This window comes from Vibrio sp. QJM3NY_21 (genome assembly GCF_057785975.1).
Window position 1 is genome coordinate 519045 of sequence record NZ_CM173514.1, and the last position, 230686, is coordinate 749730.

Sequence of the window (230686 nt, forward strand, 5' to 3'; positions counted from 1 at the left end):
CTCGTTGGCAGCTTCAAAGAGTGTTTCAAGCCGAAACAGGGCTTACTGTGGCTAACTATGTGAGAGAGCTAAAGTTAAGCCAAGCTGCAGAACACCTGCTTGATGGAAAAGAGCGCGTGATAGATATTGCTCTTGGGCTCGGGTTCAATTCAGAAATAAGCTTTAGTCGCTCGTTTAAGCAGATGTTTGGGTCTAGCCCAAGTCAGTATAGAAAAGCAGGCAAAAGAGTCGGGCTAAGAAAGCCGATACAAGTATCTGAAACAGCGAGTACTTCTGAAAAAGGGGCGTTAAGCTTTGTGGAAGTGCGCATTGATGAAAGAGAGTCTTTCCTAGTGAAAGGTATGACATCAGAAATCAGTGGTTTGTTTTCACTCACGCAAGACTTCGCTCAGAAAGTCCCTCAGCTATGGTCACGTTTAGAAGGTGAGGTTGAGATCCCTGACGACAACGTGCTCCAGTTCATTGGCGTGGTTGACCTGACTCAGTCTTGCTTTGACGGGACTAATATTCACTATTGGGCAGGGGTAGAGCTTCAGGAAGGAATTTCAATCCCGCAATTACCGAGTATTATCTCTGAAAGGTTAGAGGTACTGACGGTTCCTAAGCAAACTTATGCTGTAGTGAAGCACTGTGGTCCAATTGAGAATTTACGACACACCTTGAGTTGGTTTGTGCTGAATTGGATGCCAAGTTCAGGTTATCGTGGCGTTGATGGATATGAGCTTGAAGTGTACCCGTTTGCCTACCAAGCACATGCCTCTGACGCTGAAATGGAGTACTGGGTTCCTATTATTAAATCGTAGTCATATTCCCGCTCACTCTCTTCTAGCAAAGCCTTCCTATCAATAGGGTCAATTGTCTTTTTAATCACCAATTGACCGTTTTCTACTAAAAATAGGTCAAGTTCTTTTTGAATTTGCACCAAATTGTTAATTATCCCACCTCTAGATACATACAATGCAAATGAGATTTATTATTATTTATATTAAGCATTGGTACCGAGGGAATTATGACCACTCACACTCGTTTTAAGTATTCATCATTGGCAGTAGCGTTGCTGACTGCGTTCTCAGCGCAAGCATTGGCGGAAGAAACCGTTACTGCGGCAGATTCGAATGTAGAAACTGTCACTATTATGGGTAAAGCCTATCGTAATACAGCAACTAAATCGGCACTTGAGCCAGAAGAAACACCTCAAGGTATTACAGTCATTGATGAAGAACAGTTAGAGCAACGAGGTGTAAAGTCTCTTAACCAAGCGCTTAGATACGCGCCGGGTGTTGTGACTGAGCAAAAGGGCGCATCAGTAACCATGTACGATACGTTCTCGATTCGTGGGTTTAGTAACAATCAGAGTTACTACGATGGCTTGATTCTGCCGTTCCTGACTGGATGGAACCTGCAACCTCAGATCGACCCTATTGCGATTCAGCAAGTTGAAGTGTTTAAAGGCCCTACGTCTGTGTTGTATGGATCGATGCCGCCGGGTGGTATGGTCAACATGATCGCGAAGGCACCGCAAGAAGACGGGTCGACAAAAGTGGGTGTATCTACAGGCTCAAGAAACTTGATGGAAGCGTCAATTGATACTTCAGGTCAGTTAGGTGACAGTGACTTTTCATATCGTTTAGTTGCACTCGCTCGTAAACAAGACAGCCAAGTTGATAACGCTGAAGAAGAGCGTTATGTGATTGCTCCATCGCTAGATTGGCAGGTATCTGATAGAACACTTATTAACTTCAATCTTTACTATCAGAATGATCCGTCAATGGGTACTAACTCTGCAATGCCGCTCGACGTATTGAAGGCAAGTGATCCATCTGTGTCTATGGGCGACAAGAACTGGAGTACTTTTGAACGTGAAGTCTTGATGTTAGGTTACAAAATTAACCACCAAATCAATGACAACTGGACTTTCCTTCAGAACGCTCGTTATTCCGATGCGTCGCTATATCAAGAAAACACCTACCATCGCGGTACGAATTTTAATGCCGCAACTGGTAGCTTAATTCGAAATGTATATAGCACGGATGAAGACTCTCAAAGCTTTGTTATCGATAACCAAGTTTCAGGCCGCGTCGAAATTAGTGGCTTAGAGCACAATTTACTATTCGGTGTCGACTACCTAAAGCTAACAGGTGACTCTTTGTACAAAGAGTTTGATGCAAACAGTAGTTTCGGTGATTTCAACGCATACAATCCAAATAACGACCTTTTGGATAAAAGTCAGCTTCAAGAGAATTACCGTGAATCCCACGACATTACTACCGAGCAACTGGGCTTGTATTTCCAAGATCAAGTTCGCTACGACGCGCTGGTTTTACTTGCTGGTGGACGTTACGACATGTTTAAAGCGAGTGACGATAAAACGAGCACTTACCCAACAAGCGATGGCACAGAAAAAGCGGATCACAATCAGTTCTCTTACCGCGTAGGCGCGTTGTATGAGTTAGATAATGGCATCTCTCCATTTGTAAGTTACGCAACGAGTTTTGAGCCAGCGGCAGGTACTGATATCAACGGTAACTCGTTGAAACCTCAGTTGGGTGAGCAAGTCGAACTCGGTGTGAAATACCTTTCTGCTGATATGGCACAGCAACTTACCGCATCATACTTTTACATTACTAAGAAAGACTCAATTGCTGCAGATCCATCAGATCCAACATATCGCTCTAAGATTCAGTTAGGTGAAGTACGTTCTCAAGGTGTGGAAGTCGAAGGCCGATGGTTTGTAACGGAAGATTGGGATGTGAACGCGAGCTACACCTATGTCGATATGGAAGTGACGGAAGATGCAAATCCTGAACTAGAAGGTACGACACCGATCTACGTACCAACACACGCTGCGAATCTCTGGAGTAATTACTATGTTTACGGTGGTGCTTTAGCCGGTACGCGTTGGAGTGCAGGCGCTCGTTACATGGGTGACATGGAGATGGATGCAACCAATACTCAAGGGAAAGTGCCGTCTTACACTGTCGTTGATATCTCTGTGGGTTATGACCTAGGGGAAGCAAGTGAAACTCTGTCAGGTGCAACGGCTAACTTGCTCGTTAATAACCTGTTTAATGAAGAGTACTACACCTGCTACGACCAATCGAACTGTTGGTTCGGTGCAGAGCAGTCAGTAGAACTCAGCGTGAACTACGAGTTTTAATTCATTTGAATACATAAATCTAAGCAGCCTGTGTAGGCTGCTTTTGTCGTTAAATAAACAATTAAAAAGTGACAGTGATTATATGAAAGCCAACTATTTTACTTCTCGTTTTCCTAAAGTGAGTTCGTTCATTGTCTCATTGAGCTTGTTGTTATCAGCTCAAGCGATGGCCAACTTTCAAGTTGAAGACAGTGAGGGTGTTAAAACCCTTGAAGCTCAGCCTATTAGAGTGGCTGCGCTGAACTGGGACATTGCTGAACAAGTGATTGAACTCGGTGTCACGCCAGTAGCAGTACCTGATATTGCAGGTTATACCGATTGGGTTGTTCAGCCTGCGATTCCAGAAGGCGTGGCGGACATTGGCACTCGAACTGAGCCTAATTTTTCTGCTTTGAAGAAGCTAAACCCCGATGTGATTCTTATTGCTTCGCCTCAGAAAGATCTTCAGGAACGACTTTCTGAAATTGCGCCCGTGCTTTACTACCAAACATACAGTGACCAGCACAGCAATGCAGCGGCTGCTATCGAGAACTTCAAGAAGATAGGTCAGTTGCTTGGTAAAGAAGAACAAGCGAACCAAAAGCTGGCCGCAATGGATGAGCGTATCGCTGTTCTAAAAGCTGAGTTAGATAAAGCGTATCCGGGCGACAAACCGAAAGTTACCTCTTTCCGTTTTGCGAGCACCACATCGGTGTTCATTTATGGCGATAACTCTATTCCACAATACGCACTTGAACAGCTAGGCTTTGACAATGCGATGGATCTTCCTGCAAGTCAGTGGGGCATCAGTCAAAAACGCATGACCGAGCTTAAGAACGTGAAGAACGGTATTGCGCTTTACTTTGAACCTTTCCCATATCAAGACAAGCTAGACCGTTCTCCGGTTTGGAAGAGCATGCCTTTCGTTCGCAAGGGTCAATTTAGCCCAGTCGCGGCAAGTTGGAGTTACGGCGGTGCAATGTCGATCTTGTATAACGCAGAAGCCATGGCGCAATCGTTGTTGACGCTAGCGGAGCAGTAATGAAATCCAGTGGTTTTATGATGGGGGCTGCGCTACTTTGTGCTGCCCTTGTTCATTTATGGTTAGGGCAGTCGGAATTTGGCCCTATTGGTGAGTTGCTTCAACAAGCCTCACAGATCAGTGACATCGTTACATTCAATAAAATGGTCGATGATTCATTCGAGTTGATGGCGTTAGCCTATGTCAATTTACCTCGCTTGGTGATGGCGATCTTGGTCGGCGGAACACTTGGCACTATCGGCAGCTTGTTTCAACAATTGACGCAGAACCGCATGATGTCCCCGTTAACTTTGGGTACATCATCAGGGGCGTGGCTTGGTCTGGTTATTCTGAATGTGGTAGCGCCGATGTTGGTCGCTCAGTATTCAGTTTGGTTTGCTCTAGTTGGTGCGCTGCTTGCGATGGGGCTGATTGTTTCGATTGTTGGCATCAAAAACATGAGCGGCTTGCCAATTGTATTGGCGGGTATGGCGGTCAACTTGTTGCTAGGGGCATTTGCGACAGCGATTATTCTGCTCAACGATCAGTACGCACAAAATCTGTTTGTATGGGGAGCTGGCGACCTAGGACAGAATGGTTGGGAACAAGTGCTTTGGTTGATGCCTAAGCTGTTGCCGATTTTTGCCATATTCTTCTTAGCTCCGCGAGTTCTGACTTTGCTTTCCATCGGCACAGAAGGGGCAGCAGCGCGCGGGCTCAATATTGGCACCACATTCTTTGTATTGATGGTGGTTGGCGTTTGGTTGGTTTCAGTATCGATTACCTCAGTGGGCGTGATCAGCTTTATCGGTTTGATTGCTCCGAACATTGCTAGACATCTAGGTTTTCTAAAGGCGAAATCTGAACTCATCGCAAGCTGTGTATTAGGTGCGTTACTGCTGTGTGTCACTGACAGCTTGGCGATTTTCTTGGCGCAATGGTCTTTGGACATGATTCCAACAGGAACGGCAACTGCTGTGGTTGGTGCTCCTGCGTTGATTATTATTGCGAGAAAGCAATTATCGGCTCAAGATCAGCTGTTTTTCTCGATGCCTAAAGGTCCAAAGTCTATTTCACCTGTGGCTTACTTCTTGTTGGGGACGATGATCTTGGGGCTGTTGGCGTTGAGTACATTGTCTCAGCCTTCTTCTGATATGGGCTACTTTGTTATTCCAGACGCATTTGAATGGTCTATTCGTTGGCCGAGAATGTTAACCGCGATATTCGCTGGTGGCGGCTTAGCGGTGGCGGGTGTTATTTTACAAAGATTGGTCTACAACCCGCTCGCAAGCCCAGATATTCTTGGTGTGTCGGCGGGTGCAGTTCTGGCGTTGATTTTCAGTAGCTTATTCATGGGCTATTCGATTCACTCACTAAGCCCGTGGGTTGCATTTTTAGGTAGTGCGATTGCACTTTGTTTATTGCTGTTTCTTGGAAAGAAGCATCAGTTTGCTCCGTCTATTCTAATTCTGACAGGTATCTCGTTGACCGCGGTATTGGAAGCTTTGGTGCAATTCTCTCTAACGCGAGTGGGTGAGGGGAAATACACTTTATTGGCTTGGTTAGCAGGGTCTACCTATCGTGTTGAACCTGAGTCAGCAATGATTATGGCCATAGTGATAACGGCTTGTATTGGTGTGGCTCTGCTGTTGAGTCGTTGGGTGACCTTAATTGCGGCGGGACGTCAGTTCGCGAGTGCCAGAGGGTTGAATATCAATATCGCCTACGTGGCATTGTTGTGTATTGTTGCGATCTTATGTTCGGTCGTGACAACCACCATGGGACCAGTCGCGTTTGTCGGCTTGTTGGCTCCGCATATTGCCGCAATGGTGGGTGCGCGTTTGGTTCGAGAGCAGATCATCTTGTCGTTTTTAATTGGTGCTGCACTCATGTTATTTGCTGACTGGTTAGGGCAAATGGTGGTGTTTCCGGCGCAGCTTGCGGCAGGTACTTTGGTCTCGATTATCGGTGGTAGCTACTTTATCTTCCTGTTATTGAAGTCTCGAAGAACCTAGATTTAGCGACTAACTGAAAGTTCTTGGACATCAAAGCTATTGTCAATAAAAGCGACTAATGAAAAGCAGTGATTGGAGTGATCCATCACTGCTTTTTTATTTGCGTCTCTTGGTTAACTCGGCGAGAAAATGAACAACACAGCTCTCGCTTCTCATACGCAAACTTTGCATGTGTTAACAAGATGTATAATCTAAAGGTCTGACCACTTATAAGGTAGCCACCATGCCAAACCTCGATCGTATTACTTGTTCTATCGATGAAAACCAAATTGCGACGGTTGTGTTGAATCGACCCGATAAGCTCAATGCTATTGATATGGCGATGTTTGAAGCCGTTAATGACATGATAAGTGAGCTCAAGAAGAACAGAGATATTCGAGCTGTTATTGTTAAGGGCAGTGGTTCCGATTTTTGTTCTGGCTTAGATGTTAAATCGTTATTGAACAGTAAAGTAGGGGCGATGAAGCTCTTGTTCAAATGGTTACCGACATTACCCAATGCTGCGCAGCGCTTTTCACTTGGTTGGCGAGAGATCCCATGTCCTGTTATTTTTGCGATTCATGGTCGTTGTTGGGGAGGAGGCCTTCAATTAGCCAGTGGTGGTGATTTTAGGATGGCCAGTCCAGACGCGACTTTCTCGATATTGGAAGCCAAATGGGGTTTGATTCCTGACATGGGAGGCGCCATCGCATTTCGAGAGTTAATGCGTAAAGATCACACCTTAGAAATGGCGATGACCGCTAAAGAGATCGACTGTGAAACAGCGAAAGACTATGGGCTGGTAACCAAGATTGCCGAAGATCCTTACGCTGAAGCTTATGCATTGGCACTTGAGTGTGCGAATCGGTCGCCAGATGTCGTCGCTGCTAATAAGAAACTCTACAACAAGACTTGGTGGTCAAGCCCTGGCATGGCAGTGTTCTACGAGACTTGGTATCAGATAAAGGTAGGGTTAGGCAAGAATAGAGCAATCGCTGCTCAACGTGAAATTCATCGAGACAAGCCACGTCCATACGTCGCGAGAAAGTTCAAATAGCGTTTGTACAGGAATAACGGATATTCCATTTGTTTATGGGGCTTTGCGGTAACCTTAGAGCAATTTAATGTCTAAGGCTAAATGAGCAATCTGATGAACAAAACTTTTATTTACTCGCTAGCTGCCACCGCAATTTTTACAAGCTTAAATGCTTTCGCAAGTGGTTTGTTTTTACAAGAAGCTGTCGTCGCCAATGCTGGTACTACCGGCGCTGGTGACGGTGTTTACACTCGCTCTGCCGCGGCGATGTGGACTAACCCAGCAACCATGTCTCACATGGGTGAAAGCAAAACCACGATCAATACCATGGCGTTCGATCTTGAGATGAAATATCAAGATAACCAAGATTCTAGCGATGATGGAAAAGGGCACTCAGTTCTTCCCTCATTTGGTGCCTTCCACGCGCATCAAGTCACAGACAAATTACACCTTGGTATTGCGCTTGGCGCTGTTGGCGGTTCAAGCCTCGATTATGGCAGTGATTGGGCGGGTGCTGCACTTCTAGAAGATATCACTCTCACAGCAATGCAAGTGAATCCATCACTGAGTTATAAGCTGAATGACCAGTGGTCAGTAGGCGCGGGTGTACAATTGAGCTGGGCAGCATTTGAGCAGTCAACTTCTGGGTTTACAGCTAAACAAGATACCGATTGGACCTATGGATATAACCTTGGTGTGATGTATACACCAACGGATAAACTTAAGTTGGGTGCCAGCTACCGCTCGAAACTAGAACATGAGTTTAAGAATGAGTTAAAAGGCCCATTACCTGGTAGCAATCGTTCTTTATCTACGGATATTGCGTTACCTGAGATTGTCGATGTCAGTGCTAGTTATGCCTTGAACCAACAACTTGACCTATTGGCAAGTATTCAGTTCCATCGTTGGAGCGCGTGGGACGAGACAGTACTAGACTTTGGTGCATCAGTTGGTGGTGACCCTACAGGCGGAATTCCAATCAAGCGTGACTGGGATGATGTTTGGAAATTTGCGGTTGGTGCTGATTATCAATTGAATTCAGACTGGCGTTTAAAAGCGGGCTTCTCTTACGAGACCTCGCCACAAGATGATCCGTCAATGCAATGGGTTGACCTCCCTGTTGGCGAACAGTATCGCTACTCAGTAGGTGCTTCAACGTATTGGGATGATATCTTGATCGACGTGTTCTACGAATACGCTGACTTGGGTTCGGTTGAAATGGATCGTCTAATGGTTGATGGTTCGTTCGACGGCCGTATCCACTTTGTTGGCGTTAGTGCGACCTTCTAATGACATTACGTAATCTATTACTTGTTGCTGTGGCAACGTTCGGATCGATGGATGCTTTGGCTGAAGAGAAGCACCCTGATGATCCGACTAAAATCGTGACAAAAGCTGGCGTTGCTTATAACGAAGATTTGCAGTTTTCAGGCTCTATTGGTTTAGATGAAGCGCGAATGATCAATGCTCGTGTCAATGCCGACGGTGAAGAGTGGCGATTAGGCGGTTCATGGCTGTTGCCTATGGGTATTGTGAACTTCAACTTTAGCCGTTCTGAATATGACAACGATGCTTATAAGAACAACTACAGTATTGGCACATTTATACCACTGAGCTATTTCGATATTGAGCCGTTCGGTTGGCAAATCTTCCCTATGGCTGGTTACAGCTATAATGACGGCGAAGTAGCTGTTTTCGATGATGATAACGTTGGTTCTGACTATGTGTTGATGCCGAGCTCAACACACGGTGGCTACATTGGTGCGTTTGGTTTAAAAACGATTACTGATGAATGGTCTATCATGGGCTTCGGTGGCGGTTCAATGGGGTCTGATGATTATTCAGGGTATTGGGCAGGCGTCGGTGCTAGCTACAAGTTGAGTGATGCTCAATCATTCAACTTCTTCACTATTTTTGCTGAGGATGACTTCGGTGAAAATAACAGTGTTGGCGCTTCTTATACCTATGAGTTCAAATAGCTTTTCTAACATATCGTCTTAGATAAAAAGAACTGAGTGTAGGCTCACTAATTTAGTGAATCTACACTCAGAACTTATCGCTCTTCTATGAGCTTTCTAGTGTTGAGGTCGTGTTAGCAAGCCGCTTCGTAACGTTCAACATAGCTTTGCATTACCGCGTTCATCGCTTTGGTGATATTTGCGTATTGTGCTTCCTCTAGATTCGCGAGAGACACACGCAGAGACCACGTTGGCGCATCAAAACCTGCCCCAGGCATCACAATCACACCATGTTCTACTGCAAGGCGTACCAAGAAATCAAGCGGCTCATACGTTTCTTCTAACCATGCGAAGAAATCGTTGCTATGAATCGTTTGAGCAATCTCTTTCAGATCAATCTCCACGTAATAGAATGCACCGGTTTGATCGCCTTCAGCAACGATTGGCGCGGCTAAGTTATTCTGCATTAGAGTGTGGTAGCGACGACGCACAATTTGTTTCGCGAGTCGTTTGTATTCTTCACCATCCTTCATCAAAGACAGTAGCGAGAACATTGTCATCTGAATCTGCTGAGGTGTTGAAAGACCGGCCGTATGGTTCAGTGCTACTGCACGGCTGTCTGCCACTAAACGATCAATGAACTTAATCTTACTCGGCTCAAGTGCAATGCCTTGGTATCTTGCCGTTAGTGTGCCTCTGGTTTCCTCTGGAAGATCAGCAATCATACGGTCGAAGTTGTTGTCTTCATGTACGCCAATCACGCCTAAACGCCAGCCTGTTGCACCAAAGTACTTAGAGTATGAATACACTAGAATAGTGTTCTTCGGAGCCAGCATTGCTAATGATGTGAAGTTATCAGCGAAAGTGCCATAAACATCATCAGTAAGAAGGATTAGGTCAGGGCGACGGTTAGCAACCTCTGCAATCTTATAGAGTGTCTCATCGCTTAATCTAACCGAAGCTGGGTTGCTTGGGTTAACGAGGAAGAAAGCTTTAACACTTGGATCGTTCAGTTTTTCTAATTCAGAGTCTGGGATTTGCCACGCAGACGCTTCATCCGCCATGATTTCTACTTTGTTGAGCGCGTAATCTTCAAGCTCTGGCATTTCAATATACGGAGTGAAAATCGGCGAACCAATCGCGATGGTGTCACCAGGGTTCAATAGTCGGTTGCTCTTTAGCGTGTTAAAGATGTAAACCATGGCCGCTGTGCCACCCTCAACGGCGAACAAGTCAAACTTTCCTGCCGGTAATGGCTGCGAGCCTGCCATTTCTTGCTCAATGTATTTGCGAGCAATGAGTTCCGAATATTTGAGCATGCGATCAGGCACTGGGTAGTTGTTACCTAGAATCCCCTCAACCCATTCATAAATAAGCGCATCACCGTCTACCTGGTATTGATCCGTAATAAACTGGAAGGCTTCAATGAGGAATTGCACACCTTCTTGGTCTTCGTATTTTTCACAAAACTGAAGAAAGCGCAGGCTAATATCTTGTTGAACTCCCATTCCACCAAAGCCTTCATATCCTGAGAAATTCGATTTTGATTCTTCTAGTGCAAACATACCTAATTGGAAAAAGGCTTCACGTGGCGCTGTCGCGACCCAGTTTGGGTTACCACGACCAGCGTTGATCATGGTTTTTTCATGTGAATGTTGAGCAAGGTCGATCAGTGTGTTTTTTACTTCGAATGGGCTTAGTGTTTCTAGGCGTTTTTCATCTGTGCGTTTCATAGTCGTTTCTCTTTAAATTTGTTTAAGATCCAAGTTTTTTGGATATATAAATGAGTTAATTTCTTTGAGCAGCTAGCCTGCTTGGCTAGCTACTGTGTTAAATCGTTAATTAATAAGTTGAATCATCAATTGGCTGATTCGGTGTTGATTACGAGATTTTGGTAATTAGGTTGATGATGATCGGACCCCATAAGGTGAGGAAGATATTGGCAACCGCATAAGTCATCGTGAAACTCGGTACTGGTGTGCTGTTCTGTGTTTTTTCTAGTAGCGATGCGAATGCAGGGTTTGCACTGCGGCTACCCGCGACAACAGCAAGTGCTTCCACTGGGTTTTTGATTTTGAGTACGTAGTAGTTAAATAGGAACGTCAGTATTTGAGGAATCAGAGTCACCAATACACCGAGTAGTAATAGCGTTATGCCATTCTCTTTGATTGCCGTCAGCGCTGGAGCGCCTGCATTAATACCAACAACCGCAACAAATACTGCAAGGCCGAATGTCTGCATAAAGTTGGCTGCGCCGTGGTTAACACTGCCTAAACGAGGTGTACGCATTCTTAGGTAGCCCACAAGTAGGCCGGAAACCAGACAACCTAAACCTGAACCTAGAGCGATATGAGAACCACCGATAGTGAAACCAATCTCGCCAATCAGATAGCCAAGCACCATGCCGAAAGACATTGTTACGAAGTCAGTAACACTAGGCTGTGGGCTGTTGTAACCAATTTTTTTGATGACTTTAGTTATGTCTTCTTTTTGTCCAACTAAGGTGATTTCGTCACCAATGTGCAGTTCAGTTTCTGGCAATGTCGAAATATCATGGCCCATGCGTGATAGCTGAGTGATATAAACACCACGACGAATACGTGCGTTCGTTTCATCGTGAAGCTTACGTAGCGTAATACCCGCTAGTTTCTTATTCGTGAGTACGACCTTCTGTTGTGTTTGGACAACATTGCTTTCTTCACTAAATTCACCGAGTTCGATACCCAATGAGGTCACTTTAGGAAATGCCTGAGTCAGACCAGTAAGGTAAACTTTGTCACCCGCCGCTAAAATAGGGTTCTTCGCCAAATCTAACGTTGATTCTGTGTCTTGGTGTGAGCGGTAAATAGCTTCAATTGTGAGGTCAGCATCGAATGCTTCTTCTAACTCGACAACACTTTTCCCAACAAACATAGAGTTCGCGGTCACTTGATAAGCACGAGAAGATACGCGGTTCAATGCAGAGAATTCACCCTCGTTTAGTTGCTTGCTGCCAGCGCCCATTTTTTCCGCAAGCTTCTTCGCTTCTTTGGTTATGTTCCAACCCATTACCATTGGAATGAGTGACATCATTAGAATCGGACCAAGAGAGCCGAAGATATAGGTGATTGAGTAACCCACAGCCACGTTTGTTTTAAGCGTTGAGGTGACATCTGGCGCTAGGTTCAACTGATCGATAGCATTACCTGCAGTACCTATGATTGCCGATTGTGTTAAGCCACCAGCCGCAAGGCCCGCCGCTAAACCTTTATCTAGTCCTGCCCATTTAGAGAGCAACACAACCGTGATTAATCCTACAAACGTCATCACAAACGAAGCGAATAAGCGTGTTAGCGATGAAAGGCGGAATGACGAGAAAAACTGCGGACCGCCGTTGTAACCCACCATAAAAATAAATAAAGCAAAGAAGATGCTTTTTACTTCGTTAGAGATCGCGATACCGCCGATCTGACCAAGTGCTACAGCAACAAGCAGTGAACCTGCGATTCCACCTAATTCAAACTTACCGATTTTAATTTTACCGATTAAGTAACCGAGACCGAGTGATAAAAAGAGCGCTATAAACGGATAGTCTCTAAGTTGTTCAATAATAAATGACATAGTAATCCTTGAATGAAATAGCATCATCATTGACTCGCTATTTCATTTTTTAATTTGGTTTAACGTTTGATTAAGCATTAATCAAGGTTTGGTTGATGAACTGATCTAATGCTTTATTTTTTAATAATCTGGACTTCATCCAGCCTTCTACTTTTTATGATGCAGTCGCGATGATTTTTTATGGTCATGTATTTTATCTTTGTGATGTTTATCATGATGACCATCAGAATGGTGATTGACTAAATGCTTATGACCTTCTGGGGCGCCACCATGTTGACCAGAATGAGAAGGTTGATGCTCTCTATATTCTAAATGGTCTTTATTATGTTTATGGGTAACATCTTCTCCATATATACGTTTCATCTTTTCTTTAATAGCGACTTTAGTATGATTAATTTGATTCGACATAGTTAACTCGTTTATTTGTTTAAGGAACGATGAGAATTATATCGATCGAGAGAATAGATAAATCATGTTCAAATAAAATAGCAATAAAATAAAAATTGAGTTTCGATTGATGTTTTCATTGTAAGTGTTTGATTTTTAAGGTTTGATTTTTATTTTATATAAGATTGTCTGGATGTTATATGAGTTTGATTTATTGGCAGTGTCGATAGGTAGAATGACCAGACTTAAAAAACAAGGTGAACACATGAGTAAGTATAAAGGCGTTATCGTCGGGTCAGCTCTTTTTATATTACTGTCTTTTGTATTTGGTTTTCATTATGTAAAAGGTGAAATGATCAAAGAGAAGGTCGATAATTTTAAATTGCCAGCTATATCTGTAACAACGGAAAAAGTAAACCAAGATACTTGGGATAAAAGTTTAAAAGTCATTGGTAACATTCATTCTAATCAATCTATTGATGTGACGAGCCAAATGTCAGGCCAAGTAAAAGAGATTCTCTTTACTTCAGGTCAGCAAGTAAATAAGGGTGATGTTCTTGTTAAATTGGATGATGCGTTATTGAAGTCCAACTATAAGAGTCAGCTATCCAAAGTTGAATTGGTAAGAATCGAATTGATGAGAAATAAATTGCTCCTTAGAAATAACAGTGTTTCAAAAAATTCGGTTGATAAGCTACAAGCTCAATTTAATGCTGAAGGTGCAAAGCTGGAATATATTTCTACGCAAATTGACTACATGAAAGTGAAAGCGCCATTTTCTGGCAGCGTTGGGATTCGTAATATCGATGTGGGTGACTTTATTAATTCAAGCACAGCGATTGTCGAACTGGAAGACAAATCAAAGCAATATGTCGATTTCTCTATTCCAGAGCTTTATTTACACGATGTGAAGGTAGGGCAAGATTTACAGTTTAATTCAGAAGCAACGAACGACGAAGTCTTTCACGGCACTATTTCTGCCATTGAACCGAGCTCAGACAGCAACACGCACAATATCGAATTGAGAGCCATGGCTAACCAAGCCGTGCCGTTAGAGGCGGGTATGTATGTCGACGCTACGTTAATCACATCAGAATCGGACACTATTGTGGCGGTACCTTCCGTTGCGATCAGTTACACCTTATATGGGAACACCGTGTTTGTGTTGGATACGTCGACTAAAAAGGCCAGCGAACATTCGAGCAACGATGCATCACCATTTTACGAGTACAAGGTTGTGCAGCGCACTGTTGAAGTAGGCCCAAAACAAGGCGGTTATGTTGGTGTGGTTTCGGGCTTGAAAGAGGGGGATGTGGTTGTGACTTCAAACCAACACCAACTCAAGAATAGTGGATGGGTTCTGGTTAATAACCAACATCCGTTGATTACTGACAAAAGTACTAAGCAAAGTAACTAGGAAACTCCCATGACATTTACTGATGTATTTATCAAACGTCCAGTTTTGGCTACGGTATTAAGCCTTGTACTGTTGGTGTTAGGCCTTAAAGCCTTCACCTCACTGCAAGTGCGTCAATATCCAGAAATTGAAACAGGCGTTATTACCATTACAACGAGTTATCCAGGTGCCAGTGCATCCAGCGTTCAAGGGTATGTGACGCAGCCACTGCAGGCAGAAATTGCTCAAACAGCGGGCATTGATTACATGACATCGGATAGTGCTCTGGGTAAGTCGGTTATCACGGTTTATTTGAAGCTAGGGTACCCGTCTGATAGTGCTTTGACCGAAATTTTGTCTCTCGTGCAGCAAGTGAAATATAAGCTGCCGTCGGGTGTATTGGACCCGAGTATTCTTAAATCGACGTCTCAATCTCCGATCTTATATGTTTCATTTTCGAGTGACACATTGAAGACGGAGCAAGTCTCGGACTATGTGAGCCGCGTAGTTAAGCCGACTTTCTCTACTGTTGAGGGGGTGTCAAAGGTCGACATATTGGGGCAAGAAGATTTTGCAATGCGAATCTGGCTGAACCCTCAACGACTGGCTTCATATGGTCTGACGGCTGAAGATGTTCAAAACGCGCTTCGTGCAAATAACATTGTGAGTGCGGCGGGCAAGTTGCAAAACCCTTATATCGAAGTTGATATTAACGCCCATACCGATTCAAGTTCGGTAGACGATTTCAAGAACATGGCTTTGAAAGCGCATGACGGGCAACTGGTGCACTTAAAAGATGTGGCGACGGTTGAACTAGGCGCAGCAAACTATGACTCAGACGTTGAGTTCAATGGTGTGACTACCGTATCAACGGCGATCAGCAATACGGCAACATCTAATCCATTGACCGTTGTTGAAGGCATTTACGAATTGCTTCCACAGATCCAAGCAGGCTTACCTGAAGGTATTAAAGCGGATGTAATCTATGACTCGACTAAGTTTATCGAAACCTCAATTGATGAAGTAGCGAAAACCTTAATCGAAGCCGCACTGATCGTTGTCATCGTTATCTTCGCCTTTTTGGGCTCAATGCGAGCGATGTTGATACCACTTGTAACGATTCCTTTGTCATTGATTGGCTCTATGTTCTTCATGTTGAGCATGGGCTTCAGTATTAACCTGTTGACGCTGCTTGCCATGGTATTAGCAATATCGCTGGTGGTTGATGATGCCATCGTTGTTGTGGAAAACACATTCCGTCACTTAGAAGACGGCACTAGCCCAATTAAGGCAGCAATAGACAGTGCTCGTGAAATTGCAGGCTCGGTTATTGCGATGACCATTACATTGGCCGCAGTGTATGCGCCGATTGGTTTCATGGGGGGGCTCACCGGTAAGTTGTTTACTGAGTTTGCATTCACTTTGGCGGGTTCAGTACTAATTTCGGGTTTCATCGCCTTAACGCTAACGCCGATGATGTGTTCAAAACTGCTTAATAAATCGGTTCTCGACGGAAAACTGGTTAAGAAAATCGATGCGGTAATTGAAGGCGTAACAGAGCGCTATCGTAAAGTGCTCGAACATGTGTTGAATAACCGTGTTTATATTTGGCCTGTGGTAGGAACGTTGCTGATCAGTCTGGTGTTCATGTTTATGAATACTTCATCTGAACTGGCACCTGAAGAAGATCAAGGCGTGATGATTGTGATGGGACAAGGTCCTGCACAAGCGAATACCGATTACATTCGCCACTTTACTCCGGCTCTGATTGACTCTATCAGCAAGAACGATGAAGTCGAAATGACCATGCTAGATAACGGTTACATGAACAACAATGCGTTCTTTGGTTTGGGTGTATTGAAAGATTGGGATTCGCGTGACGCAACGGCAAAAGAGGTAATGCAACGTTTCGAAAAAGAGAGTCCTGTATTACCGGGTTTGCAGGTGTATACCTTCTCTCCACCGGATTTGCCAGGCACGCCGCAAGGTCTGCCATTCCAAATGGTTCTGAAAACGCCAACGGGTTCTTATCAGGATCTCTATCAGTACGCTGAAAAACTGAAAGAGTACGCACAGAAGAGTGGCAAGTTCATCTATGTGCAAAACGACCTGAATTTTAATAAGCCACAGGTAGAGATTCGCATCGACCGCGATAAAGCGGCTCAGATGAACGTGAACGCACAAGACATCGGTACCGTGTTGTCTCGCTTTATCAGTGAAGGCTTCGTGAATTACTTCTCGATGGATCAGCGCAGCTATCAAGTTATCACTCAGGTACCTAACGAGAACCGTAACTCTTGGGATGATCTGAAGAGCTACCACGTACGCTCTAACACCAATGAGATGGTCCCGCTGGCGTCATTGATTGAAATTAGCCAATCAGTACAGCCATCGAAAGTGGATCAGTTTCAACAGCTTAATAGCGCCATGATTGAAGCGAAAATGATGCCGGGAATCAGTATCGGTGAAGCCTATAAAGTGATGGAAGAAGGGGCAGCGAAGATATTGCCTAAATCTTATACGACGGATACTTCAGGCCAATTGAGACAGTTCCTACAAGAAGGCTCTTCACTGGTTACGACGTTCTTCCTTGCTCTTGTGATTATTTACTTGGTTCTGGCTGCTCAATTTGAAAGTTTGCGAGACCCACTAGTGGTATTAACCAGTGTGCCATTGTCTATCTTTGGTGCTCTGATGCCACTGTATTTAGGCATTGATACGCTCAACATATACACCGAAGTAGGGCTGGTGACCTTGATAGGCTTAATCAGTAAGCACGGTATTCTGATTGTGGAGTTTGCAAACCAAATGCAACAGGAATTGAAATGTAGCCGACGCGAGGCCGCTATTCGTTCAGCGACTGTTCGAATGAGACCGGTATTGATGACCACAGCTGCGATGGTTGTCGGTGTCGTACCGCTGCTCATTGCAAGCGGAGCCGGTGCTCAAAGCCGTTTCTCGATTGGTTTGGTCATCACGGTGGGTATGTCGGTAGGCACGCTGTTTACGTTGTTCGTGGTACCAACGATTTATACCTACTTGGCTGCGGATCACCGCGGGCAAGAGCAAGAAGTTTAGTCCGTTATCCAGTTTGTTATTTTATTCACTAGTATTTAGCTCACAAGAAGCACATCGCCTGTATGGGCTGTGTGCTTCTTAATGATCGAGAATTATAAACTCATCAATGCTTGATACCCAATTTGGATTCAATCTCGGTGATGTTACTTTTGAAAAACAGTGTTTGAGCTACTTTCAAAACTACAGGGTGGCCAGATTCTAATATCGCTTCATAGTAATACTCTTCCGCCATTGAAGGGTTGCCTTGAGATTCTTCAATTTTTGCCAAGATAATCATAGACATCACACTGTATTCATTCCTAGGGATCAAGCTCAGATAGTATTCGGCTTGGTCAGGGTTATCTTCAGTGAGGAAGTAGGCTGCTAACGCGTCATAGACTCGATAAGAGTTAGCATTGTTCTGAGCATTTAGTAACTGTTTTTTGAATTTCTTATTGAGCGCTTCAACCTGCTTATTCTTATTCTTCGATCTCATTATAAAAATGTCGGCAAGCTCATACATGTAACGGTTCGACATAACGAAGTGGTTGTCGGGTTCTAGCTCATTGGCTTGGGCGATCTTAGACAATGTGTCGGTTCTGTCTAATGTCATGAAGGTGAGTCCGAGCGCTTCAAGGGTGAGCTTTAAGGCTTCTTCTTGTTTGGGTAACTCAGAGATTTGTTGCTTTAATATCGATTTTTGAATATCCAAACTAAATGAATCCAACAGGTCATCGAGCATTGAACGCATGGTCGTGTGGAGTGAAGCTGGGTCAATCAGGTAATCTCGACCTAGGTGTCTGAAGTTAGAAATTCGGTTGAAGTAGGTGATATCAAGGTATTCTCTATCACCATCAATTTCACTCTTGAAACTGATCACGTTGGCTGAATTTGGCACCAAGGTTTCATCGATTACGACACGAAAATCGCGATAGGTGGTCAAGTAGCTCATTAATTTATGGATGATCCCACGCTTAAAGGCATCCGTCTTCAAGTTGTCATCGATACTTACGTAGATGTATCTAGGCTCTAAAGACAAGTAGTGCACAGATTCGTGTGCTTTGTGGGCATCTAGATTTTGGCTGTCTGCTGTTTGATTAAGACGATTTTGTTCCGTTGATTGATTTGAGTCAGCGAGTGGTTGGTTTGATTCATTAGCGGCGGTATTTAAACTGCTCAAATCGAAGGCGTCCGATGTAGGGCTGGTCGGTTTTAACGTCCACCAAATAAGTCCAAGCGCAATAACTATAGCGCCCCCAAACATCACAGCACGAGACGTTCTTTTCTGAGGTTTATTGGCTGCTATAGGCGCTTGTTTGTCGTTTGCTGTTTTATTTACAGGTGACTGTTGAATGAACTGTGCTGTACTCGAATCGGTATGGCTTGGATCGACATAGCTCGAATCGCTAGGTCTCGAAGCGCTAGGTTGCGGATCAACAGGCTGAACAGGCTCTTGTGAAGCAGGTTTTTCTAAGGTCGCATCGATTGAACTCTCTTTAGGTTCTTCGAGTACGGTTTTGGCCTCTGAGCCTTGATCGCTTATTAGGTTCTCACCAGTAACCGATTCTGCTTTTGGTTCGACTTGTTGTTTTTTATCCTCATCCAAAACTGGCGATGTATCTGGTGCGTCTGATTGAGTTGAAGGAAAGGAACCAAAAGCATTAGGTGCATGATTCATGTCTGCAACTGACACGGTATCTGTGGTGACACTTGCAGGTACTAAGATGGTTTTGTGTACATCAACATCGAGTTTATAACCGCGTTTGGGCACGGTGATGATGTGTCCCATGGAATGTCGTTCAGCCGCTTTGAGTATTTTGCGCAGTTCAAAAATGGCTTGCGTGATCACCTGATCTGTCAAGATTGAGCCATTCCAGACTTCATTAATCAGCTCATCTCGTGAGAATACGATCTTAGGATTTTGGCAGAAAAAGTTGAGTAGCTTGGACAAGCGATTGTCGATGATCACGTCTTCATCATTCATGATGAGTTTGTCTTCATCAGGAATAAATAACCACACGTCGAAAGAGTATTGAATGCGTTCTTTTTTCATAACCACCGAGACTAAGTCATTGTATTAAAATTACTTTAGTAGACATGTTTGGGCAATTCAATCAACCAATGCCTAATTATGATAAGTGGTCGTGCTTTTGAGCGGATTAGTAAGAGCCAGCAAAAAAATAAAAATAATATTGAGACTTATTCGCATCTGTTGATCTCAATAAAGGAACGGTTTAAATTGTCTGGTTAGTATCACTACAACATGAATATTATGAGGTTTTTTATGAGTACGGTCGTTGTATGGGGAGCAGGAAGTGGATTGGGTGCTGCAATTGTTGAGCATTTTCACAAACAAGATTATCAAGTGATAGCGATTGCGAGAAGCCCAGAGAAGAACACGCGCTTGGCTGAACTTGGTATCACCACACTGCGTTGTGATGCTACCGATAAAGAACAGGTTGAAGCTGTGGTCGCTCAATTACCTAAATCGGCACTGGTCGTTTCTAGTATGGGCAGCTTCAGAGCGGATGTTCCCGTTGATTATATTGGACACCGACATCTGACTGATGCGCTTGAAGCCAATGGTATCGCTCGATTTGTGCTGGTAACGTCGTTAGGTTGTGGTGACTCTTGGCAGTATTTGTCTGAGCGATCTAGAAAAGGGTTTGGCGCAGCGGTTCGTGAAAAGTCGTTGGCTGAAGCTTGGCTAACCTCGAGTTCTCTGGATTACACAATCTTACGTCCGGGTGGCTTGTTAGACGGCGAGGAGACTGGCAACGGTGAGCTGTCCCAGCAGGTCGAAGTTCATGGTGTGATTTACCGGCAAGAAGTGGCGCGCCTTATTGAAGCCTTGTTAACCAATGAAGCGAGCATTGGGCAGATCTATCAGTGTGTTGATCCTACGGTTAAATATGGGTAACGCTGTTAAGTCTGAATTTTAGTAAAGCCTTCAAGCTATATAGCTATAAGCTTATAAATCTATAAGCTTATAAATCGGTGAAGCCGTTTAGTGAAATTAAGTGGCTTCTGTTTACTTCCTTTGTCTTCTCTAATTCCTGTCTTTCTGATCTCTTTCTGCCTTTTTCTCATATGAGAGTGCCGCTCTCTTAATCTAGATTAAGTTTTCCCTAGTTTATTCTCTGTAGTATCCGCCTGAATCAGTGCCCATGCTTGATGGGTAACTCGCGTAACACGATTTTGAGAGGAAGACACTTGAGCACTTTGTTTACAGAAACCCACATTGGCAAGATGACACTAAAGAACCGCTTCATGAGAAGTGCAACGTGGGAAAATATGGCGACAGAAGATGGCCATATGACAGATAAACTTTACGCTATCTATGAAGAGTTGGCTCAAGGTGAAGTCGGCCTGATCGTGACGGGTTACGCGAACATCGTTGAAGAAGAAAAGCCGAATGCGGGCATGATGGGTATGTATAACGACTCGTTTATCGAGGAATACAAAAAGCTGACTCAACTGGTGCACGACAACGACTCTAAAATCGTGATGCAATTGGCTTATGGTGGCACCAAAACCACGCATGATCTTGGCGAGCGAGTAATCTACGCACCAAGTGAGGTTCCAGAAAAAGGAACTCAAACACTAGGCAAAGCGATGACCAAAGATGAGATCGACTACATTGTTGATGCCTTTGCTCAAGCGTCATTAAGAGCACAGAAGTCAGGTTTTGATGGCGTTGAAATTCATGCCGCTCACACCTACCTAATTAACCAGTTCTTAAGCCCTTATTACAACCAACGTGAAGATGAATACGGTGGTAGCCTTGAGAACCGCATGAGATTTTTGTTAGAGATCTATACCGCGACTCGTAAGCTAGTTGGCGATGATTTCCCAATCTTAGTTAAGCTTACAGCTTCTGAGTTTTTCGAGGGCGGAGTGGCGTTTGACGAAACACGCATTGTTTGTAAAAAGCTTGAACAAGTGGGTGTGGATGGCATTGTCGTGTCAGGCAATATTCATGGCAAAGCAGACACTATGATTGGCGAGTCGCACGATGGTTTTACCATTCAGGCAGAAGGCTACTTCCACGAATATGGTCACGCAATCAGCCAAGACGTTAATATCCCAGTTATCACGGTTGGTGGCCTAACGGATTTTGATGCTATCGAAGCGATTGCAAACAATACTGGCATTGAATACTTCGCGCTTTCAAGACCGCTGCTTTCTGAACCCCATTTAGTTAAGCGTTGGAAAGAGGGTGACCGAAGCCCTGTTGAATGTGAGCGATGTTCTAAGTGTCGTACCAAGCGCGGTAACTTCTGTGTCGTGAACAAAGACAGAAAAGTACAACTTGCTCGCATGTAACCGCTAATCCTAGACCCAAGCGTAAGCCTAAATTTATAAGCGAGTCTAAGTTTGAGCCTGTGTAATCGCGCAGGCTCTTGTTCATTCCGTATTCTACGAAACGATATTTGTAACCTTATTAATCACATTCTTCTGTCAAATGAGTGTGCATTAACGGATACAATATACCTGTAAATTATCTAACCAAGTTATCGATAACAAACTGAGCAAACTTTGAAATTACTTCCTCTCTTAAAGCAACCTCGAATCCACTGACGCCTTTTTAGTTTCAGCGGCATTACGATCATTTCAACTGTGACTACACTATTGATGTATCAGGGCACCCATTGCTACTACGTCAGCGAAACTGTGCACGTTGAATCTGTATTGTCGAATATATTGATATTTAACTAATAAAGATTAATCAGAGGTAAAAATGCAAAACAAGCATTGGTCTAAATTCGAATTGCTGCATGAAGTAGTCAGCAACCCCAACATTCACATCAAAGGTCAACACAGTTACTACAGCGATTGCTGGGACAATGGGTTTGAAGGTTCAGTTGTCCGTTATCTTCATGGTGACGAAGTCAGTCGTCAGTGGGAGCCTCGTTGGGAAATCGACGAACTCTATATTGGTGACTATGTTTGTATCGGGGCAGAAGTGGTCATTCTCATGGGCGGTAACCATACCCACAGAGTCGACTGGTTTTCACTGTATCCATTTATGGATGTGATTGAAGACGCCTATATCGGCAAAGGCGATACCCATATTGAAGATGGGGTGTGGTTAGGCATGCGAGCGATGGTGATGCCCGGAGTTACGATTGGCGAAGGCGCTGTAGTTGCAGCGAATAGCGTTGTGACAAAAGACGTCGCACCCTACAGTATTGTTGGTGGTTCTCCTGCGAAAGTCGTTAAGTACCGTTTTGACAAGTCCGTTATCGAAGAACTGATTTCGATGAAAATATACGACTGGCCTGAAGAGAAGTTTGAGTCATTAAGAAAGCACTTGTGTGATTCGGATTTTACAAAGTTAAAGCAGGCGATTGAGGATTATGACAACAGATTGTAGAGCACGAATAGAACGGAAGATTTGTGTAGGAAGATCTGCGTCATAGTTATATTGAAAAACACGTTAAATCAGTCCGTTACCTTGCAATACTCAACATGGTGTACCAATCTTATTTCATAAGCATGGATAAGGATTGTGTATGCCCGCAAGTTCAATGAAAAACAAAGGGGTGGTAGGAAAAGTCCTACTGCCTTCTTTACTCATAAATCTTCTCTCTCTCGCCGTTCCGTTAACGGTTTTACAAATTTATGATCGTATTTTACCTAACCAAAGTTACGGTACTGCCACTTTGTTGTTGGCGGGTGCAGCGTTGGCTGTTGCCATGGAAGCATTGATCAGGTTTGTGCGTACTTGGCTTTTGTCAGCCGCGGCCAGCAATACCGAGAAAGCGACCTATCAAACCTTGGTTGAAAGAGTAACAACGGCTTCATCAGGCCATCTTCGCCACATTGGTGTTGGCGGTGTGGAAGAGGGGCTGGGCTCAGTATCAAAAGTCAAAGATTGGTATTCCGGTGGTGTGATTGCAGGCTTTATTGATTTACCTTTTGCATTGATCTTCTTGGGCTTAGTGGCTTACATCGGCGGTGAGCTGGTGGCGATACCTTTGGCAGTTTGGCTTATTACGCTCGGAATCGTTTGGTTATCTTCTATTCGCGTTAAAAGCTTAAGTGAAGAAGCCTCTCAAGATGAGCAGGAGCGAAAAGCGTTCTTGATTTTGCTGAGCCAAACCATTCAGGGAATCAAACGTCAGGCCGTTGAGTCTCGAATCTTCAATCAGTTTAAATCCCTCAATAATGTTCGCTCTCAGTCTAAAGCGAGAGAAGAAGAACAGAACGCCTTCGCCCAAGAGTGTATTCAACTTGCCGCATTAGCGACGTCAGTTTTACTGGTGATTACGGGGAGCTTGTGGGTGTTGGATGGGCAGTTAACTACTGGTGGATTAGCGGCATGTTCTATCTTATCTGGCAGAGCGGTTGCGCCTTTGAGTGCTCTGGTTGGGGTTAGAATCAAGCTTAATTCAATACACAGTGCCAATCAGGCAATAGAAAAATTGAGTGACTTATCATTATCGGAATCTTCAGATTCTGAGCAAGCTGAGAACCACTTATCTGACTTTGAGACGTTGGAAATTAAGCAAGCGACTGTTGAAAGATACGGTGAATTCTCTCATGCAGATGTCACCCTGAATAAAGGTGAGTTGGTATTGTTAGAGAGTGAGGATCGCCACACCAACAGTCATTTATTGTCGTCGATTGCAGGTATTGATGATCTGAAAGCGGGTGAGTGCTTCATTAACGGATCTGCAGTTTCAATCGCATCCGTAACCAATATTGCTGCCTACTGTGGCGTTAAAGGGCAGTTGGTGTCGGGGACCATTCTCGACAACTTGTGCGGGTTTGACCCTGAGAAAACGCAAAGTGCCAGTGACTATGCAAAGCGTTTGGGTTTAACCAAAGAGATTACTCGATTGCCCGATGGACTAGAGACACAAATTGGCCATACGAGTGCTTCTTTGTTGAGTATGGGTAACGTGAAAATGCTCAATATCGCGGCTCAATTGGCAAGTGATAAACCCATAATCATGTTGGAAAGGCCGGATTCATCACTTGATTTAGACGCCCTTGGGAATCTAGCTAAGGTGTTGGAAGAAGAAGTAACGGCAGGACGCACGATACTGATGGTGAGCTACCATTCTAAACTTCGCGAATTGGCTAATCGAATCATTACAGTGGAAAGTCGAACTATTGCGGTCGACAGCGAGAACAACCAGGAGGCTATCGTATGAATCGTTTAGATATTGGTAACCCTTCAGGTACGAACAACCGTGCAGATACCAGCGGTCGACAAGAGGTGATGAATCATTTAGAAACCGAGAGCCTTTCCGTTCTTAAGCAGTTGGAAGTGAATGCGAATATCCAGTTGTTCGCCCATCAATGGGTCGATGAGAATCGGATTGAATCAATAGATGATATGTTTGCCCTGTTCGACAGGCTTGCATTGCCTTATCGCTTGGTTGCCAACCTAGATGAAGTTGGCGAACACAAATTAGTATTACTGGTGCTTGGTGAACATGAGTTGGTCTCTGGTCATATAGAATCGAAACAGTTTATTGGCTTTGATACCAATGAAGACATTACCCAGATCCCACAGTTTTGTATTGTTATCGAAGGTCCACCACTAGAGAAGGCTTCTCCTGATTGGGTTGGCGAACGGCTACATGCGTTTCGCCCCATTATTCCTAAATTGCTGCTAGTCAGTTTTATCACTAACTTATTTGCGCTTGCCGTTCCTTTCATCACGATGTCGATCTATGACCATGTGATTGGCGGTGATGCAGGGCATGAGCTGCAAGGTATCGCCATTGGCGCAGCGTTGTTGTTTGTGATGATGGGTTGGTTGAGAACATTGCGTAGCCGAGTGTTTGCTTCAGTTTCTAACCGAGTAAGTCGTGAGATCTCTCAATCCCTCGTGCAGCGTCTGCTTCGAAATAGCTATGCGCAAAATCAGCAAACAGCTTCCTCTAGTCAGCAAAACCAAGTGATGCTGTCAGAGCGTATTTCAGGTGTGCTATCGGGGCCATTAGGAAATGCGCTGTTTGATCTGCCATTCATTCTAATTTTTGTCCTTGCGATAGGTGTGTTAGGTGGGTGGTTAGTACTGGTTCCTATCGTTTCTTTGGTTCTTTATTACCTATTAGCTAAGCGTTCGATACGCTCAAGTAGCAAGCGCTCAATGCAATCGACGGTAGCAGGTACGAATCGTCAAAATATGACCAATGAATTGTCATCCAAGCTTGCCTTTATTCGCAGTGCCGGATTCTCAGAACACTGGATTCAACGCTTCAAAAAGGCCAATCTTCTTGCTTCAACAGTGACCTTTAATCAATCGATTCTCCAGAGCCGGTACACTTCGATTTACTATTTCATTGGGGTTGGTTCGACATTAGCCGTGATGGGGTTAGGTATAGGACTTATTTTTGAACAAGTGATGACCCCTGGTGGTTTGATTGCTTCAATGATGTTGATATCTAAGGTGACGGGTCCTGCTCAGGTGTTGGCAAACAGTGCGATGCGTTTTAATAGCTTTAATCAATCCAAGCTGCAAGTGAACCGTATTTTGTCTCAGCCGTCTGAGCGTGAATTCAGTTACCAGCATCACCCGTTGCCTGTGGTAGCGCCTAGCTTAAAATTAGACCAAGTGACACTGCGCTATCCCAAACAGAGTCGCCCTGCCTTGAATGGTGTCAGCTTTGATATTGAAGCCGGTGAAATTGTCGCGATTACCGGCCCTTCTGGGAGCGGTAAATCAACATTAATTGAAGTGCTGTCTGGCTTGCAGCCTATCCAAAACGGCATGGTCGAGCTTGAAGGCGTTAACCTCGTCCAATACGATCCGCAGCTCTATCGTCACTGGTGTTTCATTCGAGCCGCTTATCCTGATTTGCTTACGCTGAGTATTCGAGAGTGGCTAAACGACGGCCATAAAGTCGAAGATCAGAAAATGATCTCTGCAATTGAAATGGTGGGCGGAAAGCGTTGGTTCGAGACATTATCAGGTGGGCTCGATACTTCCATCAGCAGTATTCAGCCGGACAGCCTTTTTGACATGCTGTCTGGCAGCGTCGCGCAGATCCTCATTGACGCGAAAGCGCTGGTTTATGACTACCCTATGTTCTTAATGGATAATCCTGTGCCTGATGCTCACCCAAATGCTAAACGTATATTTGGTGAGTTTGTGCACTCGAAAAAAGGAAAAGCAACGGTGATCTACACGTCCCACGATCCGGATTTAATCAAGCTTGCCGATAAAGTAGTGGTATTAAATGAAGGTGCAGTGGTTTATGCCGGCCCATTAGAGCCGGAACAGTCTTCGAAGCAGGAGCAGCCTTCAGAACCTCAAGCTTCTCAAGAACCGCAGTTATCTGAGCAACCGTTATCTCAAGAGCTACAGCCGTCAACTCAAGATTCGTCTGCTCAACAAAATGCAGCCCAACAAGAACAATCAGAGTCTAAGCAAGGAGTCGCTAATGACTAAACAATCTATCGAGAAGGGCAAGCGCTACGGTGAACTTGTTGAATCACAAAATACGGCTCGTACATTGGCGCTGGCCACATGGTCGGTTGCCTTATGTGTTATTGCTTTTGCCACTTGGTCTGTCGTCACTCAAGTTGATGAAATCGCCAAAGCCAAAGGTGCTGTGATTCCGGAAGGCGAGAAGCAAGTATTACAAAGTGCGATTGGCGGTAAGTTAAAGCAAATTCTCGTAAAAGAAGGCCAGTTGGTTGAGAAAGGCCAGCCGCTTGTTGAGTTTGATGCCACTTTCCAGCGTACCGCCCTTGAAGAGCTCAAGTCTCAACAAGTGACGCTTCTAGCCAGTGTGGAACGTATGAATGCGCTGCTTGAGCAACGTGAGCCTAATCTTGCTGAATTCGAGGTCGATTACCCAGAGATCGTCAGCCAACAAAAGGCGCAGTTGAATGCGCAAAAAGCACTCTATTTTCAAAAGCGAGTGGTGCTTGAGAAAGAGAGTGAGCAAATTGCAGAACAGCTTCGTAGTGTAAAAAAGGCCTTGCCGAGTTATGAGAAAGAGTTGAATGCGACTAAGCAAGAGTTGAACATACTAGAAAAGGGTTATAAATCGGGCAACATTTCACGCTTACGTGTGCTTGAAATGCGTCAAAAACTGGCCAGCATTGAGCAGAAAATTGAAGAAGCTCGTGGTAAGAAGTCTGTATTGATTAGACAAGCTGACAGTAATGATCAAAAAATCATACAGCTTCTGGCGGAGGCGAAAGCTAAAGTGAGCGATGATCGTTCTAAAGCTGTCTCTGACTTGTCAGCCCTGAACGCCAGAGTACGTTCAAGCCAAGCGAAATTGACGAACACCATGTTAGTGTCGCCGCTACAAGGTTTGGTGCAAAGCCTGCCAAGTACACAGAACGGAGGTGTTATTCAGCCGGGTGGCACTGTGGTTGAAATTGTTCCTGTTGGTGGGAAAGCCGATTTTAAAGCCCGTTTGTCGCCAAGAGATATTGGTTTTGTGAGTGTAGGGCAGCCGACTCGTATCAAGATTGATGCGTTTGATTACAGCCGCTTTGGGGCGCTAAAAGGGGCGGTTGAGAGTATTTCACCGACCACAAGTCAAAGCGAACGTGGCGAGATCTATTATGAAGTAGTCGTCTCGGTGGATGTTCCTTATTTCCGTGATAATCCTGAGAGCTTTTCTATCTTGCCAGGTATGACGGGCGAGGTAGATATTACCACTGGTGAGAAATCAGTATTCCAGTATTTATGGAAACCGATCTACACCAATGTGAGTGTCGCATTTGGTGAAAGGTAATCGTTATAAAGAGTCGTTGAGAGTCAACGAATAACAACAGCAAATAATAAAAAGGGAGCACATCATGTGCTCCCTTCTGTTTAGTCTCGTTATCGGTTAACTATTTGGATCAATGTCCGGCAGCCCGTCTACGTCGTTGTGATGATGGTGCTCATCATCTTGGTTATGGTTGATGTTCATGTCATGGTGTTCAAGCGCGTCTGACATATCCAAGTGCGCTTGGTCATGTGTTGCTGGATCTGGTTGGTCGACTTGTGCAAGTACGATATCCATATCCGCAGGTTGATCGTGAACCGTTGTCGATGTCGCATCGGGTTTAATGCCCAATGCATCCAGATAAGCTGCTGCACCATGGTGGCTGGTTTTCTCATCTGGTTCTTGATGGGTCTGCTGGGTTAAATCTAGATTACTATCATCGCTTAGTGTGACCGTAAAGTCGGCTTGCGAAGCCATGTCTGGCTCGTCATGTTGAACAGGAGGCGGTGGTGGTGGAGCAGGGTGTGATGTATGGACGACAGGAGTGATTGTCATATCAACCACTTCAGTTCCAACTGTCAGCTTGCCACTATGCCCTGGCCCATGACTGAGTATCTGAATGTTCACGTGGGCGACCACTTCATCTTGATTTGTTCCTTGTAGTGCGACCTCAAATTTGTCTTCATGTTGACCTATACCCGAAGCGCTACCATGCGGCCCGGTGTGAACCTGAGCTTGCTCTTGGTAATGTAAGTGGCCGGTTTGAGGATCAATGGTTAATGTTCCATATTGCCCATGGTGGCTGGTGACATACTGTCCATTGGGTAAATGGATTCGCCAACCGCTTTGTGTTGTTGGTACCGGAGTTAAAGATGGTAACAGTGGTGGTACCCCAAGCGTGCCAGACACTTGGTGGCTTCCCGATGGCGGTCTGACAATGATCGGTTCAGGAATAGCGCTTGCAGCAAAACCTTGGCTACCTGCGGTATTACCGTGTTCGTCAGTCATTGTTGCTTGCACATTAGAACCGGGATGAACTTCAATTTGTATTCCATGCTGAAGAGTGTGAGCATCTAATACATGATCTTGTCCGTTAACGACAAGATGCTCACCGATTTTGGCGTCACCAGGAGGCGTAACGGTTGCTGTAATCGTGTTTGCCTGTCCTCGGGCGATTTCAGCTTTGCTGTATAAGTTGTCTGCCCCTGCGTTTTCAAAAGTAATCGTAGGAATGCTAACCTGTGTATCGACTTGGTAAGTAACATCTGCAGTAGCTTGAGTGCTATTGCCTGCGCTATCTGTTACCGCTATTGATGCCTCTATTTTTTGGTCAGCATCGGTAATGAGTTCACTGCCAGGTACAGCAATTGAATAGTGCCCATGTGAACCGACAACGCCAGTATGTTTTGTGCCATTTACATTTAAAGTGACAATATCTCCAGCATTAAAATCACCAGAAACGGAACCTGTGATATCAATGGAGCTGTTGGACTCTTGAGCATTAACTACATTATCAGAGGTAATAGGGTTTGTTTGAATGCCGACGTGCACTTGTGTATCTATATGGACGGAAAGGAGCGAAGAGGTAGCCGGTAGCACTGACGAAGGAGCCAATGCTTTGGCGGATAGATTATGATCGCCGTCCGATAAGCTGTTTACCGCAACACTATATTGTCCAGATGCATCAGACACTGCGTGTCCAACGAGTATTGAACCATCATAGACCGTGACTTGTGAATAAGGGATATCCGTATGTCCCGTGATGGTTGGTGTGGTTTCTTTGGTGACATTATCGGTATCTGATATACCAGTATCACTAGATGCGGCTAGATCTAGGGTTACTGCATTACTTGGTGGTGTGTTTGTTCCAGTAGGTAAGCTCGGTTGAGTTGTAGTAATCAGCGGATTAACAGGCACCGTTGTTGAAATCGTTGGTTGTTGTCCGGGGACAACGGAAACATGACCATTGGTATCAAAAGTAATGAACTTCGATGATTCACCACCATGATTGTCAGCCACTTTCACTTCAAACACATCGGTTCCGTGATACGTGTGTGTAGCTGAGTTATAAGTCATCCCTGCAACAGCAGAGTTTGCCGTGTACACATAGGCACCGGTATCCGGATCGACGGAGAGCGAACCAAATTGGCCTGTTGAACTGACGACAGAGAAAGTATGCATATCTTTAACGTCAACATCGGTTTCAGTGAGGGTTCCCGTTGTTGGGGTGGTTTGGGTAACGGATAGTATAGGGTCATCATTGGTACCAACGACGGTGATGACTATTTGGTGTTTATCTCCCCCGCGAGAAACCACTTCATATGTAACTTGATGTTTTTCGCCTTCAGCAAGCCTATTTAAATTGTTGTTCGGAACCGAGTAAGTCCAGTCGCCGGCTCGGCCAATACTTAAATCACCGCCAAATTGGTCACTCACAGCATGTACATTTCGGTTGGCGACGAACTCACTTTCTCCTGCGTCAGGGTCGGAAACAATTAGTACTCCCGATACTGCTACAGTATGTTGTGAGTCTCCTTGAACGTGGACATCTTCTTTTACCGATCCGGTATCGTCTACTGAAAATACAGCTGCATCATTGACGGCGGCTAGTGTGGTACTTGCACCCGTGTGTGTCACTCCACCATGCCCATCGATGACATCGTAAGAGAAATGGACTTGTCCGTTATAGTTGGGTTCGGGATGGAAGTTAAATGTCCCATCTTTGTTATCAACAATGACGCCGTGATCAGCGACTAAGTTGGTTATGTTTAAGTGCCCTATGTCGTTGTGATCGATGTCTGTAGCATTTGAAAGAAGATCAGACTTGTTTAGCTGAATATCGATATCTTCTATTCCTGGTGCTAATTTAACTTGCGCTGAAACTAGTGGTGCATCGTTGGTTCCCTGAACTGTCACTGTAAGTAATTGACTGGCGGTGCCATCTAGGGAATGGACTGTGTGGGTCTCGGTAAATGATTCACTAGCACCGAGTTTTTGTACTTCATCGATGGAGTTATCAATGGTGTAGTTCCATCCTCCATCAGCGCTGATCTTGAACTGGCCATGGTGTGCGGTATTGATTGTTTCAGCTTGCAGATAAGATTGATCATGGTCAGGGTCAACTACATGCAAACGCCCGCCAGCATAGAGATTTGTTGTACTCGCGGGAACAAAATGTTCTTCAGTAACAGATTGATTAGCAGGCAATGAATTTGGCATCGAAACATGGATTTGTGCGTTACTATCTTCACCGGTTACCCTGACCATAATGGTCAGTGTTTGTCCGTCACTGGTTTTTATCTCATAAGGAAAATCAGTGGACTCACCGGCATGTAAGCTTTGGATATCATCATTGGCGTGTCGGTTAAGCGCTCCTTGGAGCCTGAATTGATAGGAACCATCAGGAAAAATATTAAGTGAACCTGGTGAGTAATGTTGGCCGATATATCGCCCGCCAAATAGAAATTGTGTATTATCTCCCGTATCAGGATCGACTAGTTGTAATGAACCTTTATAGGTATGTTGCGCACTATCAACGGCTTCTGTTTCACTCATTTGAATGATGTTTGAGGTTAATCCTGCTTTATCATCTGTACCAACAATAGTAATAGTTGCTATGGCAGGTGTTTGCCCTCCATGATTATCGTCAATCATGTAATGGACAACGACATCTGATTTTTCACCAACTCTTAGGTGCTGAAATACTTGAGCATGGCTATCAATGATCAACGAATGACCATCGCTCGCTACTGTGACACCTTGAGGTAACTTGCCAGTACTGCCTTCAAATGAAGCCTGTATCTGACTAATAGATAAGGCATCACCATCAACATCAGTGGCACCTGCAAGTAAATTTATAATATGGTGCGTATCTGTGTCTTCTGTTACAGAATCAACAACAGGAATATTATCAGGGTTATCGTTGATCGCGCCTAGTGAGGTGATTGCTCCTGTATGGGTCACTCCACCATGTGCATCCCTAACATCATATGAAAAGTGGACATTACCGTTGTAATTTTTCTCTGGTGTAAATGAAAAGCTACCATCTGAATTAATTGCAATTGAACCATGATCAGCATGCAAATTTTCTACAGTAAGTAGCCCAGTATCATTATTATCGACATCAACCGTGTTGTGTAGTAATTGTCCGATAGTGATGGTTTGTCGGGTATCTTCTGTGCCCGCGTTAAGTTGCACTTCTGATGAACAATACGGGCGGTCATTACTGCCATGAATAGTGATAACAATGTTATGAGCTGTACCGTCCGCTGACTCGATTGTGATTGTATCGGTTAGGTTTTGCCCCTGACCGAGTTTATCTATTGCTCTACCCGTTGAATCTTGGCCAATTGAAGCGTAATAGCTCCAATCACCGTTTTCTTGCAATATGATCTGACCATAATGTCCGTGGTAAACACCATTTTGGGCGTGAGCTTCGCCACTATCGGCATCGTGGATATTAAGGTGGCCCTTGGTATGGATCTGATCATTCCATAATTTGCCAGTATTGTGATGCTGATGATCGGGCGATCGATCGTTCACCCTCGAACCCGACATACTGCCGTCTGGCGCCGTAAAAGTGTGTCCTTCATGCACATCACCAGTATCTGTTCCTGTAATTTTTGCGGTGTCGCTAACGGCATCTATGTGAAGGGTATTCGTCGCTTTCTGCGAGTTTACATGACCATCATTGACAGTGTACTTAAATTGAACATCACCATTGAAATCTTGCGCGGGGACGAATTGAAGTTTACTGATGTCTGCGGTGGCAATGCTCTGACCTAAAGAGATGTCATGCCCGTCAAGAACAAACTTACCTTGTGTCGCTGGTGGTAGGTCTGTAATCGAAATCGAGTGCAACGTGTCTTTGGTGTCTATATCGGTGAAACCAAACTGACTTGCTTGCATTTGGTAATGTGTGTCTTCTGTGCCGTTGCTGAGAACAACTTTATTCACCGTAGGAGCGTCGTTGGTTCCAGTTACATCAATATGCAGATCGTAAGCAGTCCCATCATAACTATGAACACGATACACCACCGTTTCAGTCTGTCCTTGAGCAAGGTGTTGTAGAGCTGCGTTGTCAACGCTATAACCCCAATTTCCGGCGCTGTCGATTCGCAACATGCCACCAAATGGATCGTGAATAGAGGTTTCACCAAACTGACTGTATTGGAATTTATTTTCACCGCTATCAGGGTCGATAACTTGAAGTTGCCCATATGCCAGCTCTGTAGTGATTCCGTTGTTGTGAGTGGCATGCGTGCCATCTTCAGTCACGCTTCCTGTTGTCACCTCAGTAATAGTGGCTTGATCTGGAGTACCAGTAATCGTTATATTTGCACCAGTATGAGTGGTGCCACTATGTGCATCGACGACATCATAGGTAAAATGGATGTTACCGTTGTAATTATGGTTGGGAGTAAAGGTGAAAGTACCGTTGTGATTATCCCGTATTGAACCATGATCGGCATGAAGGTTAGCGACAGACAGCTTACCTGCATCGTTTGAATCAACATCTACGCTATTTGAAAGCAGTTCACTGGTTGTTATGGTTTGAACTGCCTCTTCTTTGCCTGAATTTAGTTGTACTTCTGAAGAGCAATAGGGACGGTCATTGCTACCGTTTATGGTAATTACAATATCGTGCGTAGTGCCATCTATAGAATGGACAGTGATGGTGTCAGTTAACGTATCACCTTTACCAAGTTGGTCGATGGCGGTCCCTCTGGTGGTTGGTCGCCCACCAATATGACTGACACTGCCTGCATCGGCAACGTAATGCCAACTACCATCAGGGTTTAAAATTAAATCACCATAAGTACCATGGTAGTTATAGGCATTGGTGTGGGAAGCAAAACCTTGTTCGCCTTTATCTGGGTCAACAATGGTCAATTGTCCATCGGCGGATAAAACACTATTTCCCAGTGTTGCCATTCCGGAATGAGCAAAATCGGGTGACATATTATCACCCGCTGTTTTTTCAATGACAGAACCCGTATCCACACCTCCTATAATGGCGGAATCACCAGTACCAGTAATAATAATCGTCAGGTTTTCTGTTGAGCTGCTGTTGTGCTCATCTGTGACGGTAACGGGGATTGTGATCGTTTGAGTCTGTTTGTCGGCTAGCTGTTGATAGGTACTATTTGCAGGGTCAAAGATGTAGCTACCGTCTTTATTTAATGTCAATCCATCTACAGGATTTGCGACTGAATAAGTTAACTGGGCACCATTATCGATATCTGAGCCGACCATTTGACCTTGGAGTAATTGCCCATCTTCGGTAACCGAGTGCGATTGCGCAGCAATAGTTGGTTTATCGTTGGTTCCATTAATCGTAACTCTGATTGTTGATGGAGTACCATCGATGGAAGAGATAGTGAAAGTTTCTTCGACTTTATCGCCAACGTTCAGTTGATTGAATGCGCTGTTGGCGGTGAACGTCCAGTGACCATTGGCGTCAATAGTTAAGTCGCCATTGGTGCCAGTAATGGAGTCTGGCGTGAACGTATTATCGGGGTTATCGACATCGGTACTGGTTAGGGTACCTGAGGTGATTACTGCTTTGTCAGTCTCATCCACACTTACCGTTGCGGTACTGACCGTCGCTTTATCATTGGTGCCATTGATCGTAACTTTGATGGTTGAGAGGGTGCCATCAACAGACGATACAGTGAAGGTTTCTTCAACCTTATCGCCCACATTCAACTGATTAAAAGTGCTGTTGGCAGTGAACGTCCAATGGCCATTAGCATCAATGTTTAGGTTGCCGTTCGTGCCAGTGATGGAATCGGGCGTAAACGTGTTATCTGGATTATCGATATCGGTGCTGGTTAGCGTGCCTGAAGTTGTTACTGCTTTGTCAGTCTCATCGATGGCGACGGTCGCACTGCTGACAGTAGCGGCGTCGTTAGTCCCGTTAATCGTCACCTTGATGGTGGACGGTGTGCCATCAACAGAATTTACGGTAAAGGTTTCTTCGACTTTATCGCCCACATTTAACTGATTAAATGCGCTGTTGGCAGTGAACGTCCAATGACCATTAGCATCAATGTTTAGGTTACCGTTAGTGCCTGAAATGGAATCCGGCGTAAACGCATTATCTGGATTGTCGATATCGGTGCTGGTTAGCGTGCCTGACGTGGTTACCGCTTTGTCGGTTTCATCAACTACGACGGTTGCACTGCTAACGGTCGCTTTATCGTTGGTACCATTGATGGTGACTTTGATCGTTGATGGTGTGCCATCGATAGAATTTACGGTGAACGTTTCTTCGACTTTATCGCCGACATTCAATTGGTTAAACGCGCTGTTGGCGGTGAACGTCCAATGACCATTAGAATCAATGTTTAGGTTGCCGTTGGCACCAATAATTGAATCCGGTGTGAACGCATTATCTGGATTATCCACGTCAGTACTGGTCAATGTTCCTGATGTCGTTACTGCTTTGTCGGTTTCATCGATGGCAACGGCCGCACTGCTGACAGTAGCGGCGTCGTTAGTGCCGTTAATCGTCACCTTGATGGTGGACGCTGTGCCATCAACAGACGACACCGTGAAGGTTTCTTCGACTTTATCGCCGACGTTCAATTGATTAAATGCGCTGTTGGCAGTGAATACCCAGTGGCCTGTGGCATCAATGTTTAGGTTACCGTTAGTGCCTGAAATGGAATCCGGTGTGAACGTATTATCTGGGTTATCGACGTCGGTGCTGGTGAGGGTTCCAGAAGTTGTTATAGCGCTGTCCGTTTCATCCACACTGACCGTTGCTGTACTGACCGTCGCTTTATCGTTGGTGCCATTGATCGTGACTTTGATCGTTGATGGGGTGCCATCGATGGAAGAGACCGTAAAGGTTTCCTCAACTTTATCGCCAACATTTAACTGATTAAATACGTTGTTGGCGGTGAATGTCCAATGGCCATGGGCGTCGATGTTTAGGTTGCCGTTCGAGCCAATTATTGAATCTGGCGTAAACGTATTGTCTGGGCTATCAACATCGGTGCTGGTTAGGGTGCCTGATGTGGTTACCGCTTTGTCAGTTTCATCGATGGCGACAGTTGCACTGCTGACGGTGGCTTTATCGTTGTTGCCATTAATCGTCACTTTGATGGTCGACGGTGTGCCATCAACAGAATTTACGGTAAAGGTTTCCTCAACCTTATCGCCAACGTTCAATTGATTAAACGCACTGTTCGCGGTGAACACCCAATGTCCACTAGCATCAATAGTCAGGTCACCGTTAGTGCCAGTAATCGAATCCGGTGTGAATGCATTATCTGGATTATCGACGTCGATACTGGTTAGGGTGCCTGACGTGGTTACCGCTTTGTCAGTTTCATCGATGGCAACGGTCGCACTGCTTACCGTCGCTTTATCATTGGTGCCATTAATCGTAATTTTGATGGTGGATGGTGTGCCATCGACCGAATTGATGGTGAACGTCTCTTCGACTTTATCGCCAACGTTTAATTGATTGAATGCGCTGTTAGCGGTGAATGTCCAATGGCCATTGGCATCAATGGTGAGATCACCATTAGATCCAACAATGGAGTCTGGCGTGAACGTATTATCGGGGTTATCGACATCGGTACTGGTTAGGGTACCTGAGGTGATTACTGCTTTGTCAGTCTCATCCACACTTACCGTTGCGGTACTGACCGTCGCTTTATCATTGGTGCCATTAATTGTCACTTTGATCGTTGACGGTGTGCCATCAATAGACGACACCGTAAAGGTTTCTTCGACTTTGTCACCGACGTTCAACTGATTAAACGCACTGTTGGCGGTGAATGTCCAATGGCCATTGGCATCAATGGTGAGATCACCATTAGATCCAACAATGGAGTCTGGTGTAAATGTGTTATCTGGATTATCAACATCGGTACTAGTCAATGTTCCTGAAGTAGTTACCGCTTTGTCGGTTTCATTGATAGCAACGGTCGCACTGCTGACAGTCGCTTTGTCATTGGTGCCATTGATCGTTACTTTGATGGTCGACGTTGTGCCATCAACAGACGACACCGTGAAGGTTTCTTCGACTTTGTCACCGACATTCAAGTGATTAAACGCGCTGTTGGCAGTGAATGTCCATTGACCATGGGCGTCGATGTTTAGGTTGCCGTTCGTGCCAGTGATGGAATCTGGCGTAAACGTATTGTCTGGGTTATCAACATCGGTGCTGGTCAACGTTCCTGACGTGGTTACCGCTTTGTCAGTTTCATCAACCTCGACCGTTGCTGTACTGACCATCGCTTTATCGTTGGTGCCATTGATCGTGACTTTTATGGTCGAGGGTGTGCCATCAACAGAATTTACGGTAAAGGTTTCCTCAACCTTATCGCCAACGTTCAATTGATTAAACGCACTATTCGCGGTGAACACCCAATGTCCACTAACATCAATAGTGAGATCACCATTAGCTCCAACAATGGAGTCTGGCGTAAATGTATTATCTGGATTATCAACATCGGTATTAGTCAATGTTCCTGAAGTAGTTACCGCTTTGTCTGTTTCATCCACACTGACCGTTGCGGTACTGACCGTCGCTTTATCATTGGTGCCATTAATCGTGACTTTTATGGTTGAGGGTGTGCCATCAATAGACGAGACAGTGAAGGTCTCTTCGACCTTATCGCCGACGTTTAGTTGATTAAACGCGCTGTTGGCTGTGAAGACCCAATGACCATTAGCGTCAATAGTTAGGTCGCCGTTAGAGCCAACAATGGAGTCTGGCGTAAATGCATTATCTGGACTATCGACGTCGATACTGGTTAGGGTGCCTGAGGTTGTTACCGCTTTGTCAGTTTCATCCACACTTACCGTTGTGGTACTGATCGTTGCCTTATCATTGGTACCATTAATCGTGACCTTGATGGTCGACGGTGTGCCATCGATAGAATTTACGGTGAACGTTTCTTCGACTTTATCGCCAACGTTCAGTTGATTAAATGCGCTGTTGGCGGTGAATGTCCAGTGACCATTAGCATCAATGTTTAGGTTGCCGTTGGCACCAATAATTGAATTCGGTGTGAACGCATTATCTGGGTTATCTACGTCGGTGCTGATCAACGTACCTGATGTGGTTACCGCTTTGTCAGTCTCATCGACGGCGACGGTCGCACTGCTGACAGTAGCGGCGTCGTTAGTCCCGTTAATCGTCACCTTGATGGTGGACGGTGTGCCATCAACAGAATTTACGGTAAAGGTTTCTTCGACTTTATCGCCCACATTTAACTGATTAAATGCGCTGTTGGCAGTGAACGTCCAATGACCATTAGCATCAATGTTTAGGTTACCGTTAGTGCCTGAAATGGAATCCGGTGTAAACGTATTGTCTGGGTTATCAACATCTGTGCTGGTTAGCGTACCTGAGGTAGTTACCGCTGTATCAGTTTCATCAACTACCACATTTGCGCTGCTAACGGTCGCTTTATCGTTGGTGCCGTTAATCGTGATTTTGATGGTTGATGGTGTGCCATCCACAGATGACACAGTGAAGGTCTCTTCGACTTTATCGCCAACGTTCAATTGATTGAATGCGCTGTTGGCGGTGAAGACCCATTGACCATGGGCGTCGATGTTTAGGTTGCCGTTCGTGCCAATGATGGAATCTGGCGTGAACGTATTGTCTGGGTTATCAACATCGGTACTGGTCAATGTTCCTGATGTTGTTACTGCTTTGTCGGTTTCATCGATGGCAACGGTCGCACTGCTGACAGTTGCGACGTCGTTAGTACCGTTAATCGTCACCTTGATCGTCGAAGGGGTGCCATCGATGGACGACACCGTGAAGGTCTCTTCGACTTTATCGCCGACATTCAATTGATTAAACGCGCTGCTTGCTGTGAATACCCAGTGGCCTGTGGCATCAATGGTGAGGTCGCCATTGGTGCCTGAAATAGAATCCGGCGTAAACGCATTATCTGGATTATCCACGTCGGTACTGGTTAGGGTGCCTGATGTGGTTACCGCTTTGTCCGTTTCATCGATAGCAACGGTCGCGCTGCTAACAGTAGCTTTATCGTTGGTTCCGTTGATCGTAACTTTGATCGTTGATGGAGTACCATCGATGGAAGAGATAGTGAAAGTTTCTTCGACTTTGTCACCGACGTTTAATTGATTAAATGCGATGTTGGCAGTGAACGTCCAATGACCATTAGCATCAATGTTTAGGTTGCCGCTAGCACCAATAATTGAATCCGGTGTGAACGTATTATCTGGGTTATCGACGTCGGTGCTGGTGAGGGTTCCAGAAGTTGTTATAGCGCTGTCCGTTTCATCCACACTGACCGTTGCTGTACTGACCGTCGCTTTATCGTTGGTGCCATTGATCGTGACTTTGATCGTTGATGGAGTGCCATCGATGGAAGAGACCGTGAAGGTTTCTTCGACTTTGTCACCGACGTTCAGTTGATTAAATGTGCTGTTGGCGGTGAACGTCCAGTGACCATTGGCGTCAATAGTTAAGTCGCCATTGGTGCCAGTAATGGAGTCTGGCGTGAACGTATTATCGGGGTTATCGACATCGGTACTGGTTAGGGTACCTGAGGTGATTACCGCTTTGTCAGTCTCATCGATGGCAACAGTTGCGCTACTGACCGTGGCTTTATCATTGGCGCCATTAATCGTGACTTTTATGGTCGAGGGTGTGCCATCAACGGACGACACAGTAAAGGTTTCTTCAACTTTGTCACCGACGTTCAACTGATTAAATGCGCTGTTAGCGGTGAAGATCCAATGACCATGGGCGTCGATGTTTAGGTTGCCGTTCGTGCCAATGATGGAATCTGGCGTGAACGTATTTTCTGGGTTATCAACATCGGTACTGGTCAATGTTCCTGATGTTGTTACTGCTTTGTCGGTTTCATCGATAACAACAGTTGCGCTACGGACGGTGGCTTTATCATTGGTGCCATTAATCGTTACTTTGATGGTCGAGGGTGTGCCATCAACCGAAGTTACCGTGAAGGTTTCTTCGACTTTATCGCCGACGTTCAATTGATTAAACGCACTGTTCGCAGTGAATGTCCAATGGCCATTGGCATCAATGGTGAGATCGCCATTAGCTCCAACAATGGAGTCTGGCGTAAATGTATTATCTGGGTTATCGACGTCGGTACTGGTGAGGGTTCCAGAAGTTGTTATAGCGCTGTCCGTTTCATCCACACTGACTGTTGCGGTACTGACTGTCGCTTTATCATTGGTGCCATTAATCGTGACCTTGATGGTCGAGGGTGTGCCATCGATGGAAGAGACAGTGAAGGTCTCTTCGACTTTATCGCCAACGTTTAATTGATTGAATGCGTTGTTCGCAGTGAATGTCCATTGACCATGGGCGTCGATGTTTAAGTTGCCGTTCGTGCCAGTGATGGAATCTGGCGTAAACGTATTGTCTGGGTTATCAACATCGGTGCTGGTCAATGTTCCTGAAGTAGTTACCGCTTTGTCAGTTTCATTGATAGCGACAGTTGCGCTGCTAACAGTGGCTTTGTCATTAGTGCCGTTAATCGTCACTTTGATGGTGGACGGTGTGCCATCAACAGAATTTACGGTAAAGGTTTCTTCGACTTTATCGCCGGCGTTTAATTGATTAAACGCGCTGTTGGCGATGAAGACCCAATGACCATTGGCATCAATAGTCAGGTTACCGTTGGTGCCTGAAATAGAATCCGGCGTGAACGTATTGTCTGGGTTATCGACGTCGGTGCTGGTTAGCGTGCCTGACGTGGTTACCGCTTTGTCAGTTTCATCAATCGAGACGGTTGCACTGCTAACGGTCGCTTGATCGTTGGTTCCGTTGAACGTCACTTTGATGGTTGAGGGGGTGCCATCAACAGACGACACCGTGAAGGTTTCTTCGACCTTATCGCCGACGTTCAATTGATTAAACGCGCTGTTGGCGGTGAATGTCCAGTTGCCACTGGCATCGATGTTTAGGTTGCCGTTAGTGCCAGCAATTAAATCTGGCGTAAACGTATTATTTGGATTATCGACATCGGTGCTGGTTAGTGTGCCTGATGTGGTTACCGCTGTATCGGTTTCATCAACTACGACTGTTGCACTGCTAACGGTCGCTTTATCGTTGGTACCATTGATGGTGACTTTGATCGTTGATGGTGTGCCATCGATAGAATTTACGGTGAACGTTTCTTCGACTTTATCGCCGACGTTCAATTGGTTAAATACGCTGTTGGCGGTGAACGTCCAGTGACCATTGGCGTCAATAGTCAGGTTACCGTTGGTGCCTGAAATAGAATCCGGCGTGAACGTATTATCGGGGTTATCGACATCGGTACTGGTTAGGGTACCTGAGGTGATTACTGCTTTGTCAGTCTCATCCATACTGACCGTTGCGGTACTGACCGTCGCTTTATCATTGGTGCCATTAATTGTCACTTTGATCGTTGACGGTGTGCCATCAATAGATGACACCGTAAAGGTTTCTTCAACTTTGTCACCGACGTTCAACTGATTAAATGCGCTGTTAGCAGTGAACGTCCATTGACCATGGGTGTCGATGTTTAGGTTACCGTTAGTGCCTGAAATGGAATCCGGTGTGAACGTATTGTCTGGGTTGTCTACATCGGTGCTGGTTAGCGTGCCTGACGTGGTTACCGCTTTGTCGGTCTCATCGATGGCGACGGTCGCACTGCTGACAGTAGCGGTGTCGTTAGTACCGTTAATCGTGACTTTTATGGTGGAAGGTGTGCCATCGATGGACGAGACAGTGAAGGTTTCTTCGACCTTGTCGCCGACATTCAATTGATTAAACGCGCTGTTGGCAGTGAACGTCCAATGGCCATTGGCATCAATGGTTAAGTTGCCATTGGTACCCGTGATGGCACCTGGCGTAAAGGTGTTGTCTGGGTTGTCGACATCGGTGCCGGTTAACGTGCCTGACGTCGAGATAGCCGTATCGGTTTCATCCACAGCAACAGTGGCAGTGCTAACCGTCGCTTTGTCGTTAGTGCCATTGATCGTCACTTTGATGGTCGAGGGTGTGCCATCAACAGAATTTACGGTAAAGGTTTCTTCGACCTTATCACCGACGTTCAACTGATTAAACGCGCTGTTGGCGGTGAAGATCCAATGACCATGGGCGTCGATGTTTAGGTTGCCGTTCGTGCCAATGATGGAATCTGGCGTGAACGTATTGTCTGGGTTATCAACATCGGTACTGGTCAATGTTCCTGATGTTGTTACTGCTTTGTCGGTTTCATCGATAGCAACAGTTGCGCTACGGACGGTGGCTTTATCATTGGTGCCATTAATCGTTACTTTGATGGTCGAGGGTGTGCCATCTACAGACGACACAGTAAAGGTTTCTTCGATTTTATCGCCGACGTTCAATTGATTAAACGCACTGTTGGCGGTGAACGTCCAATGACCATTGGCATCAATGTTTAGGTTGCCGTTCGAGCCAATTATTGAATCTGGCGTAAACGTATTGTCTGGGCTATCAACATCGGTGCTGGTTAGGGTGCCTGATGTGGTTACCGCTTTGTCAGTTTCATCTACACTGACTGTTGCTGTACTGACCGTCGCTTTGTCATTGGTTCCGTTGATCGCAACTTTGATGGTCGAGGGTGTGCCATCAACAGACGACACCGTGAAGGTCTCTTCGACTTTATCGCCGATATTCAACTGATTAAACGCGCTGTTGGCGGTGAAGACCCAATGACCATTAACGTCAATGGTAAGGTTGCCGTTGGTACCTGAAATAGAGTCCGGCATAAACGTATTGTCTGGGTTATCAACATCGGTGCTGGTTAGCGTACCTGAGGTAGTTACCGCTTTGTCAGTTTCATCAATCGAGATGGTTGCGCTGCTAACAGTGGCTTTATCGTTAGTGCCGTTGATCGTAACTTTGATGGTCGACGTTGTGCCATCAACAGACGACACCGTGAAGGTTTCTTCGACTTTATCGCCGACATTCAACTGATTAAACGCGCTGTTGGCGGTGAAGATCCAATGACCATGGGCGTCGATGTTTAGGTTGCCGTTCGTGCCAATGATGGAATCTGGCGTGAACGTATTGTCTGGGTTATCGACGTCGGTGCTGGTTAGCGTGCCTGACGTGGTTACCGCTTTGTCGGTTTCATCGATAGCAACAGTTGCGCTACGGACGGTGGCTTTATCATTGGTGCCATTAATCGTTACTTTGATGGTCGAGGGTGTGCCATCTACAGACGACACAGTAAAGGTTTCTTCGATTTTATCGCCGACGTTCAATTGATTAAACGCACTGTTGGCGGTGAACGTCCAATGACCATTGGCATCAATGTTTAGGTTGCCGTTCGAGCCAATTATTGAATCTGGCGTAAACGTATTGTCTGGGCTATCAACATCGGTGCTGGTTAGGGTGCCTGATGTGGTTACCGCTTTGTCAGTTTCATCTACACTGACTGTTGCTGTACTGACCGTCGCTTTGTCATTGGTTCCGTTGATCGCAACTTTGATGGTTGATGGTGTGCCATCAACAGACGACACCGTGAAGGTCTCTTCGACTTTATCGCCGACATTCAACTGATTAAACGCGCTGTTGGCGGTGAAGACCCAATGACCATTAACGTCAATGGTAAGGTTGCCGTTGGTACCTGAAATGGAGTCCGGCATAAACGTATTGTCTGGGTTATCAACATCGGTGCTGGTTAGCGTACCAGAGGTAGTTACCGCTTTGTCAGTTTCATCAATCGAGATGGTTGCGCTGCTAACAGTGGCTTTATCGTTAGTGCCGTTGATCGTAACTTTGATGGTCGACGTTGTGCCATCAACAGACGACACCGTGAAGGTTTCTTCGACTTTATCGCCGACATTCAACTGATTAAACGCACTGTTGGCGGTGAATGTCCAATGGCCATTGGCATCAATAGTCAGGTTACCGTTGGTGCCTGAAATAGAATCCGGCGTGAACGTATTGTCTGAGTTATCGACGTCGGTGCTGGTTAGCGTGCCTGACGTGGTTACCGCTTTGTCAGTTTCATCAATCGAGACGGTCGCACTGCTGACAGTAGCTGCGTCATTAGTACCATTAATCGTGACTTTTATGGTCGAGGGTGTGCCATCGATGGACGACACCGTGAAGGTCTCTTCGACTTTATCGCCGACGTTCAGTTGATTGAATGCGCTGTTGGCGGTGAAGACCCAATGACCATTAACGTCAATGGTAAAGTTGCCGTTGGTACCTGAAATGGAGTCCGGCGTAAACGTATTGTCTGGGTTATCAACATCGGTGCTGGTTAGCATACCTGAGGTAGTTACCGCTTTGTCAGTCTCATCGATGGCAACAGTTGCGCTACTGACTGTGGCTTTATCATTGGTGCCATTAATCGTCACTTTGATGGTTGAGGGGGTGCCATCAACAGACGACACCGTGAAGGTTTCTTCGACTTTGTCGCCGACGTTTAATTGATTAAACGCACTGTTGGCGGTGAATGTCCAATGGCCATTGGCATCAATGGTGAGATCACCATTAGATCCAACAATGGAGTCTGGCGTAAATGTGTTATCTGGATTATCAACATCGGTACTAGTCAATGTTCCTGATGTTGTTACCGCTTTGTCAGTTTCATTGATAGCGACAGTTGCGCTGCTAACAGTGGCTTTGTCATTAGTGCCGTTAATCGTGACTTTAATGGTCGAAGGTGTGCCATCAACAGACGAGACAGTAAAGATCTCTTCGACTTTATCGCCGACGTTTAATTGGTTAAACGCGTTGTTCGCGGTGAACACCCAATGCCCATTGGCATCAATAGTCAGGTCGCCGTTAGATCCAACAATGGAGTCTGGCGTAAACGTGTTGTCTGGGTTATCCACGTCGGTACTGATTAGGGTGCCTGAGGTTGTTACCGCTTTGTCAGTTTCATCGATGGCAACGGTCGCACTGCTGACAGTAGCTTTGTCATTAGAGCCATTTACTGTGATAGTCACTTGATGCGGCGTGCCGTCAGCAGAATGAACGGTGATGGTGTCGGTAGCGGTTGCTCCTTTGCCCAATGATTGAACGTTAGGATTTGTATTATCAAGATCGTACGTCCAAGAACCAGTATCAGTCAGATGAAGCGTACCAAACGAGCCTACGATATCGGTGTTGGAGAAGTGTGCCTCGCCAGTATCCACATCCGTTACCGCAAGTGTGCCCGAGGTCTGAAGTTGGGACTCTTCGGTTACCAAGCCGGTACTGGTTCCGCTTATAACGGCTTTATCATTGGTGCCGTTAACGGTAATTGCAATTCGATGAGGAGTGCCGTCGGCGGAGTGGATGGTTATGATGTCTGTTGTCGTAGAGCCTTGACCAAGAGCCTGAACTTGTGGATTTTTATTATCTAGATCGTAGGTCCAATCACCATTGTCTTTAAGGTGTAAAGTACCCAGTGTCCCCTTGAGGTCGGAATTAGAAAAATGCGCCTCTTTTGAGTCGATATCGGTGATGTTGAGTTGGCCCGAAACCGTTAGGTCTTTATCTTCAGTAACTTGGCTTGAGCCATTACTTTTCCCGATAGCGAAAAACGAACTTGGTGAATTTGCTGTACTACTCGTGATTACCGCATGGTCGTTGGTGCCATTAATCGTAACCGTAACTTGATGTGCTGTGCCATCGGCAGAGTGAACAGTGACGATGTCTGTCGCAGTTGATCCTTGGCCAAGCTCTTGAACTACAGGGTTATTGTTATCTAAATTGTATGTCCATGCACCGTCTTTGGTGATGCTTAGCGTACCGAAATTACTAGTCACTTGTGAGGCTTGAAAGTGGTCCTCTCCAAGATCTGAGTCCGTTACCGAAAGCTGTCCTTGGATTTGTGTCGTTAAATCTTCAGTTACCGTGCCAGCATCTACACCTGTGATAACGGCGTTGTCGTCGTTCCCACCAATCGTCATGTCGATGGTTTGCGGTGTGCCGTCTTTGGTGTGAATAGTGAAGCTTTCGTGCAATGAAGTGGCTGCGGTTAACGCTTGAACATTCGAAAGAGAGTTATCAACTTGATACTGCCAATGCCCATCTGCGTCGATGGTTAATGCGCCATATTTACCTGAGATAACTTCTGGTGTTACCGAACTTTCATTTTGGTCAGGGTCTATGACATCGATTTTGCCGTTCGCATGTAACAAACCTTGTGAATCAATATTGTGATCTTCTGTTACGACACCTGTTAGGTCTCCAGAAATATTTGGCGTGTCTTGCTTACCTGTTACCGGTATCTGAACAATGATGCTCGAGCCATTAGATAGATGTAACGCAAAATGGTCAGTACCTGGTTGGTGCTGATTTAACAGGATGTATTGAGGAGAATTTGGATTCAATATGAATGTGTATTGACCATTTGCATCAACATGAAGCTCTCCGTACGTACCTTTTATGACTTCTGGCAAGAAGGTGACGGGTAAAACGGGCGTCGTAGGCGCATTCGAATGAGTCGGCTGACCGTTACTTCCTGAGGAGATAGTCGGCATCGATACCGAAGGAATGTAATGGACTTGCGGGTGAGAAAGCGTCGACAAATGATGAGAAGGAACCAAGTGAGAGCTCGAACCATGGGGGGCATGACTTGCACTTAAGCTCGAGTTTACATCGCTGTCACTTGTCTGAGCTTCTTGATGAGCAACCGCAGATGAGTCCGCCTTGCTATGGTCATCGGTGACATCTTTTTCGGTCACGTTATTTGCGGTTACTTGATCTGCAGCGTCGCTGGAATTGTCTATACTTTCGGCAGCAGCGTGTTTAGCCAATGATGGCAAAATCATCATGAGTGACTGAAAAAGTGGGATATTCACTTTTAGATGTGAATGCAGTCTGCGCTTCTTTCTTTGTGTTGGTTTCTTTTGTTCTAGCTCGTTACTTTTTTTATTTTTGATTTCTGTATTTTTCTTGTCTGTTTCGACGTTTTTTTTGTTAGCCATTTTTATCATCCGTGAATCGTGGTTGCACTATTTTAAGTAAAATACATAGATAGAGGTTTCGCTAGCTAATTGGATAATTTTTAAAGAAAAAACTGCAAAGTCGAAGAATTATCTCACTTTGATGAAAGAGAGGATGAATACTTTTTCAACGGTCAGATAAATATCGGCACAATGGCATTGACCTTACCCTAAGGGTAACGTTTATAGTTGCGGTGTAAATTCAAAGGTAAACTATGACAAACACATTCCGAAAAACTTGGATTATTGTTTTCAGCATCATTGCGATGTTGATGTCTAGCTATGCCTCAAGCTCCTCAGCCTTGATGACTGAAGTAATGATGATGGAAATGGGGTCGAGCAAATCGGCTTGTTACCACAGCGATACTTCGGTTAACGATTCAATGGCAGGGTGTCATGTGATGAGTGAAAAAGTACACGCTGAAGACTTTAACATGAGTGCCCATGCTTTGATGGCTCAATGCGATATGTCTTCAATGAGCGAAGACGACGGCCACATGATGGGTAACCATTGTGCGAGTGCCGATTGTTGTGCCTCAGTGTGTTCTGCAACTTCCTATCCAATTCAGGCTGTTCAAGCCGCCAATCCATTTGTCTCTTCTTTAGCTCGTTTTCAATCTGTCACGATTGGCCAGAAAGTCGCACGCGCTCAATCTTTACTACGCCCACCCACCGCATAAATCTATATCTAAAAACATAGCGATATCAGCCCCATAAACCTGATACGCCAATCTTTTATATGCGTTATTTAATGCTAGATATGGACATTCATTGTGAATATAAAACCAACAACCTCTGTGTTTGTAATGAACACGAGCTTAGTGGTTGCTGCTGCCTTGCCTATGGCCTTGTTTTCAAGTGCTACGCTCGCGGCTACCACTGCGTCAGCTTCAAATGCTCAACACATTTCAGCACATGACCAAGCAAGCTCGACGCAGCAACTCAATACTCTGATTGAGATTGCGTTAAGCGAAGATGGAAATCGCAAACAGTACTTTGCTCAGTCTCAAGCGATGCGAGAAACGGCCATTGCCAACGCGACCTTAATGGATCCGAAATTGAAAGTCGGATTTGGCGGACTGCCAGTCGATAGCTTCCAGTTTGATCAAGACCCAATGACCAATATTTCGGTCGGTCTAATGCAGCAATTTGAGCGTGGCGATACGCTGGATCTTCAGCAGAAAAAAGCAGGTCAGCAAGCAAATGGGCTCGCTCTGCAAGTTCAGGCTCGGGAGCTTACCGTTGCTAACAGCATGACGCAGCTTTGGCTTGAGTTAGGTTATCAGCAAAAGGCTGAGTCGGTGATTCGTCAAAATCGTCGTTTGTTGGTTGAGCTTGAAAACTATGTGCAGACCAATTACTCGATTGGTAAAAGTGAAGCACAAGATCTGCTTAATGCTCAGCTTCAAGTCAGCAAGCTTGATGAGAAACTGCAAGCCAATCAGCAAGTTCAACGCCGTCTAATCTCCCAGCTTTCTGAATGGTTGGGGGCTGATTGGCTAGGCTCTCAAGTTTTTGATTCTCAGGGCGTTCTGAATGCAACCAACCAAATTGATTGGTCGTTGTTGGAAAGCAAATTAGCGACCAATATCGATTCAACCAAGCACTATCAACTGTTGACGGATCATCCGCTCGTTAAGATCACAGATGCGACTATCTCATCAAATCAAACTCAAGTTGAGTTAGCCGAGCAAGCGTATACGCCACAGTTTGGTGTGGAAGTGATGTATGCCCATCGACAAGCGAACAACATGGCTGGCGAACCTGCCTCTGATCTTGTCAGTGCTTATCTAACGGTCGACATCCCTCTGTTTACGGGCAACCGACAAGACAAGAATTTGTCGGCGGCTCAGTATCAAGTTGGTGCAGCTAAATCCCAAAAAGACACCTTACTTTCCCAAATGAACGCGCAAGTGAATGCATTGCTGGTGGACAGATCAAATCTGATCCAGCGATTAGATCGCTATCAAACGTCCTTACTTCCTCAAACCGCAGCGCGAATCAGCGCGGTTGAAAGGGGCTATCAAAACAATACCGCTCAGTTTAACGATGTCATTGCAGCAACGGCGGATGAACTAGCACTCCGGCTTGAACAGCAACGCCTAATCACTGATCTCAACATCGTAAATAGCAAACTGGCCTCACTGGTCAGTGGTTTTGACTACCAAGTTAAGCAACCGCAACTCAATCCCACCGTAACTCAAAACAACAGCCAATCAGTAAAGGAATAGACAATGAATACAGTAAAAGTAGCGACTATCGCTTTGTTGGTCGGTGGTGCATTGGGTTTTGGTGTGAATCACTTTGTCATTGGGTCAGCACATAACATGTCAGCAATGGCTACGAGTACAGACGCCGAAGTAAGTAAACAAACCAAGGATGAGCCTCTGTACTGGGTGGCTCCGATGGACCCAAATTATCAGCGTGATAAGCCAGGTCAATCGCCAATGGGGATGGATCTTATCCCGGTGTATGCTGACGATGTGAACGACGGAGCCAAAGATAAGCCCGGAACCGTGTTTATTGATTCGTCGGTAGAAAATAATCTGGGTGTCAAAACAGCAACAGTTAACTTTGAAGCGTTGTCTCCTCGGATTGAAACCGTGGGTTATGTGGCGTTTGATGAAAGTACATTGTGGCAAACCAACGTAAGAGCAACTGGCTGGGTTGAGAAGCTTTATATCAATGCTGTCGGTGAGAAGGTCAATAAGGGCGATGTGTTGTTCACACTTTATTCTCCAGAGCTGGTTAAGGCACAAGAAGAGTTACTTAGTGCTTATAAAACGGGTCGCAAAGGGTTGGTCAAGGGCTCCACTGAACGCTTGGTTACCTTAGGTGTCGATAAAGCGCAGATACGATCCATCGCTCGTAAAGGGAAAGCCTCGCAAACCATTGAAATCAAAGCGCCAGCCGATGGTGTTATAGCAAGTTTGAATATCCGAGAAGGTGGTTATCTTTCACCTGCACAAGCGGTGATCAGTGCAGGGCCTCTAAATGAAGTGTGGGTTGATGCTGAAGTGTTTGAGCGCCAAGCTCACTGGATCTCATCGGGCAGTAATGCGGTGATGACGCTAGATGCCATTCCTGGCAAAGAGTGGTTGGGTAATGTCGACTACGTTTACCCAATCCTTGACCCAAAAACGCGAACCTTGCGCGTTCGTTTAAAGTTCTCCAATCCAAATGGCGAGCTTAAGCCAAATATGTTCGCCAATATTGCGTTGAAGCCAATCAGTGATGATGCAGTGCTCACCATACCAAGATCATCTGTTATTCATTCCGGTGGCATGACTCGAGTGGTGTTGTCCGAAGGAGAGGGCAAATACCGTTCAGCACGCATTGAAGTAGGGCGTGAAGCTGGCGATAAGATCGAGGTGTTGCAAGGGCTTGAACAAGGTGAACATATCGTGACTTCTGCGCACTTTATGTTGGACTCTGAATCGAGCCAATCGGCTGATCTGTCACGTATCAATGGTGTTGAGGAAGAAGCTGAAACCGTATGGGCAAACGGTGAAATTTTCGATGTTATGAAAGGCAGTCGCATGGTGACGATTAACCATCAGCCTGTTCCTGAATGGGATTGGCCGGGCATGGTGATGAATTTCACCTTTGCGGAAGGCTTGGATATGAGTGACGTGCAACGTGGTAAGGCGATTGATTTTGAGATGAGAAAGACAGAGTCAGGGCAGTACGAGGTTGTTGATTACAAGGTCAACAAACACAAGATCGCTGGCGAAGTTTGGGTAACAGGTGACATCACTATGTTGATGGCAGATTTTGGCATGATCACCGTAAAACATCAGCCAGTCCCTGAGTGGAATTGGAAAGCGGGTGAGATGAACTTCCAAGTAAGTGATGACCTTGATTTATCCGAGTTTACCGAGGGTCAAAGCATTCGGTTTCTAGTGGCGAAGCAGGGTTCTGATTATGTGCTCAAATCTCTCGAACCGACGAATAGCACGGGAGAGGACGAACTATGATCAATGCAATCATTCGCTGGTCTATTAGCAACCGCTTCTTAGTGCTGGTTGCCACTGTAGCCATCGTATTTGGCGGCTTATACAGCGTTAAAAATACGCCCGTCGATGCCATTCCTGATTTGTCAGATGTCCAGGTGATCATCAAAACCAGCTATCCGGGGCAAGCGCCTCAAGTAGTCGACGATCAGGTGACCTATCCGCTCACAACGGCGATGTTAGCCGTACCGGGTGCAGAAACGGTTCGTGGCTATTCGTTCTTTGGTGATTCCTATGTATATATCATCTTCAACGACGATACCGATATGTACTGGGCGCGTTCTCGCGTGTTGGAATATCTCAGCCAAGTGGCTCCTAACTTGCCATCAAGTGCCAAGCCAACATTAGGGCCTGATGCCACTGGTGTGGGCTGGGTTTACAGCTACGTGTTGCAAGATAAAACCGGCCAGCATGATTTAGCGGAACTTCGCAGCTTGCAAGATTGGTTCTTGAAGTATGAATTGCAAACCGTAGAAGGCGTGTCTGAAGTGGCGACCGTTGGCGGCATGGTGAAGCAGTACCAAGTACAGATTGATCCTGCCAAGTTACGTGCATATGACCTGACGCTTCAGCAAGTCAACAAGGCAATCCAAGATGGTAATCAAGAAACAGGAGCGTCTGTTGTTGAGATTGCCGAAGCCGAACACATGGTTCGTACGACCGGTTACCTGACAAGCATCGAAGACATTCAATCTCTGCCGTTAAAAGTGACCGACAAAGGTACTCCGCTGCTATTAGGTGACATTGCTGACATTAACCTTGGCCCGCAAATGCGTCGTGGTATCTCTGAACTCAATGGTGAGGGCGAAGCGGTTGGCGGCGTTATCGTGATGCGCTTTGGTGAAAATGCCAGTGAAGTGATCGACTCGGTTAAATCCAAACTCGCTGAACTGCAAGCGGGCTTACCTGATGGTGTCGAGATTGTCGCGACTTATGACCGTTCAACTTTGATTGATTCAGCCGTTGAAAACCTATGGAAGAAGCTGGCTGAAGAGTTCATCGTGGTTGCGATCGTGTGTGCGCTGTTTCTGTTCCATATCCGTTCGTCGTTGGTTATCGCTCTAAGTCTGCCTGTCGGTATCTTGGGTGCATTCATTGTGATGCATTGGCAGGGTATTAACGCCAATATCATGTCTCTTGGAGGGATTGCGATTGCGATTGGCGCCATGGTAGATGGTGCCATAGTAATGATCGAGAACGTTCATAAACACATTGAACGGACTCCGCTCACTGACAAAAACCGTTGGCAGGTGATTGGTAAGGCAGCAGAAGAAGTTGGCGCACCGCTGTTCTTCTCGCTGATCATCATTACCTTGAGCTTTGTGCCTGTGTTCGCGTTAGAAGGACAAGAAGGCAAGATGTTCTCGCCACTTGCGTTTACCAAGACGTATGCGATGGCCGCAGCAGCTGGTTTGGCTATCACGCTTGTGCCTGTGCTAATGGGTTACTTCATTCGCGGCAACGTGCTACCTGAACACAAAAACCCGGTGAACCGCAGCCTAGTGGCGATGTACAAGCCGCTTCTAAACCTCAGCCTAAAATATCCAAAGGTGATGATTGTTATCGCACTTGGCTTAATGGCGTCTGCCTATTACCCAACCAGTAAGCTTGGTAGCGAGTTCATTCCTCCTTTGGACGAAGGGGATTTGATGTACATGCCAACCACGTATCCGGGTATCTCAATAGGTAAGGCTCGTGAGTTGTTGCAACAAACCAACAAGCTCATCAAAACCATTCCAGAAGTCGAAACCACATGGGGCAAAATTGGTCGAGCAGAGACGGCAACCGATCCTGCACCGTTAACCATGATTGAAACTGTGATTCAGCTTAAACCGCGAGATGAGTGGCGTGACGGTGTCACTACGGAGTCGCTGCGTAAAGAGTTTGATGATCTGATTCAGTTCCCCGGTTTAACCAATGCTTGGGTTATGCCAATCAAAACCCGTATCGACATGTTAGCGACTGGTATTAAAACCCCCATTGGTATCAAAATCGCAGGCCCGGATCTGAGCGTGATTGAAGATATTGGTTCGCAACTTGAACCTATCTTGAATGGTGTCAGTGGTACGGCTTCTGTGTATGCCGAACGTGTGGCTGGTGGTCGTTATGTGACGATAGATATCAAACGTCGCTCGGCTGCGCGATATGGCTTGAGCATTAAAGAAGTGCAACAGGTTATTTCGACTGCGGTTGGTGGCATGAATGTGGGCGAAACCGTTGAGGGGCTAGAACGTTATCCAATCAATGTCCGTTACCCACAAAGCTATCGTGATTCTGTCGTTAAGTTGCAGAACTTGCCATTGGTGACACCAAACGGAGCTCGTATTGCACTGTCTGATGTCGCGGATATTCGTTATGAAGATGGCCCACCGATGATCAAAACGGAGAACGCACGCCCTAACGGTTGGGTGTTCGTGGACATTGATGGTCGTGATTTAGGTTCTTACGTGGCTGAAGCGCAAAAAGTCGTTGCCGAACAAGTTGTATTACCGGCGGGTTACTCGCTCGCTTGGTCTGGTCAATACGAATACATGGAGCGTGCGAAGGAGCGTTTGAGTGTCGTTGTGCCGATCACCATCGCCATCATCATGTTGTTGCTCTACCTAAGCTTCCGCCGCGTCGGTGAAGTGATGATGATCATGGCAACACTTCCTTTGGCTATGGTGGGCGGACTGTGGTTGATGCATTTCCTAAATTACAACTTCTCGATTGCGGTGGGTGTTGGCTTTATTGCACTTGCAGGCGTTGCGGTCGAGATAGGCGTGATCATGTTGGTTTATCTCAACCAAGCGTGGCACTACAAAAAGCTCGATGCAGAACAAAACCAACAAACGCTTCAACAAGCTGATCTAACAGATGCCATTAGAGAAGGCGCAGGACTGCGTGTGCGCCCTGTGATGATGACGGTTCTTACGGTGATCATTGGTCTCATTCCAATTATGTATGGCGAGGGTACTGGTTCGGAAGTGATGCAACGAATTGCCGCGCCGATGATAGGCGGAATGGCTTCTGCGCTGTTGCTTACCCTACTGGTGTTGCCTGCAATCTTTAAGCTCTGGAAACAGCGTGAGATTACGCACAGCCAAAGCGAGACAAACAAATAAAGTCTTGATTATTAGCCCTTACTTGCCAAAACAAAAGTAGGTAAGAGTGCACCACATGAACATGTGAAACTAACAAATAAATAACTGAATTAATCTAAGGAACGATCATGAAAAAGACACTAATTGCTATAGCTCTAACACTGACTACAGCAACCGCGTTTGCTGCAATGGACCATTCAGCTGGTGACCAATCAAATATGGATCAATCAGGTATGGATCATTCGATGATGAAGAGCGGAGAAATGGATCATTCAAAAATGGATCACAGTATGATGACGAGTGGAAAGATGGACCATTCAAAGATGATGAATATGGATGGAATGATGGACATGGAAGGTATGTCAGAAGTTGGGATGCCAGCTAAAGGCGCGAAGCCCGATAAAGTGGTTCATGTGCTGCTAAGTGATGATATGAAAATCACATTTAAAAACAAGGTCGATATAGAGCCAAATGACGTAGTGCAGTTTGTTGTGATGAATACCGGCAAGATTGATCACGAATTCTCGATTGGCTCTGCTTCAGAGCAATTGGAGCATCGTGAAATGATGAAAAATATGGGGAATCACGCCCATGATTCGGGTAGCACAGTTACAGTTGAGCCGGGTAAAGCGAAGCAATTACTGTGGCATTTTCATGGTGATAATAACGTAGAGTTCGCGTGCAATATTCCTGGTCACGCTGAAGCGGGTATGGTCAAAGCATTAACGCTATAAGGTGATACACAAGCCATATCTAGTTCAAAGGGATGAGTGCTAGGTATGGCTACCTTGTTTTAGTGCTATTTAGGTATTAGCTTTAAAAGACTATAGGAATAGGAGTTTAAGGATGAATAAGACAGTTCTAGTACTTGCAGTAACGGGTGCTTTGATAACGTGGTCGACCCACAGTATTGCTGCTAAACCTGAGTGGGCTGGTAAAGGTAAGCCCGATTTAGAAGAAGTAAAAACATTCGCTGAGGCAAAAAAAGTTGAAGGCGAAATGGATGATCGTGAGAAGCAGCTTGATTCGATGATCGAAGAGAAAAAGAAGAAAGCGAAAAAAAGTAAGAACAAAAAAGATAAGCAGAAGTTAGATAAAGAGCTTGATGATTTAGAAGACGAGAAAGAAGCCCTCGAAGAGAGTAAAGAGAAGCTCAAAGATAAGAAAGAGAAGCTTAAAGATGATATGGATAAGGACGAAGAAAAGTCGGGATTAGAAAAGCAGAAAGACAAAAAAGCGGAACAAGAGCGTAAAGAAGAGGGGAAAGGTTCAGAAAAAGGCCAACAGCAGCGTGAGGAAAACAGCAAAAAATGGTGGAACTTCTGGGAGTAATGCGAGGGTCTTACATCACCAATTCATTTCAACCTATCAGTACAGCTTTGTGTAACGGATAAGTCATTGGTTAAACGCTGTGACCAGTTAAAGATAAGTCTCAACCTGTTCAGGAATACATGAACTAACTTGTATTGGCTGAGGCTTATCTGTAGCTAGAATCACTGTAGCAAGATAGAAGTTTCAAGCAGATGATGAGCTTCGCCACTGAGGTGTGGTAGCTCTGACATGATCTTCTTAAGCTTGTCGTCGATCGATTCCACTTCATTCAAAGAACGAAACGCAAGCACGGCCTGTTCTGGTTCGCTGCTCACATAACCTTTCAACGTATTAAGCTGAATCTTGTTCGCATTTTCAACTTTTGACAGTGCGACATTGATTGCTTCGATGTTTATTGTTAACTCATTGCTTTTAAACATTTTTAATTATTTTTGGTTGTTGCTAATGCGTGCACATTAACACAACTGTTTTTTCGGATATTGACCAAGATTATTAAACCCACACTTTTATGAAATCTGAGTTTAATTGAGAAGCACTAGCACAATATCGTTTTGTCTATCCATGCAATTGATTCATGAGCTTGTTCCTTAGTGTTAAACATGACAAGAAATCATAATATTTATTTTTACGAGTCTATTTTTTGCGAATGTTAACTCTCTATTATTGAATCTATTTCGCTAGTTTCCTTGGAGATATGAAACATCTTTAAGGAATAATGATGCAAAAAGGAACGTTATCTCTCGCGGTTGTCATGATTTTATCTTCTGGAGTAACTTATGCAGAAGAGCAGATTAGGAATAGTCACTTTAAAGGCAATATGGATGGTTGGTGGAATGCTGGCGCCAACATAGCAACAGAAAGTAATGAAGCGTGTATTGATATTAAAAACCCAGGGAAAAATTCTTGGGATATTATTTTAGGCCATAGCGGTATTGGCTTAGAGCAAGGTCAGAAATATCAGGTATCGTTCGATGCATATGCAAATATTGATACTGAGATGAAAGCCTTGATCCAACATGAAGGGCCTCCTTATACGCATTATTTTCTAAGTGACGTGGGTATATCAACAGACAAGCAAAGCTATACGTTTGATTTTGTACACGAACTTGATAGTGACGCCGATACAGAATTCCAGTTTCAATTAGGCGCACAGAAAGCAGGTGTCATCTGTGTTGATAACGTTTCTGTTGTAGGTAAGCCATTTGTAAAAGTAGCGACTAAGATGCCAATTCGAGCTAACCAAGTTGGCTTCTTACCTCAATCCGATAAATTTGTCTTCGTTGAAAATACCTCGACGACACCTTTGAAATGGACATTAGTATCTCATTCCGGGATCAGCCTTGATCTCGGTAAAACTGAAGTATTCGGCCTGAATAAAGCGTCGGGTGAGCACATTCACCGAGTTAATCTTTCAAACTATACAGACACAATGAAAGGTTTAACGATCGAAGTCGGCGATGATGTCAGTTATCCGTTCGATATTCGAAACGATGTTTATAGTAAGTTGAAGCTCGATGCTTTGTCTTACTTCTATCAAAATCGTAGCGGCATTGAAATAAAGCCAGAGTTCGTTCAACGTGAGGATCTTGCGAGGCCCGGTGGCCACATGTCCGATACTGCAACATGCTTTGATAAAGTCGATAGTTGGGGAAATAAATGGCCTGGCTGCGACCTGACGATTGATGCGACTGGTGGTTGGTATGATGCAGGCGATCATGGTAAATATACGGTGAACAGTGGCATCTCAACATGGACACTTCTGAACTTATACGAGCGAAGCCAGTTCCTAGAAAACAAATCGCTTCCTTTTTCAGAGAGCAAAGTAAAAATCCCTGAAGCAACCAATGGCGTTAACCCGCTGTTGTCTGAAGCTCGCTGGAACATAGAGTTCATGTTAGCGATGCAAGTTGATTCTGACACGCCTATCGCCGTTCCTGTTGGTAATCAGTCTGCGAGTAAAAACCTCAAACTTACCGAAATTAACGCGAGAGGGCTGGCATTCCACAAGATCGCAGATGAGTCTTGGACTGGCATGCCATTACCACCGCACAAAGATACTCAGAAACGCTATGTTGGTTACCCTACGACAGCGGCCTCATTGAATTTGGCCGCCATTGGTGCTCAGTGCGCACGTATTTGGAAAGATATCGACAGCGACTTCTCACAGTTATGTTTGGATTCAGCGACCAAAGCATGGAACGCCGCAAATCAACATCAAGATATCTATGCTTACGACAACTTCACCGGTTCTGGGCCGTATGATGATATCGAATTGAGTGATGAGCGATACTGGGCTGGGGCCGAGCTCTTTATCACAACCAATGATGAGGTTTACAAAAAAGTATTGATTGATTCCCCGCACTATCTTGAAGTGCCGAAGGGGAACATCAATGCAGATGGTGACATGTATTGGCAGTATATAGCGCCTGCGGGCACCGTGAGTTTAGCCGTGGTACCTAATTCATTAGACAACCAAGTTATTGAACAAGCACGTAAGAACATCATTAAAACGGCAGAATCTTATACCAAGCAAGTTGCCAATGAAGGCTACAACATCCCTTATACCGTCGAAGAGTATTCGTGGGGCTCAAACTCCAACCTTGTAAACCGTAGTATCTTTTTGATTTACGCTCACGATTTTTCTAATGATGTTCGATACATCAAAGCGGCGGCTAGTGCGATGGATTATATCCTCGGAGGTAACCCGATGAATATCTCTTATGTTACTGGTTATGGAACGAAACCTGCTGAGAATCCTCATCATCGATTCTGGGCTTACGCTGCTGATGAAAGTTCACCAAAACCAGCGCCGGGTGCGTTAATTGGAGGCCCAAATTCGGTAAGTTTTAGTGATCCTATTGCCGCTGTGATGAAAGGCAAGTGTGTTGGACAAACGTGTTACCGCGATAATATTGGAGCTTGGACGTTGAACGAGATAACCATCAACTGGAATGCGCCGCTAGTATGGGTTACTTCTGCTTTAGATGAAGGGCAGCTTGATTGAGGTAACCAATTAAATTAAGAATATTCAAAGAGTAATATCATTTGGTATTGCTCTTTTTTAATACAAAAAATCACACAATGAAGTGCGCAGTTTTAATTATTTTAGGCTTTGAAGCTAAGAGGAGATGGTGAATCTAAGGGGTATTGTAACTAAAGAGAATTTGAAACTAAACAGAAGTTGGAGCGTGCAGCGGGAATCGAACCCGCATCATCAGCTTGGAAGGATGATACCCTCTCATATTTTTAGGTCATGAAATCCCTTGATTGACTATATTTCAATGACTTAACAAGCCCTAACTTAGGGCTTTTGTCACAATCTTTACCATTTAGTCTCGTAACTTGTTCAGTTTAGTCCACCTGTAATGTATAGTTTATGTACATTTTTCAATCGAATAGTGAGAGGTGAATGGCTAGAATTTTAACTCAAAGGCAAAAAGAAGGATTAAAATTCTTTATTCATCCAAGTGCAAATACAGCGTTTGAATTTTTTAATCAATGCGAGTTGTTGTTTGATAGAAAAGACTTAGATAGCAAAACGCATGTTTCGTTAAATCTAGGGTTGCCGATTCAAGGTACGATTGACTCCTCAGGGCATCTCCAAATCGTATCCGGGTTTGAATTTGTCAACTTCTCTCTCTCCGAGCTTAATTTAGCTAGTTGTGAAATAATCTTACACAACGACCTATCTGAAGACGAAATTCGTCAAAGATCGTGGCTTGCCGTCATTCGTTCATTGCTTACATCATTAGATACGCAACGTTTAGAGTTGGTAAGAAGAAAGTTGAATACGTGCGCCCCACAACCAATCCTCGACGCTGTATTTGGCAAGAATAAATTGAGTCAAGGTCAGTTAGCTTGCATGGCTCATATGTCTCGTGGCGCCTTAGCTCTCCAATATTCAAAACAACCCGATAACCAAACACTAGCTCCGCAGAGAACATCAATATTAAATCATTTGCTACATAAGGAGCATGACAATGATTGATAAGTTTTATGAACGATATAAAGCAAAAAATATTGATCGTTTTTTTAAACAGCTGCTTCCTTTTGAAGAAATTTCAAACATCGCCCTGGCAAAAGAGGTTCAACGCCTGTGCTCTATTGTTAGTTCTGAATATATACAAGAATTTGATGAAATTGATCTATTGCTCCAACACACGGCTACATTGGCAAATAAAGAGTCTTCCCAACCTTTGAGCTATATCTATAAAACAGTTAACGAGTGTAAAAAAATTGGCGTTCATTTTCTTCCTGTATTCCTTGCTTCAGATATACTTTTAACCTCGTATGACCATTCAAAGTTTGACCAATATAAGGCACTAACACTGCTATGCGTGGCTCGACTTACGTTCATAGGGACTCATCAACCAAAAATCAAAGCGATATGCGACGATGTGCGACTGTTTTCTTTGGGTAAACGGGAAAATATGGCTGCTTATTTACCAAATATTCATGCCCTCAATCTCTCAGAACTCGTACACGAATTTCAAAAGCTCATAGATGAAGAGAACACTTTCCGTCCTCCTGCTCAGATCATCAATCAATTGAACCACTACCGCCGCCCATATGAAGCCAGCTTGAAGTTTAATGAAGGCTTCACACGAAAAGCGATATCTTCAGAGTTCCAAAAAAACGGTAGCTTGCAGGTAGGTGAAGTTAAATTTCTGGATGAAGATAGCAACAACTCATTGGTTGAAATCCAACAACTTCAATCTTCATCCAAGCAACAATACCAATGGCAAAAAGAAGATGACTCCGGAGATGCAATACGTACACTCAATATAGTCACAGATCGCTCAGTCGCCCGAAGTTCCTATGCTGCTGGCGCAATTAATGCACGAGCCATTAAAGCTCGAATCGCAAAAAAAGAGATGTCACTGGCTTGTGATATATCCGTTAGCAGCAATTACGAAGTTGGTGTACTAGTCAATTTTTGTATAGAGCAAGCGATAACAAACTCGCCAAGCTCTGACTCTGCAAAACTATTACTAATTATGCTTGTCACCGGGAATACTTGCGGCCAAGTCAAGAAACTAAAAGCTTTCAGAGTAAAGCCGGACGGCATTATAGGCTTTCAACGCTCTCACTCGCTCCCTTCCCAAAAGCAACGTGCTGAGTTACAGCCCTTGATGGGTCACACACACCATAAATACTGGTTGCCACTACCTAAAGTAATATGTCACCGATTACGTAATTTTAAGTTTAATGGTATTACTGAAAGTGACCTCAAAGACTTACTTCAACATCTCAATAAAGTAAATAATACCCACCTCTCACTCACAAAAGTCTCAGGTTACCTAAGTCAAAAGCTAGCACATTCAAATATCGACCCCACGCTAGTCGCGCTGATCTCAGGAGTTCAAGTAAAAACAATACCATCACTTTACTACCTTCAAACTTTTAACCTTAAAGTCTACCGTGAATATCATCGCTACCTGTCTTTTCTTTCTAGGCTTCATCATGATGATCGCATATTCGTCGACTTCCAACGTGAGCCTGAAGCTATCAAACTTGGGTCACCTCTATATATAGACCCCAACTTACTCAAACACTTATTTGCCGCTTTAGAGAACGAGATTAAGTCAGAAAATAGCTCGATCACTTCAGATCACTACCACAACTTAGTCACTCTTTACACTCAACTTGTTCTCTCGCTGGCTTCAGGGTATCGCCCGGTTACAGGATGGTTCGGCAAGCTAAGCCATATGTCCTTGCTCACTGGGGATTATTGGATATCGGACAAAGAATCCGGAGATGGTGACAATAGCAGAATAGTAACTCTAGGAGCCACTGCCATTCAGACTATGAAGTGCTATCTTCACTATTGTGAGAAGATGTTTATCATATGTGGCAATAAAAATAGACCGTTGAGCCTTCACTATAAGCAAGTGTTAGATGGCAGTGAGCACCTTTTCTTTTATCGAAGAGAAAATGAAATATTGCCCTGCACCCCTTCTATTTATACTGAATTTATTGATAGCGTATTTCCTCTGCAACCTAATTGGGCGCGGCACCATATACGATCAATGCTAACTGAGCACGACGTTGACCCTGCATTGATTTACGCATGGATGGGACATGCTATTCACGGCCAACGATGCTATCACTCTTTCAGCATGCTTTCTCGCTCTATGATGCGTGACATCGCCGATATTATCGATAGACACTTATTAAATCTAGGGGTAGGGGCACGGGTGAACTCATGGATATGATTGGAATAGAGGCAAGATCGAAAAAGCGCTTAAAGCAAACCGAACGCGTACAAGCTAAAGCAAACCAGTTGTTTGAAAAGCAGTTTCCCAACCCAGATCGCGCACCCAGCAATGAGCGTTTTCATGACAAGTGGATGCTCTATCTGACTAATATTGCCGACACATTTGGCGTTCATAAAGACTATCGTAGAGCTTTTAATTTTGCCGTCAAACAGATTCTTATTTATCAAAAAAAGTATAGTTGGAAAGTCACACCACCATCCTATCTTGTCACAGATAAACCACCTAGACAGCTTCGGACACTTGAGTGGACGCAACGCTCTTGGCAAGTGTATGCATTCTATCAAGACTGGTTCGAGCAACTAACATCTAAACCCACTCGTAGCCAACCTCAATCATTTCGAAATGTGGTTCTCTCGTTTATGTTTCATAGCGGCAACTGCTCACCATGTGTCGTTCAGTCTTTCGTTGATGCAATAAGTGACGATAACTACCCCATTCAACAGTGGAACGAGACCGCATTTATATCATTATGCACTGACGATAAGTCATTCAATACGAATATAAAAGTGGAAGGGCAGCACTTAACTCACTTTCATTGCTATTTGCACCCGTTTACCCTCGGGCTCATGCGGATTTGGCACCGTTGGAAAGAGAAAAGTTGGCATGCACCAGAGAACAAGTCGTGTTTAATGAGGACGCTCACCGACAGCGCCCTTTCCATAACGTTTGATCAATTTTGTCACTCTGCTGTATATGTATGTGAGCAACATACAGAAGTGGCTATTAGCCAAGCACTAACAGAGTATCAAATCGGTAAAATAAAGTCGTATAGTGTACCAACCTGTGACATGGTTCGTCTTGCCTATCCTCAAGTAGCACTAGTTGAAAACATCAAAGCACATAACGAGCTCTCAGCGCCTAACGTACTTATACCGAAGAAAAATAACAATGAAAGCGATACCAGCTTTAATACTTATCAAAAACTAAAAGCCTGCTTCTACCCTAAAAATAGAGTTCAAACGTTAAGTAAAAAAGATCTATCAAAAAGTCTAAAAAACTTAACTGACCAAATGAATGCTTACCCATCACTCATCAGTGAACGCATGCTAGTTGACTGGTATCTTCACAAGCTAAATACAACGTGTGGCGTCGCAACCATTAAACGATATCATGCTAATCTATCTCGAAAATGGCTTTATTTGTGTAACCAGAATAGACTTGAAACTCTCGATTCAGACGAACTTGAATCAATTTATCGACACGCAATAGAGAGTCAATCGACTGCAAAATCGCAAAAATACTTTACTGAGCGACTAAAAGATTTGCATTCTTTTGCGGTCACGCATTATGATTTTTCCGAAGTTACAACACAATATTTACACTCTGACCCTACCCAGTCGCACACAAGAGCTGGCTACATTGATGAAGCATTATTTCTCGCGCTCATAGAGGCCATAAATACAGCGCACGACCTCCATGAGAATGATAAGCTCTGCCTGCAAACTATTTGTATTATCGCTTACCGATGTGGCTTACGCATTTCTGAGATAAAAAAACTGAGATTGAAAGATGTCGAGCTATCTCAAATTGGATGGTTATCCATACGATCAAGCTACCTTGGTAAAAACAAAACTGCGAGTAGTTTAAGAAAAGTTCCCCTCCATCCTTTGTTATTAGATTATGAAAAGGAAATCGTAGATCGGTACTTTCATTTAAAATTCGAAGAGCAACCCTCAAAAACAAAGCCGTTCTTCTCTCTTGGCGAAGAAGCAAATCTTCCAATCAATACATTTGAAGTTTCCCACCTTATAGGTGCGCTTCTTAAAACACTATCCTTAAATGATCACTTAGTCTTTCATCATCTGAGACACAGTTGCCTTAGCAAGCTCCAGATCGTTTTAGAGGTTGAGGATTGTGAGTATACTCCTAAGCAGTTAATCCCATACAATCAAAAGCAGCTAAAGAAAATACGAAACACTTTGTTTGGTGCTTCAAAACTAACAGGTTACGCTGTTATCGCTGCATTTGCAGGTCACGAGTCCCCCTCAATGACCTTTATGCACTATTTTCACTTTTCAGATTGGATTGTTGCCCATAATTTACAGCAAGCGAAATACCCACTAGCTAAAAATCAAGCGTGTCATTTAGGGCTGCTCCCTAAAAGTACATTGAATCGTATTAATATTAATGATCTCAATGCTACCTCTAACTCTTACTTGCTGAACAAACTTCATGTTTCATATCTAGCCCCTAAGATTAAAGAAGGCAGAATACCGACGCTATCGTTGGAGAAAACTGAGCATGAGCTCATCTCTATCCCCATTTGCTACCAAGCCTTGACGCTATATTCAGATGGTTTCCAACGAAATGAAATATGTACAAGGTTTCGATTGAAACCAGACACACTCGCTAAGTGGATCGACAACGCCAATAGGGTAAAAAGGCTTTTCATCGAATCGAGAGGAAAGCAATATTCTCGCCACTTTACCAAAGCTCGAACGGATAAACTGCTTCCAGCTCAGCTGAAAACGAGAGAGGAACAATTACGATTGACCCAATATGCTTCAAAGCTTAAAACGGCTTATATCGATAGTTCCAAACGAAGTGCTATCAAATCAGCTGTGATCTATGCGCTGGAGCACACCAGTACATCTCGATCTGGGGTCTATCTTAGCTCACCAGAAGAGTTGGCCGTGTTCATTCAAGCAACTCATCCTTTTATTCCCAAATCACACTGGAGAGCGGCTACCCAATTTATTGAAAAAAGTATTATGCGGGATGAGTGGAAATCAGTGCTAAAAGGGATCACCACATATTCTGAGAGAAAACCTTCAGGAAGAAGCAAAAAGAGTAATGGTGCGGTACGCCTTGAGTTAGTACATCCTAAAAGAACACAAGAGCCAATGGAGAACATCAAACAGTCATCTTCAGCACTTATTTATCTATTTCATATGATGGGGATCATGATGTTGTAAATCACTAGCGAAGCCGAAAGAGAATGTGTTTTGGGGTAAAACAACAAAGTATGTACTGGGCTTTTGGGTAAGTGCCCGATAATTGTAAAGCCTGAAAACAGTCTATCAAGTTCAAATTGAGTCAAGGTAAACACCTCATTTTTTTCTTTTGATGGCCCCGCTTGTACTTGGCTTTTTCGAGGAGTTTATACCATAGGGCGAAGTGATCTGCTCCGGTGATACTGGACACTCACGTAAGCGACTTTTTCCATACTTTTAATAATTCATGTTTTGCTAAATTAGCAATCTTGCTAAAACAGAATTGTCCAGAAACTTGATAGATACGAACCTCATAGACAATTTGGATAGCATGAGACGCTATCACTGCGTTATTACTTAAAATCAGGCAGGAATCACTTACCTCACATAACCTACCTGTTAAGTTCTTAATAAGCATACCTAAGCCCAGAGCTTTGTTCATAACTTTTGAATTTGCCGTTACTTCACTCTCCCGCCATAAGCAACATCAGTATTACTGTAAGCGTCTTTAAATCGACTCATTCAATCCTTTCAATAAACGTCGTAACCTTTAACTTTGATCGTTAAAGGTACTCGAAAATGTCTCAGCATAGATCTCAACAAGAATGGCTACGCCTTGTGCAGAAGTATTACAATAGTGAGCAGTCTACCGCTCAGTTTTGTTTAGAGCACAATCTTCATCCAAAAACGTTTGACAACAACCGTCGAAAACTACAGCACTTAGTCAACCTGCCTAAAAAACGAGAAGATTCACTTTCTGAATTCGTTGTTGTTGAAAAAACAGCCATGCTAAACATCAAAATCGAGCAACGGCCTCCCTCTACGTTACCTACGGAATTACGGCTTGAAGCGGGGGCGTGCTCTCTTCATGTGCCTCGTGATGTAGCACCTCAGTGGCTCGGCCTTCTATTGAAGGAGCTTGCTGTTGTATGAAAATATTCCCTGATATCTCTGTTATCTATCTCCACAAGGCGCCCGTCGATTTTAGAAAGGGCATTAACGGCTTGAGCTTTATCGTTGAACAGAATATGAACCTTAATCCCTTCTCCGAAGCGCTATTCGTCTTCTGTAATCGCACGCGGGATAAGCTCAAAGTTCTCTACTGGCAGCGTAATGGCTTTTGCCTCTGGCAAAAGCGACTCGAAAAAGACAAGTTCGCTTGGCCAAGAAAAATGCCAGGGCAAACACTCTCATTAACGGAAGAGCAGTGGCATTGGTTGCTCGATGGACTCGACATCGAAAAAATGAAACCCCATCAAGTATTGAATTACCAAAGCCTTAACTAAATTAAAAAATATTGCGTATAAGGAACTTTCGCGGGTCTCTGCGATCTTCCTTATATGACAAATAAAAATAAAGAAGATGAGCTAGCGCTCTTACGTTCAAAAGTGACTGAGCTTGAATCTACGGTACTCACTCTTCACCAATCTCTAGGCGAAAGTGAATCGAACATACTCACACTTCGACAATCTCTAGACGAGAGTAAATCGAACGTACTCACGCTTCGCCAATCTCTAAGCGAGAGCGAATTAACCATCCAATCTCTGGTTGAAAAACTCAACCTAGCGCGGCGTAAACGCTTTGGTAGTAGTAGCGAAACCATGCCCCCTCAGGACTTAGAGTTCAATGAGGCGGAGACTCATGCCAATACGATAGAAAAAGAAGAAGCGCCCGATAATCCGAATGATGACGCCTCGGAAGCGGAAAACACTTCCTCCGAGACAAAACGTCGTGGTCGCCCAAAGCTTCCCGAAGACCTACCACGAGAGCGTGTTGTGGTGGACATACCAGAATCAGAAAAAACATGCTCGTGTTGCCAGTCGATGCTCTGCAGGATGGGACAAAGCACCAGTGAAAAACTGGTGTATATCCCAGCCAGGTTGTATGTCGAAGTCACCGAAAGGCCCAAATACGTCTGCCGTCAATGTGATGCGCTAGGAGAGAAGAGCGTTGTTGCAATGGCTCCACCGCCGGCATCGGTTATCCCGAAAAGGATCGCGACTCCCTCTTTGCTTGCGCAAATCATCACGAACAAATACCACTATGCCCTGCCTCTCTATCGTCAAGAATCGCTGTTCAGACAATATGGGCTAGCGCTCAGCCGAAAAACGATGAGTCAGTGGATATTGCGTTGCGCAGATAAGGTAGAGCCGTTAATCGCCTTACTGAAAGAAACCCTTCTTACTCAAGATGTTCTGTTCGCGGACGAGACCACATTGACCGTGCTCGATGACGAAAGAAAGAAAAGTTACATCTGGTTGTATGGGTGTGGTCCAGACCGGGGCGGTAATGCGCAATCTCCCGGAATCGTCTTGTTCGACTACCAGGAAGGAAGTCGGGGTCACCACTGCCCTCAAACTACACTGGATACCTTCATGTTGATGGGTATAAAGCGTATGAAAAGACAGAGGCGAAGTTGGTGGGTTGCTGGGCACATGCAAGACGCAAGTTCATAGAGGCAGAGCAGAGTCAACCAAAAGGCAAGCAAGGTAAAGGGGGTAAAATCCAGTGGGCAGTCAGTTGGTTCCAAAAGCTCTATCGTGTTGAACAAGCACTCAAAGATAAGACGAGGGAAGAGCGATATGCTACCCGCCAATCAAAGACTCAGTCTCTGCTCAATGAGTTCAAGGTGTGGTTAGATAAATCGGTCACTCAGGTGCCCCCCAAAAGTAAACTGGGAGAGGCGATTAGCTACAGTCTCAATCAATGGTCGAAGCTAGTACGAGTTACCAATGATGGCCGGTTAAGTATGGATAATAACCGAGCGGAACGTTCAGTGCGTCCGTTCACGGTGGGCCGGAACAACTGGTTGTTCTCGAAGACTCATAATGGTGCCCGCGCCAGTGCCGTGCTGTACAGTCTTATCGAAACCGCGAAGGCTAACGACTGTGAGCCGTATGAGTACCTCGAATACGTGCTACGAGAAATCCCGAAACTGAAGAGTGAGGACGACCATGGTCATCTTCTTCCTTGGAACATGCCAAAAACGGACGAGTCCCCCATTCCCGAATAGCGTTCAGAATGACAGATACCGCCTTAGTTGGCGGTATCTGTGTTGATATTAGAAAGTCAATGAGTCGGTTCGTAGACGCTTACTGTTCAAGTAGCGATTGGCGCTCTTTTTGCCACTCGATTTTTTCCGACATCTGCATCTTCACCATCACTTGTAGCTCGGCAATATTTTGACTTTCCGGGTTGATATTGGGTGTCTTTTTCATGGCATTGATTATACTGAAATTATGCCGTTAACACTTGGCGAATAAGGCTTTGTTGCAGCTTAAGTTATTGAAAAAATGCTTTTTTTACGGGCTTGTAGCTGATAATTCTGAAACCAGAAAGCAGCCTATTAAGCTCGAATCGAGTCAGGGTAACCGCCTCATTTTTCTCTTTTGGTGGTTATTTATACTTTGCTTTTTCGAGTTGTTGATACCATAGTGCGAAGCCCGTTTTATCTTAGTACAACACTTTGATTTTATTGAGCTGTTTGTTGGTGAATAGGAACAGTGCGTCACTTCCGAAAGGTAGCCGGTGTCATTTTCCATGATTGCAGCAAGGCCGTTGATGGACTTTCTAAAATCGATGTTTTCACGAAGCAGGTAGATCTCCTGATAGCAGAGCAGACGTTTCATGATAGCGTCCTGATGAGCTCTGCCTGATATGTCGCCTTTTCGACGACTTCAGCTCTAACGAAACCTTGAAAAGCCTCAGTTTTGTTGAATTGCTGGCATTTGGCATAAAATGTTAAAGGATTGAGATTGTTGAGCTTACAAAATGCGAGTGTTGACAATGAACTCGATTCAAATTGCTCGATAAGCTTTTGCCATTCTTGGTTGGTACGTCGTTTTGCCATTTCAACTCTCCTTCTGTTGGAGACTTGATCTTAATATTTGTGCTCAGCGATTAGAATACGGGGTTTATGCCGCGCTTACGCCGTATATATTAACGGCAAGAATCAGAGCTTTAATCGAGAATCTTGTAGCGTGGTGTAATGAATAACACTGGCTAAAAAAATGGGGGGATAGAAGTAGGTGAATTTATTCAGATACTGCTGAACTGCTGAACTGCTGAACTGCTAACAGCATGAAGTAGCCCCTTTTAAGAGGCTATATCTAAGACACAATGCTTATTCTAGGTCTCCGTAACGACTTTCATAAAGAGAAGCGTGGAACTGTTTCGCGGCATCGACAAGTTCTTGGTACGGTGTATCGGTGACTGTCACAAAGCCATTGTTGTAGTTTTCACCATCCCATGCGCGTCCCGTGACCGGAGAGTCTAGGTATTGGAACCAATGTGCTCCGACAAAATATGGATTATCGACAATGCTCTGCATGTAATGTTTGAACATATCTCCACGCCATTGTTGGGATTCACCACTAATGGGGCCAGGATGGAACATACCACTGTCCATCGCACCAAAAGCAAACTCACCAATAAAGCTCGGCTTATCCAATTCTTCTAGTCTGCTCCAGTCTCCTTTTGACTGGAGATCATAGGCATAAAGGTTATAAGACATTACATCAACATATGGCGCCGCGGCTTCTGTTGCTTCAGGTGTTACACCCCAATCAGCGAAGCGAGATCCAAGATACAAGTGATTTGGCAATTCTTGTTTTACTTCTTCGCTAACAATCTTGAAGAATTCGTTAGCATGTAATGTTAAGAACATAGAGAAGTCAGATTTGATCGCATCAGTATACTCACCGGAGAATTGGTAGCTCTCTGAGAGCTCTTCCCATGATGGTAGGTTCTCACCCCACGCGATATTAAGTGCCGTGATTTCCCCGTATTTACTCTTTAGAGCGTTAATATACGCGGTTTTCGCAAAGCTATCTTTTGCATTTAAACGCAATGCTCCAATGGCAAGAGAATAGTGGTTGGCATCGAGTTGCATGTTGCCCCATGTGAGCTCATTATCGACAAATATTCCAATACACCAAGGTGAGTCAACCACATCTTGAGCAACGCCCTTAGCCATGGCTTTCACTGAGGCTCTAAATTCTGGATCAAACGGGTCATGCATGGCTCCCCAGTAATCGTTACCCGTTTTTATTTTTTGGTGACTTCCTACAATCCATCCATGTGCCGTGTATGGAACTTTAGTATTGCTGTAGTAGCCAGTATCGGACCAGTTGCCTAATGAAGTGAAGCCCCAATCCATCATTCGAGAGAGTACGACCTCTCGCCAGGTGGTTAACGCTTCATTAAAGGAATCGGGCGCAAATTTCCGTTGTAAGTTTGCACCGTAAAATGAAAAAACTTCGCCGTGATCAAGAGGACCATCATGAATCATTTTGCTGTATTGATAGGATTGAGCCAGAGAATCGTTGTAGTCAGGTAGCCAGCTAAACATGTTACGTCGTAAATCGGACAGTTCGGTTTTCTCTCCTTTTTGGTCAAGATACGGAACACCAGAAATTTCACTTGGTCGATAATTAGCTGTGTCAGGTTTTTCTATTTGGGTGAAGCCAACACCTGTGGTTGTAAAGGTGTCATCTAGTCTAATGTTGTCGAGGCCAGTCGCAAAATAAAGGTAGCCGTCAGGATCAACAAGTGCCCACTTTCCTTTGACTTTCTCAGTGCGGAAATAGCCCGTTGCGTCAAGTTTAGGGCCTTCTTTCCAGCCACCAAATTTTGATCTATCGGGCATTAACGTGGCATTTTTTATTAGGCTGATGTCTTCTTTTGCTCTCTGGGCAAGCTGCTTATCATGAGTAACTTTTTCATTCCAGTTTTCTTCCTTATATTGGCCATATTGGTCTATTAAGTTTTCAAATCGTTTGGAATCTGCCGCGAGATTGGGAAGTAAAGATACCGCCGATATTTCCAGCGTGGCTTCGTTTTGAGGGTTCATTTGGAAGAGTTGAATACTAACAATGTTACTGGTGTCCAATTCATCTGCACCCCAGCCAAACCCCATTTGCTGTGCCTGATACGCCTTTCTTGGCGGCAGCCCCCTCATGCCGGCATCAAACGTTTGGTCTAAGTTCTTTAGGGTAAAATAGTACGTGCCTTCATCATTGGGTGATAACTGCACGTACCCAGTGCGACTGTGCTTAACGCCGTCTGCCTTACCGCCGAGATTGACATCCACATCATCGTCAACACGCACATAGAGTTGGATTGGTGCTTCACCAGTATATTTGAGATCAAAACCTAAAGTGATGTCTTCATATTGGCTCCAGTCCCACGGTTTATCTTTAGCAATTTTGACGGTTGGGTAGTCTTCATCTGTACCATAATGAACTTCAAGCGTTTTCTTTCCATTGTTATCTACAATACGAACCTCAGAGCCCGTATGACGTTCAATCATGTCAAGGCTGGTGTCATTGAATGAAATGACGGGCGCGATGATATCAATGGGTGCATCGATCATTTTTGTTTCGCGAACTTCTGATTGTACTAAATCCCCTGTACCTTCAAGAAACTCGACATTGTGAATTAATAACGTTTGTTTTTCTGCCGGTCCAACGGTGTAGAGGGTCATCTCATACAATTGACGTAAGTTGAGCTCTTTTCCCCCACGATAACCGGGCATTTCCATGGCTGAACCACTGAAATAAAATTCGATAGTGCGTTTTTCATTGGGTTTTAGATCAACCGGAAGATCAAGCTGATGGTCCGCTGCGCCCATGATACCAATAGTATCAGCTAGTTTTATTTCGAAATGCAAAGGGGCGCTAGTTGGGTTTTCAACCTCCATAGAGAACCCACCTTGTGTGTTCCAATCCCATTTCTCATCAGGCGCAAAAATTTTCACCCCGGGCCATTTTGAGTTGGCTTCACTTTCGCTAATGGCATCAAATTCGATGGCTAATGTGTGCCCTTTCTTTTTAACGCTCACATGACTTGATTGCATTTTATTCATGATGTCGTCGGAGGTAAGGTCAAGTTTTTCCGCGGTATTTAAGGTGGATTCACTAGCCTGAAGTGCTTGTGCGTTCACATGTTGTGTATACACTAAGCTGCCAACGAGCGTACTGGCAATTAGAAGTGATAAGGCAGATCTTTGAAGTTTCAAAAGGGACTCCTTGTTCCTGTATGATATTGGGTATTCAATATTGGTTCCCTAACATTGAAGTAAAGTTCAACCAAAAGATCTATAGGTAAACCTATTTAGCCAGTAAAACTGTGATTACCGTGACCTAAAATCATCAATATAGAGATGGATATTTGAGCTCGCCCATATAAATGCCACATTTAGCGTTTTTTATTCAACATTAAATAGCTTTCATGTCATATAAAATATGACCTTTGCTACTAATTTAGAAATAAAATGACTTTTGCGATACCGATCAAGGATTGGTTTGTTATGTTGAGTTAGATTGGTTGACAAATTTATTGAGTGCAGCGTACTTGTTTTGATGCTGCCAGTTTGAGGTAACTATCAATATGTCAGTGTTAGCAAAAGACGCCGTTACGTTTTCTGAACATGATACGTCAATTTCACTATTTGACTTCGCAGAAGCAACAATCCCAAGCCAATTCTCGTTTGAAAATATCGAGGCAAAAATTGTATCGAGCGGTGATGGCATTACCGCAGGTGAGCATGCGTTAAAAATCCATACTCACAGTAAAGAGAACTTTCATACGTCAGTTTGCCTTCAGCCAAACGATGGCGAAGTATGGGATTGGAGTTTGTTGCCTGCGTTTAGCTTTGCATTTGATGCAACCAATGTCGGTCAACGTTCAACACAGCTTTTTATCAATTTATTTGATCATAAAGGGCAAATGCACAGTCGTTGTGTGACGATTCCTTCTCAAACAAGTGACACTTACTTAATTGAGCTAAAAGGTGAGTTTCTTAAGGGAAAAACGAACTTTGACTCTGGTTTGCGTTCAAATCCGGCGTCTTTTGAAACGCCATTTACGTATGCAACATGGATGTGGGGGCTGATGAATGTGGATTTGACGAGTATCGTCAAAATTGAATTAAGCATCCACGGTACTTTGATTGACCACGATATTATTTTTGACAACTTCCGTTTGATGTTAAATCCAGATCCAAACCCCGCGTTTCTTGAGGGAGTGATCGATCAGTATGGGCAAAACCGCGATGCATCTTATTCTGAGAAAGTAACGTCTGACGACGATTTGCATGCTCGTACCGCTCGAGAATTGCAACAGCTGAAAGAAGGCGCGATGCCAGACCGAGGTAGGTTTGGTGGATTTATCGATGGTCAACGTTTGGAAGCGACGGGATTCTTTAGAACAGAGAAGATTGATGGTAAATGGTCGTTAGTTGATCCTGAAGGTTATCCATATTTTGCGACAGGGATTGATATCATTCGTTTGGCGAATGCCTACACCATTACTGGTGTGGATTATGACCATAACAAAGTGGAGTCTCGTGCATCTGATGACGTCACACCAGAAGATTCGAAAGAAAAAGTCACTGTTCCGTTTGCAGCCAAAGAAAGCGCTTATATAGCGAATAAAGCCCGTCGTGATATATTTCAGTGGCTGCCAAGTTATGAAGAACCCCTTGGTGAGCATTATGCTTACATGCGTGAGTTGTTTGAAGGGCCTGTTGAACGTGGTGAAACGTTCAGTTTTTATGCGGCGAATTTACAACGCAAGTATGGGCAGGACTATTTGGAAAAATGGCGTGAAGTTACGGTCGACAGAATGCTGAATTGGGGTTTTACGTCATTGGGCAATTGGACTAATCCAGAATTTTACCGCAATGAGAAAATACCCTTTTTTGCGAATGGTTGGATTATTGGTGACTTTAAAACGGTCAGTAGTGGTGATGATTTCTGGTCAGCCCTTCCTGATCCATTCGATCCGGTCTTTAGAGAGCGCGCTCGCGCGACGGTAACGCAAGTACGTGAAGAGATCAAAGGGACGCCATGGTGTGTTGGTATTTTTATTGATAACGAGAAAAGTTGGGGCCGAATGGGCACCATCGAGGGGCACCATGGTATTGCGATTCATACCTTGGGTCGTGACGCCACAGACTGCCCAACCAAAGAGGTATTCGTCGATACACTTAAAGCAAAGTATCGCATAATTGAGGCATTAAACACACGTTGGGATACGAGTATTGCCTCTTGGGATATATTGGCTTCAGGTGTGAAAGAGTTAGAGCACAATGAAGCGCAGCTCGAAGATTATGGTATGTTGCTTGAAGTTTTCGCTTCGGAATATTTCCGTGTCGTGAATGAAGAACTAAAAGCACAATTGCCGAATCATTTGTATCTTGGCGTGCGATTTGCTGATTGGGGAATGACACCGGATGTGGTGCGTGCAGCGGCAAAACACTGTGATGTTATTAGCTACAACTATTACAAAGAAGGGTTGCACCCTGAACCATGGAAATTCCTACCAGAGATTGATATGCCAAGTATCATTGGTGAATACCATATTGGGTCAAAAGATGTGGGTTTTTATCATCCTGGGTTAGTATGTGCGGCAAATCAGCAAGAACGCAGTGAGATGTATGAGGATTATATGCACACCGTGATTGATAACCCTTACTTTGTTGGGGCGCATTGGTTCCAATATATCGATTCTCCGATTGCTGGACGTTCATTTGACGGCGAGAACTACAATGTTGGTTTTGTGTCTACCGCGGATGTTCCGTATGAGCCAATGGTAGAAGCTGCGCAAAGACTGCATAGCCAAATGTATAAGCGCCGCTATCAAAAATAAAGGGCGTGTAAGGTAACTAAAAGGGCTGATTTCATCTATTAGCCCTTTACTCGGAGAGCGTTCATGACATGGACTAGAAAAGTGATCACCTTTTTATTACTGAATACGATGTTTTCTCCGTCGTTGTTTGCCTGTGCATTTCATGATCTTGCGACAGACAATCTAACCGAAGAATTGTCTTATACTGTCAGTTATTACATTAAAGTCGGACGCACTCAAGGGAAAATTGAAGAACCAAGTAATGATAGTATGGCAATGTACTTATTTTTAAATTCATTAAATCAAATGCCTCATGAATCTACTGTGTTCGATTTTCGACAGCCTATTGATGGGCATATGTCGACCATTAATATGACGAGTAAATCGACATTGCTTGAATACAGTCCTGAGCGTAAAGTGCCGATGCTGATAACCGAAATGGATATATTATGGGGATTGGCACAGGGACGGTTTACTTGGCAGTGGGTCAAATCTGAAGGTCTAGCGACGATTAATGGTACTGCTGACCAACGATCAATATTAGATAAGATATTTAGCGAAACGTATATTTAATTAATTTTTTGATGTAATACCTTGTGTGTACATTCTATCTATTAATAGATAGAATGTATTTTTATTATGCTACTTTATTAACAAATTAGATCTGAAGTTAGTTGTGTCTAAATTTTATTTATGCTGTTAACTGTCAAGGATATAGTGTTTCCCATTTGATTGAATATTGGCGTGTGGCTATTTTTATTTTAATTATTACGGATATGTCATCGATTATATTATAGTGTCGTATGTCAATATAAGCTCATGGCGCTTATTAATATAGGATAGGTAACATATAGATATAGTGTGTATAAACATTAGGGAAGAGTGATGAAAGGATACAAGAAGAGTGTGTTAACCCTATCTCTATTCGGTTTTTTTTGCACGTTGCCAGTAACATCATCAGCAAATAATACCCCGTTTATTGTCAAGCCAGTGTCTCCAGTCGTGTTCAACGAAACAATAGATAGTTCAGTTAAACGACTTGTTTTAGAGCTCGATAATCAGGGAGAGTATGCGACACTTAATGTTTATGCTGGTGAACAGTTAATTGTCGATAATATGAATGTGCCATCAAAAGGAAAACAAACCTTATCTGTATTGGTGAAGTTTTCTGATTTAGGTCAGGTAGCGTTAAAAGTAAAATCGCTAACCTCTTCATTGGTTATTCATAGTTTAACGTTAGAATCCGTAGAAGATTTAATTATCCCTCATTATGAAGATATTTCGGTAAAGGCGGGTCTTGATAAAATTAATTCTCTAAAGTATGGCGGACCGTCAGTTGCTGATATTAATAATAATGGATATTACGACTTTGTTGTTAATAATCATAATGAGGAAAGCAGTAAGCTTTATTGGAATAATGGAGACGGTACCGTAACAAAACACCATAAAGACCTTTCTCGTTGGTATATGCATGATTTACATGGCACGTCATTCGCAGATTACGATAATGATGGTGATCTAGACCTGATTTTAGCGCAAGGTGGTGGTAACGGTAGAAACCCATCGAGGAACAATTTTTACCATAATAATGATGGTGAATTTGTACTCTATACAGGCGATATTGGCATCGAGCGAGGTGCTCGAGGTCGAGGATCTAAATGGGGAGACTTTAATAAAGACGGCAAGCTTGATTTTGTCATGATTAATGAAAGAGGGTTGTATAAAGAGACGCCACAACATCATTTTTATGAAAATGTGGGGGAGGGGAAGTTTGAATTGCGCTCGGTTGATGGGATTGAAAATGAAACGCCAGAGCGGGCATTAATTACCGACCTTAATAATGATGGTATTGATGACATCATTCTTTACGGACACCGTGATGCGATGTCTGTGTGGCTAGGAAATGGTGACTTTACCTTTACTAATATTACATCGCAGTTTCCTCAAGCGCTTCGTGATGCAAAACAAATTTCAGCCGTGGTTGATTTAGACATTGATAACAACGGTAGAACGGATTTGTATTTTGCTCGTGGTAATGAGTTTGAACACGGTCGTGGCGAAGCGCCTTCCGTTGATTTTGATCCAGAAACCAAACAGTTTTCTATTAAACCACGGCCGTACTTTGGTAAAGATCAGTGGCAGTTTACCGCTGATGGTACATTGAAACTGGATAACTACTATTTCCTAGGTCAAAACGGGTTTCGTCATAAAGACTATCCGATATTTTTAGGCAAAGACAAGCACGCCACAGCAGTACCTTCCGGTGGGGAATTTGAATTTTCTGCTGAAGATGCACAAGGTTGGCCGGATGACATCAATAAGAGTGGCGTCTATTTTGGACACATAGGGAACGGGCAATGGAAGGCGGCGTTAGTGCGCAAAGGGGATATATTCTGGGCATACAAATTTAATCTTACCGGGGTAACATCTTACGACTTAGAATTTACGCCAGAAAATCGGAATCTCAGAGATTTCTTGATTCGAAATGATGGTGACAAATTTGTGGATGTATCGGAAGAGTGGCAGATACCTCGTGGCGGTAATGCACAAGGGGTGACAACGGGTGATTTTAATAACAACGGTAGGCAAGACCTTCTTGTTTATCGTTGGGGCAATGTTAACCATCGTATTTCTGATCTTATGTTGCTCAACAATAATGGTCGATTTGAGGCGGTAACCATGCATGGAGCGTCTGATGTCGGCGGACCAGGCTATGGGGATATGGGACAAGCATTTGATTTTGATATGAATGGTCGAACCGATATTTTAAGTGGCAGTGAATTTGGTGAGTGGTATCTATACAGCAACCAAACAGAAGGTATCGGTAATTATGCTTTGGTTAGAGTTGGTTATTCACCGCAAGACAATATCGACTCGATCGGCGCGACGGTCACTGTAAAAACGGCGGATGGAAAGTGGCGCAAACGAGTGGGGTCTGCGGGGGAAATTTTTTCGCAAAGTTTGTTGAATATTGTCCATTTTGGCTTGGGTGATGCTGAAGAAATCGAATCCATTGTGGTGACGTGGAGGAATGGTGAGTCGGTAGAATTTAAAGACAAATCGGTTAATCAACAGTTCTATACGGATAAACTGGATCCTGAGTCGTTAACGATTGAATCGGAGTTTGAACACATTCGAGAGAATACAGGGGTGGCGCTTGGGCTCATTTCGCATCCGTTGAACTCTGATGCCTCAGTAGTATGGTCAACTAGTAATAATAAAGTGTTAACGGTCAATCAGTCAGGCGTGGTTTCTGCCGTTGGGCAAGCTGGTCAATCCGCGACGATTACAGCCAAAAGCAAGGTGACTAATCTAGCAACGACACGCGCGTTCGAATTGGTGGATTGGTACCCTAACCCGATAGAATCTATTGTGCTCTCCGACAAAGAGACCTCGTTTATTGTCGGTGAAACGGTATCGCTTAATGTTGCTGTTAATCCGGCTCAACCTGATGATGCAACATTGACTTGGTCAAGTAGTGATGACCGTATTGCGACCGTTACGTCTCATGGTCTTGTCAGTGCTTTGAGCACGGGTGAGGTGGTGATTACGGCTCAATCTGAGGTGAACAACACCATCAAAAGTACGATCAAGCTAACAGTGGAGCCTAATATCGAGGGTTTTGTTAGCATTTTAGGTCACGATACGTACGCTCAGCAACCCATCGTGATGAAAGATACGATGACGGTGAAGGTCGATTATCATGCCGGTACGGAGAACAAAGTCATCTCGGCTGATGAAGGTGGTTTGCGAATTTGGCTACGTCATTTTCAACGTAAATGGTTGCCTCAACGTGACATTGTTTTAGTTAAGGCTGAGGCGATTGATACTGAGTCAGGTAGTTTTAGTTTCACTATCCCTCTTGAAGGTGTTGCTCCAACCAATACATTGCCAGAGGGGCACTTTTATTCACTTCGAGCAACATTTACAGCCAGTGATGGCACTATGCACAGCCATGAAATTTATCCACTCAATTTTGTTGCTGATTAAAGTTCACGGGGTTAAAAGGGAGGTAACTAGACATTAGCGTAGTAGAAAATGGAGCCTGATATTAAAACCCGACCTTGATACCAAGGTCGGGTTTTAATGATTGTTTTTGCCTATCTTATCTTGCGTGTTATTTAGGCCTGAACTGATTAATGGATTATGTTATTTGGCAATGCCCAGTGGAGAAAATATGATATACAGCATCACCACACCAATACAGATAACGGCGGCCATTGGTTTAGCCATCTTCCAGTGCTCTAATGCCACAACATTGGCGACTTTAGGTTGATAATCAGAAGTTCTCGGATAAAGCGAACCAATAATTAGCATCAAAATGGTAGTGGTAACAAATAATACGCCTGTCAAATGCAAGAAGTGAATATCAAATTTGAACACAAACATTGATAAAGCATAACTAACCATAAAGAACGCAACACCAATGTTTGCTGCAATCGCTGGAACTCGGCGAGTGATAAATCCGACGACGATAATGGTACACATCGGTGCCATGTAAAAGCTATTAATTGTCTGAAAATATTGGAAAAACCCCTGTGGAGCATAATAAATAAAGGGTGCCACAAATATGGAGCCGAAGCCGATGATGCCACTAAATTTACGCCCAACCTTAACTAATTTAGTATCACTCGCCTCTGGATTAATAAGTGGTTTATAGACATTTAGCGTAAACAGAGTCGATGTACTATGAAGTACGTTATTAAAGGAACTCAGTACGGCACCAAATAATACCGCTGCAAAAAATCCAAGCATCGGTGCGGGTAGCACTTCGCGAACCAAGGCTGGGTACGCAGCCTCTCCAGACGGTAGTGAATCACCAAACAATGCAAAAGCTATCACCCCAGGTAATAGAAGATAAAATGGACCTGCAAGCTTAACCAATCCAGCCCAAAGTACTCCTTTCTGCCCTTCGGCTAAATTTTTAGCGCCTAGAGCACGTTGAATGATTGATTGGTTGGTTCCCCAGTAGAACAGGTTAAGGATAATCATACCGGTGAAAAAGGTTGAGATCGGCACGGGGTCATCAGCGCCACCAATCGCATTTAACTTCTCTGGATGTTCGGTCATCAATACTTGGAAACCGTCGAAAGCACTACCGTGCCCAAGTGCGGTTAAGCCGAAGAAAGGGATGAGAATGACCCCGCCAATCAGTAGTCCGACACCATTAAATGTATCTGCATAAGTAATGGCTTTCAGACCACCGAATACGGCGTAAGAGACACCGATAAAACCCAAGGCAAAAACCATCACCCATAAACTGCCCCAGTAGGAGATATCAAATGCTTCTGGGACATTAAATATCCCACTTAATGCAACAGAGCCAGTGTATAGAATGGGAGGAAGGAGATTAAAAATATAGCCAAACAAAAATAAAAAAGTACACAAATACATTGTGCTTTTCCCATATCGGTCTTCGATAAAATCTGGAATAGTGCTAAACCCACCACTTAGGTAGCGAGGCAATAAGTAAAGGGCAACCAAAACTAAGGTTAAAGCCGCGCATACCTCCCACGCCATAGGGGTCATGTTTGCCGTATAGGCTTGAGCATTTAATCCGACGAGTTGCTCGGTAGAAAGGTTGGTAAGGATGAGTGAGGAGGCGATAATTATGCCACTCAAGCCTCTTCCGGCTAAGAAGTATGAGTTTGCATCCTCTTTTTCTGTGTTTTTTTAACTTTTAACCATGAGCCAATGGCAACCATGGAGGTCAGTAGGACAAAGGTAATTGGAACTATCATATTAAGCTCTCTTTATATTATTTTGGTCAGTTCACCCACTTTTTTGTGTCAAAAAGCGGGTTGTGTAGGGGGATTCAATTAATTAATCGTGATCACCTTTATACCTTCCATGCGAATATTGGTTTCGATTGCCTCGGTGAGCTCATCTAATGGAAACTCGTGAGTGACGAGTTTTTCAATGGGAAGGCCAATACGCTTAATGCCCTTCATACACTCTATCGCATTTGGGTAATCTTCTGGACTGTATGCCCACGAGCCGACTAAGGTGATCTCTTTGTTACAGATATCTAAATGAGGATTCATGGTTGCTTCGCCATTATTAACAAAGAAGCCAACCTCACATACACCGCCACCACGCGCTATTAATTTAAGTGCGGTAGAGGCAGCAGCAGGCACCCCGGTACATTGGAACGCAAAGCTCGCACCTCGGCCGTTGGTCAGTGATTTAACTTGTTCAACGATGCCAGCTGTACCATCAAAGTCCATAAAGTTGATCGTCTCTGTTGCCCCTAGCGCCTTTGCCAATTGCAGGCGAGATTCCTGGCCATCTATTGCAATGATCTTCTGCACTCCAAGTGTTCTAAGAACTGCGATAACAGATAGTCCAATAGGACCCGCTCCCTGAATAAGAACGGTAGAAGCAAAGTTGATTAATTGTGTGGTTTTCGCGCGCTCTATCGCGTGGACTGCGACCGCAATCGGTTCAATAAGAATGCGCTCTTTCAGGCTGAAATCTGACACATTAAAGAAGGTCGACCCTGGTTTTAGGACGAGGTATTCGCCAAACCAACCATTAAATTGGTTTTCAGGTTGGTCGCCCATCAGACCATAGCAACCCATGTTTTCACAAAGGTTGGTTCTGCCAGGGGTGTTTACACAAGGCTCACACTCGCCGCATGGGATGATGCTAGTAATAACTTTGCTGCCAAGTGCGACTGGGTTTCCTATGGTATCTGATGCAATATTACGGCCTAATTTAACAATTTCGCCAGTACCTTCATGACCAAGGACTATCGGCATAATGCCAAATGGGTCATTGCGGTATTCGTGGACATCAGTACCACAAACGCCACACCCTTCGATACGAATCAGGATTTCATCGTCCATGATGTTCGGAAGAGGATGCTCAATAAATTGAATGGTTTTGATGTCCTTAAGGACAGCAACCTTGGCCTTTTCTGGAATATACATAATGTTATTTTCCTTATGAAATTTTAAAAAGTACGATTACCCGCTCGAGCACCTAATTCGTGTCGAGTTGGCTGAATTTAGACATTGGGACCCTTAGTTAAAGCGGTGAATTACAGCAGTGAACTATTACAGCAATGAACTAAGGGCGGTATTATGGAACTGAATAACAATGTTTAACGAACGAGATAACAATGTTTATAGAATGGAATTCACCGCCTTTAGACGGTCTAAGACGACAGCTTGAACCTGAGGAATAACCTCTTTCATGATGACTGGTGGATAAGCAGAAGCGACATCTTTGGTTATTTTTGCGTGAGCTTCTCGCATGTAGGTAGTATGGACAATTGTGCCAATGTTAATTTTGGCAATCCCCATGGTGATTGCTCTTTGAATATCTTCATCGGCGATCCCGGTTCCACCGTGCAGTACCAGAGGATTAGAGACTGCATTGGCAATTTGTTGTAAGCGGTCAAAATGAATTTTTGGCGTTGTTGGTGTAAAGCCATGAGCGGTACCGATGCCAATGGCAACGATATCTGGACCAGCCTCTTCACATAACGCCACGACGTCTGCAACTGATGCAAGGTAATCATCTTCACTTTTTATGATGACATCTCGCCCCATAATTTTGCCAATTTCAGCTTCTACCGAGACACCAGCACTGCGTGCGTAATCGACGACTTCTCGTGTCATTTTGATGTTGGTTTTAAGGTCATGATGAGAACCGTCAATCATGACAGAGTCGTAACCATCGTCGATTGCTTGCTTACATAGATCAACAGAGGTGCTATGATCGAGGTGTAAGTAAATTTTTTGATTGGCTATACGTTCAAAACCATCCACCATTTTTCGACATAAGTACGTACCATTCAGCTCAGCAACAGGTGGGTACGTCATTGCCATAAAGGGGAGGTCTAGCTCATTCGCCGCTAATGCAACAGCATGAAGATCATAAATATCATTAATATTAAAGCCAGCAAGACAGCGTTGTTCTGCACGGTACTGGTTTAGTAACGTAGTTAAGTTTGTAGACATAATTCAATTCCAGAGTGTTTTGTAACGTTAAAAATCAAGTTTCTTTGGTAGACCGCGACCCGTCGTTTGGGCCGCTGTTGCAGGCAATTCATTGATACCAGCCCAATAGTTAAATTCACGTAGGTCTTCAAGAAGGTGACCTCGAGCAACAACCCAGTGATGGTCCATACCGTGATTCATGATGGAGCTGGCGACAGATTTAGAGTTAAGTTCTGTTGGGACAACCTCGCCATAGCAACCTCTATAGCGCATTGGTGATTCAACGAGATTTCCTTCAAATGAGAAAATGGTTGATGCATGAGGGTATTGATATTTAGCGATGGTAACAGGGCCTGTTTCTTGTAAAAATTCGAACAACATGCCGTAAGAAGTTTCTGGATCGTAATTGTCCAGTATGCTGTGATTTCGTATTTCAAGCTGACACCCGTTTCGCATCAACTTGGTTGATGTACCGCCGCAGTGCCACATGCCAATTTTATTTTCACTATGATTGACGAATGAAAAATCCATGAGTGTCGGTAAGCCTTCGCCTACCGTAATTTCATTTAATATGGTCATGGTAAGTAAAGCACCCATGTCCGATTCATCGGCAACAGGGAGTCCAAGGTCTTGTACCAATGAGCCTGCGCCATCACCTGATATACCGTAGTTATCAAACAGCTCTGGCCAGTTTTTCAAAGCCACACCGATGTAACCTTCTTTGTTTGCATAGTCGGCTATAGCCAGAGCCAGTCGAACCGACTTCTTCAATTCATCGCGCTTTACATCGCACTTATACACTTTGGGCGAATTCACCAGCTTATCGACTAATGGGTTCAATATGTCATCGTTGTATTTGGCTTCGCCATGTAGCCAAATGGTATGCATATCAATGCGTTCCACCGCCAAACCAAAATGTTTGGCAATCGACATTTCGTTGAGCTCACAATCATAGAATCCGGGAACACGCATTCCACCCACCATCAGCAATTTGGCGTGTTTTAGACGTGCTTTTGCGGATGTGGTGCGAATAAAGCGACCTAATGATTCGTTCAGGCTGTCTGCACCAGGTTCTTCAAATATCCAAGAATATTGAATCTCCATTGATGAAAGATTATTCAGCAAAAAATTTTGTCCGCACAAGCGGTTTGCAGTCAAACTTCCGCCTGTGGTTTCTGTATGGGACCAACTCAATATAGGCACATTATGGTCAGCTAACCAAAGTGCTAATGCGAGAGCCAAATCGCCTTGTATGTATGAAGCTTGATAGACGATAAGTGCCTTCATACCTTGAGCATAGTAACCTTCTAACAGTGCTAGCATCTGTTCCTTAGTTTGAATTGGCTCTTCTTCGGCAAGCATAGAGTTATACTGGGAAAATACTCCCGTGACATCAGACACCGCTTGTTTATAAGACTGTTTGGCTTTTGCCCAATCAAAATGCAGCTCGAAACCAATGCCAATGAATCCAACAGGTACATTGCTGTAGTTGGCTTTAGGTGCAATAAGGGATTTCATTTCTTGTTCAAGTAGTCCGGCACGAAGCGGAAAATTAGTCGTCATTAGGTTCACCTGTTATTGATAATTTTGGATAAAGGATTTAACTTCTGAAGGCGATGGGAAATGCGTTCTTCCACCAAAATAGGTGGCAACGATAGCGGCAAACGCCGACGCAAAAATCATTCTTTCGGCCAAGGTGTCACCTTGAATTAGGCTGTAGGCATAAGCGGCATGATAGGCGTCTCCACAGCCTGTGGTATCCACAACGGCTACCTCAAAACACGGTTGGTGGATGATTTCCCCCTTTTGTAGTGCCCAGCTACCATTTGCCCCGTCAGTAATTACTAGCTGTGCACTACATTGTTGACTGATAGTATTGAGGCAAGTTTCGGGATCGTCCTCATTGGAGATAAATTGCGCAGCTTCAAGCGGCAAAATAACGTGACTGCCTAGTTTCAGCATGGTGTTAAGTTGGCTGAGGTTACCGATTTCCATATCAATAATAGAAGGGATACCTTTTTCTTTGGCGAGTTCGAGCAAGGCGATATTACCTTCGACGTCATAGCCATCGACATACAGCAGTTTTGTGTTATCCAGCCATGCAGGCTGGATATCTGCCGCCGAAAGAGCGCGATAACCTTGGGTGGTATAGAAAACGGTCCTTTCACCGGATGTGACATCGACTTGCACCAACGCTGTCGCGGGTACCATATTAGGTTCACTGAGCATTAAACTGGTATCAACATTCCATCGATTTAGTTCATTACGAGCGATACTGCTTTGTGCGTTGTTACCGAGATAGCCTAGAAATGCGGTACTTAATCCAAGCGTTGCCATACCACACGCACCATTGCCAGCGGGTGCTCCTCCTTGAATGATAATATTGTCTACTTTGTGTTTGCTACCGTGGTTGTATTGCTCAGGCAGCGTCATAAGCAGATCAACAACATTGAGACCTGAAACCAAAACATCAAATGTCATTTGATTGCTCCATCATAAGAATGTGAGTTGTTGGTATCAGATTACGAGAAATTTATGAGATAAGTTAAATACTCAATTAGATTGTTTGTGTACTATTTTTCCTATAATTGTGTTTTTATGGTATAAATATTGGAAAATAAGAGCTTGAGCATGTTTTATGAGGGATACAATGAGACCGATACTTGAGCATGTGCCCAATACGGAGCAACAGTCTCTGTATTTTAATCGTTACGAAAAGACCAGCTTTACCTTCCCTTGGCATTACCATCCGCAATGGGAACTTAATTATATTATTGAGGGGACAGGTTCGGCTTATACAGGCAATACTGTTCGCCATTTCGTTGCCAACGAACTCGCGTTGATTGCACCAAACGTTCCTCATTGTTGGAAAAGTAATGTTGGGACACAAAGCGGAGTGAAGTCGATATTTGTCCAATGGGATAATCGTTTTTTGGGTGATAATTGGCTCGAAAAGCCGGAGTTCACGAGTATTAAAACCATGTTTGAAGGGTGTAACGTTGGGTTATCTTTCCATCATTCTGATGCCTTTGGCATGCGTATCATTGATTTACAGTTGAAAAGTCCATTTAAACGAATGTTAGGATTTATTGATTTATTGCATGACTTGAGTATGCAAACCAAGGTCATGCCATTGGGACAGGGGACAATAGTTACCCCCTCTATGGCGGCGGATAAAAGAATCATTGCTATCTTGGATTATGTCAGCCAGCATTACGTGGGAAAAATATCGGCGGACAATATGGCCACATTAACTAATATGACCCCCGTGTCTTTTAGTAAATTCTTTGCGCGAACCTTTGGAAAGACGTTTACTCAGTTTCTTAATGAATACCGAATAAGTCAGGCGTGCAGTTTATTGATATCGACTCGACTGACTGTAGAACAAATTGCCGATCAATGTGGTTACCAGAATATGTCGTTTTTTCATCGGCAATTTAAAACATTACAAGGTGGAGTGACGCCTATTGCATTTCGTGCATCCTATCTGCAAGTGACGGGTGAGACACCTGCAGATAGGACGTCTTGACTATTTTTTGACAGGCTTAAAGACGCGGATCCAATCGACTAGCATTTTATTTCGGCCAGTCGTATCACTAAGCTCTTTGTCCGTCGGGTTTGATGTCCACCAACTTTGCAGTTCATTATTAATAATAATATCCATTGGTTTATTAAATCCCTTACCATCTTGATAATTGTATGGATCAATTACCGAAGTTGGTGAGCGCTCACTTGCTTGTTTTAGATAAGCAAAGTTAAATTCGCCTTGTTCTTTTTTGTAGATATCAACCGCTTGATAACCTTTACCATCTTCAGACAACTTCTTGTTGCCGTTCACTTTTGGGTAGCTGTAAGCCCACGTCCACTCACCACGATTAAACATTTTCGTGGCAAAGGCATTATTGTAGACAACACGAACGAGTTCGCCGTTAATATAGTATTCAAAGTGGAAAGGGTTCACCCAGTTAACGCCAATCTGTATGTATTGACGATCGCCATTGTTCCACGTGTAATCCCCCCAGCTCGCGTGACCTTCACGATCGCCTAACCACCAACTGTTTGTGTCTCGAGGCTGGTAATCTGTAAACGGGTCACGAATGAATGAGTGATGACTAAGATGGATATATTGTGAGAAATGACCATTGTTGTTGTCTTTTCCTGGATACGCTTCAAGAATATCAATCTCTTGCGTGTCATCAGGGCTCAGTAACCATACTGCTGTTGCGAGTGAAATATCAGCAAGACTCACACTTGCTTCCACAAAGACAGGATACTCCACCTGAGTATTCGATGTGATACATCCAGCATTCACTCCCGGCTTGCCTTGTTTTTCTGTACTTGGGTTACGTGATAGGTGGAATTCAAGATTGCCGTCTTGGACACCAATGTGATCGTGTTTCCAGTAGGTGGCACCAGGACCATCCCAAGCGTTGTGGTAAAAGTTATACCATTTACCGTCACCAAAATCAGCATGCTCGGAGGTTCGCTCGAATGTGTACTTGAAGTCATCTGAGATATGAGTTTGTGCTTGCCATTGCTGCTGATCGCCAGCTGCTGCAGGAACATCGAGTAATAAGTAGTCACCAGAGGTTGGATCAAGTCCAATGGCCTTATAGCCGTTTTTCGACGCAGAAGTCAGCTCGGTGGTACTGTTTGGACCTGGTTGGGCCGAAATGACACGTTCATAGCCTGTTAATGCCGGTTTGCTGTTTGTTGATGCACAACCGGCTAAAGCAATAGCGATCGATGTAATAATAAAGGTGTTCTTTTTCATTGAGATTGTATCCGTGATATCAAATCATAAACAAAAAATGCCAAAGCTTGTTTTGAGTCTCAAGCTTTGGCAAAGTGGATAATTCGGTGTTACTGAGCAACGGGTTTGAAGACACGGACCCAATCGACAAGCATAACGTTTTTACCAGAAGTATCGGCCAATTCATTATCCGTTGGATTGTGCTCCCACCAACTTTGGAGCTCATTATTTATAATGATGTCCATTGGTTTGTGGAAACCTTTGCCCTGTTGATAATTATAAGGGTCAATGACTGACGCTGGAGAGTGCTCACTGGCTTGTTTTAGGTAATCAAAATTAAAGTCATTACTATTTTGTTTGTAAACCTCGACCGCTTGATAACCGGTATTATCATTCATTAAGTCATTATTGCGATCCACTTTTGGATAAGTGTAATACCACGTTGGAGCACTCCCTGAGTACATTTTCGTCGCAAATGCATTGTTATAAAGTACTCGAACTAACTCACCATTAATGTAGTACTCAAAATGATAGGGGTTGACCCAATTCACACCAATTTGTATGTACTGACGGTCACCATTGTTCCAGGTAAATTCTCCCCAACTTTCATGGCCGCCCATATGATGATCATCATTTGAACCTTTCCACCAACTATTTTTATCACGAGGTTGATAATCGGTGAAAGGTTGTCGGATGAAAGAATGGTGGCTCAGATGGATGAACTTTGAAAAATAAGTATTGCCGTTTCCGCTGCCTGCGTACGATTCCAGAATATCAATTTCTTGAGTATCATCCGGGCTTAGTAACCACACTGCAGCAGCCAGAGAAATATCGGACATACTGACACTTGCTTCAACAAAGACAGGAAATTGCACTTGTTGGTTTGAAGAAATACACGCGGCATTTACACCAGGTTTATCTTGTTTATCGGTTCTATCACTTCGAGAGACATGAAACTCGGCTTTACCATTTTTGACCGTAACGTGGTCATGCTGCCAATACGTTGCGCCTGGACCATCCCAACTAGAATGATAAAAGTTGTACCATCGTCCATCTCCGAAATCTTTGCGTTCTGATGTGGCATCAAATTGGTATTGGAAATCATCAGACATATCGGTTTGTTCTTGCCATATTTGGTCTGTGCCAGCATAGGCAGGCACATCAAGGTTATGGACGTCCGATGGGTCTTGGGTAATAGACGCATAACCAAGTCTAGAAACATTTGTAATTGTCGTTGAACTATCAGGTCCCGGTTGAGGAGGCGTCACACCATTTTGTCCGTCAGGCTCAGTCGGGCCATCGCTTGAACCTCCACCGCAACCGGCAAGCATCGCTGCAATTGTTGTTAGCAAAAAAGTACGTTTCATTATTTCTAATCCCTTTAATATATGTCTTTTACTTTGTATTAGTATATACATTTCAACCAATGACCTTTGTGATCAACCAATTATGTTCAACTGGCAATCCAATGGGAGCGGATGTTATCGTCATTATTGTGAACTACCCGACGGTTTGTGCAGATAAAGTAAAGCTGAACCTAACGAAACAGCTTTAACATACTAATATATTTAATTTTGTTGGAGTTCCCTTTGAGTTTTTGAATTGGCTGACAATAATACTTCAATTTGCTCTATGGATTTGTCTTTAGTTTCCGGTAACAGTTTGGCGATGAGTAGCAAACCTATGCCACTGAATATGGCATACATGAAGAATGTATTAGCGGCCCCTAAATTGGCTAACTGCCATGGGAAGAATTGTTGAATCAGGTAACTGGCAATGCTAGTGACGATAGCGGAGACGGGTATGGCTGCGCTTCGGACTGAATTAGGAAATATCTCAGAGAAAAGAACCCACATAATAGGTCCAATTGAGATATGGAACGCAGCGATGAAACCAAGAATTCCAAATAAGATTAAATAGGAGTTAACGGTGATCGCTTTTTCAATAATGCTCGCTTCATATTGTACCAATTCAATCGAAGAGTAGACCTCTGACAAAGTATCTTTAAATTCAACATCACTGTTAAAGACGATTCCTTTCAGTGATGTGAGAGGGGCAACATCGATGGTTTCTGACAGTTGTTCAATGTTAGTGTTGGTTAGCTCAAACTTAGCACTATTGAAGCCATACCAACATGTAAGATGACTAAGAACTGCGCAAGTTAGACCAAGTAGTAGTAATGGGCGGCGTCCTAATTTGTCGATAAAAATTATCGCAATGATGGTAAATATGACGCTCGTTAAGCCTATATAGATTGCTTGCTGAAAGGCTACATTACCGCCAAATCCAACTTGTTCAAAAACCGTAGGCGCATAGAATAAGATAGCATTCATTCCCGTGATGCCTTGTACAATGGCGATCGTTACACCAATAATCAATGCGGTCCGATACTTCGGCGTAATAAGGCTTTTTAGTTGATGACCAAAGGCGGGTTGTTTGTCTTCTAGCATGGTTGCGTTGATTTCTTTCACGGTACCCATCAGTTCATCGGGCGTGTACAGTTTGCTAAGTACTTCTTTTGCTTCCTTAACTTTCCCTCTAGTGATTAACCAGCGAGGAGATTCTGGGACGGTAAACAATAGTCCAAACCAAAGGATTGCGGGAACAAGTTCTGACGCAAGCATAGTTCTCCAGATACCTTCTGATGAGAGAAAGTAGATGTTCTCAGAGACATTGATGACTAGGTAGTAGTTAATGAAGTAAGCCATGGATAAACCAACGACAATGTTAAATTGGTTACATGACACTAACTTCCCTCGTAGTCGTGAAGGTGCAACCTCACCAATGTACATGGAGGCTAAAGAGAGAGAACTAAAGGCAAGGCCGCCAATAAATCGCGCGGCGACTAAAACCTCATAATTGGTTGATAATGCGGAACCTATTGCGGAAAAGACATACAAGCCTGCAATAAGTATGAGGGTTTTTTTCCTCCCCCACGCGTCGGCTATTTTACCCGCGAAAAATAGAGCAATGATCGCACCAAGGCTTGGTGCACCTACCACTGTGCCGATCTGCAAATCAGACAAACCAAACTCCAAACTAATATAGCGAATGGTTCCTGATATGATTGCGGCATCAAGGCCAAAGACGAATCCACCCAGCGCTACAATCAGCGCGTATCGGATGGCATTTTTAGTGTGATGGTTCATTGGGTGTTACCTACGACAAAAAAAAGATAAACCAATAATCAACTAAAGGTAACCCAAAATCTGTATGATTGATCACGATTGGTCGATCTGTTGGGCTTTTTTTTGTTTTTTTATCAACCAATTATGGGCTTTGATAGAAAAACCAGCTCGGAGGTGGCTTATAGTGGAAGACCGAGATTATTTGACCGCCCCCGGCTGCCATGTCATGCCTAAGACGATTTGTTTTGAAAGCGCAACGAATACACAGTCGGGTGACGGGATATAACTACGATCTGAGCTCTTATGAGAGTACGGACGAGTATAGAAATTATAGCTATTGATTCTAAGGGCCTCAAAGTGTTCGGTGAAGGTGAATGGAAAGTCAGAAAACTCGGCTATGAAAAGCGAAGAACGTGGCGAAAAATCCACTTTGCTGTTGATGTAGATACACATGAAGTTATCAGCGCTGAGGTAAACCTAGTCAATGTAGGGGATAGTGAAGTACGACCAACACTACTCAACCCGCCTCGAAGGAAGTTTCACGCAGTTTCAGGTGATGGAGCGTATGATACGAAAGAGTGTCATAAGGTGTTGCAATGAACAGAGATAACTCCATTAATACCGCCCTGTAAAAATGCAGGGTATTGGGAAGGTGGACATGCAAGAAATGAAGCAGTACAAGCTTTAAAAGATGGTGCTTTAGTCCAATGGCAAGCAGGCTCTGGTTAACATGACCGCTCAATATCTGAAACAGCAATATCTCGATACAAAGGGTTAACTAATGGCCAATTAAGTTTGAGAAATTACAACGCTTAAGTTGGTGAAGCATTTGCGAGCGTCAAAGCCATGAACAACATAGGCCTAGGTATGCCTGTTAGAAATCGGGTGTATTTGGGTAATTTGTGGGTAAAAACGATGTTATTGTGCATTGCCCTGAAGTACATCAATTTGAAGAGACAACGTTGTATTTGTCATGTAATAATTATCATCTATTCGATGAAAATGAAGTTTGCATTAGTTGTTACTCTAAGAAAGCATCGGAATAGCGATGCTTTCTTTTTAAAGTTAGTTATTACTAAATAATGAACGAATTATTGATAATTGACGTACACAGTTTTTTTCTGCAAATAACCCTCTAAACCGTGTTTACCATCCTCTCCACCAATACCAGAGCGTTTGAAGCCAGTGTGGAATCCATTAAAAAGTTCGCCATTAGGGCGGTTGACATAGATTTCACCCACTTCAAGTTCATTCACGGCCTGCATGATTTTACGCATATCGTTCGTGTAAACATAACCTGAAAGACCTAAGTCGATATCATTAGCATACTCTAGAGCTTGCTCGAAACTGCTCACAGGCATTGCTGATACGATTGGGCCAAAGGTTTCTTGCTTCATGATATCCATGTTATTAGTCACATTGGTGATAATAGTGGGTGCGAACCAGTAACCTTTATCAAATGCAGCACCTTCTGGTTTACCGCCTCCCAACTCAATCACCGCTCCTTGTTCTTGAGCACGCTTAACCATACGAGTGAGGTTTTCGATTTCTCTCGCGTTGACTTTAGGGCCAATGTCGGTGGTGCTTTCGAGGGGGTCTCCTACAATGAGTTCTTTAGTTTTAGCAATAAATTTAGCCATAAACTCATCGTAAATGGCGTCATGAATATACATACGTTCGTTTGAGGTACAAATTTGTCCACAATTACCAAACCCAGACTTAACAGCAATATCGACAACATGATCAACGTCAACATCATCGAGAACGATAAATGGAGCCTTACCACCAAGTTCCAGATTAAGTGCTGTAATGTTCTCTGATGCCGAGCGGTATAAGATGGATCCTACTTCCGAGCTCCCCGTTAATGTGACAAGCTTTGTGATTGGATTACGAACCAATTCATCACCGACGACGCCGCCTTCACCAGAAATGATATTGACGACACCATTTGGAAAATCACATTCTGCAATGAGTTTAGAAAACTCCAATACGGCAAGTGGCGTATCCGCTGGCGGCATCACAACCATCGTGTTACCGGTGACAAGTGCATTACCTAGTTTTCTCGCCGCGAGTGCGAGTGGGTAGTTCCATGCGAGTAACCCAACAGTTACGCCAAATGGTACGCGCTGAATCCAGATTTGTTCGTCTTGATTCTCGCTGGTAAAGATTTCACCTTCGATGCGTCTAGCCGATTCTGCGGCATAACGAAGAAAGCCAACCGAACCTGCCACTTCGCCACGGGCATCAGACAATGTTTTGCCTTGCTCTGTTGTCAATAGCTTGGCAAATGACTCGGTATTTTCTTCTAACTTGTCCGCTAGTTTAGAAACATATTGCGCGCGAGTTTGAGCGGGAAGTTTTGCCCAAGGTTTAGCGGCTTTCTCACTAGACTCAAGCGCTTTCTGTGCGTCTTCTCGTGTGGCTTTTGGTGCGTAGCCCACGATCTCTTCGTTACTAGGGTTTATGACCTCAATGGTTTCTGAGTCGGAAGCTGGTAACCATTGACCATCGATGTATAGGTTGCTGTATAGAGTAGACATAAAGATCCTCGGAGAATACAAATAATATATAAAGTAATATAACGTAAATACCAACACTGGTAAACCAAATATTTACAGTGGTTGATGTTTGTTTGATTTGGCTAACGTATTTATGCCTTTATGTATCAGGTATGAGGGGGGGGTATGCAGTAATCATGGATAGTATATCAATCGTTAGTTTTAATGACTCTTCGAGTAGGTTTGTGATGGTGATGCGATAGATAAAGTACGCAACTAGTGGTGAAATTGGTAAGATTCAGATAAAATAGGTTAACAAAATAAACCTGACAACCTCGGAACAATGATGATTGAATCAAATAATACAAAACGACGGTACTATGATATCGGGTTGCAAATAGAAGAATTGCTTCACTCTGGTGTTTTTAAAGCTGGTGAGCGTTTACCTTCTGAACGTGAGTTAAGTGATAGATTTGAAACAAGCAGAGCGACGATTCGCGAAGCCATTATTATGCTCGAGCTGAAAGGTCTAGTTATTGTTAGGCAAGGCGCTGGAATTTATTTTATTGATTCTCCGGCAAAAGCTTCTAACAGTGCCTTTATTCCTAAAAGCGATATTGGCCCATTCGAGCTTTTACAAGCTCGACAGATTATTGAAAGCAGCATCGCTGGATTTGCTGCTACTCAAATCAAATTTAACGAATTGAGAGAATTAAAGAAAGTACTCAACCAGCAAGAAAGTGAGATCAACGGAGATAGTGAAAAGTTTGAACAACTTGATGAACAGTTTCACCACTTGATTTCCGAGTCAACTCAAAACCGTGTACTTATTCGTCAAGCCGCTGAAATGTGGAATACCGTGCGTATTAAAAACCCGTTATGGAGAGAGCTTAACCATAAGTATTTGCATGAAGAGCGTCTACAAACCCAATGGATTAATGACCATAAACGTATCCTGATGGCATTGCAAAAACGTTCGGCAGAAGAAGCGAAACAAGCGGTTTGGCAACATATTGAAAATAGTAAAGTTGAGTTGTTAAAAATTGCTTCGTCAGAAGGTGTTGACGAAGAGCTTGATGACTTTTTCTTTGCCCTTGATTTGGATATCGAGAATACTTGATGGCAAACAAACGATGTTATTAAAGACCTGCTGAGAGCGGGTCTTTTTTTGGTTCATCGCGGATTAGCGGGAACTAAAAACAAAAACGGTAGTAAGTGATATGGTTTAGTCGCCAAACAAAAATCATACACAAACTACCGTTTTCATGCCGAATCATACTTTCCTATCTTCATTCTAGGAAGGCTTTCAAGTCGTAAAGTCTCACCATACCCTTACTCTAAAACCTGACTCTCAGGCTAAATGCCTTTGCGGTCTCGAGGCGGAGGCTATCCATGAATATCAATGGCGTCATGTAAAAGATGCTATGTTGCTCGGTGTTCCTGTTGAACTCTCTGTTCAAACTCGAAGGATCAAGTGTCGTGACTGCGGCATAAAAACAGAGTCTTTATCTTGATTAGAGCCTTATGCTCGTATCACGAAGCGCCTAAAAAGCTATATAGAATAATTGCTACCTCTTCTTCCCATTAAACATATCTCCCAATTAACGAACGTTCATTGGTATACCATTAAAGAGATAGATAAACGCCAACTTCGACAAGTTATGCCGCCAGTCAAATGGGAGAAACTAAGGCAACTCGTCTTGGACGAGTTCGCCATCGTTAAAGGGCCTCGATATGCCACAGTCATCGCTGACGCTAAGACGCACCAAGTCATTTGGATAGGGTTAGGCCGAAGCCGTAAAGATATACGGCCGTTCTTCGAGCAACTCGGCAAGCATGGCAATAATATCGAAGCGGGCGCAATGGACATGAATACGGCGTTTGACCTTGAAGTTCAAGTGCACTGTCCGAACGAAAAAATCGTTTACGACTTGTTCCATGTTGTTGCTAAGTTCGGCCGTGAGGTAATGGATAGAGTCAGAGTCGACCAAGCAAACAAACTCAAGCAAGATAAAAAAGCGAGACAATGGGTCAAGCGCTCACGCTGGGTGTTGTTGAAAAATAGAGGCAATTTAAATACACGACAAGATAGCTATCTTACCGAAATATTGAATATCAATAAGGACTTAATGACCACTTATATACTTGGATCACAACTCAAAGAGCTTTGGTGCTGTGAGTCAGAAAGAGATGCTAAGGGGCTCTGAGAGGCGTGGTGGGCGCAAGTACAAGAGGGTGGAATCAAGCCATTGAAAGAGTTCGCACGGAAACTGAGTCCTTACCTTCACGGTATTATCGCATCGGCCAGTTACCCGTTAAACACCTGCACTCTTGAAGGGATAAACAACAAGATAAAGCTAATCAAGCGAATGGGGTATGGTTATCGAGATACAGACTACTTCTTCTTGAAGATAAAAGCGGCTTTCCCCGGAAAGCCGCGATGAAACAGAAAAAAGCCCCTCAATGGAGGGGCTCATAGCTTATAGCACGAGTGCAGTTATCCGTTACTGTATACTAACAAGGCGTTTCGTCATCGGCAGGGGTAATACAAACAGGTTGAGTTCCCCAGTCTTTCCTCTCTCCTTTATCGTTACTAAATTCTAAGAATAAATAGTAAAAGTCATTGCTAGGAAGATCTTTCGTCGGTACTAATCCATCGATCTGATAAGACGGCAAATCTAGAGAGTAAGTAACGGTCCCTGTTTGGCCGCCGATAGTTTCAGGTACTATGTCATACTGTACGCCAGTTCCTTTACCTGCATAGTCGTAAACAAGTGACCAGTTTGGTTTTTGAAGACGGCGTAGATAAATCTTAACCCCGTCAGGTGTGATACTATTTGACCCTGCGTTATAGTCAAATGTGACGTCCATAGGCTTATTGATTGGGTTTGCGCGCGTTTTGTATTTCCAATCGTTGTCTAACGCAATGGCGATCGCGACATAGTTTTCAGCATCCATTGTGATGGAGTCTTGAACTGCGCCTGGATTTTCACTGCCATTCGCTGTTGCGGTAATCGTAACACTACCCACACCCGTGCCAGATACTTCGCCTAACTCGGAAACAGTGGCCACAGCCGAATTCGACGACGTCCAAGTGATAGATTCATCATCAGGTTTTTCGGTTGCGTCACCTGAGGTTAACGTAGTGCTGAGCTGAATGCTTTGACCCACATACAGTTGACTACCATCGTGCTCTAGCGTGACGTCGGTGACGTAAATTGGATCAAACTGACCCACTGAAATACTAATGGTTTCACTCACGCCGTTTGCAGCTTCAGATGTCACCGTAATGGTGGCCTCTCCGTCTGCGAGTGCGGTAATTACGCCGGCGCTGTCGACGATTGCCACTGAAGTATTGTCGCTAAAGTAGGTGACTTCTGGTTTTGCATTTAACGGTGTAAATTCTGGAACGAGTGAATAGGTTTCGTTGACACGAAGTTTCTTCTCTGTACGCTCTAACGTAATGTCTGTTGGAACTGGTGCTAACCCATCGACGGAGTCGAGAGTGTCATTAAGGGCTGGAGCGATAAAGGTTACCGTTTCGCCGTTTCTCCAAGTGATGGTCGCCTTATCAACTTGCTCACTAGTACCAAGACCAAAATGTGTTAAGTTCATGACGCCTTGAGAGAAGGCTTCGCCACGTGAACCGACACGGTGAGATGGTGTTGTACCAGAAGCAGTTTCTAGAACAATACGGGCACCCAACGGATCAATGTTTGCAAACGGGCTGTAACCAACGTCAACATTGAGGTAGTTACCTTCATTGACCGTTGTGTTTTTGTATAAGTACCATTTTCCTTCTTCATTACTGCCGTTAAGTAAGTCAATTTGACCATTGCGGTTAAAGTCGAACGCTTGTCCCATATCGCCGTGACCTGGGTCAGTCACATCGTGTGCGCCGTGGATAGTCGTGGTTTCGAACTGCCCTTTACCATTATTGACCAGTAACAAATCGGAAATTCGCTCTTTTAAGAAACCATAACGATGAATAAAGAGATCATTCCAACCACTGTTATTGAAATCGCCGAATGTGACCCCCCAGTGGTTCCCTCCGGCTGGTACATTCCACTCTTGCGTAGCATCAACAAACTTATCGCCTTGGTTGATGAGCAGCATATCACTGACGTTACGGTTAGTCGGTTGCCACTCAGTTTCAACGCTGGTGACATTTTCAAGTGAGAAGGAAACGTTCCAATAGACATTTTGGGTTCTTACCCATTCCACTTTCCATTTACCGTTCCCGATGTTACCAATGTAAATACCATTTTGGTCGCGGACCTCAGGAAACCCCGTTGCATCTTCTGGTGTGACATCGAGAAAATGTGGCGCATCTTTCATGTCAGGATGGAGTTGACTGTCTTGGAAGCCTGTGGCGAAAACCCATTTTTTCTCTTTCGACTCGCCGAGGTAAATCGGATAGCCATCATCATATTGGCGATAAACGAGGTCGAGATCTTTCAGAGTCAACGTTGCGCCATCTTCGGTTGATATGTCAATGAGCGTCGTGCCTGTTTCACCATCATCACGTACATCGAATTTTGCAGAGCTCGGATTGAAATCATAAGATTTTCGCGACATTTGATATTCTGGAAGGCCACGGGACAAGTAGATATCAAATAACCCATCGTTATTTAAATCAACTTCTGCAGCGGCTTGAATCTGACTTAGACTTTGAGCGCTTTCCGGCAAACGTTCCTTAGACACGTCAGTGAAAGTAAAATCGCCGTTGTTTTTCCATAAAGAGAGCGGTGAAAATAATAGCAGGTCCTGCATTCCATCATTATCAAAATCAACAACAAGGACACGTTCAGATTGCGTCATTTCGATACTTGGAATACGAACTTGTTCGAAAGTGCCGTCTCCATTATTGCGGTAAAATAGTTGAACAGGACCGTCGTAATTAGGTGTGGTGGCGTTAACCAAAACGAGATCCAATAAACCATTATTGTTGAGGTCAACCCAACGTGGAGAGCGTCCGCGAGCGGGGGTGTTAATACCCCCATTATTTTCTACTTCAACAAACTTACCGTTTTCATGTTTAAACAAGATATAAGACGAAGGGCTTGTTCCGTTTGCGCCACCCATCGCCAGCATTAGGTCGAGGTTACCATCGTTGGTGAAATCCCCCAATGCAGTACCATGGTAGTCTTGGGCGTAAGGGAAGATAGGTTCAACATCGACGGTTGCGCCGGAGAAATTGGTTACTACCTGAGGAGCAATGTAGTTATGGTTATTGAGAATCGCATCATAATAGCCATTGCCACCAATATCCCCAATTGATGGACCACCATATTTGTATGTCACTTCGGTTTCCAGTCCGACCTCTGTTGACGCGTCTGTAAATTGCGGTAGTGTGACGTCGCCAAGTGGTGCTGCTGTCATCGAGTTAACTCTCACAGAGCCAGTTCTAACCGCTATGGTGAATGGCGTTGCATCGCCAGATTGAGCTGCGCTATCACTTAATTGAGTAATCAAACGCAAAGAATGTTCGCCAGAGCTTGGAATATCCACTTGATCTAAAAGAATGTGTTCGCCCTGAAGTACGGAAATAGAGGCATAGGCCGAGTCTATCGTCACGTTCAAATCAAAGGCTTGGAGTGATTCTGGAGAAGTAATGTCGAGAGCGACATCGATATCTTTACCTACTTCCGTTGTTGCAGGTAATGATACGGTTGGGTTTCCCCCTCCTGGTGGGACTTCATTACTGTCCGAGCTGCTTTTGCATCCTACCGCTGTTGCTATTGCTAACGCTAGGAAGCTATAGCCTATTTTGGTTAATGACATTTTTTTTCCTTTACTTGTCAAAGAGGTTTCGTTAGGTAGGCTACTTTTTCCTTGGTAATCGGTCTGTGATCTCGGTCTTTTGGTTTACCAAATTTAATTTTTAGTTCTCAATTACATGAGTTGGATCAACTTATTTTAAGGCTGAAGGAATTTTTTGATAAAATATTGCGGTTTTTTCGATAGTTTTTTGGGAGTGTGATGTAGGTTATTTGGAATTGGTGATTAGACTGTTATCTTTTGTTTAACCAATTTTTAAGTATTGAATACAAGGTGAGATTACGATGAAGTGTTATCAAATGTACGTGGGTGGCGAGTGGATTGATGCAACAAACCATCAAGTTGAGCAAGTCATTAGTCCGTCAACAGAAGAGGTCATTGCAGAGATTCAAAATGCTGACGAGGGCGATGCAGAAAGAATTCTTGAAGTAGCAAAGCAGGCTCAACAGTCATGGGCACAGACCCCCGCGAAACAACGAGCGGACATTATGCGTAAGTTTGCTCAATTGATTAGAGACAATAAAGAAAACTTAGCTGAATTGCTGGTTAAAGAGCAAGGCAAGCTGCATCGTGTCGCAATGGGCGAGGTTGAGGTGACCAGTACCTTTATTGAATATGCGTGTGATTGGGCAAGACAGATGGACGGTGACATTGTTCAATCCGACAATGCAAATGAGCAAATTATGATTCATAAAGTGCCCCGTGGTGTTGTTGTTGCGATCACGGCGTGGAACTTTCCGCTGGCATTGGCTGGTCGTAAAATTGGTCCAGCACTCATTGCAGGTAATGCCATTGTGGTCAAGCCAACATCTGAGACACCATTGGCGACACTCGAATTGGGATATCTTGCAGAGCAAGCGGGCATCCCACCTGGCGTTTTAAATATTGTCACCGGTGGGGGGCGGACGTTAGGCAATGCGCTTGTCGGCCATCGATTAACCAATATGGTATCTATGACGGGGAGCACTCCTGCCGGTCAATCCATTATTAAGGCGTCAGCTAACAATATGGCACATGTTCAGCTCGAGCTTGGTGGTAAAGCGCCTTTCATTGTCATGGAAGATGCCAACCTTGAACAAGCGGCTGCAGCGGCTCTACACTCACGTTTTGATAATTGTGGTCAAGTCTGTACCTGTAACGAGCGTATGTATGTGCACAGCGGGGTTTACGACGACTTCATGCGTATTTTTATGGATAAAGTGGCGTCAATTAAAGTGGGGGATCCAATGGATCCTTTAAGCGATATGGGACCCAAAGTGAATGCGCGTGAATTAGCGCATATGGAAAAACTTGTCGCACAAGCGATTGACGAGGGTGCGACGTTAGCTTTTGGTGGCAGCAAAATTCAAGGCGCTGGGTTTGAAAAAGGTTTTTGGTTCCAGCCAACGGTACTTACCGATGTGACTCAAACGATGACGATTGCACACGAAGAAGTGTTTGGTCCAATTTTGCCAGTCATTCAATTTGATACGTTCGAAGAAGTGATCGGTTATGCGAACGACAGTGACTATGGTCTTGCCGCTATGGTTTGTACGAATAATATGAAATATGTTAACCGATTATTGTCTGAACTGGAGTCTGGTGAGGTATACATCAACCGTGGTCATGGTGAGCAGCACCAAGGCTTCCATAATGGGTATAAATTAAGCGGTACGGGGGGGGAGGATGGTAAATATGGTTTTGAACAATATTTAGAAAAGAAAACATTTTACCTAAACTTTAACTAATTGATTGAAAAACATCAATATAAAGCCAGTTTTATTGTTTAATCAATAGCTGGCTTTTTTAATTGGATTCAGCACAACTACCTTAATAATGCCTTTTCCCCTCTCGTTTATTGACTCATTTGCTTCCTTTTTAATAAGTTGTTCGATTTTTGGTCTGCTGATTTATATGTTTTGTTATACCTTTTTGATACAACAGGTATTGATGTAGGTAACATTCAGGATTTGTAATAAAAAACGAATAAATTCAGTTAATTGTACGATTTTTTCCTTCGTGTTTTTATTGGTACTTTTGTGACTTATAGTGCTTTTTTTGCAATTTAGAGTTTCAAAAAGACGTTTGTGATCAAAATTTTCATATCAAAAAAAATTGTAAAAGCGAAATGCTACTTCCATCACGTTAAATTGGGCGACCAATAGATAGACTTGTCAACATTAAGAGGAGTATTGGTTAAGTGGTTTTGGCGACTGTTTAACATCAGATGTATTAGTTTCTCTATAAGTAAACCGATTAATTAACGACTTTAACGGGTAAATAAAAATGAAAAGGAAAATTCTTTCACTTTCTCTTGTCGCTGCAGCGGTAAGTAGCGTATGCGCGCCGGCAGTGGCGGGTGACGCAACGCATTTAGATGGTTTCAAATTTTCAGGCTACGGTCGTGCTGTTGTGGGTGTGACAGAAGATCAGCTTGTAAGTAAAGAAGCTGAACGTGCCAATAATGGTGTGAATATTATTCAAACTGCAGGTAACCCTTATAAACCAACTGGTAAGCTTGGAAACCAAGGCAGTCAAGCTGAACTCCATTTGGATTATGGCGTAAGTGCAAACGATATGAATTGGGTTACTCACGTAAATTTATTTACAGGTGCAAGTGATTATGAAGACCCATCAAAGCCACCATCAAATTACGTTTATCTTGATGAATGGTGGGTACATGGTACGGGTATTTTTGATAACAGCCCAAATGCAGCGCTTTGGATGGGTAAACGGTATTACGGCCGTTACGAAGCATCATTAAACTCATACCAACATGTTAACCAAGATGGTATTGGTGGTGGTGTTGATAACTATGATGTGGGATTTGGTCTTTTAGATCTTGGTGTAGTGAAGGATGGTTTTGGTGGCTCTACGCATGAATTCTGTGAAAAAGATTCACTAGGCCAGTGTAAATCCGATTCGGTTGAAGGCTATAGTGGCGGAAATGTTTCATTTCACGTAAACCTTCACAGCGTACCTATTACCGATAACGTGAAAGGAGACGTATTCGTAAATTACGGCCGCTACTTTGGTTCTGATTCAGATATGAAATCCCACATTTCTGGGGGGGAGTACACCCGTTCGGCACGTGAAGACAACCCCGATTCATATCAAGTAGGTTTTTCTCTTAAACAAGGCGAATGGGCAGATTTCAATCGATTACTTGTACGTTACAGTCACAAAACAAGTACTTCTATGACGCAATCTTGGCTACATCGTCCGAGCTATCAATATGGTGGCTTCTTTGACGGTATGCAAGAAATTACTGATTCGATTCGAGTTGAATACTTGCTGTCTCATGAAACTGCGTCTTATGGTGACGATGTACAAGATCTTGCGATTAACTGGGACTTACCATATGAAAGAACTACCTGGAATCAAGCTGTAGTTCGCGGCACTTATAAATGGAATCAAAAATTCTCCACAAAGCTTGAAGTGGCATACGACCAAATGGATTTTGAAGTGAATGCTACGGGTGCGGCGAAAGGGGGGGATGGTACTAATTCATCAGCAAAAGTGACATTAGCTCAAGATATCCATCTAGGCAATGGGTATTGGGACCGCCCAACGATTCGCTTGTTTGCCACTTACGGTCAGCTCGATACCAATACTTTAGCGTTCCAAAGCTTCGACAATGGGTATAGTGATTGGCAGGCTGGTTACAATCCATATATAACCGAAGTAGGTACTAAAAACGCGACAACTGTTGGCATTATGTTTGAAACCTGGTGGTAATGATTTTTTGTGTGGCAGTCTTCTCGGGTTGCCACCACTCTTCTTTTTAGGATTATAACGATGAATACAAATAAAACGAAAATAGCGGTTCTGCTATCAACGGTTTTAGTTGCAGGCTACGGTTGTAAGTCAATGCCAACCGATGATGTGATTTCTGATGAAAATGCAACAGATGTTGCTGCGGTCTACCCTGATTTCGAATCTGATAGTTTCTTTAACTCTGCACGTGCTGAGCACGCCAATACAAAAATTACGAACGAAATCGGTGTCACTGCTGGAAGTAAAGCATTGCAAATCAATTTTGATGCTGTTTCAGATGCGAACAAATACAAATACTGGCCTAACGTGAAGTTCTTCCCTGCGTCAGGTGAGTGGAACTGGAATGCCAAGGGTAGCTTTAAGGTTGATGTTACTAACCCCCTAGATACTCCTGCCAATGTGATTTTTAAATTGGTTGATAACGTAGGGCAAATGGGCGCGGAAACGAATCAACTAAACTATGCGGTTAATATTGCGGCGGGTGAAACTCAAACTGTTGAAATGTTATTTAACGGTGGCGTTCGTAAGTTAGATGGATATTGGAATGGTGATAATCTCAATCTAAGAAAATTAGTTGAGCTTCAAATCTTTGTTCAAGGTCCTGCTGATAGTCAAAGTATTGTGTTAGATAATCTCGAGTTAGTGGATGCGACAGGCGATTTTGTTGCCGCTGAAGAAAAAGTAGTTGAGGCAGGACCTGTACCAACAGTGGCTGCAATAACTAGCTTTGAAAGCGGTGAAGAGACGTTTGTGAGCGCAGAGCGCAGTAATTCTACTCAAACACGCATTGTCGACACGACAGATGGAAAAGGCTTGGAGGTTAAGTTCTCTTCAAGCAATGCTTATCCAAACGTGACATTTATGCCTGAAACTCCTTGGAATTGGTCTGATAGAGGTGACTTTAATTTAGCTTTTGATATTGAAAACCCAACAGATGACGCTATTCAAATGTTTGTGCGTGTTGACCAAGCAGAAAATGCGAACTGGGGTGGTACCGCTGATGGTGTTACTGACAGTATGTCAAGTTACATGACTATCCTTCCAGGTAAAAAATCGACGTATTATATGTCGCTTCGAGAACTCGAAGGTAATATGACTTCTGGCATGCGAAGTGAGCCGCCAAAACTCTCTTATGATGCACAAGCTATCAGTTATGGATGGGGTGAAACAGGCTTAGATGTTTCTAATATCGACAATGTACAGCTCTACCTGCAAAATCCGACAAAAGATGCAAAGATTGTTGTTGATTCCATTCGACTGGTACCCAATTTAGATGCAGACACATCACGCTATATGGGGATTGTTGATCAGTATGGACAGTTTACCGGGGATGAGTGGCAAGAAAAAATTCACTCTGATGAGGAGCTAAAAAAGGCAGGTAAGGAAGCACTTGCTCAACTTGGCAATGTTAAACCAATGGCTGATCGCTGTAAATTTGGTGGTTGGAAAGACGGTCCACGTCTAGAAGCAACCGGCTTTTTCCGAACTGAGAAAGTGGACGGGAAATGGACGATGGTTGACCCTGAAGGGTGCATGTTTTTCATGACCGGACTCGATAATGTTCGAATGGATGATACAGTGACCATTACGGGAATCGACTTTGCTGATAAGGATACAAAAGAAGGTCGTGTTGTAGCGTCTGAGCTAAGACATTCAATGTTTGAGTGGCTACCAGAAGAAAACGATCCACTTGCGGTCAATTATGATTACGCAGGATGGATTCACTCTGGTGCTCTTGATAAGGGGGAAGTATTTAGTTTTTACCGTGCGAACCTAATGCGTAAATACGATACTGATCAAGCGCAAGCCATGAGTACCTGGAAAGATGTAACACTTGATCGCATGGTGGATTGGGGCTTCACTACTTTGGGTAATTGGATTGATCCCATGTTCTTTGGTTCAGAGCGTGTAGCGTATGAAGCACACGGCTGGATCCATGGCGATCATAAACGAATCAGTACCGGTAATGATTACTGGGGACCGATTCATGATCCATTTGACCCAGAGTTCAAAAACAGTGCACGTGACATGGCGGACGAAGTCGCTTCTCGGGTTAAAAATGATGATCAGTGGTTAGTCGGTGTCTTTGTTGATAACGAAATTAGTTGGGGCAATGTCATGAACGAAGCAAACCATTATGGTTTGGTTGTGAATGCGTTGGCCTACGATGCAAAAGAAAGCCCAGCTAAAAAAGCGTTCGCTGATTACCTTAAAGCAAAATACGAAACCATCGCAAAACTTAATTCCACATGGGGAAGTAACGTTGCTTCTTGGGCCGCGTTCGATAAATCCTTCGATCATCGTTCAGCGTTGACTGCAGGAATGAAAACGGATTATTCAGAAATGCTACAGATGCTGTCTGAAAAATACTTTTCAGTTGTTCGTGGCGAAGTTAAACGCGTGCTGCCGAATCACCTTTACCTTGGCGCTCGTTTTGCCGACTGGGGTGTGACACCAGAAATTGCTCGTGGTGCGGCTAAGTATGTGGATGTGATGAGTTATAACTTGTACGCTAATGATTTGAATGACGGCAAAAAAGCCCATTGGAAAAAGTTGCTTCCAGAGCTAGATAAACCAAGTGTGATTGGTGAGTTCCACTTTGGTGCTACCGATACTGGTTTGTTCCATGGCGGTATTGTCACGGTTTCTAATCAACAAGAACGTGCTGAATTGTACACCAATTACATGGACAGCATCGTTGAAAATCCATACTTCGTTGGAGCCCACTGGTTCCAATACCTAGACTCTCCGGCGACTGGTCGTGCTTGGGATGGTGAAAACTACAACATTGGTTTTGTGACGATTGCGGATGAGCCTTATGTAGAGCTTATCGATGCAGCGAAACAGTTCAATGCGGATCTTTATGACAAGAGATTCGGGAAGTAACGTGCATTTAGGTCGGTGGCGGAAACGTCATCGGCCCTTTTTATAAAGGATGATAACAATGAACACATTTAAGGTTAGTCTGCTAGCCTCTCTTATTGGGCTATCGAGCAGTGCGTTTGCTGCTGAAACAATCGTGGAATCGTTTTCAGGTGAAAACATGGTAGTCGGTGCTACCGTCGACAGTGATTCAGCCGTTACAAATATTGTGTCTGATAGCTATTCAAGCGATGGCGATGACCGTTCATGGCAAATTAGTTTCACTTCATCGTATCAAGGTAACACCATTTGGGGTGAATGGGATTGGAGTAACGAAGAAACGTTTAAAATCGACGTCCTAAACGATACAGGCTCGGAGCAACAGGTCACTATCAAGCTGATTGCGATGAATACGGATTGGACTGATAGCTATAACTTATATGGGGGGGCAACGTTAGCGTCGAGTGATCAAGCGCAAACTGTCGAGATCGATCTTAATTCAGCGACTGCAGGGGAGAACTTCTCTAAAACTGGCGTTGGTGGCATCCAAGTTATGTTAGGTACGGACCCAGGAAGTACTGTTGATGTTTATTTTGACAATATTCGAGTGGATGACGGTAAAGACGAGCCTGTTGAACCGGCACCTGAAGAAGTCGTCGTTGAATCCTTTGCCGGATACACGATTGGCGACATCGTAGATAGTGGTGCGCCGTCTCCGAGCAACCTAGTTTCTGGTGATTATTCAACGGATGAGGATGGCCAGTCTTGGCACATAGTTTTTGATGATGCGTTACAAGGCACAACGCTTTGGGGGGATTGGAGTTGGAGTGATCAAGATACTTTTAAGGTCGATGCGATTAATACGTCTGATCAAGCGCTTAATGTTACCGTTAAATTGATTTCAAAAGACACCGACTGGACAGAAAGCTATAACCTTTATGGCTATGGTACGCTCGCTACTGGCACCGATATTCAAACCATCGATATTGATTTGAATAGCGATTCGGCAGGGCCTGACTTTACCAAGGCCGCTGTTGGTGGTATCCAATTAATGTTGACTGATGCTCCAGCAAGTGAGGTGTCAATTTACTTCGATAATATTCGTGTCGCTGAACTTGAAGATGGGACAATCCCACCGAATCCAGGTAATCCTGATCCTGATTACCCAGAGATTATCGGTGAAGGAGGAAGCTTTGGTAGCTTTGGTTTACTGATTGTGTCTGCTCTAGCATTATTACGCCGCAGAAAATAAGTAATACGGAGACAGTCATTCGACTGTCTCCCCTTCGAACGATAGTTCACAAGTCAATCTAGCATTGGCATCTTAAATCGCATTCTTTCAGAAGTAATAAAAATAAGCGGTGCGTTACATGAACGTAAGTTATTATAAAAATAGGTTAGTGATAGTGCTAATTATTATTTTGTTTCCATTCAATTTGCATGCGGAAATAAAAACACCGATGGTCTTTCCTGGGAGAGATACTCTTATTTTGGAGCTGGTCGAACTCGCATTACAAAAAAACTCCGCATCACAAAACATTAGCCATGCAACGGAATATTTATCAGATGCAAGGTTGGTTGAACAAGTACGTAATGGCAATATTGATCTAATGTGGGCCGGAGCTTCTCAAGATTTACAAGATCAATTGCAAGCTATTAAGCTACCCATTTTCAAAGGCCTTGCCGGTTATCGTACTTTTGTAATTGAAAAAAATAGTCAATACAAATTTTCAGGTGTTAAAAATATTAATGACTTAATGGCCTTGAAGGCGGGGTTAGGGCGCTCTTGGTCAGATACGAAAATCCTTGAAGCTGCCAATCTTGATGTCGTTAAGCCAGTCAAGGCTGAAAGTCTTTTTCATATGGTTGAAGGTGACCGTTTTGATTACTTGCCTCTTGGTGTCCATGAATCACATGGTGTTGTGCGTGATCAACATGATCTGAATCTTGCAGTTGAAAATAACATCATTTTGGTTTATCCATCCGCAATGTACTTTTATGTATCAAAACAAAACTCGGGTCTTTACCAAGCACTTAATAATGGATTGGAAATTGCAATAAAAGACGGTAGTTTTGATGAGGTTTTTTATAATTCAGAGCTTATAAAAACCACTTTTAAATCAAGTAAACTCACTGAGAGAACGGTAATTAAAATAGACAATCCATACCTACCTAAAGATGCGCCAATTGAGCGAAAAGAACTTTGGTTGGATATTAACCGTTAATATAAGGATGAGAAAATGAATAATAGTTTAAGTAAAGTACTCTCAGCGTTCCTTATTGTGGTTGGCTTAATTGGGATATTGATAGGTGGTGGAACCAGTTATTTTACAGTGAAAGATCGACTGGATACCGCGTACGCTCAAGATGTTGAATCAACAATGGGTTTGGCGGATGCGGCATTGGTTGAAGCAATTTTTGCGTACGATTTTGAGCAAGCTCAAGCGGTAACGGATGCATTGATTAATTCCGATATCTTGCGTTCTGTAATAGTCGTTGATCAAAGAGGTAAGGCGATAGCCAGTTCGGGTGCGTCAGTCACTAATTTGGTTAATACAGAACATGCCGTTGTGCGTGGTGACGCGACGATAGGTACGATAACCTTTCAATTTGATCCAGCGACCATTAGCATCAACATGCAAAATGAAATGTTGTTAATGATGTTTGGTATTGTGTTGGTATTAGTGTTGGTGATAGTCAGTGTATATTTCTTTATGCGTTCACTGGTTATTCAGCCCATCGATGACGTGACGACGTCGCTGTATCGACTGTCGACAGGGGATGCCGATCTATCGCAACGTATTGAAGTAACTAGTAACAATGAGATTGGACGGTTAACGAAGAATTTTAACCACCTCATGGATAACCTCATGGACATGATAGGCGGAGTCGCTAATATTAGCGTTAACATCGGCGATATTTCCAATTCGTTGACTAAAGTAGCAGGGCAATCACAAGATGATGCTCACGCACAACAAGCATCAATGCAGACGGCGGCCTCGTCACTTGAGGAGATCAGCGCTTCAGCTGAAGATGTGTATCGCAATGCTGAAGCGACGTTGGCGAAAACACAAGAGGCTATTGATTGTGTGGAAGAAGGTGGGCGTTTAGTTGAACAAAACGGAACCTTAGCTACGAATCTCTCAGAGCAAATTAGCGAAACGTCACAACGAATTGATGATTTAATCCAATCGTCTTCAGATATTGGTTCGGTAGTCGAGGTGATTTTAAGTATCGCAGAGCAAACAAACTTATTGGCTTTGAATGCTGCTATTGAAGCTGCGAGAGCTGGTGACCAAGGGCGAGGCTTTGCAGTCGTTGCCGATGAAGTGAGAGCACTTGCACAAAAAACACAAAACTCAACATCAGAAATTGAAACTATCGTCTCAAGCTTACAATCTAATGCTAAGAGTGCGGCTGATTCTATGGAAGAAAGTTTGGGGTCATCTCAAAAAGTAACGGCAGCAGCGATGACGCTATCAGCGAATTTACAGAGCATTTCGATGAACATTGAGTCAATCAATAGTATGAACAGTGAAGTAGCGGTCGCGACTAAACAGCAAAGTGAAGTGACAAAGACGATTGCGGTTAATATCGATGAACTGAATCAACTGTCCGCGTCTTTATCATCCAATGCGACGAACGTGAATGTAAAAGTGGAAGAGCTTCAAGGTGTGAATCATAGTTTAACGACGAATATCGGACGTTTTAATATGTAGTTCTTAAATTACCCTATTTTTCTTCTGTTCATAAAGTGGCGTTTACGCCACTTTTTTTGATAGAACCTTAAGTGAACTTGGACAATGGCCTATGAGGTACCGTTGAACGACATAGTGCTATGTATGTCGAAACCTCAGCGTAGTATTTAATAGCTAAGCGTTAATGACTGAAAATTCAAGTGTTTTAACTAGAATAGGTATTTAAAATTAAGTTGTCACAAATTAAAGGCAATAAAAAGAAAGTACATTCATTCAATAAATATGAAATGAATGTACTCACTAGGTTAAATTAAGAACAAATTACTTAAACGTCAAGCGTTGATTATTTCCACCGTCACAAGACGATTGAACAATCTGACCTCCATTAGAGGTTTGGTTATTAGCAAGTTCAAGGCATTTTCCTGTCTTCTTATTCCTTAACTCAAAAGAGTCACTTCCTTTATCAAACAAGGTCCAAAGTTGATTCTCTTCTGCTGCGTTACAAATATACTGTTGGATGGTTGCACCATCTTGCCACTGAGACGAATCTGGTTTCAATTCAACACATAATTGGCTCTCATCTGACTGAAGCAAATACGCGCCGTCCGATAATGGGGTGAAAGTGAAGCGCTGGTTAGTGTTCGACGTATTGCATCCCCATTGTTGATAGGTGCTGCCATTCCAAGTCGCGCCATTTTTGACATCGAGGCATTTATTGCTATGGATAAATTGTAAGCTAGTAGAACCACTAGGAGGGATAATGCCATTATTATCACTGTCTCCCACTGGCTTATAAACACGAATCCAGTCAACGTACATCTTGTTTTTAGAATTATCGGCAAGATCCGCATCAGAAGCGATGATCCCGGCTTCTGAACGCCAAGAATGATCTTCTGTATCAAGAATAATGAACATCTCTTCGTCCATATTGAATTGGCTCTTATCTAGAGTTTGTCCAGTGTAATCTTTGTCCTTCATCAACACTTGTTCCCACGATCCTTTTGGGGTTTGTACGCCATCAATATAGAACGTCACTTCTGTTGGACTTTTCCAATAGGCAGCAAAGCGGTGGAAACCGTCTCTCCAATAAGTTCCCCAACTTGGTTCATTGTGTGTTTGGTCATTAAAATCACTTTTAATCGTATTATCTGAGTTTCTTAAAAAGACATGAAAGTTGGTTGACATGTTTTTTGCAAACCATGTATCTGCTGCACCGCCATAAACTTCTAAAATATCAATCTCACGCTGATCATTTTCACTTAATAACCAAAAGTTTGAGGATAGTTCAAGGTTACTCACCTTAATATTAGCCTCCATAAAAATTGGATACTTTACTTTCGTTTTAGAAGTAATGACGCCAGCGTTCACTTGTTCTGTCCCTTGGCGACGCGATGCACTGATAATTAGGTTACCATCCGAAACCCATGACTCATTCGGCTGCCAATACGTTAATCCAGGGCCTGTCCAACCATGAAAATAGGTGTCGTTCCACTTGCTAGAGAAGGTGGCATTTTTACCCGAGTAGTTAAAAGAATCGGAATAGGCTTCTTGCAACTCCCACTGTTGGCCGTTTTCCAACTCTGCGGGAATAGGAATCGAATCCCAGTCATTAGCAAAAGCTGGATTCACGGCAATGGTCAGCAGGGAGAGTATTGGTAATTTCATTATTCATCCTTAAAAATGTTAAGTAAATAGGAGTGGTTCTGGATGTATTGCAATCGAAATGTTTGCAAAGTAATAATATAGTTCAACCAATGTCTAGGTTAGTGATCCAATATCTAACTTTGGTTAACAGTTGGGTGCCCATCCTGAATTTGTTGTAGAAGTGAGAAGTAGCGCTCATATCCATATCATGCACTTCCCAAGAGGGTATCGACAGAAAACGGCTATTGGTTGATTTAACCTTATTTAGTGAACGAGGTGAGGGGGCGGGCTTTGTTTGGGGAAGGTGTATGGGCTAATTCATGCCGTTGAATGAATAGGAAAGAAAAAGCTCATCTGGCGGATGAGCTTTTATACAGGCTGCCATCGACGCTATTTAACGGATGACATTCTCTCCACGGTTTTCTTTTTGCTCAATGGTGATAGGCCAGCCATCATAGATATTATCGAGTTCAGGATTGGTGACATCCGCTAAGAAACGATAGGCAGTACAATGGTAAGTGCGTTTATCTGTATTAAATTCGATGAAACCGAATCCACTTCCTTTTTCCTGGGCTTTGACGTAACGGTTTGTTGATTGACCGATGACAGGGTTCGCGACTGCATACACGTAGTTTTTGGTTCCAAAGGCATCAAGTGATTCACCGGTATGGGGAAGTCCATGAGCGGGTGGGTTATCGGTTGGAATACCGACTGATTCTGGGATCCAAAAGCGTTGCCAACCAGCGGCAATAGCCGGTACACAGAACGCCCAGTTTGCGTCACGTTGCTTCTTGACCCCATATTGAGAGATAGAGGCAAGATGGGTGTCACCACAGATATGAAGTGCCATTGAGTCACGGATGAGATTGACAGCTCTGTCACGACCTGAGGCTGGCCAACCATTGCCATCAAAATCATATTTTAGGTATTTATCCGGCCCCCCGTTGTGTGTCGCTAAGCTCGCAAATACGGTTTGACTAAGCAGTGCTTTAAGCGTGTGTTGATCCCATTGTCCACTCCATTCGGTTAGGAAAGTTTCTTGGGTTGGACCGAGCAGCTCTAATCCTTCTTCATCGAGTGATGGGTTAAAATACAGTGGGTCTTCGTCTCTGCCTGTGATTCCTACGAGTGCCTCGACACGATCTGGCCCGCTTTTAAATTGACGGTCAGAAAGAACAGCAAAACTTACATTACTGTAGAGCAGTTCACCAAAGTACGCTTTGATGCCATTTTTAGCCTCAACTGGGGCGGAGTTATAAGGGGTTGGATGATGTGAGGTATGAGTATCGTGCACAACATTAACGAAGCGTGGTGACTGAATGTATCCAGTCAATACCGACGCACTAGGGTCTTTTTCAGGGTTTGCCATAATCGCTCCGCCGTCACCCCACATATTACCTTGTAAGATGTCGTGGTCATCAGGGATACAAATCGTAGGCGCTAAGCTCATCGACTTTCTGAATACCCAGCCAAATTGATAATACTTTCTTAAATAGTTAAGGATCGCTTTATCATCTGGCGAACGAATTACACCAAATCCGCCATGGCTTTCATAAAGTTGATCACCAGAGAAGAATAATAGGTCGGGTGCAAGAGCTTCAACGTTTTTGGCTAAGGGAGCATAAGGGTAGGCGTAGTCATTTTGACAAGTAAACGCTGCCATCCGCAGTGGGCGCCCTTTGGGCTCTGCTTGAATTTCGCCAGGCCAAACATCAATCGTTTCACTGCCATCTTTGTGCTTTTCGGGATAAACCACTCTATAGGATGTGGTCTGTGATGCATCCCAGTTTTCTATTTCAAAATTAGCATACCAACTTTCTGTGTTAATTGTGGCTTTTGAGGCGGTTTCCCATTTATCCTTGATAAGTAGTTGTAAGGAAACATCCTGATTGTCTTGACTACCCATTGGGCCAACAAAAGCGGTCATTTTCAGAATGTGCCCCTGATCGCTGCGTGAGTTATGGAGCGTGTACATACTCCATAAAATAGGTCCAAATCGATGTGACTCATTAACGGTAAACGCCGCCCCTTTTATCTGCCAATTGTCGAAACGGTAGCGGCAACCTTGATGATCTTTGGCAATGGTATTGCCATACGTTGACTCAATATTCGCGTTGCTGACGACTGCGATATTACCCAATAATTCGTCATTAGATGCGATGGCATTTACGGTACCAAGTATCTCTTGACTATTCAGTGTTTTGGCTGTCAGTGTAACGGTGACCGCACCTGCGACTGCTGTTGCTTTTAAGTGAAGAACAATAGATTCATCGGTGGTAGGCGCATTTAGTTTGACTGACTTGTTGCCTAGAATGAGTTGTTTTTTTGTGTACAGAGCATCAAAACCTTGTTGTACGAAACAGTTGCTGCGATAGTCATTCAGTTCACTTCGCACACCAATGCGAAAGCCTGCTCCGCCATCTTGTGCTTGAACATCGATTCGTTTCACGACGACAGACATTTCGAAGCCTGCGGTTGGGGTCGTCAATTGATGAGTGAGTAGATGCACACTTCGGTTTCCACCACGGCTTAATACTTCTACACCGCCATCCTTGATCATCCAGTCTTCCATTGGATTCGCCCAATAGTGCCCGCCAATCCAAATTCTATCGTGTGTATTCTGCCAACTGTCTTTAAGGTCAACCAAAGTGCTCGTCTGTGCTTCCTGAGTGGAAGCTAAGCTGCCATTGCTATGTACAGAAAGCCCTCCAACAACCAATCCTGCTCCTGCAGCTTTCAAAATATTACGTCTTGAGACACCTATGCTCATATGAAACATCCTTTTAGGTAAATGTATTACCACTAAAGATTAACCAGTGATGATTTTGGTTGATATTTATGTCAGTGGGTTTTGTGATCAAAGAGCGGAATTATCGGGCATTGCGTAAGATTATGTGATCGATATTGGACTAATGTGAGTTTTAAATCATGCAGTTAGGGCGGCGGAAATGAATGTAAAAATGTGAGTATATATATCAACCAAAGCGGAGTAATAGGCCAGGATAACGTTGAAAATAAAAAAGCCCCTCGAGAGAGTGAGGGGCAAAGGCTCTAAAGGCTAGTGAAAAAACCTAAACTCTAGCAGGAACTACACTTGATACTGTGCGAATTTTTCCCAATCAAACTCAACACCGATACCAGGAGTATCAGGCGCAACGGCACGATGGTTGTCAACAACAAGTGGACGTTTGGTATATTCGTCAATAGGGAAGCTATGCACTTCTAGCCATCCAGTATCAAAAGCGGACACTAAACTAACATGAAGCTCTTGCATGCCATGAGTACACACAGGGACACCATATTTTGTGGCTAAATGAGCGGCTTGAAGCCACCCTGTGATACCGCCACAGTTAGACGCATCCGGTTGTACAAAACCGAGTTTCGCTTGATCCATCGCATAACCAAACTCATGGATAGTATGTAGGTTTTCACCCATAGCAAGTGGGATAGACGTGTTGTCTGCAATTTCGGCATAACCAAGATAGTTATCGGGAATGGTCGGCTCTTCAAACCATGTGATGTTGTATTGTTCAACTGCCTTAGATAACGTGATTGCTTGTTCGACAGACAACGAGTAATTTGCATCAATCATAAACGTGACTTCAGGACCGATGAATTCACGCACAGCCTTGATTCGATCAATATCTTCTTGCATGTTCTCTCGACCGATCTTTATCTTGACGGCATTAAAGCCACTATCTAGATAGCCTTTAATGTTATTCAGTAATTTTTCAAGCGGAAACTGAAGATCGATACCACCACAGTAAGCTTGGCAAGTATGGTTCTTTCCTCCGGCCATCTTCCAGAGAGGCTGGTTTTCACGTTTACCTTTTAAATCCCAAAGCGCAATATCTACGCAGGACATCGCAAAGCTGGATATACCACCACGACCTACATAGTGAATGTGCCATTCCATAAAGTCGTAGATTTCATCGATTTTTGAAGCGTCTTTACCGATAATCGCGGGTTGAATATCGTGTTCCAACATCGCCTTTATAGAAAAGCCGCCTTTTCCGCCAGTGTACGTGTAGCCAGTTCCTTGACTGCCATCTTCAAGAGTGATTGTCGTTGTGATTAATTCAAAGTGGTCGTGATCGCCATGTTTAGCATCAGAGAGAATCTCTGCTAAAGGGATCTTAAACAATTTGGTTTCAATATTTTTAATTGCTGTATTCATATTGCTCTCTATCTTCTATTTTCGCTTAAGCGACAGACTTAACAACTTCGCGAACCAATCGGCCAATCTCAGTCCAATTGCCATCGTTAACCAGTTTTTTATCAACCATCCACGTACCACCGCAAGCGAGAACAGCTGGTAATGAGAGGTACTCGTGAACATTCTCGGGATTAATGCCCCCGGTCGGCATAACTTTAATTTGTTGGTAAGGGCCAAGCAAAGATTTCAGCATATTCAAACCCCCAGAGGCTTCTGCTGGAAAAAATTTTAACGTGGTAATGCCGAGTTCAATGGCTTGTTCGACCAAAGATGGGTTATTCACCCCAGGAATGATATCAATGTCATGTCTTAAGCACGCATTGACCGTATTGGGGTTCAACCCTGGTGAGACGATGAAATCAGCCCCTGCATCTTTAGCAGCAATCACTTGATTTTCGTTCAAGATGGTGCCGGCACCAATCAGCATATCTGGATAAGCCTTTCGAAGCAGTCTGACCGCTTCTTCTGCAGCGTCTGAACGGAAGGTAATTTCCGCAACAGGTAACCCATTTGCGACAAGCTGTTCACCCAATGGCAAAATATCTTCTGCACGATCAATGGCGATAACGGGAATGACTTTATACTGAGCCAACTGTTTATTTAATAGAGACATAATAATTCCTTAACGATTAGTTACCGGCCATGCGAGATTTCACTTGAGCAAGTGTTGGCAGTGGAGCAACGGCGCCGTAACCTGAAATGGTGATAGAGGCGGTCGCATTCGCATGAGCTAAACAGTCTTCTAAACTCAATCCATTGACATAATGGGTACAAAAGGAGCCTGCAAAAGAGTCGCCTGCTGCCGTGGCATCTACCGGCGTTACTTGATGCGGCTTGATGTGATGGCGAGTATGTTCATCTGCAACGGTGGCACCGTCGCCACCTTGCTTAAGGACCACCACTTTAGCACCAAGCTTGAGGTAGTGATCGATAATGTCATCAGGTTGCTCAAGTCCGGTAAGCAGTTGAGCCTCATCAACACTTGGAAAGCAGATGTCGACGTTTGAAATGGTTTCTTCAATAATCGCTTTCGCTCGTTTAAGCGACCAAAGCTTGAGGCGCAAGTTAGTATCAAAAGAAACTAACGTATTATTACTATTTGCAATATCGATAGCACTGAATACAGCATCACAACTTGTCGCGCTGATCGCTTGTGTGATGGCTGTGGTATGTAACAATTTAGCATGGCGGATTGCATCAACTGGCAAGCGAACAGGGGTAATAAGCGATGCGGCAGAGTTTTTTCTCATAAAAGAAAAATGATGTCCATCTTGATCATGGGTAATAAAGTAAACACCAGTATGGGCGTCCGTATTAGAGAATACTTGGCTTGAGCTTACGTGCTCTTGCTCCCACAAATCTAAAAAACGCTTACCAAATTCATCATCCCCCAGATGAGTCAACATTCCTACGTTTGCGCCTTGTCTGGCGGCCGCAATTGCGAAATTAGAGGCATCTCCACCGAAGCCACTTAAAAAATCACCGTCACCGCGATTAGCATCTCTTAGTTGGCTAAATTCAAACATTGGTTCACCAAAGCTTAAGATTTCTGGATTTTTTGGACTAATATCTTTCATTGTAGTACTCGTAAATTGATTTTAGGTTGAGGGTAAAAGGTAAAATACCTATATCCACTAAAATTGGTTGAACTGTCATCCATATTAAAGGTGGAGATATTTTAGGTCAACCAATTCAGCTGGTGTTTTAAAGCCTGAGGTCACACTTTTATCATTTGTATGTTCGTTGGGTTTTTCCTTTTCCTGGTATAGCTTTGTTGGTGTGTTTATATTGTTTTCTCACTTGAAATTGTTAATTGCATCACTTGTTATTAATTAAATTGGTTATCCAATGTCTTGTATTGGTTTTGTGTTTATGCCTATAATTGGTCCAGTACGGCAGGGTTTAGCCGATTCTTAATATAATGGTCAATCAATCGGACTTGGAATATGACATCAGCAAACAGAATTTTGGACGCTCAATACTCGTCTCAAACAGATTATGATAGAGCAGCGCTACAAACGGATATTGTGCACCTTGGTTTTGGTGCATTCCATCGGGGTCATCAGGCGGTTTATAACGATCTTACAAACCAAGCAACAGGTAAGTTATGGGGAATTTGTGAAATTAACCTATTTGGTCCAGAAGATCTTATTCGCAATCTACAACAGCAAAATGAACAGTTTACGGTTGTTGAGAAATCTGCAAGCGATACCCATACCCGATTAGTCAGAACGATATCGGAATCGATTCACACTCCGGTTGATGGCGTTGAACGTGCAATAGCGAAAATGACTGAAGAGCAGGTCAAAATCGTGTCTTTGACGATTACGGAAAAAGGGTATTGCACCGACCCTCAATCTGGTCGCTTGGATTTAAGTAACGATCTGATTCAGCATGATTTAGGCAATCCACAATCACCAAATTCTGCAATTGGTTGTATTACCGAAGCATTACGTCAACGTCGTGAGCTAGGTTTGACACCATTTAGTGTCCTGTCATGTGACAATATTCCAGAGAATGGTTTGCTGACAAAAGACGCGGTTGTATCGTTTGCCAAGGCGTTGGATCCAGTGTTTGCATATTGGATCGAAGAGCATGTTACTTTCCCTAGTACGATGGTTGATCGAATTGTACCCGCGATGACGGAAGACCAATTTGATGTTATTGAGCAGGAAACAGGTTATCGAGATCCTTGTGGCATTGTGTGTGAGGACTTTAGGCAGTGGGTGGTTGAAGATAATTTTGTTGCGGGTCGTCCTGATTGGGATCTTGCTGGTGCTATGTTCGTCGGTGATGTTCTGCCTTATGAGGAGATGAAACTTCGAATGCTAAACGGCAGCCATTCATTTCTAGCCTATAACGGCAGTTTGGCTGGTCATGAATTTATCTATCAATGTATGCAAGATGAAGCGTTGAAAACAGCCACGCTTCGTCTAATGAAGCAAGAGCAGGCTAAGTCGCTGCAGGAAGGGCTTGAGGTCAATCTTGAAACCTATGCGAACCTTTTAATTCAACGTTTTAGTAATACTAATATTAAGCACAAAACCGGTCAAATTGCGATGGATGGTTCCCAGAAACTACCGCAGCGTTCTATCGATCCATTTATGACTTTACAACGACGTGGCGTTGACAGTGTATGCCTTCCTATCGCTATTGCGGGATGGATGCATTACACGCTCAATCAGGTAGCAAATGGCGAGACTATTTATGACCCGCTTGAAGCTATGTACACAGAGATTGCGCTTGCTGATGTTTCGTCAGTAGAAAAAGCGAATTCATTACTTTCAATCGAAAAAATCTTTGGTACTCATAAGCGAGAAAATCCAGAGTTTCACAATAAAGTGATTGCAGCATTTACGTCTATCGAATCTAAAGGAATCAATGCCGTCATTGATTCTATTGCTAAGAATCAAGGAAACCAACTATGAAAACACTCATTTGTCATGAGCCTAACAGCATCGAATATATTGAACGTGATATTCCGACCATTTTAGATAACCAAGTACTGCTTAAAGTTAATTCTGTCGGTATTTGTGGGACGGACATTCACGCATATGCGGGAAAACAACCTTTCTTTTCATACCCACGCGTATTGGGACATGAGATTTGCGGAACCGCAGAAAAAGTTGGAAAAATTTGTCAAGTGGCGACTTCGGGTAAGCGTTATTCAGTGATCCCTTGTGTACCATGTGGGACGTGTTCAGCGTGTCGTGAAGGCAAAACGAACTGTTGTGAGAACGTGTCACTTTACGGGGTCCATCGTGATGGTGGATTTTCGGAGTACTTAGCCGTTTATGAAGACAATTTGGTTGAGTTACCAGAAAATGTGAGCAGCTCTGAAGGGGCACTTGTTGAATGTTTTGCAATCAGTGCTCATGCGGTACGTCGTGCTGAAATTAACGCAAGTAACAATGTTGTCGTGGTAGGAGCTGGCCCCATTGGTCTTGCTGCTGCTGCAATTGCAAAGGCAGAGGGTGCCAATGTCGTCGTTGTGGACGTTGATGCTGGACGACGCGACCAAGTTGTCACAAAACTTGGTGTTCAATCTTTAGACCCGTTTGAAGAGAATTATGTTCACAACTTGAAGAAAGCGTTTGGCGGAGAACTTGCGTGTGTCTTGATGGATGCAACGGGTAACAAAGGTTCTATGTCTCGGAGTGTTGATTTGATTCGTCATGGTGGAAAAATTGTTTTTATCGGTCTTTATATTGGTGATTTGGTATTAGATGATCCTACATTCCATAAAAAAGAAACGACCTTACTGAGTAGCCGTAATGCAACACGTGTCGATTTTGAGCGCGTAATTGAGTTAATGGCTTCCGGAGCAATTTCTCAAGAAATAATGAAAAACAAAGACTATGACTTCTACACATTCGGCAATAGTTACAAACAAGATGTTGTAGAGAATAAAGCGTTAGTCAAAGGTGTGATCAACTTTTAAGGGGAAGTGGTATGTCGACCGTTAATGTAAAACCAGAAGAACTTAAATCTCTTGCCCTGAGCAAATTATTGGCTGCGGGTTTAGATGACAAAACAGCAAAAGAAGTCACCGATGTATTGGTTCATGCTGATATTACCGGTGTGCATTCACACGGTGTGATGCGAGTCGAACACTATTGCAATCGTCTTGAGGCTGGTGGCTTAAATGCGAACGCGAATTTTAGTATTGAACAGGTGTCACCTTCAGTCGCAATTTTAGACTCTGATGATGGTATGGGACATTCAAGCCTCATCGCAGCAACGAATCACGGTATTGAACTTGCGAAAGAAACTGGCCTTGGTTTTGTTAGCGTGAAAAATACGTCACATTGCGGCGCGCTTTCTTACTTCATGGAACAAGCGACGAGTCAGGGAATGATTGCGATCGCTATGACACAAACGGATACCTGTGTTGCACCTCATGGTGGTGCAGAACGCTTTTTGGGAACGAATCCGATTGCATTTGGCTTCCCTGTTGAAGGTGGTACGCCAATGATCTTAGATATGGCGACTAGCGCAACGGCTTTTGGTAAGCTGTTGCATGCAAAAGAGACGAATCAGTCCATTGATGAAGGTTTAGCTATCGATGTTGAGGGTAACATTACAACTGACCCTCACAAGGTGGAGAATCTGTTGACATTTGGTGGCCATAAAGGGTCTGGTATTGCATTGGCAATTGATGCGTTAACCGGTGTTCTAATGGGTGCAAACTTCAGTAATCACATTGTTCGTATGTACGGTGACTATGACAAGATGCGTAAATTGGCGAGCCTAGTTATTGTGATTAACCCTGAAAAGCTAGGCAATGCCTTATTTGCCGTTACGATGGCGGCGATGGTGTCTGAATTACGTTCAGTTGTACCAGTACCAGGCACCGAGAAAGTATTGGCTCCTAACGATCCACAAGTGGCGTACAAAGCGAAGTGTGAAGTTGAAGGTATCCCTGTCGCGAAAGGCGTGTATGCGTACTTAACAAGCTAAACAGCTTAATTAAACCTAGATAAAAACCGCCTTTTGATTTGATAGTCTCATAGGGCGGTTTTTTTTGTTCACATAACCTATTATCGGGAACTAAAAACAAAAACGTTAGCAAGTGATATGGTTTAGTCGCCAAACAGAAAGCATACACAAACGATCGTTTACATGCCGAATCAGATTTTCTTATCTTCATTCTGAGAAGACTTTCAAATAGTAAAGTCCCATCATAACGCATCACTTATTACCCTAACTTTTTCTGTAATTTGGTCGCTCTATCTCCTTGATGGCGTTCATTGGTACTCTATCAAAGAGATAGATAAACGCCGACGTCAATAAGTTGCAACGTCAGTGAAATTGGGAGAGATAATGCAACTCGTCATGGACGAGCTCTATACCTCTAAAGATCATCGATATGCTACCACCACCGCTGATATTCAAAAAATGATTTGGATGGGATTAAGTCTTAGCCTCAGAGATATACAATCGTTCTTCGGACAGCTAGGCAGGCAAACATGGCAAAAATATCGAAGCCGTCGCGATGCATATGAATACGATTTTTGACTTTGAATGCCCGAACGCGAATCGTTTATGACTTGTTCTATGTTGTTACTAAGTTTGGTCGAGAGGTGATTAATAGAGAAAGAGTCGACCAAGCGAACAAACTCAAGCAAGAAAAAAAGTGAGGCAATAGGTCAAGTGCTCATGCTCACTATAGATACTATCGAAAATAGAGGCACTTAAATACAAGATAAAGTTAATCAAGCTAGTGGCATATGGGGATTGATATGTAGACAGCCTCTTCTTGGAGGTAAAAAGGCTTTCTCCAGAAAGCCGTGGTGGATCATATAAAAGCCCCCATTTTGTATCGTTATTTTTCACGCCAACATAGTCGTGTGATTAGACTATGTTGGCGAGTCAAATCGATGAGGTATCATCTCTAGCACGCAAAGATGATACCCCTATTGACTTTAAGCTGCTGTCAGAATTAATTGCTGTTTTGAAAAGTACCAATGTCTAGTACTTGTCGTTTAATACGGTATCGACTGATAAAATTCCAGTTCCAAGACGGGTCATACTTATGGCATAAACCCCACTCTAACCCAGGTTCGAGCGTCGAGTCTGATTCTTCAGAGCGGAAGATCCCCAGCGCTTCAGGCGCACCTTTGATATAGGACATAATTTCGAAATTTATGCCATCTTTCGCCCATTGAATTGTATTCTTTTCAGGACCATCTGTTGTAATCAGAGATGCGATGCCACCGTTGTAGTGCCATACAGCAACTTCGTGACCACTATTGGATATTGGGTTGTATTCAGATTTGATGTATGGACCTAAGATATCATCCGCTATGGCCACACCATGCTTGATTTCACGCCCCCCCATATTCATCTCTTCGCCCATCGTTTCACCTTTGTAATATAGGTAGAATTTATTGTTGAAGAACATTAAACATGGATCGTGCACCTTGTGGCTATCAAAGCTACCTTTTGATTCCACTATAAATCGATTGTCTTCTTCACCACGCCATTCTCCGTCTTTTGAAGGGCTTAAAATAGGTGCTTCAGTTTTAGTCCATGGCCCAAATGGGTTGTCTGCCCATGCCATTGCGATTTCTTCGTATTGGCGGTTTGTGTAAGGAGACTTGACGGTTTGGTAAACCAGATAGTATTTGCCTTCATGGGCAAGGACTTCAGGGGTAAAGACGGCACGATCATCATACTCACCAGCTTTGCCCGCTTGAATGGCAGGGCCTTGTTCTTTCCAAGTGATGCCATCTTCGGAGCTGGCATGCCACACTTCGGTTAGATCCCAAGGGAACACTTTATCTTTGATATCTCCAGTAAACCCGAGTGTTTCACCTTCGCCCTTTGTGTACCAACAATGATAGGTATTGTCGACCTTTATGACCGCGGTGGGATCTCTTCGAATCACACCGTCCTCAAACTCGAAATCGCCTTTGAGATCGATGACATCGAACTCAACCATCCACTCTGGGCCTTTCTTATCGTAGCCCAACTCGATAGCACGACGACTGGCGAGGCTAAGTTTTTTTCTTGAATTGTCCATATCTACCTCTAAGAATAATGTTAAATCTGCACTAAAGGTAAACCAATTTTACCTTTGGTGCAATGAGTAGTAAATAAGAGAGGCAAGTAGCGTGACAAGGCGCACGTAATTATGATTATCACGGAATAAACATAACTATATACCGCTTGTATTAGCGCAGTTTACGTTGCAGGTTGGATTTTTGGGTATTTATAAAGGTAAAAAATGACATTCCCTACTGTAATGTGAAATTAATAAGTGAAAAAACAGAGTTTTTATGAACAAAAATCGGGCGATTGGTTTGCCAATGTGGCTGTTTTGGTAATCCGTGTGATTATGGTCACTGAAATTTATCAAACTCTCAATTATAAATAGCGCTCATTGGTTAACCGTGGAGTCATTAAGAAGATGATAAACACGGTTTGATAGTGAATAAAACGAATTAATACACGGTTGAAGAGGCAAATATGACAACAGTTAGGGTAAAAGAACAGGCGTTGAGAACCATGGCGACTCAAAAGCTTGTAGAAGCAGGGTTTTCAGCATCGGACGCGAAGAGTGTGACGGATGTGCTGATATATGCTGACCTAACTGGTGTTCATTCTCACGGTGTTATGCGTCTTGAGCACTACTGTCAACGAGTTATGGCTGGTGGTCTTAATGCTGCTACTAAGCACCAATTCGAATTAATATCACCTTCAGTCGGTATTTTGGACGCTGATGACGGTCTTGGGCATCCTGCACTGGTCGCAGCAACGATGCACGCTATTGAGATGGCGAGGGATACAGGACTTGGATTTGTCAGTATTAAAAAAGCCTCGCATTGTGGTGCCTTATCATATTTTATGAACATGGCAACGGAAGCTAGGATGATTGGCATTGGCATGACTCAAACCGATGCTTGTATGGCGCCCCATGGTGGAGTAGGACGATTTTTAGGAACTAACCCCATCGCGTTTGGGTTTCCTGTCGAGGGATCTCACCCGATGATCATAGACATGGCAACCAGTGCCACCGCATTTGGTAAGTTACTGCATGCGAAAGAAACGGGCAGTCAGATCCCCTTAGGCGTTGCCATTGATGCTGATGGAAATGAAACTACGGATCCACATAAAGTTGAAAATTTGCTAGCTTTTGGTGGTCACAAAGGCTCCGGTATCGCTTTGGCAATCGATGCGTTGACTGGCATTTTAATGGGAGCTAATTATGGTAATAACATCATTGGAATGTACAGTGATTACGATAAGATGCGTGAGTTAGCAAGCTTGGTGATTGTGATTAACCCTGAAAAGCTTGGTACACCGCTATTTGCACGATCGATGGCTTCAATGGTATGTGAACTAAGAGAAGTCACACCTGCACCAGGTGTGGATAAAGTGCTTGCGCCGAATGATCCTCAAATGGATTACAAATCAGATTGTTTAGAGAATGGAATTCCTGTCGCAGGGGGGGTATACGAGTTTCTGACCAGCTAGAATTCGTTATTATTTGCGACAAGGCGAGCTTGGTTATCCATGCTCGCCTTTTTTTATACAATATAAGTCGCTTATTATCTTTTTGGTCCTTTTCCTGATTTTTATTATTGGTAAATGATTTTCTTGATATTGCTCATGCCTAGTGCTTTATTCGCCATGTTTCGGGTTTTTACCATGTTAAATTGTTTATTAGGTACCTTTGGTTTACCAGTTTTAGTTAAATATCATCCAATATCACAAAGTGTTACACCTGTCACTGTATGCTAGTGTATCACCATGTAGTATCAGTATTAGAAATTTTAGGCAGTTCAAAGTAGCGACTGTTTAGGTATATAACGGAGTAAATATGAAAACCGATTCGAATAAAGTCGCAATGGGCAAAGTTTGTCTTATGTACTTTTTTTACAACTTTTTTTGGTCTTTGAGTTCAGGTTCATTATTCGCAGTGTGGCTGAATGATAGGGTTGGTATTGACGGTTCGCAAATTGGAGTTTTGTTTGGACTACAAACTGGTATTGCCGTTTTATTTAAGCCTGCCATGGGTTATATCATGGATAAATTAGGTCTTAAGAAAAATTTACTTTATTTTATTTCAATACTTAGTGTGTTAATTGGTCCATTCTATATTTATGTATATGGACCGTTGTTAAGTAATGATTCCACGTTTATCGCAGGAATTATTGTTGGGTCAATTTATCTCGGCATGTTGTTCCAAGCAGGTAGTGGTGTCATTGCTTCTTATTCAGATAGATTCGCTCGTTGCCATAGTAACGATTTTGGCTTGGTAAATGGCTTTGGTATTGCAGCTTGGGGTGCATCTGCGATTCTTGCAGGTTACCTATACAACATTAACCCAGATCTCATCTTTGTTGCGTGTAGTGTGGCTGCATTGCTTATGCTATTTTTTGCATTCTCATTGCGAGTGGGTCACTTGGACGAAGTGGACAATGAAGTATTGTCAGCTGAGAAAATACAAAAAGAAGATGTCATCAAACTCCTTAAAAACAAGAAAATGTGGGCGTTCATGACTTACGCTGGAACGATTTCGGTTGTATTTTGGACATCAATGTCACAGTTTACTCGTTATTTTATTAGTTTCTTTCCAACGCAAGAGGAAGGTATTACTTTCAGCTCAAACATGGATGGTATAACAGCTATTTTCTTGTTTGCTGTTAGTGCTAGCGTACCATTTATTATTAAGAAAATCGGTGCGAAAGGAAGTCTACTTCTTACTGCTGTTGGGATCACATCATTCCTTTTGATGATTGGTTTTGCGGGTTTGGGTCAAAAGAATCTTTACCTGGCTATAGTAGCAAAACTATTATTTGGTATTGTTAACCCATTACTTATCGTATCTGTATTTGCCTATATTGCTGAGCAGTTTGATAAAAAGGTTAACTCTTTCACTTATATGTTTGGTTTCCAGGTTATCAATAACTTAATGACAGCGATAGCCGCGCCAGTCATGGGTACTATGTACGATTCGCATGGTTTTCCAATGAGTTATATTTACTTTGGTGTGTTTTCAGCGGTTGCAACGGTACTTGCAATATTTACTTTGAGTCGTCCACCAATAAAAGTTGATGAGCAAGATATAAACAAAGAACCCGCAGCAGCGTAAATAATCATTTGGAGTAATTGTTATGAAAATTCTATATATTGTTCGTGGTCCATTTGGTACAGGTAAAACTGAGTTTGCCAATACGATTAGTGATAATGTTGTTTCTTGCTGGGATTACTATGCAAGATATGGCAAAAATAAATACGATGAAAATTTAAAACCTTATGCTGATCAATATTGTCGAGAGTCTGTATTAAATTTAATGAAAGATAATAAAAAAAATATTGCTGTGACCAACTCATTTTCTAAAAATAGTGATCTGGATTATTTCTATCAAGCGGCACAAAAACATGGTTATGAAGTGTTTAGTCTTTTTATGGATACAAAAGATTCAACTAAATATAAGCGTGATGCACCAGATGATGTGGTATTGAAGCAAATTATTAACTTAAAGAATAATGTCGCTTTCCATCAAACTTTTTAAGAGTTGAAAAGGGGATGTCGGTCCCTTTTCTTATTGTCATCTCTAAACGGATTTTGTTACGCAATTCAGTTTAATTAAATCATATAAATAGCTACATCCACTAAAGCTAGTAGACTTATGTATAAATCTCGTTACAAAATAACCAACTGGAAGTAATACAGCCAATCAATCATTAACCGCGGTTCTCTGGTCTTTTGGGTTTATGACGAAGCAGTAGGTGGTTGGGCGAAAAGGATCAAATTTAGCTTGGGAAGCCTTTTGATTCGACAATTTAGATATCACGGCAGCCTCATGGTGAAACGGGTATTAATAATGCTTTACGACGCTCAGTTTTTTAAACAAGATCAAACAAATCATGATATCGAGAAGTGCTGCCAGAGTTAATTATTCGTTTTCAGTATCATTTCTCGCGAGAATAAACATATCTACTTTAGCTAAGCTAATGTTGTTTCTTTCTTAATTAGCGAATGGTATTACCTCAATGAAGAATCTATTCCTTATAGATTCTTCATTTCTCTTTGGTCGACCTGGAGCCGAGTAAATAGAAAATTTGATGATAGTGGCTTGCTCTCGCACCGTACTGGACCGCTTGGCCATTTATATTTGTCAAAGACTCTGATTCGCTGGATGGACGAATTAACCTATGAACAACGCGATGACATTGAACTTGCGGTTCAAAAGTTGACTAGTCGTTATGACAGCCTCTTTCAATGTTTATTCCCAGCACTATGCACCGTTTTTGAACAAGGAATCGATATTGAACATTGATAGTTCCATGCGTTGTTCTATCTACCATGGCTGCATAGTGAAACAATGCGTAAATTTATCTAGCCGAGAGCCATCACGATCTAAACACAAAATAAGAAGCACTGTACCTGCGTGTTTCCACTATAAAGAGCAACAGTGATTATTAGCTTTCAGGGGGGTGGTTTGCCCCCCTTTTGTATTCGACCAAACAATAGGAGGAATACCTTATGTCGCAACTAATTCAAAACGTCATGACTTCATTTGAAGCAGTTTTAGGTTATAAGCCTAGTCATATTATTCAAGCCCCTGGGCGTGTTAACCTCATCGGCGAACATACTGACTATAACGAGGGCTTTGTCCTGCCATGCGCTGTTGACTATCAGACAGTTGTGGCCGCAACTAGGCGCGATGACAATTTGGTACGTGTTGTGTCAGTTGATTATGGTAATGTTGTTGATGAATTTGACCTAACCCAATCCATCATTTTTCAACAAGATAAGATGTGGGCTAACTATATTAGAGGCGTGGTAAAATGTCTGATCTCGCGCGGTTATGAGTTTACTGGTGTTGACATAGCCGTGGGTGGAAATGTACCGCAGGGAGCGGGATTAAGTTCTTCTGCGGCCCTTGAGGTTGTTATCGGGCAAACGTTTAAGGTTTTAAATAAACTACAAATTGGCCAAGCGGAAATCGCCCTAAACGGTCAACAAGCCGAAAACGAGTTTGTTGGTTGCAAGTGTGGAATCATGGATCAGATGATTTCGGCTGAAGGACGAGAAAACCATGCGATGTTACTAGATTGCCGAACTTTAGAGACACAACTAGTTCCGATACCTGAAGACATGTCGGTGCTGATCATCAACTCTAACAAAAAACGTGGACTGGTTGATAGTGAATACAATACACGTAGAGAGCAATGTGATGCGGCAGCGCATGTGTTTGATGTAAAAGCACTACGTGATGTTACGCTTGCACAGCTCAACGAAAAGAGTTACGAACTTGACAGCGTTGTTGCTAAACGAGCACGACATGTTATTACTGAAAACAGTCGCACATTGGAAGCTGCACAAGCACTTCGTAACCATGACATGAAACGCATGGGTGAGCTGATGGCAGAATCACATGCATCTATGCGAGATGACTTTGAAATCACCGTGAAAGAGATTGATCTGTTAGTGGACATGGTGAAAACGGTAATAGGTGATGAAGGCGGAGTACGGATGACTGGTGGTGGTTTTGGTGGTTGTGTTGTTGCGCTTGTACCACCTGCGCTAGTCGATAACGTAATTACGATAGTGGAAGAAAACTATCAGAATGAAACGGGTATCAAAGAGACCATTTACATTTGCAAAGCGAAAGATGGAGCTGGCCTAGTCAAGGTTCTGTAAAAACTGGTGTATATGAAGGTGTCATTAGGAACAACGATAATTAAGCAAAACGCGCATTGTTATAAGCTTGCTAAGCGGTTGTGTCGCGGAGTTGTTATGAATTAGAAGCATCCTAATTTTCAGGTGCAATTAGGCTGCTATTGTGTAAATTGCTCCCAAGAAGATAAGCCTTCAGGGTTGCTGAACTAGACTGCCCTAAATTCTGTGTATTTTTCTAAACGAAGCCTTGAAGGCTAAGTATAGGCAATATGAACAATAAAGCGCTTGAAGCTTTCACTAAGCAAGTTGCCACAAGAATTAAAACCCTGAGGATTTAACCGAGTTTAGTCAAATGTTGAAGAAAATAACCAGCGAAGTTGTACTCAATTTGTACTTTGGCGTTGGTCAGTGATCATTTTAAAGTGTTGTTTGAAATAGTCAATGTGCATGATGTGCTCACTAAATAGTATCCGCCCCATGAACCCGCGGGGCGATACTGTTAATGTTTGAAGTTCCAAGGTAGGAGGGCATCGAGATCTGGATCAGCTTTCACCAGTTTTTTCATACATTTGACCATATAGTCGAAAAGGATAAGACCGTTGGCTTTCACAGTCTCGACGATGCTGTCAAGCATCGTACTCGCGTCAGAATCATTGATTGTCGTCGAGAATAACCAATTTATTCTGCTAATGACCAGCGGTTTGATTGCGCGTTCAGCGCGATTGTTGTCGATAGACAAGTGGCCATCATCGATATAGCGGATGAGCTTCGAGCATTGCCCAAGCGTATAGTTAATCGCTTTACCTAATGGATTAGACCCTGTCACTTGCTGATTTGTCATCCACTCGTAAAGCTCATCTCGTATTGATTGGTGTGCATCTGCGCCCAGCTTTTCGGAGTTTGCCTTTGAACGATGCGGTTGCGGTCTTCTGTTTTTCGCACTGATGACGGCATGCATACTTAGGGTGAACGTATTCCAGCACTTTAAGTACCACTGGTCAGAACTCCAGTTTCTCGCTTCGGTCTTCATCAATTTTATGCAGACTATGTTAGCAGCAAGGGTACTGCCTTTCATGGTCGTTTAAATCAAGTTCGATAACCTCACGAGGTAATGTCTTTGGAAGTGGCTTGCGTTTACCTCATTTCTTTGTTGTGGTGGTCATCACCTCAACCTCTTCTTCCTAAGCCGTCTCGCATTCCACTTCGTTGAGAGGTCACCTTGTGATTCATCGTAAGGTTTTAACGCCTCCGAGCGCTGAGCGAACTGGCGACCGAAGGCAAGCTTGAGTTGTTCAAGGTAAGCGTCTTTAAATCGACTCATTCAATCCTTTCAATAAACGTCGTAACCTTTAACTTTGATCGTTAAAGGTACTCGAAAATGTCTCAGCATAGATCTCAGCAAGAATGGCTACGCCTTGTGCAGAAGTATTACAATAGTGAGCAGTCTGCCGCTCAGTTTTATTTAGAGCACAATCTTCATCCAAAAACGTTTGACAACAACCGTCGAAAACTACAGCACTTAGTCAACCTGCCTAAAAAACGAGAAGATTCACTTTCTGAATTCGTTGTTGTTGAAAAAACAGCCATGCTAAACATCAAAACCGAGCAACGGCCTCCCTCTACGTTACCTACGGAATTACGGCTTGAAGCGGGGGCGTGCTCTCTTCATGTGCCTCGTGATGTAGCACCTCAGTGGCTCGGCCTTCTATTGAAGGAGCTTGCTGTTGTATGAAAATATTCCCTGATATCTCTGTTATCTATCTCCACAAGGCGCCCGTCGATTTTAGAAAGGGCATTAACGGCTTGAGCTTTATCGTTGAGCAGAATATGAACCTTAATCCCTTCTCCGAAGCGCTATTCGTCTTCTGTAATCGCACGCGGGATAAGCTCAAAGTTCTCTACTGGCAGCGTAATGGCTTTTGCCTCTGGCAAAAGCGACTCGAAAAAGACAAGTTCGCTTGGCCAAGAAAAATGCCAGGGCAAACACTCTCATTAACGGAAGAGCAGTGGCATTGGTTGCTCGATGGACTCGACATCGAAAAAATGAAACCCCATCAAGTATTGAATTACCAAAGCCTTAACTAAATTAAAAAATATTGCGTATAAGGAACTTTCGCGGGTCTCTGCGATCTTCCTTATATGACAAATAAAAATAAAGAAGATGAGCTAGCGCTCTTACGTTCAAAAGTGACTGAGCTTGAATCTACGGTACTCACTCTTCACCAATCTCTAGGCGAAAGTGAATCGAACATACTCACACTTCGACAATCTCTAGACGAGAGTAAATCGAACGTACTCACGCTTCGCCAATCTCTAAGCGAGAGCGAATTAACCATCCAATCTCTGGTTGAAAAACTCAACCTAGCGCGGCGTAAACGCTTTGGTAGTAGTAGCGAAACCATGCCCCCTAAGGACTTAGAGTTCAATGAGGCGGAGACTCATGCCAATACGATAGAAAAAGAAGAAGCGCCCGATAATCCGAATGATGACGCCTCGGAAGCGGAAAACACTTCCTCCGAGACAAAACGTCGTGGTCGCCCAAAGCTTCCCGAAGACCTACCACGAGAGCGTGTTGTGGTGGACATACCAGAATCAGAAAAAACATGCTCGTGTTGCCAGTCGATGCTCTGCAGGATGGGACAAAGCACCAGTGAAAAACTGGTGTATATCCCAGCCAGGTTGTATGTCGAAGTCACCGAAAGGCCCAAATACGTCTGCCGTCAATGTGATGCGCTAGGAGAGAAGAGCGTTGTTGCAATGGCTCCACCGCCGGCATCGGTTATCCCGAAAAGCATCGCGACTCCCTCTTTGCTTGCGCAAATCATCACGAACAAATACCACTATGCCCTGCCTCTCTATCGTCAAGAATCGCTGTTCAGACAATATGGGCTAGCGCTCAGCCGAAAAACGATGAGTCAGTGGATATTGCGTTGCGCAGATAAGGTAGAGCCGTTAATCGCCTTACTGAAAGAAACCCTTCTTACTCAAGATGTTCTGTTCGCGGACGAGACCACATTGACCGTGCTCGATGACGAAAGAAAGAAAAGTTACATCTGGTTGTATGGGTGTGGTCCAGACCGGGGCGGTAATGCGCAATCTCCCGGAATCGTCTTGTTCGACTACCAGGAAGGAAGTCGGGGTCACCACTGCCCTCAAACTACACTGGATACCTTCATGTTGATGGGTATAAAGCGTATGAAAAGACAGAGGCGAAGTTGGTGGGTTGCTGGGCACATGCAAGACGCAAGTTCATAGAGGCAGAGCAGAGTCAACCAAAAGGCAAGCAAGGTAAAGGGGGTAAAATCCAGTGGGCAGTCAGTTGGTTCCAAAAGCTCTATCGTGTTGAACAAGCACTCAAAGATAAGGCGAGGGAAGAGCGATATGCTACCCGCCAATCAAAGACTCAGTCTCTGCTCAATGAGTTTAAGGTGTGGTTAGATAAATCGGTCACTCAGGTGCCCCCCAAAAGTAAACTGGGAGAGGCGATTAGCTACAGTCTCAATCAATGGTCGAAGCTAGTACGAGTTACCAATGATGGCCGGTTAAGTATGGATAATAACCGAGCGGAACGTTCAGTGCGTCCGTTCACGGTGGGCCGGAACAACTGGTTGTTCTCGAAGACTCATAATGGTGCCCGCGCCAGTGCCGTGCTGTACAGCCTTATCGAAACCGCGAAGGCTAACGACTGTGAGCCGTATGAGTACCTCGAATACGTGCTACGAGAAATCCCGAAACTGAAGAGTGAGGACGACCATGGTCATCTTCTTCCTTGGAACATGCCAAAAACGGACGAGTCCCCCATTCCCGAATAGCGTTCAGAATGACAGATACCGCCTTAGTTGGCGGTATCTGTGTTGATATTAGAAAGTCAATGAGTCGGTTCGTAGACGCTTACATTTGCTCCACTAACTACAGCACTGTTTGTGTTTGTTTTAGTTCTGATTGAACGTGATAACCATCACCAAGGTGTCCCTAAATATATTCTTCCACTCAGTTTCTTGTTGTTGTCTATGATGATGATACCGGACGGCGTAGAGAACACCGCAATGATGATGCAGCGTTCCGTTTCGGTCGTTTTGGGCATCGCTGTCGCTTTGATTGTTTGCACGCTTGTGCGGCCGAATAATGAAGTAGGTGACAAGCAAACTCTTAAACCTAAGCGTAGAATCAACGTCGTTGACCTAAAGTACTCGGCACGCAAAGGGTTCGGTATCGGACTTATACTATCTCTGGGGTTCTTTGGTGGGTCTGGTGCTGCTCTAGGGGCTTACTTGCTCATGATGCTTCACAGTCCCTTTACAAAAAATCTGCACCTAAAGCATGGGAGCGTTTAAACGGTACCATTATTGGCGCATTACTTTACATACCTGCTGGAATGTTACTGAGCTACGTTACAACACCAGAAATTCAGACAGTATTGATGTGGTCATTAGTGATTTTATCTTTGTATATGATTTTGATTTATCTTGAACATAGTTACACCGTGGCGTCTGCATCCATCATGTTTCTTATTCTCACTATCGCTGTCGGTCCTTTCAACGCAGAAATTGTTGAACTCGTCTTTATGCCGCGCCTTTGGTACACACTGATTGGTGGTGGTGTGATGGTGGTACTCGGTTTTGCAATACCGCTACAAGAAAAAGATATGCAAGCCTAAACGTAACACTCATACAAAAAGCTTTTCTATCCAATATAGGAGTTAGCGGAACGCAGTTTTGCTGACTCTTTTGTTATTTATTCTATTTATTCATCCTCGAATAAAGAAAGCCAAACTTATGATTGATGTGTCATTAAATGGCAATTCATGGTGAAGCTACGGGAGTATGATTTACCTATCAACTACACGAGCTAATCTCAACTCACTGAGGAAACAAATATGAAAAAGCTAATCACGAATGCTAATGTTTTCAACGGTACAGACGATAAACTTATTGAAAATGTGTCGGTTTTAATTGAAGACAACTTGATCACAAAGATTGGTGATATTGACCCACCAATGGTAGACGAAGTCATTGATGCGAAAGGCGGTACTGTCATGCCAGGGCTTATTGATGCGCACGTTCATATTACTCTTTCCGCGGGCTTCGGTGAAATGGATACAATGCCTCGAGAAGAACTTGCGATTCGCTCAGCAAAAATATCCCAAGAGATGCTAATGCGTGGATTTACAACGTGTCGTGATGTGGGTGGTAATACGCTTGGTCTTAAGAATGCTATCGATAGTGGCTACGCTACAGGCCCACGTATCCTGCCATCACAAGCGGCGATTTCTCAAACATGCGGTCACTCTGATTATCGTCAAAACCAAGCGCAAGAGCGTTTATCTAATGGTCATGAAGACTCACCATTAATGAAGACGGGCACATTTAAAGTTGCAGACGGTCGAACAGAAGTACTCAAAGCCGTTCGTGAACAGCTATTTAAAGGCGCTTCACAAATCAAAATTATGGCCGGTGGTGGTGCATCATCTACATTTGATCCACTTGATACCCTGCAATACACCCTTGATGAAATGAAAGCAGCAGTACAAGCAGCATCTGACTACGGTACTTACGTTGCCGCGCACATTCATACTACACCTGCAATGCACCGTGCCGCCGAAGCTGGCGTAATGTGTTTTGAACATGCAACCATTATGGACGACCAAATTGCACAAGTGATTAAAGACAAAGGCATTTGGGTTGTACCTTCATACTTTACCGCTTCACTGATCGCTGAGCGTAAGATCCCACTACCTAATGAAGAGACGTATAAAAAGACAGAGCGCGTAGGTAAAGCGATGTTTAAATCGGCAGACCTGATTAAGAAATATAACATCGAAAACATCGCTTACGGTACTGACTGTGTCGGTACAACTAATGTTCATGAAACGCAAATGCAAGAGCTCGGTGCGATTGAGAATACATTCGACACCATTACGGCGCTTCGCATGGCAACATCTAACTGTGGACGTTTGTTCGAAATGTCGACTTATCAACACCCATATCAAGAAGGTAAGCTTGGGCAAATCGTTGAAGGTGCGTATGCAGACCTTCTAATCATCGATGGTAATCCACTGGACGGTGTTGAGTGTGTAATGAATGATGACGCGAAGAAAGTTATCATGAAAGATGGTGAGATCTACAAAAACACACTGTAACTGGAATAAACAAAAGAGCCAGTGTGGTAATGCCGTTCACTTAAGAGTGAACGGCATTTTTATGTTTGGCATACCGTTGAGGTCTTGGTTTGACTGCTCTAGGGAAATTAGATTGGATTTGCCATACCTGTAGTTATTCATTATTTCCTAATTTAGCAGAGTCGCTAACAAGGTTTTGTCCGTGCGACCTGAAGTCGTATGAAGCGTTGTTCACCGCTTTATGAGTGAACCATCTGTGTCACCAGATGAACCTACGAGCCTGAATAAAGCAGCGGCTCTTACAATGTAACGAAGAGCGATCTAAACCGCTCGGGATCGGAATCGTGAGAGGACGATCCTCCTGATAACCACGTAAATCGGGTAAGTGCTAGGTAGTCAGTATGATGAACGTATGTGAATCCATCTAAGGTGCGTTATACGTTGAAACAGCGGAAGTGGTTAATACGCTGTGGCCAAAAGGCAATGAGAGTTGGAAAGAGGTTGGACAGTACTTTTTCGTGATCGCTTAACTCTCCGCACTTATATGGACTCCTCGTTTTAATCAATGCTTTTTTAAATAGAACGATAGTTGATCTGCGCCTGCAAAGCTGGACACTTAACTAACGACTAAGCGACTTTCCCATACCTAGAGTAATCCGCATTTTCCCTCAGTAATGACATCTGATTTAACACACTATACAGGTCTAATGGAGTCGGGCGGTAAGACGATAATTTTGTTCATGGACGTACGTCTAGGCAAATTAACATAGAGCCAGTGCGCACAACTCTTGGGACGCTATGCGCACAGTCTAGACAGTTTGGATTTTAATGGAGGATGGCTTTGCTTGATATATCAATCCGTGATTCCAAGGCCGATAAAATCCATACTGAATCTCTGGCATTTGGGTTACTCAGGCACTGATGAAGAACACGGAGCACTTCGTTGGTTACATGACAGATGAATTGATGCTCCCGCTTGTAGCGCTCAGGAAGCAAAGATGCGCGCTCTCGAATAAGCAAATAAATATCTTCGTGGAATCCATCAATATCATCATGACTTAGTTTGTAAAAAGAAGTCTTCTGAATAACATCAAAACAAAGACTAGTGCAATGTACTGCTAGCGGTGAATATTTCATGCCTCCCCTCCATTCGCTAGAAATGAAGCAAACGCACTTCCATCTCTTCGAGTTAAATTGGGAACATAGCGAGAATAAACTCTAAATAACATGGTGGTTGTAGTGTGACCCATTTGATTCGCAATCCATTCTGGTGACTCTCCAGACGCAAGCAGTAGAGTCGCATACGAATGTCGAGTTTGGTATGGATTACGAGCCTTCATATTAAGACGCTCAAGTGTTGGATACCATACAGTGCGTGACACCACCGCATAATTCAAAGGCTTTCTTTTAGTGTTCATAAACACGAAGTTATCACTAAGGTTCGCCGTGCACCTATGTGCCTTCAAAACATCAACAACACGATCAATTAAGTGAATTATACGATGTGAGCCTTGTGTTTTTAGGTCCGACAGTTCACCTTTTACTAGTGCCTGATTAACTGTGATGATTTTATTGTCTAGGTCGACATCACTCCATTGCAATCCATCAATTTCTCCCGTGCGCATACCCGTAAAAAATCGAGTGACATAATACGTATAGAACTCTTTTGGGACGGCATCAAGAAAGCTTTCTACTTCCTGAAGACTGAAGGGATCGACCTCCGTTCGTCCAACTTTTAAGGCTTTAATATTCTTCCATGGTGAGGTAAAGTCATATCGATCAGCGGCTTCATTAAGTAACACTCGCAAGGGTGTCATTATGTGGTTAATACGTGATGGGCTTAAGAAACTGCCTTTTCGTCCCGGTACTTTGGCGAGGATGGAACGAAACTGTAGAATCTGACCTTTATTGATGGCGCTGATCTTCTTATTACCAAATGTTGGTATCAGATACTTGTTTAGCACCCCTTCCACTTCTTCGTAGTGGCGAACACTCCACTCGACTTTCTTCTCTGAAAGCCAAACTTTGGCAAACTCTTCTAATCTTGGAGCTTCAGGGGCACTAAAATATTCTTTTGCTTGTCGTTTGCTCTCATCAATTTCACTAAATCGTTCAGTTAATTTACTGTTCGGAAAGTACTTCTGATATTCAAAAATACCTAAAATTATTTCAGACTCTATAACCCGTAACAAGCGCTTTGCTTTCGAACGATTTATACCGTTGTCAGGTAACTTTGTGTACTCTCGACACCGAACACCTTTAAACCTAAAGTCTAAGAACAACTGTCCGTTCCGTTGGTTTACACTACCCATACCTTCTCCTATTGAATTAATAATGATTCTGCTGAGACGCCGTTTAGCATCTCTTCCTCTATTCGCTCCCAGATAAACAAAATTTTTCGACCTCCGAACGGGCGAATGTAATGAATCCCTTCAAACAATACCGAATCTTTTAGTTGCTCTCGTATTACACGTTGATCGTATTTGATAACCGAAGATAGCTCTTCCGTTGTTAAGTAGGTATATGTCATAATTATTTCCTGTCTTACTCGCTACATTTTGTAGCTCTACAGAAACAATAAGGTGTAAAAAGTAGCCTGTCAACATCTTTTTGTGTCGCTATAGAAACATTTGGGGTCTTTTAAGATATGATAAAGTGTCACTTATCAACTTTGCTTGGGGCAAAAAAGTTAAAAATCGCTGATGTTGTGCGAGAAACGGGTATCAACAGAAGTACTGTCAATCGTTTATTCCATGAGACGAATAACCGTATTGATTTCGATACTTTAGAAAAGCTATGTTTCTTTCTCGATTGCAGTGTCGGAGAGCTATTAGAAGTTCACAAAGAAGAGCCCATTACAGATTAGCTTATCTAATCTGAAACAAGTTTGAGTCCATTTGAGATCATATTAGGTCAGTTAACAAACACAAACTTAACCTGGTCTCAATGTGGTCTCTATCTGGTCTCAAATAAAAACCAAGACAAAATTTTCAAGAAAACCTTAGTCTACTTTAGCTCATAATCATGACAAAATATCTGTAAAAATCATTGGTCTCAACGTGGTCTCAAAAAATCCACAAACTGGTATTCACTAAGTAAATTATTGATAATAAAAAGACCACACAAATAAATCGTGTTATATCAGAAGGTTATATTTGGGGAGTTTCTTCAAATTGGAGCGTGCAGCGGGAATCGAACCCGCATCATCAGCTTGGAAGGCTGAGGTAATAGCCATTATACGATGCACGCACACTGTCTTAAGAGTAAGACTGAGGCATCAAGAAGACTGGAGCGTACAGCGGGAATCGAACCCGCATCATCAGCTTGGAAGGCTGAGGTAATAGCCATTATACGATGCACGCACACTGTCTTAAGAGTAAGACTGAGGCATCAAGAAGACTGGAGCGTACAGCGGGAATCGAACCCGCATCATCAGCTTGGAAGGCTGAGGTAATAGCCATTATACGATGTACGCACATCGTCTTAACGAGTTTGATAATGCCACATCTAACTGAAAACGAAACCTTTTTCTTTCATTTTTATTCTAAGTGCTCGCATAACCACCACTCCGCTAGTTTTTCAATCATATCTGGCGTTATGAGAGTGAATAAAATGTGACTAAAATCTCGTTAAAAGGAGAGCGAGAAATAATAGTAAATGTCATACTGCTTTTTGCGATAAATCCACCTTAATTTATAAGCCTGCTTTGGTGATGCTTAGTTGTTATAAATCTAATGAAAATTAAGGTATTTGGAGTGTTAACATAAACTGATTTTTATTCGTGTTTTGGCGTTCGTTAATAACAATCTGAATGCATAAATTTAACTTATTAGTCGGTCAAAGTATTCAGTAAACTAATCCCAAATGAGTAGAGTTATAGAGACTTCTAAGCCTTTGCAGAAAAAAGTAACGAGTTCAGTTGATAATTCACGCAAAAGCCTCGTCATTCCGTCTATCGTTTGGTACATTTGCCGCACATTTTGTCTCCCCTAAAATACCCATGCCTTCTCAGTTCCGAATTAACAAAATTGTTGAAATTGGTGATACTCTTCACCGCAGTGGTTGCGCTCCGTATAAGCTTGAAAAATATACACAATATTATGCTAAAAAGCATGGTGTGGATGTGATGATCCAAGCAACGCCAACCGCGATTAATTATCAGTTTCCAGACGATAACAACGCTGTGATTCTAAAGCGTCTAAAGCCTGCTTCAATTAACCTGAGTTTGTTGGCCAATACGATCATCCGTATTAACCAACCGAGCAGTGAGCCTGTACCAGAGCCTGTCGGCTACTCTAAATTTGTGACGGCACTTGCCAATATGGGTATTCCGCCTGCGTATTTGATGCTGGTGGGCAGTACATTGGAAGCGGTTGGCTTTTCTGCGTTATTGGGTTTGATGGTTTGGGTATGTCAGCAAGTTCTTCATTCACGTCGTGCTATCGCGGTTGAATTCATCTCGGCATTGTTAACGGGTATTTTTGTGGCGTTTTTGGCAAGTACAGGGTTGCCGATTCCGGTGTGGGCGTTGTGTATCGCCTCGATCGTCTTGTTCGTCCCCGGATTATCGATAGCTAACGCTTTAGAGTGTTTGGCGTTTAATGATCTCGTCTCGGGTACCAGTTTACTAGGGCAGAGTGCCTTAACCCTGATAAAGCTGTTTGTCGGGATTATCATGGGGCTCAACATCGGTGAAGCGATATGGGGACAAGCGGTCTCCATCGACTATACCAATGCGGTTCCGATGTGGATGCACATATCTGGCTTGGTGCTGATCTCCGTGTCTATCGGTGTGATGTTTAATGCGCGACCTAAAGACATTTTACTTGGCTTGCCAGTTGCGGTTCTTGGCATGTGGGGGCCGTTCTACCTCGGTTTTGATAGTGGTTGGGTTGTGGGTACTTGGGTAACCACGGTTCTTATTACTTTGTACGGAACTTGGATTGCCAAGAAGATGGAACTCACGGGCTCAATCTACATCGTGCAGGGGATCATCATTTTGGTTCCGGGTAGCCGCGTGCTGGTGAGTGCCAGCCAATCGGTGTTTGAACAATCTATTTTGCCGATTCCAAGCATCGGTTTATCGGCGTTATTCATGTTCTCAGCGATTGTTGCAGGGCAAATCACAGCGTATTCGATCTACTCACCAAAAGTAGAGCGTTAATCTGACTAGGTTAATGCTGCCGCTTAGGTAAACTCGTTTCTTCAACAAACACAGCATAACGGCTGTGTTTGTTCGTTTTAGATCCGCTCTTTTCTTCCTTTAGGTTCATCGGTTAGATTTGTGCTCGCTAAGCCTAGCAAGAGTCATTAAAATGGACGCAAATTCTATTTAAATGAAGTATTAACGTATGTCTTTACCTCCTTGTCCCCAATGCCAATCTGAATACGTCTACCCAGACCAAAACAACCTAATTTGTCCTGAGTGTGCCTACGAATGGAACCCAGAAGAAGAGCGTTTAGAAAGAGAAGCCGCGCGTGTTAAGGACGTGAATGGCGTTGTATTGGAAAGTGGCGATAAAGTTACCTTCATTAAAGATCTAAAAATCAAAGGCAGTTCTTCTGTACTGAAAATCGGCACTAAAGCGGTAATCAGACGAATCAATGAAGGCAAAGACCACCAACTAGACTGTAAGCTTGATGGTGGCGGTGAAATGCTTGTGACAGCTAAATACGTTAAGAAGCAATAGAGGCTAATAGTATTGGTCTATCATTGCCGTTCAATAATTCTGACTGGGACATTGTCGTAAATCTTCAATGAATTTACGTCGCTTCTTGGCATACTGGTTCGCAGTTTAAACAACATTAATTGCCTGAGAATTAAGATGATTAGAGAGTACATCCCAACTGATATTGAAGCCGTTTTAGATATTTGGTTAACCGCCTCGATAAAGGCCCATGACTTTGTGGCTCCTGAGTTTTGGGAGTCGCAAGTGGGGAATATGCGTGATATCTACCTTCCTGCCTCAAAAACCTATGTGTTCGAAGTTGATGGAGGTGTTCGCGGGTTTTATTCGCTTTATGAAGGGATATTGGCAGCCATCTTTGTCAGCCCAGAATATCAAGGAAGTGGTATTGGCAAGCAGCTAATGCAACATGCCAAGCTTGAATGCCCGACTTTGTCTTTGAGTGTTTACAAAGAGAACCAAGCGACGATTCAGTTCTACTTGTCCCAAGGCTTTTCTATTGTGAGTGAACAAGTTGATGAACATACAGGGCATCAAGAATACACCATGCACTTAGCTTTGAGCTTAGTGAATAGTCAGGCGAGTATTAGGTAGGAATAGAAGTTATATGGATATAGTCAAAGCAGATATGGCGCACTCAAATGCCTTTCATCACTATGTGAATGCTTGCTCTGAGGATGGGTTAGATATTTACACAGGTATTTCTGACAGTAGTGATGCGTATTTAAAAAGGCGAGTCGCTTATTCAAAAGGTGAGGAACTGCCAGCAGGTTGGACGCCGGCTTCTACATATTTTTGTATCGACTCTGGTCAAATCCTTGGTGTCATAAGAGTTCGTCATGGGACTAGTGAGTACATTCACGATGTCATAGGACATATCGGCTACGAGACTTTGCCACAAGCGAGAGGGCGGGGTATCGCAAGTCATATGTTGTCTTGGGTTCAACGGCACGTATTGTCTGAAAGCGCTATTATTACGTGTGAGAGGGGCAATATTACTTCGCAAAAAGTGATTGAGAAGTGTGGTGGGCAGTTCTTAAATACCTTTTACTCAGAGCAAGATAAACACGAAGTTCTACGCTATCAACTAAACCCTAAATGAACACTGGCACCTTTCTCATTCTCACTTACTTGTCGTGAGCGAGCTTTTTGGAAATGAAGCCGCTGGTGATTCTGATTCATTAGTTATAGTTCATTGATTATTGTTGGAGATATTTTGAAGTATTCGACAAGACCCGCTCAGTCATCAGATTATGAATTCCTGTTCGAGCTAAAAAAGGCGGCTGAATTTGAGCCAATTAAGGCTGTTTTTGGCTGGGATGAGCAGATTCAACGAGATATACACGCCGAAGAGTGGGCAGAAGAACGGCCTGAAATCATTGAATATCAGGGTAAAGCGATTGGTAGTGTGTTGTTGCAAGACAAAGGCGAGCACTGCTATTTTTGCCGATTCTTCCTACTGCCTGAATATCATGGCAAAGGTATTGGCAGCCAGGTTTTAACGGATTGCTTAGCTCAAGCAGCCAAACTCAATAAGCCTGTGCAGTTGTGTTATTTACAAGGTAATCGAGTTGGGGAGTTGTATTTAAGGTTTGGCTTCGAAATCACCTCGCAAAACGATCAGTTTGTCTATATGTGGCGTAAATAGTTAGTAATAATTGAGATGAACTCATTCCTTTAGTCTGTATCTCCATCAGATAGTTGTCTTAATCTTGCCAACAAAGGACGTGTAAATATGAGAACTGTCAGCTGAATTATAAAATAATGCTAACTATATCAATATTTTATCAATCTGTGTTTTCGGTCTGGATTTTTAATGATAGGGTCGCCGAATAATTATATTGATAAGAATAAAGGCTTTGTATGAAATATTTTCTGCCAATGGCTTTGGTAGCTAGCTTAACTGGTTGTATGACGTTACCTCATAATGCGTCGAATACTCTATCTGCTCCTCATGGAGATGGAGCTATTGGTATTACTACGAAGATCATTAAGGTTGGCAGTGCTTATCCGTGTGATACTTTTTCGATTCTAATGTACGAAAAGATTGGTGATGAACTCGCTCAAGAACCGGAGACGTTGAGAATGACAGTCTACGAAGATCTAGAGTACGTATTGTTTGATAATATCAAGCCAGGTAGTTACGTTGTTAAAGAAGCACGCTGCAATGTTCCAAGAGGGATCGCTGTAGACGGATATAAACGTTACCACTCTATCGAAATGTCGAGTGAGTACATGGTTAAACCCAACACATTGACTTTAACTGATGACCTAATCTTTGCTGCTCAGGAAACTGAGAAGGACTTTTATTTCACAGTTGAATCAAGTGAAGAAGTTTCCATTTACCTTGAGGGCCTGCTTGCGGTATCTGAGACTATCGGTGAAGAGTGGAATATAGAAACTCCTAAGAGTCAGCAGCTCTAATCGTTTGTGGCTTTCAAAGTAATAACTACTTTAGAACCAGCTAATTGAAAATTATAAATCAACTCAATGGCACAATGTGTCATTGAGTTGATTAGTTTTAGCTTCTATTTAAGACTTAATCGCCAACAATGCCCCGAATGTCACCAATCCAAATCTGCACTCTTCATTAAGCCTTCTCTTGGCTCCTAATAGTTTGCCTGCAATATCTTCGAAGTAAAACCTTGCGACGATACTACCCCAAAACTTGTTTGTAGCATCGCTAGGATCAGAGTTATCGACATTCATCTCCCGATTTTAACTCGGAGTTATTAATCTTACTGGGTTCGGTAACTAGCGGTTTCTTGCGACTGAACTTTTTACAAGTGCATGGGGCGGAACACCAAAGGCTTTCTTAAAAGCACTGGTGAAGTTGGAAGGGTGCTGATAACCCGCTTCATAGGCTGCTTCGGTTATTGAAACTAAGCCTCGTTCTAAGTGTTGGCGCGCGATATCTAAGCGTCGGTGTCGGATATAGCCGTTGATAGTGAGGTTGTAAGACTGCTTAAAGCGGCGTTGTAAGTTGGAGATACTCATCGAGAATCGACTTGCGATGCTTTCAAGACTGAGTGGCTGATCCAGATTGATTTCAATGTAGCTGATGATATCTTCAATCTTGGCATCGAAACTGTTTGATGTACTGGCCATATCAAGGTTTACACTCGAGTTTGTATTGTGTGAGGCGATGACTGGATCTGTGCTCTCTGTATTTGTGTGGCTATCGTCGGAAGTGCATTGCTGACAACATTGAATCGGCATCTGCGACAGGGTTTGAGCAAGTAACTGTTGGGTGAGTGTTTCGACTATTAACTTGTCTTGAAAGTTAGTCGGTGTCGCTTGGCTGGTTAATCTGTTTGTGAGTTGAATGATGTCAGGTTTTAGCTCTAACTCGTAAAACGCTTTGTGTGAATCTAGGAATGACTTGCTAGCACAGTGGTCGCTTAAACGAGGCTCGACCCATTGAGGCTTAACCAAGATGTTGATCTTATTTATTTTATTACCTTGGATTAAAGAGCGCCTAAAGTTGGCAGGCTTGGCAAGGTTCACCACCACACCTTGTGGGCCAGAGTTGGCATCGAGATCGAACTCAAGATCGTCATAGCCAAAGGTGAGTTTCCCTTCGAGAAGAATCGTAATCAAGATCGCTGAGTGAGCCGTTGAAACGATGTTGCTGTCGACCAATTCTATACAGCGTCCGCCATGCACAAAAATTTGGTCATTGTATTGGTAAGAAAGGAATTTACCCTCAGCAAGCGAGGTCTGTTTGGTTTGACCTTGTGTCACGATGATCTGCTTTTCAGTCTGTTCTAGCTTCTTGGTCAGAGCCACTTTTTTAGTTAACACGGGCTTCTTTGTTAACACTGGTTTGTTCGTTAACACAGCTTTCTTGTTTAATTCGACTCTTCCAGTCGTAGCCGTTTCGGCAAGTTTAGTTTGCTTTGATGTTACTTCACTCATTTGACCGTTCCTCATAACACCTATGCGTTTCTGCATAAGCAAATCATCTGTGCATTTATAAATTACAATCCTATCATGTTTGCGAATTATTATCATTTACATCTAGGATTGAATTTATGGAAAGCCCAGTCAACTCAACAATCAAGCTTTCAGCCCTCTGCATTGCAATTGCCAGCGCGTTTAGTAGCCCAGTGATTGCAGAGCAAAAAACATCGCACTTTGATGAAGTTGTGGTGTGGGGAACGAGAGTAACAAGCAACACTGAGTCGATCATTGCCGATGACATGTCACTCAAGCAAGCTGACCATATGTCAGATCTACTGCGTGAGATTCCCGGTGTTGATGTTGGGGGCACGCACTCGGTGAACCAACGAATTACCATCCGTGGCTTAAGTGAAACCGACTTAGACATTCGGCTCGATGGTGCTTCTCAGCACGCCAATATGTTCCACCATATCGGTAACTTGACTCTTAATCCTGACATCTTGAAATCGGCCGATATCCAAGTCGGTAATAACTCGGTTACGCAAAATGGACTAGGCGGTTCGGTGCTTTTTGAAACCAAAGATGCGAAAGATCTGCTTCGTTATGACGAGAGTTTTGGCGCTCGTGTTTATGGCGGCTACGCAACGAATGCAAGTCAGCAAGGTTCTTTAACTGTGTATGGTTTGTTGTCGGATAAGGTCGATGCCATGCTCTACAGTCACTATATGAGCCGTGATGATTTTAAGGACGGCGACGGCAATGAAACCTTCGGCTCAGAAGGGGACGTGTATAACATTCTCGGTAAGATTGGTTATGAACCGAGTGACTTACACCGCTTTGAACTCTCTTATGATCTCTACCGTGATAGTGGTGATTACAGCCCGCGTCCAGATATGTCAGGTGGTGCTAACGAAGGCTTGTCTAGCGACATCCTGATTCCAACTGATTATGACCGTGACACTATTACTGCAAGTTATGAGCTACGTGGCGAAAGTCATCAAGGTAACGTCATTCTGTACAACACAGGGACCGAGATTCAGCGTGATGAAAGTGTTATGGCACCGCGTTGGCCATCGAACCGCTTATCTAACAATACAGCGAAAAACCAAAACTTTGGCCTGAATGCTAAGTTCCAATCGGACTATCGCCTGATGTCGTTTAATAATATCGCGACTTATGGCTTTGACTACATGGACAAGTCATCGAGCAGCTATTACGGCAGCAGTAAGTTTATGGATGAGTCAGCAATTTCTACCGCACTTTTTGTTGAAGACCAGTTCTACTTTACTCAAGCCTTTTCGATCACTGCAGGTGTTCGTTTTGATGATTACCAGCGTAAAGCCGAAACAGGAAACGATGACTTTGACGACGTAACATGGTCGTTGGCAACGCAATGGGATGTGACCCAAGATTGGACGCTGTTCGCGAGCACCCGTTCACTGTTCAAAGGACCCGAGTTGATGGAGACCTTTATTGCTTACCAAGACGCAGCGTTCTTAGCTGACGACATTAAGGCTGAAACCGGGCAGAACACGCAAGGTGGTGTGCGCTTCGATAAACGTTTAGATAACCACTTTATTGGCGCAAACCTAACTGTATTCCAAACCAATATTGATGATTACATTGCCGAAGAGTATCAACCCGTAAACCAGAGTTACTTGATTTACAACTTAGGTGACGTCGAGATAAAGGGCTTTGAGGCGAGCTTGTCTTACGGTTACGAGATGTTTAACAGTAAGCTTTCTTATGCTCGTTCAGATACTAAAAACAAAGACACAGGCGGCGCTGTCGCGGGTGGTAATGGTCGCAGCATTGATATGGGTGACAGCATCACGCTAACACTCGATTATCAGTCTGAAGCTCTTGAGACGATCTTTGGATGGAACTCAATGTTTGTTAAAGACGAAGACAATGTATTCGATGGTCAGCCGATGAAAGAAAGCTATGACGTTCATAACCTGTATGCTCAGTGGGTGCCATCAAATGTGGATGGATTGTCTGTCACCTTTGGTATCGATAACGTGTTTGATGGGCAATACACCTCACACGCGTCTCGTTCGGGTACAGCAAGAGGCTTTACCTTGGATGACTATGAACCAGGTCGTAACTACAAGCTTTCCGCTGCGTATCAGTTCTAGAGAAGGTTCTAGAGAAGGTTCTAGTTCTCAGGGTTGGTTAGCTCAATAAACTGGCGGTCGTAGGGATCCGCAAAGTTTATTGACCAAAACTGAAGCTATTCCTTTAAGTCATTCTTTTAAGTGATTACTTTAGGTGGCTAGTGAAAAGAAAAGCGCCTTTCGAGCTCTTGAGCAAGAAAGGCGCTTTGCCTTGTTCGTTATTACGGCAAATCACTCAATAGGCAAAGACAGCACGCCGCCATTGAGTTCGACTTGTTTTAGCCATTCGGATGGAATTTCGCCATCTTCTTCGTAGAAACACGCCGCTAATACAGCGCCAATCACAATTGCACGCCCGCAGCTGTCACCGCCACATAAGATATTGTCTCGAATACCTTGTTTAAAGCTCTGGGCCCCCGCAATGATGCGAATCAGCAAGGGAAATGCGGCACTCAGTTCACAATGCAATCCGAACTTCTTCGCGGCATCTGTTATTGAAAGTTCGGGATCACCCAAAGCCATGTCGATTTGGTCGTGTACAAACTTGCTACAGGTTTGTCGCACCATTTCTACCGACTGCAATGGCGAGTTGCCTTGAATTGCCGCTTGAACCAATAGGGTGATGGCTTGCGCCCACTCCACTGCTTTGTCGTTATTGTTAGTGACTCGCACCGCACTCTCTACCATGGCTGGCAAAGTGTGAGAGGTGTAAGTACACGCCACCAATGGGATGATCTTTGAGACTGCGGGAAGTTGCGTATCGTCTGCGCCACAGGCAGTAATCGGGGCGTCCTCTAGTTCTAATTGATGGATGTTCAGCAAGCTCATGCGCGTCGCTTTATCAATGTAGCCTTGCCAACTGCCGCCAAAATCAAACCAGAAGCGGAAATGTTGAATATAGTTCGCTTCATCGTATTTTTGGTTGTCGACTAAGCTGTCGACCATCGCCAGTAACTGAGCACCATATTGCGATTGCTCACCTGCGGTTTTACCTTGGTGCGCAAAGTAGCCTTTGTCTTGATAATCGAACCGATTCGGTGAGCGAAATTCAGGCTCAAAACCAGCCACGTGTAAGATCCTCTCTTGGTCATACAGCCAGTGCAGCCCCATTGAAGCTGCGTCTCCAACCAATGCGCCAACAACGGCGTAAAAAGCTCTTTCTTTATGATTGTCCATGTTGAGCAATATCCTTGAGATGAATCAACGTAGTTCGGTACGTTAAGTATAGTAATTAGGCGAGCATTTTGCTGTGTTTCTAAGAAGAAATATGAAGGGGTAAATCCTGATTGGTCAATAGCTTAAACCAATCAGGTGAAATTGATAAGGGCGATGAATAGCCGGGCGACTTGGTACTTTTGATTAATGACGTTACTGGTGGTTAAGGTAAGCACTAGAACGTTGCTCAATCACTTTGAACAGACGCGAAAGTGCAAAGCACAAAGCAAAATATACGAAGCCTACAATCAGCCAGATCTCAAAGATCAAACCTGAGGAGTTTGCCATCTCAGTGCCAACAAACGTCATCTCTTGGATCGAAATCAGAGACACAATTGACGTGTCTTTAACCAAGGAGATTGCTTGGCCAGCCAAAGGCGGTGTGATAGCCGTTAATACTTGCGGGCCAACCACAAATCGATACTTAGACAATGCAGACAAGCCAAGTGAATCGGCGGCTTCCCATTGGCCTTTAGGAATACCTTCTAAACCCGCTCGAATCACTTCCGCAATATAAGCAGAAGAGAGCAAACCAATACAAATAACACCAGATGCTAAGTTTTCCCAAAGGTTAGCTGGGCCGAATAGGAAATCTTGAACAGCATTAATCTCGCCGTTGTGCTCACGTAAAATGCTTTCTAAACCAAGCAATGGGATCAGTTGGTTAGAAACAAAGAAGTAAAAGATAAAGACAAACACCAGCGGCGGAATATTACGAACCAACTGAATGAAAATCAGTGCCGGTGTTTTGAAAAAAGCGATCTTTGAGTGTCTTGCCACACCTAACAATGTGCCAAAAGAGAGTGCTAACACCATACTCCATAAACTTAAGCGCAGCGTTGCGATCAAGCCTTGGAAAAAATAGGGAATACTGCCTTGAGAAGGTGGAATAAAAATTAGTGTAAACGCATCTTCCCAGCGCCACTGGTAATTAATACCAACAGCCGAACGATAATAAAGCCAGCCTGCAAACACACAAATGACGGCGAGTAACACGCCATCTAAAAGAGTAAGGCGTTGATACCAAGGCTTCATATGAACGTTGGGCTTAGGTGTTGTTAATGCGCTAGTACTACTCACGTCATTCCTGTTTAAACATTAATTATTATTGGGTTGTTGCTTGGATCTAAAATGAATCAAATAAAGCTACTTAAAAAGGCTACTTAAATCGTCGATGAGAAGGCAGTGCAAACAGTGCACTGCCTTGATTTAGATTCGACAGATTAGCTCATATTAAAAAGTGAGCTCAACTTCAGATTACTGACCTTGAGCAATCTGGTCTTGCCAATCTAAAGTAGAGAACCAGTACTCGTAACGCTCTTTCAACCAACCGTCTTCAGTACGTGCTTTGATCCATTCGTTGAAGAACTCTGCCTTGTCAGTTTCACCTAGGCGAACTGCAAATGCTTCGTTACCTTTGGATAGACGCTCTTCAAATGGGATAAATAGCGTGTCTGCGTTTTTGATCGCTTCGTGTTCTGGTTTCGGGCTAGACGCGATAACTGCGTGCGCGTTGCCGTTTAACACTTCTTGGAATGCTTGAGCATCGTCATCGAACTGTAGAACTTTCGCTTTAGGGAAGGTTTCACGAGCCACTTGAACTGTGAATGCACCACGACGAGCTGCAATTTTCACGCGACGAGAGTCAAAATCAGAGATCTGAGTAAAACCTTCCGCTAGCTCTTTATTAGCCGCCAGTTGAACACCAGAGTGCGAGTAAGGTTCAGTGAACAGTACGCTTTTGGCACGAGCTTCAGTAATAGACATACCGCCGATGATCACATCAAACTTCTTCGATAATAGAGAAGGGATAATGCCATCCCATGCCGTAGGTACAAATTCGACTTTCCAACCTGAATCTTCGGCAAGGCGTTTCGCCACGTCGATTTCGAAGCCAACGAGATCGCCTTGTTTGTTACGCATTGCCCAAGGAACAAATGTCGACATACCAACGCGCAGTGAGCCACGTTCGTTGATTTTATCGAGGTTAGGCGTTTCAGAAGCAAGTGCAGGCAAACTTACGGCAAGCGCTAGTAGGGCTGTAATCGCGGTTTTAAATAGCTTCATGCTGATAAATCCTTATTGTGTTCGCCAGTTAGCCCCGAGCTTATGCTCAAGCCAAGCAGCAACGGCAGAAAGTGAAAGTGTAAGAGCAAGATAAATGATCGCCACAGAGAACCAAATCTCGAATGGCATCGCGGTTTCAGAAACAATGTTTCTGGCTTCAGTCGTCAGGTCAAAAATAGCCATGACACTTACAATTGAAGAGTTTTTAATAAGAGAGATCACTTCATTGGTCAACGGTGGCAAGGTACGTTGCACCACCTGAGGAAGAACCACATCCCAGTAAGTATAGGTCTTTGATAAGCCCAAGGATTGAGCTGCTTCAAATTGTCCTCTCGCAATACCATTTAAACCGGCACGAAATATCTCGGCGGTGTAAGCGCCTTGGAAAAGTGCTAAGGCTAAAACGGCAGTACTAAAGCGATCGAGCCCTAATACGGGGCCAAATACAAAATAGAGCAAATAAATTTGTACTAATAACGGCGTGTTACGAATCAACTCAACATAGCTGGTGGCTAAGGTGCGTCCAACCACAGAATTTGAGTTTCTCAATAGTGCTGTCGCTAAACCAATGATCAGTGTGGCAACCAAAGAAATCAAAGAGATATTGATGGTAACCAGTAGCCCTTCAACTAATTCTGCAGGCCACCATTCACCATCTTCATAGAAAGCAATATAGTCCGGCACACGCTCCCATTGCCAGCTGTATCCCATGGTTTGTGCACCAGAGTCGAGAATCCAAACAACAGCAGCCACCAGTACAACAATCTGTACCAAAGCAGATAGGGCGGGTTTAATAATTCGAATCAACATCAATAAGTCAGGATCTGATTTAGGAACGCTTGAGTACGTTCATGTTGAGGGTTTTCAAAGAGCGCTTGTGGCGTATTCGATTCCACAATTTGTCCTTCATCCATGAAGATAACGCGGTCGGCCACTTGTTTCGCAAAGCCCATTTCGTGGGTCACACACACCATGGTGATACCTTCGCTCGCCAGTTCAACCATCACGTCGAGCACTTCGTTGATCATCTCCGGATCAAGTGCTGAAGTCGGTTCATCAAAAAGTAGTAATTCAGGCTTCATGCACAGCGAACGGGCGATAGCTACACGTTGTTGCTGACCGCCAGAAAGTTGCACTGGGTATTTGTTGGCTTGTTCAGCGATGTGTACGCGCTCGAGATAGTGCATTGCAATCTTCTCGGCTTCTTGTTTGCTTTTTTTAAGCGTACGAATCGGCGACAGAGTTAGGTTCTCAAGCACAGTAAGATGGGGGAATAAATGAAAGTGCTGAAACACCATTCCGACTTGACCTGGAGTACTGAACTTGCTTGGAAGCACTTGTTCTAACACGCAAAGCTCGCCACTTTCGAAAGGTTCTAGCTGATTGATACAACGGATTAAGGTTGATTTACCCGAACCTGATGGCCCGCAAATCACCACTATCTCTCCTTGTTCAATATTTAAATCGATATCCTTTAGGGCATGAAAATCACCATACCACTTGTTAAGTGACTTAAACTTAACCATTTCCTTGAGATTGTTCAAATCGTTGTTCATACCTAGTAAAGAGACAGGTTTACCTTACCAATATAGAAATCTGAATGCACATAAAATTAAGGACTTATGAGAATTTAATAGCATCTTGTAGGGCAAATTAAAAAGCAGCGCCTGATTTGGACGCTGCTTGAGGATATACGCAAAGACAAAGAATTTGGTTCAGTTTCACGGAATAAATTTTTAGATTATGGTGATTTTCTTTAGAACCTTGTTTTCCTTGCTCTAATTTTGACCGCTATTGAATCGCAGACTCTAGAATCTCACGTGTTTTCTGAGGCGTGATTGCTTTGTTTTCGCCAAGTTCTAGGTAACCGTGTGATTCAAGTTGCGCTACAACACTATCAATCGCAGTTGCTTTGTCTGTTTCGTAACCGTCGAACATCGTTGGAACGTCTAGGCTGTGGTAGAACGCTTCGATTGCAGCAATAGTGCGCTCTGCTAAATCGGCACCCGCTTCTAGGCCAAATACGTTACGACCCATTTGATCTAGCTTGCCACGCTTCGCTTCGATTTGATTACGAAGTAGTGAAGGTTGAACAATCGCAAGAGAACGTGCGTGGTCTACGTGCCATAGTGCTGTGAACTCGTGGCCAATCATGTGTGTTGCCCAGTCTTGAGGAACGCCGGTACCAATCAGGCCGTTAAGCGCTTGGTTTGCTGTCCACATTAGGTTTGCACGCCAAGCGTCGTTGTCACGCTCGTCGTATTGCTTACCCAGTACAAGTAGGTTCTTAAGCAGTGTTTCTGCGTAACCGTCTTGAACCATCGCGTCTGTTGGCATTGTGATGTATTGCTCACATACGTGAACCCACGCATCAACTAAGCCGTTGATCAGTTGGCGCTCTGGCAGAGACTTCATTACATCTGGATCCATAACCGCAAACTTAGGCTGTACCGCAGGGTTCATGAATGCCAGTTTCTCTTGAGTTTCTTTACGAGTGATTACAGCACCCATGTTAGATTCAGAACCTGTCGCAGGAAGTGTCAGTACTGCACCAATAGGAGTAGCTTCAGTTACTTGGTGTTTGCCCGCTAGGATATCCCAACCGTCACCATCGTATTTAGCCGCCGCAGCAACGTACTTAGAACCGTCGATTACTGAACCACCGCCAACAGCGATAATGAACTCTACGTTTTCTTCTTTAACAAGAGCGACGGCTTTATCTAGCGTCTCTTTCGTTGGGTTAGCTTCAACACCCGCGAACTCAATCCAAGCGTGATCCTTCAGAGAAGCGACAACTTGGTCGTAAACACCGTTGCTTTTGATTGAACCGCCACCGTAAATGACTAGTACTTTCTTCGAAGTATCAACCGCTTGGCTGATAGCGTTGATTTGGCCTTGGCCGAAGTGGATAACGGTAGGGTTAACATAAGTAAATTGCATTAGAGATTCCTTGTGTAAAGCTAAATTTGTTATTTTGGTTTATTGCTCAATTTCTATATTTGCATATTAGTACAGTCATTCGGGGTAATGAAGGGCTGTTTCTCCAAATAAATTGCCTATTTCTACAAAGTTGATATTCTTCCTCTGCTTTAGCTTACATACTCTTAGCACTTGGAATGGAAAGTCGCCACTTATGAAAGAACTCGCGCAGTTATTACAGTCTTACGTTGAACACAAAGGTTGGGATGATCTTGAAGGGATCAGAGAAACAGAAATTGACGGCGTGTGGTTATATAGAAGCAGCGGCGGCAATCAGCGTCAGCCTTTTACTTACCAATCTGGCATCATAATGCTGGGGCAAGGTAAAAAGAATATCTATATTGGCGAACGCCCAGTCACTTACGCCGCGGGTGATTACCTTGTAGTCGGTGTGCCAATGCCGTTGGAGTGTGAGGCTTTGCCTGTTAATGGTGAACCATTGCTTGGTTTATCTATCAACATTGACTCTCAACGTTTGCACAGCTTGGTAAAAAAGTTAGAAGACCAAGGCTTTCTTGAGAGCTACTGCAATAAGCACAAACAGAATTCTAGCGGCTTAGAGTCCACGCCGATGGAAGAGCAAATGCTGGAGAGCTTTACTCGATTGGTCAAAACTCTACATTGTGACATTGAAGCCAATATATTGGGAGATGCCATGGTGACGGAGATTGTCTACCGCGCATTAACAGGTTCAGAAGGGCGTGTGCTGTTTGATTTAGCTCATCATGACGGACACTATGCACGTGTCGCTAAAGCGCTGTCTAAAGTGCATGAAGAGTACGACCAAACCATCACTGTTCAATCGCTTGCCGACGAAGCCAACATGAGTGTGTCTGCGTTCCACAACGCCTTTCGTAACGTAACGTTCGAATCACCGCTGCAATACTTGAAGAAGGTTAGGCTCAACAAAGCCAAAGAATTGATTCAACTAGAAGGCCTACGCATCAGCGATGCTGCACGCCGAGTTGGCTATTCCAGCCCATCCCAATTTAGTCGCGAATTTAAGCGCCACTTCAACACTACTCCAAGAGCTGTTTAGCCTTTACTCAATATTTATGTTCCGAAACGTGCGGTATTTCATGTTGCGCGATATCACGTATATCTTTTGGTTGATCGAGAAGTGTTTATTTTATAAATATCTGTTTAGTCTTTGCTTTTCTCTCGTGAGGAAAGCTTAATTTACAGACATTTTCTAGGAGTTCTCTTGCTCGATTTATTGAAGAAAGTAGCATTGATTAATTTAACGGCAGCATTGGTTGTTCTGGCCTTATCTCAGTTTTTTCCTTTCTTTGCCACTACAAGAATCGTCGATTTCTTGTTTTTCGTGGTTATCGTCATTTGGGTTCTAGCCAAGTTAATGTGGGAAGGTGGTGTTCATAGTAAGACCACACGTCTTGATGACCCTATAACAGATAAAGTCTACAAAATGGTCGAAGGCCATGATTTTGATACAGACCAGCAAGAACATTATCGAATGAATTATCAAACAGGCCTAGTGTTATTTATTGCAGGCTTACCTGCTTTTATTACTTGCTTAGTTCTTCAATTTCTTTGAGTCACAGCAGAAAAAATGCGTCGCAACGGTACTTAATGCTTGGAATTTTTAGCTTGAAGTGTGTTTTGTGCATCCATGATATTTAAAGGTTCACCATAAGATGTTAGCTAACAAGGAAGTAATGGAAGAGTATTTGGAACTAGATATGCTCACGTTGGAGTCAATTTCTAAAGAAGCCGGGTTTCCGATCGAAAGAGATGTTTATTTGGCGTCACGTGCTGAATCAATTGAGCAGGGGTTACTTTTTGAATATCGTAGAGGCGACAAGTTAATTGGTTATACGACACTGCGTGATTTAGGCGATGGTCAGTGGTTTGTACCTATGTTTGTGGTACACCCAAACTATCGTAGTAAGGCGGCTTTCCTTTCTTTGTTTCGCTCCATTACCGATAACCTAAAAAACAAACACTCAACTGTGTTAGTGAGTAATGTCCTACGTCTTAATGAGTTGTCGGTGCGGTTTCACAAGCATCTAGGTTTTGAGGTCACACGTGAAAACCATTTAGGCTACGAATTCTCGCTAGATTTAACGCCTGAAGTAAAAGACAAATGGTCAAGCTTCTTAGGCGCTCGTCGTTAATGTTTTGAAAATTACAGTGGCTACTTCTAGGCCGACTTATCGGATACCTTGAACGAACACAGTTGTCTTGTTGAATTAAGTGAGTAAATGTATCTGATTGTGGGCATTTTCAGTGTGTTGGTATTTGATTGTCGAGTATATTATTAACGTATTTATATAAAAATAGCTCTCTAAAATAATTAGTTAAACAGCCTAAGAGTTTATGCACGTATATAAGAGAGTAAGCTCAACAATTAGGCTAGTAAAAGAGTTATAGGACTTTTAGTGTGAACAACCTATCAAATATTATCTAAAATTTAGGAATTACTCATCGTATTCTCAGAGAGAGTATTCAGGATTATTGAATAGACTTAAAATTAAAGAGAATTTAGCAGTTGATAAAGCCTAGTGTTACGGATAATTAGTCGTTCGATGACTAATTATTCTGTAACTTGCTGATTTATAGTCAACTGAGAGTCTGATGGATATCACGTTTACCCTAAAATAATTCACTTAACATGGCGCTACTTTAATCATTCTTTCCAATACGATTGTTAAATATAAATACGTATGCCTATTTTATTAAAAGGATAATACCGATGAGTAGCGATATCATTAAGATTTCAAGAAATACTGAAAATGCACCAATTAATTCTGTATCTACACAAACGGTCGCTTTTTCTCATTATAATAACTTTTCTGCTCAATTACCTGTTGATCCTAAATCAGGTCAAATAGTAACTGGTGATATTAAAGACCAAGCAACGCAATGCTTAAATAATATTAAAGCGATTGTTGAAAGCATCGACCATGTTATGGATGATGTCGTGAAGATTAATGTTTTCGTTAAGAATATTTCTGATATCGATGCTATTGATGAAGTTTACAAAAGCTTCTTCCACAACAGCCTTCCTACACGAACAGTCGTGGGTGTTGCTGCGCTACCGAACAGTGACGCTTTAGTTCAAATGGATGCTCTTATTTCAAACGGCGAAGGCACTAAACCACAAGCACCTTGCGCACTAGTTAAGGTATCAAGAAATACGGATAATGCGCCTCAAAGTGCTGTGTCCACGCAGACTGCGGCTTTTTCTCACTACAACAATCTTTCAGCTCAGTTACCGATAGATGTAACCACAGGTGAGTTGGTTGATGGTGGTATCGAAGCGCAAACGGCCCAATGTCTATCAAACATTAAAGTTATTTTAGAAAGCATCGGACATGTCATGAATGATGTGGTTAAAACGACTATCTACGTAAAAAATATCGCAGATGCGGAAGTGGTAAATGAAGTATGTGCTAAATTCTTCCCAAGCTATGTTCCTGCTCGTACCGTTGTTAATGCCGCTGAATTACCAATGGGTGCTTTAATTCAAATTGATACATCCGTTTCACATGGCGACGGTACACCGCCGCAATTACCAGAAGACACTCGCTTACTGGTTATTGAAACCAATAATACTGCTGCTGCACCATTCGTGCCTTATTCGCATACTGTTGCTTTCTCTCACTACAATCATATTTCAGGCCAATTACCTTTAGACCCGAAAACAAATGAAATTGTTGCTGGTGGGGTAAAAGAACAAGCTGAGCAATGTTTAAAAAATATTAAGGCGATAATTGAAAGTGTTGCCCATAGCATGGACGATACGGTGAAAATTAATATTCAACTTAAGGATATTTCAGATATTGATACGGTAAACGAAATCTACACCGCATTCTTTAATGCTGATTTGCCGGCAAGAACCGTAGTAGGGGTTTCAGAAATCCCAATGAATGCTTTAGTACAAATTGATGCTGTTGTTTCTAACTGTGAAGGCACGCCTCCACAAGACGGTGTTGCTTAGAACCATTGAACCCCTTCGATAAAAGCAATTAAATTAAGGCTCTAGTTCCTAACAAGGAACCAGAGCCGATTCTCTGATTCGCGAACTCCATCCCAAGACGTAACCCCATCATTAAGCCTTGCTATACAGTTCATTCTAAACAAGCTTCTGCCCGACATATGGTGTTTATTGATGTGAAGTGTTTTAATATGAAAAACAGACGCTTAACGTAAGAATACCAGTTTATGCAATTTCGAGTTATTTTAATGCTGTGCCTAGCCCTGATGGGTTGTTCATCCAAACCTGAGCTAGCTCCTGACCCAAAAACTATCACTCTTTTTTATGGTGACACTTCGATTTCTTCGGGTGTTTTAGAAGATAAAACATTTAGTTCAGTGCTCGCGGATAGGGTTGAAAGCGTGACTTTTTCAGGGGCAATACGTAAGCAAGATTCTGGTTACTTCGTCGATATACTCGTGATTCGAGAAAAGAAAGAGCCGCGTTCAACACGACAACTAAACGCTTCGCTTGTTATGAAGCAGGGCGAATTAGTGGATGTTGGCGGCGTGAACAATGATGTATTTAGAGTAATCCTCGAGTAACAAAACTAAAGTGTTCAATTAATTTGAATTTTTGCTTTACCTCAACCTAACTTCAAGTCTTAAGCTTCTCTTACTGATTAAGAAGGAGCTTATTGTGCAAAATAACTACGTAAAAGAACTCGCTGTTAAAATTTATCAAGAAGATCTTCAGAAAGAGTACGTAAAATCTAAAGCTCGCCCATTTCATGCCCCAAGTTTTATCAGTGGAGTGTTATTGTCAGTTTTACTGGTTGGGTTGTTTTAGTAAACAGACTCGTGGAATGTTTGATCCACTGCCAACTCTCTCTACTCCAACTTGCTTGTGCTTAAATGGCTACGGCACAATCGCTTATGTAGAGTTGTGACGCTAACGTCGAGAGGAAGTATGGCAAGTCCAAGAGTGTTAAAGGTACAGATTACTGACATTACTTGTGGCAAGAATGTCACTATCATCGAGCCATCTAATGTGTATGGTTGTGAGCTTCAAGATGATGTGTTCGTTGGCCCTTTTGTCGAGATTCAAAAGAACACCGTGATAGGCGAGAGAAGTAAGATTCAATCTCACACCTTTATTTGCGAGTATGTGACTATCGGAAGTGACTGCTTTGTTGGGCACGGGGTGATGTTTGCGAATGACTTGTTTAAAGATGGCAAGCCAGATCCAAACCCAGACAGTTGGGGACGAACTGTTATCGCTGATAACGTTACTATTGGTTCTAATGCGACAGTGTTGCCTGTCAGTGTTTGCGAAGGGGTGGTAATCGGCGCGGGCAGTGTGGTGACAAAAGATATCACTGAGAAAGGTATTTATGCAGGCAACCCTGCTAAGAAGTTAAGGGATCTAACTTAGTTTCGAAAAGACAAAGTTACCGTTTATGATTCATAATATATGGCATCAATAGTGATTATTAGAACAGAGAGTTACTTATGAATACTGTGACAGTCTATAGTGGTAATCAACAGGTATATGCGAATTTGTATCAGGGTTATGCCGCCGAGTTTTCAAAGATCATCGGAGATAAACCAGACGAGTACGGTTTGTTTGAAATTTATCCGACGCTTGGTGATACCGTAACAGGTTACTTACTCTACATTGATGGTGTCCCTGCGGCGTTAACAGCCATTGAAACTAAAGCCCCAAACGAGTTTGAGATCTGCGATTTCTATGTCGTACCTTATTTTCGGAAAAACAAAGTAGGGAAACGGTTTATCTGTGAATTGTTTGAACATCTAAAAGGCAGTTGGGAAATCAAGCAAGTACTGGGCGCAGAGCACGCTGTTAAGTTCTGGAGAGAGGTTGTTAACGACTACACCTCAGGTAATTACGTGGAAGATCAATACCAGGACGAAAAATGGGGCTTGGTAACGAGACAATGCTTCAATCACGATACTAGTGCAGAGTAAAACTTTATACATTAGAAGCTGGCAGCGTCCTTCTAGCCAGCTTCGAGTCTTTTTATTTCAAGGTTTAAGGTTACTTCTAGTTACGGCCGCTTATAGATTTACGGTTACTTCTGAGGTTTGTTACGTTCGATTACGCTAATCGCGATCGCCAAAAATAGCATATCTTTCACTAGGAAGAAGTTAGTGACTAAGATGCCATCCGATACTTTCCAAGCATTTGGCGTTGTAATCAGGAAGCTGAGTGTCACAACAAAGATACCCGCTGCAGCAATGCCTGAATAGAAAGCTATTGTTGGTTTCTTAAATCCAACGAGCAGTCCAATCGCGACAATGATCTCCGAGCCACCCACCATGTTAGACACGGCTTGCACTGAGAACAGATTGTAAAGCCAGTTCATTGCGGGATGATTTGCGATTAGCGGTTCAATGAGCATCGCTTCAGTTGGTGTAAATTTGTAAATACCAATCCAAGCTAACACTAATGCTACGCCAATCACGCCTAGGTTGTATCCGACATTACTCTGTTTTAAATCATAGGTTTGAACATGCATAAAAGTACTCCATTTAATAAAATCCCTGAATATGACCGCACTAGTGCAAAATTAATTTCGCTGTGAGAGTATTAGTTTTCTGTATGAATCATAATGCTTGGCAACTTTTAGTGTTCTCTATGCTAATGATTTGTGTAAAGAAGAAGAAACTAGAGCTTTGAATGAGAGCTTTAGATGACAGAATAAGGAGATAGGTTATCAAAGCGCTTATATATGATGTATTTGGTGGGGAGTCAGCGAAAGGTAACCCTTGTGGGGTCGTAGAACTTGGCCAATGGTTAGCCGCCCCGGAATTACTAGAAGTAACGCATCAACTCGCACAGCCAATCACTGCTTTCGTCGTGAAATCAGGGAATGATTTCGATATTCGTTGGTTCTCCTTAGATGGTGAAATAAACCTTTGTGGTCACGGCAGTTTGGCTGCAGGCACTAGTTTGATCGATAAGTATAAGTTCAATGAGGTTACCTTAAATAGTGATTATGGACAGGTCGTGATTTCTAGAAAGGAAGGCTTGTCTCAAATAGAGTTGCCAAGCTGGAAGGGTAAACCTTACTCGCAGTTACACGATGTTCCTATTGATTTGGCGGCTTTAAATCAATCTGTTGTCGAAGCTTTTTCTACAAGAGATTTAGTGCTGATTTTGGAATCAGAGGAAGCCGTAAAGAATTTTTCGCCTGACTTTGAATTGTATAAAAAAATTAAAGATCTGCATGCAGTGATGGTGACAGCCAAAAGCTCAGATGACAGTTATGTTCTGCGCTATTTTGCGCCGAAAATCGGTATTTCGGAGGATTTAGCAACAGGTTCGGCACAATGTTCACTGGCTCCATATTGGTTTGATAAGCTAGGGAAAGACAAGCTTTCAGTTCGTCAGCTTTCAAGTTCTGGTGGTTGTTTTGAAGTTGAGAGGAAGGCAGATTCTTCAATTGTGGTGTCGGCACGAGTTGAGCGCCGTCCATAACAGAATGATGATCTCACTGGAGAGATAGAGCTTTCTAATTTTTGTTTTCAATATTAGGGATTTGGATTAGATTACGTTGACGTAAATCCCTAATTATAAGAGGAGAATTGCTCGTGAAAATCCATAGAATTAACCCGACCAAACGTTGGTCAGATGTAACTGTATTTAATGGCATCGCAAGTTTTGTGGAAGTGGCTGAGAAGGATACATCTGCAGGAATTAAGAGTCAGGTTCAGCAAATTTTTGATCAAGCTGAAGAAATGATGAGTTTGGTAGACAGTGACAAATCTCGCGTATTGTCGGTAACGATTTACTTAACAGATTTTGCCAATTTTGACGCGTTAAATGAAGTGTGGGAATCGTGGTTCCCTGAAGGCTGTGCGCCAAGCCGTGCATGTGTGAAAGCAGAACTGGCTAACCCTGAGCTATTAGTCGAGATGTCGTTTATGGTTGCTGCAGGTGAAAAATTCCAGTAATTGAAGATACTGGTACTAACAATCTTATAGAACGTTATAAATACAACAAAGCCACTCTGACGAACATCAGAGCGGCTTTTTAATTTTATACACGACCCGAAACTAAATCGGGTCAGGCATTAAGCGAGACCTTGATCTCTGGCCATCTGCTTCGCGATTTTCGGTGCGTGCCATAGACACGGCAACAAGATGAACGATACAGGAACCGCAGTGATTACAATGAATGACTGTAGAGCGGAGATGCCGCCAGAACCCATTGAGATAAGAGCAATAGCTACTGCACCCATGATGATACCCCAGAAGGTACGTACGGCTGCGTTTGGCTCTGTAGTGCCTGTCATTACCACACTGATGGTGTAAGTCATCGAGTCACCTGTTGTCACGATGAACGTGGTCGTCAGGATAAGGAACAGAATCGCAATCAAAGTAGGGAACGGCAGTTGAGCGGTAATTGCCAGTAGCACAGCAGGAAGGTTAAAGCCTTCGAACGCGCTAGAAATCACGCCTGGGTTCTCTAATTCAAACGCTAAACCACTACCACCAACGATGCTGAACCAGAAACACGTTACAAGCGGTGCAACGATGCTAATAGAAACGATCATCTGGCGAATGGTACGGCCACGTGAGATACGAGCAATGAAGATTGCCATCATTGGACCATAGCCTAAGAACCAACCCCAGAAGAATACCGTCCAGCCACCTAGCCACGCTGTATCTTGGCGGTAAAGCGCCATAGGGATGAAGTTATCAACCATTTCGCCCATGCCTTGTAGGTAGCCATCAATGATGAAGCTCGTTGGACCTACTAGCAGGATGTAGCCGATTAGGCACACAGACAAGATGATGTTGTAACGGCTAACAAGTTGGATGCCCTTGTTCACGCCACTTAATGCAGACAGCGTGTACATTGCGATAGCAAATACGATAACAACACTTTGAGTCGCAAAGCTGTCGGAAATACCAAACAGTTCGCTCAACGCGTAGCTGATCTGCAGTCCAAGGAAACCGATAGGGCCAATAGTACCTGCGGCTACAGCGACGATGCTGCACGCGTCTACTACGTTACCAACCCAGCTGTTGATTGCTTTGTCGCCAAGTACTGGGTAAAGCAGCGTGCGTGGCTTAAGAGGAAGACCTTTGTCGTAATGCAGGTGCATTAACACGATGGAAGACAAACCACCTAAGATTGCCCATGCAAGGAAGCCCCAGTGCATGAAAGATTGTGATAGGGCGTTGAACGCCATCGCTTGAGGATCAGCGTTGCCATAAAGTGGTGGAGCTGAAACAAAGTGAGCAATAGGCTCTGCGGCTGCCCAGAACACACCACCGCCAGCTAGCAGCGTACATAGGACGATAGACATCCATTTAAAGGTGGTCATTTCAGGGAGAGCAAGCGTTCCTAAACGAACGTGGCCTGTGCGTCCTAGTGCAAGCACTAAGCCGATAATGAAATTGAGTAGTAGTAGGACTTGCCAGAAAGCACCGAACCACTTAGTTGAGTAACTAAAGCCGATGTTTACAAGTTCGGACAACACGGAGGTGTTGGTGAAAGCAAGGACGACAAAGAGGGTTAAAAAACTCCCACTAAGCCAAAATACTGGGTTTCCGAGTTCCAGTTTTTCACCCAAAGATTGAGCTTTATTGAAATCGATAGAAGTAGCTTCTGCGTTGATGTTTTCGTTGGCGACTTGCGTCAAGTTGGACATTATTTCTTCGCTATATTTGGCTCTTTCAAGCCTATGTATTTCTCCCACACTTGCATAGAAGTGTGAGGTTCGTCAAAAAAGCCGCAGATACTAACACATTTGTTATCAAAAGGTGGGCGAATTCCAAAAAGAAAGCCAAATCGACTGCAAATCTCTACTTTTTGGTTAGTTTTGATACGAATTTTTTCCCAACGCTGAGTCACATTTCTGATTTTTGAGACATTATTTTTTAGCTTTCCGAAATAAATTAATATTAGTTGTTGGTGCAAAATAAGTGTCGACTCATTGCATGCTATAAACAAATTAATGCGAGTCATTTTATAAATAGAGAATATTTTAGGTGTTAAATTTGCGTTGTTACCTACAGTTGTTTTGCGAAGAGATTTAAGTGGTGAGTAAAGTCTCATTTAAATTAAACATCTTGAAACAACAACTTAAGGGATAGCTAACATGCACCTAAACCAAGGAAGAGTGGCCAAGAAGGTTTTTACACTCAGTACTCTCACTGCGTCATGCTTGATGGCGTTCAACAGTTATGCGGCTGTTGATTGCTCAACGTTAGAAACGTGGGACTCTGCCACTGTTTATACCGGTGGTGATCAGGTTTCACATGACGGCAGCGCGTACTCAGCAAACTACTGGAATCAAAATAACAACCCAAGCCAATTTGAAGGCGATTACGCGCAATGGAAGAAAGTCGATGTGTGTAGTGGTAATGGCGGTGGTGGTACACCAAACGAAGCACCAACGGCTTCATTAACAACGCCTACAGCATCAGATGTGATTGTTGAAGGCGACAATGTCGTATTAAGCGCAACAGCACTGGACGCTGATGGTAGTGTTGCTTCCGTAGAATTCTTTGTTGATGGTTTTTCGGTCGCGGTTGTGACAGCGGCACCATTTGAAGCAACGTGGGCTGCAACGTCGGGTAACCATCAGGTTTCTGTTGTCGCGACAGACAACGAAGGTGCGGCAAGCCTTGCTAGTGAAGTTTCAGTGGTTGTTGATTCAGCTCTGCCAGGAAATGAAGCACCGACAGTTTCGGTTGCGCTTTCAGCAGCTTCGGTCGATGTTGGTGGTGTCGTAACGCTTACCGCAACAGCAGCAGACAGCGATGGCACGATTGATAAAGTAGATTTCTATGTGGCAGGCGCTCTTATTGGCACAGCTGCAACTAACCCTTACACGCTTGATTACACAACCACTCAAGCGGGTTCTTTAGCGGTTTACGCAAAAGCGACTGACAATCAAGGCGCAACGACAGATTCAGCGCTGGCTTCTTTGACGGTGAATGGCACACCAACGGTGAGCACTTGTCGACCTGATGGCTTATATCAAACTCAAGGTGTCGATGTTCCTTACTGTACTATTTACGATGATGAAGGCCGTGAGAAAATGGGCGCGGATCACCCACGTCGTGTCATTGGTTACTTCACCAGCTGGCGTGCAGGGGACGACCCACAAGCTGCTTACCTAGTAAATGACATCCCTTGGGAACAACTCACACACATTAACTACGCTTTTGTGAGTATTGGCTCAGATGGCAAAGTAAACGTGGGTGATGTGAACGATCCGAACAACGCAGCGGTTGGTAAAGAGTGGCCGGGCGTTGAAGTTGATCCTACCTTAGGCTTCAAAGGTCACTTCGGTGCATTAGCGACCGCTAAGAAAAAACACGATGTTAAAACGCTAATCTCAATCGGTGGTTGGGCGGAAACGGGTGGTCACTTCGCCACTGACGGTAGCCGAGTGGCTGATGGTGGTTTCTACACAATGACGACCAACGCCGACGGTTCTATTAACCATCAAGGTATCGAAACATTCGCCACTTCAGCGGTTGAAATGCTTCGTAAGTACCAGTTCGATGGTCTGGATATCGATTACGAATACCCAACTTCTATGGCGGGTGCCGGTAATCCGTACGACAAAGACTTCATGGAGCCGCGTCGTCAATACCTGTGGGCTTCGTACCAAGTCTTGATGAAAGTGCTACGTGAGAAGCTTGATGCGGCGTCTGCGCAAGATGGTAATCATTACATGTTAACGATCGCGGCGCCTTCTTCTGGTTACCTGTTGCGCGGTATGGAAACGTTCGATGTGACTAAGTACCTCGATTACGTAAACATCATGTCTTACGACCTTCACGGTGCGTGGAACGATCACGTTGGTCATAACGCTGCATTATTTGATACAGGTAAAGATTCTGAGTTAGCACAGTGGAACGTATACGGCACTGCGGCTTACGGTGGTATCGGTTACCTGAATACGGATTGGGCTTACCATTACTTCCGTGGTTCTATGCCAGCAGGCCGTATTAACATCGGTGTGCCTTACTACACTCGTGGTTGGCAAGGTGTAACCGGAGGCGAAAATGGTCTTTGGGGCCGAGCAGCACTGCCAAACCAATCTGAATGTTCAGCGGGTACGGGGGAAGGTGAGAAGAATAACTGTGGCCATGGTGCAATTGGTATCGACAACATGTGGCACGATACCGATCCAAAAGGTAACGAAATGGGCGCGGGTTCTAACCCAATGTGGCACGCGAAGAACCTAGAGAAAGGCATTTGGGGTTCGTATGCAGAGGCTTACAAGCTTGATCCTGTGAATGATCCATCTGATGTTCTAACGGGAACTTACACGCGTAACTACGACAGCGTAGCGGTTGCCCCTTGGTTGTGGAACGCAGAGAAGGGCGTATTCCTTTCAACGGAAGATAAAGATTCTATCAACGTGAAAGCAGACTACGTTATCGACAAAGAGATCGGCGGTATCATGTTCTGGGAACTGGCAGGGGATTACAACTGTTATGTACTCGATGCAAGTGGCAACCGAACGTCTATTGATACGACAGAACAAGCGTGTAACAGCGGTAACGGTGAGTTCCACATGGGTAACACCATGACGAAAGCTATCTACGACAAGTTTAAGTCTGCGACCCCATACGGAAACAAGGTAGCGACGGGCGCTATCCCGACAGAAGCTCTAGATATTACGGTATCGGTTGGTGGCTTCAAAGTCGGTGACCAAAACTACCCAATCAATCCTAAGATCACGTTTACAAACAACACCGGTCAAGCACTTCCGGGCGGTACCGAGTTCCAGTTCGATATCCCAGTGTCAGCACCTGATAACGCAAAAGATCAATCGGGTGGTGGTTTAACGGTGATTGCTTCGGGTCATACTCGTGCGGATAACATTGGTGGATTAGATGGCACCATGCACCGAGTGGCGTTTACTTTGCCTACATGGGAAGAACTTCCAGCTGGTGGAGTGTATGAGCTAGATATGGTGTATTACCTGCCAATCTCCGGCCCTGCTAACTATGCAGTGAGCGTGAACGGAGTCGATTATGCCTTTAGCTTTGAGCAACCAGACCTACCATTAGGTGATATCAGTTCAGGTGGCGGTAACCCTGGCGATGGTGGCACAAACCCGGGTACATGTGATACAGCTGGTTTAGCGGTTTACCCAGACTTACCTCAGAAAGATTGGGCGGGTAACCCAAGCCATGCAAACACTGGCGACCAAGTGGTTCATAACGGTAGTATTTACCAAGCGAACTGGTGGACAAGTTCTGAACCGGGTAGTGATGGTAGCTGGACTCAGGTTTGTTCTTAATTTAATGCTAACTAATCCATTTATAGACAATAGATCGCAGTAATAGCCAGTAAATACGAATGCTTTTAAGTCTATTTATCAGGGTTTTAGTGTAATTTAAGTCATCAACTTCAACGTAAAATTAAAACGCCGAACTGAATCCAGTTCGGCGTTTTTGCTTTAAGTCACAGATTGCGTATAGAAACCCTTAAAAATATCGACACTCGTTCAGTAAAAAATAAAACCATGATATAAAACAGTCTGTATATAAGAGAAGTCACAGCGTTACCTAAAATTATAAATCTATGGGGTAATCTTGAAAGTCAGACGTAAATACATTCTTAGTTTTTCCATTGCGCTCGCCATTGTGTCGATGATTCTTTCGGCCTTTCAATTTAACCGAACTGAAAGGTCACTGTTGGAATCCAACCAGCTATTTTTTCGAACGATTGTGAATGCGAGTTACGATATTGTCGACACAACAGTTAATGAGGCGATAAAGACATATCTCAAAGGAATTACCGATACCGTTGCGTCCCATGTATGGCATGCCACTCCGGAACAAGAAATTGAACAAGTAAGCCAGATCGCCAGTGAACTGCACATTGGACAATCAGGTTATATCTATTTGATGTCACCACAAGGCGTTCACCTCTACCATCCTTTCTTGCAAGGCAAGAAGCGCGGGCATCTTATTCATATCCAAAAACAGCTCAGTATCGACTCTGGTATGATCGAATACTTTCACGCTAATCCTCATGAGATAAGTCGGCGTGCAAAAGTTGCCTATTCGATGAGGCTACCGAGTGGCAATACTTTGGTCGCGACGACCTATAAAGAAGAATTGATGTATTTGGTCGATCTTGAAGGCTTAAAAGATAAGCTGAGAAAGTACGCGTTCGGTGATAGCGGATATGTGTACATTATTGATCTTCAGGGTAACTTAGTGCTTCATCCTGATTATGAACACAAGTCATTGAAAGCCTTGATAGGCTACTCGTCGGAACTGCTAATTGATCGAATCGCAACTCAGCCAGAAGGTCACTTTAGCTACACGGTTTCCAGTGATAATGGTACGACCAACAAAAACGTCTTCTATAAGTTTTACCCCTATCTGAATTGGGTCATTTCTGCGGGTATTTTAGAGCAGGAGCTCAATAGAAATCATAGTTTGCTGTTCATTAGTTTGATGGCTTTAGTCGTGAGCCTATTGAGCATTATCATCGTGTTGGTGCTTTACCTGCGGCATCGTCATCTCAAAATCTTGGATGTTGCGAGCCTCGATTACCTCACTGGTCTTCCTAGCCGACGGAGTTTTATCGAGCAGTTAAAGTTGAAAATTGCTCAAAGGTCGCCTTATCCGCTAACAAATGTCGGTGTCATTTTGCTTGATATTGACCATTTCAAACGGGTGAACGATCAATATGGTCATGCTCAAGGCGATAGGGTTATCTGTGAGGTCGCAAAATCGCTAAAGAGATTTGTTAATCGTCGTCGCTTGATTGCGCGCTATGGCGGTGAAGAGTTTATTTTGGTGACATTTGATTGTGATGAGCGTGAGTTATTCGAATTGTCTGAGGAACTCAGACGAAGTGTAGAGCAACTGCAAGGTTTGGTGTCACCTGTCACAATCAGTGCTGGCTGTTGTCACGATCGAGCGCTCACTGATATTGAAACAGCGATCGATAAAGCTGACAAAGCGCTTTATCAAGCAAAAGAGAGAGGACGTAACAACACTCAGACGTATCAAAAGAACGAATATCGCGTTGCTTATATGTGATCAGTTGAAAGAATCGATGTCTTCAAAGGCTGGAAGATTGGAAATCATGCTCTTGAGAACGACAGACACAAAAAAGCCCAAATAGATCACTCTATTTGGGCTTTTTCAGAAATATTTGAAATGCTAATCGCTAATTTAGGCTTTCGCTGCTTTCATCGCTTCCGTTTTTTTTTCCTTTTGCATTTTTGCAAGGAAGTAGATGTTTACACAAGCGATGAAACCGTTGGTCGCGACCACTGGCCATGCGTCAATCATAACGCCGTATGCTGTAAAGAGAGTACAGCCAATAAAGTTAAGGACACGCAGACGAACGATATCTTTCATTGTTAATGAAATTGCGACCATAATAGATGCCGCGTAACCTAAAATTTCAACCATATTGAATTCCATTGTTTGACCCTCTTAAATTTGCCGATACTTTGTCGGTACCAATTCTTCTCTTCATGAGATGATTGAGGAAGCTCCGTGCCTCGAATGGTCTGGTTATGTTTAACGAGGTAGACTATACCAACTCTGTTTTTGTGATTAAACCCCCAAAACGGGCAGAAGTGAAGGTTAGCGATTACGCAAACGTTTAATGACCTTTCTATTAACATAATTACTATTTATGTTGGGAGGTTAATTGATATTTATTCTTATATAGGTAAGGAAGCCGCGAATGATAAAACGATCCATTTGTGCAACAAAAAGCATAAAAAAAGCAGTGTTATTGGCTTTGATAGCGATTGGAATGACAGCATGTACCACACAAGAAATGCCGCCAACGCACAATTATGGTGTGGTCACCAGTGGCGATTTTGAGTTCATGAAACACGGAGTAACGACGTACTCGTGGCACCCTGAATCAGAGCAGGTTTACCTTTCTCAAAAATACGATGAGACCGTAGTAACCGATCTAGTGCGTGATGCGATTGAAGATCAACTCGCTACGAAAGGTTATCAACTGAATCAAAATGGTGCAGTTGGTGATGTTGTTGTCGGTTTTGGATTGGCCGAAGAATCAGAGTTAAATGATGACTCGATTTTCGATGCGATTAAGCTTTCAACAGGGGTGCCATTTTATGATGGTGACGGAAAAGTCGCCGAGAAAGGATCGCTGTACATTGCTTTTTTCGTACCTAACTCTCAGGTCGTACAATGGCAAGCATTGGCACAGTCTGGCATTCAACCTGATTTAGAGCCAAGCGAGAGCAAACAGCGCATTACTGGCTTTGTTGAAATGTTGTTTAGACGCATGCCTGAGCGATAGAATAAGGCGTTGGATGCATTCGTTGAGTCAATATTGGTTGTTGAAAATATGGTCAGATCGCAGATTGTACTTTTTTATTTGTAACGAATGGTACAAATACGTAAAGCAACGTAAAGTTCGCGCTTCTTTTGCTAGCATTTGTCTATACTGCTCAAAACGTTAACTTAGGTTTGATTCAATGAAACTGTTTTCCAAATACTCTCTCCCTCTATTAAGTATATTCATTGTAAGTAACGCAGCGATGGTAAGTAATGCAGCTATCGCAGCACCTTCTATAGTGCCAAGCCCACCTAGCCTAGGCGCAAAAGGGTATGTGTTAATTGATTTTAATTCTGGTGATGTGCTGGTAGAAAAAAACGCACACACTAAATTAAACCCAGCAAGCTTAACCAAACTGATGACCAGCTATGTAGCCGGACAAGAGATGAAGCGAGGCAACATCTCTGCTGACGATCAGGTACGAATCAGCGAGAACGCGTGGGCGAAGAACTTCCCTGACTCTTCAAAAATGTTCATCGAAGTGAACACCGATGTAGCAATGATGGACCTTTACCGCGGCTTGATTATTCAATCAGGTAACGATGCGAGTGTTGCGATTGCGGAACACGTTGCGGGCTCACAAGATGCATTTGTGGATCTTATGAACTCTTGGGCTACGTCTCTGAAATTAGAAAACACCCATTTTGCGAACGCGCATGGTTTAGACGCTGACGGTCTTTATTCGACTCCTTACGATATTGCATTATTAGGTCGTGCGATTATTCGTGACTTACCGGATGTTTATGGCTTATACAGCGAACGTTCGTTCAGTTACAACGGCATCACACAACACAACCGTAATGGCTTACTGCGTGATAGAAGCTTGACGGTTGATGGCATGAAAACGGGCTATACCTCTGGCGCAGGCTACAGCTTAGCGAGTTCGGCAACACAGGGTGAAATGAGACTGATCGCGGTGGTTATGGGCGCATCGAGCGTTAAGAGCCGTGAGTCAGACAGTAAGCAGCTATTGAGCTATGGTTTTCGATTCTTTGACACGCTAAACCCACATCAAGGCGGCGACCAAGTGGCTGAAGAGAAGGTGTGGTTTGGTGAACAAGATACGTTGAAGCTGGGTGTTGCGGAAGATACGTTCATTACTTTGCCTAAGTCAGACAGTAAAAAGCTAACGGCATCGATTGAACTTAATTCTGAGTTGAAGGCGCCGATTGCAGAAGGCCAAACTCTAGGTGTGGTTCACTACACAGTAGACGGTGAAGATGTTCAAACTCAACCATTGATTGCGTTAGAGGCTGTTGAACAAGGTGGCATATTCAAACGTCTGATGGACTACATTAAATTGTTCTTCGCGAGCCTATTCTAAATAGGGTCGTTATTCGGTTAAAACGAGAAAACTTAATAGGCGTTGTGAGCAAATCACAACGCCTATTGTTATTTTTACCCACCTGAAAACGGTGCATCTCGCTTTCTTTATTAGCCGTAGCGAGCGGTTTCGATTACTATACGCAAAATTTAGCAGTGTAGTCACTTATGACCATAGAGATAAAGAACGTAACCGAACCCGAAGTAACATGTGCCAATTGTCAGGCATGCTGTTGTCGTTTAGAGGTTATGATCATCACAGATACCGGCGTTCCTGAAGAGCATATTGCTTATGACGAGTGGGGCGGCGAGACCATGCTGAGATTAGACGATGGCTGGTGTTCGGCAGTTGATCGAGAAACACTGATGTGTACTATTTACGAAAACCGACCTTGGATCTGCCGTGAGTTCGAAATGGGCTCTTTTGAATGCGTTGAGCAACGTACAGATGTGATGGGCTAAGTACGTACCATCTTAATGTTTGATTGGTCGTTTATAGAGGCTTGATGAGTTATTGATCGATTGGTTGATTGATTTCTGGTTGAGCTCTAACTGTTTGTGGAACTTAAACACTCCGCAATAAAATCAATAAATACTCGAATTCGTTGGGGCAAATATTCACTTGCGTGGTACACCGCGTACATCGGCAAGTAGTCATTGCTCCAATCTTCTAATAACTGCGTTAACTCCCCAGTCTCTACAAATTCTTTGCCCATCCAATCCGGTAAAGCAACCACACCTAAACCTTGTCTAGCCATCTTAAGTAACATTTCTGGACTGTCTGAGGTTAAAATTTGGTTTACTTTTACGCTGGTGCTTTGGCGATCTTTGTCGGTGAAACGCCATTCGTTTGCTGGATTCATCAGAGAATAAGTTAAGCACTTATGCTGGCTAAGATCTTGCGGACGTATAGGTTTCCCGTGATTTTTTAAGTAATCGGGCGATGCAAAGTACTGAACTTTATTGTTGAAAAGAAAGCGAGCTTTTAACCTTGAGTCTGCAAGTTGTGATGCTCGAATGGCGACATCTATATTGTGCTCATTAAGGTTAATAATGCGGTCGTCGACACTGAGGTTAATGCGGATACCTGGGTGCTGTTCAATGAAAGCTTGAAGCGGCTCACTGAGTAACATCGATGAAAAGGCACTTGGCGCAGATATCTTAAGCTCACCTTCTACGGATTCTGTCTCACGTTTGAGCCTGCTTTCTATGGCAGACATCTCTTCGAGTAAACGAGAGCAATATTCTAGGTAGTCTTTTCCTGCATGAGTGAGGGATATCTTGCGGCTGTTTCGTTGAAACAGAGTCATCCCTAAGTCACTCTCCAACCATGCGATTTTCTTACTAACCGCACCCTGTGTCATGTTTAACTTATTGGCGGTTGCGGTGAAGCTGCTCAGTTGCGCGGTTTCCACAAAGATACGAATACACTCAATCTTATCCATCCTACCCACCTTATGTTTATCTATTCCAATTTGGAATCTTAACTATCATGAAACTAGCATTTATCACCTTAATTATGAATGATTAAATAGCATCGTTGGAATTAATGATTCTTATAGAGGTAGACGAGATGAATACAGCAGTAAGTATTTTGATGGTGATGTTCTTTGTGTTGGCGAGTTCAATCAAGACGCTTGGTTGGCAAAAGAAGGTCTTTGAAATTCAGCTTGGTTTCTTTAAAAGCTATGGCTTGAATAGAAAGATCATGTTTCTCGTGGGGTTAGTCGAATTGACCGGAGCGGCTCTTTTGATTTTAGCCCTATGTGACATCTCACCAGAACATATTCAATTGATGGGTGGTGCAATATTGGGGGCTACTTCGATAGGGGCGCTTTATTTCCACTTACGCTTTGATACTTGGAAGGACGGTATTCCCGCGATGGTCACTTTATTGTGTTCAAGCTTTTTAGTCTTAGATTTCTGGTACTAATGTCTTGGTCTTTCGACCGAGGGTTGAAAGCTTATTTACAGGACATTTGAGAAGCGTAGGGCTCGAAAGCCCTACGCTAAAGATAGGATTAAAACTCTGACGGCACTTCAAACTCGATCCACTTGCCCGTGGTTGGGTGAATCAGTTTTAGATATCCCGCATGAAGGTGCAGACGCTCGCGTTTGTAGCCATAAAGGTCATCACCGCGGATTGGGACACCAAGGCCTGACGGGTGAGCGCAATGTACGCGTAGCTGATGGGTGCGGCCTGTTTTTGGGTATAAGTGAACCTTGGTTTTGCCATTGTTGGTGTTGACCATTTCCCAATGAGTTTCAGCGTTACGTCCATGTTCACGGCAAACCAATTGTCTTGGTCTGTCTGCTATGTCGCCGCGTAAGGGCAAGCTAATATCGCCAGATTCACCGTGGATTTCGCCATCAAGCAGAGCGGTGTAGCGCTTCTCTACGGTTCTGTCTATAAATTGCTTCTGGATGTGTTTATTGGATTCTGCGGTCAGTGCCAAAATCAACAATCCAGACGTCGACATATCTAACCTATGGATAATCAAAGGGCCTGTTGCATCGGGGTAACGCGCTTTAATGCGTGTATAAACCGAGTCTTCGATGAACTTGCCAGGAACCGACAAGAACTCCTCGGGTTTATTCACCACCACGATCTCGTCATCTTCGTAGACAATATCAAACGATTTACCCACCGCAGGGTTCACGATAAGCGGGTTATCTTCTAGTTCAATACCACTCAGCTGGTGGTCGAGGACCTCAAAGCTTTTGCTCTGACAAACAGGGTAGAGGTTTGCGTGTTGTCGAATGATATCTGTAGGTGGTAATCCCCACCAAAACTCAGACAATGCTAACGGTTTAAATCCGTGTTCAAACGCAAAGTTAAGCAGCTTAGGTAGGCAACAGTCGCCAGAGCCTTCAAGAGCGTCTTTGCCATCTAACAATTCAAGCAGGTTCTTTGATTCGAGTGCTTGGTTGATAAAGCGATAATGGAACAAACGTTGCGCTTCTAATTCGGCTGAGATCGCTTGGTACTCTTGCTTGCGGCTCTTAAGTTCGCTTTCGATAGCATCAACTTGCAACTGGCGTTCTGCGATCTTTTGTTTCCACTCGATACGGAGCGCTTTTAGGTCGCGCTTCTCTTGGCTGCTTTGATTACCTAATTGTTTAAGCAGGTCAGCGGCTGAATCAAGATTCCCCAACGCTTTCTCTTGATTGGCTTTTTCTCTTAGAATCGTACGCTCAGCCTTGTTAGCAGCCATTGCGATCTGAAATGCTTCAACTGCTTTACTCGCATCGTTTTTGAGTTCATTTAGGCTTGACGTCAAATCATCTAGGTTATGAGTTTGTTCTAGGTTCGTAATGTCATTAATCAAGGTTGCTTGCTTGACTAAGCCTTGCGTGTTTTGGACTTGAAACTGTTGCCCATCAAAAGCAGAAGGAACAAAGGCAATACTTGTTAGCTGAGAGGCGAGTGACGAATCTAACTGCAAACCTGAAAATGCAGAAAGGTAGCCTAGTTCTTGAGTTGTTGGATCCTGAACAAGAAGTACGGCATAGAGGTTGCCTTGCGATGTTTCATTCACACCACAGTCGAGCAGTGACAGTTGAAGCTGCAGCATTGCTAACTCACACATTGGGTGCGGAGTATAGTAATACGGAAACGTAAACCGAGTGGGTAGCGATAAGTCTTGGTTCGCTGGTTGGTTTAAAGCGTGCAGTGGTGTGTATTGAGCAAGGTTTGCTGACATGAAAATCAAACTCTATGGCTGTTCAGTTAGAGTTCGGTATTGTTGTCGAAATGAAGGCAAATGAGAAGCCAAAGCGAAAGATAAATCGGCTTTGGCTTCATTTAGTTGCTTGTGCTTATCCTAAGCGCGTCCGAGCTTGATTGAAACTCGATCAGTTCGAGTGTTCTAGCTCTACTTGCTCTGCTTTTTGGTAAGCAGGGTGGTCAGCCAAAAGCTTACCGTATTTAGCAATGTTAGGGTAAAGCGCAGTTGCACCAAAGTTACCAACGATTTCTACGATGAACGACATCATAAAGTCTGCACCTGTTAGTGTGTCTGCAACCAAGTAGGTTTTACCTTCAAGTGCATTATTCACGTAAGTTAAGATCTTTTGGTTTTCGTCGTCTGCATAACCGCCTAGGAAGTTAGTCTCACAGCCGTCTTTCATTACAAAGATCTTAAGCAACATTGGCAAAATACCTGAGCTTTCAGCGAAGTGAAGCCATTGAGAATATTCCACGTAGTCTGCGGTGCCGCGTGTTGGTGCGAACTTACCCTGACCGTATTTGTCGATTAGGTATTCCGTGATAGCGCCAGATTCAGTGATCACGATGCCATCGTCTTCAATGACAGGAGATTTACCCAATGGGTGAACGGACTTAAGCTCTGGTGGCGCAAGAAAAGTGACACTGTCTCGTTGGTATGGCTTGATCTGGTAATCTACCCCAAGCTCTTCCAACAGCCAGATGATGCGCTTTGAGCGTGATTTATTCAGGTGATGCAAAGTAATCATGATTCTACCTAGTTAACTAACGGGTTCAGTTTTTGAGTTTATTTAGCTTCGTTTGTTTTGATAACAAGCTTACCGAAGTTTTGGCCTTCTAAAAGACCCATGAATGCTTGTGGCGCTTCGTCTAGACCTTCAATTAGGTGCTCACGATAGTGCATCTTGCCTTGAGACAACCATTCTGTCATTTGAACAGCAAACTCGTTATAACGGTGCGCGTAGTCATCAAAGATAATGAAGCCTTGCATCTTAATACGCTTGACCAGCAGCGTACCCATAAGGCTAGACATGCGATCCGGGCCTTCAGGCAGTGATGTCGCATTGTATTGAGAGATAAGGCCACATACAGGAATACGAGCACCGGTGTTAAGCAATGGCATTACGGCATCGAAAACCTTGCCGCCAACGTTTTCAAAATAAACGTCGATGCCGTTGTCACATGCTTTAGCCAGTTGTTCCGCGAAGTCGTCAGCTTTGTGGTCGATACATTCGTCAAAGCCAAGCACGTCTTTCGCGTACTGACACTTCTCTTGACCACCCGCAATGCCGATAACACGACAGCCTTTTAGTTTGCCGATTTGTCCAACGGTTGCGCCTACTGCACCTGTTGCCGCCGCAACGACTAGCGTGTCGCCTTGTTTAGGTTGGCCGATATCAAGCAAACCCATGTAAGCCGTAAAGCCAGGCATACCCATAATGCCAAGTGCATAAGAAGGGTGCGTTGGTTCTTTGCCTAGTTTGATGAGGCCTTCACCGTTAGACACACCAAGATCTTGCCAACCAGTGTAAGCCAGTACCCACTCGCCAATTTCGTAATGAGCGTGGTTTGATTCTTCAACCTGACATACGGTTGCACCAACCATCACTTCATCAATCGCAACTGGGTCTGCGTAAGATTTAGCATCGCTCATACGACCACGCATGTATGGGTCTAGAGAAAGATAAACTGAGCGAAGTAACATCTCGCCATCTTGAATTGTTGGTGCGGCTACTGACTCTAAACGGAAGTTATCTTGAGTCGGTGCGCCAACTGGGCGAGAAGCCAATACGATGCGGCGATTGTCTTGTTGAGTCATTGGATATCCTTAATTTTATATTATGTTTATTTGGAATTAGACCAGTCGTCTAGTCTTGTTGTCTAAAAATCCCGCCGTCATCAAATTGATAAGAGGGCGGGTTATCTGTCGTTAATAAAGACTAAACACAGTACGTGGTTAGTTTTTACCTTTTAAAATCTGTTGGGTTAGGTTTAAAGCTGATTCTAAGCTGCTTGAGCTCTGGCTTAGTTTGCTCAACAAACTTGCGCCCAACCACATAGAATATAGATTTTGAGCGGTTTCTTGGCTGTCTTCAACTTTAATGGAGCCATCTTCAATACCACCAGCAACACAGTGTTGTATCGTAGAGGTCACTTTTTCAGCCCCTTTTAGTAAGGCTTGACGCATAGGATCAGAAAGATCAGAAACTTCAGCGCTGAGCTTAACGACTAAGCATTTATGAGCGTTACAGGTACCGTTTTCAATCTGTGACCATCGAGTGAAATAACTGATGATTCTCTGGTAATGGTTTCCTTCGCCATGAACCAAAATAGTTTCAACTCTGCTGATGTAGGTCTCAAAATAGTGTTGGATCAGAGCCTCGCCAAATTGCTCTTTCGATTTAAAGTAGTGGTAAAACGACCCTTTCGGCACGTCCGCTTCTTTAAGCAATTGCGATAAGCCAACGCCGTTAAAGCCGTTGTTCACTATTAATTTGTAGCCAACATCTAAAACATGCAGGCGTGTGTCATTCGTTTTTTCGTTCATGGGCAGTACTATAATTCAAATTAGACCAGTCGTCTAGTGGTCGATTTTTGAGGGTATATTTGGTCGTTGTTAAAGTAGCTAAATAGCCAAAGTGCCAAAGTGCTTTCAAATGTTCACATATAAAAAAGCCCCAACATAGCTTGTATGTTGGGGCTTATATCAGTCACTTCGGTTAGTTGATAGAGATTAACTCAACATCAAAAATCAGAGTTGATGACGGTGGGATAGGGCCTGAACCGCCCTTACCGTAAGCCAATTGGCTCGGAATAAACAGGCGAACTTTTTGGCCTTCAACCATGTAAGTCAAACCTTCTTGCCAGCCTTTGATTACTTGCTTAAGAGCAAATGAGATTGGCTCGCCGCGCTCAACAGAGCTGTCGAAAACAGTGCCGTCGATAAGTGTACCGTGGTAGTGAACCGTTACTTTACTGTTCTTAGTTGGGTGCTCTGTGCCTGTACCTTCTTCAAGTACAAGGTATTGAAGACCGCTTTCAGTCGTAACAACCCCTTCTTTAGCACCGTTTTCGACAAGAAACTGTTGGCCTTGCTCGATATTTTCTTCGCCAGATTTATGATTCATCCAAGTGCGGTAGATCATGAAGCCAGCCAAAATAAAGACAATGACCGGGATGATAAATTTAGACATAGTAAAACCTATTTATAGTTAATGCTGTATTTTATAGTTAATGCTGTATTTCATAGTTAATGCAGAATTTCGCAGTTAATACAGAGTGTGTTAATCAATGGGCTAAAGCCGTGATTAGGGTTGAGTCAAAAGGTAGTTGATCGTTTTTGCGATGCCAGCAACATCTTGGTGACCTGCAGTGAGTACTTGGTATTTACCGTTGATGATAAATGTTGGTACTGAGTTGATTTGACCTTTTACTGAGATCTCTTCTGCTTTCTTAACGTAGTCAAATAGAGCAACTTGCTGTTCTTTATTCAGTTGGTATGGGCTAACCAAACCACGAGAAGTGAACGCTGTCTCTAGTGCTTGTTGACGCTGTTCTGGCGTTGCATCTGCACCCATTTGAACGGCACCAAATAGGTCGTCCATGAACGCGTGGTCAGGTGTCGCGTCAAGTTGCATCACTGCTGTGTAGTAGATCATTGCGCTGATTTGAGCACTTTCATTGAACGTTACGTGCATCTTGCCAATAGTTTGGTCTGTTAGCGACTCAATCTCTGGAATTGCACTTTCCATTTGACGACAGTGACCACAGTTTAAAGAGAAGATTTCAGTGATCGGAGACAGGTTAAATTCAGTTAGAGCAGTAGGAAGTGCTTCGTATTGAACGCCTTTCTGTGGCTCGTCTGTTTCACTACAACCCGCAATAATAAGTACGGCAGCGAGTGCTGTGATGAATTTAGTAAATGGTTTAAACATAATGTTTGCTCTAGCGTTGAGAAGTCGTGAGATTCTAACTATTTAGTACGAATTGGAAAACAATTATAAGGTAAATAAATGCAAACAGTTGGAACTAGCGGGTGATGACAGGCTAGTTGACGGTTAACTGTGATCAAAAGCACTTTTTTGGGATGTGCTTTCTTTTCGTATAAAGTTTTTGTCTAAAGTTTTTCCCTCGGTGCCGATATAGACCTTAGTGAATGGTTTATCTGCATGAGTGGTTGGTGAAGTAATGAGATATTTAGCGATAATGTTAAGCATAGCTTTGGCAGGGTGTGAAACGACGTTACCAACGGGTATGTTAGGTGACGATCTGCTAGAAACTGCTCCGCAAACCGATTACGACCTTATGCATCCTGAATGGGGTGTGGTTCAAACGACATCTGTAGCGAGCAATCGCAGTTACTCAGTCCAGAACAGCACTCATCAACAAAAAACCATCACAACCAACTATGGACGTGGTGTCTCGACTAATGACCCACTGGAAGTTTTTTTAAGACAAAACCGTATCGACTTTGAAGTACTGCCGGGCAACCATGTGATGGTAAAGCTGGAACAGCACGTGAACTTTAAAACGGGTTCGGCATTCCCTGAGCCAGCCTACAATCAATGGCTGGATACTTTAGGCAGTTACCTTTCTCAACGCCAAGATATTGATGTGGTGATTGAGGGCCATACTGATAATACGGGCAGTGATCGTGTTAATGATCCGCTTTCTGAGCTACGTGCAAAAGAAGTGAAAGCGCGCTTGGAAAGTAACTATGTTTCGAGTCGTGCTATTTACACTCGCGGCTTTGGCGAATACGTTCCGGCTTGTACTAACGCTTCTCTGCAAGGCAAGGCGTGTAATCGCCGTGTAGAATTGATGCTGATTGTGTCGAAGTAGTCATTTGAGCTTTCTTCCCTAAATTGAAAGCGACGAGTTCCAAATAATAGACATAAAAAATCCCTCATATTTGAGGGATTTTTTATGTCTGACTTTCGTTACGCAGGTTAGCTTATGCGAACTGCTTTTCTAAGTAAGTAACGATATCCGAAGATTCATACATCCACTCAGTTTTGCCGTCTTTTTCGATACGTAGGCAAGGCACTTTAACGCGACCGCCACCAGCTTCAAGCTCTGCACGGTGTTGATCATTGTTCTTTGCATCACGAAGTTCAAATTGAACTGATTGACGTTTCATCGCGCGGCGCACTTTTACACAAAATGGGCACGCTTCGAATTGGTATAACGTGTGCGTCTTTGCCTGCTCATTTACTTTGCTTTGCTCTTCTTGAGAACGCTTCACACCACGTGGGCTGAATACAAAATTCAATAACAAGATGACACGACCTAAGAACCAACGGATAAACTTCATAACTCTCTCTACATATTTAAAATTAGCGTTACAATTTGCAGCATTATATACACAAGTTTTGCTAGATGCTCGCAACAAACCGCTAATATCTATTTTGTCCGTTCGATCGTGTGAGACTTAGCCACATTTAGTCCTAAACGCTTAGACAGTCGAGTCAGATTTGCTCGGTCTGTTTTCAGTACTCGTCCTGCTTGCGCCCAGTTAAAGTTGGCATCTTCCAACACTTCAGTAATGATGCTGCGTTGAAAATCGTCCGTCGCGCCACGTAAACCAGCGGATAGGTCGATCGTTGGTGTTGATAATGGTGTGTTTTTTACCTGTGTCGTCGCAATCGGTTGATCTTGGTCGAGTGGACCACAATCTTCTTTAGTGATTGTAACGAGGTTTTTGTTAGTGCTGCGAGCCAATGCTTTCAGTGCTGAACGGCTGATAACGTGTTCAAGCTCACGAACGTTACCTGGCCAACCGTAACGGTTTAGGAATACCAGAACATCAGAACGGAACTTAACTTGGTTGATGCCAAGCTTACGGCGCGCTTGTTCTAGGAAGAAACCAGCTAATAAGCTGATGTCGTCACCACGCTCTTTCAATGCAGGTACCGCGATAGGGTACACACTAAGTCGGTGATACAAGTCGGCTCTGAATCGACCGTCTTCAACTTCTTGCTTTAAGTCTCGGTTGGTTGCAGCCAGAACACGAACATCAATGGTTTGGATGTTGTCTTGGCCTACCGGTTGGATTTCGTTGTTTTGCAGCGCACGCAGTAACTTACTTTGTGCTGCCAAAGGCAATTCACCAATTTCATCTAAGAACAGCGTGCCGCCATCGGCTAGAGCAAACTTACCTAAGCGGTTTTTGTCTGCGCCAGTAAATGCGCCACGAACGTGACCAAATAGTTCACTCTCTACTAAGTTCTCAGGAATAGCAGCACAGTTCACGTAGACCAGCGGATTACGCTTACGTTGCGATTGGTGGTGCAGGGTACGAGCAACGAGCTCTTTACCAACACCAGTATCACCATGAATCAGAATATTAAACTCAGACGGTGCTACAACCGCGATGTCGTTCTTAAGCGCGACCATGGTGTCACTGTTACCAATCAACTCGCCGCCGTCACGTTCCCACGCTTCTACGTTCAACTCTTCCAGTAATTGCTTTGACTGTTTTGCTTGATGTTCAAGTTGCGAGAAAGTCATCGCCATCTGCATGGTTGAAGCCGCAATAGCAGCGAGAACTTCTAGGTTACGAGCAGGAATATTCGCAAAGACATCAGGTTTTAGGCTGTCTAGGGTTAGCACTCCTAACAATTTGTCACCAAACAGCAGAGGTAAACCCATGCAGGCATGCATTGGTAAATCGCCGTCATGGTCGATTAGTAAGCCGTCGAAAGGATCAGGCAATGAGCTATCAGCATCAAAACGAACAGGAGAACGTGATGCGCAAATCTCATCAAAGCGTGGGTGTTCCGAAATGATAAAGCGGCGACCGAATGTATCTCGACTGAGCCCTTGCATTGCGATGGGTACTAGCGTGTCGCCTTGAAGGCTTAAAAGCGCGACGCAATCACACGTTATGGTTTTACGAATGGCATCGATTAGGCGATTAAAACGGTCTTGATCGTTCACACCGCTGGCTAAACCAATGGTCATTTCCATGAGAGTGGATGCTGAGATGTCTTGCATAAAGGGCTCATACTGTTTGTATTTTTATACATGGTAGAGTCTTTATGACACAAAAAAAAGGTCTTTTTGACTAAAGTTTGAAGTGAATTTTTGAAAGGATGCCAGACACAGCAAGCTTTCGCATGTTGGCACCGTTTGTGCAATGTGTCCATTACGTGTTGTCTATATGACTGAATAACTGACCTATAGTTGATTTGAATCAATTAATGCCCATTTATCAGTCCACGTGATTCTCATAAAAAATGCAGCCAGAGAGCTCATAGAGAATGAATTGGTATAAAGTCATCTTTAAATAAAACTAGTCAATTTGACTCAAGTGGTCAAAAGACTAAGTGTTCGGAGTAAATCAATGCTAAACAATCTACATATCAACATCATCAAATCGACGATTCCTCTTTTAGAAAGCGCAGGCCCTGCTTTAACTCAACACTTCTATCAACGTATGTTCACGCATAACCCTGAATTGAAAGATATCTTCAACATGACTCACCAAAGAACAGGTCGCCAAGGTGTGGCACTGTTTGAAGCTATTGCGGCTTATGCTAAGAATATTGAAAACCTAGCAGTGTTAACCACTGCGGTTGAACGTATTGCACAGAAACACACAAGCTTTAACATCCAACCAGAACATTACCAAATTGTTGGTTTGCACCTGATTGAAACACTGCGCGAATTGGCAACTGAAGCCTTTACTCCAGAAGTAGAAGAAGCATGGACTGCCGCTTACCTATTTTTAGCGCAAGTATTCATCGACCGTGAAGCTGAGCTTTACCTTCAACGTAAGCAAGCTGTGGGTGGCTGGGAAGCTGCACGTACGTTTGTTATTGCAAACAAGATCGAAGAGTCTGCATTGGTTACAAGCTTTATTTTAGAGCCAAAAGACGGTGGCGAAGTTCTTGATTACACACCAGGACAATACATCGGTATTGAAGTGAAACCTGAAGGCGCACAATACAGCGAAATTCGTCAGTATTCACTGTCAGACAAGCCGAACGGAAAATACTACCGTATCTCTGTGAAGCGTGAAGGCCAAGGTCAAGAAACGCAAGGTGTTGTTTCTAACCACATGCACGATACCGTTGCTATCGGTGATGAAGTTAGCCTATACGCACCAGCAGGTGACTTTATGTATCAAGAGCGCAGCAAGCCAGTAACGCTCATCTCTGCAGGTGTTGGTGTAACGCCAATGCAGTCTATGCTTGAGTTCCTAAACACGGAAGATAAAAACGAGCCAGTACTTTACCTTCATGCTTGTGAGAACGTAGGCCAACACTCTTTCACGACTCGCGTTAAAGATATTGTTGCCGACAAAGGTTGGGAAGCGAAAACGTGGTACATGAACAAAGACGAATCTGCATGTGAAAACACACATCAAGGCCAGATGGATCTAGCGTCTATCTCTGATACTCAAGGCTTTGAAGAGAGTGATTTCTATATCTGTGGCCCTGTTGGTTTCATGAAGAACATCGTAGAGCAGTTAGACGCACTTAAAGTAGATCGCTCACGCGTACACTACGAAGTATTTGGCCCTCACGCTAACTTCTAATAGCTCTCGCCAGTTCTATTAATACTCGCCTGAACTATTAACACCTTGCCTATTCAAAGGCCTCACATTGTGAGGCCTTTTTTTGTTTTCGTCTCTTCAAATAGTGTTCGTCATGACTAAGCGACATGCGACACGCAATTTAGATTGAGTCGCAGAAATCGCCAGTTCTAGTTAGTCGAATCGTTTACGCTGATCTTATTGGCTTACATCTCTTATAAATGACTTTTTTTCACTCGAAATAAATCATTAGAAAATCCGTGTTATTGAGTGAAACGAATTTGTTTCATAAATTAAAATGTCGCCATTTGCTTTGAAGGTGCCTTTAACGTTGGTTAAAAGTATAGATATCGCCTGTTTTCATTAATAAAACTGTCACACCCGTCATCTAGTCTTGCGTTCATCAATTAACGGGATGGCTAGGGATAACGAATGAATATCAAGGATGTGGCAGTTCTCGCGGGTGTTTCCCCTGCGACAGTCTCTCGATTCGTTAACACACCAGAATCTGTGGCTTCTGCTACAGCTCAAAAAATCGAGCGTGTCATCGATACGACAGGTTATCGAATAGACAGGAAGTCGCATGCTCTTGAGTTCAATAAAAACCCAACGATTGGCGTATTGATTCCGAGTTTATTGAATCCCGTATTTTCAGAAGTTGTTGCAGGTATTCAGCAGCGCGCACGGCATTTTGGCTACTCGACTATAGTGCTGGACACCCAATATGACAGTGAACAAGAACAACAAGCAGCTATCGATCTGATCCGTCAAAGAGTGGAAGGTGTGATCTTAACGATAGCCGATGTGTCTGATAATGCTGCACTCGAATTACTCCGCAGTTTTAAATTTCCTTACTGTTTGCTTCACAACCAATCTGTTGAAAATGAACCTTGTGTCTATGTTGATAACTATCAAGCAGGTAAGGATGTTGCAGAGAAAATTCTAGAATATGGCCATATCAAAATAGGAATGATTACAGGGCACTTTACCTCATCCGACCGTGCAAAAAAGCGTTATGAAGGGTTCAAACAAGGTCTCTATGAGAAGGGGGGGGAATTAAGCCAGCTTCTTGAAGTCGACCAAAACAAACTTGTTCCGTTCACTGACTCTGAGATGAGCTTATTAAGCGGTGAGTGTGGTCCTACGGTTTGGTTTTGCAGCAATGATTTACTTGCGCTGAAAACAATGAATGCGTTGAAGAGTACAGGCAGACGAATCCCACAAGACGTTTCGGTTGTGGGCTTTGATGGTATGGGGCTTGGGCAATTGGCGAGTCCGAATTTGGCTACTGTGGCTGTTCCTCATATTGATATGGGGAAAATGGCCGTCGATATTTTGTTTAACGCAAAAGCAGGCTCAATCGAGCGGTTTGAATTTGCGTTGAAGTATGAATTACAAATGAAGGGATCGCTTGGTGCGGTTCCCGTTATAACCCAATTTAATTAATGGAAAATTCGTTGGAGAACATAATGGCACAACATCAATTACTACGAGTTAACAAGTCATCAAAAACTAGAAAATTAGCGAGCTTAATTCTTGGTTTTGCTGGTGTCGCTTTTCAAGCGCAGGCATCTGATGCTATTTGTTACAACTGTCCACCGGAATGGGCTAACTGGGGAGGACAACTTCAGTTAATTAATAAAGAGTTGGGTATCCGAGTTCCTATGGACAATAAGAACTCAGGTCAGTCTTTATCTCAGTTGGTTGCAGAGAAGAATAGCCCAGTTGCTGATGTGGTCTATTACGGTGTTTCTTTTGGTATTAACGCAACAGAACAAGGCGTTGTTGATACATATAAGCCTAAAAATTGGGACCAGATTCCAGAAGGTATGAAAGATCCTAACGGGAACTGGTTTGCTATCCACTCCGGCACGATTGGCTTTTTTGTGAATGTTGATGCTCTTGATGGCGCAGAAGTACCGACGAGCTGGGAAGACCTGTTGAAGCCTGATTATAGAGGCATGGTTGGGTATTTAGATCCAACGAGTGCTTTTGTTGGTTACGCAAGTGCTGTAGCAGTTAATGAGGCTATGGGTGGCGATATTGATAATTTCAAACCAGCCATTAAGTATTTTCAGCAGTTAGCGAAGAATCGACCAATTGTACCTCGACAAACTTCTTATGCCCGTGTGATTTCTGGTGAGATCCCTATTTTAATTGATTACGACTTCAATGCGTATCGCGCAAAATACAACGATTTTACTAATGCGGCTTTTGTTATTCCCAAGGAAGGATCTATCGCTGTTCCTTATGTAATGAGTAAAGTGAAGAATGCTCCGAATTCAGAGAATGCTCAGAAGATTTTAGACTTTGTCTTGTCAGATAAAGGTCAACGATTATGGGCAGAAGCCTACTTACGCCCAGTAATTGATGGTGTGATGAGCGAAGAGGCGCAAAGTAAGTTCCTCCCAGCTTCTGAGTACGAACGAGTAGGCTCTGTTGATTTCGCAAAAATGTCTGAAAATCAATCTACATTTGCGGATATGTATATTCGAGAAGTGAACTAATAGCCTATTAAAATGTTGGATGGCGGGGTTACACCCGCCAATATCTCTATGAAAAATGATCATATTTCCTTATTTCTGATTTTGCCAGCCATCACCGTTAGCTGTGCATTTTTTCTATTGCCAGTCGTGCAGTTAATCAAGGTTTCGCTAATAGATGGCGGTGCTATAAGTTACTGGCATATTTTAACTAGACCTATCTATTTAAAAAGTTTGATTTCGACAGTTGGACTGTCTGTTTTAGTAACTCTGGTTAGTTTAGCGATAGCGACCATCTCAGGATTGTTTTTAACTCGCTATGACTTTAAAGGTAAGCAGGTCTTGGTTGCAATGCTGAGCTTCCCATTGGCTTTCCCTGGTGTTGTTATTGGTTTTTTTGTCATCATGCTTTCAGGGCGGCAGGGGCTTTTCGCTCAGTTTGGCTTGATGCTGACGGGTGAACGTTGGATGTTTGCTTATACGATGGCAGGGCTGTTTTTGGGTTATTTATATTTTTCTATTCCACGGGTTGTATTGACCGTAATGGGAACGGCGGAAAAGCTCGATCACAATCTACTTGAAGCCGGTCGATCCCTAGGTGCAAATCGTTGGCAGATCTTTAAAGACGTGACGCTTCCGGCGCTAACCCCTGGCCTAATCTCTTCGGGTTCGATTTGTTTTGCTACATCTATGGGTGCATTTGGTACCGCGTTTACGTTGGCGACTAATATCAACGTTCTTCCTATGACGATATATACCGAATTTACGCTCAATGCCAATTTCGCAATGGCAGCTGCACTGAGTTTGATTCTCGGCCTAGTGACTTGGTTTTGTTTGGCGTTTGCTAAGCGTCATGGCAACGCATCTGCAGAGATGGGGGGATAATAATGAAAAAAGATAAATACTTTTACATGCAGCTGTTTTTCACATTGACGGTATGTGCATTCTTAATTGTGCCAGTGTTTATGTCGGTAGTTGCTGGTCTCACAAATAACTATTTTGTTGGTGTTAAAAGTGGGTTTACCTTTCGTTGGGTTGAACAAGTATGGGCACTGTATTCAGATACGATTTGGTTAACCCTACAAATAGCCATTGCAACCACGTTAATCAATGTTGTCATAGGTGTACCGTGTGCTTACGTACTTGCGAAAAGTAAAAGTCGATGGGCTTCTATTTTTGACGAGCTACTTACACTCCCCATTGCAATTCCGGGAATGGCTATTTCGTTAGGTTTGATTCTAGCGTATGGAGGGTTTACTGACTTCCGATCAAGTTGGATGTTTATTCTCGTTGGTCATGTGATTTTCACACTGCCTTTCATGGTTAAGTCTGTTCTATCAATTTTGCAGAGTATTAACTTCCGTGTTCTTGAGGAAGGAGCGGCAAGTCTTGGAGCGACTTTTTGGCAGCGATTTTTTGATGTGATTGTACCCAACTGCAAGGCTGGTATTGTCGCTGGTATGTTGATGACACTCACTTTGTCTATTGGCGAGTTTAACCTGACGTGGATGCTACACACACCATTGACGAAAACGCTGCCTGTTGGACTTGCTGATTCATATGCTTCTATGCGACTTGAGATAAGTTCAGCGTACACACTTATTTTCCTTTGTTTAATTCTCCCTCTATTGGTCTTGGCTCAAGCATTGAACAAGAAACCAGTGGTAAATAATTAAGATAAAAATCAATATGTTAGAGCAACAAAATGGCGTGGAAATTTCGCTAAATAATATTACGAAGACATTCCCAGATGGAACCTTGGCGTTAAAGCCGACAAATCTCAAAATTGAGGCGGGCGAAATCTTAGTTTTGCTTGGCCCATCAGGATGCGGAAAGACAACTACGTTGCGTATGATTGCAGGCCTAGAGTTTGCGGATGAAAATGGCGGCACGATTGAGTTTGGTGATCATGATGTTACGTGTTTGCCAATCGAACAGCGTAAAGTTGGGATGGTGTTTCAGTCTTATGCTCTATTCCCGAATATGAATGTTAGCGAAAACATTGCGTATGGGCTTAAGGTTCGTGGAGTCGCTCCGTCTGAGATAACCAGAAAGCTAAAAGAGATGCTTAGCATGTTCGACTTAGAAAAATATGCGAGTCGAAATGTCCATCAGCTTTCAGGAGGCCAGCGTCAGCGCGTCGCTTTAGCAAGAGCAATTATCACAGAACCTGATGTTCTTTTACTTGATGAACCGTTATCTGCATTAGATGCTCTGCTGAAACAAAGGTTACGTGGTGATATCCGAAATCTCTTAAAAAAACTCGGTATTACAGCGGTATATGTCACTCATGATCAAGAAGAGGCAATGGCTATGGGGGATCGCATTGCGGTTTTAGACCATGGGGAAATTGCGCAAATTGGTTCAGCAAAAGATATCTATTTGAAGCCAGTTAACAACTTTGTTGCCGATTTTATTGGTCAAATGAACCGACTCGAAGGGAGTGTGGGTGATGGACAACTGATGTTGGATACAGGTAAACAGATTACTTTGTCTGATCAAGTGCTCTCACAGGTCTCTACTAATAAAGAAATCAGTGTAATGTTAAGGCCTGAAGATATTTTACTAACGCAAGTAACTGATGAAAACAGTGCACTAACTGCAACGGTTATTAGTACGGTATTTCTTGGCGACCGCACGCGCGTAACGTTGTCGGGCTTACAGAAAAACAGAACTCTGATGGTTGATTGTTTTGCTCGAGTTGATTATCAACTTGGTCAAGTTGTCGCTATCTCGTTCGCCCCCGAGCGGCTAATTCCTTTAAAGAAGTAATACTATGTTAATTGCACAACTGACAGACCTGCACATCAAGCGGGGGGGCAAGCAGGCCTATAAGAAAGTTGATACGTTGAAATGTTTATATGATGCCATAAACCATATCAATGACTTACGCCCGAGACCTGATTGTGTAGTGGTTACTGGTGATTTAGGTGACTTTGGTTTGATCGAAGAATACCGACTGATCAACGAAGCTCTTGAGAAATTCGAAATGCCGTTATATGTCATTCCTGGTAATCATGATGATAGAAACAATTTGCGTGAGGGGTTGTCGAATCTTGTTTCGTTTGATCACGATGAATATTGTGATTTTGTCGTAGATAGCCATGACGAGGTCCTTATTGGATTAGACTCTTCAGTTCTTGGTAAGCCTTATGGATATTTAGCAGGGGATACTCTGGAATGGCTTAGTTTGGTTTTAGAACAATATCGAGATAGGGCAATAATGTTGTTTATCCATCATCCACCGATGGCCGTAGGCTTGAATCATATGGATGTGCAGAACTTACAGAATGCTGATGAATTTTACGAAGTCATTAAGCCTTTTAGCAATATCCTGGGTATTTGTGCTGGTCACCTACATCGACCAATTACAGCAGTTTGGAATTCAATTCCAGTTTGGGTGGGGCCTTCTCATAGTCATTCAGTCACATTAGATCTCGACCCAAAGGCAAATTCGTCTTTTTCATTAGAACCTAAAGCGATACAACTTCTGACCATAGCTAAGAAGTCCGTGGTTTCTCATATTAGTTATATAGAAGATAGTGATGGTCCCTATCCATTCTTTGACGAATATGGTGCTTTGATCGATTAAACATTATTGTTGTAAGTTGATTTAGCGCGAACTAATAACGCCATTTGTTACACTTAACAAATGGCGTTATTTTTGGGTCTAGGCGCTAAGTTTTGTTGGCACAGATAAGCAACAGAATTTCATTAAGTAAACGCTAAGAACGTTTGATCTTTTTAGACATGTAGTCAGAATCGAAAAACTCCGGCCAATACATCTTCACGTAACCACCTGCAACCCAAATCACTAGGATAGTCGCGATGGTTAGTTCGAAGAAACCAAACTTGTGCAGCCAATACCATTGTGGGTATTCCGCGCCGAAAAACGTAGTTAGACGATGCATGGCAATAGCGCTGATCACGGAAGGGAAAGTGACGGCAGCAATCGAAGGTTGGAATTTCAGACGCATCAATCGTATGTAACACAAGTAGATCAGTAGCGTCATGGTGATAGCAATGCCAGCCAACGCACCTGTTAGAATCGGGTCTGGGTTGTCGAAGTTAACCAAGTAAGCCGCTAAAGACAGGTTCACAGGTGCTGCCATGATGGCTAAGGTTGGTCTTGCTCGGCGTGGCAGGTTTCCTTCGAATACCAATCGGTACAACACCACTGGCAGCATTAGGAAATAGATACCGATACAAGTGGCCGCAAGTGTTTCTGAAAAAACGGTGTGCCCAAATTGTGAACCTGCTAAGGAACTGCTGATTAACCCCACCGGATACAGAAACCAACTCGGTACAATGTTCGACATTTTGAAGTTGATGATCTGGAAACTAAAGAACAACACCATCATGGTAAAATGTAATAACAACGCGCAGAACCAGACTGGGTAAGCAATGACTGGAGAGATTTCGGCTAAATAGTCGCATAGAATCAATAACGCCATGCTCATTGGTGCCATCAAGCTTCCACTAAGCGGATGACGAATATCATTGATGAAAGTATTAAAGCTGGTGAGATAACGAAGTAAAACGGGTAGCAATAACAGTGCGCCAAATGCAGCAAGGTAAGGGCGAATGATCTCACCAACCCCCGGCAGATATAATGCCCAAGCTTGTCCTAGTCCAATAACACCAAGTGCCAAAGACGCCTGAGATGGCGGCACATTTTTTACTTGGGTTAACCTTCTCCAGTTCAACGTCTTTCTCCAACTAGTTATTTATAGAATGTGAGCTGTTTATATAATACGAGTCAATTATAGAATTTTTGCTCTAGAGTGAGCGCTCAGTTGTATCCTCAATAGATGTTAAGGACACTCAAATAATTTTGAGTGGATGATAGCAAGTTTAACGTTTGCTTTTTTGATTTTGATGCGGAATCGGGACATTAAGCACGAGGAAAGTGTGCTTTATTTTTTTGAGTTATTTGTAATTAACTCACTTTTCGTACAGACGTACTACAGGAATTCCATACATTCAAAGTAGTTAACGTACTTCCTCTTGCTGAGGAAGATCTTGTTGTCTTAGTTTCTCGTTTTTGAGCGTACGGTTGAGTAATTGGCTATAAATTGGCTGACCTCCTAACATCTGAGCAATGATTACTGCGCCCAAGCAGGTGATGATCAACGGTAGGATGAGATAGTAGTTATTGGTCATTTCAATAACCAACAGTATGCCAGTGATAGGCGCTCGCACGGTGGCGGCAAATAAGGCGCCCATGCCGGCAATCGCAAACATACCCGGCTCTATATTCAGTTCAGGGAAGAATGCCGCCGCGATAAGCCCAAACGCGTAACCAAAGAGTGTTCCTAGAGCAAGCATTGGTGCAAATATACCACCCGGTGCACCAGAGCCGAAACAAAGTAGCGTGGTGAGCACGCGCCCTAAGAAGATTAACAGCAGCACGTTTGCGCTGTAGTTGCCATTAGTGATATTCGGGATGATACCAATACCACCGCCAGTCAACTCCGGTATATAGAGCAGCAATAAGCCAAAGCAACCGCCCAATAGGGAGCCTGTCATTAAGTAGCGTTTACGATCATTCTTGTGTATTGCCACAAAAAGGTCTTGCGAAAGTGTAATCAGCTTATTGAAAATCACACCAAACAGGCCGAACAACACGCCTAACAACAAGAACAACCACAGAGCATCCAGTTCAGGCGGTTGGTATTGAGGCATTGTGATAACGGCAGACTGTCCGTTGATTGATCGAAAAACGATGTTGGCTGAAACCGCGGAGATGATGACGGCTTTAATTGAGATGAGTGAGTAGCGAAACTGTGGTCTCATCTCCTCGACTACAAACATGATGCCAGCCAGTGGTGCATTGAATGCGGCGGCTAAACCACCTGCGGCACCCGAAGCTAATAGAGAGTGGCGAGTGTCGTCATCTTTGACTCGAAAGATATCGGTGACCATGCGACCAATACTGCCGCCCATTTGAACGGTTGGTCCTTCTCGACCTAAAACCATACCAGAACCTAATGCGCCCATACCGCCAAAGAATTTTACGGGCAATACTCTCCACCATCGAACTGGGCGCATACCGTCCATCGCCCCTTCAATTTCAGGGATGCCTGAGCCTGCAGCCTCTGGAGCAAAGCGATGAACGAGGAAGTAACCAATAAAGGCAAATGCAGCACTAATAAGGAAAGCGGCAAGCCAAAGGGGTAAATAGCTACCGATTTCATCTTTAAGCCAGTCGGTACGAGTTTCTGTGATGAAATGAACCGCGACTTCGAAATAGGTACCCACTACGCCAGCAAGTACACCTACAATACAAGAAAGAAAGAGAACGGAAGCGGGTGTCTTATCTCTTGAGAGAAATTGATTAATAGCATCCCTTGGCATTTTGGCTAATAAGGATTGCTTAATTTTCTCTCTTCTGGTCATTGAGATAAGGCTCCTGAATGGGTTAAGGCGGGTTTGTCGTAAATTATACGCGTCCTCTGCATATCCTATAGCAGCAAAGATGAAAAGTTGAATTTCATTTATGGAATGTGCGTGTTACATAAATGGAATCTATGGGCAATTGTGGAATCGCCGTCACAATTTTGATCGATTCTCTGGTGGTGGCTTGAATATCCCCAAAAGTGAACCATAGTTAAATCGTAAAGCAACATAACGAACCGCAAGGAGAAGTGAGGTTTTACACACAATTTGGATGGATTCAGAAACAAAGTTTTAGTTCCTCGTTAATTGTTCAGGTCGATATTTAAGGCTTCCTGATTCGCGAACTCACGATTGAGTAACGAGGGTGAGGCGTACTGATAAAGTACGCCTTTAGTTCGTTTGGAGCATCCAACTTTCGCATCTACTTATCTATTTACCCTCTATTTATCTCTACTCTTATCTCTTCTGATTATATCTGCGCCATATCTCTATTAATGAATCTCAGTATAAACAATCGATTGGGGTCAACTTTTCGGTGATTGAGTATATACTCCTTGAAAAAGGAGAACTGATATGACCAAAAAAGTTCCTACAAACATAATTACGGGTTTTCTGGGTGTCGGTAAGACGACCGCTATTTTGAACCTACTAAAAAACAAACCTGAGAATGAAAACTGGGCTGTTCTGGTTAATGAATTCGGGGAAATCGGCATTGATGGCGCATTGATGACAGATCAAGGCGCTTTGATTAAAGAAGTGCCGGGTGGTTGCATGTGTTGTACTGCAGGCGTTCCAATGTCGGTGGGCATTAATGCTTTACTGCGCCAAAAGCCGGACCGTTTATTGATTGAGCCAACTGGGCTTGGTCACCCTAAACAGGTTATTGCGACACTCACTTCAGAGCAATACACACCTTATGTTGATTTAAAAGCGACGCTTGGCTTGGTTGACCCACGAAACTTATCCAATGAAAAGTACACGTCGAATCAGAATTTCAATGATCAGCTGGACAGTGCAGATGTGATTCTTGGTACTAAGGTTGACCTTGTTCATTCTGAAGACATCGATGTGTTCAATGATTGGGTGACGGATCAAACGCCAGCCAAAGTCTTCCACAAGCTAATCCACGATGGTGAAGTGCCATTGGAAGTGTTGGATATTGAAAGAGTATATGGCAGTGCTTCCTCTCATATTGAATCGCACCATCATGATCACGCTGAACAAGAGCCTCAATTCCAACTTCCTCCCGGTGAAGCTTTCATCCGGAAAGAGAACAAAGGACAAGGCTACTTTAGTTGTGGGTGGCTATTTGGCGCAGAGCATAAATTTGATTTTGATGAGCTATTCTCTATGTTGTCGGATCTAACGGCTGAGCGTGTAAAAGCGGTGGTGAATACTGACCAAGGTTGTTACGCGTTTAACGTGGCGAATCAAGTCGTATCAGTGAATGAAATTTCCCTTGATGGCTTCGAATCTCGACTTGAAGTGATTGACTCACAACAGATGCCTTGGGCTGAGCTCGAACAGATTTTGCTTAAGCTGTGTGGTATCAAATAGCTCAATTATCCTGTTTGAAACGATGATTCTGGTGTTTGCTTCGCGGATGGTGAAGTAAACACCAGATTAAATGAGAAAGTTTGCGTTATATCACGATAAATGTGAGATAAATCACTCTAATTACTTTATAGTGCTCGGCTGAAATAAGAATGTAGGCTGTCTGCTTAAGGAACCCGTAACAATGTCATTTTCTTCTCAAGGTTTTGCTCCTGAATTAGTCAAAGCGTTGACTGAGTGTGGTTATGAAAAACTCACTCCAATTCAACAAAAAGCGATTCCAATGGCTCGTAAAGGCCATGATATTTTTGCTACTGCTCAAACCGGTACGGGTAAAACAGCGGCATTCTCATTGCCTGTTATTCAGAGTCTTTTGAATAGCGGTAAAAAAGCATCTCGTGGTACGGCTCGTGGCCTAATTCTTGCGCCAACTCGTGAGCTAGCTGCGCAGATCGCTCAAAACATTAAAGACTACGTTAAATACACTGAACTAAGCGTTTCTGCGGTTTACGGTGGTAACAAGATGTCTTCACAAGTTCGTCAATTAGAACTGGGTGTTGATATTTTGGTTGCAACACCAGGCCGTTTAGAAGAGCACTTAGAAGCGGGTAATGTGTCTATTGCTAACCTAGAATTCCTAGTATTCGATGAAGCTGACCGTATACTTGATATGGGCTTCATCAATGCCGTTCGTAAGATCATGCTAGATGTAGAAACGTCGCCGCAAATCATGATGTTCTCTGCAACGACTTCTACTCAGTTAAACCAATTGTCTGTTGATATTTTACGTAAACCAAAACGTATTAGTGTTGAGCGTGAAAACTCAACGGCTGCTACTGTCGGTCACGTGGTTTACCCAGTAGATCAAGAGCGTAAAACAGAACTGCTTTCTGAGCTTATTGGCCGTAAAAACTGGCGCCAAGTTCTTGTATTCGTGAACTACAAAGAAACAGCGAATGATGTGGTAAAAGAGCTTAAGCTAGACGGCATCAAAGCAGTACTTTGTCACGGTGATAAAGCGCAAAGTGCTCGTCGTCGTGCTCTGGATGACTTTAAAGAAGGCAGAGCGCGCGTAATGGTAGCAACCGACGTTGCGGCTCGTGGTCTTGATATCGAAGACTTACCACACGTAATTAACTACGATATGCCTTTCCTAGCGGAAGATTACGTTCACCGTATTGGCCGTACAGGTCGTGCTGGTAAACAAGGTCACGCGATTTCTTTCGTTAACCGCGAAGAAGAGCTGACTGTTGTTCAAGTTGAAACACTGATTCAACAACGTATTCGCCGTGTCGAACAACCAGGTTATGAACCGAAGAAACGTGATGCTTACATCGAGAAGTTGAATACAAAATCGGCTTACAAAAACCGTCAGGGTCGCAAGAACAACGCGAGCGAAGAGCCTCAAGATCAAGCAAGCGCTGAACGTCGTTTGACTATGATGAAGCGAATTAAAAACCGTCGTAAGTAAAATTACGGTTGGTAATGAAAAAGAGCCACTGTATTGTGGCTCTTTTTCGTTGTGTCGCTAAATACAAGGTCACTCCTTACAAAGACAGCTCAACGAGCTAAACACTCAAATAAAAATAAGTCGATAAGGTAATAATATGGACAGCGCGCTACTTTGGGCTTTTATTCCCACTTTTTTCTTTGTGTCAATCACGCCCGGCATGTGTATGACTTTGGCGTTGACGCTAGGAATGAGTGTTGGATACAAGCGTACATTATGGATGATGATCGGTGAATTGGCCGGTGTCGCTGTAGTTTCTATTGCCGCGGTATTAGGTATTGCTTCTATTATGCTTAACTACCCGTGGCTATTTACGGTCTTTAAGTTTGTGGGTGCAAGCTACTTGTTCTATTTGGGTGTTCAGATGTGGCGTTCAAGAGGCAAGTTGGCGATCAGTACTGATAATCAAACAACCAAAGTCAGTAATGATTGGGATTTGGTGGTGCAAGGTTTCGTGACGGCAATCGCTAACCCGAAAGGTTGGGCGTTCATGATTTCATTACTGCCTCCTTTCATTAATAGCAATGTCGATTTAGCGCCTCAGTTGTTCATTCTAGTGTCTATTATTCTGGTTTCTGAATTTGTCTGCATGACCTTGTACGCGACAGGTGGTAAGAGCCTAAAACATATGCTGGGTAAAGCCGACAACGTCAAGTTGATGAACCGTATTGCAGGTACGTTGATGATGGGTGTTGGTGTGTGGTTGTTCGTTAGCTAATTCTGGTTAGCCGACAACGAGCAGAGATCCCCGACTCAGTCGTTCCTCCTTCTCGAGGATGACGGTGAGTGCTTTGGGGTGAAGAGCCGTTTACGAAGCCGCAGGTTCTTTGTTGAATCAAAGAACGGATAGAATATAAAAAGAGCGATAGGGCATTTAGCCTTATCGCTCTTTTTGATTTTACTTAGCTAGCGAACAGAAACTAGATAACAGTAAGGTTGCTGATCTTAGCTAGATTTGCGTATTAAACCGCGATTTCACCGCCGTCTTCACGACGAATCACAACCGTAGATGCTCTTGGGCGAACTGAAATTCCTGACGGAGTCTCTTCTGCTGCGTCTGCGCTGTAGGGCCAGTTGCCTGGGTGTTGAATGTTTACAAACAATGACTTGTAGTCTGGGCTGATGGTAAAGCCTGTTACTTCACAACCGTTAGGACCAACAAAGAAGCGCTTGAGTTGTGCTTGGTTCTCGGCACTAATTACTTCTTGAGTGCCATTTTCATCCGTTAGCTTTGATGGGACTACTGCTAGCATTTGATCATTGGTGTAGCCGGTCACTTCATCTGCACCGTTATCGGTTTGAATCCACAAGATGCCACGAGCATCAAACGCCAAACCGTCTGGGCTCGCGAATTGGTTCATGTCTGTTAAGCTTGATCGGTTCGTGTCCGCATCACCATTGGCTGGCGAACCGAACACAAAGATATCCCAAGTAAAGTCTGTTGCGTCTTCCCCCTCATCCCAGCGAATCACATGACCAAATTTGTTGTTCAAACGTGGGTTTGCTGCGTTTGTTTCATCTGTGCGAGAAGTGTTGTTGGTTAGCGTTAGATATACAGAACCAGTGTATGGGTCTACTGTACACCACTCCGGACGATCCATTGGAGTGGCTCCAACAAGGTCGGCTGCACCTGCCGTGTTTAGGATAATTTCTGCTAACGAGTTAAAGTTGTCCGCCAGCGTACCCCCAGAAGCAGTTGTACTCTCTAACGTTAGCGGCAGCCAAGTACCAGTGCTGTCTTCGTTGAAGCGAGCCACGTACAGCGTACCTTCATCCATGTATTTATCACCGGTTGCCAAGCGGTTTGACGGATTTGCATCTGCTGGGTTCCAGTTAGCTGTTGATTCAAACTTATATAAGTACTCAAAACGAGAATCGTGACCAGAGTAGAATACTACTGGTTGCCCCGCTTTAAGCTGACCAAACGTACAACCTTCATGACGGAAACGACCTAGGGCAGTACGCTTTTTGGCACGAGAATTTTGCGTATATGGGTCAATTTCAACAATATAACCGTGACCATTTGCTTCGTTGCGGTAATCGTCGATTGAGCTTGTGCCCGTAGGCTCTACGTTAAAGCGAGTAAATTCATCCAAACGTTCTTCTGCATTACCTGCCAAAGTTTCCCATAAGTAACGTGTGTTTTTATCATCGATGCCAATACGGTCTTGTTCTTCAGTACGAACGCCAGTATTCACAAAGTACCCCGGCCAGTTTTCTTCACACGTTAGATAAGTGCCCCAAGGAGTAAAGCCGTTACCGCAATTGTTTAATGTACCGCGTGCTTGGCTGCCATCTTGTGAGAAGCGCGTTACTGTTAGTTCCGTGTTCGCAACAGGACCTGAGAGATCCATTACGGTTGCACCAGTATAACGGCGGTTGAGTGGATCAGTATCGACCAGCTTCCACATATTGTCTTCAAGTTGAATTCGAACGACAGATACACCATGCGCGTTAATTTCTTTACGAACTTCATCGGTGATAGTACGAACACCACCCACAATCGTTGGACCACTTGGGTGTAGTGCTGAAGTGTCTATATACTCATGGTTAATACACAGCAAGCCATCAGTATCGCTGTCGTTTAACGAGAAAAAGTGCATGCCGTCGTGGTGCATACCAAGCGCGTTGAGTTGATCTGTACTTGTATTACTTCCGTCGTCCTTCCATGAACTGCCTTGCGCGTTTAGAGGCGTTCCCCATGGAACTAAAACTTGTGCAACATACCCTTGTGGAACGGAAACTGCGTCGGTAAGTGAGCCTGGGATCGAATCGAAATTCAGTACTGCATTTGAGACGCCAGAACCATTACCTACAGAAGTGTTTGGGCTAGAAGAGTTGCACCCAGAAAGCCCAAATGCACCAAAGGCCGTCATAGCACTGATGCCTAAACCGCCTTTCAATACATTTCTTCTTGAGAGGTTCGCGTCTAGGACTTCGTCGAAGGGTTTGTTTTTGCTCTTGTTGAAACGAGTGCTATTAAATGTTTCCTTGCTCATTGTTACTGCTTCCTGTTGGCTGTATTTATTATTAGTTGTTCATGAGTAACCCGGCTATCAGCGAATAAGTTAATAACCTGGGTCAATGTGTGACTAATCGTGAAGCAGTTAAGTGACAGATTGTTATGGTTTTGATTAAGGTTTTGTTTCTGTAGCACGACTTTTGCCATTAAGCGTTTCGTGTAATACAAAACTCTTGGGGATCAGCAAGGAACTGTGTATAAATGCTTTATCAAATGAAAAGAGAGACAGTTATGAAATTAGATAAAATCGAAAACAAAAATCGCCGCCTACGCAAAAAACTCTATCTAGGTGAATTCGCTATTCTAGGTTTCGAAGTAAGCTGCACGACTTCGATTGCTGATTTTGACCAATACGATGTGTTCATCGATGAATTTATCGATTTTGTCGACAGCATCGGCCTGTGCTTTGGTGGCGGTGGTTTAGAGCTGTTCGAAGGTTTCTTATGTTCTATTGAGCGCTACCGTTCAGTGACAGAAGCGGAGCAACTGCAAGTTGCACAATGGCTTGAAGCTCGCGCAGAAGTAAGCAAAGTTGAAGTAAGCGAACTTGTTGACGCAAACTACGCATTCTAAATTGGTGTTGTTCGGCTAGCTCAGTTGGAAGCGAATAGAGCTTTCCTGAGATAAGCTTTATACATCAGTGAAAGGCCCAGTCGATATATCGATTGGGCCTTTTTACGTTTGGTCAGCGCTATTATTCATCCATGAATTCTTCTATACCTATCTCTTCTAGAACGAGAGTTCTATTTAAATATCAGCTTCTTATGCCTAAATTTCTGGGTAATAATAAATTTGTGAGACTTTTATGAGAATTCAAGGAAGTTGCTGATAGATTTGATCGCCATTCTTAGAGTTAACAACACCACAGTTCGTTCTGGCAAAGGTAACGGTATCTGGCTGTTATTCGTTTTGTTGGCAACGATCGGACTCGATAAAGGATGGAATCAAAATGAATAAACGTACTCAAATCAGCTTAGTGATCAGCTCAGCTATGTTGGCGCTTGGAACAAGTCAAGTTCAGGCGGCACAGCTTGAAGTAACGGTCACTAACGCAACGAAAGGGATCTACTTTACGCCTATCTTGGCAGCAGCCCACGACTCAAGCTTATACATGTTTCGAACGGGTGAAGCTGCTTCTGCGGAATTAGAAGCTATGGCCGAAGGTGGTGATATTTCAGGTCTATCGAGTTTGATTGCTAACGCGGGTGGTGTGGTGGTAGAAAACCCAGCTAGCGGAATTCTTAACCCGGGCGTCGCAACTACGTTTGATATCGACACTGGTGATTTAGCTTACTTGTCATTGGGTGCAATGTTGCTGCCAACCAACGATGGTTTTGTTGGCTTAGACAGTTGGAAAATCCCAACTCAAGCGGGCACCTACAAAGCGACCCTCAATGGCTATGACGCAGGCACAGAAGCCAATGATGAGCTAGCGGGCAGCATGCCAAACCCGCCATTTATTACCTTTGGTGCTGGTGGTACCGGAGTTGAAACTGCAGTGTCAAACGCTAAGGTTCATATTCATCCGGGTAACATTGGTGATAGTGATGCGGCGGGCGGCATCAGTGACCTCGATAGCAGCAGCCATCGTTGGTTAAACCCTGTTGCAACTATCACCATTGTTGTGAAGTAAGGGGGATGTATGAAAGCTAGAATTCTATTTATTGCTGCATCAGTAGCTGTGTTAGCAGGTTGTCCGGACGATGACGACGATTACTATCGCTATGATGTGAGTGTGACTAACCTCACTCCAAACCAGCCGATGTCGCCACTCGCGGTATTGACTCACAATAATAGCTTCAATCTGTTTGAAATCGGGCAAAGTGCCTCGGTCGATCTTGAATACTTAGCGGAAGGTGGCAGCAATGCTCAATTGCTGGCACTAAGCGACAGTGATGCCAATGTTTATCAAGGCATCTCTGGCAATGGTTTGATTCTTTCAGGTGAAAGGGACACTGTTTCAATCCGTGTCGATCCTAACCAAGAAGGCTACCTCTCCGTCGCTTCAATGCTGGTAAACACTAATGATGCGTTTGTTGGTGAATCCGGTTTGTCGCTCAAGTCATTAGCCGTGGGTGATACCTTCGTCATGAACATGAATGTTTGGGATTCGGGGACTGAGCTGAATGACGAGCTTGCTGCGACTATTCCGGGGCCTGCCGGTGGTGGTGAAGGCTTTAACACTACAAGAAATGACACGGATGTAGTGATTTTCCATGCAGGCGTAATAAGCCAAGATGATGGCCTGACGACGTCGGCACTAAGTGGCAACCACCGCTTCCTTAACCCAGGCGCAAGAATCACTATTACTCGAACTGAGTAGCTGATTAACTGAGTTAAAGGTGTAATGAAAGAATTCCTGTTCTGTTCCGGTCAATCTTAGGTGGGCGGACTCCGAATAGAGCAGGGATCATGAATAGTGCTGCGGTAAATTTGATGGTAAACATATTGTTGGTCGAAGACGATGATGACTTGGCAGAACTGGTGCAAATGCATCTCAAGTTCCAAGGTCATGATGTAACAAGAACCAACTCAATTGATAAAGCTAACGCGTTGTACAGTAATGATCAGTTTGATTTGGTTGTACTTGACCGAGGCTTGCCTGATGGAGATGGGCTCGATTTTTGTCGAATGTTACGTCAGCAAGAGGACTGGACACCTGTATTGATGCTAACGGCAAGAGATGCGGAGCTAGAGAAGGTGTCGGGTTTAGAAGCTGGTGTCGATGATTACATCACTAAACCATTTAGCGTGCTGGAGTTTCAAGCTCGCGTGAGGAACGTACTACGCCGTCTAAACCATGTTGAATCAACCGGCCAGTCTACCTCAACAATAGAATCGATTATGAGTTTTGGTGGGCTCACCATTCAACCTGAGCGCCATCAGGTTTCACTTAACAACCAAGATGTCCCGTTGACTGCAACAGAATTTACCTTACTTCACTTTTTAGCCACCCGCCCGGGGCGTGTGTATAGCAAAGACGAGTTGCTCGATCATGTTTGGAATACTCATCACTCTGGCTACCACCACACTGTGTGTAGCACGGTAAACCGTCTAAGAACCAAGCTTGCCATGCCCAATAGCGATGACGATTTCATTAAAACCGTTTGGGGTGTTGGGTACAAGTTTGAATCGAAAGTATAGGTCTATGTGTCGCTTTCTAAGCTTATTAAAAAGCCAGTAAGACCTACGAGCCATAGAGGAGAGAACATGAGTTTTAAATCGCGTTTAGTATTGTTCACAAGTTTGTGGTTTCTGTTGGTGAGTGTGGTCATCGCCTACACTTATCATTGGCAAAAAGAGACCATAGAACAAAGAACTAAGCAGAGCTTACATAAAAATCTGGCGGTGCATATGCGTGATGATAATCCACTGATGATTGGCACTGACTACAACCCTAAAGCGCTCAAATCCATATTCCACACCTTAATGTTGATAGGGCCAGATTTCGATATCTATTTCCTCGACAGTCAGGGTAATATTACGACCCATGCTGCGCCGGAAGGCACTGTGTTAGCGAACCAGATAGACTTAGCGCCCATTCAACAGTTTTTAAACAACGAGCCTTATCCCATTCTGGGGGAAGACCCGATCAATCCGGGGGCTCGAAAGGTGTTCTCTGTTGCGGCGATTGAAGAGCTTGGTTCTATTGTCGGTTATTTGTACGTGGTTATTGGAAGTAATCGCCATACTGTAATCACCAACTCTCAGGTTGATACGCCATATATCGCGCTAGCAGGGCTTGTGCTAGTTTCTATCTTGGGCTTTGCGATTGGTGCGTATCTGTTAGTGAAACGCAGCTTGTTGAACCCAATAGAGGCGGTAACCAATAAATTGCAACAACAAGCTGAACAAGACTTTAGGTTAGAACCTAATTTCACACACCAAGTACCAGAATTAGTGCCCATAGCACGTTCTTATCAATTGATGGCGAAACACATTCAACAACAATTCTTGCAGCTTGAATACCAATCCTCGCATCGTAGACAAAGCTTATTACAGGTCAGTCACGATTTGAAAACGCCGCTTTCCAGTGTGCTTGGTTATTTAGAAACGTGGAAGATTCAAAATCCGCAATCGGATCCGTTGATCGACGTTGCTTACCGTAATGGTAACAAGCTATCTCAACAGCTGCATTCTTTGTTAGATAGCGCCAAGAACGATAACCCGGTACCCACATATCAATACGCTTCAATCAATTTCAATGGGCTGGTGAGCGAATGTTTAGAAACGATACAAAGCCAGTATCGTCATAAGAATGTTGAGTTGAACGTCAATATTCCTAATGGGATCAGGGCTGTGGGTGACAGTGATTTGCTTGAGAGGTTGATCTTGAATCTGCTAGATAATGCGTTGAGGCATAGCCCGAGCGGAACAATGGTGTCGTTAGATATAGGTTTAGAATCGGATTCAAAACGGGTGAAGGTCGTTATCCATAATGAAGTTGAACTAGAAGCACCTAATGGTTCGTTAGGTATTGGCACCAAAATCGCTCAGTCGATACTGATGTTGCATCATAGTGTGTTAGAAACAACAAAGGCAGAGAACTCATTTCAACAAAGTTTTTATTTGCCTTCGGTATAGCCCTGACTGCCTTCGGTTTAGTTCTATTTTCTTTCGATATCGTTCTACTTACCGCCGTTCTAGGGGATAGGCGAGTTGTTCCTTGAGTAACGAACAACTCGTTGAGAAGCTTTTAAGTTGAAGGGACTTTATGCGTCTTTTTTGTCTTCGTTGCCTTCATTTACTTCAGCATAGAAGTGCAGCAACTCTGTGAGCTCTTTTACCCAACCAAATGCTTCTGTCGGTGCTTTCAACAAAATTTTCTCGACTTTGTCACAGTGAGTTTCAAGGCTGATCGCTTGCTCAAGGTTGAACGACATTGCATAGAAGTGCCAAAGCAATAGTCGAGTCATACGCTCGATGTTTTGTTGTGAGTTATCCGACTCACTAAACGCAAGATTCACTTCACTCAGCGCGATTGCAGTCATTCGAAGCATCGCATCAAACTTCGTTGATTGCATACGCTCTTCATTGGTCACTTCTTCCTGCTCGAACGTAAACAGTTCCGTCATTGCATCTTCAGGGACAAGGCGATGAATCATTCTTAAACTAAATTCTTCTAGTTCTTCACGAGGCATGTTGTTTAAGCAAGTTAAAGTGTAATCGCGTTGCATGGTGTTCTCTTGGATCTGCAAAAAGGTCGGACAGTTTAATGGAGAAGCGAGCTCAGAAAAAGGAGATTTTAGATAAGCCTACGTTTGTAGGCTTATCTGTGTACTACAAGCCCTAAAATTGATGTTTAGGGGAACTGTATTTAGGTTGGAACGCAGTATCAGGCTTTGCTATGGCTTGGCGGTTGATACTGCATAGATTGGTCGTTTCTCATGAAAATGTTGCTCGCGACCAAGCTGCCGATACAAATTGAACCAAGTGCTAACCAAGTCATCGTATCCGGAATCTCGTTGAACAGTGGGATCGCCAACAACGTTGCAACGGCGGGTGTTGCACTGCCAAAAGCGGCTGAACGCTCTGCTCCTAGTGTATTAACAGCATAGAGATAAGTGAATGCCGCTATTAGGCCTGCGCCGACGCCTTGCACCGCTGAATGTACGGCAAGTTCTGTGACTGGCCATTGAGCAATTGGTGTGCTCATTAAATGGCTAGGGAGGGTTCCTGTAAGGATAAGGATCAGCAATAGCAAAGTGGAACAGAATGAAATGAAACCCGCACTCACAAGCGCATTAAGATTGGCAACACGTGCTGAGATGGTAAAAGTTGCCCACATTAAGCTGCCACACAAAAACAACAAGTGACCTTTGGTGTATTCAAAGTTGAAGCTGCTTAAGCTATTTCCTAGAAACAACAATATCCCGAGTAAGACAAGACCTAAACCAACGACACGGTGCCGGCTAAGCGGTTGTTTAAAAAAGAGTACCGCGATTCCTGTTACGAACAGAGGAAGCGTTCCCGGAACCAAAGCACTGCCGTGTGATACCGGAACAAACTGCATGGCTGTTCCTGCAACGAGCAAATAAGGCAACCCGCACCCCACAAACATACCAGCCAAGTATCGATTCGGGACAGCAACTATCGTGCTGCGCGCTTTCCACATCAAGGGCAATAGCACCAATGCAGGAATGAGGAATCGAGTCAGTGCGATGTCTGCAGGTGTTAAGTCTGAATTTGCGCCGCCTTTAAGAGAAAGGAAAAAGCTCGCCCAGATGAGCAGAGTGACAATAATAGATAGGTAGCCAAGCTTCATAATAAACAAGGAAAGTGGATGATGACTCATTATGGGGTACTTGGTGTGCCACAGGTTGGCAAATTTTGTTCTAACTTGAGTCATGGTTGATGATTTCTGCTAATATTTTCCTAATTGTTAATGAATTTAACCAATGATCGGTATTTACTATGGATAGGATTGATAGACATCTTCTTGAGTTGCTTCAGAAAGACGGTAGGCTAACCACGGCTGAGCTAGCTGATGAGGTTGGCTTGTCGGCTTCACCGTGCGCAAGGCGCATCAAAAGACTGGAAGAGAAAGGAATCATTGACGGTTATCGCGTGAGCCTGTCGCGAGAACAGGTCGGCATCGCAATGAGTGTGTTTGTTGAGGTGAGCTTAAACAACCACCAAGAAGTGTCGATTGATAAATTTGAAAGTGCAATTGTCGAGATGGAAGAGGTCATCAGCTGCCACGTTGTATCCGGAGCTTATGACTACCTTTTAGAAGTTGTCAGCCCAAATCTTATGGCTTATGAAGCATTTACAAGAAAGCTACAGCGTCTCTCTAACGTAAAAGATATACATACTCACCTTGCGATTAGGCAGGTGAAAGGCAATGCGCCACTTCCGGTTTATACTGACTAAGCTTATAGGTAGGGGAGACGTCTTTGGGGGAAATGAGCTGAAAACGAAATGACTTTCGTTGTTAAACTAGGGTGCCGCTGCTCTTAAAGACTGTCGTCAAATACCAAATGCGCAGCAATAAAAAACGGAGCGCCTCGCGAAAGGCACTCCGTATATGATAGGTGCAAAACTTAGTGATACTTAAAGTTAGAGATTGAACAATCCCCAGTTTGAGCGTTAATTCTGAATGAGAAAGCATGTGAATGATAATCCACACCGTCATTCCAAATCGTCTCTCCAAATATCTTACATAGCTCTAGCTCACTTACTGAACCGAACTCTTCCATGTGTTTAGCTACAGATAAAAGTTTACCTCTTATCTCCGCAGTCCATTCCGTGTTACTCAAGCAGTTGAAAGCCATAGTTTTTTGCATATTACCTAGCCAAAATGTTTCTTGTTATTAAGTTATATGAATAATCATGATAACAATTTCTTGGCGTTTGTAAATCTATTTTGTGATGAATATCTCATATGCTCGCTTGCATTGGTCGGAAATTGAACTTTATTGTTGATAGTTCGCACATTAGTTTTACAACTTATTGATAAAGCTTTGATTAACGACTTATCTGACTATTTTGGCTTGAGGGAAGCATATTTATCGGAAAAATCCAGTCGAGAAAGCGATGAAACCTAGAAATGTTTTCAGTTTGGGTCATCGTTTGTCGGTTGGTTTGTGTGGCGTGCTTCGTCAATCATCGTGGCTTCTTTGCGGTATTTTGAAGACAGCTGACGGAACTTTTCACTGAGTGTATGGAGATCTTTGGAGAGCGATTGTGAGCTTGTTACGTGCAACTGTGCGCTTTCAGTTTGGCGCGGTAGCTTTGCTTTAGCACAGTGTTGAGCCACGGCTTGCCATGAGTGAATGAGAGATTGAGCTCCATCTAATTCGGTAGAGACTACGTATGCCTGCTTTAACAAAACCTCAGAGACATCATAAGCGGTATTCATATGACTATTGAGCTGCACATTAAACCTTTCTTCATATTTTGCCCAAAGCTCAATGATCTGTGTTTCGTTGAAGTGTTTAGATAGCAGAGTTTGTGATTCATAGGTTGAGAGAACTTGGTTGAATTCTTTAGTGTATTGGTTGTACCGCCCTTCAAATGAGAGTTGGCGGTCCAACAGTACTTGCCAGTTTTCACGGTCACAATGGTTTGCTAGCGCGACATTAGCACTCAAAGGTACACTCACAATTATAACCTTCACCCAAAAACTCATGACTTTCCTCTACTTACTGCGTTCTCTATTGAGAGTATAGATGAGCAGCAGCATGAGTTGATGTACACTTAAAAGATACCTAAGACGGAAGAGCTGGTGGATTTGATGAAAAAAGCGCTGATCGCTTTACTTGTGTTGTTAATATTGGGCGGAGGAGGAGCAGCGTACTACTTCTTTGTTATGAAGAAAGACTCACCACCAGCAGACAAAACCGAAGAGTCCGTTGAAGAAGTTGCTCAGCCTGAAGCGGATTTAAAACCGATCATGGAACTTAAACCTGAGCCAGAACAGACAGAGTTTTACGTTCTGGATAGAAAGCTTGAAGTGGTAGAACAACCAGAAGTTGATGGCTTGATAACAGATTACCTCTACAAAGGCGAAAAAGTCGAAGTACTCGAAAAACAGGGTGAATGGGTACGTATCTCAGACTATATCGTTCTAAAAGAAGGCGGACCACAGACAGCCGAATGGGTTTCGATGTCTGGCCTATCCAATAAAGAAGTGATCATTTCTGAGAAAGAAAGCATAGAGATATTGGATTCATATTTGGTTAAATCCGATGATCTCAAGATCCATAAAGAGAAGTTCCGCAATACGGTGGCAGAACTGATCTCTGATGGCGAATGTGACCCAAGTGACTTCGAAGAATTGGGTGGTTGGGTGAAATCGGTAAAGTACAGTGACCGAGATGTCTATTTTATCTATTGCGGCGGACTGTCTCTTGAAAATAAAATTTATTTAGATGTAAATACAAATGAAATATTTACGAAGTAGAATCCTACGCTCTATTTATTAATAACATTTACTTAAGCCCACTCATAGATTGAGTGGGCTTTTTTTGTCTATTCATAATGTTCAGCTTTCCAATCCAGAACGTTAATTATATTGAGGTTTATATAGAATGATAAGGAACCATTTATTAATGGCTAATTAGAGTTTTGTTATTATTCTCATGATCAATTATTTCAAATCCCCACATTGCATTCTTCTTGAAACAAGCTGAGAGATATAGGTTTGTCTCGTATTAACAAAGACTTATCTGCTTGGTGATAAAAGTAAAATTAAATAAACCTTATTAAAATCATAGTATTGCGTGGTTTTACATCCAGGTAACATTTCATTGATTTTGGGACGGAAGTCTAGTTTTTAATCATGATACGAAAATATTTTATATTTGTAATAATAATTTTTGATTTTGAGCTGTAGGGTTTAATTAAAGAAAAACGTAAAGTTTAATTATCGACTAAGACATTATCTTATTAACATCATTGTTATTTAATAGCTTGTAAGGGATGGAACCATTAATGAAAAAGCTTGCTTTAATTACAGGATCAAAAGGCGGTATCGGCTCAGCAATTTCTTCTAAATTAGTCGCGGATGGCTATCGTGTTATCGCGACCTATTTTACTGGGAATTATCAGTGCGCACTGGATTGGTTTAATGAAAAGCAATTTACTGAAGATCAAGTGCGATTGTTTGAATTAGATGTCACCAACACCGCTGAATGTGCACAGAGCTTAAGCAAGTTGTTAGAAGAAGAAGGCACGGTGGATGTTTTGGTCAACAACGCAGGTATTACTCGTGACAGCGTCTTCAAAAAGATGGATGCCGAAGCTTGGAAAGATGTGATTGAGACTAACCTCAACAGCCTTTTCAATGTGACACAGCCTCTGTTTGCACCTATGTGCGAAAAGGGCAATTGCCGAGTCATCAATATTTCTTCAGTCAATGGCTTAAAAGGTCAGTTTGGACAAACTAACTACTCGGCGGCTAAAGCGGGAATGATTGGTTTTTCAAAAGCACTGGCGGCTGAAGGTGCAAGAAGTGGAGTGACAGTAAACGTGGTTGCCCCTGGCTACACAGGCACGCCTATGGTTGAGCAAATGAAGCCTGAAGTCCTTGATTCAATTAAAAACCAAATCCCAATGAAACGTTTAGCGACGCCTATAGAAATTGCAGACGCAGTGGGCTTTTTAGCAAGTGAATCTGGCGCGTACATTACAGGCGAAACACTGTCTGTGAATGGCGGCTTGTACATGCACTAATTGGCGAAACTGAAGGGAATGGAATAATGGAAAAAGTCTTTATTGTTGCGGCTAAACGTACTCCTATTGGTGCATTCACCGGGTCGCTAAAAAACGTATCTGCGGGCGAGTTGGCTGGCGTTGCGATCAAAGGAGCGTTGGAGTCCGTAGATCTTTCGTTGGATGCGATTGATGAAGTGATCGTTGGTAATGTAATTTCTGCAGGTCAAGGCATGGGGGTTGCTCGTCAAGCTTCCATCTATGCAGGGTTACCTGAGGAAACTCCTGCATACGGTGTGAACATGATCTGCGGCAGCGGCATGAAGTCGGTGATGGACGCAGCGGCGCACATCAAAGCACAAGATGCTGAAGTCGTTATTGCAGCGGGTGTTGAGGTGATGTCTCAGATTCCTTTTATTGTGCCACCGAGTATTCGAAATGGTCACAAGATGGGTGACATCTCGATGAAAGACTTGCTGGTGGGTGATGGATTAACCGATGCGTTCAATCATTACCACATGGGTATGACGGCTGAAAACATCGCCAACGCTTTGAATATTTCGCGTCTCGCACAAGATAACTACGCGTTAGAAAGCCAACAGAAAGCAGTAGCTGCAATCGAAGCGGGTAAGTTTAACGAGCAAATCGTGCCTGTAGAAGTTAAGCAACGCAGACAAACCGTCACTTTTGATACCGATGAGTATCCGAAGTCAGACGCGACATTCGAAGCTCTACAAAAGCTTCGTCCAGCCTTCGACCGAGAAGGAACGGTCACCGCTGGTAATGCTTCGGGCATCAATGATGGCGCAAGTGCCATTATCTTAGCGTCTGAATCTGCGGTCTTGAAATACGGCCTGACTCCACTGGTAGAGCTGAGCAGCTACGCACAATCGGGTTTAGACCCAAAGATCATGGGATTGGGCCCAGTAGAAGCAGTATCTAAAGCGCTAGATAAAGCGGATTTAACTTTAGAAGAAGTCGAGTTGTTTGAGTTGAATGAAGCCTTCGCTGCACAGGCGTTAGGCGTAATGTACCAGTTGTCTGAACAACATGATCTGCCGCTTGAAGCGTTCAAATCTAAAGTTAATGTCAACGGTGGCGCTATCGCACTTGGTCACCCTCTAGGGGCATCAGGTAACCGAATTATTGTTTCACTCATCCACGAAATGATCGAGCAACATACCAATTATGGTGTTGCTTCGCTTTGTGTGGGCGGGGGAATGGGAACCGCTGTTTTGCTTAAAGGTATCGAGGGTTAGAACTCGACATGCCGTAGGCGAGCCAAATTGGTTTTTTAAGCTATTTATTTTTTAACTATTTCTTTATTAAGCTATTTCTTCACTAACTATGTATTCACCAGGAGTTACTTATGTACACGGATATTTTCAAAACAATCACAGACCAAACTGAAAAGCAGTTCGAACCGTACTTGAAATTCAATAAGTTGGTTGCAAAGAACGTTCAAACAATGACTGAACTTCAAATGAATGCGTTGCAGACTTATACCGATATGGGTCTTGCACAAATGAAAGCAGTCAGTGAAATCAAAGACGTAAATAGCCTCACCGCTTTTAACGGCCAGCAACTAACGGCACTCACTCAATTGTCTCAACAGATGATGACTGATAGCTCAAAAATGCAAGCTGCTGCAAAAGAGTTCAAAGAAGATGTTGAAACACTAACAACTGAAAACTTGAAAACAGTTACACCTGCATAAAATTAGTCGCCTTCAAGTTGGTACAGGTTGGCCTGTGCCGCTTGGTGGCGATTTTCCGATTATTGGAGTCATGTTATGTTTCAACACTTCTTTTCGGACTACCTTGTTAAGCTTCAACAAACGAACCAGCAATGGTGGGAAAATTTTGAACAAAACAAGGAAGCCGCGCAATCTCCCCTAAATAAAGCGATGCAAGAATTGAATTTTGATGATGCATCGAAAATTTTTGAGCAAGCCGCAAACCAACCAGCCGTTCTACTTCAGCTGCAATCCCAATGGTGGGAACAGCAACTGCAAATCTGGCAAAACGCTGCACTGATGGGTAACACTGAAAGCGTTATCACTGAAGATCGTGATGACAAGCGTTTTATCGATGATGCATGGAAGAACGACCCTTTTTATAGCTTCATCAAGCAATCTTACTTGCTGTTTAGTAAAAGCTATATCGATACCATCAACTCGATTGAGGGCATTGACGAGAAAACCAAAGAGCGTGTAGCGTTTTTTTCACGTCAGGCTATCAATGCCATGTCCCCAAGCAATTTTATCGCGACTAACCCAGAGTTGATGAAGCTGACTCTGGAGAGAAATGGCGAGAACCTTCTTGATGGGTTAGAGCAGTTGCAAGCGGACGTCGAAGCGAGCGCCGACATCCTTAAGATCCGCATGACCAATAACAACGCATTCCGATTGGGTGTGGATGTCGCGAATACAGAAGGTGATGTCGTCTTTCAAAATGACTTGTTTGAACTGATTCAGTATTACCCGAAGACCCCACAAGTCAATGCGACACCATTGTTGATCGTTCCGCCGTTTATCAATAAGTACTACATTCTCGACCTTCGAGAAAAGAACTCGATGGTGCGTTGGCTGCTTGAACAAGGGCATAGCGTATTTATGATGTCTTGGTGCAATCCGGGTGTGGCACAGAAAGACCAAGAATTCGGAGACTACGTCACGGAAGGTGTCGTTAAGGCGGTCACCGCTATTGAAGACATCACCGGCAAAGAGCAAATCAATGCCGCAGGTTATTGTATTGGCGGTACGGTACTCGCATCTACGGTGGCTTACTATGCGGCTAAGCGTATGAAGAAGCGCATAAAAACGGCGACCTTCTTTACCACGTTATTAGATTTCTCGCAGCCAGGTGAGGTTGGGGCGTACATCAATGAGACGATAATCGACGCTATTGAGAAACAGAACGACGCTAAAGGTTATATGGATGGTCGCTCGTTGAGCGTGACGTTCAGTTTGCTTCGAGAGAACAGCTTATACTGGAACTATTACATCGATAACTACCTCAAAGGCAGTAGCCCGATGGAGTTTGATCTTCTGTACTGGAACAGTGATAGCACTAACGTTGCGGCTAAATGCCATAACTTCTTGCTGCGAGAGCTTTATCTTGAAAATAAACTGGTTCAAGACAAAGGCGTAAAAGTAGGCGGTGTTTGGATTGATTTGAATAAGATCAAAATTCCAAGCTACTTTATCTCAGCCAAAGAAGACCATATTGCTTTGTGGCAAGGGACTTACCGTGGTGCATTGAACACTGGTGGAAACAAAACGTTTGTTCTGGGTGAGTCGGGTCATATTGCCGGCATTGTTAACCATCCAGAGAAAAAGAAATACGGCTACTGGTTGAACGATAACCTAGACGATTCCGCTGACGAATGGCTAAATAACGCAAGTCACAACGAAGGCTCATGGTGGACACACTGGGATCAATGGTTACAAGGCTTTGAAGCTGACGAGAAAATCGAACCTTTCAATCAAGGTTCCGAGCTTCATCCTGTGATTGGCAAGGCTCCGGGTAACTATGTAAAACAGGTGCTGCCGATTGTTGATAAGGAAGATGTCGATAAAGAGAACGTCGATCCAGAAGCTTCGGAAAATCAAGCTTAACGTTTTGCCTCTTACTTAACAGTAGAAATACCTTAACAGTAGAAGTAAGAAATGCCAGACAATAAAAAAGCCACTGAATTCAGTGGCTTTCTAGTATCAACTCATCTCAAAAATAACTGGTAAAAGTTGACGCAATTTCGATTTCTAATCGATTTCTTTGTCTTTAGTCATAGATAAAAGCCAAAGAGATACGGCTGCAACACCTGCAAAGCCACCAAGAATGATAACTGGCATAGCACTGTAACCTAGGATGTGCCAAATTACGCTTTCTAAAGTACTCATTCAATCGCTCCTTATTGCCAGCCTTCAACGCCGTGCATGTCTGGTAGTTTATGTGCGATACCTTTGTGGCAATCTACACACGTTTTTTCACCAGAAGCTAGCGCAGTTGAGTGTTGTTTCGCACTACGAGGGCTCTGCTCTGAGAAGTCCATGTAATCGAACTGGTGACAGTTACGACACTCAAGTGAGTCATTGCCTTTCATACGTTTCCACTCACGTTCAGCAAGGTGAGCACGACGTGCTTTGAACTTCTCTTCAGTATCGATGGTTTTCGCAATGAAGTGCGCATACAACTCTTTAGATGCCTGAACCTTACGAACAATTTTATCCGTCCACTCGTGAGGTACGTGACAATCTGAACAGATAGCACGAACGCCTGAGCGGTTAGAGTAGTGAATTGTTTCTTGGATTTCAGCAACAATAGGAGCGTGACAACCAGAACAGAACTCTTCTGTGTTGGTTGCTTGCATACCTGTGTTAAATGCCCCCCAGAACAAAAGACCGCCTGCGAATCCCAAGAAAAGTACAACGCCTACCGCTGCTTTACTTGGTGTCGCGAGTCTTTTCCAAAACGCTTTAAGTAATTTTATCATATATAGCCTCTCTTACCGTCTGGCTACGATTAACGCAGTGAATCTACAGGTTTGAACTCGTTCTCAACTAGTGGTTTAGCATTAGCTTGAGGTACGTGACACTGTAGACAGAAATAACGACGAGGTGATACGTCTGCAAGTACCGCATCTTCACGGTTCATGTAGTGAGTTACACTCACTTTAGTCGCACCCATTTCTTTTGCGTTTTTCCAGCTGTGGCAAGAAAGACACTTGTTTGCGTTAAGAGAAACTTCATAGCTACGAATAGTATGAGGCACTAGAGGTGGTTGGTATACGTAGTCACTCTCGAGTACTTGGTCACGAGGGAACTTTTTGAAGTCATCTGCTGCGCGAGTAGCTTCAAGTTCACTTGCACCACGTAGAGATTCTACGCCACCAATGCCGCCTGGGTTATCCAGCTCAGCTTGAGCTTGAACTGCACCAGCTAGCAAAAGACCAGCTGATAGTAGGGCAGTAATCAGTTTTTTCATGGTTAATTTCTCCGCCTAAAGGCTAATTCTTTGAGTGGACTACTTCCTTCAAAAAGTGATGAAAAAAGTAGTCGCAATATTAAATACGTTAGATCTTGTCTCTAGGTTCCAAAAGCAATTGGCGCTTAAGAAACCTTAGTGATCTTAACTGGACACTTCTTGTAATCCGTCTGCTTAGACAGAGGATCCGTTGCATCCAAGATCAACTTGTTGATCAGAATTCTTGCATCAAAGAATGGTACGAATACCAAGCCTTGTGGTGGACGGTTACGACCACGAGTTTCAACACGAACGCGTACTTCACCACGTTTGTTTTCGATAAGAACTTCATCACCACGGCGAAGGCCACGAGCTTTAGCGTCAGCAGGGTGGATGTAACAAAGTGCATCCGGTACTGCTTTGTAAAGTTCTGGTACACGACGAGTCATAGTACCTGTATGCCAGTGCTCAAGAACACGACCTGTACATAGCCACATATCGTATTCATCGTTTGGTACTTCTGGTGGCGCTTCGTATGGAGCGTTGATGATCAGCGCTTTACCATCTGGCTTACCGTAGAAGTCCCAATCAGAACCTTTCTTAGCGTATGGATCTGAACCTTCTTTAAAGCGCCATAGTGTTTCTTTACCGTCAACAACAGGCCAACGTAGACCTCGAACTTGATGGTAGCGATCGTATGGTGCTAAATCGTGACCGTGGCCGCGACCAAAGGCTGCGTATTCTTCGAATAAACCTTTTTGAACGTAGAAACCTTGAGCTTGTGCATCGTCGTTAAGCTCTTGAGCTTCAGACAGTGGGAATGCATCAACGTTGCCGTTTTTGTAAAGCACGTCGTACATGGTTTTACCACGGTACTCAGGCATTTTCGCAACAAGTTCTTCGCCCCAAACTTCTTCAATAGTGAAGCGCTTAGAGAACTCCATGATTTGCCATAGGTCAGACTTCGCGTCACCCACAGTTTTAACTTGTTGGTACCATGCTTGTGTACGACGTTCAGCGTTACCGTAAGCACCTTCTTTTTCGATCCACATTGCTGTTGGAAGGATAAGGTCAGCAGCTTGAGCTGTTGCCGTTGGGTATGGGTCAGAACATACAATGAAGTTGTCTGGGTTGCGGTAACCTGGCAGACGTTCAGTGTTGATGTTTGGACCAGCTTGCATGTTGTTGTTACACATTACCCAGTACGCATTGATCTTGCCGTCTTTAAGCATACGGTCTTGAACAACAGCGTGAGCACCCGGTTTAGCCGGGATAGTGCCTTCTGGAAGTTTCCAGATGTCTTCTGCGATCTTACGGTGTTTAGGGTTAGCAACCACCATATCTGCTGGTAGACGGTGAGAGAACGTACCCACTTCACGAGCTGTACCACACGCAGATGGTTGGCCAGTTAGTGAGAATGGGCTGTTACCTGGAGTAGAAATCTTACCTGTTAGAAGGTGGATGTTGTACACAAGGCTGTTCATCCAAACGCCACGAGTATGTTGGTTCATACCCATAGTCCAAAGTGACATTACTTTGATGTTTGGATCCGCGTATTGCTTCGCAAGTTTGATTAGATCATCTTGAGAGACACCTGACATTTCAGACGCTTTCTCAACGGTGTATTCAGCAACAGAAGCTTTGTAGTTCTCGAAGCTGATATCAGTCATTTTGCCTGAGTTAGGGTTCGCAGCGGCTTGCTGTAGTGGATCGTCGTCACGAAGGCCATAACCGATGTCTGTCGTTGCTTGCTTGAAGTTCGTGTGTTTGTTCACGAAGTCCCAGTTAACGGCATCGTTTTGAATGATGTAGTTAGCAATGAAGTTAGCAATCGCTAGATCTGATTGAGGTTCGAAGATATAACCCGTGTCTGCAAGCTCAAAAGAACGGTGGTAGTAAGTAGACAGTACGTTTACTTTAACGTGTGGGTGGCTTAGACGACGGTCTGTAATACGAGTCCATAGTACTGGGTGCATTTCTGCCATGTTTGAACCCCACAGTACAAATGCGTCTGCGTGTTCAAAGTCATCGTAACAACCCATTGGCTCATCGATACCGAAGGTACGCATGAATGCACCTACCGCAGAAGCCATACAGTGACGAGCGTTTGGATCGATGTTGTTTGAACGGAAGCCCGCTTTCATCATCTTAACGGCTGCGTAGCCTTCCATTACAGTCCACTGGCCTGAACCGAACATACCAACGCCTGTTGGACCGTTTTTCTTAAGAGCGGCTTTCCATTTCTCAGCCATGACGTCGAAAGCTTGGTCCCAAGATACTGGTGTAAAATCACCATCTTTGTGGAACTCGCCGTCTTTCATACGAAGAAGAGGCTGTTCAAGACGGTCTTTACCGTACATGATTTTTGAAAGGAAGTAGCCTTTAATACAGTTAAGGCCTTTGTTTACAGGTGCTTCTGGGTCGCCTTGAGTCGCAACCACTTTACCGTTTTGAGTACCAACTAGTACCGAACAGCCCGTACCACAAAAACGACAAGGCGCTTTATCCCACGTGATTTTTGTTTGATCAGAGCTAGCAATCAGGTTGGTTGCTGTTGCTGGCAGAGTTACACCCGCAACGGCTGCCGCTGATGCAGCTGCGTTTGCTTTCACAAACGCGCGTCTTGTCATTTTCATACTTCACCCTCAAGTTGAGAATTGTTGCTTCCAGTTTCTAAATCCGTTTCGTCGAGCTCAGTTTCGATTTGGTGATAAACCAAAGCTGTGCCTAAAACGTTCGTAATATTATTAATTTCTTCGATGGTGTCCGTTACAAAACCTTGGTTTTCGGTTTCTAGGACTACTATGATTTTGCCTTCAGGGCTGCTGCCGTAAATCTCTGCGTTATCGAATTTCTCGATTTGTGCTTTGATCTCGTCTAGATGCTCTGGGCTCACATGCACGACTAAACTTGATATATGCACTTCATTTAGTGCCATAAATTGCTCTCGTTATTTTTGTTTTATGCATTACTCACAAGAATAGCTGAAGTAGGGCAAACTGCTACGCAGGCTCCACAACCGTTACACTCATCTAACTCGATTTTTGGTAGAGCAACACTGCCTGCTCTAAGTTGAAATTGAATGGCCATAGGTTCACACATGTCACCACAGCTTCGGCATTCAACATTTTGTTGCGCTAAGCACTTATCAGAGATACTTGCTTTTGCTTGCCAAGGTGTTTCTTCCTTGGGTTTAAAAATTGGTTCAGGACAAACGTCAGCACATTGATAACAAAAAGTGCATTCGTCTTTTGAATAGTCGACAGTAGGAAAACCACCATCGCCTACAATGATTATCTTAGTCTCACAATTTTCGATACATTTACCGCAACGAGTGCAGTCATCTGTAAAGCTTTCTAGGCTGTTAATCCAAGGCAATCGAATCTGGCTTGAATCTACTTTTCGCCTAGAAAATAGGCGTCGTCTCGATAGGTCTACCACTAAATGCCTACTAATGTTGCTAAGATGTTGTAATTGTAGATCATTGTTTTGTTAATATCTTGTCATTTATCCTCACAAGTAGTGTAGTTTTAGAAATATTTGTATAAATACCCCTTAAGGGCTAAATAGGATCCTATATTGTCTTAGATCAATAAATTACGAAGCGTTTGGTCACATATTGAATGGAGCTCTGTTTTTTGATGTGTGACAATAGGTTTCGGACAGCCACTTATATACCTTCAGGATTTTGATTTTGCTTATTAAACCTGTTTCATCTGTAACGAGTACAATAGCTAAATCATTGCTATCCATACTGCTCCTTTCAGTTGCCACTACTGGTTTTGCCATCTTCACATTGGCGTCAAGTCTCAACGACGCAGAGGCGGTTAACGTGGCAGGCTCAATGCGTATGCAAAGCTATCGTTTAGCGCATGATATTCAAATAGAATCAGTTGATTATGATTCTCATATTCGTGAATTCGAAAGGTCTCTTTATTCTCCATCAATGACCAACTTGGTCAGTTGGGAAGTTCCGACAGACATCACCGAAGATTACTATTTAATTATTGGTCGTTGGCACGAGCTTAAACAGGTATTAAGCAGCGAAGACCGAAAGCACTATCTCGTATTAGTTGAAAACTTCGTTGCTGAAATCGATGGCTTCGTTTTTAAGCTGCAAGAGTTCTCTGAAGATAAGCTGATAAAGTTGGCGTGGGCTGGTGGTATTGGCTTAGGGGGAATTCTCGTCATATCTCTTTTTGTTGTTCACTTTGTCCGTAAACAAGTTGTTAAGCCGTTACATGCACTCGTTGGCGCCAGTCAGCGAATCAAAAACAGTGACTTTGAAGTAGAGTTGAAGGTCACCAATAACAACGAACTGGGTATTTTGACCAAGACATTTAACTCAATGGCGAAAGACTTGGGTGCGCTCTATCGAAACCTTGAAGACGTTGTGGATGCTAAGACAATAGAGCTACAAAACGCTAACCAATCACTCCAGGCGTTGTATCACTCTTCACAAGAGCTGACCGTAACTCGTATCGCCCCAGAGAATTTCCGAGCAATCCTGCAACACCTCGTGAGCTTAGAAGGCATCGAATCGTTAAGGCTAGAGATTGTAGACAACTCAGGTCGTTCATTGATTATGGATGAAGGGTACGACTCGAAATTAGATTATGAAAAATTTGAAATGAAGCTGGATGACAATGAGCTTATCTTGGGCTATTTATATTGTTCGTATCATCATGGCCATTCAACCAAGACGCTGATTGAGAGTTTTATCCAACTCTTATCGCGAGCTATCTATTATAATCGTGCGCAAAAAAAAGCTGAGCAGCTTATTATTATGGAAGAGCGTGCAACAATTGCACGTGAACTGCATGATTCACTGGCTCAATCACTGTCGTATTTGAAAATTCAAGTGACATTGCTGAAGCGTGTGATTGGCAAACTGCCAGAGCAACAACACCGAGAGCAGTCGGAACAAATAGCGTCGGAGATCGGTAACGGTTTAGCTGATGCCTATACTCAGTTACGAGAGCTACTCACCACATTCAGGTTGACCATAAAAGAGGGCAACTTCGGAGAGGCTTTGAGCACCATGCTTGAAGAACTCAGCGAAAGAACAGAAGCGAAGATTAACCTAACCAATAATCTTTCATCGATTGAGCTTGATGCGCACAGTCAGGTTCACTTGCTTCAATTGATTCGTGAAGCAACAATAAACGCAATAAAACACGCCAATGCCGACTTGATAGATGTATGTTGTATCGATGAGGAAGGTGAAGTATTCGTCGTGATTAAAGATAATGGAGATGGCTTTGACCCAAGTAGTTCGAAGATGAACCACTACGGGATGAGCATTATGCAGGAGCGTGCGGCAAGACTGAATGGCGACTTAACGATTGAAGCGGCTCAAGGTGAAGGCTGTACAGTCATATTGAAATATAAAAGTTTGAAGGAAGTTAAAGTTGACGATTTGTAAAGTAATGCTGGTTGATGATCATCCATTGATGCGCAGAGGTATAAGCCAATTACTGAGCTTTGAAGATGAATTCGAAGTGATTGCGGAAGCAAGCAACGGCACTGAAGCGGTCGCTCTGGCGCATGAAGAAGAACCGGATCTGATCCTTTTGGATCTTAATATGAAAGGCATGTCTGGCCTTGACACGCTGAAGGCACTTCGTACTGATGGCTCAAGCGCTAACATCGTTATTCTAACGGTTTCTGACAGCCCAGCAGATATTGAAGCAATTGTAAAAGCGGGCGCTGATGGTTACTTGCTTAAAGACACTGAACCCGATGAACTCATCGAATTACTGAAACAAGCGCACCATGGCGACAAAGCCTACAGCAGTGTTGTATCTCGCTACTTAAATGATGCTGAGAGCCGCAACGACATCTTCGACCAACTGACTGAACGTGAAATGCAGATCCTTCAAGAAGTTGCAAAAGGTTACCGCAACAAGCAGATCGCAGACCATCTGTTCATTTCTGAATCGACAGTTAAGGTACATATGAAGAGTTTGTTGAAAAAGCTACAAGTTCCTTCACGTACTGCAGCAACGGTTCTGTACCTAGAACGCTATGGTGATATGAAGTAGGGCTTGTTCCTTTGAAATAAAACTATTTCAAGCCGTACTGTTGGTTGTAAATGTTAGGGGCAAATAACGTGAGCTTTTAACGACAGTTTCTCGTGATAACTTTTAATTTAGCATCAATAGCCTCTAATGATTTTGAACACGTGACATTAAAAAAGGCGCTGAACTTATTAAGTTCAGCGCCTTTTTGTTAGGGCATTTTATATCCAAATAATCATGTCTGTTTTACTGACAATTAAGCTGCCATTGGTACTAGAACAAGCGTACCGAAGATAACCGTGATAAGACCACAGATTACAGGGACAGACGTACGTTTTACTACTTCAAATGGACTGATCTTACCCATACCAGATGTCGCGACAATTACACCAGAGACTGGCGAGATGGTACGACCTAGGTTCGATGCTTGAAGCATTGGGATGATTAGGAACGCTGGGTTCAAGCCCATTTTCGCCGCAAGTGACGGAGCCAGTTCTACGAATGCATAGAACGGTGCGTTACCAGAACCTGTCGCGATAGCAGCTGCAACCGTTAGACCCGTTAGGATAAGCATTAACGCGATGCCGCCAGCACCAGCTGACTCAGCAAGACCGATTAGGTTATCAATAGCACCGATAGACATTAGGCCTTGAGCAAATACGCCCGCCGCAACCAACAGCATTACCACGCCTTTGAATGCTTCAGCCATGCCTTGGTAGCAAGAATCTAGGTCTTCTAATGTTTTCTCACCGTCGAACTTCTTCACAACGTAATCGATGAGAGCACCCACGAAGATAGAACCCACGACGATGGTGTAGATATCAAGTGAAAGGCCTGGAATCGTACGGCCGTTAAATAGGAATACACCGATGATAGGCAGGAATGGCAGTGCAGCGTAGAAAGCGGGTGCCGTTGTTTCAATGTCTGAAACGTCTACTTTTTCCATTGGTGTGTTTTCTTTCTTATCCAGATACTTGTTCCAGAAGAAAGCGGCCGCAGCCATCACGATGATTGCACAGATAGAAACAGGTAGTACCGTTTGAACTGCAAACACATCAAGAGACATGCCTGATTTTTCAGCTGCAATAACCACATCACCAGAGGTTGGTGAAAGAATGATTGCTGCAGGTGACGCACAAACTGCAACCGCTGCCGGGCGTGAAATACCCATTGCGGTCATCATTGGGAATAGGGTCGCCATCAATAGCACACCAAGGCCTGTTGCAGAACTTACTGCTAGAGACATTAGACACGCTACGATGTAAGCCGCAACAAGAAGTACGTATGGAGATTTGATAGCAGCAAGCGGTTTAGAGAATTGTTTCACTACCACGTTGTTTGCGCCGATGTGCGTCATATAAGAAGCAAAGCCACAAAGAAGCATGATTTGCATGCCTAGGCCGCCTCCACGGTACTGAAGCATGTACTTAACAAATTCTAGTGAGTCGGTAACCATGTTACCTGTTGAAGCGACCTTAGCTGGTAAGACTGTGTGACCAATAAGGCCAGTAATAAGAAGTAGGGCAAGGCCAGCAGTTAGTAATACGCCTGCCGCTTTATAGCCTTTCACAATAAAGTAACCAACAGCGATAGTAATCACTAATCCGATCAAGAGCTCTAACATAGAAATCTCCACAAAGTTTAAAAAATATAAGAAAGTGTTTCAGAATATGACAATGAATGTACAGAAAACTGCACTGTGGCACGAGGCATAGTTGAGGTTGATATGATCTAAGACAAACATTTTTTTCGATGTTAATTGTGGTTGTAAATCGTGATTAACTACTGTTGTTTAGATGTTAATAAACAAATTTTGTAGCTCGTTAGAATATAACTTGGATCACTTTTGGTTGTTCTAGTTGCATATGTAGGTGTCGTTTTATAAACCGTGAGTGTTTTTTGTACTTTGGAAGGAAATGTGTAACGAAGTGGGTATTTATCGAAGTAAAGAGGTGAGAATCTTAGCTTTGACGATTACTTAGCTTTGACGCTTGCTGACGTTTAACGCCTACTTATTTTCCTAAGTAAGCGTTAAAACACAAGCTAGCACTAAAATATAATTAGGGTTAAAAATAGCGAGTGAGTTTAGTTCATATCAACGTCAGGAATGTCATTTGAATACGTTGACAGCTCAGAGCAGACTACCTTCTTACAAAAATGAATCATCCCATAGCGCGTCACCAGTAAAAACTCTTCTCTATTCAATGGAATGTAAGGCATCGCGTCAGAAGATAGGGTAGAACCTTCACTTATCATGACTTTTTCGTAAAACGACAACTCGCGATTCGGGATGATTTGCTGGTGTTGGTTCTCATCGAGTGAGATGTCGTGTTGAGTGACAGAGTAAGATCCCGATGACGTAAAACCGACTTGCTTGGTCGACACGTATAATAGGTCATAACTGTCATTCTTCTTAAATTCGATGTTAATAGAAGACTGGTTATGAATCATATTATTGGACGGGTTAATAATCGAAGCTGTATTTGCTAAATAATGCCCTGCAAGGTGTGACTTCGGAATAAAGGTAGAAAGCCAACCGATTAATACGCCAAGCAGTACCACAAAAATTACTGTATTCTTTTTGTTATTCACAAGTCACTCCTTTAAATCCTGCTGGAAAGCTCAGAGATTTTCCTGAATTATCGATGATGATTTTTCGTCCCTTATATTCATAAAGCGTGACGTTGAATAATTCATTAAAAGTGAATTCGTCGGATTCGATTTTACAAGAGATAAAATGCTGACCCACGAGATCTTCGCCTAGGCTATTTCTATCTAAATAAGAAAATAAATAATGGGATAAACCTGCAGTCACCACAAATAATGCAACCAGCGCTACTACACTGTTTGTTTTTTTCGTTGCGGCCGTTGTCTCGGTTGTTGAATTTTCTGTCGCTATGCTATCTGTCGCCGTATTGTCTTCAGGTTGTTTCGTTTCTTGTTTTGGTTGCGATTGAATTTTACGCAGCGCGCTTTCTTTGTCTTGTGTCACTTGTCCTGCAAATCGGTAGCCTTTACCGCGCTCAGTGACGATGATCATCCCGCTCTTATCTTCTAATGCTTTTCGGCAAATCGAGATAGTCTGCATTAGGCTGCCATCTTCAACGTAGATACCTTTAGACACCCACACTTGTTCAATCAGAACTTGGCGAGTGATAACCTCATTGGGTCTCGAGATAAAAAACTTAAGCAGCTCTGATTCATTAGAACCTATTGGGTAGGTACGGCCCGTCTTAAAGTGATGGATTTCACTCTCTTCTAAATTGACCTGTATATCATCATTGATAATAAATTCAGCAGACATCTGGGTTCTCATTGTTATAAGCGTTCTAACCTAAATATAACAAATCTTACAACAAACATAAACTAACTGATCCCATCGTCTTTTATGTTTAAGTGACTGAATTTATGTTGATTATTAACCTAATTAGATTTCCTTATATACCTTTTTGAGGTTGTTTAATGCGGTTTCAGGTGCTTGCCGTTAGTAGCTATTGGATCATTAACGGGTGACGCTGATTTAGTGGGTGTGGGTTAACTGCTCAAATTTCTTACGTAGTTTTATCAACGTGTCATTCCAACTCTGTGTTGCCTTGCTCTCTACGAATAAAAGTCGAGCTTACCTCCGACTCAATTGGCAACTCAAATAACGATAAATCGCATGGCCACACCAGTTAAATGCGAAAGCTACGAAGGAGCTGTTTTGAAAGAACTCAATAAGCCATATCTATGTGGGCTAATGACGCTTGCCTTACTCGGCTGTCAGTCTGAAGACTCGACTCAAGAACCTGTTTCAGTTTTGGTTCCTTACAACCTTAACGAACTACCAAAACCGAACGATGGGTATGGGTATGACGAAGACGGAACTATCTCGGGAATTGGAGAAGACGCTGTCGTAATGTCATCGGCTAACGATGCCTATTATCAAGATTACAACAATTCATACGCAGCATTAGACGGCTGGAGCCTTTGTGCAGAACCTATTTTAATTCCTCTGCAAAGTGTTAATTCCGATAAACGTTATCCATTAGATAACAACTCTTTATTAAATAATGTCGTGTTAATTGATGAGAGTGGGGAATTAGTTGCAACTCGCGTCGAAGCTGATGGTTCAAATATTAAGATTCAATGTGAAGCTAGTCTCAAACCTCATGAAATTTATTCAGTCGTTGTAACTGATGGTGTGAAAACAGAATTTGGAGAGTCGCTTCAAGCTGCGCAATCTTTCAATGACCTTTTATATTCAGGTGTTCCCCTTGAAAGTGAAAGAGATATTGAATTACAGAAACAAGTACTTAGTGCTATGGACGCATACTACAAGCACTTTCCTGAACAAGGTGTTCCTGTGTATGCCGCTCAGTTTACAACGCAGAGTGCTTATTCGACTTTAGATGCGATGAGGGATAACCATATTTCTGAAGGAACGACTTTCTCACGAGAGCTCATTTTAGTCGAAGATAAAACGACTAAATATGATCTTTATACTCAAAAATTGAAGCTTCCATTTTATTTACCTTTTACTGAAAGTCGTGAGGCTGAATGTAATTATGATCAATACGAGCCTAAAGCATCATGCCCACCGTTATATGAATGGATGAAAACAGGCTCTGGTGGCTTTCCTACTGGAGATGATCCACTTCCAATTGTCGTAGAGTCACAAATTATCAATGCTGACATCTACACCCCAGCTCGTTGGGATGGAATCGAGCAGCTACCGACGGTGGTTTTTGTTCATGGCGTTACAGCTGATAAGTCTGCCGCTTCGCTAATGGCAAAAGATTATACAACACAGGGCTTTGCGGTGGTGGCTATTGATATGCCTTATCATGGTGAGCGCATAAGATACGATGTAAATGGGCTTGAAATTAGTGCTAAAGCGAACAAATCTTTCTTCATCAATATCGACTCGCCTCTTGCTCTTCGCTCCAATTTACAACAGTCGGTTTCGGATTTTTTAGGTTTACGTTTTGCTTTGAATGGTCAGCCATGGGTTGATAAAAAAAATATTCACTTAGTCGGGCACTCCTTGGGTGGAATCATGTCAGTCATGGTGAGTGAATTCAGTCAAGACTCCCCTTTGTTTGGTTTTAAAACAGTTAACTTCGTCGTACCAGGACAGGGGCTCACCAATCTAACTTTAACATCTCAAACTTTAGGGCCTGAGATGTCTGAGGGTGTTAAGAAATCCCCAGATGTACAGCGCAGTATTGCTGAGACAGTTGTTCCTGAAAGCTGCGTGACAGATACGACCAATCAACAATGTATCGCGGCGTTGAACGAATTTGTCAGTTTATCTTCCGAAAATGCTCTTACGGTTAGCCAGTTAGAAAATGATATTTATGACCTTCTTGTGACTGGTTTAAAGCAGGGAGTTCAGGCTGCCATCGACAGCTCAGATCCTGCGAGTTTTACATCTCGTCAAGCCAACAACGAACAACCAACGTTATTGTTGGCGGCTGTAGGTGACTGCGGTGACTCATGTGATGTCGGCGTGGATTACATTCCAGACAGTGTCGTTCCCAACTCAGCTCCAGACAACATAAGAACGGGAACTGAGCCACTTATCAAGGCTTTGGGATTGGCCCCAATTACGGGCACGACAGGACAACCATTAACTACTACTGAAACTCGCGGGGTCATTCGAACGACCACGGGAGGGCATGGTACTTATCTGTTCCCTTATGAAGGAACGATGGACGAATCGGGATTACCCGGATTTCCAGATTCAGAAGAGCTTAATTTTGTTTGGGATGCGACCAATACTCAGCAGGTCGCCGTTGCCTCTATGGTAACAACAAAGGGTGCCTCAATCGAAATAGTGAACGAAGATCATATCGAAACAGAGGTGCCTCAAGATGAAGAATAAACTCATATTGGGCACCGCAGCTGCTCTCATTCCATGTTTAACAAACGCCGCAGGATTCCAACTTAACGCACAGTCTGCAACAGGGTTAGGTCGTGCATTCGCGGGTGATGCTGTGATGGCCGATAGCGCTGAGATTGTTGCTAAGAACAGTGCTGCGATGGCTTACATCGAACAACCAACACTCTCTGTCGGCGCTATCTATATCGATAGTGGTATTGATGTGTCTAGTGTTAGCTACACGCCAATGATTGGTGATACTGAAATGTTGGATGACCAATCATTAGACGCAGGGACATTAGTTCCAAACATTCATTATGTTCATCCTATCGAAGGTTCAAAGTTCACAATAGGTGCGACGGTTCACTCCAATTTTGGTACCGATGTCGAATTTGATAACTCGTTCGAAGCAGATGAGTTTGGGGGCAAAACGGCGCTTTCCAGTATCAACGTTGGCTTTGCTGTGGCTTATGAGTTGTCTGAAAAAATCAACTTAGGTGCAGGGCTTGACGTTATTTACGGTGAAGGTGAGATCTACCGTCAGGGCTTGTTGAATGTAGATGCGGACGGCTTTGGTTTGGGAGCCAACATTGGTGCGACTTATCAAGTGAATGAGCGAAATAGGTTCGGTATTTCTTATCGCTACAGCCCTGATATCGAAGTTGAAGGTGACATCACTAAAGCAGGCGTTTCTGCTGACAAAATGAACGTCCCGTTACCCGATACTTTGGAGTTTTCCGGTTGGCACCAACTCAACGATCAGTGGGCTTTTCACTACAGCCTGCAGTGGGTGAACTGGTCTGAATTTGACTCGCTAACATCTGACTCTTATGACGACTCGATCAAAGAGTATCAATGGAAAGATGCAGGACATGTTTCTGTCGGTGGTACATACACTATGTCAGAAGACATCGTTCTACGAGCGGGCTACATGTACGACATTTCCCCGACTGACGAACTCACATCGTTATCTATTCCTGATGTTAACCGACACTGGCTTACAGTTGGAGGGACATATAGCTTCACGGCTGCCAGTTCTGTGGACGTTGGAGTCGGATTTATCATCGGAGAATCACAAGATATTGACGAAAACCTGACGACGATTCCAGGAACGAGTTCCAATATAAGTGCTGATGTGACTGCCGATGCTCTCTTGCTTGGTGTTCAATATCAGCATCGTTTTTAACTTTTACTTTGGAGTTCAGAACGTAAAAATTTAGGAATCATATAAAAATTGCCGGGCTCGACAGTGAGTTGAGCCCTTTTCTCATTATTAGCTGTTTTAGCATTATTTAAATAGCTGGAAGCTCATTAAGTAAGAAATAGCTGCTTAGAAAAACGTTTTAATTCAGACGAATTCAACGGTTATGGTTATTAAAAATGAAATTTACAAAGCTTAGTAAAACAATCTGTCTGGCACTGTTTGCCTTACATATCTCTCCATCGTTTGCCCAAGACTCGAACTTGATTCCTGTGACTATCGAAAAAGCGCACAAACAAGCATTCACTTCTTCTATCAACGAGGTTGGCAAAATCAGGGCGACGGACTCTGCTGCATTGACATTTAGTGCCTCCGACAAAATTCTCAACATCCATTTCAAAGATGGAGATTCAGTTAAAAAAGGCGAACTGATCGCTCAATTGGACAATACCAAAGCGAAAGCCGATTTAGACAAAGCAAGAAGCTCGCTCGCGCTAGCAAAGTCGAAATTAAAGCGAGTACAGGAATTACTAAAGAAACAGCCTGACTCTATGTCTCAACAAGATGTGGAAGAACTGGGAGAGCAGGCGAATCTAGCAGCCGCGGATTACAGACAGAAAGAAGCGCTGATGAATGACTATTTATTGGTAGCGCCATTTGATGGGCAGTTAACTAATTTTACCCACTCAGTGGGCAGTAAGATTGATAGCGCAACCGCGTTGGTGAGTTTGATCAAACTCGATCCTGTCGAAGTTCAGTATTCAATTGGACAGTCGGATTTAGGTAACGCGCAGCTTGGACAGAACGTTTCCATCCAAGTTGATGCTTTTGTCGATGAAGCCTTTTCTGGCGTAGTGGATTACATTGCCCCCGCGGTGGATGAGAGTTCAGGCCGTGTAGAAGTACACGCGCACGTAACCAACCCAGACCATCGCTTGGTTCCAGGTATGTTTGCCAAAGTAAGCCAAATGACGAGCGAAGACACAACGCAGATGGTGGTTTCCCAAAATTCCGTTCAAGCAAAAGATGCTGAGCGCTTTGTGTGGGTTGTGAATGGCGAAAAGATCGAACAACGCATTGTTGAATTGGGCGTAAATACTAACGACGGATACGTTGTTGTCGAGAAAGGCTTGAAACTGGGTGATAAGGTCGTAGTGACGGGACAACAGAACCTAAAGAAAGCGTCTCTAGTTAAGGTAATGAACCCTAATGCGGAGCAGAAAACGGTTGAGCTAATAACGGAACCGACAGACAAAGAAAACACTCAGCAGATTGTTGAGTCTAAAGTAGAAAAGAGCGTTACAAAGGTGGGTGAACCACATCCGGTAGAGCCTTCGGTTGATTGGACAGATGCATCGAAAGGTGTAGACGAAGCGATCAACGAAAACACCGAGCAAGCAGAGGTAAGCGCGACTGTTGAGCCGTTATCGAGCGAAACCCTAAGCCAGGAAACTTTAAGCAAGGAAATCCAAAGTAAGGAAACCCAGAGCAAGGAAGCCGTAACGAAGGAGAATCTGAATGAAGCTTCCTGAGATTTGTATTAAGCATCCAGTTTTTGCTTCAGTACTGAGTATCGCAATTGTTTTATTTGGCCTGCTGTCATTTCAGAAACTATCGATCCAATATTTCCCTGAACATGAAACACCGTCAGCGACCGTAACCGCGGCGATTAATGGTGCGAGCGCAGAGTTCATGTCACGTAACGTGGCCGACAAACTGATTACCGCTGCAACCGGTCTCGACAGTGTGAAAACCATGACGACGGACTGTCAGGAAGGAACGTGTAATCTAAAAATCATCTTTGAAGACGACATAGATGATGTCGAATATACCAGCTTAATGAACAATCTGCGCAGCAGTGTCGAAGCGATTGGCGATTTTCCACCAAGTATGACGGATAAGCCAACGGTAACGGATGACTCTTCTGACACCAGTATGCCCAGTAACATCATCACTTTTGTCAATACTGGCAAGATGTCGAAGCAAGATATGTACGACTACATTAGCCAACAGGTTGTGCCTCAGTTTAAGCATATACAAGGCGTTGGCGGTATTTGGGGACCGTACGGCGGCAGTGAAAAGGCGGTGCGTGTTTGGCTTCAACCCGATCGCATGATGGCGCTTAACATGAGTGCATCGGATGTAGTTGGTACATTAAGCTCATACAACGCGACATTTACCGCGGGTACTATCAAAGGTCAGGTGAGAGATTTCTCTATTAACCCGGTCAACCAAGTGACCAGTGTTAATGATGTGCGAGATTTGGTGATTCGTGTTGATAACGGCAAGATCATTCGTGTCGGCGATATTGCAGAAGTTAAAATGGGAGAAGAAAGCTTAACCCCGAGTATTCTTCGAGTCGATGACAACTTAGCAATGTCGATTCAGGTACTGCCACTGAAAAGTGAAAACCCAGTGACTGTTGCCAATAAGGTTAAGAAGCAAATAGACGTGATTCAGCCACAGTTGCCAGAAGGCATTGAGATGAAGATGGTTTATAACCAAGCCGACTTCATTAAAACTGCGATTGATGAAGGTTTTATGACTTTGGTTGAGGCGATTGTTCTTGTTTCAGCCGTTGTCGTGTTGTTCCTTGGTTCAGTTCGTGTGGCGTCTATTCCTATTATCACGATCCCAGTCTGTGTGATTGGTGTGTTTGCAGTTATGCATGTGCTCGGGTTTAGTATCAACGTGCTGACTATCTTGGCCATCATTCTTGCGATTGGTTTGGTCGTCGATGATGCCATCGTCGTTGCTGAAAACTGTTACCGACATATCGAAGAGGGCGAAACCCCTTTTAATGCGGCAATCAAAGGGTGCCGAGAGATCGTCTTTCCTGTGATAGCGATGACGCTGACTTTAGCAGTCGTGTATCTCCCTATTGGTTTGATGTCGGGCTTAACCGCCGACCTATTTAGACAATTTGCTTTCACGTTAGCAGCAGCAGTGATCATCTCTGGGTTTGTTGCTTTAACGCTCTCGCCCATGATGTGTGCTTACTTAATGAAGCCAGTTACAAAGCCGGCAAGGTGGTACAAAAAAGTTGATGCGAAGCTGAATGTTCTATCTGACTTGTACACCAAGGAACTTAGCAAATGGTTTGAGCGTAAAACACTGATGAGTGGTATTGCCTTGGTGTTGATTACTCTGTCTGCTTTGGCGGTTTGGACAATGCCTCAAGTGTTGCTTCCAACGGAAGATACTGGTTTTGTTGAGGTCACTTCAACGCCTCCTACAGGGGTCGGACGTCAGTATCACCTAGACAACAACGAGCAGCTTAACAGTGTGTTCAAAGGTGATAATTCAGTAGAAGCGAATTTATCTTACATCGAAGGGACTCCGACCAATCACGTTTTATTGAAATCATGGGGCGAACGTGACCAGTCAGCCGATGAGTTGGTGAACGAGTTTATCGCTAAAGCGCAAAGTTCAGTCTCTGCCTACGGCATGTCTTTCAAGGTTCGCTCTGCAGATAACTTAAGCATAGCGACCAATATGATCCTTGAGCTGACGACGGTTAACCGCGACACCTCGGTGTTGTCTGAAACCGCAAGTGAAGTCGTTGAGGCGCTTGAGAGTTATGAGGGCGTGACCAACATTAAAAATTCGATGTTACGCGACCAATTGCGTTATGACTTGTCGATTGACCGCAATGCGATTGTGTTGTCTGGCGTGGATTACAGTAATGTCACCAATGCGCTATCTACTTTCTTAGGTTCAGTGAAAGCGGCAGATTTACAAGCCGATGACGGTTATACATACCCCATTCAAGTTCAAGTTAACCGAAAGGATCTCGGCGACTTTAAGGTTCTCGATAAGCTGTATGTGGATTCACAGTCTGGCCAAAGGCTTCCTTTGTCTCAGTTTGTATCGATTAAACAAGTGACATCAGAATCGAACTTCAAGACATTCATGGGCAAAGACAGCGCTGAAATTACCGCTGACTTAATGCCCGGGTATACGGCTAGCGATGTAAAAGCTTATATCGACGACACGGTGCCGAGTTTGTTAAAACCCGCACAGAGCTACGAGTTCAATGGCATAGTTAAAGACTTGGTTGATTCAACAGCCGGTGCACAGGTGTTGTTTGTATTGGCGTTAATTTTCATCTTCCTGATTTTGGCGGCGCAATTTGAAAGCTTTGTCGACCCAATGATCATCTTGCTAACGGTTCCGTTGTGTATCGTGGGTGCGATTCTGACGCTATCGATATTTGGCCAAAGCCTTAATATCTACTCAAAAATCGGCTTGCTTACTCTGGTTGGGCTAGTGACCAAACACGGTATTTTGCTGGTGGAGTTTGCTAACGAGAAACGTAAATCGGGTGCAAGTGCTCAAGAGGCGGCGATCAGCAGTGCGCGTTCAAGATTGCGTCCTATATTGATGACATCACTCACCATGATCCTCGGTTCATTGCCACTGGCACTAGCGGATGGTCCGGGTTCATTAGGCCGTATCAATATTGGTTTAGTGTTGGTCGGAGGTTTGACTGCCGGAACCTTTTTCTCGCTGTTCTTAGTGCCAGTGGCTTACGTCGGTATGGCGAACCTAAAACAGATGGACATATTAGCTCGCTTGAGAACGAAAGCAGCATAGCGATATACTTTAAGTTTAAGTTTAAGTTTAAGTTTAAGTTTAAGTTTAAGTTTAAGTTTAAGCTAGATACTTCAAGGCCCTCGTTGTGAGGGCCTTTTGCTATGGGGGTTTCTAGATTAAGCGAAATGAGCGGTGCGGACGGTTAGAAATCGTAGTTTAGATTCATTGAACTGTAGATTTCAGCGTTACTTTGGTCTGATGCGACAGTAGTGTTGTAGATGTATTCGGTATCAAAAGTTAGCGCCAAATTGCCCATCAAAATATTTTTCAGATAGCCTTTGAGGTTGTAGTTGGTGTTCTCTTCACCGTAAGCCATGTTAGCCGTTGCCCCCATAGAAAACGTTTCTGTTAGGGTTAATGACCCATCAATATTGGCATTGACGATCAGTTCATAGTTCTCTTTTTTTGGAAGCTCTTCATCAGAAGACTGTCGTTGACTGATTCGGTAACCCGGGCCAGCGGAGCCTTGGAGTTTGATTCTTTCAGTATCATAAAAGTGGCGACCCAGTCCTGTAGCTGTTATGAATTGCTTACGATAAGTACCAAAGTGGTCGTGTTCAAAACGTGTTGTGGCGACCAAATAGGTGACTTCGTTCAGGTCATAGCTGATGCCATAGTTTGTGGTATAGCGATTAGTACCATCTTCGTCGTTTTCAGCATCGGTATAGTAGGTATCGAACTGAACTCGCTGTCCCCAGTTCTCTTTTTTGTATCCAACAGAGATTCCAGAGTTGATCGACAAAGATGAGCTGGTGTTTTGCGAGTAGATAAACCCAAGCTTAGTCAGGGTTGTAAAAGGAGATTCTTCAGCTTCTTCTTTTAACTCAGAACCTTCGCTTAATACGACGTCGCCTTCGAGTACCACTTCATCAACCTCTTCGGAAAATATGGGCATAGAGATAGCGATTAGAGCTAAAGGTAGCTTTGCTAGGGAACGTGTGCATGGAACTATGCTTGTTAATGGGCGCGTTGTTTGTGAGATAGTGTGTGTCGACATAATGGTTTGGTTTATAAGGTGATGAACACGACCAACCAAGAGTTAGTCGTGATGAGCAGTCAATGATTGAACCGTA

At 43.6% G+C, this 230686-nt stretch carries 166 protein-coding genes, 3 tRNA genes and 6 pseudogenes (1 of these 175 running past the window's edge); 106 read left to right on the forward strand and 69 right to left on the reverse strand.

The genetic code is table 11. From position 1 onward, the window contains the following. From AC3CID_RS18145 to AC3CID_RS18175, 7 genes are all read left to right on the forward strand, one after another. Positions 1 to 803: the 3' portion of an AraC family transcriptional regulator gene (locus AC3CID_RS18145; protein WP_017091277.1), read on the forward strand. Its footprint begins 106 nt before the window's first position; only the last 803 of its 909 coding nucleotides appear in the window; its start codon lies off the left edge, out of view; it ends in the stop codon at positions 801 to 803. A 206-nt stretch (positions 804 to 1009) separates the two neighbouring features. Further along, positions 1010 to 3157, forward strand: coding sequence for a TonB-dependent siderophore receptor (locus AC3CID_RS18150; RefSeq protein ID WP_488527835.1), 2148 nt, complete (start codon positions 1010 to 1012; stop codon positions 3155 to 3157). 82 nt (positions 3158 to 3239) lie between these two features. Beyond that, the gene (locus AC3CID_RS18155) at positions 3240 to 4178 is read left to right on the forward strand and encodes an iron-siderophore ABC transporter substrate-binding protein (protein ID WP_488527836.1); all 939 of its coding nucleotides are present in this window, start codon (positions 3240 to 3242) and stop codon (positions 4176 to 4178) included. Further along, entirely contained in the window at positions 4178 to 6172 is a 1995-nt protein-coding gene (fhuB, locus tag AC3CID_RS18160) for a Fe(3+)-hydroxamate ABC transporter permease FhuB (protein WP_488527837.1), read from the forward strand. Before AC3CID_RS18155 ends, fhuB begins: the two co-directional genes overlap by 1 nt. Positions 6173 to 6395: 223 nt before the next feature. Next, on the forward strand, positions 6396 to 7208 hold the full coding sequence (locus tag AC3CID_RS18165) for a crotonase/enoyl-CoA hydratase family protein (protein WP_017077540.1): 813 nt from the start codon (positions 6396 to 6398) through the stop codon (positions 7206 to 7208). Between the two features lie 93 nt (positions 7209 to 7301). Beyond that, on the forward strand, positions 7302 to 8477 hold the full coding sequence (locus AC3CID_RS18170; protein ID WP_488527838.1) for an OmpP1/FadL family transporter: 1176 nt from the start codon (positions 7302 to 7304) through the stop codon (positions 8475 to 8477). Next, positions 8477 to 9166 (forward strand): hypothetical protein, encoded by a 690-nt coding sequence (locus tag AC3CID_RS18175; protein ID WP_114635146.1) that lies wholly within the window; start codon positions 8477 to 8479, stop codon positions 9164 to 9166. Before AC3CID_RS18170 ends, AC3CID_RS18175 begins: the two co-directional genes overlap by 1 nt. Positions 9167 to 9279: 113 nt before the next feature. On the opposite strand, the gene AC3CID_RS18180 is transcribed toward AC3CID_RS18175, so the two are convergent. The 3 genes from AC3CID_RS18180 to AC3CID_RS18190 all read right to left on the reverse strand — a co-directional run bounded on the left by AC3CID_RS18180 (position 9280) and on the right by AC3CID_RS18190 (position 13153). Next, positions 9280 to 10878 carry a bifunctional aspartate transaminase/aspartate 4-decarboxylase gene (locus AC3CID_RS18180; RefSeq protein ID WP_488527839.1) on the reverse strand — a complete coding sequence of 533 codons (1599 nt, stop codon included), beginning with the start codon at positions 10876 to 10878 and terminating at the stop codon, positions 9280 to 9282. 148 nt (positions 10879 to 11026) lie between these two features. Further along, positions 11027 to 12745, reverse strand: coding sequence for an aspartate-alanine antiporter (aspT, locus tag AC3CID_RS18185; protein WP_488527840.1), 1719 nt, complete (start codon positions 12743 to 12745; stop codon positions 11027 to 11029). A 147-nt stretch (positions 12746 to 12892) separates the two neighbouring features. Beyond that, positions 12893 to 13153 carry a hypothetical protein gene (locus tag AC3CID_RS18190; protein ID WP_054545625.1) on the reverse strand — a complete coding sequence of 87 codons (261 nt, stop codon included), beginning with the start codon at positions 13151 to 13153 and terminating at the stop codon, positions 12893 to 12895. Between the two features lie 244 nt (positions 13154 to 13397). Here AC3CID_RS18190 and AC3CID_RS18195 point away from each other — a divergent pair, with 244 nt between their 5' ends. Beyond that, positions 13398 to 14549: an efflux RND transporter periplasmic adaptor subunit gene (locus AC3CID_RS18195; RefSeq protein ID WP_488527841.1), complete on the forward strand. Its 1152-nt coding sequence runs from the start codon at positions 13398 to 13400 to the stop codon at positions 14547 to 14549. A gap of 9 nt (positions 14550 to 14558) precedes the next feature. Continuing rightward, entirely contained in the window at positions 14559 to 17606 is a 3048-nt protein-coding gene (locus AC3CID_RS18200; protein ID WP_428785719.1) for an efflux RND transporter permease subunit, read from the forward strand. Between the two features lie 103 nt (positions 17607 to 17709). On the opposite strand, the gene AC3CID_RS18205 is transcribed toward AC3CID_RS18200, so the two are convergent. Next, positions 17710 to 19638: a winged helix-turn-helix domain-containing protein gene (locus tag AC3CID_RS18205; protein ID WP_102441454.1), complete on the reverse strand. Its 1929-nt coding sequence runs from the start codon at positions 19636 to 19638 to the stop codon at positions 17710 to 17712. Positions 19639 to 19869: 231 nt separating this feature from the next. Here AC3CID_RS18205 and AC3CID_RS18210 point away from each other — a divergent pair, with 231 nt between their 5' ends. The 6 genes from AC3CID_RS18210 to AC3CID_RS18235 all read left to right on the forward strand — a co-directional run bounded on the left by AC3CID_RS18210 (position 19870) and on the right by AC3CID_RS18235 (position 28303). Further along, the gene (locus AC3CID_RS18210; protein ID WP_428784799.1) at positions 19870 to 20505 is read left to right on the forward strand and encodes an SDR family oxidoreductase; all 636 of its coding nucleotides are present in this window, start codon (positions 19870 to 19872) and stop codon (positions 20503 to 20505) included. A 293-nt stretch (positions 20506 to 20798) separates the two neighbouring features. Next, positions 20799 to 21911 carry an NADH:flavin oxidoreductase gene (locus AC3CID_RS18215; RefSeq protein ID WP_488527842.1) on the forward strand — a complete coding sequence of 371 codons (1113 nt, stop codon included), beginning with the start codon at positions 20799 to 20801 and terminating at the stop codon, positions 21909 to 21911. A 415-nt stretch (positions 21912 to 22326) separates the two neighbouring features. After that, positions 22327 to 22962, forward strand: coding sequence for a CatB-related O-acetyltransferase (locus tag AC3CID_RS18220; protein ID WP_114635164.1), 636 nt, complete (start codon positions 22327 to 22329; stop codon positions 22960 to 22962). Between the two features lie 139 nt (positions 22963 to 23101). After that, positions 23102 to 24748, forward strand: coding sequence for an ABC transporter transmembrane domain-containing protein (locus AC3CID_RS18225; RefSeq protein WP_488527843.1), 1647 nt, complete (start codon positions 23102 to 23104; stop codon positions 24746 to 24748). Further along, positions 24745 to 26997, forward strand: a complete 2253-nt coding sequence (locus AC3CID_RS18230) for an ABC transporter transmembrane domain-containing protein (protein WP_488527844.1) — start codon at positions 24745 to 24747, stop codon at positions 26995 to 26997. Before AC3CID_RS18225 ends, AC3CID_RS18230 begins: the two co-directional genes overlap by 4 nt. Continuing rightward, complete coding sequence (locus tag AC3CID_RS18235) at positions 26990 to 28303, forward strand: HlyD family type I secretion periplasmic adaptor subunit (protein WP_054545616.1); 1314 nt, start codon at positions 26990 to 26992, stop codon at positions 28301 to 28303. The genes AC3CID_RS18230 and AC3CID_RS18235 overlap by 8 nt, the downstream gene beginning before the upstream one ends. Before the next feature lie 96 nt (positions 28304 to 28399). Here AC3CID_RS18235 and AC3CID_RS18240 read toward each other — a convergent pair whose 3' ends face one another. After that, a complete protein-coding gene (locus AC3CID_RS18240; protein WP_488527845.1) occupies positions 28400 to 47179 on the reverse strand; it encodes a VCBS domain-containing protein in 18780 nt (6259 codons plus the stop codon). Positions 47180 to 47412: 233 nt separating this feature from the next. On the opposite strand from AC3CID_RS18240, the gene AC3CID_RS18245 reads away from it, so the two are divergent. The 6 genes from AC3CID_RS18245 to AC3CID_RS18270 all read left to right on the forward strand — a co-directional run bounded on the left by AC3CID_RS18245 (position 47413) and on the right by AC3CID_RS18270 (position 55625). After that, a complete protein-coding gene (locus AC3CID_RS18245) occupies positions 47413 to 47877 on the forward strand; it encodes a hypothetical protein (protein WP_488527846.1) in 465 nt (154 codons plus the stop codon). A 99-nt stretch (positions 47878 to 47976) separates the two neighbouring features. After that, a complete protein-coding gene (locus tag AC3CID_RS18250; protein ID WP_488527993.1) occupies positions 47977 to 49428 on the forward strand; it encodes a TolC family protein in 1452 nt (483 codons plus the stop codon). 3 nt (positions 49429 to 49431) lie between these two features. Next, positions 49432 to 51174: an efflux RND transporter periplasmic adaptor subunit gene (locus tag AC3CID_RS18255; protein ID WP_488527847.1), complete on the forward strand. Its 1743-nt coding sequence runs from the start codon at positions 49432 to 49434 to the stop codon at positions 51172 to 51174. Then, positions 51171 to 54314, forward strand: coding sequence for an efflux RND transporter permease subunit (locus tag AC3CID_RS18260; protein WP_488527848.1), 3144 nt, complete (start codon positions 51171 to 51173; stop codon positions 54312 to 54314). Before AC3CID_RS18255 ends, AC3CID_RS18260 begins: the two co-directional genes overlap by 4 nt. A gap of 107 nt (positions 54315 to 54421) precedes the next feature. Further along, positions 54422 to 55027 (forward strand): copper-resistant cuproprotein CopI, encoded by a 606-nt coding sequence (copI, locus tag AC3CID_RS18265; RefSeq protein WP_016785334.1) that lies wholly within the window; start codon positions 54422 to 54424, stop codon positions 55025 to 55027. Positions 55028 to 55139: 112 nt separating this feature from the next. Then, a complete protein-coding gene (locus AC3CID_RS18270) occupies positions 55140 to 55625 on the forward strand; it encodes a hypothetical protein (protein ID WP_016792688.1) in 486 nt (161 codons plus the stop codon). A gap of 161 nt (positions 55626 to 55786) precedes the next feature. On the opposite strand, the gene AC3CID_RS18275 is transcribed toward AC3CID_RS18270, so the two are convergent. Then, positions 55787 to 56044 carry a hypothetical protein gene (locus tag AC3CID_RS18275; protein WP_016788617.1) on the reverse strand — a complete coding sequence of 86 codons (258 nt, stop codon included), beginning with the start codon at positions 56042 to 56044 and terminating at the stop codon, positions 55787 to 55789. A gap of 299 nt (positions 56045 to 56343) precedes the next feature. Between AC3CID_RS18275 and AC3CID_RS18280 the strand changes: the two genes are divergently transcribed. The 7 genes and pseudogenes from AC3CID_RS18280 (at position 56344) to tnpC (AC3CID_RS18310) (ending at position 67849) form a co-directional block, all read left to right on the forward strand. Beyond that, a complete protein-coding gene (locus tag AC3CID_RS18280) occupies positions 56344 to 58629 on the forward strand; it encodes a glycoside hydrolase family 9 protein (protein ID WP_488527849.1) in 2286 nt (761 codons plus the stop codon). Between the two features lie 405 nt (positions 58630 to 59034). Beyond that, positions 59035 to 59613 carry a hypothetical protein gene (locus AC3CID_RS18285; protein ID WP_488527850.1) on the forward strand — a complete coding sequence of 193 codons (579 nt, stop codon included), beginning with the start codon at positions 59035 to 59037 and terminating at the stop codon, positions 59611 to 59613. After that, positions 59606 to 61840 carry an integrase gene (locus AC3CID_RS18290; protein WP_488527851.1) on the forward strand — a complete coding sequence of 745 codons (2235 nt, stop codon included), beginning with the start codon at positions 59606 to 59608 and terminating at the stop codon, positions 61838 to 61840. The genes AC3CID_RS18285 and AC3CID_RS18290 overlap by 8 nt, the downstream gene beginning before the upstream one ends. Beyond that, positions 61831 to 64818, forward strand: coding sequence for a tyrosine-type recombinase/integrase (locus AC3CID_RS18295; protein ID WP_488527852.1), 2988 nt, complete (start codon positions 61831 to 61833; stop codon positions 64816 to 64818). Before AC3CID_RS18290 ends, AC3CID_RS18295 begins: the two co-directional genes overlap by 10 nt. Positions 64819 to 65415: 597 nt before the next feature. Continuing rightward, on the forward strand, positions 65416 to 65769 hold the full coding sequence (gene tnpA, locus AC3CID_RS18300; RefSeq protein ID WP_488527853.1) for an IS66 family insertion sequence element accessory protein TnpA: 354 nt from the start codon (positions 65416 to 65418) through the stop codon (positions 65767 to 65769). Further along, the gene (gene tnpB / locus AC3CID_RS18305) at positions 65766 to 66122 is read left to right on the forward strand and encodes an IS66 family insertion sequence element accessory protein TnpB (protein WP_488527854.1); all 357 of its coding nucleotides are present in this window, start codon (positions 65766 to 65768) and stop codon (positions 66120 to 66122) included. The genes tnpA (AC3CID_RS18300) and tnpB (AC3CID_RS18305) overlap by 4 nt, the downstream gene beginning before the upstream one ends. Positions 66123 to 66176: 54 nt before the next feature. Continuing rightward, positions 66177 to 67849 (forward strand): annotated as a pseudogene (gene tnpC, locus AC3CID_RS18310) (IS66 family transposase). 79 nt (positions 67850 to 67928) lie between these two features. On the opposite strand, the gene AC3CID_RS18315 reads toward tnpC (AC3CID_RS18310), so the two are convergent. The 3 genes and pseudogenes from AC3CID_RS18315 to AC3CID_RS18325 all read right to left on the reverse strand — a co-directional run bounded on the left by AC3CID_RS18315 (position 67929) and on the right by AC3CID_RS18325 (position 71854). Continuing rightward, entirely contained in the window at positions 67929 to 68054 is a 126-nt protein-coding gene (locus AC3CID_RS18315; RefSeq protein WP_488528016.1) for a hypothetical protein, read from the reverse strand. Between the two features lie 425 nt (positions 68055 to 68479). Next, a pseudogene (gene tnpA / locus AC3CID_RS18320) lies at positions 68480 to 68686 on the reverse strand (IS66 family insertion sequence element accessory protein TnpA); the annotation flags it as partial. A 273-nt stretch (positions 68687 to 68959) separates the two neighbouring features. Further along, a complete protein-coding gene (locus tag AC3CID_RS18325) occupies positions 68960 to 71854 on the reverse strand; it encodes a beta-galactosidase (protein WP_488527855.1) in 2895 nt (964 codons plus the stop codon). 371 nt (positions 71855 to 72225) lie between these two features. On the opposite strand from AC3CID_RS18325, the gene AC3CID_RS18330 reads away from it, so the two are divergent. From AC3CID_RS18330 to AC3CID_RS18340, 3 genes are all read left to right on the forward strand, one after another. Beyond that, positions 72226 to 74487, forward strand: coding sequence for an agarase (locus AC3CID_RS18330; protein WP_488527856.1), 2262 nt, complete (start codon positions 72226 to 72228; stop codon positions 74485 to 74487). 63 nt (positions 74488 to 74550) lie between these two features. After that, positions 74551 to 75039, forward strand: coding sequence for a hypothetical protein (locus tag AC3CID_RS18335; protein ID WP_488527857.1), 489 nt, complete (start codon positions 74551 to 74553; stop codon positions 75037 to 75039). Positions 75040 to 75351: 312 nt separating this feature from the next. Next, positions 75352 to 78456 (forward strand): FG-GAP-like repeat-containing protein, encoded by a 3105-nt coding sequence (locus tag AC3CID_RS18340; protein WP_488527858.1) that lies wholly within the window; start codon positions 75352 to 75354, stop codon positions 78454 to 78456. Between the two features lie 159 nt (positions 78457 to 78615). Here the strand turns inward: AC3CID_RS18340 and AC3CID_RS18345 are convergent, their stop codons facing one another. The 5 genes from AC3CID_RS18345 to AC3CID_RS18365 form a co-directional block, all read right to left on the reverse strand. Then, complete coding sequence (locus AC3CID_RS18345) at positions 78616 to 80088, reverse strand: solute:sodium symporter family transporter (RefSeq protein WP_488527859.1); 1473 nt, start codon at positions 80086 to 80088, stop codon at positions 78616 to 78618. 197 nt (positions 80089 to 80285) lie between these two features. Then, a complete protein-coding gene (locus AC3CID_RS18350; protein ID WP_488527860.1) occupies positions 80286 to 81398 on the reverse strand; it encodes a zinc-dependent alcohol dehydrogenase in 1113 nt (370 codons plus the stop codon). Positions 81399 to 81593: 195 nt separating this feature from the next. Continuing rightward, positions 81594 to 82433, reverse strand: a complete 840-nt coding sequence (locus tag AC3CID_RS18355) for a class II fructose-bisphosphate aldolase (RefSeq protein ID WP_488527861.1) — start codon at positions 82431 to 82433, stop codon at positions 81594 to 81596. Between the two features lie 27 nt (positions 82434 to 82460). Further along, on the reverse strand, positions 82461 to 83975 hold the full coding sequence (locus AC3CID_RS18360; RefSeq protein ID WP_488527862.1) for an L-fucose/L-arabinose isomerase family protein: 1515 nt from the start codon (positions 83973 to 83975) through the stop codon (positions 82461 to 82463). A 12-nt stretch (positions 83976 to 83987) separates the two neighbouring features. Further along, positions 83988 to 84893 (reverse strand): carbohydrate kinase family protein, encoded by a 906-nt coding sequence (locus AC3CID_RS18365; protein WP_488527863.1) that lies wholly within the window; start codon positions 84891 to 84893, stop codon positions 83988 to 83990. A gap of 169 nt (positions 84894 to 85062) precedes the next feature. On the opposite strand from AC3CID_RS18365, the gene AC3CID_RS18370 reads away from it, so the two are divergent. Further along, complete coding sequence (locus tag AC3CID_RS18370) at positions 85063 to 85941, forward strand: AraC family transcriptional regulator (RefSeq protein WP_488527864.1); 879 nt, start codon at positions 85063 to 85065, stop codon at positions 85939 to 85941. Here AC3CID_RS18370 and AC3CID_RS18375 read toward each other — a convergent pair whose 3' ends face one another. From AC3CID_RS18375 to AC3CID_RS18385, 3 genes are all read right to left on the reverse strand, one after another. After that, on the reverse strand, positions 85942 to 87186 hold the full coding sequence (locus AC3CID_RS18375) for a LamG domain-containing protein (RefSeq protein WP_474356640.1): 1245 nt from the start codon (positions 87184 to 87186) through the stop codon (positions 85942 to 85944). Positions 87187 to 87275: 89 nt separating this feature from the next. Next, positions 87276 to 88532 (reverse strand): LamG domain-containing protein, encoded by a 1257-nt coding sequence (locus AC3CID_RS18380; RefSeq protein WP_488527865.1) that lies wholly within the window; start codon positions 88530 to 88532, stop codon positions 87276 to 87278. A gap of 201 nt (positions 88533 to 88733) precedes the next feature. Next, on the reverse strand, positions 88734 to 90314 hold the full coding sequence (locus tag AC3CID_RS18385; protein WP_488527866.1) for a sugar porter family MFS transporter: 1581 nt from the start codon (positions 90312 to 90314) through the stop codon (positions 88734 to 88736). A gap of 309 nt (positions 90315 to 90623) precedes the next feature. Between AC3CID_RS18385 and AC3CID_RS18390 the strand changes: the two are divergent. Continuing rightward, a pseudogene (locus AC3CID_RS18390) lies at positions 90624 to 91175 on the forward strand (IS5 family transposase); the annotation flags it as partial. A 209-nt stretch (positions 91176 to 91384) separates the two neighbouring features. Here AC3CID_RS18390 and aldA (AC3CID_RS18395) read toward each other — a convergent pair. Then, on the reverse strand, positions 91385 to 92833 hold the full coding sequence (gene aldA / locus AC3CID_RS18395) for an aldehyde dehydrogenase (RefSeq protein WP_474356637.1): 1449 nt from the start codon (positions 92831 to 92833) through the stop codon (positions 91385 to 91387). 304 nt (positions 92834 to 93137) lie between these two features. Between aldA (AC3CID_RS18395) and AC3CID_RS18400 the strand changes: the two genes are divergently transcribed. Together AC3CID_RS18400 and AC3CID_RS18405 are read left to right on the forward strand one after the other, a co-directional pair. Further along, entirely contained in the window at positions 93138 to 93911 is a 774-nt protein-coding gene (locus tag AC3CID_RS18400; protein WP_428785628.1) for an FCD domain-containing protein, read from the forward strand. 145 nt (positions 93912 to 94056) lie between these two features. Further along, positions 94057 to 95235 (forward strand): annotated as a pseudogene (locus AC3CID_RS18405) (ISL3 family transposase). Positions 95236 to 95305: 70 nt separating this feature from the next. Here the strand turns inward: AC3CID_RS18405 and AC3CID_RS18410 are convergent. Then, the gene (locus AC3CID_RS18410; protein WP_488527867.1) at positions 95306 to 98575 is read right to left on the reverse strand and encodes an FG-GAP-like repeat-containing protein; all 3270 of its coding nucleotides are present in this window, start codon (positions 98573 to 98575) and stop codon (positions 95306 to 95308) included. Positions 98576 to 98856: 281 nt separating this feature from the next. Between AC3CID_RS18410 and aldA (AC3CID_RS18415) the strand changes: the two genes are divergently transcribed. From aldA (AC3CID_RS18415) to AC3CID_RS18440, 6 genes are all read left to right on the forward strand, one after another. Beyond that, positions 98857 to 100299, forward strand: coding sequence for an aldehyde dehydrogenase (gene aldA, locus AC3CID_RS18415; protein WP_488527868.1), 1443 nt, complete (start codon positions 98857 to 98859; stop codon positions 100297 to 100299). Positions 100300 to 100837: 538 nt separating this feature from the next. Then, positions 100838 to 102289 carry a carbohydrate porin gene (locus tag AC3CID_RS18420; RefSeq protein ID WP_428785819.1) on the forward strand — a complete coding sequence of 484 codons (1452 nt, stop codon included), beginning with the start codon at positions 100838 to 100840 and terminating at the stop codon, positions 102287 to 102289. A 60-nt stretch (positions 102290 to 102349) separates the two neighbouring features. Then, positions 102350 to 105214, forward strand: a complete 2865-nt coding sequence (locus tag AC3CID_RS18425) for a beta-galactosidase (protein ID WP_488527869.1) — start codon at positions 102350 to 102352, stop codon at positions 105212 to 105214. A 58-nt stretch (positions 105215 to 105272) separates the two neighbouring features. Beyond that, the gene (locus AC3CID_RS18430; protein WP_488527870.1) at positions 105273 to 106442 is read left to right on the forward strand and encodes a hypothetical protein; all 1170 of its coding nucleotides are present in this window, start codon (positions 105273 to 105275) and stop codon (positions 106440 to 106442) included. A 118-nt stretch (positions 106443 to 106560) separates the two neighbouring features. Continuing rightward, positions 106561 to 107415: a diguanylate cyclase gene (locus tag AC3CID_RS18435; RefSeq protein WP_488527871.1), complete on the forward strand. Its 855-nt coding sequence runs from the start codon at positions 106561 to 106563 to the stop codon at positions 107413 to 107415. 15 nt (positions 107416 to 107430) lie between these two features. Beyond that, on the forward strand, positions 107431 to 108909 hold the full coding sequence (locus AC3CID_RS18440) for a methyl-accepting chemotaxis protein (protein WP_488527872.1): 1479 nt from the start codon (positions 107431 to 107433) through the stop codon (positions 108907 to 108909). Between the two features lie 300 nt (positions 108910 to 109209). Here the strand turns inward: AC3CID_RS18440 and AC3CID_RS18445 are convergent, their stop codons facing one another. From AC3CID_RS18445 to AC3CID_RS18465, 5 genes are all read right to left on the reverse strand, one after another. Then, complete coding sequence (locus AC3CID_RS18445) at positions 109210 to 110553, reverse strand: RICIN domain-containing protein (protein WP_488527873.1); 1344 nt, start codon at positions 110551 to 110553, stop codon at positions 109210 to 109212. 373 nt (positions 110554 to 110926) lie between these two features. Next, the gene (locus AC3CID_RS18450) at positions 110927 to 113302 is read right to left on the reverse strand and encodes an alkaline phosphatase D family protein (RefSeq protein ID WP_488527874.1); all 2376 of its coding nucleotides are present in this window, start codon (positions 113300 to 113302) and stop codon (positions 110927 to 110929) included. Positions 113303 to 113620: 318 nt separating this feature from the next. Then, entirely contained in the window at positions 113621 to 114709 is a 1089-nt protein-coding gene (locus AC3CID_RS18455; protein ID WP_488527875.1) for a 3,6-anhydro-alpha-L-galactonate cycloisomerase, read from the reverse strand. Between the two features lie 25 nt (positions 114710 to 114734). Further along, complete coding sequence (locus AC3CID_RS18460; RefSeq protein WP_428785907.1) at positions 114735 to 115361, reverse strand: bifunctional 4-hydroxy-2-oxoglutarate aldolase/2-dehydro-3-deoxy-phosphogluconate aldolase; 627 nt, start codon at positions 115359 to 115361, stop codon at positions 114735 to 114737. Between the two features lie 16 nt (positions 115362 to 115377). Next, a complete protein-coding gene (locus tag AC3CID_RS18465) occupies positions 115378 to 116325 on the reverse strand; it encodes a sugar kinase (protein WP_474356628.1) in 948 nt (315 codons plus the stop codon). Positions 116326 to 116694: 369 nt separating this feature from the next. On the opposite strand from AC3CID_RS18465, the gene AC3CID_RS18470 reads away from it, so the two are divergent. From AC3CID_RS18470 to AC3CID_RS18480, 3 genes are read left to right on the forward strand one after another with little or no spacing between them, the layout of a single operon-like run. Continuing rightward, positions 116695 to 118176 carry a mannitol dehydrogenase family protein gene (locus AC3CID_RS18470; RefSeq protein WP_474356627.1) on the forward strand — a complete coding sequence of 494 codons (1482 nt, stop codon included), beginning with the start codon at positions 116695 to 116697 and terminating at the stop codon, positions 118174 to 118176. Continuing rightward, a complete protein-coding gene (locus AC3CID_RS18475; protein WP_428786367.1) occupies positions 118173 to 119189 on the forward strand; it encodes a zinc-binding alcohol dehydrogenase family protein in 1017 nt (338 codons plus the stop codon). The genes AC3CID_RS18470 and AC3CID_RS18475 overlap by 4 nt, the downstream gene beginning before the upstream one ends. Positions 119190 to 119200: 11 nt before the next feature. Next, the gene (locus AC3CID_RS18480) at positions 119201 to 120208 is read left to right on the forward strand and encodes an Ldh family oxidoreductase (RefSeq protein ID WP_474356626.1); all 1008 of its coding nucleotides are present in this window, start codon (positions 119201 to 119203) and stop codon (positions 120206 to 120208) included. A 982-nt stretch (positions 120209 to 121190) separates the two neighbouring features. Here the strand turns inward: AC3CID_RS18480 and AC3CID_RS18485 are convergent. Next, positions 121191 to 122273, reverse strand: a complete 1083-nt coding sequence (locus AC3CID_RS18485; RefSeq protein WP_372054732.1) for a glycoside hydrolase family 117 protein — start codon at positions 122271 to 122273, stop codon at positions 121191 to 121193. Positions 122274 to 122719: 446 nt separating this feature from the next. Between AC3CID_RS18485 and AC3CID_RS18490 the strand changes: the two genes are divergently transcribed. The 5 genes and pseudogenes from AC3CID_RS18490 (at position 122720) to galK (ending at position 127907) form a co-directional block, all read left to right on the forward strand. Next, positions 122720 to 123727: an Ldh family oxidoreductase gene (locus AC3CID_RS18490; RefSeq protein ID WP_474356625.1), complete on the forward strand. Its 1008-nt coding sequence runs from the start codon at positions 122720 to 122722 to the stop codon at positions 123725 to 123727. A 346-nt stretch (positions 123728 to 124073) separates the two neighbouring features. After that, complete coding sequence (locus tag AC3CID_RS18495; RefSeq protein WP_474356624.1) at positions 124074 to 125348, forward strand: oligosaccharide MFS transporter; 1275 nt, start codon at positions 124074 to 124076, stop codon at positions 125346 to 125348. Positions 125349 to 125370: 22 nt separating this feature from the next. Further along, entirely contained in the window at positions 125371 to 125772 is a 402-nt protein-coding gene (locus AC3CID_RS18500; RefSeq protein WP_488527876.1) for a hypothetical protein, read from the forward strand. Positions 125773 to 126332: 560 nt separating this feature from the next. Beyond that, positions 126333 to 126540 (forward strand): annotated as a pseudogene (locus tag AC3CID_RS18505) (galactose-1-phosphate uridylyltransferase); the annotation flags it as partial. A gap of 206 nt (positions 126541 to 126746) precedes the next feature. Then, complete coding sequence (galK, locus tag AC3CID_RS18510; RefSeq protein WP_488527877.1) at positions 126747 to 127907, forward strand: galactokinase; 1161 nt, start codon at positions 126747 to 126749, stop codon at positions 127905 to 127907. Positions 127908 to 128385: 478 nt separating this feature from the next. On the opposite strand, the gene AC3CID_RS18515 is transcribed toward galK, so the two are convergent. Further along, complete coding sequence (locus tag AC3CID_RS18515; protein WP_488527878.1) at positions 128386 to 128916, reverse strand: IS66 family transposase; 531 nt, start codon at positions 128914 to 128916, stop codon at positions 128386 to 128388. Positions 128917 to 129264: 348 nt separating this feature from the next. On the opposite strand from AC3CID_RS18515, the gene tnpA (AC3CID_RS18520) reads away from it, so the two are divergent. The 3 genes and pseudogenes from tnpA (AC3CID_RS18520) to tnpC (AC3CID_RS18530) all read left to right on the forward strand — a co-directional run bounded on the left by tnpA (AC3CID_RS18520) (position 129265) and on the right by tnpC (AC3CID_RS18530) (position 131698). Next, on the forward strand, positions 129265 to 129618 hold the full coding sequence (gene tnpA / locus AC3CID_RS18520; protein ID WP_488527879.1) for an IS66 family insertion sequence element accessory protein TnpA: 354 nt from the start codon (positions 129265 to 129267) through the stop codon (positions 129616 to 129618). Beyond that, entirely contained in the window at positions 129615 to 129971 is a 357-nt protein-coding gene (gene tnpB, locus AC3CID_RS18525) for an IS66 family insertion sequence element accessory protein TnpB (protein WP_488527854.1), read from the forward strand. Before tnpA (AC3CID_RS18520) ends, tnpB (AC3CID_RS18525) begins: the two co-directional genes overlap by 4 nt. A 54-nt stretch (positions 129972 to 130025) precedes the next feature. Then, positions 130026 to 131698 (forward strand): annotated as a pseudogene (gene tnpC / locus AC3CID_RS18530) (IS66 family transposase). A 146-nt stretch (positions 131699 to 131844) separates the two neighbouring features. On the opposite strand, the gene AC3CID_RS18535 reads toward tnpC (AC3CID_RS18530), so the two are convergent. Beyond that, positions 131845 to 132027 (reverse strand): hypothetical protein, encoded by a 183-nt coding sequence (locus AC3CID_RS18535; RefSeq protein WP_488527880.1) that lies wholly within the window; start codon positions 132025 to 132027, stop codon positions 131845 to 131847. 279 nt (positions 132028 to 132306) lie between these two features. On the opposite strand from AC3CID_RS18535, the gene AC3CID_RS18540 reads away from it, so the two are divergent. Then, entirely contained in the window at positions 132307 to 132543 is a 237-nt protein-coding gene (locus AC3CID_RS18540) for a hypothetical protein (protein WP_488527881.1), read from the forward strand. Positions 132544 to 132762: 219 nt separating this feature from the next. Further along, positions 132763 to 134025 carry a metal-dependent hydrolase family protein gene (locus AC3CID_RS18545; protein ID WP_488527882.1) on the forward strand — a complete coding sequence of 421 codons (1263 nt, stop codon included), beginning with the start codon at positions 132763 to 132765 and terminating at the stop codon, positions 134023 to 134025. Positions 134026 to 134829: 804 nt separating this feature from the next. On the opposite strand, the gene AC3CID_RS18550 is transcribed toward AC3CID_RS18545, so the two are convergent. From AC3CID_RS18550 to AC3CID_RS18560, 3 genes are read right to left on the reverse strand one after another with little or no spacing between them, the layout of a single operon-like run. Beyond that, on the reverse strand, positions 134830 to 135141 hold the full coding sequence (locus tag AC3CID_RS18550; protein WP_488527883.1) for a hypothetical protein: 312 nt from the start codon (positions 135139 to 135141) through the stop codon (positions 134830 to 134832). Continuing rightward, positions 135138 to 136316 (reverse strand): Arm DNA-binding domain-containing protein, encoded by a 1179-nt coding sequence (locus AC3CID_RS18555; RefSeq protein ID WP_488527884.1) that lies wholly within the window; start codon positions 136314 to 136316, stop codon positions 135138 to 135140. The genes AC3CID_RS18550 and AC3CID_RS18555 overlap by 4 nt, the downstream gene beginning before the upstream one ends. 8 nt (positions 136317 to 136324) lie before the next feature. Continuing rightward, positions 136325 to 136534: a hypothetical protein gene (locus AC3CID_RS18560; protein ID WP_488527885.1), complete on the reverse strand. Its 210-nt coding sequence runs from the start codon at positions 136532 to 136534 to the stop codon at positions 136325 to 136327. Between the two features lie 117 nt (positions 136535 to 136651). Here AC3CID_RS18560 and AC3CID_RS18565 point away from each other — a divergent pair, with 117 nt between their 5' ends. Beyond that, entirely contained in the window at positions 136652 to 136870 is a 219-nt protein-coding gene (locus AC3CID_RS18565) for a helix-turn-helix domain-containing protein (protein WP_488527886.1), read from the forward strand. Between the two features lie 308 nt (positions 136871 to 137178). Here the strand turns inward: AC3CID_RS18565 and AC3CID_RS18570 are convergent. From AC3CID_RS18570 to AC3CID_RS18580, 3 genes are all read right to left on the reverse strand, one after another. After that, positions 137179 to 137253 (reverse strand) — tRNA-Gly (locus tag AC3CID_RS18570). Positions 137254 to 137291: 38 nt separating this feature from the next. After that, positions 137292 to 137366: transfer RNA gene (locus AC3CID_RS18575), tRNA-Gly, on the reverse strand. A 38-nt stretch (positions 137367 to 137404) separates the two neighbouring features. After that, positions 137405 to 137479, reverse strand: a tRNA-Gly gene (locus tag AC3CID_RS18580). Positions 137480 to 138004: 525 nt separating this feature from the next. Here AC3CID_RS18580 and AC3CID_RS18585 point away from each other — a divergent pair. From AC3CID_RS18585 to AC3CID_RS18610, 6 genes are all read left to right on the forward strand, one after another. Next, positions 138005 to 139168, forward strand: coding sequence for a threonine/serine exporter family protein (locus AC3CID_RS18585; protein WP_017058966.1), 1164 nt, complete (start codon positions 138005 to 138007; stop codon positions 139166 to 139168). A 187-nt stretch (positions 139169 to 139355) separates the two neighbouring features. Continuing rightward, positions 139356 to 139694, forward strand: a complete 339-nt coding sequence (locus tag AC3CID_RS18590; RefSeq protein WP_004731484.1) for a zinc ribbon domain-containing protein YjdM — start codon at positions 139356 to 139358, stop codon at positions 139692 to 139694. Between the two features lie 135 nt (positions 139695 to 139829). Continuing rightward, on the forward strand, positions 139830 to 140285 hold the full coding sequence (locus AC3CID_RS18595; RefSeq protein ID WP_488527887.1) for an N-acetyltransferase: 456 nt from the start codon (positions 139830 to 139832) through the stop codon (positions 140283 to 140285). A 13-nt stretch (positions 140286 to 140298) separates the two neighbouring features. After that, a complete protein-coding gene (locus AC3CID_RS18600) occupies positions 140299 to 140793 on the forward strand; it encodes a GNAT family N-acetyltransferase (protein WP_488527888.1) in 495 nt (164 codons plus the stop codon). Positions 140794 to 140907: 114 nt separating this feature from the next. Further along, entirely contained in the window at positions 140908 to 141339 is a 432-nt protein-coding gene (locus AC3CID_RS18605; protein ID WP_372243706.1) for a GNAT family N-acetyltransferase, read from the forward strand. Between the two features lie 215 nt (positions 141340 to 141554). After that, positions 141555 to 142115, forward strand: a complete 561-nt coding sequence (locus tag AC3CID_RS18610) for a hypothetical protein (protein WP_171308958.1) — start codon at positions 141555 to 141557, stop codon at positions 142113 to 142115. Positions 142116 to 142445: 330 nt separating this feature from the next. Here AC3CID_RS18610 and AC3CID_RS18615 read toward each other — a convergent pair whose 3' ends face one another. Then, positions 142446 to 143705 (reverse strand): AraC family transcriptional regulator, encoded by a 1260-nt coding sequence (locus AC3CID_RS18615; RefSeq protein WP_171308957.1) that lies wholly within the window; start codon positions 143703 to 143705, stop codon positions 142446 to 142448. A gap of 20 nt (positions 143706 to 143725) precedes the next feature. On the opposite strand from AC3CID_RS18615, the gene AC3CID_RS18620 reads away from it, so the two are divergent. After that, positions 143726 to 145732 carry a TonB-dependent siderophore receptor gene (locus AC3CID_RS18620; RefSeq protein ID WP_488527889.1) on the forward strand — a complete coding sequence of 669 codons (2007 nt, stop codon included), beginning with the start codon at positions 143726 to 143728 and terminating at the stop codon, positions 145730 to 145732. Between the two features lie 210 nt (positions 145733 to 145942). On the opposite strand, the gene AC3CID_RS18625 is transcribed toward AC3CID_RS18620, so the two are convergent. The 6 genes from AC3CID_RS18625 to AC3CID_RS18650 form a co-directional block, all read right to left on the reverse strand. Next, positions 145943 to 146887, reverse strand: a complete 945-nt coding sequence (locus AC3CID_RS18625; RefSeq protein ID WP_488527890.1) for an ADP-ribosylglycohydrolase family protein — start codon at positions 146885 to 146887, stop codon at positions 145943 to 145945. A 192-nt stretch (positions 146888 to 147079) separates the two neighbouring features. After that, entirely contained in the window at positions 147080 to 148006 is a 927-nt protein-coding gene (locus AC3CID_RS18630; protein WP_102482540.1) for an amino acid ABC transporter permease, read from the reverse strand. Positions 148007 to 148183: 177 nt separating this feature from the next. Further along, the gene (locus tag AC3CID_RS18635; RefSeq protein ID WP_017093706.1) at positions 148184 to 148993 is read right to left on the reverse strand and encodes a transporter substrate-binding domain-containing protein; all 810 of its coding nucleotides are present in this window, start codon (positions 148991 to 148993) and stop codon (positions 148184 to 148186) included. Between the two features lie 12 nt (positions 148994 to 149005). Continuing rightward, a complete protein-coding gene (locus AC3CID_RS18640; RefSeq protein ID WP_488527891.1) occupies positions 149006 to 149803 on the reverse strand; it encodes an amino acid ABC transporter permease in 798 nt (265 codons plus the stop codon). Then, positions 149803 to 150549 carry an amino acid ABC transporter ATP-binding protein gene (locus tag AC3CID_RS18645; RefSeq protein WP_102495038.1) on the reverse strand — a complete coding sequence of 249 codons (747 nt, stop codon included), beginning with the start codon at positions 150547 to 150549 and terminating at the stop codon, positions 149803 to 149805. Before AC3CID_RS18645 ends, AC3CID_RS18640 begins: the two co-directional genes overlap by 1 nt. 235 nt (positions 150550 to 150784) lie before the next feature. Continuing rightward, positions 150785 to 151933 carry an iron-containing alcohol dehydrogenase gene (locus AC3CID_RS18650; RefSeq protein WP_488527892.1) on the reverse strand — a complete coding sequence of 383 codons (1149 nt, stop codon included), beginning with the start codon at positions 151931 to 151933 and terminating at the stop codon, positions 150785 to 150787. Positions 151934 to 152126: 193 nt separating this feature from the next. Between AC3CID_RS18650 and AC3CID_RS18655 the strand changes: the two genes are divergently transcribed. From AC3CID_RS18655 to AC3CID_RS18690, 8 genes are all read left to right on the forward strand, one after another. Further along, the gene (locus AC3CID_RS18655) at positions 152127 to 153011 is read left to right on the forward strand and encodes an AraC family transcriptional regulator (protein ID WP_171308950.1); all 885 of its coding nucleotides are present in this window, start codon (positions 152127 to 152129) and stop codon (positions 153009 to 153011) included. A 165-nt stretch (positions 153012 to 153176) separates the two neighbouring features. After that, complete coding sequence (locus AC3CID_RS18660; protein ID WP_065206250.1) at positions 153177 to 153527, forward strand: hypothetical protein; 351 nt, start codon at positions 153177 to 153179, stop codon at positions 153525 to 153527. A 100-nt stretch (positions 153528 to 153627) separates the two neighbouring features. Continuing rightward, positions 153628 to 154107, forward strand: coding sequence for a GNAT family N-acetyltransferase (locus AC3CID_RS18665; protein ID WP_488527893.1), 480 nt, complete (start codon positions 153628 to 153630; stop codon positions 154105 to 154107). 578 nt (positions 154108 to 154685) lie between these two features. After that, entirely contained in the window at positions 154686 to 155933 is a 1248-nt protein-coding gene (locus AC3CID_RS18670; RefSeq protein ID WP_488527894.1) for a RidA family protein, read from the forward strand. A gap of 224 nt (positions 155934 to 156157) precedes the next feature. Next, the gene (locus AC3CID_RS18675; protein ID WP_171308947.1) at positions 156158 to 156514 is read left to right on the forward strand and encodes a hypothetical protein; all 357 of its coding nucleotides are present in this window, start codon (positions 156158 to 156160) and stop codon (positions 156512 to 156514) included. A 94-nt stretch (positions 156515 to 156608) separates the two neighbouring features. Beyond that, positions 156609 to 156758: a hypothetical protein gene (locus AC3CID_RS18680; protein ID WP_171329688.1), complete on the forward strand. Its 150-nt coding sequence runs from the start codon at positions 156609 to 156611 to the stop codon at positions 156756 to 156758. Positions 156759 to 156878: 120 nt separating this feature from the next. After that, entirely contained in the window at positions 156879 to 157343 is a 465-nt protein-coding gene (locus AC3CID_RS18685; protein WP_488527895.1) for an acyltransferase, read from the forward strand. Between the two features lie 77 nt (positions 157344 to 157420). Beyond that, the gene (locus AC3CID_RS18690; RefSeq protein ID WP_488527896.1) at positions 157421 to 157897 is read left to right on the forward strand and encodes a GNAT family N-acetyltransferase; all 477 of its coding nucleotides are present in this window, start codon (positions 157421 to 157423) and stop codon (positions 157895 to 157897) included. 104 nt (positions 157898 to 158001) lie between these two features. Here the strand turns inward: AC3CID_RS18690 and AC3CID_RS18695 are convergent, their stop codons facing one another. Then, the gene (locus tag AC3CID_RS18695) at positions 158002 to 158448 is read right to left on the reverse strand and encodes a DUF417 family protein (RefSeq protein ID WP_488527897.1); all 447 of its coding nucleotides are present in this window, start codon (positions 158446 to 158448) and stop codon (positions 158002 to 158004) included. Positions 158449 to 158645: 197 nt separating this feature from the next. Here AC3CID_RS18695 and AC3CID_RS18700 point away from each other — a divergent pair, with 197 nt between their 5' ends. Together AC3CID_RS18700 and AC3CID_RS18705 are read left to right on the forward strand one after the other, a co-directional pair. Then, positions 158646 to 159410, forward strand: coding sequence for a PhzF family phenazine biosynthesis protein (locus AC3CID_RS18700; RefSeq protein ID WP_479273113.1), 765 nt, complete (start codon positions 158646 to 158648; stop codon positions 159408 to 159410). A 113-nt stretch (positions 159411 to 159523) separates the two neighbouring features. Next, on the forward strand, positions 159524 to 159886 hold the full coding sequence (locus tag AC3CID_RS18705; RefSeq protein ID WP_479273078.1) for a RidA family protein: 363 nt from the start codon (positions 159524 to 159526) through the stop codon (positions 159884 to 159886). 119 nt (positions 159887 to 160005) lie between these two features. Here AC3CID_RS18705 and AC3CID_RS18710 read toward each other — a convergent pair whose 3' ends face one another. After that, positions 160006 to 161592 carry a BCCT family transporter gene (locus AC3CID_RS18710; protein ID WP_171308941.1) on the reverse strand — a complete coding sequence of 529 codons (1587 nt, stop codon included), beginning with the start codon at positions 161590 to 161592 and terminating at the stop codon, positions 160006 to 160008. Positions 161593 to 162042: 450 nt separating this feature from the next. On the opposite strand from AC3CID_RS18710, the gene AC3CID_RS18715 reads away from it, so the two are divergent. Beyond that, a complete protein-coding gene (locus tag AC3CID_RS18715; protein WP_488527898.1) occupies positions 162043 to 165210 on the forward strand; it encodes a chitinase C-terminal domain-containing protein in 3168 nt (1055 codons plus the stop codon). A gap of 295 nt (positions 165211 to 165505) precedes the next feature. Beyond that, the gene (locus AC3CID_RS18720; protein WP_488527899.1) at positions 165506 to 166969 is read left to right on the forward strand and encodes a sensor domain-containing diguanylate cyclase; all 1464 of its coding nucleotides are present in this window, start codon (positions 165506 to 165508) and stop codon (positions 166967 to 166969) included. Between the two features lie 135 nt (positions 166970 to 167104). Here AC3CID_RS18720 and AC3CID_RS18725 read toward each other — a convergent pair whose 3' ends face one another. After that, positions 167105 to 167359 (reverse strand): YgjV family protein, encoded by a 255-nt coding sequence (locus AC3CID_RS18725; protein WP_010430226.1) that lies wholly within the window; start codon positions 167357 to 167359, stop codon positions 167105 to 167107. Positions 167360 to 167627: 268 nt separating this feature from the next. Between AC3CID_RS18725 and AC3CID_RS18730 the strand changes: the two genes are divergently transcribed. The 3 genes from AC3CID_RS18730 to AC3CID_RS18740 all read left to right on the forward strand — a co-directional run bounded on the left by AC3CID_RS18730 (position 167628) and on the right by AC3CID_RS18740 (position 170042). Further along, positions 167628 to 168218: a DUF4136 domain-containing protein gene (locus AC3CID_RS18730; RefSeq protein ID WP_102462795.1), complete on the forward strand. Its 591-nt coding sequence runs from the start codon at positions 167628 to 167630 to the stop codon at positions 168216 to 168218. 178 nt (positions 168219 to 168396) lie between these two features. Then, positions 168397 to 169581 carry a serine hydrolase gene (locus AC3CID_RS18735; protein ID WP_488527900.1) on the forward strand — a complete coding sequence of 395 codons (1185 nt, stop codon included), beginning with the start codon at positions 168397 to 168399 and terminating at the stop codon, positions 169579 to 169581. A 167-nt stretch (positions 169582 to 169748) separates the two neighbouring features. Then, positions 169749 to 170042 carry a YkgJ family cysteine cluster protein gene (locus AC3CID_RS18740; protein WP_017085602.1) on the forward strand — a complete coding sequence of 98 codons (294 nt, stop codon included), beginning with the start codon at positions 169749 to 169751 and terminating at the stop codon, positions 170040 to 170042. Between the two features lie 86 nt (positions 170043 to 170128). Here AC3CID_RS18740 and AC3CID_RS18745 read toward each other — a convergent pair whose 3' ends face one another. Beyond that, positions 170129 to 171025, reverse strand: coding sequence for a LysR family transcriptional regulator (locus tag AC3CID_RS18745; protein WP_488527901.1), 897 nt, complete (start codon positions 171023 to 171025; stop codon positions 170129 to 170131). Positions 171026 to 171129: 104 nt separating this feature from the next. Here AC3CID_RS18745 and AC3CID_RS18750 point away from each other — a divergent pair, with 104 nt between their 5' ends. Beyond that, positions 171130 to 171513 carry a DoxX family protein gene (locus AC3CID_RS18750; protein WP_488527902.1) on the forward strand — a complete coding sequence of 128 codons (384 nt, stop codon included), beginning with the start codon at positions 171130 to 171132 and terminating at the stop codon, positions 171511 to 171513. Between the two features lie 88 nt (positions 171514 to 171601). On the opposite strand, the gene AC3CID_RS18755 is transcribed toward AC3CID_RS18750, so the two are convergent. The 6 genes from AC3CID_RS18755 to AC3CID_RS18780 form a co-directional block, all read right to left on the reverse strand. Then, positions 171602 to 173284, reverse strand: coding sequence for a pseudouridine synthase (locus AC3CID_RS18755; RefSeq protein ID WP_488527903.1), 1683 nt, complete (start codon positions 173282 to 173284; stop codon positions 171602 to 171604). Between the two features lie 151 nt (positions 173285 to 173435). Next, the gene (locus AC3CID_RS18760; protein ID WP_004731417.1) at positions 173436 to 174056 is read right to left on the reverse strand and encodes a glutathione S-transferase family protein; all 621 of its coding nucleotides are present in this window, start codon (positions 174054 to 174056) and stop codon (positions 173436 to 173438) included. A gap of 38 nt (positions 174057 to 174094) precedes the next feature. Beyond that, on the reverse strand, positions 174095 to 175126 hold the full coding sequence (locus tag AC3CID_RS18765; protein WP_488527904.1) for an NADP-dependent oxidoreductase: 1032 nt from the start codon (positions 175124 to 175126) through the stop codon (positions 174095 to 174097). Positions 175127 to 175264: 138 nt separating this feature from the next. Further along, complete coding sequence (locus tag AC3CID_RS18770) at positions 175265 to 175855, reverse strand: TetR/AcrR family transcriptional regulator (RefSeq protein ID WP_488527905.1); 591 nt, start codon at positions 175853 to 175855, stop codon at positions 175265 to 175267. A gap of 172 nt (positions 175856 to 176027) precedes the next feature. Next, positions 176028 to 176501 carry a BamJ family beta-barrel-assembly machinery protein gene (gene bamJ / locus AC3CID_RS18775; protein WP_102537756.1) on the reverse strand — a complete coding sequence of 158 codons (474 nt, stop codon included), beginning with the start codon at positions 176499 to 176501 and terminating at the stop codon, positions 176028 to 176030. A 114-nt stretch (positions 176502 to 176615) separates the two neighbouring features. Then, positions 176616 to 177242 carry a thioredoxin domain-containing protein gene (locus tag AC3CID_RS18780; RefSeq protein ID WP_004731367.1) on the reverse strand — a complete coding sequence of 209 codons (627 nt, stop codon included), beginning with the start codon at positions 177240 to 177242 and terminating at the stop codon, positions 176616 to 176618. Positions 177243 to 177513: 271 nt separating this feature from the next. On the opposite strand from AC3CID_RS18780, the gene AC3CID_RS18785 reads away from it, so the two are divergent. Further along, the gene (locus tag AC3CID_RS18785; RefSeq protein ID WP_488527906.1) at positions 177514 to 178149 is read left to right on the forward strand and encodes an OmpA family protein; all 636 of its coding nucleotides are present in this window, start codon (positions 177514 to 177516) and stop codon (positions 178147 to 178149) included. A 112-nt stretch (positions 178150 to 178261) separates the two neighbouring features. On the opposite strand, the gene AC3CID_RS18790 is transcribed toward AC3CID_RS18785, so the two are convergent. Both AC3CID_RS18790 and norR read right to left on the reverse strand, forming a co-directional pair. Then, on the reverse strand, positions 178262 to 178621 hold the full coding sequence (locus AC3CID_RS18790) for a glutaredoxin family protein (protein ID WP_004731371.1): 360 nt from the start codon (positions 178619 to 178621) through the stop codon (positions 178262 to 178264). An 89-nt stretch (positions 178622 to 178710) separates the two neighbouring features. Next, a complete protein-coding gene (gene norR, locus AC3CID_RS18795; protein ID WP_004731373.1) occupies positions 178711 to 180303 on the reverse strand; it encodes a nitric oxide reductase transcriptional regulator NorR in 1593 nt (530 codons plus the stop codon). A 349-nt stretch (positions 180304 to 180652) separates the two neighbouring features. Between norR and hmpA the strand changes: the two genes are divergently transcribed. The 7 genes from hmpA (at position 180653) to AC3CID_RS18830 (ending at position 187921) form a co-directional block, all read left to right on the forward strand. Next, on the forward strand, positions 180653 to 181849 hold the full coding sequence (hmpA, locus tag AC3CID_RS18800; protein ID WP_488527907.1) for an NO-inducible flavohemoprotein: 1197 nt from the start codon (positions 180653 to 180655) through the stop codon (positions 181847 to 181849). 429 nt (positions 181850 to 182278) lie between these two features. After that, complete coding sequence (locus AC3CID_RS18805) at positions 182279 to 183292, forward strand: substrate-binding domain-containing protein (protein WP_488527908.1); 1014 nt, start codon at positions 182279 to 182281, stop codon at positions 183290 to 183292. Between the two features lie 23 nt (positions 183293 to 183315). Then, complete coding sequence (locus tag AC3CID_RS18810; protein ID WP_488527909.1) at positions 183316 to 184353, forward strand: ABC transporter substrate-binding protein; 1038 nt, start codon at positions 183316 to 183318, stop codon at positions 184351 to 184353. Positions 184354 to 184401: 48 nt separating this feature from the next. After that, positions 184402 to 185214 carry an ABC transporter permease gene (locus AC3CID_RS18815; RefSeq protein WP_488527910.1) on the forward strand — a complete coding sequence of 271 codons (813 nt, stop codon included), beginning with the start codon at positions 184402 to 184404 and terminating at the stop codon, positions 185212 to 185214. Between the two features lie 2 nt (positions 185215 to 185216). Beyond that, positions 185217 to 186005 carry an ABC transporter permease gene (locus AC3CID_RS18820; protein ID WP_010430179.1) on the forward strand — a complete coding sequence of 263 codons (789 nt, stop codon included), beginning with the start codon at positions 185217 to 185219 and terminating at the stop codon, positions 186003 to 186005. Between the two features lie 13 nt (positions 186006 to 186018). Beyond that, positions 186019 to 187101: an ABC transporter ATP-binding protein gene (locus tag AC3CID_RS18825; protein ID WP_016789083.1), complete on the forward strand. Its 1083-nt coding sequence runs from the start codon at positions 186019 to 186021 to the stop codon at positions 187099 to 187101. Between the two features lie 4 nt (positions 187102 to 187105). Continuing rightward, on the forward strand, positions 187106 to 187921 hold the full coding sequence (locus AC3CID_RS18830) for a phosphodiesterase (RefSeq protein WP_488527911.1): 816 nt from the start codon (positions 187106 to 187108) through the stop codon (positions 187919 to 187921). 133 nt (positions 187922 to 188054) lie between these two features. Here the strand turns inward: AC3CID_RS18830 and AC3CID_RS18835 are convergent, their stop codons facing one another. Both AC3CID_RS18835 and clcA read right to left on the reverse strand, forming a co-directional pair. Next, positions 188055 to 189035 (reverse strand): TDT family transporter, encoded by a 981-nt coding sequence (locus AC3CID_RS18835; protein ID WP_488527912.1) that lies wholly within the window; start codon positions 189033 to 189035, stop codon positions 188055 to 188057. A 286-nt stretch (positions 189036 to 189321) separates the two neighbouring features. Further along, the gene (gene clcA, locus AC3CID_RS18840; RefSeq protein WP_017078301.1) at positions 189322 to 190728 is read right to left on the reverse strand and encodes a H(+)/Cl(-) exchange transporter ClcA; all 1407 of its coding nucleotides are present in this window, start codon (positions 190726 to 190728) and stop codon (positions 189322 to 189324) included. A 573-nt stretch (positions 190729 to 191301) separates the two neighbouring features. Between clcA and AC3CID_RS18845 the strand changes: the two genes are divergently transcribed. From AC3CID_RS18845 to AC3CID_RS18855, 3 genes are all read left to right on the forward strand, one after another. Next, complete coding sequence (locus tag AC3CID_RS18845) at positions 191302 to 192285, forward strand: CobW family GTP-binding protein (RefSeq protein ID WP_488527913.1); 984 nt, start codon at positions 191302 to 191304, stop codon at positions 192283 to 192285. A gap of 181 nt (positions 192286 to 192466) precedes the next feature. After that, complete coding sequence (locus tag AC3CID_RS18850; RefSeq protein ID WP_054545580.1) at positions 192467 to 193753, forward strand: DEAD/DEAH box helicase; 1287 nt, start codon at positions 192467 to 192469, stop codon at positions 193751 to 193753. Positions 193754 to 193889: 136 nt separating this feature from the next. Beyond that, positions 193890 to 194510 (forward strand): LysE family translocator, encoded by a 621-nt coding sequence (locus AC3CID_RS18855; RefSeq protein ID WP_017076073.1) that lies wholly within the window; start codon positions 193890 to 193892, stop codon positions 194508 to 194510. Between the two features lie 244 nt (positions 194511 to 194754). Here the strand turns inward: AC3CID_RS18855 and AC3CID_RS18860 are convergent, their stop codons facing one another. Further along, positions 194755 to 196791: a PhoX family protein gene (locus tag AC3CID_RS18860; RefSeq protein ID WP_488527914.1), complete on the reverse strand. Its 2037-nt coding sequence runs from the start codon at positions 196789 to 196791 to the stop codon at positions 194755 to 194757. Between the two features lie 254 nt (positions 196792 to 197045). Here AC3CID_RS18860 and AC3CID_RS18865 point away from each other — a divergent pair, with 254 nt between their 5' ends. The 5 genes from AC3CID_RS18865 to AC3CID_RS18885 all read left to right on the forward strand — a co-directional run bounded on the left by AC3CID_RS18865 (position 197046) and on the right by AC3CID_RS18885 (position 201398). Beyond that, entirely contained in the window at positions 197046 to 197387 is a 342-nt protein-coding gene (locus AC3CID_RS18865) for a YggL 50S ribosome-binding family protein (RefSeq protein ID WP_488527915.1), read from the forward strand. Between the two features lie 376 nt (positions 197388 to 197763). Next, positions 197764 to 198447 (forward strand): spondin domain-containing protein, encoded by a 684-nt coding sequence (locus AC3CID_RS18870; protein ID WP_488527916.1) that lies wholly within the window; start codon positions 197764 to 197766, stop codon positions 198445 to 198447. 9 nt (positions 198448 to 198456) lie between these two features. Further along, entirely contained in the window at positions 198457 to 199137 is a 681-nt protein-coding gene (locus tag AC3CID_RS18875; RefSeq protein WP_488527917.1) for a spondin domain-containing protein, read from the forward strand. A gap of 89 nt (positions 199138 to 199226) precedes the next feature. After that, positions 199227 to 199958, forward strand: a complete 732-nt coding sequence (locus AC3CID_RS18880; protein ID WP_488527918.1) for a response regulator transcription factor — start codon at positions 199227 to 199229, stop codon at positions 199956 to 199958. Positions 199959 to 200024: 66 nt separating this feature from the next. Then, on the forward strand, positions 200025 to 201398 hold the full coding sequence (locus AC3CID_RS18885) for a sensor histidine kinase (RefSeq protein WP_488527919.1): 1374 nt from the start codon (positions 200025 to 200027) through the stop codon (positions 201396 to 201398). Positions 201399 to 201526: 128 nt separating this feature from the next. Here AC3CID_RS18885 and AC3CID_RS18890 read toward each other — a convergent pair whose 3' ends face one another. Both AC3CID_RS18890 and AC3CID_RS18895 read right to left on the reverse strand, forming a co-directional pair. Continuing rightward, the gene (locus AC3CID_RS18890; protein WP_488527920.1) at positions 201527 to 202012 is read right to left on the reverse strand and encodes an exoribonuclease R; all 486 of its coding nucleotides are present in this window, start codon (positions 202010 to 202012) and stop codon (positions 201527 to 201529) included. A gap of 137 nt (positions 202013 to 202149) precedes the next feature. Then, the gene (locus AC3CID_RS18895) at positions 202150 to 203079 is read right to left on the reverse strand and encodes a DMT family transporter (RefSeq protein WP_171312970.1); all 930 of its coding nucleotides are present in this window, start codon (positions 203077 to 203079) and stop codon (positions 202150 to 202152) included. 149 nt (positions 203080 to 203228) lie between these two features. Between AC3CID_RS18895 and AC3CID_RS18900 the strand changes: the two genes are divergently transcribed. Further along, entirely contained in the window at positions 203229 to 203687 is a 459-nt protein-coding gene (locus AC3CID_RS18900; RefSeq protein WP_017078313.1) for an Lrp/AsnC family transcriptional regulator, read from the forward strand. Positions 203688 to 203857: 170 nt separating this feature from the next. Here AC3CID_RS18900 and AC3CID_RS18905 read toward each other — a convergent pair whose 3' ends face one another. Together AC3CID_RS18905 and AC3CID_RS18910 are read right to left on the reverse strand one after the other, a co-directional pair. Continuing rightward, the gene (locus AC3CID_RS18905) at positions 203858 to 204100 is read right to left on the reverse strand and encodes a hypothetical protein (RefSeq protein WP_017062621.1); all 243 of its coding nucleotides are present in this window, start codon (positions 204098 to 204100) and stop codon (positions 203858 to 203860) included. A 269-nt stretch (positions 204101 to 204369) separates the two neighbouring features. Beyond that, complete coding sequence (locus AC3CID_RS18910) at positions 204370 to 204945, reverse strand: hypothetical protein (RefSeq protein WP_488527921.1); 576 nt, start codon at positions 204943 to 204945, stop codon at positions 204370 to 204372. Between the two features lie 96 nt (positions 204946 to 205041). Here AC3CID_RS18910 and AC3CID_RS18915 point away from each other — a divergent pair, with 96 nt between their 5' ends. From AC3CID_RS18915 to phaC, 5 genes are all read left to right on the forward strand, one after another. Further along, positions 205042 to 205719, forward strand: a complete 678-nt coding sequence (locus AC3CID_RS18915) for an SH3 domain-containing protein (protein WP_488527922.1) — start codon at positions 205042 to 205044, stop codon at positions 205717 to 205719. Positions 205720 to 206249: 530 nt separating this feature from the next. Beyond that, a complete protein-coding gene (locus AC3CID_RS18920) occupies positions 206250 to 206990 on the forward strand; it encodes an SDR family oxidoreductase (protein ID WP_054545568.1) in 741 nt (246 codons plus the stop codon). A gap of 26 nt (positions 206991 to 207016) precedes the next feature. Further along, complete coding sequence (locus tag AC3CID_RS18925) at positions 207017 to 208228, forward strand: acetyl-CoA C-acetyltransferase (RefSeq protein ID WP_171313394.1); 1212 nt, start codon at positions 207017 to 207019, stop codon at positions 208226 to 208228. Between the two features lie 110 nt (positions 208229 to 208338). Continuing rightward, positions 208339 to 208686 carry a phasin family protein gene (locus tag AC3CID_RS18930; protein ID WP_054545566.1) on the forward strand — a complete coding sequence of 116 codons (348 nt, stop codon included), beginning with the start codon at positions 208339 to 208341 and terminating at the stop codon, positions 208684 to 208686. A gap of 75 nt (positions 208687 to 208761) precedes the next feature. Further along, on the forward strand, positions 208762 to 210588 hold the full coding sequence (gene phaC / locus AC3CID_RS18935) for a class I poly(R)-hydroxyalkanoic acid synthase (protein ID WP_488527923.1): 1827 nt from the start codon (positions 208762 to 208764) through the stop codon (positions 210586 to 210588). A gap of 144 nt (positions 210589 to 210732) precedes the next feature. Here the strand turns inward: phaC and AC3CID_RS18940 are convergent, their stop codons facing one another. The 6 genes from AC3CID_RS18940 to napF all read right to left on the reverse strand — a co-directional run bounded on the left by AC3CID_RS18940 (position 210733) and on the right by napF (position 215374). Continuing rightward, positions 210733 to 210870, reverse strand: a complete 138-nt coding sequence (locus tag AC3CID_RS18940) for a TIGR02808 family protein (RefSeq protein ID WP_004731329.1) — start codon at positions 210868 to 210870, stop codon at positions 210733 to 210735. Positions 210871 to 210881: 11 nt separating this feature from the next. Further along, positions 210882 to 211463: a NapC/NirT family cytochrome c gene (locus AC3CID_RS18945; RefSeq protein WP_017105877.1), complete on the reverse strand. Its 582-nt coding sequence runs from the start codon at positions 211461 to 211463 to the stop codon at positions 210882 to 210884. 29 nt (positions 211464 to 211492) lie between these two features. Then, positions 211493 to 211954: a nitrate reductase cytochrome c-type subunit gene (locus tag AC3CID_RS18950; RefSeq protein ID WP_004731324.1), complete on the reverse strand. Its 462-nt coding sequence runs from the start codon at positions 211952 to 211954 to the stop codon at positions 211493 to 211495. 125 nt (positions 211955 to 212079) lie between these two features. Then, on the reverse strand, positions 212080 to 214569 hold the full coding sequence (gene napA, locus AC3CID_RS18955; RefSeq protein ID WP_054545564.1) for a periplasmic nitrate reductase subunit alpha: 2490 nt from the start codon (positions 214567 to 214569) through the stop codon (positions 212080 to 212082). Continuing rightward, positions 214566 to 214871 (reverse strand): chaperone NapD, encoded by a 306-nt coding sequence (locus AC3CID_RS18960; protein ID WP_004731320.1) that lies wholly within the window; start codon positions 214869 to 214871, stop codon positions 214566 to 214568. The genes napA and AC3CID_RS18960 overlap by 4 nt, the downstream gene beginning before the upstream one ends. Before the next feature lie 23 nt (positions 214872 to 214894). Then, on the reverse strand, positions 214895 to 215374 hold the full coding sequence (napF, locus tag AC3CID_RS18965) for a ferredoxin-type protein NapF (RefSeq protein WP_017078318.1): 480 nt from the start codon (positions 215372 to 215374) through the stop codon (positions 214895 to 214897). Between the two features lie 253 nt (positions 215375 to 215627). Here napF and narQ point away from each other — a divergent pair, with 253 nt between their 5' ends. Continuing rightward, positions 215628 to 217358 carry a nitrate/nitrite two-component system sensor histidine kinase NarQ gene (gene narQ, locus AC3CID_RS18970; protein ID WP_171308923.1) on the forward strand — a complete coding sequence of 577 codons (1731 nt, stop codon included), beginning with the start codon at positions 215628 to 215630 and terminating at the stop codon, positions 217356 to 217358. Continuing rightward, positions 217345 to 217977, forward strand: a complete 633-nt coding sequence (locus AC3CID_RS18975; RefSeq protein WP_004731316.1) for a response regulator — start codon at positions 217345 to 217347, stop codon at positions 217975 to 217977. Before narQ ends, AC3CID_RS18975 begins: the two co-directional genes overlap by 14 nt. Before the next feature lie 232 nt (positions 217978 to 218209). On the opposite strand, the gene dcuC is transcribed toward AC3CID_RS18975, so the two are convergent. The 3 genes from dcuC to AC3CID_RS18990 all read right to left on the reverse strand — a co-directional run bounded on the left by dcuC (position 218210) and on the right by AC3CID_RS18990 (position 221257). Then, positions 218210 to 219577, reverse strand: coding sequence for an anaerobic C4-dicarboxylate transporter DcuC (gene dcuC / locus AC3CID_RS18980; RefSeq protein ID WP_065206214.1), 1368 nt, complete (start codon positions 219575 to 219577; stop codon positions 218210 to 218212). A gap of 461 nt (positions 219578 to 220038) precedes the next feature. Beyond that, complete coding sequence (locus AC3CID_RS18985; protein ID WP_171329634.1) at positions 220039 to 220545, reverse strand: hypothetical protein; 507 nt, start codon at positions 220543 to 220545, stop codon at positions 220039 to 220041. Then, entirely contained in the window at positions 220538 to 221257 is a 720-nt protein-coding gene (locus tag AC3CID_RS18990; RefSeq protein ID WP_171316771.1) for a winged helix-turn-helix domain-containing protein, read from the reverse strand. The genes AC3CID_RS18985 and AC3CID_RS18990 overlap by 8 nt, the downstream gene beginning before the upstream one ends. A 357-nt stretch (positions 221258 to 221614) precedes the next feature. Between AC3CID_RS18990 and AC3CID_RS18995 the strand changes: the two genes are divergently transcribed. The 4 genes from AC3CID_RS18995 to AC3CID_RS19010 all read left to right on the forward strand — a co-directional run bounded on the left by AC3CID_RS18995 (position 221615) and on the right by AC3CID_RS19010 (position 229613). Then, positions 221615 to 223819 carry an alpha/beta fold hydrolase gene (locus AC3CID_RS18995; RefSeq protein ID WP_488527924.1) on the forward strand — a complete coding sequence of 735 codons (2205 nt, stop codon included), beginning with the start codon at positions 221615 to 221617 and terminating at the stop codon, positions 223817 to 223819. Continuing rightward, entirely contained in the window at positions 223809 to 225002 is a 1194-nt protein-coding gene (locus AC3CID_RS19000; protein WP_488527925.1) for an outer membrane protein transport protein, read from the forward strand. The genes AC3CID_RS18995 and AC3CID_RS19000 overlap by 11 nt, the downstream gene beginning before the upstream one ends. A 194-nt stretch (positions 225003 to 225196) precedes the next feature. Next, complete coding sequence (locus tag AC3CID_RS19005) at positions 225197 to 226549, forward strand: efflux RND transporter periplasmic adaptor subunit (RefSeq protein WP_488527926.1); 1353 nt, start codon at positions 225197 to 225199, stop codon at positions 226547 to 226549. After that, on the forward strand, positions 226536 to 229613 hold the full coding sequence (locus tag AC3CID_RS19010; RefSeq protein WP_488527927.1) for an efflux RND transporter permease subunit: 3078 nt from the start codon (positions 226536 to 226538) through the stop codon (positions 229611 to 229613). Before AC3CID_RS19005 ends, AC3CID_RS19010 begins: the two co-directional genes overlap by 14 nt. A gap of 142 nt (positions 229614 to 229755) precedes the next feature. Here AC3CID_RS19010 and AC3CID_RS19015 read toward each other — a convergent pair whose 3' ends face one another. Continuing rightward, positions 229756 to 230508, reverse strand: coding sequence for a DUF481 domain-containing protein (locus AC3CID_RS19015; protein WP_488527928.1), 753 nt, complete (start codon positions 230506 to 230508; stop codon positions 229756 to 229758). Positions 230509 to 230686: the final 178 nt, after the last annotated feature.

What these genes read in the sequence shown, in the direction of transcription:
- AC3CID_RS18150 (WP_488527835.1), top strand. Translation starts at nt 1,010, where the DNA reads ATGACCACTCACACTCGTTTTAAGTATTCATCATTGGCAGTAGCGTTG.
- AC3CID_RS18155 (WP_488527836.1), top strand. Translation starts at nt 3,240, where the DNA reads ATGAAAGCCAACTATTTTACTTCTCGTTTTCCTAAAGTGAGTTCGTTC.
- fhuB (WP_488527837.1), top strand. Translation starts at nt 4,178, where the DNA reads ATGAAATCCAGTGGTTTTATGATGGGGGCTGCGCTACTTTGTGCTGCC.
- AC3CID_RS18165 (WP_017077540.1), top strand. Translation starts at nt 6,396, where the DNA reads ATGCCAAACCTCGATCGTATTACTTGTTCTATCGATGAAAACCAAATT.
- AC3CID_RS18170 (WP_488527838.1), top strand. Translation starts at nt 7,302, where the DNA reads ATGAACAAAACTTTTATTTACTCGCTAGCTGCCACCGCAATTTTTACA.
- AC3CID_RS18175 (WP_114635146.1), top strand. Translation starts at nt 8,477, where the DNA reads ATGACATTACGTAATCTATTACTTGTTGCTGTGGCAACGTTCGGATCG.
- AC3CID_RS18180 (WP_488527839.1), bottom strand. Translation starts at nt 10,878, where the DNA reads ATGAAACGCACAGATGAAAAACGCCTAGAAACACTAAGCCCATTCGAA.
- aspT (WP_488527840.1), bottom strand. Translation starts at nt 12,745, where the DNA reads ATGTCATTTATTATTGAACAACTTAGAGACTATCCGTTTATAGCGCTC.
- AC3CID_RS18190 (WP_054545625.1), bottom strand. Translation starts at nt 13,153, where the DNA reads ATGTCGAATCAAATTAATCATACTAAAGTCGCTATTAAAGAAAAGATG.
- AC3CID_RS18195 (WP_488527841.1), top strand. Translation starts at nt 13,398, where the DNA reads ATGAGTAAGTATAAAGGCGTTATCGTCGGGTCAGCTCTTTTTATATTA.
- AC3CID_RS18200 (WP_428785719.1), top strand. Translation starts at nt 14,559, where the DNA reads ATGACATTTACTGATGTATTTATCAAACGTCCAGTTTTGGCTACGGTA.
- AC3CID_RS18205 (WP_102441454.1), bottom strand. Translation starts at nt 19,638, where the DNA reads ATGAAAAAAGAACGCATTCAATACTCTTTCGACGTGTGGTTATTTATT.
- AC3CID_RS18210 (WP_428784799.1), top strand. Translation starts at nt 19,870, where the DNA reads ATGAGTACGGTCGTTGTATGGGGAGCAGGAAGTGGATTGGGTGCTGCA.
- AC3CID_RS18220 (WP_114635164.1), top strand. Translation starts at nt 22,327, where the DNA reads ATGCAAAACAAGCATTGGTCTAAATTCGAATTGCTGCATGAAGTAGTC.
- AC3CID_RS18225 (WP_488527843.1), top strand. Translation starts at nt 23,102, where the DNA reads ATGCCCGCAAGTTCAATGAAAAACAAAGGGGTGGTAGGAAAAGTCCTA.
- AC3CID_RS18230 (WP_488527844.1), top strand. Translation starts at nt 24,745, where the DNA reads ATGAATCGTTTAGATATTGGTAACCCTTCAGGTACGAACAACCGTGCA.
- AC3CID_RS18235 (WP_054545616.1), top strand. Translation starts at nt 26,990, where the DNA reads ATGACTAAACAATCTATCGAGAAGGGCAAGCGCTACGGTGAACTTGTT.
- AC3CID_RS18240 (WP_488527845.1), bottom strand. Translation starts at nt 47,179, where the DNA reads ATGGCTAACAAAAAAAACGTCGAAACAGACAAGAAAAATACAGAAATC.
- AC3CID_RS18245 (WP_488527846.1), top strand. Translation starts at nt 47,413, where the DNA reads ATGACAAACACATTCCGAAAAACTTGGATTATTGTTTTCAGCATCATT.
- AC3CID_RS18255 (WP_488527847.1), top strand. Translation starts at nt 49,432, where the DNA reads ATGAATACAGTAAAAGTAGCGACTATCGCTTTGTTGGTCGGTGGTGCA.
- AC3CID_RS18260 (WP_488527848.1), top strand. Translation starts at nt 51,171, where the DNA reads ATGATCAATGCAATCATTCGCTGGTCTATTAGCAACCGCTTCTTAGTG.
- copI (WP_016785334.1), top strand. Translation starts at nt 54,422, where the DNA reads ATGAAAAAGACACTAATTGCTATAGCTCTAACACTGACTACAGCAACC.
- AC3CID_RS18270 (WP_016792688.1), top strand. Translation starts at nt 55,140, where the DNA reads ATGAATAAGACAGTTCTAGTACTTGCAGTAACGGGTGCTTTGATAACG.
- AC3CID_RS18275 (WP_016788617.1), bottom strand. Translation starts at nt 56,044, where the DNA reads ATGTTTAAAAGCAATGAGTTAACAATAAACATCGAAGCAATCAATGTC.
- AC3CID_RS18280 (WP_488527849.1), top strand. Translation starts at nt 56,344, where the DNA reads ATGCAAAAAGGAACGTTATCTCTCGCGGTTGTCATGATTTTATCTTCT.
- AC3CID_RS18285 (WP_488527850.1), top strand. Translation starts at nt 59,035, where the DNA reads ATGGCTAGAATTTTAACTCAAAGGCAAAAAGAAGGATTAAAATTCTTT.
- AC3CID_RS18290 (WP_488527851.1), top strand. Translation starts at nt 59,606, where the DNA reads ATGATTGATAAGTTTTATGAACGATATAAAGCAAAAAATATTGATCGT.
- AC3CID_RS18295 (WP_488527852.1), top strand. Translation starts at nt 61,831, where the DNA reads ATGGATATGATTGGAATAGAGGCAAGATCGAAAAAGCGCTTAAAGCAA.
- tnpA (WP_488527853.1), top strand. Translation starts at nt 65,416, where the DNA reads ATGTCTCAGCATAGATCTCAACAAGAATGGCTACGCCTTGTGCAGAAG.
- tnpB (WP_488527854.1), top strand. Translation starts at nt 65,766, where the DNA reads ATGAAAATATTCCCTGATATCTCTGTTATCTATCTCCACAAGGCGCCC.
- AC3CID_RS18315 (WP_488528016.1), bottom strand. Translation starts at nt 68,054, where the DNA reads ATGAAAAAGACACCCAATATCAACCCGGAAAGTCAAAATATTGCCGAG.
- AC3CID_RS18330 (WP_488527856.1), top strand. Translation starts at nt 72,226, where the DNA reads ATGTCAGTGTTAGCAAAAGACGCCGTTACGTTTTCTGAACATGATACG.
- AC3CID_RS18335 (WP_488527857.1), top strand. Translation starts at nt 74,551, where the DNA reads ATGACATGGACTAGAAAAGTGATCACCTTTTTATTACTGAATACGATG.
- AC3CID_RS18340 (WP_488527858.1), top strand. Translation starts at nt 75,352, where the DNA reads ATGAAAGGATACAAGAAGAGTGTGTTAACCCTATCTCTATTCGGTTTT.
- AC3CID_RS18350 (WP_488527860.1), bottom strand. Translation starts at nt 81,398, where the DNA reads ATGTATATTCCAGAAAAGGCCAAGGTTGCTGTCCTTAAGGACATCAAA.
- AC3CID_RS18355 (WP_488527861.1), bottom strand. Translation starts at nt 82,433, where the DNA reads ATGTCTACAAACTTAACTACGTTACTAAACCAGTACCGTGCAGAACAA.
- AC3CID_RS18360 (WP_488527862.1), bottom strand. Translation starts at nt 83,975, where the DNA reads ATGACGACTAATTTTCCGCTTCGTGCCGGACTACTTGAACAAGAAATG.
- AC3CID_RS18365 (WP_488527863.1), bottom strand. Translation starts at nt 84,893, where the DNA reads ATGACATTTGATGTTTTGGTTTCAGGTCTCAATGTTGTTGATCTGCTT.
- AC3CID_RS18370 (WP_488527864.1), top strand. Translation starts at nt 85,063, where the DNA reads ATGAGACCGATACTTGAGCATGTGCCCAATACGGAGCAACAGTCTCTG.
- AC3CID_RS18375 (WP_474356640.1), bottom strand. Translation starts at nt 87,186, where the DNA reads ATGAAAAAGAACACCTTTATTATTACATCGATCGCTATTGCTTTAGCC.
- AC3CID_RS18380 (WP_488527865.1), bottom strand. Translation starts at nt 88,532, where the DNA reads ATGAAACGTACTTTTTTGCTAACAACAATTGCAGCGATGCTTGCCGGT.
- AC3CID_RS18385 (WP_488527866.1), bottom strand. Translation starts at nt 90,314, where the DNA reads ATGAACCATCACACTAAAAATGCCATCCGATACGCGCTGATTGTAGCG.
- aldA (WP_474356637.1), bottom strand. Translation starts at nt 92,833, where the DNA reads ATGTCTACTCTATACAGCAACCTATACATCGATGGTCAATGGTTACCA.
- AC3CID_RS18400 (WP_428785628.1), top strand. Translation starts at nt 93,138, where the DNA reads ATGATTGAATCAAATAATACAAAACGACGGTACTATGATATCGGGTTG.
- AC3CID_RS18410 (WP_488527867.1), bottom strand. Translation starts at nt 98,575, where the DNA reads ATGTCATTAACCAAAATAGGCTATAGCTTCCTAGCGTTAGCAATAGCA.
- aldA (WP_488527868.1), top strand. Translation starts at nt 98,857, where the DNA reads ATGAAGTGTTATCAAATGTACGTGGGTGGCGAGTGGATTGATGCAACA.
- AC3CID_RS18420 (WP_428785819.1), top strand. Translation starts at nt 100,838, where the DNA reads ATGAAAAGGAAAATTCTTTCACTTTCTCTTGTCGCTGCAGCGGTAAGT.
- AC3CID_RS18425 (WP_488527869.1), top strand. Translation starts at nt 102,350, where the DNA reads ATGAATACAAATAAAACGAAAATAGCGGTTCTGCTATCAACGGTTTTA.
- AC3CID_RS18430 (WP_488527870.1), top strand. Translation starts at nt 105,273, where the DNA reads ATGAACACATTTAAGGTTAGTCTGCTAGCCTCTCTTATTGGGCTATCG.
- AC3CID_RS18435 (WP_488527871.1), top strand. Translation starts at nt 106,561, where the DNA reads ATGAACGTAAGTTATTATAAAAATAGGTTAGTGATAGTGCTAATTATT.
- AC3CID_RS18440 (WP_488527872.1), top strand. Translation starts at nt 107,431, where the DNA reads ATGAATAATAGTTTAAGTAAAGTACTCTCAGCGTTCCTTATTGTGGTT.
- AC3CID_RS18445 (WP_488527873.1), bottom strand. Translation starts at nt 110,553, where the DNA reads ATGAAATTACCAATACTCTCCCTGCTGACCATTGCCGTGAATCCAGCT.
- AC3CID_RS18450 (WP_488527874.1), bottom strand. Translation starts at nt 113,302, where the DNA reads ATGAGCATAGGTGTCTCAAGACGTAATATTTTGAAAGCTGCAGGAGCA.
- AC3CID_RS18455 (WP_488527875.1), bottom strand. Translation starts at nt 114,709, where the DNA reads ATGAATACAGCAATTAAAAATATTGAAACCAAATTGTTTAAGATCCCT.
- AC3CID_RS18460 (WP_428785907.1), bottom strand. Translation starts at nt 115,361, where the DNA reads ATGTCTCTATTAAATAAACAGTTGGCTCAGTATAAAGTCATTCCCGTT.
- AC3CID_RS18465 (WP_474356628.1), bottom strand. Translation starts at nt 116,325, where the DNA reads ATGAAAGATATTAGTCCAAAAAATCCAGAAATCTTAAGCTTTGGTGAA.
- AC3CID_RS18470 (WP_474356627.1), top strand. Translation starts at nt 116,695, where the DNA reads ATGACATCAGCAAACAGAATTTTGGACGCTCAATACTCGTCTCAAACA.
- AC3CID_RS18475 (WP_428786367.1), top strand. Translation starts at nt 118,173, where the DNA reads ATGAAAACACTCATTTGTCATGAGCCTAACAGCATCGAATATATTGAA.
- AC3CID_RS18480 (WP_474356626.1), top strand. Translation starts at nt 119,201, where the DNA reads ATGTCGACCGTTAATGTAAAACCAGAAGAACTTAAATCTCTTGCCCTG.
- AC3CID_RS18485 (WP_372054732.1), bottom strand. Translation starts at nt 122,273, where the DNA reads ATGGACAATTCAAGAAAAAAACTTAGCCTCGCCAGTCGTCGTGCTATC.
- AC3CID_RS18490 (WP_474356625.1), top strand. Translation starts at nt 122,720, where the DNA reads ATGACAACAGTTAGGGTAAAAGAACAGGCGTTGAGAACCATGGCGACT.
- AC3CID_RS18495 (WP_474356624.1), top strand. Translation starts at nt 124,074, where the DNA reads ATGAAAACCGATTCGAATAAAGTCGCAATGGGCAAAGTTTGTCTTATG.
- AC3CID_RS18500 (WP_488527876.1), top strand. Translation starts at nt 125,371, where the DNA reads ATGAAAATTCTATATATTGTTCGTGGTCCATTTGGTACAGGTAAAACT.
- galK (WP_488527877.1), top strand. Translation starts at nt 126,747, where the DNA reads ATGTCGCAACTAATTCAAAACGTCATGACTTCATTTGAAGCAGTTTTA.
- AC3CID_RS18515 (WP_488527878.1), bottom strand. Translation starts at nt 128,916, where the DNA reads ATGAAGACCGAAGCGAGAAACTGGAGTTCTGACCAGTGGTACTTAAAG.
- tnpA (WP_488527879.1), top strand. Translation starts at nt 129,265, where the DNA reads ATGTCTCAGCATAGATCTCAGCAAGAATGGCTACGCCTTGTGCAGAAG.
- tnpB (WP_488527854.1), top strand. Translation starts at nt 129,615, where the DNA reads ATGAAAATATTCCCTGATATCTCTGTTATCTATCTCCACAAGGCGCCC.
- AC3CID_RS18540 (WP_488527881.1), top strand. Translation starts at nt 132,307, where the DNA reads ATGTGGTCATTAGTGATTTTATCTTTGTATATGATTTTGATTTATCTT.
- AC3CID_RS18545 (WP_488527882.1), top strand. Translation starts at nt 132,763, where the DNA reads ATGAAAAAGCTAATCACGAATGCTAATGTTTTCAACGGTACAGACGAT.
- AC3CID_RS18550 (WP_488527883.1), bottom strand. Translation starts at nt 135,141, where the DNA reads ATGAAATATTCACCGCTAGCAGTACATTGCACTAGTCTTTGTTTTGAT.
- AC3CID_RS18555 (WP_488527884.1), bottom strand. Translation starts at nt 136,316, where the DNA reads ATGGGTAGTGTAAACCAACGGAACGGACAGTTGTTCTTAGACTTTAGG.
- AC3CID_RS18560 (WP_488527885.1), bottom strand. Translation starts at nt 136,534, where the DNA reads ATGACATATACCTACTTAACAACGGAAGAGCTATCTTCGGTTATCAAA.
- AC3CID_RS18565 (WP_488527886.1), top strand. Translation starts at nt 136,652, where the DNA reads ATGATAAAGTGTCACTTATCAACTTTGCTTGGGGCAAAAAAGTTAAAA.
- AC3CID_RS18585 (WP_017058966.1), top strand. Translation starts at nt 138,005, where the DNA reads ATGCCTTCTCAGTTCCGAATTAACAAAATTGTTGAAATTGGTGATACT.
- AC3CID_RS18590 (WP_004731484.1), top strand. Translation starts at nt 139,356, where the DNA reads ATGTCTTTACCTCCTTGTCCCCAATGCCAATCTGAATACGTCTACCCA.
- AC3CID_RS18595 (WP_488527887.1), top strand. Translation starts at nt 139,830, where the DNA reads ATGATTAGAGAGTACATCCCAACTGATATTGAAGCCGTTTTAGATATT.
- AC3CID_RS18600 (WP_488527888.1), top strand. Translation starts at nt 140,299, where the DNA reads ATGGATATAGTCAAAGCAGATATGGCGCACTCAAATGCCTTTCATCAC.
- AC3CID_RS18610 (WP_171308958.1), top strand. Translation starts at nt 141,555, where the DNA reads ATGAAATATTTTCTGCCAATGGCTTTGGTAGCTAGCTTAACTGGTTGT.
- AC3CID_RS18615 (WP_171308957.1), bottom strand. Translation starts at nt 143,705, where the DNA reads ATGATAATAATTCGCAAACATGATAGGATTGTAATTTATAAATGCACA.
- AC3CID_RS18620 (WP_488527889.1), top strand. Translation starts at nt 143,726, where the DNA reads ATGGAAAGCCCAGTCAACTCAACAATCAAGCTTTCAGCCCTCTGCATT.
- AC3CID_RS18625 (WP_488527890.1), bottom strand. Translation starts at nt 146,887, where the DNA reads ATGGACAATCATAAAGAAAGAGCTTTTTACGCCGTTGTTGGCGCATTG.
- AC3CID_RS18635 (WP_017093706.1), bottom strand. Translation starts at nt 148,993, where the DNA reads ATGAAGCTATTTAAAACCGCGATTACAGCCCTACTAGCGCTTGCCGTA.
- AC3CID_RS18640 (WP_488527891.1), bottom strand. Translation starts at nt 149,803, where the DNA reads ATGTTGATTCGAATTATTAAACCCGCCCTATCTGCTTTGGTACAGATT.
- AC3CID_RS18645 (WP_102495038.1), bottom strand. Translation starts at nt 150,549, where the DNA reads ATGAACAACGATTTGAACAATCTCAAGGAAATGGTTAAGTTTAAGTCA.
- AC3CID_RS18650 (WP_488527892.1), bottom strand. Translation starts at nt 151,933, where the DNA reads ATGCAATTTACTTATGTTAACCCTACCGTTATCCACTTCGGCCAAGGC.
- AC3CID_RS18655 (WP_171308950.1), top strand. Translation starts at nt 152,127, where the DNA reads ATGAAAGAACTCGCGCAGTTATTACAGTCTTACGTTGAACACAAAGGT.
- AC3CID_RS18665 (WP_488527893.1), top strand. Translation starts at nt 153,628, where the DNA reads ATGTTAGCTAACAAGGAAGTAATGGAAGAGTATTTGGAACTAGATATG.
- AC3CID_RS18670 (WP_488527894.1), top strand. Translation starts at nt 154,686, where the DNA reads ATGAGTAGCGATATCATTAAGATTTCAAGAAATACTGAAAATGCACCA.
- AC3CID_RS18675 (WP_171308947.1), top strand. Translation starts at nt 156,158, where the DNA reads ATGCAATTTCGAGTTATTTTAATGCTGTGCCTAGCCCTGATGGGTTGT.
- AC3CID_RS18685 (WP_488527895.1), top strand. Translation starts at nt 156,879, where the DNA reads ATGGCAAGTCCAAGAGTGTTAAAGGTACAGATTACTGACATTACTTGT.
- AC3CID_RS18690 (WP_488527896.1), top strand. Translation starts at nt 157,421, where the DNA reads ATGAATACTGTGACAGTCTATAGTGGTAATCAACAGGTATATGCGAAT.
- AC3CID_RS18695 (WP_488527897.1), bottom strand. Translation starts at nt 158,448, where the DNA reads ATGCATGTTCAAACCTATGATTTAAAACAGAGTAATGTCGGATACAAC.
- AC3CID_RS18710 (WP_171308941.1), bottom strand. Translation starts at nt 161,592, where the DNA reads ATGTCCAACTTGACGCAAGTCGCCAACGAAAACATCAACGCAGAAGCT.
- AC3CID_RS18715 (WP_488527898.1), top strand. Translation starts at nt 162,043, where the DNA reads ATGCACCTAAACCAAGGAAGAGTGGCCAAGAAGGTTTTTACACTCAGT.
- AC3CID_RS18725 (WP_010430226.1), bottom strand. Translation starts at nt 167,359, where the DNA reads ATGGAATTCAATATGGTTGAAATTTTAGGTTACGCGGCATCTATTATG.
- AC3CID_RS18730 (WP_102462795.1), top strand. Translation starts at nt 167,628, where the DNA reads ATGATAAAACGATCCATTTGTGCAACAAAAAGCATAAAAAAAGCAGTG.
- AC3CID_RS18735 (WP_488527900.1), top strand. Translation starts at nt 168,397, where the DNA reads ATGAAACTGTTTTCCAAATACTCTCTCCCTCTATTAAGTATATTCATT.
- AC3CID_RS18740 (WP_017085602.1), top strand. Translation starts at nt 169,749, where the DNA reads ATGACCATAGAGATAAAGAACGTAACCGAACCCGAAGTAACATGTGCC.
- AC3CID_RS18745 (WP_488527901.1), bottom strand. Translation starts at nt 171,025, where the DNA reads ATGGATAAGATTGAGTGTATTCGTATCTTTGTGGAAACCGCGCAACTG.
- AC3CID_RS18750 (WP_488527902.1), top strand. Translation starts at nt 171,130, where the DNA reads ATGATTCTTATAGAGGTAGACGAGATGAATACAGCAGTAAGTATTTTG.
- AC3CID_RS18755 (WP_488527903.1), bottom strand. Translation starts at nt 173,284, where the DNA reads ATGTCAGCAAACCTTGCTCAATACACACCACTGCACGCTTTAAACCAA.
- AC3CID_RS18760 (WP_004731417.1), bottom strand. Translation starts at nt 174,056, where the DNA reads ATGATTACTTTGCATCACCTGAATAAATCACGCTCAAAGCGCATCATC.
- AC3CID_RS18765 (WP_488527904.1), bottom strand. Translation starts at nt 175,126, where the DNA reads ATGACTCAACAAGACAATCGCCGCATCGTATTGGCTTCTCGCCCAGTT.
- AC3CID_RS18770 (WP_488527905.1), bottom strand. Translation starts at nt 175,855, where the DNA reads ATGAACGAAAAAACGAATGACACACGCCTGCATGTTTTAGATGTTGGC.
- bamJ (WP_102537756.1), bottom strand. Translation starts at nt 176,501, where the DNA reads ATGTCTAAATTTATCATCCCGGTCATTGTCTTTATTTTGGCTGGCTTC.
- AC3CID_RS18780 (WP_004731367.1), bottom strand. Translation starts at nt 177,242, where the DNA reads ATGTTTAAACCATTTACTAAATTCATCACAGCACTCGCTGCCGTACTT.
- AC3CID_RS18785 (WP_488527906.1), top strand. Translation starts at nt 177,514, where the DNA reads ATGTTAAGCATAGCTTTGGCAGGGTGTGAAACGACGTTACCAACGGGT.
- AC3CID_RS18790 (WP_004731371.1), bottom strand. Translation starts at nt 178,621, where the DNA reads ATGAAGTTTATCCGTTGGTTCTTAGGTCGTGTCATCTTGTTATTGAAT.
- norR (WP_004731373.1), bottom strand. Translation starts at nt 180,303, where the DNA reads ATGCAAGACATCTCAGCATCCACTCTCATGGAAATGACCATTGGTTTA.
- hmpA (WP_488527907.1), top strand. Translation starts at nt 180,653, where the DNA reads ATGCTAAACAATCTACATATCAACATCATCAAATCGACGATTCCTCTT.
- AC3CID_RS18805 (WP_488527908.1), top strand. Translation starts at nt 182,279, where the DNA reads ATGAATATCAAGGATGTGGCAGTTCTCGCGGGTGTTTCCCCTGCGACA.
- AC3CID_RS18810 (WP_488527909.1), top strand. Translation starts at nt 183,316, where the DNA reads ATGGCACAACATCAATTACTACGAGTTAACAAGTCATCAAAAACTAGA.
- AC3CID_RS18815 (WP_488527910.1), top strand. Translation starts at nt 184,402, where the DNA reads ATGAAAAATGATCATATTTCCTTATTTCTGATTTTGCCAGCCATCACC.
- AC3CID_RS18820 (WP_010430179.1), top strand. Translation starts at nt 185,217, where the DNA reads ATGAAAAAAGATAAATACTTTTACATGCAGCTGTTTTTCACATTGACG.
- AC3CID_RS18825 (WP_016789083.1), top strand. Translation starts at nt 186,019, where the DNA reads ATGTTAGAGCAACAAAATGGCGTGGAAATTTCGCTAAATAATATTACG.
- AC3CID_RS18830 (WP_488527911.1), top strand. Translation starts at nt 187,106, where the DNA reads ATGTTAATTGCACAACTGACAGACCTGCACATCAAGCGGGGGGGCAAG.
- clcA (WP_017078301.1), bottom strand. Translation starts at nt 190,728, where the DNA reads ATGACCAGAAGAGAGAAAATTAAGCAATCCTTATTAGCCAAAATGCCA.
- AC3CID_RS18845 (WP_488527913.1), top strand. Translation starts at nt 191,302, where the DNA reads ATGACCAAAAAAGTTCCTACAAACATAATTACGGGTTTTCTGGGTGTC.
- AC3CID_RS18850 (WP_054545580.1), top strand. Translation starts at nt 192,467, where the DNA reads ATGTCATTTTCTTCTCAAGGTTTTGCTCCTGAATTAGTCAAAGCGTTG.
- AC3CID_RS18855 (WP_017076073.1), top strand. Translation starts at nt 193,890, where the DNA reads ATGGACAGCGCGCTACTTTGGGCTTTTATTCCCACTTTTTTCTTTGTG.
- AC3CID_RS18860 (WP_488527914.1), bottom strand. Translation starts at nt 196,791, where the DNA reads ATGAGCAAGGAAACATTTAATAGCACTCGTTTCAACAAGAGCAAAAAC.
- AC3CID_RS18865 (WP_488527915.1), top strand. Translation starts at nt 197,046, where the DNA reads ATGAAATTAGATAAAATCGAAAACAAAAATCGCCGCCTACGCAAAAAA.
- AC3CID_RS18870 (WP_488527916.1), top strand. Translation starts at nt 197,764, where the DNA reads ATGAATAAACGTACTCAAATCAGCTTAGTGATCAGCTCAGCTATGTTG.
- AC3CID_RS18875 (WP_488527917.1), top strand. Translation starts at nt 198,457, where the DNA reads ATGAAAGCTAGAATTCTATTTATTGCTGCATCAGTAGCTGTGTTAGCA.
- AC3CID_RS18880 (WP_488527918.1), top strand. Translation starts at nt 199,227, where the DNA reads ATGAATAGTGCTGCGGTAAATTTGATGGTAAACATATTGTTGGTCGAA.
- AC3CID_RS18885 (WP_488527919.1), top strand. Translation starts at nt 200,025, where the DNA reads ATGAGTTTTAAATCGCGTTTAGTATTGTTCACAAGTTTGTGGTTTCTG.
- AC3CID_RS18895 (WP_171312970.1), bottom strand. Translation starts at nt 203,079, where the DNA reads ATGAAGCTTGGCTACCTATCTATTATTGTCACTCTGCTCATCTGGGCG.
- AC3CID_RS18900 (WP_017078313.1), top strand. Translation starts at nt 203,229, where the DNA reads ATGGATAGGATTGATAGACATCTTCTTGAGTTGCTTCAGAAAGACGGT.
- AC3CID_RS18905 (WP_017062621.1), bottom strand. Translation starts at nt 204,100, where the DNA reads ATGCAAAAAACTATGGCTTTCAACTGCTTGAGTAACACGGAATGGACT.
- AC3CID_RS18910 (WP_488527921.1), bottom strand. Translation starts at nt 204,945, where the DNA reads ATGAGTTTTTGGGTGAAGGTTATAATTGTGAGTGTACCTTTGAGTGCT.
- AC3CID_RS18920 (WP_054545568.1), top strand. Translation starts at nt 206,250, where the DNA reads ATGAAAAAGCTTGCTTTAATTACAGGATCAAAAGGCGGTATCGGCTCA.
- AC3CID_RS18925 (WP_171313394.1), top strand. Translation starts at nt 207,017, where the DNA reads ATGGAAAAAGTCTTTATTGTTGCGGCTAAACGTACTCCTATTGGTGCA.
- AC3CID_RS18930 (WP_054545566.1), top strand. Translation starts at nt 208,339, where the DNA reads ATGTACACGGATATTTTCAAAACAATCACAGACCAAACTGAAAAGCAG.
- phaC (WP_488527923.1), top strand. Translation starts at nt 208,762, where the DNA reads ATGTTTCAACACTTCTTTTCGGACTACCTTGTTAAGCTTCAACAAACG.
- AC3CID_RS18940 (WP_004731329.1), bottom strand. Translation starts at nt 210,870, where the DNA reads ATGAGTACTTTAGAAAGCGTAATTTGGCACATCCTAGGTTACAGTGCT.
- AC3CID_RS18945 (WP_017105877.1), bottom strand. Translation starts at nt 211,463, where the DNA reads ATGATAAAATTACTTAAAGCGTTTTGGAAAAGACTCGCGACACCAAGT.
- AC3CID_RS18950 (WP_004731324.1), bottom strand. Translation starts at nt 211,954, where the DNA reads ATGAAAAAACTGATTACTGCCCTACTATCAGCTGGTCTTTTGCTAGCT.
- napA (WP_054545564.1), bottom strand. Translation starts at nt 214,569, where the DNA reads ATGAAAATGACAAGACGCGCGTTTGTGAAAGCAAACGCAGCTGCATCA.
- AC3CID_RS18960 (WP_004731320.1), bottom strand. Translation starts at nt 214,871, where the DNA reads ATGGCACTAAATGAAGTGCATATATCAAGTTTAGTCGTGCATGTGAGC.
- dcuC (WP_065206214.1), bottom strand. Translation starts at nt 219,577, where the DNA reads ATGTTAGAGCTCTTGATCGGATTAGTGATTACTATCGCTGTTGGTTAC.
- AC3CID_RS18990 (WP_171316771.1), bottom strand. Translation starts at nt 221,257, where the DNA reads ATGTCTGCTGAATTTATTATCAATGATGATATACAGGTCAATTTAGAA.
- AC3CID_RS18995 (WP_488527924.1), top strand. Translation starts at nt 221,615, where the DNA reads ATGGCCACACCAGTTAAATGCGAAAGCTACGAAGGAGCTGTTTTGAAA.
- AC3CID_RS19000 (WP_488527925.1), top strand. Translation starts at nt 223,809, where the DNA reads ATGAAGAATAAACTCATATTGGGCACCGCAGCTGCTCTCATTCCATGT.
- AC3CID_RS19005 (WP_488527926.1), top strand. Translation starts at nt 225,197, where the DNA reads ATGAAATTTACAAAGCTTAGTAAAACAATCTGTCTGGCACTGTTTGCC.
- AC3CID_RS19010 (WP_488527927.1), top strand. Translation starts at nt 226,536, where the DNA reads ATGAAGCTTCCTGAGATTTGTATTAAGCATCCAGTTTTTGCTTCAGTA.
- AC3CID_RS19015 (WP_488527928.1), bottom strand. Translation starts at nt 230,508, where the DNA reads ATGCCCATATTTTCCGAAGAGGTTGATGAAGTGGTACTCGAAGGCGAC.